This is a genomic window from Sphingomonas flavalba, from assembly GCF_047553045.1.
GTDB lineage: Bacteria > Pseudomonadota > Alphaproteobacteria > Sphingomonadales > Sphingomonadaceae > Sphingomonas_L > Sphingomonas_L flavalba_A.
On record NZ_CP180208.1, the window covers coordinates 501,182 to 731,867 of the forward strand.

General features: G+C 67.7%; 191 protein-coding genes, 1 tRNA gene, 1 pseudogene and 1 CRISPR repeat array (2 of these 194 cut by a window edge). Of the genes and pseudogenes, 130 read left to right on the forward strand and 63 right to left on the reverse strand.

Going from position 1 to position 230,686, the window contains the following annotated elements:
• The 3 genes in view from secD to ACMT1E_RS02415 are tightly spaced (at most 15 nt apart) and all read left to right on the forward strand, a layout consistent with a single transcriptional unit that may run on beyond the window.
• Positions 1–669 carry the end of a protein translocase subunit SecD gene (secD, locus tag ACMT1E_RS02405; protein ID WP_414903254.1) on the forward strand. The gene continues 927 nt to the left of window position 1, outside the view, so 669 of the gene's 1,596 nt are visible here — the last part of the coding sequence; the start codon falls outside the window, past its left edge; the stop codon is at positions 667–669.
• A 15-nt stretch (positions 670–684) separates the two neighbouring features.
• Positions 685–1,653: a protein translocase subunit SecF gene (secF, locus tag ACMT1E_RS02410; protein WP_414902017.1), complete on the forward strand. Its 969-nt coding sequence runs from the start codon at positions 685–687 to the stop codon at positions 1,651–1,653.
• Positions 1,653–2,036: an Mth938-like domain-containing protein gene (locus ACMT1E_RS02415; protein ID WP_414902019.1), complete on the forward strand. Its 384-nt coding sequence runs from the start codon at positions 1,653–1,655 to the stop codon at positions 2,034–2,036. Before secF ends, ACMT1E_RS02415 begins: the two co-directional genes overlap by 1 nt.
• Positions 2,037–2,086: 50 nt before the next feature.
• Here ACMT1E_RS02415 and ACMT1E_RS02420 read toward each other — a convergent pair whose 3' ends face one another.
• The 4 genes from ACMT1E_RS02420 to ACMT1E_RS02435 all read right to left on the reverse strand — a co-directional run bounded on the left by ACMT1E_RS02420 (position 2,087) and on the right by ACMT1E_RS02435 (position 4,113).
• Entirely contained in the window at positions 2,087–2,407 is a 321-nt protein-coding gene (locus ACMT1E_RS02420; protein WP_414902021.1) for a glycosyltransferase family 4 protein, read from the reverse strand.
• A gap of 430 nt (positions 2,408–2,837) precedes the next feature.
• Positions 2,838–3,032 (reverse strand): hypothetical protein, encoded by a 195-nt coding sequence (locus ACMT1E_RS02425; RefSeq protein WP_414902022.1) that lies wholly within the window; start codon positions 3,030–3,032, stop codon positions 2,838–2,840.
• A gap of 37 nt (positions 3,033–3,069) precedes the next feature.
• Positions 3,070–3,225: a hypothetical protein gene (locus ACMT1E_RS02430; protein ID WP_414902024.1), complete on the reverse strand. Its 156-nt coding sequence runs from the start codon at positions 3,223–3,225 to the stop codon at positions 3,070–3,072.
• A 48-nt stretch (positions 3,226–3,273) separates the two neighbouring features.
• The gene (locus tag ACMT1E_RS02435; RefSeq protein WP_414902026.1) at positions 3,274–4,113 is read right to left on the reverse strand and encodes a class I mannose-6-phosphate isomerase; all 840 of its coding nucleotides are present in this window, start codon (positions 4,111–4,113) and stop codon (positions 3,274–3,276) included.
• Positions 4,114–4,216: 103 nt separating this feature from the next.
• On the opposite strand from ACMT1E_RS02435, the gene ACMT1E_RS02440 reads away from it, so the two are divergent.
• The 4 genes from ACMT1E_RS02440 to ACMT1E_RS02455 are packed head-to-tail and all read left to right on the forward strand — an operon-like array spanning position 4,217 to position 10,934.
• A complete protein-coding gene (locus tag ACMT1E_RS02440) occupies positions 4,217–5,002 on the forward strand; it encodes an outer membrane protein assembly factor BamD (protein ID WP_414902028.1) in 786 nt (261 codons plus the stop codon).
• Positions 5,003–5,058: 56 nt separating this feature from the next.
• The gene (gene recN, locus ACMT1E_RS02445) at positions 5,059–6,714 is read left to right on the forward strand and encodes a DNA repair protein RecN (protein WP_414902030.1); all 1,656 of its coding nucleotides are present in this window, start codon (positions 5,059–5,061) and stop codon (positions 6,712–6,714) included.
• 32 nt (positions 6,715–6,746) lie between these two features.
• Positions 6,747–8,855, forward strand: a complete 2,109-nt coding sequence (gene ligA / locus ACMT1E_RS02450) for an NAD-dependent DNA ligase LigA (protein ID WP_414902032.1) — start codon at positions 6,747–6,749, stop codon at positions 8,853–8,855.
• A gap of 51 nt (positions 8,856–8,906) precedes the next feature.
• A complete protein-coding gene (locus tag ACMT1E_RS02455) occupies positions 8,907–10,934 on the forward strand; it encodes an amidohydrolase family protein (protein WP_414902033.1) in 2,028 nt (675 codons plus the stop codon).
• On the opposite strand, the gene ACMT1E_RS02460 is transcribed toward ACMT1E_RS02455, so the two are convergent.
• Positions 10,918–11,676, reverse strand: coding sequence for a TIGR02117 family protein (locus tag ACMT1E_RS02460; RefSeq protein WP_414902034.1), 759 nt, complete (start codon positions 11,674–11,676; stop codon positions 10,918–10,920). The genes ACMT1E_RS02455 and ACMT1E_RS02460 overlap by 17 nt on opposite strands.
• Positions 11,677–11,783: 107 nt before the next feature.
• On the opposite strand from ACMT1E_RS02460, the gene ACMT1E_RS02465 reads away from it, so the two are divergent.
• Positions 11,784–12,380 carry a PEPxxWA-CTERM sorting domain-containing protein gene (locus ACMT1E_RS02465; RefSeq protein WP_414902036.1) on the forward strand — a complete coding sequence of 199 codons (597 nt, stop codon included), beginning with the start codon at positions 11,784–11,786 and terminating at the stop codon, positions 12,378–12,380.
• A gap of 105 nt (positions 12,381–12,485) precedes the next feature.
• Positions 12,486–13,358, forward strand: coding sequence for a phenylalanine 4-monooxygenase (phhA, locus tag ACMT1E_RS02470; protein WP_414902038.1), 873 nt, complete (start codon positions 12,486–12,488; stop codon positions 13,356–13,358).
• 49 nt (positions 13,359–13,407) lie between these two features.
• Here the strand turns inward: phhA and ACMT1E_RS02475 are convergent, their stop codons facing one another.
• The 3 genes from ACMT1E_RS02475 to ACMT1E_RS02485 all read right to left on the reverse strand — a co-directional run bounded on the left by ACMT1E_RS02475 (position 13,408) and on the right by ACMT1E_RS02485 (position 16,527).
• Positions 13,408–14,319, reverse strand: a complete 912-nt coding sequence (locus ACMT1E_RS02475; RefSeq protein ID WP_414902039.1) for a 50S ribosomal protein L11 methyltransferase — start codon at positions 14,317–14,319, stop codon at positions 13,408–13,410.
• The gene (locus tag ACMT1E_RS02480; protein WP_414902040.1) at positions 14,309–14,989 is read right to left on the reverse strand and encodes an SDR family NAD(P)-dependent oxidoreductase; all 681 of its coding nucleotides are present in this window, start codon (positions 14,987–14,989) and stop codon (positions 14,309–14,311) included. Before ACMT1E_RS02480 ends, ACMT1E_RS02475 begins: the two co-directional genes overlap by 11 nt.
• Positions 14,990–15,159: 170 nt before the next feature.
• Positions 15,160–16,527, reverse strand: coding sequence for a methyl-accepting chemotaxis protein (locus ACMT1E_RS02485; RefSeq protein ID WP_414902041.1), 1,368 nt, complete (start codon positions 16,525–16,527; stop codon positions 15,160–15,162).
• A gap of 221 nt (positions 16,528–16,748) precedes the next feature.
• On the opposite strand from ACMT1E_RS02485, the gene sdhC reads away from it, so the two are divergent.
• From sdhC to creD, 4 genes are all read left to right on the forward strand, one after another.
• Positions 16,749–17,093 carry a succinate dehydrogenase, cytochrome b556 subunit gene (gene sdhC / locus ACMT1E_RS02490; RefSeq protein WP_414902043.1) on the forward strand — a complete coding sequence of 115 codons (345 nt, stop codon included), beginning with the start codon at positions 16,749–16,751 and terminating at the stop codon, positions 17,091–17,093.
• Positions 17,093–17,482 (forward strand): succinate dehydrogenase, hydrophobic membrane anchor protein, encoded by a 390-nt coding sequence (gene sdhD / locus ACMT1E_RS02495; RefSeq protein WP_414902045.1) that lies wholly within the window; start codon positions 17,093–17,095, stop codon positions 17,480–17,482. Before sdhC ends, sdhD begins: the two co-directional genes overlap by 1 nt.
• Entirely contained in the window at positions 17,482–19,272 is a 1,791-nt protein-coding gene (gene sdhA / locus ACMT1E_RS02500) for a succinate dehydrogenase flavoprotein subunit (RefSeq protein WP_414902047.1), read from the forward strand. The genes sdhD and sdhA overlap by 1 nt, the downstream gene beginning before the upstream one ends.
• Before the next feature lie 101 nt (positions 19,273–19,373).
• Positions 19,374–20,768: a cell envelope integrity protein CreD gene (gene creD, locus ACMT1E_RS02505; protein WP_414902048.1), complete on the forward strand. Its 1,395-nt coding sequence runs from the start codon at positions 19,374–19,376 to the stop codon at positions 20,766–20,768.
• A 155-nt stretch (positions 20,769–20,923) separates the two neighbouring features.
• Here the strand turns inward: creD and ACMT1E_RS02510 are convergent, their stop codons facing one another.
• Genes ACMT1E_RS02510 through ACMT1E_RS02520 form a run of 3 tightly spaced genes read right to left on the reverse strand, consistent with a single transcriptional unit; the run spans position 20,924 to position 23,536 of the window.
• Positions 20,924–22,072: an alpha-hydroxy acid oxidase gene (locus ACMT1E_RS02510; protein ID WP_414902049.1), complete on the reverse strand. Its 1,149-nt coding sequence runs from the start codon at positions 22,070–22,072 to the stop codon at positions 20,924–20,926.
• 19 nt (positions 22,073–22,091) lie between these two features.
• The gene (locus ACMT1E_RS02515; RefSeq protein WP_414902051.1) at positions 22,092–22,793 is read right to left on the reverse strand and encodes a nucleoside triphosphate hydrolase; all 702 of its coding nucleotides are present in this window, start codon (positions 22,791–22,793) and stop codon (positions 22,092–22,094) included.
• Positions 22,794–22,795: 2 nt separating this feature from the next.
• Positions 22,796–23,536 (reverse strand): methyltransferase family protein, encoded by a 741-nt coding sequence (locus tag ACMT1E_RS02520; RefSeq protein WP_414902053.1) that lies wholly within the window; start codon positions 23,534–23,536, stop codon positions 22,796–22,798.
• A 75-nt stretch (positions 23,537–23,611) separates the two neighbouring features.
• On the opposite strand from ACMT1E_RS02520, the gene ACMT1E_RS02525 reads away from it, so the two are divergent.
• The 3 genes from ACMT1E_RS02525 (at position 23,612) to ACMT1E_RS02535 (ending at position 26,296) form a co-directional block, all read left to right on the forward strand.
• Positions 23,612–24,403, forward strand: a complete 792-nt coding sequence (locus tag ACMT1E_RS02525) for a nucleotidyltransferase family protein (protein ID WP_414902054.1) — start codon at positions 23,612–23,614, stop codon at positions 24,401–24,403.
• 112 nt (positions 24,404–24,515) lie between these two features.
• A complete protein-coding gene (locus tag ACMT1E_RS02530) occupies positions 24,516–25,484 on the forward strand; it encodes a D-alanine--D-alanine ligase family protein (protein ID WP_414902055.1) in 969 nt (322 codons plus the stop codon).
• Positions 25,485–25,495: 11 nt separating this feature from the next.
• Positions 25,496–26,296 carry an NTP transferase domain-containing protein gene (locus ACMT1E_RS02535; protein WP_414902056.1) on the forward strand — a complete coding sequence of 267 codons (801 nt, stop codon included), beginning with the start codon at positions 25,496–25,498 and terminating at the stop codon, positions 26,294–26,296.
• Between the two features lie 142 nt (positions 26,297–26,438).
• On the opposite strand, the gene ACMT1E_RS02540 is transcribed toward ACMT1E_RS02535, so the two are convergent.
• Positions 26,439–26,882 (reverse strand): Abi family protein, encoded by a 444-nt coding sequence (locus ACMT1E_RS02540; protein WP_414902058.1) that lies wholly within the window; start codon positions 26,880–26,882, stop codon positions 26,439–26,441.
• Between ACMT1E_RS02540 and ACMT1E_RS02545 the strand changes: the two genes are divergently transcribed.
• A protein-coding gene (locus ACMT1E_RS02545) for an IS3-like element ISSpma1 family transposase (protein WP_145923348.1) occupies positions 26,848–28,025 on the forward strand; the annotation gives its coding sequence in 2 pieces (ribosomal slippage) (positions 26,848–27,112 and positions 27,112–28,025; 1,179 coding nt in all). The genes ACMT1E_RS02540 and ACMT1E_RS02545 overlap by 35 nt on opposite strands.
• 85 nt (positions 28,026–28,110) lie before the next feature.
• On the opposite strand, the pseudogene ACMT1E_RS02550 reads toward ACMT1E_RS02545, so the two are convergent.
• Positions 28,111–28,629, reverse strand: a pseudogene (locus tag ACMT1E_RS02550) (Abi family protein); the annotation flags it as partial.
• Between the two features lie 451 nt (positions 28,630–29,080).
• On the opposite strand from ACMT1E_RS02550, the gene ACMT1E_RS02555 reads away from it, so the two are divergent.
• The 14 genes from ACMT1E_RS02555 (at position 29,081) to ACMT1E_RS02620 (ending at position 43,985) form a co-directional block, all read left to right on the forward strand.
• Positions 29,081–29,779 (forward strand): PEPxxWA-CTERM sorting domain-containing protein, encoded by a 699-nt coding sequence (locus tag ACMT1E_RS02555; RefSeq protein ID WP_414902060.1) that lies wholly within the window; start codon positions 29,081–29,083, stop codon positions 29,777–29,779.
• A gap of 159 nt (positions 29,780–29,938) precedes the next feature.
• Positions 29,939–30,724: a succinate dehydrogenase iron-sulfur subunit gene (locus ACMT1E_RS02560; protein WP_414902061.1), complete on the forward strand. Its 786-nt coding sequence runs from the start codon at positions 29,939–29,941 to the stop codon at positions 30,722–30,724.
• Positions 30,721–31,203, forward strand: a complete 483-nt coding sequence (locus ACMT1E_RS02565) for a PaaI family thioesterase (protein WP_414902063.1) — start codon at positions 30,721–30,723, stop codon at positions 31,201–31,203. Before ACMT1E_RS02560 ends, ACMT1E_RS02565 begins: the two co-directional genes overlap by 4 nt.
• Positions 31,200–32,312 (forward strand): cell division protein ZapE, encoded by a 1,113-nt coding sequence (zapE, locus tag ACMT1E_RS02570; protein WP_414902065.1) that lies wholly within the window; start codon positions 31,200–31,202, stop codon positions 32,310–32,312. Before ACMT1E_RS02565 ends, zapE begins: the two co-directional genes overlap by 4 nt.
• 74 nt (positions 32,313–32,386) lie before the next feature.
• Positions 32,387–33,766: a M20/M25/M40 family metallo-hydrolase gene (locus tag ACMT1E_RS02575; protein ID WP_414902066.1), complete on the forward strand. Its 1,380-nt coding sequence runs from the start codon at positions 32,387–32,389 to the stop codon at positions 33,764–33,766.
• 18 nt (positions 33,767–33,784) lie between these two features.
• The gene (locus ACMT1E_RS02580; RefSeq protein ID WP_414902068.1) at positions 33,785–34,081 is read left to right on the forward strand and encodes a hypothetical protein; all 297 of its coding nucleotides are present in this window, start codon (positions 33,785–33,787) and stop codon (positions 34,079–34,081) included.
• Positions 34,082–34,232: 151 nt separating this feature from the next.
• Positions 34,233–35,195 carry a malate dehydrogenase gene (mdh, locus tag ACMT1E_RS02585; protein ID WP_414902070.1) on the forward strand — a complete coding sequence of 321 codons (963 nt, stop codon included), beginning with the start codon at positions 34,233–34,235 and terminating at the stop codon, positions 35,193–35,195.
• Positions 35,196–35,280: 85 nt separating this feature from the next.
• On the forward strand, positions 35,281–36,165 hold the full coding sequence (gene sucD, locus ACMT1E_RS02590; protein WP_414902071.1) for a succinate--CoA ligase subunit alpha: 885 nt from the start codon (positions 35,281–35,283) through the stop codon (positions 36,163–36,165).
• 87 nt (positions 36,166–36,252) lie between these two features.
• The gene (locus tag ACMT1E_RS02595) at positions 36,253–39,171 is read left to right on the forward strand and encodes a 2-oxoglutarate dehydrogenase E1 component (protein ID WP_414902073.1); all 2,919 of its coding nucleotides are present in this window, start codon (positions 36,253–36,255) and stop codon (positions 39,169–39,171) included.
• An 8-nt stretch (positions 39,172–39,179) separates the two neighbouring features.
• Entirely contained in the window at positions 39,180–39,662 is a 483-nt protein-coding gene (locus ACMT1E_RS02600; protein WP_414902075.1) for a hypothetical protein, read from the forward strand.
• A 22-nt stretch (positions 39,663–39,684) separates the two neighbouring features.
• A complete protein-coding gene (gene odhB / locus ACMT1E_RS02605) occupies positions 39,685–40,899 on the forward strand; it encodes a 2-oxoglutarate dehydrogenase complex dihydrolipoyllysine-residue succinyltransferase (protein WP_414902076.1) in 1,215 nt (404 codons plus the stop codon).
• 44 nt (positions 40,900–40,943) lie between these two features.
• Positions 40,944–42,338, forward strand: coding sequence for a dihydrolipoyl dehydrogenase (lpdA, locus tag ACMT1E_RS02610; RefSeq protein ID WP_414902078.1), 1,395 nt, complete (start codon positions 40,944–40,946; stop codon positions 42,336–42,338).
• A gap of 183 nt (positions 42,339–42,521) precedes the next feature.
• Positions 42,522–42,812, forward strand: coding sequence for a hypothetical protein (locus ACMT1E_RS02615; RefSeq protein WP_414902079.1), 291 nt, complete (start codon positions 42,522–42,524; stop codon positions 42,810–42,812).
• A gap of 114 nt (positions 42,813–42,926) precedes the next feature.
• On the forward strand, positions 42,927–43,985 hold the full coding sequence (locus tag ACMT1E_RS02620) for a hypothetical protein (protein ID WP_414902080.1): 1,059 nt from the start codon (positions 42,927–42,929) through the stop codon (positions 43,983–43,985).
• Positions 43,986–43,997: 12 nt separating this feature from the next.
• Here the strand turns inward: ACMT1E_RS02620 and ACMT1E_RS02625 are convergent, their stop codons facing one another.
• Together ACMT1E_RS02625 and epsC are read right to left on the reverse strand one after the other, a co-directional pair.
• On the reverse strand, positions 43,998–44,342 hold the full coding sequence (locus ACMT1E_RS02625; protein ID WP_414902082.1) for a DUF2794 domain-containing protein: 345 nt from the start codon (positions 44,340–44,342) through the stop codon (positions 43,998–44,000).
• On the reverse strand, positions 44,339–45,034 hold the full coding sequence (epsC, locus tag ACMT1E_RS02630) for a serine O-acetyltransferase EpsC (protein ID WP_414902083.1): 696 nt from the start codon (positions 45,032–45,034) through the stop codon (positions 44,339–44,341). The genes ACMT1E_RS02625 and epsC overlap by 4 nt, the downstream gene beginning before the upstream one ends.
• Before the next feature lie 160 nt (positions 45,035–45,194).
• On the opposite strand from epsC, the gene ACMT1E_RS02635 reads away from it, so the two are divergent.
• A complete protein-coding gene (locus tag ACMT1E_RS02635) occupies positions 45,195–45,962 on the forward strand; it encodes a sulfite exporter TauE/SafE family protein (RefSeq protein ID WP_414902084.1) in 768 nt (255 codons plus the stop codon).
• 130 nt (positions 45,963–46,092) lie between these two features.
• Here the strand turns inward: ACMT1E_RS02635 and ACMT1E_RS02640 are convergent, their stop codons facing one another.
• A complete protein-coding gene (locus ACMT1E_RS02640; protein ID WP_414902085.1) occupies positions 46,093–46,614 on the reverse strand; it encodes a carboxymuconolactone decarboxylase family protein in 522 nt (173 codons plus the stop codon).
• A 94-nt stretch (positions 46,615–46,708) separates the two neighbouring features.
• On the reverse strand, positions 46,709–47,251 hold the full coding sequence (locus tag ACMT1E_RS02645) for a peroxiredoxin (RefSeq protein WP_414902087.1): 543 nt from the start codon (positions 47,249–47,251) through the stop codon (positions 46,709–46,711).
• A 143-nt stretch (positions 47,252–47,394) separates the two neighbouring features.
• Between ACMT1E_RS02645 and ACMT1E_RS02650 the strand changes: the two genes are divergently transcribed.
• Entirely contained in the window at positions 47,395–48,294 is a 900-nt protein-coding gene (locus ACMT1E_RS02650) for a hydrogen peroxide-inducible genes activator (RefSeq protein ID WP_414902088.1), read from the forward strand.
• A gap of 108 nt (positions 48,295–48,402) precedes the next feature.
• Positions 48,403–48,999, forward strand: a complete 597-nt coding sequence (locus ACMT1E_RS02655) for a fasciclin domain-containing protein (RefSeq protein ID WP_414902089.1) — start codon at positions 48,403–48,405, stop codon at positions 48,997–48,999.
• Between the two features lie 150 nt (positions 49,000–49,149).
• On the opposite strand, the gene pgsA is transcribed toward ACMT1E_RS02655, so the two are convergent.
• Complete coding sequence (pgsA, locus tag ACMT1E_RS02660) at positions 49,150–49,722, reverse strand: CDP-diacylglycerol--glycerol-3-phosphate 3-phosphatidyltransferase (RefSeq protein WP_414902090.1); 573 nt, start codon at positions 49,720–49,722, stop codon at positions 49,150–49,152.
• Positions 49,723–49,851: 129 nt separating this feature from the next.
• Here pgsA and ACMT1E_RS02665 point away from each other — a divergent pair, with 129 nt between their 5' ends.
• Positions 49,852–51,126, forward strand: coding sequence for an MFS transporter (locus ACMT1E_RS02665; protein ID WP_414902092.1), 1,275 nt, complete (start codon positions 49,852–49,854; stop codon positions 51,124–51,126).
• 21 nt (positions 51,127–51,147) lie between these two features.
• Here the strand turns inward: ACMT1E_RS02665 and ACMT1E_RS02670 are convergent, their stop codons facing one another.
• From ACMT1E_RS02670 to ACMT1E_RS02690, 5 genes are all read right to left on the reverse strand, one after another.
• Entirely contained in the window at positions 51,148–51,321 is a 174-nt protein-coding gene (locus ACMT1E_RS02670; RefSeq protein ID WP_414902093.1) for a hypothetical protein, read from the reverse strand.
• A gap of 76 nt (positions 51,322–51,397) precedes the next feature.
• Complete coding sequence (locus ACMT1E_RS02675) at positions 51,398–52,378, reverse strand: glycosyltransferase family 2 protein (protein WP_414902095.1); 981 nt, start codon at positions 52,376–52,378, stop codon at positions 51,398–51,400.
• Positions 52,375–53,595: a glycosyltransferase family 4 protein gene (locus ACMT1E_RS02680; protein WP_414902097.1), complete on the reverse strand. Its 1,221-nt coding sequence runs from the start codon at positions 53,593–53,595 to the stop codon at positions 52,375–52,377. Before ACMT1E_RS02680 ends, ACMT1E_RS02675 begins: the two co-directional genes overlap by 4 nt.
• 11 nt (positions 53,596–53,606) lie before the next feature.
• On the reverse strand, positions 53,607–54,593 hold the full coding sequence (locus tag ACMT1E_RS02685) for a UDP-glucuronic acid decarboxylase family protein (protein WP_414902098.1): 987 nt from the start codon (positions 54,591–54,593) through the stop codon (positions 53,607–53,609).
• A gap of 76 nt (positions 54,594–54,669) precedes the next feature.
• On the reverse strand, positions 54,670–55,590 hold the full coding sequence (locus ACMT1E_RS02690; RefSeq protein ID WP_414902099.1) for an EpsD family peptidyl-prolyl cis-trans isomerase: 921 nt from the start codon (positions 55,588–55,590) through the stop codon (positions 54,670–54,672).
• A gap of 162 nt (positions 55,591–55,752) precedes the next feature.
• Here ACMT1E_RS02690 and welK point away from each other — a divergent pair, with 162 nt between their 5' ends.
• Together welK and ACMT1E_RS02700 are read left to right on the forward strand one after the other, a co-directional pair.
• Positions 55,753–56,826 carry a beta-1,4-glucuronosyltransferase WelK gene (gene welK / locus ACMT1E_RS02695; protein WP_414902100.1) on the forward strand — a complete coding sequence of 358 codons (1,074 nt, stop codon included), beginning with the start codon at positions 55,753–55,755 and terminating at the stop codon, positions 56,824–56,826.
• Between the two features lie 103 nt (positions 56,827–56,929).
• Positions 56,930–57,934 carry a LacI family DNA-binding transcriptional regulator gene (locus ACMT1E_RS02700; protein WP_414902101.1) on the forward strand — a complete coding sequence of 335 codons (1,005 nt, stop codon included), beginning with the start codon at positions 56,930–56,932 and terminating at the stop codon, positions 57,932–57,934.
• 196 nt (positions 57,935–58,130) lie between these two features.
• Here ACMT1E_RS02700 and ACMT1E_RS02705 read toward each other — a convergent pair whose 3' ends face one another.
• Positions 58,131–59,813, reverse strand: coding sequence for a carboxylesterase/lipase family protein (locus ACMT1E_RS02705; RefSeq protein WP_414902102.1), 1,683 nt, complete (start codon positions 59,811–59,813; stop codon positions 58,131–58,133).
• Positions 59,814–60,000: 187 nt separating this feature from the next.
• Between ACMT1E_RS02705 and ACMT1E_RS02710 the strand changes: the two genes are divergently transcribed.
• Both ACMT1E_RS02710 and ACMT1E_RS02715 read left to right on the forward strand, forming a co-directional pair.
• Entirely contained in the window at positions 60,001–61,380 is a 1,380-nt protein-coding gene (locus ACMT1E_RS02710; RefSeq protein WP_414902104.1) for a hypothetical protein, read from the forward strand.
• A 22-nt stretch (positions 61,381–61,402) separates the two neighbouring features.
• Positions 61,403–62,494: an alpha/beta hydrolase gene (locus ACMT1E_RS02715; protein ID WP_414902106.1), complete on the forward strand. Its 1,092-nt coding sequence runs from the start codon at positions 61,403–61,405 to the stop codon at positions 62,492–62,494.
• A gap of 47 nt (positions 62,495–62,541) precedes the next feature.
• Here the strand turns inward: ACMT1E_RS02715 and ACMT1E_RS02720 are convergent, their stop codons facing one another.
• Complete coding sequence (locus ACMT1E_RS02720) at positions 62,542–63,489, reverse strand: DNA-binding transcriptional regulator (RefSeq protein WP_414902108.1); 948 nt, start codon at positions 63,487–63,489, stop codon at positions 62,542–62,544.
• Positions 63,486–64,343: an amidohydrolase family protein gene (locus ACMT1E_RS02725; protein WP_414902110.1), complete on the reverse strand. Its 858-nt coding sequence runs from the start codon at positions 64,341–64,343 to the stop codon at positions 63,486–63,488. The genes ACMT1E_RS02720 and ACMT1E_RS02725 overlap by 4 nt, the downstream gene beginning before the upstream one ends.
• A 151-nt stretch (positions 64,344–64,494) precedes the next feature.
• On the opposite strand from ACMT1E_RS02725, the gene ACMT1E_RS02730 reads away from it, so the two are divergent.
• From ACMT1E_RS02730 to ACMT1E_RS02750, 5 genes are all read left to right on the forward strand, one after another.
• Positions 64,495–65,316, forward strand: coding sequence for an amidohydrolase family protein (locus ACMT1E_RS02730; protein WP_414902111.1), 822 nt, complete (start codon positions 64,495–64,497; stop codon positions 65,314–65,316).
• A gap of 81 nt (positions 65,317–65,397) precedes the next feature.
• Positions 65,398–66,054, forward strand: coding sequence for a flavin reductase family protein (locus ACMT1E_RS02735; protein ID WP_414902113.1), 657 nt, complete (start codon positions 65,398–65,400; stop codon positions 66,052–66,054).
• Between the two features lie 79 nt (positions 66,055–66,133).
• Entirely contained in the window at positions 66,134–67,387 is a 1,254-nt protein-coding gene (locus ACMT1E_RS02740; RefSeq protein WP_414902115.1) for an MFS transporter, read from the forward strand.
• Between the two features lie 2 nt (positions 67,388–67,389).
• Positions 67,390–68,100 (forward strand): CoA transferase subunit A, encoded by a 711-nt coding sequence (locus ACMT1E_RS02745; RefSeq protein WP_414902116.1) that lies wholly within the window; start codon positions 67,390–67,392, stop codon positions 68,098–68,100.
• A 33-nt stretch (positions 68,101–68,133) separates the two neighbouring features.
• The gene (locus ACMT1E_RS02750) at positions 68,134–69,378 is read left to right on the forward strand and encodes a serine hydrolase domain-containing protein (protein WP_414902117.1); all 1,245 of its coding nucleotides are present in this window, start codon (positions 68,134–68,136) and stop codon (positions 69,376–69,378) included.
• 43 nt (positions 69,379–69,421) lie between these two features.
• Here the strand turns inward: ACMT1E_RS02750 and ACMT1E_RS02755 are convergent, their stop codons facing one another.
• Complete coding sequence (locus ACMT1E_RS02755; protein ID WP_414902118.1) at positions 69,422–70,201, reverse strand: HpcH/HpaI aldolase family protein; 780 nt, start codon at positions 70,199–70,201, stop codon at positions 69,422–69,424.
• Positions 70,202–70,403: 202 nt separating this feature from the next.
• Between ACMT1E_RS02755 and ACMT1E_RS02760 the strand changes: the two genes are divergently transcribed.
• Genes ACMT1E_RS02760 through ACMT1E_RS02770 form a run of 3 tightly spaced genes read left to right on the forward strand, consistent with a single transcriptional unit; the run spans position 70,404 to position 73,293 of the window.
• Complete coding sequence (locus ACMT1E_RS02760; protein ID WP_414902119.1) at positions 70,404–71,219, forward strand: hypothetical protein; 816 nt, start codon at positions 70,404–70,406, stop codon at positions 71,217–71,219.
• 11 nt (positions 71,220–71,230) lie between these two features.
• The gene (locus tag ACMT1E_RS02765; RefSeq protein WP_414902120.1) at positions 71,231–72,223 is read left to right on the forward strand and encodes an alpha/beta hydrolase; all 993 of its coding nucleotides are present in this window, start codon (positions 71,231–71,233) and stop codon (positions 72,221–72,223) included.
• Positions 72,178–73,293: an alpha/beta hydrolase gene (locus ACMT1E_RS02770; protein WP_414902122.1), complete on the forward strand. Its 1,116-nt coding sequence runs from the start codon at positions 72,178–72,180 to the stop codon at positions 73,291–73,293. The genes ACMT1E_RS02765 and ACMT1E_RS02770 overlap by 46 nt, the downstream gene beginning before the upstream one ends.
• Here the strand turns inward: ACMT1E_RS02770 and ACMT1E_RS02775 are convergent.
• The 3 genes from ACMT1E_RS02775 to ACMT1E_RS02785 all read right to left on the reverse strand — a co-directional run bounded on the left by ACMT1E_RS02775 (position 73,275) and on the right by ACMT1E_RS02785 (position 76,702).
• Positions 73,275–74,168, reverse strand: a complete 894-nt coding sequence (locus tag ACMT1E_RS02775; protein WP_414902123.1) for an ROK family protein — start codon at positions 74,166–74,168, stop codon at positions 73,275–73,277. The two genes, ACMT1E_RS02770 and ACMT1E_RS02775, sit on opposite strands and share 19 nt — an antisense overlap.
• Before the next feature lie 16 nt (positions 74,169–74,184).
• Positions 74,185–75,336, reverse strand: coding sequence for a glycoside hydrolase family 68 protein (locus ACMT1E_RS02780; RefSeq protein WP_414902124.1), 1,152 nt, complete (start codon positions 75,334–75,336; stop codon positions 74,185–74,187).
• A gap of 112 nt (positions 75,337–75,448) precedes the next feature.
• Positions 75,449–76,702: an MFS transporter gene (locus ACMT1E_RS02785; RefSeq protein WP_414902125.1), complete on the reverse strand. Its 1,254-nt coding sequence runs from the start codon at positions 76,700–76,702 to the stop codon at positions 75,449–75,451.
• 257 nt (positions 76,703–76,959) lie between these two features.
• On the opposite strand from ACMT1E_RS02785, the gene ACMT1E_RS02790 reads away from it, so the two are divergent.
• From ACMT1E_RS02790 to ACMT1E_RS02830, 9 genes are all read left to right on the forward strand, one after another.
• The gene (locus tag ACMT1E_RS02790) at positions 76,960–79,932 is read left to right on the forward strand and encodes a TonB-dependent receptor plug domain-containing protein (RefSeq protein WP_414902126.1); all 2,973 of its coding nucleotides are present in this window, start codon (positions 76,960–76,962) and stop codon (positions 79,930–79,932) included.
• An 80-nt stretch (positions 79,933–80,012) separates the two neighbouring features.
• Positions 80,013–80,993 (forward strand): ABC transporter substrate-binding protein, encoded by a 981-nt coding sequence (locus ACMT1E_RS02795; RefSeq protein ID WP_414902127.1) that lies wholly within the window; start codon positions 80,013–80,015, stop codon positions 80,991–80,993.
• A gap of 165 nt (positions 80,994–81,158) precedes the next feature.
• Complete coding sequence (locus tag ACMT1E_RS02800) at positions 81,159–83,963, forward strand: TonB-dependent receptor plug domain-containing protein (RefSeq protein WP_414902128.1); 2,805 nt, start codon at positions 81,159–81,161, stop codon at positions 83,961–83,963.
• Positions 83,964–84,119: 156 nt separating this feature from the next.
• Positions 84,120–84,635, forward strand: a complete 516-nt coding sequence (locus tag ACMT1E_RS02805) for a sigma-70 family RNA polymerase sigma factor (RefSeq protein ID WP_414902130.1) — start codon at positions 84,120–84,122, stop codon at positions 84,633–84,635.
• 120 nt (positions 84,636–84,755) lie between these two features.
• Positions 84,756–85,775: a FecR family protein gene (locus ACMT1E_RS02810; protein WP_414902131.1), complete on the forward strand. Its 1,020-nt coding sequence runs from the start codon at positions 84,756–84,758 to the stop codon at positions 85,773–85,775.
• Between the two features lie 198 nt (positions 85,776–85,973).
• Positions 85,974–88,541, forward strand: a complete 2,568-nt coding sequence (locus ACMT1E_RS02815) for a TonB-dependent siderophore receptor (protein ID WP_414902133.1) — start codon at positions 85,974–85,976, stop codon at positions 88,539–88,541.
• Positions 88,542–88,569: 28 nt separating this feature from the next.
• Positions 88,570–89,394, forward strand: a complete 825-nt coding sequence (locus tag ACMT1E_RS02820; RefSeq protein ID WP_414902135.1) for an energy transducer TonB — start codon at positions 88,570–88,572, stop codon at positions 89,392–89,394.
• Positions 89,391–90,536 carry a PepSY-associated TM helix domain-containing protein gene (locus tag ACMT1E_RS02825; RefSeq protein WP_414902137.1) on the forward strand — a complete coding sequence of 382 codons (1,146 nt, stop codon included), beginning with the start codon at positions 89,391–89,393 and terminating at the stop codon, positions 90,534–90,536. Before ACMT1E_RS02820 ends, ACMT1E_RS02825 begins: the two co-directional genes overlap by 4 nt.
• Positions 90,533–90,718: a hypothetical protein gene (locus tag ACMT1E_RS02830; protein ID WP_414902138.1), complete on the forward strand. Its 186-nt coding sequence runs from the start codon at positions 90,533–90,535 to the stop codon at positions 90,716–90,718. Before ACMT1E_RS02825 ends, ACMT1E_RS02830 begins: the two co-directional genes overlap by 4 nt.
• Before the next feature lie 172 nt (positions 90,719–90,890).
• Here ACMT1E_RS02830 and ACMT1E_RS02835 read toward each other — a convergent pair whose 3' ends face one another.
• Positions 90,891–93,176: an arylsulfatase gene (locus tag ACMT1E_RS02835; RefSeq protein WP_414902139.1), complete on the reverse strand. Its 2,286-nt coding sequence runs from the start codon at positions 93,174–93,176 to the stop codon at positions 90,891–90,893.
• 276 nt (positions 93,177–93,452) lie between these two features.
• On the opposite strand from ACMT1E_RS02835, the gene ACMT1E_RS02840 reads away from it, so the two are divergent.
• Positions 93,453–93,537 (forward strand) — tRNA-Leu (locus ACMT1E_RS02840).
• A gap of 86 nt (positions 93,538–93,623) precedes the next feature.
• Here ACMT1E_RS02840 and ACMT1E_RS02845 read toward each other — a convergent pair.
• From ACMT1E_RS02845 to alr, 3 genes are read right to left on the reverse strand one after another with little or no spacing between them, the layout of a single operon-like run.
• On the reverse strand, positions 93,624–93,971 hold the full coding sequence (locus ACMT1E_RS02845; protein ID WP_414902140.1) for a RidA family protein: 348 nt from the start codon (positions 93,969–93,971) through the stop codon (positions 93,624–93,626).
• A gap of 34 nt (positions 93,972–94,005) precedes the next feature.
• Positions 94,006–95,259, reverse strand: a complete 1,254-nt coding sequence (locus ACMT1E_RS02850; protein WP_414902141.1) for a D-amino acid dehydrogenase — start codon at positions 95,257–95,259, stop codon at positions 94,006–94,008.
• A complete protein-coding gene (gene alr / locus ACMT1E_RS02855) occupies positions 95,256–96,404 on the reverse strand; it encodes an alanine racemase (RefSeq protein WP_414902142.1) in 1,149 nt (382 codons plus the stop codon). The genes ACMT1E_RS02850 and alr overlap by 4 nt, the downstream gene beginning before the upstream one ends.
• Positions 96,405–96,526: 122 nt before the next feature.
• On the opposite strand from alr, the gene ACMT1E_RS02860 reads away from it, so the two are divergent.
• The gene (locus ACMT1E_RS02860; protein ID WP_414902143.1) at positions 96,527–97,000 is read left to right on the forward strand and encodes an Lrp/AsnC family transcriptional regulator; all 474 of its coding nucleotides are present in this window, start codon (positions 96,527–96,529) and stop codon (positions 96,998–97,000) included.
• Here the strand turns inward: ACMT1E_RS02860 and ACMT1E_RS02865 are convergent.
• Complete coding sequence (locus ACMT1E_RS02865; protein WP_414902145.1) at positions 96,976–98,028, reverse strand: trans-3-hydroxy-L-proline dehydratase; 1,053 nt, start codon at positions 98,026–98,028, stop codon at positions 96,976–96,978. The genes ACMT1E_RS02860 and ACMT1E_RS02865 overlap by 25 nt on opposite strands.
• A 231-nt stretch (positions 98,029–98,259) precedes the next feature.
• Here ACMT1E_RS02865 and ACMT1E_RS02870 point away from each other — a divergent pair, with 231 nt between their 5' ends.
• Genes ACMT1E_RS02870 through ACMT1E_RS02880 form a run of 3 tightly spaced genes read left to right on the forward strand, consistent with a single transcriptional unit; the run spans position 98,260 to position 100,160 of the window.
• Positions 98,260–98,448 carry a hypothetical protein gene (locus ACMT1E_RS02870; RefSeq protein WP_414902146.1) on the forward strand — a complete coding sequence of 63 codons (189 nt, stop codon included), beginning with the start codon at positions 98,260–98,262 and terminating at the stop codon, positions 98,446–98,448.
• Positions 98,449–98,718, forward strand: coding sequence for a DUF3311 domain-containing protein (locus ACMT1E_RS02875; protein WP_414902147.1), 270 nt, complete (start codon positions 98,449–98,451; stop codon positions 98,716–98,718).
• On the forward strand, positions 98,715–100,160 hold the full coding sequence (locus ACMT1E_RS02880) for a sodium:solute symporter family protein (RefSeq protein ID WP_414902148.1): 1,446 nt from the start codon (positions 98,715–98,717) through the stop codon (positions 100,158–100,160). Before ACMT1E_RS02875 ends, ACMT1E_RS02880 begins: the two co-directional genes overlap by 4 nt.
• Before the next feature lie 7 nt (positions 100,161–100,167).
• Here the strand turns inward: ACMT1E_RS02880 and ACMT1E_RS02885 are convergent, their stop codons facing one another.
• Positions 100,168–101,076 carry a LysR family transcriptional regulator gene (locus ACMT1E_RS02885; RefSeq protein ID WP_414902149.1) on the reverse strand — a complete coding sequence of 303 codons (909 nt, stop codon included), beginning with the start codon at positions 101,074–101,076 and terminating at the stop codon, positions 100,168–100,170.
• A gap of 122 nt (positions 101,077–101,198) precedes the next feature.
• Between ACMT1E_RS02885 and ACMT1E_RS02890 the strand changes: the two genes are divergently transcribed.
• The 6 genes from ACMT1E_RS02890 to ACMT1E_RS02915 all read left to right on the forward strand — a co-directional run bounded on the left by ACMT1E_RS02890 (position 101,199) and on the right by ACMT1E_RS02915 (position 106,021).
• Positions 101,199–102,125, forward strand: a complete 927-nt coding sequence (locus tag ACMT1E_RS02890) for a dihydrodipicolinate synthase family protein (RefSeq protein WP_414902150.1) — start codon at positions 101,199–101,201, stop codon at positions 102,123–102,125.
• A gap of 68 nt (positions 102,126–102,193) precedes the next feature.
• A complete protein-coding gene (locus ACMT1E_RS02895) occupies positions 102,194–103,333 on the forward strand; it encodes an NAD(P)/FAD-dependent oxidoreductase (RefSeq protein WP_414903256.1) in 1,140 nt (379 codons plus the stop codon).
• Complete coding sequence (locus tag ACMT1E_RS02900) at positions 103,333–103,617, forward strand: (2Fe-2S)-binding protein (RefSeq protein WP_414902151.1); 285 nt, start codon at positions 103,333–103,335, stop codon at positions 103,615–103,617. Before ACMT1E_RS02895 ends, ACMT1E_RS02900 begins: the two co-directional genes overlap by 1 nt.
• Positions 103,614–105,026, forward strand: a complete 1,413-nt coding sequence (locus ACMT1E_RS02905; protein ID WP_414902152.1) for an FAD-dependent oxidoreductase — start codon at positions 103,614–103,616, stop codon at positions 105,024–105,026. The genes ACMT1E_RS02900 and ACMT1E_RS02905 overlap by 4 nt, the downstream gene beginning before the upstream one ends.
• 84 nt (positions 105,027–105,110) lie before the next feature.
• Entirely contained in the window at positions 105,111–105,596 is a 486-nt protein-coding gene (locus tag ACMT1E_RS02910) for a VOC family protein (RefSeq protein WP_414902153.1), read from the forward strand.
• Positions 105,597–105,616: 20 nt separating this feature from the next.
• The gene (locus ACMT1E_RS02915; protein ID WP_414902154.1) at positions 105,617–106,021 is read left to right on the forward strand and encodes a RidA family protein; all 405 of its coding nucleotides are present in this window, start codon (positions 105,617–105,619) and stop codon (positions 106,019–106,021) included.
• A gap of 55 nt (positions 106,022–106,076) precedes the next feature.
• On the opposite strand, the gene ACMT1E_RS02920 is transcribed toward ACMT1E_RS02915, so the two are convergent.
• Positions 106,077–107,384, reverse strand: coding sequence for a cystathionine gamma-synthase family protein (locus ACMT1E_RS02920; RefSeq protein ID WP_414902156.1), 1,308 nt, complete (start codon positions 107,382–107,384; stop codon positions 106,077–106,079).
• Positions 107,385–107,553: 169 nt separating this feature from the next.
• Here ACMT1E_RS02920 and ACMT1E_RS02925 point away from each other — a divergent pair, with 169 nt between their 5' ends.
• Positions 107,554–108,357 (forward strand): hypothetical protein, encoded by an 804-nt coding sequence (locus ACMT1E_RS02925; protein ID WP_414902158.1) that lies wholly within the window; start codon positions 107,554–107,556, stop codon positions 108,355–108,357.
• Here the strand turns inward: ACMT1E_RS02925 and pgeF are convergent.
• The 4 genes from pgeF to lgt are packed head-to-tail and all read right to left on the reverse strand — an operon-like array spanning position 108,342 to position 111,544.
• Positions 108,342–109,121, reverse strand: coding sequence for a peptidoglycan editing factor PgeF (gene pgeF / locus ACMT1E_RS02930; protein WP_414902159.1), 780 nt, complete (start codon positions 109,119–109,121; stop codon positions 108,342–108,344). The two genes, ACMT1E_RS02925 and pgeF, sit on opposite strands and share 16 nt — an antisense overlap.
• Complete coding sequence (locus ACMT1E_RS02935; RefSeq protein WP_414902161.1) at positions 109,118–109,630, reverse strand: N-acetyltransferase family protein; 513 nt, start codon at positions 109,628–109,630, stop codon at positions 109,118–109,120. The genes pgeF and ACMT1E_RS02935 overlap by 4 nt, the downstream gene beginning before the upstream one ends.
• On the reverse strand, positions 109,627–110,703 hold the full coding sequence (locus ACMT1E_RS02940) for a class I SAM-dependent methyltransferase (protein WP_414902163.1): 1,077 nt from the start codon (positions 110,701–110,703) through the stop codon (positions 109,627–109,629). The genes ACMT1E_RS02935 and ACMT1E_RS02940 overlap by 4 nt, the downstream gene beginning before the upstream one ends.
• Positions 110,684–111,544 carry a prolipoprotein diacylglyceryl transferase gene (lgt, locus tag ACMT1E_RS02945; RefSeq protein WP_414902165.1) on the reverse strand — a complete coding sequence of 287 codons (861 nt, stop codon included), beginning with the start codon at positions 111,542–111,544 and terminating at the stop codon, positions 110,684–110,686. The genes ACMT1E_RS02940 and lgt overlap by 20 nt, the downstream gene beginning before the upstream one ends.
• A 69-nt stretch (positions 111,545–111,613) precedes the next feature.
• Here lgt and ACMT1E_RS02950 point away from each other — a divergent pair, with 69 nt between their 5' ends.
• From ACMT1E_RS02950 to ACMT1E_RS02995, 10 genes are all read left to right on the forward strand, one after another.
• The gene (locus tag ACMT1E_RS02950; RefSeq protein ID WP_414902167.1) at positions 111,614–113,323 is read left to right on the forward strand and encodes a class I adenylate-forming enzyme family protein; all 1,710 of its coding nucleotides are present in this window, start codon (positions 111,614–111,616) and stop codon (positions 113,321–113,323) included.
• Between the two features lie 43 nt (positions 113,324–113,366).
• The gene (locus tag ACMT1E_RS02955) at positions 113,367–115,604 is read left to right on the forward strand and encodes a molybdopterin cofactor-binding domain-containing protein (RefSeq protein WP_414902168.1); all 2,238 of its coding nucleotides are present in this window, start codon (positions 113,367–113,369) and stop codon (positions 115,602–115,604) included.
• Complete coding sequence (hemH, locus tag ACMT1E_RS02960; protein WP_414902169.1) at positions 115,601–116,587, forward strand: ferrochelatase; 987 nt, start codon at positions 115,601–115,603, stop codon at positions 116,585–116,587. The genes ACMT1E_RS02955 and hemH overlap by 4 nt, the downstream gene beginning before the upstream one ends.
• Before the next feature lie 32 nt (positions 116,588–116,619).
• A complete protein-coding gene (phbB, locus tag ACMT1E_RS02965; RefSeq protein WP_414902170.1) occupies positions 116,620–117,342 on the forward strand; it encodes an acetoacetyl-CoA reductase in 723 nt (240 codons plus the stop codon).
• Positions 117,339–117,560: a ribbon-helix-helix domain-containing protein gene (locus tag ACMT1E_RS02970; RefSeq protein ID WP_414902172.1), complete on the forward strand. Its 222-nt coding sequence runs from the start codon at positions 117,339–117,341 to the stop codon at positions 117,558–117,560. Before phbB ends, ACMT1E_RS02970 begins: the two co-directional genes overlap by 4 nt.
• 79 nt (positions 117,561–117,639) lie before the next feature.
• Positions 117,640–120,108: a TonB-dependent receptor gene (locus tag ACMT1E_RS02975; RefSeq protein WP_414902174.1), complete on the forward strand. Its 2,469-nt coding sequence runs from the start codon at positions 117,640–117,642 to the stop codon at positions 120,106–120,108.
• 1 nt (position 120,109) lies between these two features.
• Entirely contained in the window at positions 120,110–120,856 is a 747-nt protein-coding gene (locus ACMT1E_RS02980) for a tetratricopeptide repeat protein (protein WP_414902175.1), read from the forward strand.
• The gene (locus ACMT1E_RS02985) at positions 120,853–121,521 is read left to right on the forward strand and encodes a Fe2+-dependent dioxygenase (RefSeq protein WP_414902176.1); all 669 of its coding nucleotides are present in this window, start codon (positions 120,853–120,855) and stop codon (positions 121,519–121,521) included. The genes ACMT1E_RS02980 and ACMT1E_RS02985 overlap by 4 nt, the downstream gene beginning before the upstream one ends.
• A gap of 75 nt (positions 121,522–121,596) precedes the next feature.
• The gene (locus tag ACMT1E_RS02990) at positions 121,597–123,597 is read left to right on the forward strand and encodes a BamA/TamA family outer membrane protein (RefSeq protein ID WP_414902178.1); all 2,001 of its coding nucleotides are present in this window, start codon (positions 121,597–121,599) and stop codon (positions 123,595–123,597) included.
• Entirely contained in the window at positions 123,594–127,766 is a 4,173-nt protein-coding gene (locus ACMT1E_RS02995; RefSeq protein ID WP_414902179.1) for a translocation/assembly module TamB domain-containing protein, read from the forward strand. Before ACMT1E_RS02990 ends, ACMT1E_RS02995 begins: the two co-directional genes overlap by 4 nt.
• Positions 127,767–127,816: 50 nt before the next feature.
• On the opposite strand, the gene ACMT1E_RS03000 is transcribed toward ACMT1E_RS02995, so the two are convergent.
• Together ACMT1E_RS03000 and ACMT1E_RS03005 are read right to left on the reverse strand one after the other, a co-directional pair.
• Positions 127,817–129,484 (reverse strand): amidohydrolase family protein, encoded by a 1,668-nt coding sequence (locus tag ACMT1E_RS03000; RefSeq protein ID WP_414902181.1) that lies wholly within the window; start codon positions 129,482–129,484, stop codon positions 127,817–127,819.
• 86 nt (positions 129,485–129,570) lie between these two features.
• Complete coding sequence (locus ACMT1E_RS03005) at positions 129,571–130,998, reverse strand: aldehyde dehydrogenase family protein (protein WP_414902182.1); 1,428 nt, start codon at positions 130,996–130,998, stop codon at positions 129,571–129,573.
• 291 nt (positions 130,999–131,289) lie between these two features.
• Here ACMT1E_RS03005 and ACMT1E_RS03010 point away from each other — a divergent pair, with 291 nt between their 5' ends.
• Complete coding sequence (locus tag ACMT1E_RS03010) at positions 131,290–131,934, forward strand: thermonuclease family protein (RefSeq protein ID WP_414902184.1); 645 nt, start codon at positions 131,290–131,292, stop codon at positions 131,932–131,934.
• A 24-nt stretch (positions 131,935–131,958) separates the two neighbouring features.
• Here ACMT1E_RS03010 and ACMT1E_RS03015 read toward each other — a convergent pair whose 3' ends face one another.
• Positions 131,959–133,623 carry an ATP-dependent nuclease gene (locus tag ACMT1E_RS03015; protein ID WP_414902186.1) on the reverse strand — a complete coding sequence of 555 codons (1,665 nt, stop codon included), beginning with the start codon at positions 133,621–133,623 and terminating at the stop codon, positions 131,959–131,961.
• A gap of 1 nt (position 133,624) precedes the next feature.
• The gene (locus ACMT1E_RS03020; protein ID WP_414902187.1) at positions 133,625–134,677 is read right to left on the reverse strand and encodes a ribonucleotide-diphosphate reductase subunit beta; all 1,053 of its coding nucleotides are present in this window, start codon (positions 134,675–134,677) and stop codon (positions 133,625–133,627) included.
• Between the two features lie 141 nt (positions 134,678–134,818).
• Between ACMT1E_RS03020 and ACMT1E_RS03025 the strand changes: the two genes are divergently transcribed.
• Positions 134,819–135,064, forward strand: coding sequence for a DUF2171 domain-containing protein (locus ACMT1E_RS03025; RefSeq protein ID WP_414902188.1), 246 nt, complete (start codon positions 134,819–134,821; stop codon positions 135,062–135,064).
• A gap of 47 nt (positions 135,065–135,111) precedes the next feature.
• Here ACMT1E_RS03025 and ACMT1E_RS03030 read toward each other — a convergent pair whose 3' ends face one another.
• Positions 135,112–137,007 carry a ribonucleoside-diphosphate reductase subunit alpha gene (locus tag ACMT1E_RS03030; protein WP_414902189.1) on the reverse strand — a complete coding sequence of 632 codons (1,896 nt, stop codon included), beginning with the start codon at positions 137,005–137,007 and terminating at the stop codon, positions 135,112–135,114.
• A 441-nt stretch (positions 137,008–137,448) separates the two neighbouring features.
• On the opposite strand from ACMT1E_RS03030, the gene ACMT1E_RS03035 reads away from it, so the two are divergent.
• From ACMT1E_RS03035 to ACMT1E_RS03080, 10 genes are all read left to right on the forward strand, one after another.
• On the forward strand, positions 137,449–138,612 hold the full coding sequence (locus ACMT1E_RS03035; RefSeq protein ID WP_414902191.1) for an MBL fold metallo-hydrolase: 1,164 nt from the start codon (positions 137,449–137,451) through the stop codon (positions 138,610–138,612).
• A gap of 369 nt (positions 138,613–138,981) precedes the next feature.
• Positions 138,982–141,699: a TonB-dependent receptor gene (locus ACMT1E_RS03040; protein WP_414902192.1), complete on the forward strand. Its 2,718-nt coding sequence runs from the start codon at positions 138,982–138,984 to the stop codon at positions 141,697–141,699.
• Between the two features lie 92 nt (positions 141,700–141,791).
• Entirely contained in the window at positions 141,792–143,549 is a 1,758-nt protein-coding gene (locus tag ACMT1E_RS03045) for a M1 family metallopeptidase (RefSeq protein WP_414902193.1), read from the forward strand.
• Positions 143,550–143,608: 59 nt separating this feature from the next.
• Entirely contained in the window at positions 143,609–144,211 is a 603-nt protein-coding gene (locus ACMT1E_RS03050; protein ID WP_414902194.1) for a peptidylprolyl isomerase, read from the forward strand.
• 274 nt (positions 144,212–144,485) lie between these two features.
• The gene (locus ACMT1E_RS03055; protein ID WP_414902195.1) at positions 144,486–146,771 is read left to right on the forward strand and encodes a TonB-dependent receptor; all 2,286 of its coding nucleotides are present in this window, start codon (positions 144,486–144,488) and stop codon (positions 146,769–146,771) included.
• 5 nt (positions 146,772–146,776) lie between these two features.
• The gene (locus ACMT1E_RS03060) at positions 146,777–148,486 is read left to right on the forward strand and encodes a carboxylesterase/lipase family protein (protein WP_414902197.1); all 1,710 of its coding nucleotides are present in this window, start codon (positions 146,777–146,779) and stop codon (positions 148,484–148,486) included.
• The gene (locus ACMT1E_RS03065) at positions 148,483–149,211 is read left to right on the forward strand and encodes a TetR/AcrR family transcriptional regulator (RefSeq protein WP_414902199.1); all 729 of its coding nucleotides are present in this window, start codon (positions 148,483–148,485) and stop codon (positions 149,209–149,211) included. Before ACMT1E_RS03060 ends, ACMT1E_RS03065 begins: the two co-directional genes overlap by 4 nt.
• A gap of 15 nt (positions 149,212–149,226) precedes the next feature.
• Entirely contained in the window at positions 149,227–150,573 is a 1,347-nt protein-coding gene (locus ACMT1E_RS03070; protein WP_414902201.1) for a spinster family MFS transporter, read from the forward strand.
• Entirely contained in the window at positions 150,570–152,174 is a 1,605-nt protein-coding gene (locus ACMT1E_RS03075) for an AMP-binding protein (RefSeq protein ID WP_414902202.1), read from the forward strand. Before ACMT1E_RS03070 ends, ACMT1E_RS03075 begins: the two co-directional genes overlap by 4 nt.
• 69 nt (positions 152,175–152,243) lie before the next feature.
• A complete protein-coding gene (locus ACMT1E_RS03080; protein WP_414902204.1) occupies positions 152,244–153,989 on the forward strand; it encodes an acyl-CoA dehydrogenase in 1,746 nt (581 codons plus the stop codon).
• 41 nt (positions 153,990–154,030) lie between these two features.
• On the opposite strand, the gene ACMT1E_RS03085 is transcribed toward ACMT1E_RS03080, so the two are convergent.
• The 7 genes from ACMT1E_RS03085 to gcvA all read right to left on the reverse strand — a co-directional run bounded on the left by ACMT1E_RS03085 (position 154,031) and on the right by gcvA (position 165,882).
• On the reverse strand, positions 154,031–154,843 hold the full coding sequence (locus ACMT1E_RS03085; protein WP_414902205.1) for an avidin/streptavidin family protein: 813 nt from the start codon (positions 154,841–154,843) through the stop codon (positions 154,031–154,033).
• Positions 154,844–154,884: 41 nt separating this feature from the next.
• Positions 154,885–156,027: a pepsin-like aspartic protease gene (locus ACMT1E_RS03090; RefSeq protein ID WP_414902206.1), complete on the reverse strand. Its 1,143-nt coding sequence runs from the start codon at positions 156,025–156,027 to the stop codon at positions 154,885–154,887.
• A 29-nt stretch (positions 156,028–156,056) separates the two neighbouring features.
• Positions 156,057–157,730, reverse strand: a complete 1,674-nt coding sequence (locus ACMT1E_RS03095; protein ID WP_414902207.1) for a hydantoinase B/oxoprolinase family protein — start codon at positions 157,728–157,730, stop codon at positions 156,057–156,059.
• A gap of 3 nt (positions 157,731–157,733) precedes the next feature.
• Positions 157,734–159,803: a hydantoinase/oxoprolinase family protein gene (locus tag ACMT1E_RS03100; RefSeq protein WP_414902208.1), complete on the reverse strand. Its 2,070-nt coding sequence runs from the start codon at positions 159,801–159,803 to the stop codon at positions 157,734–157,736.
• 16 nt (positions 159,804–159,819) lie between these two features.
• A complete protein-coding gene (locus tag ACMT1E_RS03105) occupies positions 159,820–162,045 on the reverse strand; it encodes a TonB-dependent receptor (RefSeq protein WP_414902209.1) in 2,226 nt (741 codons plus the stop codon).
• 144 nt (positions 162,046–162,189) lie between these two features.
• On the reverse strand, positions 162,190–164,898 hold the full coding sequence (locus ACMT1E_RS03110; protein WP_414902211.1) for a LuxR C-terminal-related transcriptional regulator: 2,709 nt from the start codon (positions 164,896–164,898) through the stop codon (positions 162,190–162,192).
• A 48-nt stretch (positions 164,899–164,946) separates the two neighbouring features.
• Positions 164,947–165,882 carry a transcriptional regulator GcvA gene (gene gcvA, locus ACMT1E_RS03115; protein WP_414902213.1) on the reverse strand — a complete coding sequence of 312 codons (936 nt, stop codon included), beginning with the start codon at positions 165,880–165,882 and terminating at the stop codon, positions 164,947–164,949.
• 13 nt (positions 165,883–165,895) lie between these two features.
• Here gcvA and ACMT1E_RS03120 point away from each other — a divergent pair, with 13 nt between their 5' ends.
• The 25 genes from ACMT1E_RS03120 (at position 165,896) to ACMT1E_RS03240 (ending at position 197,419) form a co-directional block, all read left to right on the forward strand.
• Positions 165,896–166,135, forward strand: coding sequence for a hypothetical protein (locus ACMT1E_RS03120; RefSeq protein WP_414902214.1), 240 nt, complete (start codon positions 165,896–165,898; stop codon positions 166,133–166,135).
• The gene (locus ACMT1E_RS03125) at positions 166,125–167,678 is read left to right on the forward strand and encodes a phytoene desaturase family protein (protein ID WP_414902216.1); all 1,554 of its coding nucleotides are present in this window, start codon (positions 166,125–166,127) and stop codon (positions 167,676–167,678) included. Before ACMT1E_RS03120 ends, ACMT1E_RS03125 begins: the two co-directional genes overlap by 11 nt.
• Before the next feature lie 54 nt (positions 167,679–167,732).
• Entirely contained in the window at positions 167,733–168,887 is a 1,155-nt protein-coding gene (locus tag ACMT1E_RS03130) for a nitrilase-related carbon-nitrogen hydrolase (protein ID WP_414902217.1), read from the forward strand.
• Positions 168,888–168,951: 64 nt separating this feature from the next.
• Complete coding sequence (locus ACMT1E_RS03135; protein WP_414902218.1) at positions 168,952–169,212, forward strand: hypothetical protein; 261 nt, start codon at positions 168,952–168,954, stop codon at positions 169,210–169,212.
• A gap of 20 nt (positions 169,213–169,232) precedes the next feature.
• Entirely contained in the window at positions 169,233–170,705 is a 1,473-nt protein-coding gene (locus ACMT1E_RS03140; RefSeq protein WP_414902220.1) for an aldehyde dehydrogenase family protein, read from the forward strand.
• Positions 170,706–170,724: 19 nt separating this feature from the next.
• The gene (locus ACMT1E_RS03145; RefSeq protein WP_414902221.1) at positions 170,725–171,582 is read left to right on the forward strand and encodes an SDR family oxidoreductase; all 858 of its coding nucleotides are present in this window, start codon (positions 170,725–170,727) and stop codon (positions 171,580–171,582) included.
• Complete coding sequence (locus ACMT1E_RS03150) at positions 171,579–172,322, forward strand: amino acid ABC transporter ATP-binding protein (protein WP_414902222.1); 744 nt, start codon at positions 171,579–171,581, stop codon at positions 172,320–172,322. The genes ACMT1E_RS03145 and ACMT1E_RS03150 overlap by 4 nt, the downstream gene beginning before the upstream one ends.
• 17 nt (positions 172,323–172,339) lie before the next feature.
• Positions 172,340–173,491, forward strand: coding sequence for a fumarylacetoacetate hydrolase family protein (locus ACMT1E_RS03155; protein WP_414902223.1), 1,152 nt, complete (start codon positions 172,340–172,342; stop codon positions 173,489–173,491).
• A 224-nt stretch (positions 173,492–173,715) separates the two neighbouring features.
• A complete protein-coding gene (locus ACMT1E_RS03160) occupies positions 173,716–176,001 on the forward strand; it encodes a TonB-dependent receptor (RefSeq protein ID WP_414902224.1) in 2,286 nt (761 codons plus the stop codon).
• A gap of 88 nt (positions 176,002–176,089) precedes the next feature.
• Positions 176,090–177,742, forward strand: a complete 1,653-nt coding sequence (locus ACMT1E_RS03165) for a thiamine pyrophosphate-dependent enzyme (RefSeq protein WP_414902225.1) — start codon at positions 176,090–176,092, stop codon at positions 177,740–177,742.
• Between the two features lie 35 nt (positions 177,743–177,777).
• Positions 177,778–179,340: a phytoene desaturase family protein gene (locus ACMT1E_RS03170; RefSeq protein ID WP_414902226.1), complete on the forward strand. Its 1,563-nt coding sequence runs from the start codon at positions 177,778–177,780 to the stop codon at positions 179,338–179,340.
• A gap of 58 nt (positions 179,341–179,398) precedes the next feature.
• Positions 179,399–180,412, forward strand: a complete 1,014-nt coding sequence (locus ACMT1E_RS03175) for a transporter substrate-binding domain-containing protein (protein ID WP_414902227.1) — start codon at positions 179,399–179,401, stop codon at positions 180,410–180,412.
• A 43-nt stretch (positions 180,413–180,455) separates the two neighbouring features.
• Positions 180,456–181,574: a histidinol-phosphate transaminase gene (gene hisC / locus ACMT1E_RS03180; protein WP_414902228.1), complete on the forward strand. Its 1,119-nt coding sequence runs from the start codon at positions 180,456–180,458 to the stop codon at positions 181,572–181,574.
• Complete coding sequence (locus ACMT1E_RS03185) at positions 181,571–182,212, forward strand: glutathione S-transferase family protein (protein WP_414902230.1); 642 nt, start codon at positions 181,571–181,573, stop codon at positions 182,210–182,212. The genes hisC and ACMT1E_RS03185 overlap by 4 nt, the downstream gene beginning before the upstream one ends.
• Positions 182,213–182,225: 13 nt before the next feature.
• Positions 182,226–183,311 carry an ABC transporter permease subunit gene (locus ACMT1E_RS03190; RefSeq protein WP_414902231.1) on the forward strand — a complete coding sequence of 362 codons (1,086 nt, stop codon included), beginning with the start codon at positions 182,226–182,228 and terminating at the stop codon, positions 183,309–183,311.
• Positions 183,312–183,322: 11 nt separating this feature from the next.
• On the forward strand, positions 183,323–184,396 hold the full coding sequence (locus tag ACMT1E_RS03195; RefSeq protein WP_414902233.1) for an amino acid ABC transporter permease: 1,074 nt from the start codon (positions 183,323–183,325) through the stop codon (positions 184,394–184,396).
• A 1-nt stretch (position 184,397) separates the two neighbouring features.
• Positions 184,398–185,918 (forward strand): UxaA family hydrolase, encoded by a 1,521-nt coding sequence (locus tag ACMT1E_RS03200; protein ID WP_414902234.1) that lies wholly within the window; start codon positions 184,398–184,400, stop codon positions 185,916–185,918.
• Positions 185,919–185,960: 42 nt separating this feature from the next.
• A complete protein-coding gene (locus ACMT1E_RS03205) occupies positions 185,961–186,941 on the forward strand; it encodes an amidohydrolase family protein (RefSeq protein WP_414902236.1) in 981 nt (326 codons plus the stop codon).
• Positions 186,892–188,069 (forward strand): IS3-like element ISSpma1 family transposase gene (locus ACMT1E_RS03210; protein ID WP_145923348.1). Its coding sequence is split into 2 segments (ribosomal slippage): positions 186,892–187,156 and positions 187,156–188,069, totalling 1,179 coding nucleotides; the frame shifts between segments, so codons are not numbered across the junction. The genes ACMT1E_RS03205 and ACMT1E_RS03210 overlap by 50 nt, the downstream gene beginning before the upstream one ends.
• A 32-nt stretch (positions 188,070–188,101) precedes the next feature.
• A CRISPR array of direct repeats spans positions 188,102–188,858; the repeat unit is 33 nt; unit sequence CGTCGCCTCCCGCGCGGAGGCGTGGATCGAAAC.
• Positions 188,859–189,009: 151 nt separating this feature from the next.
• Entirely contained in the window at positions 189,010–190,380 is a 1,371-nt protein-coding gene (locus tag ACMT1E_RS03215) for a TolC family protein (protein ID WP_414902237.1), read from the forward strand.
• Between the two features lie 38 nt (positions 190,381–190,418).
• Positions 190,419–191,408: an HlyD family secretion protein gene (locus ACMT1E_RS03220; protein WP_414903258.1), complete on the forward strand. Its 990-nt coding sequence runs from the start codon at positions 190,419–190,421 to the stop codon at positions 191,406–191,408.
• Positions 191,408–192,598 (forward strand): ABC transporter permease, encoded by a 1,191-nt coding sequence (locus ACMT1E_RS03225; protein ID WP_414902239.1) that lies wholly within the window; start codon positions 191,408–191,410, stop codon positions 192,596–192,598. Before ACMT1E_RS03220 ends, ACMT1E_RS03225 begins: the two co-directional genes overlap by 1 nt.
• The gene (locus tag ACMT1E_RS03230; RefSeq protein WP_414902240.1) at positions 192,595–193,722 is read left to right on the forward strand and encodes an ABC transporter permease; all 1,128 of its coding nucleotides are present in this window, start codon (positions 192,595–192,597) and stop codon (positions 193,720–193,722) included. The genes ACMT1E_RS03225 and ACMT1E_RS03230 overlap by 4 nt, the downstream gene beginning before the upstream one ends.
• Positions 193,719–194,951, forward strand: a complete 1,233-nt coding sequence (locus ACMT1E_RS03235; RefSeq protein ID WP_414902241.1) for an NnrS family protein — start codon at positions 193,719–193,721, stop codon at positions 194,949–194,951. The genes ACMT1E_RS03230 and ACMT1E_RS03235 overlap by 4 nt, the downstream gene beginning before the upstream one ends.
• A 137-nt stretch (positions 194,952–195,088) precedes the next feature.
• Positions 195,089–197,419: a TonB-dependent receptor gene (locus ACMT1E_RS03240; RefSeq protein ID WP_414903259.1), complete on the forward strand. Its 2,331-nt coding sequence runs from the start codon at positions 195,089–195,091 to the stop codon at positions 197,417–197,419.
• 424 nt (positions 197,420–197,843) lie between these two features.
• On the opposite strand, the gene ACMT1E_RS03245 is transcribed toward ACMT1E_RS03240, so the two are convergent.
• Entirely contained in the window at positions 197,844–198,992 is a 1,149-nt protein-coding gene (locus ACMT1E_RS03245; RefSeq protein WP_414902242.1) for an MFS transporter, read from the reverse strand.
• A 114-nt stretch (positions 198,993–199,106) separates the two neighbouring features.
• Entirely contained in the window at positions 199,107–200,069 is a 963-nt protein-coding gene (locus tag ACMT1E_RS03250; protein WP_414902243.1) for a LysR family transcriptional regulator, read from the reverse strand.
• Between the two features lie 214 nt (positions 200,070–200,283).
• On the opposite strand from ACMT1E_RS03250, the gene ACMT1E_RS03255 reads away from it, so the two are divergent.
• The 10 genes from ACMT1E_RS03255 to ACMT1E_RS03300 all read left to right on the forward strand — a co-directional run bounded on the left by ACMT1E_RS03255 (position 200,284) and on the right by ACMT1E_RS03300 (position 212,983).
• The gene (locus ACMT1E_RS03255) at positions 200,284–202,365 is read left to right on the forward strand and encodes a hydantoinase/oxoprolinase family protein (RefSeq protein ID WP_414902244.1); all 2,082 of its coding nucleotides are present in this window, start codon (positions 200,284–200,286) and stop codon (positions 202,363–202,365) included.
• A 4-nt stretch (positions 202,366–202,369) separates the two neighbouring features.
• Positions 202,370–204,151, forward strand: a complete 1,782-nt coding sequence (locus tag ACMT1E_RS03260; RefSeq protein ID WP_414902245.1) for a hydantoinase B/oxoprolinase family protein — start codon at positions 202,370–202,372, stop codon at positions 204,149–204,151.
• 14 nt (positions 204,152–204,165) lie between these two features.
• Complete coding sequence (locus tag ACMT1E_RS03265; RefSeq protein WP_414902246.1) at positions 204,166–205,080, forward strand: N-carbamoyl-D-amino-acid hydrolase; 915 nt, start codon at positions 204,166–204,168, stop codon at positions 205,078–205,080.
• Between the two features lie 61 nt (positions 205,081–205,141).
• Positions 205,142–205,792 carry a glutaredoxin 2 gene (grxB, locus tag ACMT1E_RS03270; RefSeq protein ID WP_414902247.1) on the forward strand — a complete coding sequence of 217 codons (651 nt, stop codon included), beginning with the start codon at positions 205,142–205,144 and terminating at the stop codon, positions 205,790–205,792.
• Between the two features lie 27 nt (positions 205,793–205,819).
• A complete protein-coding gene (locus ACMT1E_RS03275) occupies positions 205,820–206,563 on the forward strand; it encodes an aspartate/glutamate racemase family protein (protein WP_414902248.1) in 744 nt (247 codons plus the stop codon).
• A 176-nt stretch (positions 206,564–206,739) separates the two neighbouring features.
• On the forward strand, positions 206,740–207,498 hold the full coding sequence (locus ACMT1E_RS03280) for an SDR family NAD(P)-dependent oxidoreductase (protein ID WP_414902250.1): 759 nt from the start codon (positions 206,740–206,742) through the stop codon (positions 207,496–207,498).
• A gap of 19 nt (positions 207,499–207,517) precedes the next feature.
• Complete coding sequence (locus tag ACMT1E_RS03285; protein ID WP_414902251.1) at positions 207,518–208,837, forward strand: Rieske 2Fe-2S domain-containing protein; 1,320 nt, start codon at positions 207,518–207,520, stop codon at positions 208,835–208,837.
• A 1-nt stretch (position 208,838) separates the two neighbouring features.
• Entirely contained in the window at positions 208,839–209,333 is a 495-nt protein-coding gene (locus ACMT1E_RS03290) for an aromatic-ring-hydroxylating dioxygenase subunit beta (protein ID WP_414902252.1), read from the forward strand.
• Positions 209,334–209,355: 22 nt separating this feature from the next.
• Positions 209,356–210,498, forward strand: a complete 1,143-nt coding sequence (locus tag ACMT1E_RS03295) for a DSD1 family PLP-dependent enzyme (protein WP_414902253.1) — start codon at positions 209,356–209,358, stop codon at positions 210,496–210,498.
• A 247-nt stretch (positions 210,499–210,745) separates the two neighbouring features.
• A complete protein-coding gene (locus tag ACMT1E_RS03300; RefSeq protein WP_414902254.1) occupies positions 210,746–212,983 on the forward strand; it encodes a CstA-like transporter-associated (seleno)protein in 2,238 nt (745 codons plus the stop codon).
• Between the two features lie 84 nt (positions 212,984–213,067).
• On the opposite strand, the gene ACMT1E_RS03305 is transcribed toward ACMT1E_RS03300, so the two are convergent.
• The 7 genes from ACMT1E_RS03305 to ACMT1E_RS03335 all read right to left on the reverse strand — a co-directional run bounded on the left by ACMT1E_RS03305 (position 213,068) and on the right by ACMT1E_RS03335 (position 220,669).
• A complete protein-coding gene (locus tag ACMT1E_RS03305) occupies positions 213,068–213,349 on the reverse strand; it encodes a DUF3325 family protein (RefSeq protein WP_414902256.1) in 282 nt (93 codons plus the stop codon).
• Between the two features lie 5 nt (positions 213,350–213,354).
• A complete protein-coding gene (locus tag ACMT1E_RS03310; protein ID WP_414902257.1) occupies positions 213,355–214,911 on the reverse strand; it encodes a PepSY-associated TM helix domain-containing protein in 1,557 nt (518 codons plus the stop codon).
• On the reverse strand, positions 214,908–215,204 hold the full coding sequence (locus tag ACMT1E_RS03315) for a hypothetical protein (RefSeq protein ID WP_414902258.1): 297 nt from the start codon (positions 215,202–215,204) through the stop codon (positions 214,908–214,910). Before ACMT1E_RS03315 ends, ACMT1E_RS03310 begins: the two co-directional genes overlap by 4 nt.
• The gene (locus tag ACMT1E_RS03320; RefSeq protein ID WP_414902259.1) at positions 215,205–216,680 is read right to left on the reverse strand and encodes a sulfotransferase; all 1,476 of its coding nucleotides are present in this window, start codon (positions 216,678–216,680) and stop codon (positions 215,205–215,207) included.
• Positions 216,677–219,103, reverse strand: a complete 2,427-nt coding sequence (locus ACMT1E_RS03325) for a TonB-dependent siderophore receptor (protein ID WP_414902261.1) — start codon at positions 219,101–219,103, stop codon at positions 216,677–216,679. Before ACMT1E_RS03325 ends, ACMT1E_RS03320 begins: the two co-directional genes overlap by 4 nt.
• Positions 219,104–219,180: 77 nt before the next feature.
• Positions 219,181–220,170, reverse strand: a complete 990-nt coding sequence (locus ACMT1E_RS03330; RefSeq protein ID WP_414902262.1) for a FecR family protein — start codon at positions 220,168–220,170, stop codon at positions 219,181–219,183.
• The gene (locus ACMT1E_RS03335) at positions 220,145–220,669 is read right to left on the reverse strand and encodes a sigma-70 family RNA polymerase sigma factor (protein ID WP_414902263.1); all 525 of its coding nucleotides are present in this window, start codon (positions 220,667–220,669) and stop codon (positions 220,145–220,147) included. The genes ACMT1E_RS03330 and ACMT1E_RS03335 overlap by 26 nt, the downstream gene beginning before the upstream one ends.
• A 202-nt stretch (positions 220,670–220,871) precedes the next feature.
• On the opposite strand from ACMT1E_RS03335, the gene otsB reads away from it, so the two are divergent.
• From otsB to ACMT1E_RS03350, 3 genes are read left to right on the forward strand one after another with little or no spacing between them, the layout of a single operon-like run.
• Positions 220,872–221,615, forward strand: a complete 744-nt coding sequence (gene otsB, locus ACMT1E_RS03340) for a trehalose-phosphatase (RefSeq protein ID WP_414902264.1) — start codon at positions 220,872–220,874, stop codon at positions 221,613–221,615.
• Entirely contained in the window at positions 221,597–223,408 is a 1,812-nt protein-coding gene (locus ACMT1E_RS03345; protein ID WP_414902265.1) for a glycoside hydrolase family 15 protein, read from the forward strand. The genes otsB and ACMT1E_RS03345 overlap by 19 nt, the downstream gene beginning before the upstream one ends.
• Entirely contained in the window at positions 223,390–224,793 is a 1,404-nt protein-coding gene (locus tag ACMT1E_RS03350; protein ID WP_414902266.1) for an alpha,alpha-trehalose-phosphate synthase (UDP-forming), read from the forward strand. Before ACMT1E_RS03345 ends, ACMT1E_RS03350 begins: the two co-directional genes overlap by 19 nt.
• On the opposite strand, the gene ACMT1E_RS03355 is transcribed toward ACMT1E_RS03350, so the two are convergent.
• Complete coding sequence (locus ACMT1E_RS03355) at positions 224,788–225,255, reverse strand: Lrp/AsnC family transcriptional regulator (protein ID WP_414902267.1); 468 nt, start codon at positions 225,253–225,255, stop codon at positions 224,788–224,790. The genes ACMT1E_RS03350 and ACMT1E_RS03355 overlap by 6 nt on opposite strands.
• Positions 225,256–225,384: 129 nt before the next feature.
• On the opposite strand from ACMT1E_RS03355, the gene ACMT1E_RS03360 reads away from it, so the two are divergent.
• Both ACMT1E_RS03360 and ACMT1E_RS03365 read left to right on the forward strand, forming a co-directional pair.
• A complete protein-coding gene (locus ACMT1E_RS03360) occupies positions 225,385–227,727 on the forward strand; it encodes a transketolase (RefSeq protein WP_414902268.1) in 2,343 nt (780 codons plus the stop codon).
• Between the two features lie 410 nt (positions 227,728–228,137).
• Positions 228,138–230,686, forward strand: the 5' portion of a protein-coding gene (locus ACMT1E_RS03365) for a TonB-dependent receptor plug domain-containing protein (RefSeq protein WP_414902269.1). The gene runs 382 nt beyond the window's last position; the window shows 2,549 of its 2,931 coding nt (coding positions 1–2,549); it begins with the start codon at positions 228,138–228,140; its stop codon lies beyond the right edge, outside the window.

A 230,686-nucleotide genomic window follows, 5' to 3' on the forward strand; every position in this document is an offset into this window, starting at 1 on the left:
TCCGCCCCGAATATCAACGAACCGATCCTGGGTGGTCAGGCGCAGATTTCCGGTAATTTCACCGTGCAGAGCGCGACGGAACTGGCGATCGCCCTGCGGTCCGGCAAACTGCCGGTGGCGCTGAAGGTGATCGAGGAGCGGACGGTCGGCCCTCAGCTCGGTGCGGATTCGATCCGCGCCGGCATTCTCGCCTCCGTGATCGCCGCGGTGGCGGTGATCATCTTCATGCTGGTCACCTATGGCCGGTTCGGCATCTACGCGAACCTGGCGGTGATCATCAACGTGTTCGTCATTCTTGGGGTGATGGGTCTGCTCGGCGCGACGCTGACCCTGCCCGGCATCGCCGGTTTCGTGCTGACGATTGGCACCGCCGTGGACGCCAACGTGCTGATCAACGAACGCGTTCGGGAAGAGAGACGGCGTGGTCGCCGCGTCGCGCAGGCGATCGAGCATGGCTATCACGAAGCGAGCCGGACGATTTTCGAGGCGAATGTCACCCACGCGATCGCCGGGCTGATCATGCTGGTCCTCGGTTCCGGCCCGATCAAGGGTTTCGCGATCGTGCTGCTGATCGGCATCGCGACGTCGGTTTTCACCGCCGTCACCTTCACCCGCATGCTCGTCGTCGGCTGGCTTCACAGCCATCGGCCGACCGACATCAACATCTAGGGCGGGATCGTCGTCATGCGCCTTCTGAAGCTTGTCCCCGACAACACCAATATCGGCTTCGTCAAGATCCGCTTCTGGTGCTTCGCGGTCACCGCCATCCTCAGCGTTCTGGCGGTGGCGGCGGTAGCAACGCGCGGGTTGAATCTGGGCGTCGACTTTGTCGGCGGCCTGCTGATCGAGGCGCGCTTCAGCCAGCCGCCGCAGTTGGACAAGGTGCGCGCGACGATCGACGGGCTGAATGTGGGCGAAGGCCAGCTTCAGCAGTTCGGCGACCCCAACACCGTGTCGATCCGCCTGCCGCTCCCTGAAAGCAGCGATGAGGGTGCGACGAACGCGGTCGTTCGCACCGTGCAGGCGGCGCTCAGCAAGCAGGACGCCGGCGTTGTCTTCAACAAGGCGGAGACGGTATCGGGCAAGGTGTCCAACGAACTGATCCGCAACGGCATCCTCGCGGTGCTATTGGCGATGATCGGGATCGCGATCTTCTCGTGGCTGCGCTACGAATGGCAGTTCGGCATATCGACCTTCGTCGCGATCATGCACGACGTGCTGATGACCCTGGGCTTCTTCGCCGTCACCCAGATGGAGTTCGACCTGAATATTGTCGCGGCGGTGCTGACCATCGTCGGCTACTCGATTAACGACAAGATGGTGATCGACGACCGTATCCGGGAAAATATGCGCAAGTTCCGTCAGATGGACATGAAGGCGCTGATCGACCTGTCGGTCAATGAAACGCTGCCGCGCACGGTGATGACCTCGATCACTATTGCCCTGGCGCTCGGTGCTCTGATGATCTGGGGTGGTCATGTTCTCCGCGGTTTCACCGCCGCGATGCTGATCGGGGTCGTCGTCGGCACCTATTCGTCCGTCTATGTCTCGTCGTCGCTGCTGATCTCGCTTGGACTGACCGCGCGTCCGCCGGCGCCGACCAAGAACGCGCCGGGGGCAGGGGGCGCCGAACGGATCGGCCCGCGCGGCTGATGCCGGCCAACCCGACCGGGCTGCGCGTCTCACAGGACCGGCCGCCGGCGGGGCCTGTGATTTCCGGTTTTTCGGATGGCGGTTTTCGGATTGACGGCGTCGTCATGGTCGGGGCGCTGTTGACCCCCGAATGGGCGCGGCCCTGGACGGACCCGGTAATCGCGGAAACGGCGCTGGCGCCGCTGCTCGATATCGTGCCGCAACCCGAATTCCTGCTGCTCGGCACGGGGGCCGGGCTGGTGCGCCCGTCGCCGCGCTTCGTGGCGGCGATCGAGGCGCGCGGAATAGGGGTGGAGGCGATGGACAGTCGTGCCGCCGCGCGCGCCTGGGGTGTGTTGCGCGGGGAGGACCGGTGGATCGTTGCGGCGCTGCTGCCGCTGTAACGCTGTGCCATTGCTGTCTAACCTGGCATGCCCCTGCCATGGCGAAGCCTTCAGCGGTGGTTGACCATTTCTGACAGGTGGTCGAACGGTGCGGCGCTGTTTCTTTCCCAAGTAAAGCGCTCCGCTACCTGACGCACAACTCTTCGATCCGGTGGGGTAGCGAGCAGTGCCGTGATGGCGGTTACGGTCGCGCCGGGGGGTCGGGCGATGATGCGGCCGGCACTATCGTCGACCAGCACTTCGCGCGCGCCGCCCACGTCAGTGGTGACAATGGGCGTGCCGCAGGCGAGCGCTTCGATCCAGGCATTCGCCAGCCCTTCGGAGTCGGACGGCAGGACCATCACGTCCGTCGCGGCGAGCAGCGCGGGCAAGGTGCCGCGCGGGCGGTGGCCGAAAAAGCGGATGCGGGGGCCGAATCGGGCGCCAGCTTGCGGCGGTCCGGGCCATCGCCGACCAGCAGCAGCGTTGCGTCGATATGGCGGTCATCGCTTCGATGACTAGATGCTGCCCCTTGCGCGGGATGAGGGCGCCGATGGTCGCGATGGGCCAAGCGCGGCCTTCGCTGCGGCGCGATCCGCCGGGACGAAGTGATCGAGGTCAACACTGGTATGGTGTACGCGAATCCGGTCGGTCGTCACGCCCAGTGCTGACATATCCATCTTCATCCGCTCCGACACCGCGAGCAGTCCATCCGCAGCCTGCGCCGCTGCGACGATCTGCGCGCGGGTGTCGGGGCGGGCGGCCCAATAGTGGGTGTTGGCACGCGCGCCTTGATCAAGAACAGGACTCCGAAATGACGCGTCAGCCGGAAAGTGGCCGGGCCTCGGGAAAGAAGAATTGGGCGCCGATAACGTCGAACGGAAAATCCCGCCGGAGCCGGGTGGGCAGCGGAATGAGAGTGTTTGTGATCGCCTTGGGGTGCAGGCGCGCACCGCTGCCGAGAATGAGCGGAAAGCGCAGGCGGTGGACGGTCAGGCCGCTGCGGTTCTCCCGCACGGGTAAGCCGGTACGCTCGCGATAATGCGGGTGGCGATTAAGCGGCCAGGACGGCAGGCGCGACCGGCGCCACGACCTGGACGGCGCCGTCGGGTCGTGCGGCGAGGGCCAGTGTATGCTGCTCGACGAACAGGTCGAAGGTCGGCCGACTGGCATCCGGAAACAGGCCGGGAAGGGTCAGGACACGCAGCATCGCAGCTGACTGTAGCGATGCGAGCTTAAATTTACTGCCGTTGCCCGGTTACGCGGCGGGTGGCGGGTAGAGCATCGTCGCGCCGGGGTAGGCGAACAGCGTGTCCGCCCCTTCGGCCATGGTAACCGTGACGTCACCGGAAACCATCCAGCATTCACCCCCTTGCCACGCTTCGCCGCCGATCGTTCCAGCGCCCGTGACCGGGACGAACCAGCCAGCTTCACCGGCCGGTAGGACCATGTGTTGCGCGGCGGTCCAGCGTTCAAGCACGAATTTTTCGCCTTCGGCCAGAATGGCGCGGCCGGGCGCCATGGTCCGCGGCGGCTTCGATGCGATGAAGGGGGTAAGGCGGGCGGCGGCGACCCCAGCGTCAAGATGCAGTTCGCGCGGGCGGCCATAGTCGTACAAACGATAGGTCAGGTCGATATTCTGCTGGATTTCGATCAGGGTGATGCCGGCGCCGATCGCATGTATGGTGCCGGCGGGGGAGTAGATGATGTCTCCGGCGGCGACCGGAGCCCAGACCAGCAGGTCGACGATGCTGCCGTCATACGCGGCGGCCTTCAGTTGTTCGCGGGTGGTCGGAGATGTGACGCCGAGCGCGATCAGCGCGCCGGGATCGGCGGCGAGGATAACCCAGGCTTCGTCCTTCCCGCGCGGATAGCCGGCGGCGATCGCGTCGGCGTCGCCCGGATGGACCTGAACCGACAGCCGCGCGCCGGTGAATAGATATTTGACCAGCAGATCGGGATCGCGGGCCTGTTCCGCCTCGAACCAGATTTCGCCGACCGGTGCCGAACCGGCCGGGACATCGGTGAAGCCCGGCCATAGCTGGTGGCGACCCCAGGGTTTCTCGACACGGCGGGTGGCAAGGCGGGTGGCGGACATCCTCTGCTCCATTAGCGGTTTGATGGTCCAACGCTCAACTGGCTTGCTGTCTCCCGACAACGGGCGCTTGGCGGCGGGCGGAGGCTCGGCTAAGGAACCGGCCATGCGTATGCCCGTCCTTCGCCCCGCCGCGCTTGTCATCGCGCTTGTCATTGTCGGCACACTTGCCGGGTGCGCCGGTCGCGGCAACAAGAAAACCGACACATCTTACGTCGCGCGTGACGTCAACACGCTGTACAATGCCGCGAAAGCGCGGCTGGATCGGCGCCAGTACAAGCTGGCGGGCGCGCTGTTCGACGAGGTGGAACGCCAGCACCCCTATTCGGTCTGGGCGCGGCGTGCGCAGCTGATGAGTGCCTACAGCTACTATCTAGGGCGCAATTATCCCGAGTCGATCAATTCGGCGAGCCGTTTCCTGTCGATTCACCCAGGCAATCGCGATGCCGCCTACGCAAATTACCTGATCGCGGTCGATTATTACGAGCAGATCAGCGACGTCACCCGCGATCAGAAGATCACCCAGCAGGCGCGTGACGCGTTGAGCGAGGTGATTCGCCGCTATCCCAATACGCGCTATGCCGCTGACGCCGCGCTGAAGCTGGATCTGGTCAACGACCATCTCGCCGGCAAGGAGATGGAGATTGGCCGCTTCTACCAGCGCCGCGCCCAATGGCTGGCGGCGACGCTGCGCTTTCGCAGCGTGATCGATGATTATCAGTCGACCAGCCACACGCCGGAGGCGCTGATGCGGCTGACCGAAAGCTATCTGGCGCTCGGTATTCCGGCGGAGGCGAAGAAGGCGGCGGCGGTGCTCGGCAGCAACTATCCGGGCAGCGAGTGGTACGACCGCGCTTACAAGCTGATGCGCCAGAAGGCGCCCGGCGCCTGAACGGCCTGACCGGCGCCTTTCCCCGCCCGATGCGGATCGGCTAAGGTAAGGACCCGATGCTGACCGCGCTGTCCATCCGCGACGTTGTGCTGATCGAGGCGCTCGACCTTGAGTTCGGCGCCGGCCTTGGCGTGCTGACCGGTGAGACCGGTGCCGGCAAATCGATCCTGCTCGATGCCCTGGGCCTGGCGCTTGGTGCGCGGGCTGACAGCAGCCTGGTTCGCCAGGGGGCGGCGCAGGCGGTGGTCGGGGCGACCTTCGCCCCGGACGCGGCGATCGCGGCGCGGCTGGCCGAAAACGGCATAGAGGTGGAGCAGGGCGAACCGCTGCTGATCCGCCGCATCGTCAAGGCGGACGGCGGCAGCCGCGCCTTCCTCAACGATCAGCCGGTGGCGGCTGCCCTGCTGCGCGACATCGGGACGATGCTGGTCGAAATTCACGGCCAGCATGATGATCGCGGCCTGCTTAACCCGCGCGGCCATCGTGCGCTGCTCGACACGTTCGGGCGACTGGATGTTGCGGCGGTCGCCGCAGCCCACGCTGCCTGGCGCGCGGCGGAGGACGCGCTCGCCGACGCACATGACGCGGCGGAAGCGGCGATGCGCGACCGCGACTGGCTCGACCATGCCGCCAGCGAACTAGCGGCGTTTGCCCCGGAAGCGGGCGAGGAAGCGAAACTGGCCGAAGCGCGCGCCGATATCCAGCGCGGGGCGCGGCTAGCCGATGATCTGGCGACCATCGTCGCCCACCTAGCCGGCGGGGAGGGTGCGATTGCGCAGCTGCGCCAGGCGGCGCGCCGCCTCGACCGGATCGCGCCGGAACATGCGCTGCTTGCCGAGGCTCTAGCGGCGCTCGATCGGGCGGTAATCGAGGCGTCAGAGGCGGAAGATCGGCTGGCGCAGGCCGACAGCGCCTTCGCCTACAGCCCCGAACGGCTGGACGGGCTGGAAACCCGGCTGTTCGACCTGCGCGCGCTGGCGCGCAAGCACCGGGTGGAGCCGGACGCCCTACCGGCCCTTGCCCAGGAACTGGCCGCACGACTGGCGACGATAGCCGATGGCGAAACCCGGCTCGTCGACCTCGCCGAGGCGGCGGAGACGACACGGGCCGCCTATGAGGCGGCTGCAGCGGCGCTGAGCGTCGCGCGGGCCGAAGCGGCGGCACGGCTCGATGCGGCGGTGGCCGGGGAACTGGCGCCGCTCAAGCTGGATGCGGCGCGTTTCCGGACAATGATCGCGCCGTTGCCGGAGGCGCAATGGGGAGCGGGCGGTCGCGACCACGTCGAATTCGAGGTGGCGACCAACCCCGGCGCACCGTTCGGCGCGCTCAACCGGATCGCCAGTGGCGGGGAGCTTTCGCGCTTCATTCTCGCGCTGAAAGTCGCGCTGGCCGAGGAAGGCGGTGCGGCGACGATCATCTTCGATGAGATCGACCGCGGCGTCGGCGGCGCGGTGGCGAGCGCGATCGGCGATCGGCTGGCGCGGCTGGCGCGGCGCACCCAACTGCTGGTCGTTACCCACAGCCCGCAGGTTGCGGCACGCGGCGGGGCGCATCTGCTGATCGCCAAGTGCAGCGACGGGCTGGTGACGCGCACCGGCGTGGTCAGGCTGGATGTAAACGCGCGGCGGGAGGAGATTGCGCGGATGTTGTCTGGCGCGACGGTAACCGACGAGGCGCGGGCGCAGGCGGACCGGCTGCTGGAAGCGGCTTGATCTCCAACGCCGCCATCCTCTAGCGACGCCTTATGGCCGAGATCGACGAAGACGCCGCCGCAACGGAACTCGCCGGGCTGGCGGCGAAGATCGCCTACCACAACCAGCGCTATCATGGTGAGGACGCGCCGGAGATTTCCGACGCGGACTATGACGCGATGGTTCGGCGCAATGCGGAGCTGGAGGCGCGCTTCCCGCACCTGCGGCGCCCCGACTCGCCCAGCCTCGCGGTCGGCTCCGCCCCCGCCGCGCACCTGTCGAAGGTGGCGCACGCGCAGGCGATGCTCAGCCTGGAGAACGCATTTTCCGACGAGGAGGTGATCGACTTCGTCGGCCGGGTCCGCCGGTTCCTGAAGCTGGACGACGGGGCGGCAGTCGCCTTGACGGCGGAACCGAAGATCGACGGCCTGAGCTGTTCCCTGCGCTACGAGGGCCGCATGTTGGTGCAGGCGCTAACCCGCGGCGATGGCGCCGTCGGCGAAGTGGTCACCGACAATGTCCGGACCATCGCCGACATCCCCCATATCCTGCCCGCCGGCGCACCGGACATCTGCGAGATCCGTGGCGAGGTCTACATGGCGAAAGCCGACTTCGCCGCCCTCAACCAGCGGCAAATGGATGCGGGGGGCAAGCTGTTCGCCAATCCGCGCAACGCAGCAGCCGGGTCGCTGCGCCAGATCGATGCGGCGGTTACGCGCAGCCGCCCGCTCCGCTTCCTGGCGCATGGCTGGGGTGAGGTGAGCGCAATGCCTGCCGACAGCCAGATGGCGATGATGCGGGCGATCGCCGGTTGGGGCTTCCCCCTATCCGACCTGCTCGTGCTGGGCGACGGTGCGGATGCTGCGCTGGCCCACTATCGCCGGATAGAGGCGCAGCGGGCATCGTTGCCGTTCGATATCGACGGGGTCGTCTACAAGGTCGACCGGCTCGACTGGCAGGCACGGCTTGGCTTCGTCGCGCGGGCGCCGCGATGGGCGCTGGCGCACAAATTCCCGGCGGAGCAGGCGTCCACCACCTTGCTTGCCATCGACATCCAGGTTGGCCGCACCGGCAAGCTGACGCCGGTTGCCAGGCTGCAACCGGTGACGGTCGGCGGCGTCGTCGTCACCAACGCGACGTTGCACAATGCCGACGAGATCGCCCGGCTGGGGGTCCGCCCCGGCGATACGGTCAGGGTGCAACGCGCTGGCGATGTCATTCCGCAGGTGCTGGAGAATCTGACCCCGGACGAAGAGCGCCCGGCCTTCATTTTTCCCGATACCTGCCCCGAATGCGATTCGGACGCGGTGCGCGAGGAAGGCGAGGTCGATGTGCGCTGCACCGGCGGGTTGATCTGCCCGGCACAGCGGGTCGAGCGGCTGCGTCATTTTGTCAGTCGCCGGGCGATGGAGATCGAAGGGCTTGGTCTGACGCATATCGAGAGTTTCTTCGCCGACGGGATCGTCAAGGCGCCTGCCGATATCTACCGATTGAAGGCGCAGCGCGCGGCGCTGATCGAGCGCGAGCGCTGGGCGGAGACCTCGGTCGATAATCTGCTGCGGGCGATCGAGGCGAGCAAGACTCAGCCGCTTGATCGTTTTCTATTCGCGCTCGGCATCCGCCATGTCGGCGAGGTGACGGCGCGTGACCTTGCCCGGCGCTACCGCAGCTTCGACGGCTTCATGGCGGTGGTCGACGCGGCGCTGGCCCGGCGCGCGGCGATCGTGCCGACCCCGGCCGAACCGGACCGTAAGTTCGAGTTGCGCCGCCAGCGGGAGATTGTCGCGGCGATCGATACGGAAAATGTCGGTCCCGAAGTTGCCGGCGCGCTGCTCGATTTCTTCGCCGAAGAGCATAACCGTGCGGCGGTTGCCGACCTGATCGCAATGGGGGTGGCGCCGGCCGATGTCGTCCATGTGACGCGGGTATCGGAAGTCAGCGGAAAGACGGTGGTGTTCACCGGTTCGCTGGAGACGATGTCGCGCGACGAGGCAAAGGCGCAGGCGCAGGCGCTGGGTGCCAAGACGGCCGGGTCGGTTTCAGCGAAGACTGACCTGGTCGTCGCCGGGCCGGGCGCCGGATCGAAGCTGAAAAAGGCCGAGGAACTGGGGATTCGGGTGATCGACGAAGCCGGCTGGGCGGAGATCGTCGCCGGCGCGTAACGGCGCCGGTTCGGGGTTTCCTTTCCCGCATCTACATGCTCTACCAATCGCATGAAAAGCAACCTTATCACAGGTCTTTGCCTGTCCGCGACGCTATTCGCCGCAACCGCCGCCGGCGCAGCGACGGAGCGTTATACCGTCATCTTCGGCGGCAAGGCTGTCGGCCACCTGACCGCCGATACCGAAGGCGCGAAGACGGCGATTGTTTTCGACTACAAGAATAACGGGCGCGGGCCGACGATGGCGGAGACGGTCAGCGTTGACGCACAGGGGCTGCCGACAGCGTGGACGATCAGCGGCACCACCACCTTCGGCAGCAAGGTCAGCGAATCATTCTCCCGCAAGGGCAGTAGGGCAAGCTGGGTCGATTCCACCGGAAAGGGCAGCGCGACGGTCGGCGAGCCGAGCCTGTATGTCGCGCAAGGCGGCAGCCCGTGGTCGGTCGGGCTTTACGCCCGCGCGTTGCTGAAGGATGCGGATCACCAGATGCCGGCGCTCCCCGGCGGCAGCCTGCGGCTTGAGAAGGGTGAGGCGGTGGCGATAAGCGGCGCGCCCGGCGTGCTTTCGACCACTGCCTATACACTGAGCGGTATCGATCTGACGCCGGATACGTTTTTGCTCGACGACAGCGGCGGGTTCGTCGCCTACCTGACCCCCGACTTCATCATCATCCGCGCCGGTTACGAGGGCGAGGAGGAACGGCTGCGCGGGCTGGCGGCGAAATGGTCGACCGACCGCTATGTCGCGATCCAGAAACAGGTTGCCCATCGCTACGCCGCGCCGGTGCGGATCACCAACGTCCGGCTGTTCGATCCCTCGACATCGGCACTGACCGGGCCGGTGCAGGTGGTGATCAACGGGCGCGAGATCGCCGCCGTCGAGCCGGTGGACGAGCCGGGCACGCCCGGCGAGGTGACGATAGACGGCGCCGGCGGCACGCTGGTTGCCGGCATGTACGAGATGCACGGGCATCTGGGACAGGACGATGCGCTGCTCAACCTGCTCGCCGGCATCACCACGCTGCGCGACATGGGCAACGACAATGCCGTGCTCGCCGATCTGAAGGATCGGATCGATGCCGGGATCATCGGGGGGCCGCGGGTCATCCGCAGCGGCTTCGTCGAGGGCAAGAGCCAGTACAGCGCCAATAACGGTATCGTCGTCAACAGCGAGCAGGAGACGATCGATGCGGTGCGCTGGTATGGCGCGCGCGGCTTCTGGCAGATCAAGAGCTACAACAGCATGAACCCGGCGTGGATTCCGGCGCTGGTCAAGGAAGCGCACCGTCTGGGGATGCGTGTGGCCGGGCACGTGCCGGCGTTTTCGACGGAGGATGCCGACATCGAGGCGGGGTTCGACGAGGTCACCCACATCAACCAGTTTATGCTGCAATGGGTGATCAAGCCGGACGAGGACACCCGCACCCTGTTCCGCCTGACCGCGTTGAAGCGGCTGCCGGGGCTCGACCTCGACAGCCCGCGCGTCCAGCATACGATGAAGCTGATGACCGACCACAAGGTGGCGATCGATCCGACGCTGGGCATCCACGAGATGCTGACCCAGAACCGTGACGGGCAGGTGCCGCCGGGCGCGGTCGACTATATCGACCATATGCCGATCGGCTACCAGCGCAGCGCCAAGAAGGCGATGACCGACACGTCGGCGCCTGGCGACGATGCTGCCTATCGCGGCGCCTACGACAAGATCGTCGCGACGTTGCGGATGCTGCACGACCGCGGCGTGTTCATCGTGCCGGGCACCGATACCGGCGGGTCATTCACCTATCACCGCGAGCTGGAACTCTATCAGCAGTTCGGCATGACCGCGCCGGAGATATTGAAGCGCGCGACCTTCGACATGGCACGCTACACCGGGCAGGATCAGCGGCTCGGCTCGATCGAGAAGGGCAAGCTGGCCGATTTCTTCCTGATCCCCGGCGACCCGACCAAAGACATCAAGGCGATCAAGACGATCAGCATGGTGGTGAAGGACGGCGTGTTTTATTACCCGAGCGAGGCCTATCCGAAGTTCGGGATCAAGCCGTTCGTCGCTGCGCCGAAGGTCAGCGGCGCTCGGTAACGGGGCGGTCGAACCACCACATCACGGTGAAGCTGAGCGGGGTCCAGCGGCCGACGCGGACCCCCGCTTGGCGCAGCATCGATCCGGTCCAGCTGTTGCAGGTGTTGAACAGGCTGTAGCGGCCGCGCGCTTCGTAGAACATGTCCGCCGGGCCGTAGCCGGGGAGCGGGATCGCTTCGCCAGCCCGGCCGGTGACGAAGCTGGCGCGGACAAGCCTGGCCAGCCGGCGGTATTCCGCCGGGGTGAGGCGGAGCGGGCGGACGGCGTCGCCGGGGCGCGGTGCGGCGACGTGGTCGACATGCATCAGCGTGCCGCCGGAGCCGAAGGCGGCGCTGAGCAGGGTGCTGGGCTTCACATCGGCCCAGCCCGGTGTTTCTAGGAAGAAGCGGCGGTCGCCCCAGCCGATCCACAGATAGCGCCCGGCGTAGCGCGGGTCGGCGAGGTGATCGGCGCGGATGAAGCCGCGCCAGTCGACGCCGGCGGCGGTTGCGGGAAGCAGCAGGCCGGTGTGGATGCCGTTGGTTTCGACGTAGATTGTCACCCCGACATCAGTTTCCCGCCATGCAAGGTTAGCGGGGGTGAGGCCGCCGATGACCGCGGCGGCGATGTAGGAAATGGGGAGGAGCAGCAGCGCGAACAGCAGCCGGGGCGCGGCGCGGGCGAGGCGGTGCGGAACCATGGCGCGGGACGATAGGATGCCCGCCCGCCCCCCGGCAAGCACGGCCGGTTCGCCGAAAAGCACGCACGGGCCGCCATATTCTGTTGTGGAATCGAAAAGGGACGGTGTAGGAGGCGGATCGGCGTGGTTGCCTGTCGGTTAACCATCGTCCTGTTCATAGGGGAATAGCTATGTTGCGTCGCTTTCTGCTCGTTTCCGCCGCCGCCTTCGCCATGTCGGCGACCGCTGCTTCCGCCGCCACCATCGTCAACCTCCACGGCATCAACGATGCGTCGCAGACCGGTTCGGCCGGCGAGACGATCAACCTGGCCGCCGGCACCTATCAGGTGACCTTCACCCAGGCCCAGTTCACCGCGTTCAGCCGCTGGAATTCGAACGTCGGCTGCGATGGCGCCGACGAGAATTGCCGTCAGGGCTGGGAGCTGAGCGCGAGCTACGCGATCAACGGCGCGATCACCCATTTCGGCGACGCGGGCGGCACCGGTAACTATGGCCCGACCGCGACGCCCGACAACGCGTTCTACAGCACCGCCGCCGCCGCCTTCGCGGCCGGCGCGACGACCTACAGTTCGCAGTTCACGCTGGCGGCGCCGGGCGACGTCACCTTCTTCATCTACGACAACAATGTCGGTGACAATCGCGGCGGCGTCTCGCTGGCGGTCACCGCCGTGCCGGAGCCGGCCGCCTGGGCGATGATGATCGCCGGTTTCGGCCTGATCGGCGGCGTCGCCCGTCGGCGCAACCGCGCCGCCGTCACCTTCGCGTAAATCCACCGGGTGGAGTGATGCGCCGTCGACCGTGAGGTCGGCGGCGTCGTCGCGTCCGGCAAATGCACTGTTCGTCAGCGACTTGCCGCGTGCTATGCTGTCGGCATGAACGCTGACACGCATGTGCTGGACCGGCCACCGGCCGGCGCCGGGGTCGATTGGACGATTCCGCAGGACTGGGCCGCCTATACGCCCGAAGACCACGCCACCTGGGACCTGCTGTTCGCGCGGCAGGCGGCGTTGCTGCCCGGCCGCGCATCCGAGTCGTGGCTGCGCGGGCTGGACGTGCTGAAACTGTCCAAGCCCGGAATCCCCGATTTCGACGAACTGTCCGAACGGCTGATGAAAGCGACCGGCTGGCAGGTTGTCGCGGTGCCGGGGCTGGTGCCGGACGCGGTATTCTTCGACCATCTCGCCAATCGGCGCTTCGTGGCCGGCAATTTCATCCGCCGCCGCGACCAGCTCGACTATCTGCAGGAACCGGACGTGTTCCACGATGTGTTCGGGCATGTGCCGATGCTCGCCGATCCGGTGTTCGCCGATTATCTGGTCGCTTATGGCCAAGGGGGGCTGCGGGCGCTGGAATACGGGTCGCTGAACCGGCTGGCGCGCCTGTACTGGTACACCGTCGAGTTCGGGCTGGTCGAGGAGGCCGGTGGCCTGCGCATCTACGGTTCCGGTATCGTGTCATCCAGGGGGGAGAGCATTTTCGCGCTCGACGACCCCAGCCCCAACCGCATCGGTTTCGACCTGAAGCGGGTGATGCGGACCGAATACCGGATCGACGACTACCAGCAGAGCTATTTTGTTATCCCCAGCTTCGAGGAACTGCTGCGGGTGACGGTGGAGACCGATTTTGCACCGCTTTACGCCGCGCTGGACGGGCTGCCGGACCTGGCGGTCGACGCGATCGTCGATGGCGACCGGGTGCTGACGCATGGCAGCCAGACCTATGCGGCGGAGAGACGGCGGGGCTAAGCCGACGGATCTGCCGGAGGGGCGGTGATCGACAGCCCTGCCTTATACGCTAGCGGCGGCGCTTGACCATGCGGAGGGTGGGCCAGCCGCGATTGTCGACCCGGCCGGCCAGGCGGAGGCCGTGGCGGCGATAGGCGGCGGCGACGGCGGCGGCCTGGCTGTCGAGCAGGCCGGCGAGAATGAGCGTGCCGCCGGGGGCGAGCGCGCCGGCGATCGACCCGGCCATCGCGATCAGTGGCTGGGCAAGGATGTTGGCGATGATCAGGTCGTAAGGAGCATTGGCCGCGAGCAGCGGGTCATCCAGCCCGTCGGCGACCGCCAGCGCCAGCCGGCCGTGATCGGCGCCGAGCGGGATGCGGTTGATCGCGGCGTTTTCCGCCGAGACGCGGATCGCGATCGGGTCGATGTCCGACGCGGTCGCATAGGCGAGCGGCCATAGCCGCATTGCCGCGAAGGCGAGCAGGCCGGTGCCGGTGCCGAGATCGAGGAGGTTGCGGAAGCGGGCGCCCCGGCGTTTCAGCCCGTCCAGCGTTTGCAGGCAGCCGGTGGTCGTTTCATGCTGGCCGGTGCCGAAGGCGAGCCCGGCGTCGATGCGGAACGCGATGGTGCCGGGCGGCGGCGCCTCGCCATGCTGGCTGGTGTGAACGAAGAAGCGCCCGGCGTGGACCGGTTCCAGCCCCTGCTGGCTGAGTGTGACCCAGTCGGCATCGGGCAGGCGGGCGAGGAGCGGCTTTGCCGCCGAAGCACTGGGCACCAGACCACGGAGCAGCGCGATGGTCGCCGCGTCCGGCTTGCCTTCGAAATAGGCGTCGAGTTGCCAGGCGTCGGGGGCGTCCGGGTCCGGTTCGCTGGTCATCAGCACCGGCGGCGGATCGAGCCCGGCGAGCGGCGCGATGTCCTCAGCCAGCGCCTCCGCCTCTGCACGGGTGCAGGGCAGGGTCAGTTTCCAGCTATCGGACATAGGAGGCCCCGTTGATGTCGAGGACGGCGCCGGTCATCGACGGCGGCGCTTCGAGCGCGAGATAGCGGACGGCGGAGGCGACCTCCGCCGGATCGGCGACCTTGCCGAGCGGAATGTCGGCCAGCAGCGCGGCGCCACCGCGGCTGGCGAGATAATCGTCGGCCATGCCGGTCATCGTGAAACCGGGGCAGACGGCGAACGCATAGATGCCGTCGCGGGCGTAGCCACGCGCGATCGTCTTGGTCATTGCCACCATGCCGGCCTTGGCCGCCGCATAATGCCAGTGGGCCGGGCTGTCGCCGCGATAGGCGGCGCGGCTGGCGACATTGACGATGCGGCCGCCGCCCCGCGCCTGGAAATGGCGGACGGCGAGGCGGCAGAGCTGGGCGGCCGCGGTCAGGTTGACTTGCAGCGTGCGTTCCCAGCCGGCGAGCCAGACGTCGTCGGCGCTGTCGAGCGGCGTCGCTTCGAACACGCCGGCGTTGTTGATCAGCACATCGACCCGGCCGTCGAGCGCGTCGAGCGCCGCCCGCCAGAGCTGCGCCGGGGTGGCGGGATCGGCCAGATCGCCGTCGGCGCTGCCGGTGCCGAACAGGTTCTGGCCGGCAAGGGCGTCGGCGCAGGCGGCGCCAATGCCGCGCGTCGCGCCGGTGAGGAGAATGGCGGTCATGCCGCCGCCTTAAAGGGTGTTCGGCGCCGGTGGAAGCGGGGGCGGGGATTGTAGCGCCGAAGCGGGCGGCGGCGGGCTATGCCCGGCGCTATGGATTGCTTCGCTGCGCTTGCAATGACGGGAAGGGGGGAGGAGAGGGCCGGTGCCGTTTCCGCCTGAAGCGGGCAAGCTTAAGCGACCATGCGGACATAGTCGTCGGCGGCGCGTTTCAGGTCGCAGAGCTGGGTGTCGACCTTGCGGAAGCCGGTTTCGAGCTGATCGATCTCCGACGCGACATTTTCGGTGTCGGCGCGGATCGAGGCGATGGTCGTCGACATCGAGTCGGCGGCGAGCGCGGTTTCGTCGACGGCGGCGGTGATCATCGTGACGGTATGCGCCTGCGTTTCCATCGCGGTGCGGATGCGGTCGGCGGACCGCTGGACGTCGCTGACCGTGTCGCGGATCGAGCCGTTGGCGTCGACAGTGGTGCGCGTTGCCGACTGGATGGTGGCGATGCGGGCGGCGATGTCGTCGGTGGCGCGCGCCGTCTGGTTGGCGAGGCTCTTCACCTCCTGCGCGACAACGGCGAAGCCGCGCCCGGCGTCGCCGGCGCGGGCCGCCTCGATCGTCGCGTTGAGGGCGAGCAGGTTGGTCTGGCCGGCGATGTCGCGGATCAGGCCGAGGATCGATTCGATCGACTGGGCATGGCCGCTCAACTGCTCGGACATGTCGACGGCGGTGGTCGCCTGTTCGGCGGCGCGGGTCGCGACATCGGCGGCGACTTCCACCTCGCCGCGCGCTTCCTCGATCGCGCGGATCAGGCCGGCGGCGGTGTGCGCCGCCTCGCGCATCGCGATGGCGGACTGTTCGGCGGCGGCGGCGACTTCCGATGCCTTGCCGAGCATGCCGCGCGCGGATTCGGAGGCATCCTTGGCCTGGGCGCGCAAGGTTTCGCCAAGGCCGAAGGCGGTCGACACTTCCGACGCGATCCGGTCCTTGAACAGATCAGCATGCTGGCCGCGTTCGAAGCGGGCGCGGGTCGCTTCGTATTCGGCGACATAGGCGGACATGATTTCCGCTTCGAGCAGCGACAGGCGCAGAACCGCGTCGGCGAGTCGCATGAAACGGGCGCCGTCGTCGCCGACCTTGTGGCGGATGATGGCGAGCGCGTGGCTGTGAACATGAGCGAGGGCGGCGAGCAGCGTCGCCTGCGGGATGCCGACCCGCAATGTCCAGCGCGCGTAGTCACGTGCCATGTCGGCCCAGTCCTGCGCCGTCGGGTCGGCGTAGCGCATCCGCGTATAATCGGCCGCGGTTGCCATTGCCCGTTCGAGCAGCGGGCCGCTGACCTTGTCCGTCACATGCGGCGAACCATTGAAGAAATCCCAGAAATCCGCGGCCAGCTGCGCTTCCTCGCCATGGAGGAGGGCGCCGACTTCGCGGCAGATTTCGGCGAAGCGGCCGTCGCGGTCGAAATCGGTCAGCCGGGGGGAGAGGGGGATGCGAATCGCCTTCAGGGCTGTCGCCATTTCGGCGCTCATCTCGTTGGTTGCCGCCATCCCGTTCACTCCGCCTGGCCGGGGCACCCCGGCGCCGCCAGCGTTACGCCGGGCCGGTAAAGCAGGGGTTAATCATCCACCGAATTGTCGCCAATGGTTGCGCGGCGCCGTGCTTGCGCTAAGACGCACCCGTTCCGATCATTCACGGGAATGCCATGGCACATCGAAATCCCGCGCGACCGTTGTCGCCGCATCTGACCATCTGGAAATGGGGACCGCACATGCTGGTTTCCATTTTGCACCGCGCGACCGGGATCGCGCTGGCGGTTGGCGGCGCACTGCTGCTCACCTGCTGGCTGGCGGCCGTCGCCGGTGGGCCGGAGGCGTATCAGAATCTGCGCGACTGCCTGGCGACGCCGTGGGTCGGCATTGCCGCGACGGTGGTTGGCGTCGGCCTGACCTGGTCGCTGTTTCAGCACCTGTGCACCGGCATCCGCCACCTGATCCTCGACACCGGCGTTGGTTACGAGCTGAAGGCCAACCGGACCTGGTCGATCGCGACGCTGTTCATCTCCGTCACCGCGACGGCGGCGGTCTGGCTCTATGTGTTCAGGGGGATGCTGTAATGGGCCGTGGGACCGAACTCGGCCGCGTGCGCGGCCTTGGCTCCGCCAAGCACGGCGCCGGCCATTTCTGGCACCAGCGGATGACCGCGACCTTCAACATCGCGCTGATGGTCTGGTTTGTCGTGTCGCTGCTGCGGCTGCCGAATTTCGACTATGCGACGGTCGCGCTGTGGCTGGCCCAGCCGGCGGCGGCGGTGCCGATGCTGCTGCTGATCGCGTCGGTCTTCTATCACATCCGCTTAGGCATGCAGGTGACGATAGAGGATTACGTCCATGACGAGGGGCTGAAGATCGGCGCCCTCATCCTGCTCAACGCCTATGTGATCGGGCTGGGCGCGGTTGCCGCCTTCTCGGTCCTCAAAATCGCCTTCACCGGGACACAAGCATAATGGCCGACGCCTACAAGATCATCGATCATGTCTATGATGCCGTGGTGGTCGGCGCCGGCGGGTCCGGCCTGCGCGCGACGATGGGCATCGCCGAGAAGGGCCTGAAGACCGCCTGCATCACCAAGGTGTTCCCGACCCGCAGCCACACCGTCGCGGCGCAGGGCGGCATTGCCGCCAGCCTTGGCAATATGAGCCCGGACCACTGGACCTGGCACATGTACGACACCGTCAAGGGGTCCGACTGGCTGGGCGACCAGGACGCGATCGAGTATATGGTCCGCGAGGCGCCGGCGGCGGTCTACGAGCTGGAGCATGCCGGCATGCCGTTCAGCCGCACAGATGACGGCCGCATCTACCAGCGGCCGTTCGGCGGCATGATGCAGAACATGGGCGCCGGTCCGGCCGCGCAGCGCACCTGCGCCGCCGCCGACCGCACCGGCCATGCGATGCTGCACACCCTGTACCAGCAGAGCCTGCGCTATGATTCCGATTTCTTCATCGAGTATTTCGCGCTCGACCTGATCATGGAGGACGGCGCCTGCCGCGGCGTCATCGCGCTGTGTATGGAAGACGGCACCATCCACCGTTTCCGTTCGCACGCGGTGGTGCTGGCGACCGGCGGCTATGGCCGTGCCTATTTCTCCGCCACGTCGGCGCATACCTGCACCGGCGACGGCGGCGGCATGGCGTTGCGCGCGGGGCTGGCGTTGCAGGACATGGAGTTCGTCCAGTTCCACCCGACCGGCATCTACGGTGCCGGCGTGCTGATCACCGAAGGCGCGCGCGGCGAGGGCGGTTACCTGACCAATTCGGAAGGCGAGCGCTTCATGGAGCGTTATGCCCCGTCGGCGAAGGACCTGGCCAGCCGCGACGTCGTGTCGCGGTCGATGGCGATGGAAATCCGCGAGGGGCGCGGCGTCGGCAAGAACAAGGACCATATCTACCTGCACCTTGATCATATCGATCCGAAGGTGCTGCACGAGCGGCTGCCCGGCATCACCGAGACCGGCAAGATCTTCGCCGGCGTCGACCTGACCCGCGGGCCGCTGCCGGTGGTGCCGACCGTCCACTACAATATGGGCGGCATCCCGACCAATTATCACGGCGAAGTCGTCCAGTTGCGTGACGGCAACCCGGATGCCGTGGTCCCCGGTCTGTTCGCGGTCGGCGAGGCGGCGTGCGTGTCCGTTCACGGCGCCAACCGGCTTGGGTCCAATTCGCTGATCGACCTGGTGGTGTTCGGTCGCGCGACCGGCCACCGCATCGCCGAGATCGTCAAGCCCGGCACCGCGCCGAAGCCGCTGCCGGCGGGGTCGGAAGAGCCGGCGCTCGCCCGGCTCGACAAGTTCCGCTACGCCGAGGGCGGATCGCCGACCGCCGAGGTGCGGCTCGACATGCAGCATACGATGCAGAAGCATGCGGCGGTGTTCCGCACCACCGAGCTGATGGAGGAAGGCAAGACTCATATCGATGTGGTCGCGAAGCGGATGGACGACATCCACGTCAGCGACCGCAGCCTGATCTGGAACACCGACCTGATCGAGACGCTGGAACTGGACAACCTGATCGGCCAGGCGGTGGTGACGATGCATTCCGCCGCCAACCGCACCGAGAGCCGCGGTGCGCACATGCACGAGGATTATCCCGAGCGCGACGACGCCAACTGGATGAAGCACACGGTGGTCAGCCTGACGCCGGACCACAAGGTGTCGATCGATTACCGGCCGGTGCACAGCTACACGCTGACCGACGAGGTCGACTATATCGTGCCGAAGAAGCGGGTCTATTGAGCACCGTCACGACGCCCGGCGACAAAGCGCGACAATCCGCGACTTGATCGCCGGGCGGTTTTGCTGTCCGATCATCCGTCAGTAACGGGAGACGGGCGGCGATGGCGGCAAAGGGCGAACGGACACCGGGCGGCAAGCTGATCATCGTCATCCTGATCGGGCTGGCGCTCGCCATCCCGCTCTTCTCCGTCTACCTGATGAGTGACGACCGGCGATCGCAGTCGGAAACGGCGCGCGCGTCGATCGCTGAAGGCTGGGGCGGGCCGCAGACCATCGCCGGGCCGCTGCTGGTCATCCCCTATCTCGACCAGGCGACCGAGACGGTCAGCGAAGGCGGGCGGCAGGTGACCAAATCGACATCGGTATGGCGCGCGCTGACCGTTGCGCCCGAGGTGGCGGCGATCGACACCCGCATCAAGCCCGAACGGCGGACCCGGTCGATCTATGAGGCAGTGGTTTACGAAGCGGCGGTGCAGGGGCAGGCGCGGTTCGCGCTGCCCGCCGACCTCGCCCGGTTGGGCGTTGCGCTGGACAGCATCGCCTTCGACCGGGCCGAGATCCGCTTCGGGCTGGCCGACGCGCGCGGGCTGTTCGGCCCGCCGCCGCAGGTTGCCGCCGACGGGCGGCCGCTGGTGCTGCAACCCGGCAAGGGGCCGGGCGATACCGGCGGGTCCGGCTTTTTCGCCCGGCTCGACGCTTCGGCGCTGCGCGGCGGTACGCTGGGCGCGACATTCAGCTATGCGTTTCGCGGCAATGGCTGGCTGACCCTCAGCCCGCAGGCCGGCGACACGCGCTGGACCGTCGCTTCGCCCTGGCCGCATCCGAGCTTTCAGGGCGGATTCCTGCCGGCGACGCGGCAGGTCGGCGCCGACGGCTTTACCGCGACCTGGCGGGTCGGCAATCTGGCGCTTGGCCGCGCGCTGGTCACCACCGGCGGCGCCGATGCGGGTAGCGACGACGGGGCAGCCCGGCGCGGCTATCTGGGCGCGGAGGCCGGCGACCGGGACGCGCGGGTGACGCTGGTCCAGCCGGTCGACCTCTATTCGCAGGTCAACCGCGCGGTGAAATACGGTTTTCTGTTCATCGGCTTCACCTTCCTCGCTTTCCTGATGTTCGACGTGATCGCCGGGGTGCGGGTGGCCGGCGCCGAATATCTGCTGGTCGGCGCCGGGCTGGTGCTGTTCTTCGTGCTGCTGCTGGCGCTGGCCGAGATTGTCGGCTTCACCGCCGCCTATCTGATCGCCAGCGCCGCGATCATCGCCCAGATCGGCGCCTATTCGGCGGCGGTGCTGAAAAGCTGGCGGCGGGCCTGGTATATCGGCGGGTTGCTGATCGCGCTCTATGCGGTGCTGTACGTGCTGCTCAGCCTCGAAGCCTATGCGCTGCTGATCGGCGCGCTGATGCTGTTCGTGGCGCTGGGCGTGGTGATGTACGCGACCCGGCGGATCGACTGGGGCGGGCGGCGCGACGACGGGGATACCATGGTTTCCGCGTGAGGGGGCGGGGGTGGTGCGTCCCTCGACTGCGCTCGGGATGGACGGTGAAGCGGGCTGGTGCAGCTCCACCTAAAACGGGCACGCTCCGATCCGTCCATCCCGAGCGCAGTCGAGGGACGGCGAGTGCCGCCTAACGCCGTTTGGTGGCGGCCCGTCTAGCGCCAGCGCAGGTTGGCGCGGGTGAGGGCGGCGAGGTTGGGGGCGCCCATCAGCTTCATATCCCGGTCGATTTCGGCGCGCAGGCGACCAACGATGCGTTCGACACCCGCCTGGCCGGCGGCGGCGAGGGCGTAGAGATAGAGCCGGCCGCCGGAGCATCCGGTGGCGCCGACCGACAGGGCCTTCAGCACATGGCTGCCGCGGGTGATGCCGCCGTCGCAGATCACCTCGATCCGGTCGCCGACCGCGTCGACGATTTCGGCAAGCTGGTCGAACGGCGCGCGGCTGCCGTCGAGCTGGCGCCCGCCATGGTTGGAGACCATGATCGCGGTGGCGCCGATGGCTACGGCGCGGCGCGCGTCCTCCACCGACATCACCCCTTTCAGGCAGAACGGGCCGCCCCACTCGGCGCGGATCGCCTCCGCCGCTTTCCAGTCGAGCGACGGGTCGAGCATGGTGTTGAAATAGTCGGCGACCGACAGCGCGATGTTGCTGCCTTCCGCGACATGGGTGTTGAGGTTGGGCAGCGCGAAGCGTTCGCGGAACAGGTAGTTGAGCGTCCAGCGCGGATGGGTAGCAAAGCTGATCGCCGAGCGTGGGGTCAGCCGTGGCGGCGAGGTGAAGCCGGTGCGCAGGCAGCGTTCGCGATTGCCGCCGATCGCGGTGTCGACGGTCAGCGCCAGTGCGTCGAAGCCGGCGGCCTTGCAGCGCGCGATCATCGAGCGGTTCAGCCCCTGGTCCTTGTGGACGTAGAGCTGGAACAGTTTGGGGCTGGTGATCGTCCGCCCGATTTCCTCGATGCTGACCGTCGCCAGGCTGGAGATGCCGAACCAGGTGTCGAACGCCTGCGCGGCGCGGGCGACGGCGCGTTCGCCCTGCCAGTGGAACAGCCGCTGCAGCGCGGTCGGTGACAGGAACAACGGCATGCCGACGGCGCGGCCCATGATCGTCGTGCGCATGTCGACCTGTTCGATGCCGGCAAGGACGTTCGGCACCAGATCGCACGCATCGAAGGCGGCGGTATTGCGCGCCCTGGTCAGCTCATCGTCGGCGGCGCCGTCGATATAGTGGAACACCGGGCCGGGCAGGCGGCGGCGGGCGAGGCGACGGAAATCGGCGACGTTGTGGCAATCGGTGTAGCGCATCTTTCCCCCCTTCGACCCGCTAGCCGGCGGCGAGCGCGCGATTGGCGGCGGCGAGCGCGGCGGCCAGCACCTCCGCATAAGGCGCGCGGGCGTCGAGATCGACGATCGGCGCACCGTTGAAGCGCAGCAGCGGGGTGGCGGCAACCTTGCGTTCGATCAGCGGGCGGGCGTGGTCCGGCTTGCGGGCGAGCGCGGTGTCGACATCGACGTTGAGGCGGATGACCAGCGTCGGCCGGTGTTCGGCCATCCATGCGTAGAGCGCGCGTTCCTTTGCGGCGAGGCGGCTGACGGCCCGGCCTTCCGCCCGCGCCGCCGACAGCGCCGGGCCGTCGTAGAAGCCGGGCACCTCGACCTGCGGATAGCGGTCGGTGAGGACGGTGACGCCCTGCCGGCGCAGCGCCAGCGTGCGGAGGAAGCGGCGGCGGCGGACCAACGAATAGCGGTAGAGGACGAGCGCGGTCGGCAGGCCGGGGATCTTCGCGTCCTTGTCGCGCGCCTGACCGGCCTTGCGGCTGAGGAATCCCTCCAGCAGCGGGCCGATCAGCGGCCAGCGCTTGATCCGGTTGCCGAGATCGCCGGTGCCGAGGCCGAGATAGCATAGTTCGACCCGGCGGCCGTCGGCGCGCAGGGCCTTCAGCAGGTCGGCGGTGACGGTCGACTTGCCGGACCCGTCGGTGCCGACGACGGCGATCAGCGGCGCCAGCGCCTCTGTTTCCGCCACCGTCAGCTAAGGTCCTTGAAGAAGCCGCTCATCTTCATGCCGCCGATGACGAAGCGGACGACGACCAGCGCGCCATAGGCCTTGAACCACGGAATCTGGTGCGCGGGGACGGCGGCGGGGTCGAAGCCGACGCGGGCGAAGGCGTAGAGAGCGATCGCGGTGGCGAGCAGGAACAGCTTGTTCTGTTCCCGCCAGATCATCCGCCGCCACCAGAACGGGTATTTCGGCTTCACCCATCCGTGGAGGCGGGGGAGGAGGGCCGGCACGTCCTTTGCCCAGGCGGTGTGGGCGGCGCCGAACTTGTCGCGCAGATATTCCTCTTCGTAGACCGAGATGCGTTCGTAGACGAGGATGGCGAGCAGGAAGACGATCGCGCCGTAGACCCACGAGCCGGTCAGCATCGCGATGCCGGTGAAGTTGAGGATGCGGCCGACGTAGAGCGGGTTGCGGACCAGCGAGTAGGGGCCGGTGGTGTTCAGCTCCATCGCTTCCGCCGCGACCTTGGCGCGGCCGGATGTGCCGAGCGCCGCAAAGCCGGAGGTGACGACGCGGACGAGGGCGCCGGAGGCCGCGACCGCGAAGGCCAGCCAGAACCATGCGCAGTTCGCCTGCGCATCGGTAAACGGGCCGCTGATGCCGGTGCGCCAGACGATCAGCGCGCCGACGGCGATGATGGTGTAGATATATAGGCCGCGAACGAAGAACAGCCGTTTGCCGCTGCGGGCCAATTCGTGCTGGTACATGATCGGGCAGTCCTTCCGCGCTGTGGTGCCGGCTCCCCTAGCCAATCAGCATGCGTCGCGCCATATGACAATGCCATGACGGCGACGAGCGGCTGGACCGCGATCATCCTTGCCGGCCAGCGACCGGGGGTCGACCGGCTGGCCGAGGCGTTCGGCGAGAGGTACAAGGCGCTGATCCGCGTCGGCGGCGTGCCGATGGTGGCGCGGGTAGCGGCAACGCTGCTGGCGGTGCCGGCGATCGGCCGGATCATCGTCCTGTCGCAGGAGCCGGCGGTGCTGCGCCCGGCGCTGCCCGACGACCCGCGCATCGGTTATGCGGTGGCGGGGGCGGGGATTTCGACGAGCATCCGGGCGCTGGCCGGGGACGAGGCGCCCTGGCCGGTGTTCGTCACCACCGCCGACCACCCGCTGCTGACGGTTGCGATGGTGACGGCGTTCCTCGACGGGGCGGGCGGCAGCGACGTCGCTGTGGCGGCGGTCGAGCGGCAGACGATGCTGGCGCGCTACCCGGCGACGAAGCGGACCTGGCTGCGCTTTCTGGACGGGGCATGGTCCGGTGCCAACCTGTTTGCGCTTCGGACGCCGGCGGCGGCGAAGGCGCTGGATTTGTGGGCGGAGGCGGAGCGGGACCGCAAGACGCCGTGGAAGCTGTTCCGCCATTTCGGGCCGGTGCTGGCATTGCGGGCGATCAGCCGGACGATCGGCTTTGCCGCGGCGATCCGGGCGGCGGGGCGGCGTAGCGGCTTTGCGGCGGCGCTGGTGCCGCTGGACGACCCGGAGGCGGCGATCGATGTCGACAAGGTCAGCGACCATGCGATGGCCGAGGCGATATTGTCGGCAAGGTTATCGGGTGTGACACACAGCTGAAACAATGCGCGGATAGAGGTGACGTCCTGCGATAAGTAACGGGGCGCATTTTGCCATGAATCCGATCACGCCATCGTTGATAAACGATGAGACGAAGCGTTCGCTGCGTGTCATGCTGATTGCGAAACACGCATTATGGCAAGGTGGCCTGCACCCGGAAGACGGGAACCATGCGCCTTACCATGCTGAGATTCGCGAAGTATTGCGCGATATCGGCCTGCAACTGACGGTTGCCGATTCCTATGCCGCGCTATTCGGCAGGCCGGATGTCGATTTCGTCTTTCCATTGCTGAATCGCGGCGGCTTTCTGAATTCCGAGATGCTGGTGCCGTTGCTGTGCACCCGCGCCGGCATTCCGTTCCTGGGCGCCAGCCCGATCCTGCGCGGGTTGGGCGACGACAAGCACCTGGCCAAGCTGGAGGCGCAGGCGCGCGGCGTGCCGACCGCGCCGTGGGTGATCTACCGTCGCGGCGCGCCGGTGCGCGAGGGCGCCTGCCCGATGAGCGCGCGGATGGTGGTGAAGCCCAATGCGTCGTCGGCGTCGTGGGGCGTGCGCGACGCCGACAGCTGGGCCGGGGTCAAGGCGGCGGTCGAGGCGATCCACGCCGAGGGCCATGACGCGATCGTCGAGCCGTTCATCGCCGGCAGCGACATCGAGGTGCCGGTGATCCTGCAGGGCGGGGTGCCGGTGATCCTGCCGATGATGCAGTTCGCCCAGGCCGACCCGACGCTGCTGCGCACTTATGACGAGAAGCGCGATCTGGCCGCGGGGGGCCAGCGGTACGAGACCGTCGCCTATGAGGACGCCCGCTGGCAGCCGCGCGTCGCCGAGCTGACCCGCTGGATGGCGGAGGTGTTCCACCCGTTCGATTATGGCCGGTTCGAGTTCCGGTACGACGTCGAGCGCGACGAGATGCTGTTCATGGAGGTCAACCTGAACTGCAACCTGTGGTCGAAGAAGGCGTTCGCCGGATCGGCGGCGCTGGCCGGCCTGAGCCATGCCGAGCTGATCGAGACGATTCTGGCCGAGAGTCTGCAGCGCCACGGACTGATGGCGCGCGACCGGGCACTGGCCGCCTGAAAGCCATGGCCTTGCCCCCGTTCACCGCGATCGTCCTTGCCGCCAGCCGCGCGGGGGACGCCGGTCCGCTGGCGGTGGCGGCGGGTGTGTCGCACAAATGCCTGGTGCCGGTCGCCGGCCAGCCGCTGATCGCCCATGTCGTCGCCGCGCTGGCGCGGGTGCCGGGGGTGGAGCGGGTGCGGATCGTCGTCGAGCCGGCGGCGTTCGCGGCGGTGCGCGCCGTCGCCACCGGCCTTGGCGTCGCCGTCGAGCCGGTCGTCGCGGCGGACAATTTGGCCGACAGCGTCCGCGCCGGGGCCGAGGGCATTACCGGGCCGCTGATCGTCACCACCGCCGACAATGTATTGCTCAGCCAGGACGCGGTGCGCGCGATGCGGGTCGCGCTGGTCAACGGCGCCGAGGGCGCGGTGGCGCTGACCACCCGCGCGGCGGTGCTTGCCGCCCACCCGGACGGGCAGCGGCGGTTCCACCAGTTCCGCGACGACGCCTATTCCAACTGCAACCTCTACGCGCTGGCCGGCGCGCGCGCGCTGTGCGCCGCCGATGCGTTTCGCGGCGGCGGGCAGTTCGCCAAGAAGGCGGGACGGATCGTCGCCGCGTTCGGGCTGGTCAACCTGCTGCTGCTGCGGCTGGGCCTGCTGAGCGCCGACGGCGCGATGCGGCGGATTTCCCGCCGGTTCGGCGTCACCATCCGCGCGGTGGTGCTGACCGACGGCGCGCTGGCGATCGACGTCGACAACGCCCGCACCCACGCGATTGCCGGCGAACTGCTGGCGGCGCGGGCGCCGGTGACGCTGGACGCGGCGGCGTAGGGGCGGGGTATTTCGGATTCGTAATGGGTGTTGATTTGCTGGCCGCTGGCTGAATTTCATTCACGTGGTGAAATGCTCATTTTGCGCAGATCAATTCAGTTATCAGGGACTGATTACGCGCTTGCTGAGGGTTGGCGGTTGTTCATTGCCACAATGGGCGTTGTTTCCAATCCGCCGGAAACCCCATAGCGGCCACACCGCCTTCGGGGTGCGTATCGATGTGCGCTGTAAAATCCACGCGCCACGAGGACGCAGGCGCTACCGTCCTGATTACATGCGCAATAAGACAGGCGGCATTATAAAGTTTGGCGGGTGCTTGCGTAGCGGTTTGATCCAATGTGGCCCGGAGGTCGACGGGCTTCTGTGCAAGCCGGGGTGGAATAAGGAAGCCACGGTTCCACAGTCGGCCGTGATGGGCGCAGATGTTCCTCAGATCGGTAACGTGCCGCACGAGTGGCACGAGAATCCTTTCTGGCAGACCGAGGGGCTGATCTGCCCCCCGCTGAGTGGCCCAGAGACTATGATAGTCTGGACCATGAAAGGGACATTGAATGCCGAGCAAGAAGCACAAGCCGGAAGAGATCATCGGCAAGCTGCGTGAAGTTGAGATTGTGCTGGCGCAGGGAGCGAGCACGGCTGAAGCCTGCCGCCGGATCGCGGTCAGCGAGCAGACCTATTATCGGTGGCGCAAGGAGTATGGCGGCCTGAAGACCGACCAGGCGCGGCGGATGAAGGATCTGGAGAAGGAGAACCAGCGGCTGCGCCGGGCGATCTCGGACCTGACCCTGGACAAGCTGATCTTGCAGGAGGCTGCACGGGGAAACTTCTGAGCCCCGCGCGGCGGCGGCGCTGCATCGATCAGGTACGACGGGATCTGCCAGTGCGGGTATCCGAGCGACGGATATGCCGGGTGCTGGGTCAGCATCGATCGACGCAGCGCAAGATGCCGCGCGGGGCGGATGACGAACAGGCACTGACCGAGGACATCATTGCATTGGCGAAGCAATATGGTCGTTACGGCTACCGCCGGGTCACGGCGTTGCTGTGCCATGCGGGATGGACGGTGAACCATAAACGTGTCGAGCGGATATGGCGGCGTGAAGGACTGAAAGTCCCGCAGCGCCAGCCAAAGCGCGGGCGTCTATGGCTCAATGACGGATCGTGCATCCGGCTACGCCCCGAATATCCGGGGCATGTCTGGGCCTACGATTTCGTCGAGGGGCGGACGCATGACGGTCGCAAGTTCCGCATCCTCACGATCATCGACGAGGCCAGCAGGGAATGCCTGGCGCTCATCGTTGCACGGCAGCTCAAGCATGAGGATGTTCTGGCGGCCCTGGCCGACCTGTTCATCTCGCGTGGGCCGCCAGCGCATATACGATCCGATAATGGTAGCGAGTTTATCGCGACCGCCGTCCAGAAATGGCTGGGGCAGATCGGCGTAAAGACCCTCTACATCGCGCCGGGATCACCATGGGAAAATGGCTATAACGAAAGCTTCAACGGGTCGCTTCGCGACGAACTGCTCAATGGCGAGATCTTCTACAGCCTCGCCGAGGCCAGGGTGCTGATCGAGGCATGGCGGCGGCATTACAACACCGTCCGCCCGCATAGCAGCCTGGGCTACCGGCCACCGGCACCGGAAACGGCGACACCGCCATATCCGGCCTCCGGTTCCGCTTCGCTCCACCTCCGTCCGGATATGGCGGCGATGAGCTTAATGCACTAACAAACCAATCGGTCCACTCGGTGGGGGCAGACCAGGGCCGCGCGATTTGGTTCCGCAATGCGCGGCTGGCGAGATTGGAATACCAGCGCGACAGTTGCCCGAACGACATCATTTCTGCCGCTACCCAGACCGGCGGGATCGCCGGTACATCGTAGCACTCCCGATAGTGCTTGACATATGTTTCACGAGAAAAGCCGGTTTCGCTGATCAGTTTAGATAAGTTTTTATGAAATTCGCGGCGATCTTCGTACAAGCTGGCGTCGAGATAGCTATGGCCATCTCCGAGCTGGCCAAGCTGATACGCCCAGCTCCCTCTCAATGCGACTTCGATGTGCTCGGTGCCGCGCATGATAAGGCGTCGTAAGGCGCGGTCGAAATCGTATAGGCCGGTCACCCGATCGAAGGTCGTCCCGTTTCGAAACCGTGGGCCGGCTTGATCTTTGGGGTGTTCAAAATACAGCCAGTAGGCACTTAGGCGATAATAGCTCACGTAGCGGAGCCAGTAATTGGCATGGTCTTCGTCGCATATGTCCATTCCATTTGCGCGAAGATGTTGGATTTGCTGCGGCCAGGTGAGCGCAGGCTTTGCGAATATCCGGGTCATTATGCCCGTCTTCTGCAACGCATCCACGAAAAATAAAAGACCCGCCCAGTGTGCATATCCTTGAGGACAGAGGCCGGGCGGGTGCGATCAGCACCGACATATGGGCTGATTTCCAACAAATCAATAACCATTGCCTCGGCTCACCGCGTTTTACCTGTGATAATCCGAACGGCCAAGGAGAATATGTTAGACGCTTGCGAGCGTCTTCGCTTAGGCCAAAATCCAAACGTATTCTCGGCTCGCATTCAGACGTCAGGCGGCGGATTAACACAGGCGAGCCGCAACCACTGGATGGCAAGCCGAGTTCCGTGAGTTCTTGTGCCCCTGTCCCGTCGCGGGACGGGCGGGGTTAATGGAGCATGACCTTTTTTGCGGGGTTTTTCCGCTTCACCTCAATGTCGGGCGATCAATCCACGCGCCGTCGAGACGATGTCGATTGAAGGGCGGTATCATGACGAAATATCTGGTTTCCATTCTGGCCCTTGCCTGCGCGACGCAGGCGTCCGCCGGCAATCTGGTCGGCAATGGCGATTTCGAGGCGGGCAATACCGGCTTCACATCCGATTACCGCCATTCCCCCGCGAGCGGCCTTGATGCGGGAGTTTACGCGGTCGGGGCGTCGCCGACGGCGTGGCATGGCTATTTCTCGGCGATTGGCGACCACGGCAGCGGTTCGGGCAACATGCTGCTGGTCAACGGCGCCAGCGACATCACCAAGAATGTCTGGGTGTCAGGCGCGATCGCGGTCAGCGCCGGGCAGGACTATTTCTTCGAGGCGTTCGTCGCTTCGCTCTATCCGTCCAGCCCGCCGATCCTGACCTTCCTCTATGCGCTGGATGGCGGGCCGGCGCAGGAGCTGGCGACGCTGTCGAACACTCTGGAGCTTGGCGTGTGGGAAGGCTTGTCGACCAGTTTCAACACCGGTTCGGCGACCACGGTGCAGTTGTTCCTGCGCAACGCGCAGCCAGCCTATAACGGCAACGACTTCGCGGTCGACGATGTTTATCTTGGCACCACCTCTATCGTGAATCCCGGCCCGATTGGCGGCGTGCCGGAGCCGGCGACCTGGGCGATGATGATCCTCGGCATGGGCGCCGTCGGCGGTGCCATGCGCCGCCGCAAGGGGAACATGCCGGTCTCGTTCGCCTGAATGCCGTCGCGGCCCGCGGCGCAGGCCGGGCGCCGGCTGTCGGGGCGCCGCGCGGCGGGCAAGGCGCTGGAAAAGGGGAAATTCCGGCGGCGGTGCGACAGGTGGCTTTCGTTTGCCTGCCCTTTTGGCTATCGCAGCCCGCGAAAGGGACTCTGACGCATGGCCGAATTCTCGCTTCCGAAGAACAGCACCATCACCAAGAAGGGCAAGGCACACGCCGCGCCCGAGGGGGCGACCCGTATCCGGAAGTTCAAGATTTATCGTTACGACCCCGATTCGGGCGAGAACCCGCGCTACGACACGTTCGAGATCGACGAGGACGATTGCGGGCCGATGGTGCTGGACGCGATCATCAAGATCAAGAGCGAGCAGGACGCCAGCCTGACCTTCCGCCGGTCCTGCCGCGAGGGGATTTGCGGGTCGTGCGCGATGAATATCGACGGCACCAACACCCTAGCCTGCACCAAGGCGATCGAGGACATCAAGGGCGAGGTGCGGATCACCCCGCTGCCGCATATGGACGTGGTCAAGGACCTGGTCGGCGACTTCACCCATTTCTACGCGCAATATGCGTCGATCCAGCCCTGGCTGAAGACGGCGACGCCGCCGCCGTCGGGCAAGGAGCGGCTGCAGTCGCCGGAGGACCGCGCCAAGCTGGACGGGCTGTACGAGTGCATCCTGTGCGCCTGCTGTTCGACATCCTGCCCGAGCTACTGGTGGAACAGCGACAAGTTCCTTGGCCCGGCGATTCTGCTCCAGGCCTATCGCTGGCTGGCGGACAGCCGCGACGAGATGACCGGCGAGCGGCTGGACGACCTTGAGGACCCGTTCCGCCTGTATCGCTGCCACACGATTATGAACTGCGCCAATGTCTGCCCCAAGGGCCTGAACCCGGCGCGGGCGATTGCCGAGACCAAGAAGCTGATGGTCGAGCGCGCGGTTTGAGCGAAGCCGGAGACGGCGGCGCGGCGGCGCCGTTCTTCATCCACCACCCGGACCCCGACAACCCCGGCTGGCATGTCTGGGAGCTGAGCGACCCGACGCGGTTCAATGCCTCGCTCGGCAGGTTCCGCGTGCGGATGGAGCCGGACGGGCGGGTGCGGGTGCGGACCCGGCCGGAACACCGCCATTCCAACGTCGCCGGGGCGCTGCACGGCGGCGCGCTGCTCGGCTATATCGACATCGCGCTGTTCGCGGCGGCGCGGATGCACGGCATTATCGAGGCGGGCAAGGCGGTGACGCTTGACCTGTCCGTCCAGTTCATCGCGCCGGGCGCGGTAGACGCGCCGCTGGACCTGGTGATCGAGATATTGCGCGAGACCGGGCGGCTGCTGTTTCTGCGCGGGCTGGTCGAGCAGGGCGAGGGCGCGGCGCCGGTCGCCGGGTTCAGCGGCACGATCCGCAAGCCGGAGCGGGCGCGGTGAGCCGGCTGGTCGAGCGTTATGCCGCGCTGGTCGCCGCCGGCGAGCTGCGGCAGGACCCGGTGCAGGCGGCGGCGGCGGAGCAGCTGGGCGCGCTGCAAAAGGCGCTGGAGGCGCCGCCGCGGCGCGGATCGGTGCTGTGGCGGTTGACCGGGCGGGTGCCGGAGGTGCCGCGCGGGCTGTATATCTGGGGCGCAGTGGGCCGCGGCAAATCGATGCTGATGGACCTGTTCTTCAACAGCCTGGCGATCCGGCGCAAGCGGCGGGTGCATTTCCACGAGTTCATGCTGGAGACCCACGCCCGGCTGCGCGACGCGCGCGAGGCGGGCAAGGGCGACCCGATCCCGATCGTCGCCGAGCAGTTGAAGGGCGAGGCGCGGCTGATCGCGTTCGACGAGATGGTGGTCAACAACAGCGCCGACGCGATGATCCTGTCGCGGCTGTTCACCGCGCTGATCGAGGCGGGCACCTGCGTCGTCGCGACGTCGAACCGGCCGCCGGCGGACCTGTACAAGGACGGGCTGAACCGCGAGCATTTCCTGCCGTTCATCGCGCTGATCGAGGACCGGCTGGACGTGATCGCGCTCAATGGGCCGACCGATTACCGGCTGGAGCGGCTGGCCGGGGTCAGGACCTGGCACGTGCCCAACGGCCCGGCGGCGACGGCGGCGCTGTCCGAGGCGTTTTTCCGCCTGACCGATTTTCCGGTCGAGGACCGGGCGCATGTGCCGGCGGAGGACGTGCCGGTGACGGGCGGGCGGGTGCTGCACGTGCCCAAGAGCCTGAAAGGCGTCGGCGTGCTGTCGTTCAGGCGGCTGTGCGGCGAGGCGCGCGGGGCGGCCGACTATCTGGCGCTTGCCCGGCGCTATCACACCATCATCATCGTCGGCATCCCGAAGATGGGGCCGGAGAACCGCAACGAGGCGGCGCGCTTCGTCACCCTGATCGATGCGCTGTACGAACATAACGTCAAACTGCTCGCCGCCGCCGACGCGGTGCCGGCCGAACTGTACGAGGCCGGCGACGGCCGCTTCGAGTTCGACCGCACGGTCAGCCGGCTGATGGAGATGCAGTCGCAGGCCTATCTGGCAGGCGGGCACGGCGTGGCGTGATGGTGGCGCGGCGCGGGATGGACGGGCGCGCGGCTTTCGGCGATGAAACGGCCATCACGACAAGGGGATATGCGATGCGCCACCTGCTGTTCGCCACCGCCGCGCTGCTGAGCGCGCCGGCGCTGGCCGCACCCGCCGCCACCGACTGGCATGCCGAGGGGCGGGCGATCTACGAGCATGCGATTGCGGTGCCGACGGTGACCGGGCGCGGGCAGACGCCGGCGCTGGCGGCGTGGCTGAAGGCGCGGTTTGCCGCCGGCGGGCTGACCGATGCGGTGATCAAGCCTTATGACGGCGAGGCGGCGCTGATCCTGCGCTGGAAGGCGGAGGGCACGCCTGCGAAAAAGCCGGTGCTGCTGATGGCCCATATGGATGTGGTCGAGGCCAAGGCCGAGGACTGGTCGCGCGACCCGTTCAAGCTGGTCGAGGAGGACGGCTATTTCTATGGGCGCGGCACGATCGACGACAAGCAGGGGGTGACCGCGGTGACCACCGCACTGCTGCGGCTGAAGGCGGAAGGGTTCAAGCCCAAACGCGACATCATCGTGCTGTTCACTGGCGACGAGGAGACCGACGGCAAGGGTGCCGACCTGGCCGCGACCGAGTGGCGGGACCTGATCGACGCCGAATACGCGCTGAACGCCGATGCCGGCGGCGGGGCGAAGGACAAGGACGGCAAGATGCTGGGCTATGCCCTGCAGACGTCGGAAAAGACCTATGCCGACTATACGTTCACCGTCCACAATCCCGGCGGGCACAGTTCGCGGCCCCGGCCGGACAACGCGATATACGAGCTGGCCGACGTGCTGAAGACGCTGGCCGCGTACCGTTTCCAGCCGATGCTGGACGACACGACGCGCGCCTATTTCCACGAGCGGCAGAAGGTGGAGAAGGGGCCGCTGGGCGACGCGATGCGGCGCTGGCTGGCCAACCCGGAGGACGGCGCCGCCGCCGACGCGGTCGAGGCCGACCCGCGCGAGGTGGGCGGCACCCGCACCCGCTGCGTCGCGACCCGGCTGGAGGGCGGCCACGCCAACAACGCGCTGCCGCAAAGCGCCGTCGCCAACGTCAACTGCCGGATCTTCCCCGGCGTGACCCCGCAGGCGATCGAACAGGAATTGCAGGCGCTGGCCGGGCCTAAGGTAGCGGTGAAGCTGGTCGGCGCGCCGAAATACGCTGGCGCGTCGCCGCTGACCCCGGAGGTGCTGAACGCCTATACCACCACGGTTCACAAGCGTTTTCCCGGCGCGACGATCATTCCCAAGATGGAGGCGGGGGCGACCGACGGCCTGTATCTGCGCGCCGTCGGCATTCCGGTCTATGGCGTCGATGGCGGCTGGATCGTCATTCCCGACGACGAGCGCGCCCACGGGCAGGACGAGCGGATGCCGGTCAAGGCGTTTTATGACCAGCTTGACCACTGGCACGACCTGATCGCGGCGGTCGCCGGATAGCAGCGGGCGGGGCGGACGATGATCGCGCGCGAGGCTGCGCTGACCTTTCTGACCGTGCTGCTGCTGATCGTCGGCGGGCTGTGGTTCGCCGACGTGCTGGGCTGGCAACCGGTGCTGCTGCTTGCCGTCGTCATCGTCGCGCTGCTGTTCGAACGGCGGCGTTACGAACGGCGGACCGGCGGGCAGCCGGGGCCGGAATGGGAGCTGACCGGCGAAAGCTGGACCGACCCGAACACCGGCCACATCGTCCGCGTCTGGTTCGACCCGGAGACCGGCGACCGCCGCGAGGTCCGCACAGAACCCCCGCTGCACTAGCGGAAGGTCAATTATTGCAATTGATTTGCAAGTGCAAAGATTTACGAGGCTGAACAGTTGAAGCCTTAACTTATTCGGCCTAAGGCCCCGCCGAGTTCAACGCGCGCGGGTGCTTTGCGGCAATTTCGCGCACCCCGAAGCGGAGGAATGGATGGCCCGGAAAAAGATTGCCCTGATCGGCGCTGGCAATATCGGCGGCACGCTGGCGCACCTGGCGGCGAAGAAGGAATTGGGCGACATCGTGTTGTTCGACGTTGTCGAGGGCGTGCCGCAGGGCAAGGCGCTTGACCTGTCGCAGTGCGGGCCGATCGAGGGTTTTGACGCCCGGATCACCGGCACCAACGATTATGCCGACATCGCCGGCGCCGACGTCGTCATCGTCACCGCCGGCGTGCCGCGCAAGCCGGGCATGAGCCGCGACGACCTGCTGGGCATCAACCTGAAGGTGATGAAGGCGGTGGGCGAGGGCATCAAGGCCAACGCCCCCGACGCGTTCGTCGTCTGCATCACCAACCCGCTCGACGCGATGGTCTGGGCGCTGCGCGAATTTTCCGGCCTGCCGCACAACAAGGTCGTCGGCATGGCCGGCGTGCTCGATTCGGCGCGGTTCAGCCATTTCCTCGCCGACGAGTTCAACGTGTCGGTCAAGGACGTCAGCACCTTCGTGCTCGGCGGCCATGGCGATACGATGGTGCCGGTCGTCCAGTATTCGACCGTCGCCGGCATTCCGGTGCCCGACCTGATCAAGATGGGCTGGTCGACCCAGGAGCGGATCGATGCGATCGTCCAGCGCACCCGTTCGGGTGGCGGCGAGATCGTCGGCCTGCTGAAGACCGGTTCCGCCTTCTACGCGCCGGCGACCAGCGGCATCGCGATGGCCGAGGCTTATCTGAACGACCAGAAGCGCCTGCTGCCGTGCGCCGCCTATGTCGACGGCGCCTATGGCGTCGACGGCCTGTATGTCGGCGTGCCGGTGGTGATCGGCGCCGGCGGCGTCGAGAAGGTTGTCGAGATTGCGCTGGACGACACGGCCAAGGGCAATTTCCAGACCTCGGTCGACGCGGTGAAGGGCCTGCTCGACGCCTGCAAGGCGATCGACGGCTCTCTGGCCTGATCCATATGCGCGGGGCCGCCCGGCGGCCTCGCGCGCCCGACACAGCACCCGCCGCTGCGGCGTAGGCGAAGGACGAAGCGAACCCATGAGCATTCTTGTCGACAAGAACACCAAGGTCATCACCCAGGGCATCACCGGGGCGCAGGGCACCTTCCACAGCGAGCAGGCGATCGCCTATGGCACGCAGGTGGTCGGCGGGGTGACGCCGGGCAAGGGCGGCACCAGCCATATCGGCCTGCCGGTGTTCGACACGGTCGGCGAGGCGGTTGCCGCGACCGGCGCCGATGCCAGCGTCATCTACGTGCCGCCGCCCTTCGCCGCCGACTCGATCCTGGAAGCGATCGACGCCGAGGTGCCGCTGATCGTCTGCATCACCGAGGGCATTCCGGTGCTCGACATGGTCAAGGTCAAGCGGTCCCTGTCGGGATCGAAATCGCGGCTGATCGGGCCGAACTGCCCCGGCGTGCTGACCCCCGGCGAGTGCAAGATCGGCATCATGCCGGGCAATATCTTCTCCAAGGGATCGGTCGGCGTCGTCTCGCGTTCCGGTACGCTGACCTATGAGGCGGTGTTCCAGACGACCAACGAAGGGTTGGGCCAGACCACGGCGGTCGGCATTGGCGGCGACCCGGTCAACGGCACCAACTTCATTGACGTGCTGGAGTTGTTTCTGGCCGACGAAGCCACCAAGTCGATCATCATGATCGGCGAGATCGGCGGTTCGGCAGAGGAGGAAGCGGCGCAGTTCCTGATCGACGAGGCGAAGCGCGGGCGCAAGAAGCCTGTGGTCGGCTTCATCGCCGGGCGCACCGCCCCGCCGGGACGCCGGATGGGCCATGCCGGCGCGATCGTGTCCGGCGGCAAGGGCGGCGCCGACGACAAGATCGCGGCGATGGAAGCCGCCGGGATCACGGTGTCGCCAAGCCCGTCGGAGCTGGGCACGACGCTGGCCCGGGTTCTGAAGGGGTAAGGGGGACCTGAACCGTCCGCCTCAAAGGCGGGGATTCGGGATTGCGTGTTTCAAGATCCCGGCTTCCGCCGGGATGACGAGGTGAAGATGGGTATCGAAGGCCAGGACTTCAGTTTCGTCGAAGGCGCCAGCCCTTCGTTCGTCGAGGCGCTCTACCGCCGCTATGTCGCCGACCCGACGTCGGTAGATGCCGGCTGGCGCGCGTGGTTTTCCGGGCTGGAGGCCGTGCATGACGGGCCGAGCTGGAAGCGGGACAACTGGCCGCCGGCCGACACCGACGCGCTGACCGCCGGGCTGGACCCGACCCAGATGGCGCCGGCGCCGGCCGCGTCGAAGCGCGATGCCCGCGCCAGCGCACCGGTAGACAGCGACGTGATCGCCCGCGCGGCGGCGGATTCGATCCGTGCCCAGATGCTGATCCGCACCTATCGTGTGCGCGGGCACCTGGCGGCGCGGCTGGACCCGCTTGGCCAGTCGAAGCTTGAGCTGCCGGCCGACCTGATGCCGGAATATCACGGCTTTTCCGGCGCCGACCTTGACCGGCCGATCTACCTGGGCGGCACGCTGGGCCTGGACTATGCGACGGTGCGCGAGATCGTCGCGATCCTGACCGCCAATTACTGCGGCTCCGTCGGCCTTGAATACATGCATATTTCCGACGTCGAGGAACGGCGGTTTCTGCAGGACCGGATGGAGGGCAAGGACAAGGAGATCGAATTCACGCCGGAAGGCAAGAAGGCGATCCTGTCCAAGGTCATTCAGGCCGAGCAGTATGAGGCGTTCCTCGGCCGCAAATATGTCGGCACCAAGCGGTTCGGCCTCGACGGCGGCGAGGCGATGATCCCGGCGCTGGAAGCGGTCATCAAATATGGCGGCCAGTACGGCGTGCGCGAGATCGTTTACGGCATGGCGCACCGCGGCCGGCTGAACGTGCTCGCCAATGTGATGGCCAAGCCGTTCCACGTCATCTTCCACGAATTTTCGGGCGGCTCGGCCAACCCCGAGGATGTCGGCGGATCGGGCGACGTCAAATACCACCTCGGCACCTCCACCGACCGCGAGTTCGACGGGATCAGCGTCCATATGTCGCTGGTGCCGAACCCGTCGCACCTGGAAGCGGTAAACCCGGTGGTGCTGGGCAAGGCGCGCGCCCAGCACATGGTGCAGGACGAGCCGGGCACCCACGGCCGGGTGCTGCCGGTGCTGATCCACGGCGACGCGGCGTTCGCCGGCCAGGGTATCGTGTGGGAATGCCTGAGCTTTTCCGGTATTCGCGGCTACAATACCGGCGGCTGCATCCACTTCATCATCAACAACCAGATCGGTTTCACCACCAGCCCGCAATATGCGCGGTCCTCGCCCTATCCGTCGGACGTGGCGAAGGGGGTGCAGGCGCCGATCTTCCACGTCAACGGCGACGATCCCGAAGCGGTGACCTTCGCGTGCAAGATGGCGATCGAGTTCCGCCAGACCTTTGGCCGCGACATCGTCATCGACATGTGGTGCTACCGCCGCTTCGGCCACAATGAGGGCGACGAGCCGAGCTTCACCCAGCCGCTGATGTACGAACGCATCCGCAAGCACCCGAAGGTCAGTGCGGTCTATGCCGAGCGGCTGAAGGGCGAGGGCGTGGTCGACGACGCGTTCGTCGAGAAGGCGGGCGCCGATTTCGTCGCGCTGCTCGACGACGAATTCGCCGCCGCCGCCAGCTACAAGGCCAACAAGGCCGACTGGTTTACCGGTCGCTGGTCCGGCCTGCACAAGCCGGCGGACAGCGGCAGCGAGCATCGCGAGGTCAACACCGGGATCACCGCCAAGCTGTTCGACAGCCTGGGGCGGACGCTGACCACGGTGCCGGAAGGGCTGACCATCCACAAGACACTGGGTCGGATTCTCGACGCCAAGCGGGCGATGTTCAAATCCGGCAAGGGCTTCGACTGGGCGACGGCGGAGGCGCTAGCATTCGGCGCGCTGCTGTCCGAAGGCTATGGCGTCCGGCTGTCCGGCCAGGATTCCGGCCGCGGCACGTTCAGCCAGCGCCACGCGGTGTGGGTCGACCAGAAGACCGAGGCGCGTTACGTGCCGCTCGACCAGGTGCCGCACGGGCGCTTCGAGGTGCTCGACAGCCCGCTGTCGGAATTCGGCGTGCTCGGCTTCGAATACGGCTATGCGCTGGCCGACCCCAAGACGCTGGTGCTGTGGGAAGCGCAGTTCGGCGATTTCGCCAACGGCGCGCAGGTGATCATCGACCAGTTCGTCGCTTCGTCCGAAGCGAAGTGGCTGCGGGCCAACGGGTTGGTGATGCTGCTGCCGCACGGCTATGAAGGCCAGGGACCGGAGCACAGTTCCGCCCGGCTGGAGCGGTTCCTGCAACTATGCGCCAGCGACAACATGCAGGTCGCCAACTGCACGACGCCGGCGAATTATTTCCACATCCTGCGCCGGCAGAACCTGCGGACGTTCCGCAAGCCGCTGGTGATGATGACGCCGAAGTCGCTGCTGCGCCACCGGCTGGCGGTGTCCGACGCCGACGCGTTTCTGGACGACAGCGGGTTCCGTACGATTCTGCCCGACCCGAGCGGGCCGGCGGACAAGGCGGTCAGGCGGTTGGTGCTGTGTTCCGGCAAGGTCGCCTATGACCTGATCGAGGCGCGCGACGCGGCGGCGGACGAGGATATCGCCATCGTCCGCATCGAGCAGCTCTATCCGTTCCCGTGCGACGCGCTGGTCGCGCTGCTGAAACGGCTGACGGCGCTGGAAAATGTCGTCTGGTGCCAGGAGGAGCCGAAGAACAACGGCGCCTGGTTCTTCGTCGAGCCGCTGATCGAGCAGTGCCTGAAGCAGGCGGGCACCAAGCCGAAGCGGGCGCGCTATGCCGGGCGGGCGGCGTCCGCGTCGCCGGCGACCGGGCTGATGAAGCGCCACCTGGCCGAGCAGGGCGCGCTGATCGCCGAGGCGCTGGGCCATAGCGTGCGCGAAGAGATCAAGCGCCAGAAGAAAGGCTGAGCCGAGCGGTGACGCCGATCCTTGCCTTGCTGCTGCTGCCGGCGCCGGCGAGCGTCGACCTGGCGGCGTTCGCCTGGTTTCCGCTGAAGCCGGTGGCCGGCGAGCGCGCGGCGATCGGCGTCGCGCGGACAGCGGGCGACGACGCCGGGCGCCGGGTGGCGACATTGCAGATCGGCCGGGCCGACGGCGCCGGGGTCGACAACCCGATGCTGGTGGTCGACGCCGATTGCGCCGGCGAGCGGCTGCGGCGGGTTGAGGCGTACAGCGTCGATGCGGCGTTGACCACGGCGACGCCGGTCGACGCCGCGCTGGCCGGGGCGATGCGGGTGCCGCCGGCTTCGGACGGCGGCGGCGCCATGCTATTCGACGATTACGAGGCGCTGGGCGCGGCGTTGCGCTGGGCCTGCGACGACGATGCACTGGCGGCGGCGCGGGCGGTGCCGCTGGCGGATTTGCAGCGGAAAGACAGTTTTACCAAGCGCGGCAACTGAGGCGCGGAGCAGAGGACAGGACATGGCGACCGACGTGAAGGTGCCCGTGCTGGGCGAATCGATCAGCGAAGCGACGATCGGCGAGTGGCTGAAGCAGCCCGGCGATGCGGTGAAGGCCGACGAGCCGATCGTCAGCCTGGAGACCGACAAGGTGGCGGTGGAAGTGCCGGCCCCGGTCGCCGGGGTGATGGGCGCCCATGCCGCGGCGGTCGGCGATACTGTGACCGTCGGCGCGGTGATCGCGGTGATCGAGGCGGGCGGCGGCGCTGCCGCTGCTGCCCCGGCGCCCGCCGCCGCTTCGGCGGCGGCGGTGGAGGCCAAGGCGGCCGAGCCGGAAGCGAGCGAGCGGACCCTGTCCCCGGCGGTGCGCCGCGTGGTGTTGGAAAAGGGGCTGGACCCGAGCGCGATCAAGGGCACCGGCAAGGACGGCCGGCTGACCAAGGAGGATGTGCTGCGCGCCGCCGAGGCGAAGCCCGCCGCCGCGCCGGAAGCGGAGGACGCCGCGCCCGCGCCGGCCGCCGCTGCCCCCGCCGGTGAGCGCCGCGAGGAGCGGGTGCGGATGACCCGCCTGCGCCAGACCGTCGCGAAGCGGCTGAAGGAAGCGCAGAATACCGCCGCGATGCTGACGACGTTCAACGACGTTGACATGTCGGCGGTGATGGAAGCGCGGTCGAAGTACAAGGACCTGTTCGAGAAGAAGCACGGCGTTCGGCTTGGCTTCATGGGCTTCTTCGTCAAGGCGGCCTGCCAGGCGCTGAAGGACGTGCCGGCGGTCAACGCCGCGATCGAGGGCGATGAAATCGTCTACCGCGACTATGTCGACGTGTCGGTCGCGGTGTCGGCGCCGACCGGGCTGGTCGTGCCGGTGGTGCGCGACGCGCAGACGATGTCGGTCGCCGAGATCGAGCGGACGATCGGCGATTTCGGCCGCCGCGCCAAGGACGGCACGCTGAAGATGGAGGAGATGAAGGGCGGCACCTTCACCATTTCCAACGGCGGCGTGTTCGGATCGCTGATGTCGACGCCGATCATCAACCCGCCGCAGGCGGCGGTGCTCGGCCTGCACCGGATCGAGGACCGGCCGGTCGTTCGCGACGGGCAGGTTGTCGTCCGCCCGATGATGTATCTGGCGCTGAGCTACGACCACCGGCTGATCGACGGCCGCGAGGCGGTGACCTTCCTCGTCGCGCTGAAGAATGCGATCGAGGACCCGACGCGGCTGCTGATCGACCTTTAAGGATTGTTGAGTGCCGCCGGTGGCGGGTGCGGAAGGAGCTTTTCATGGCTGACTACGACTATGATGTCCTGGTGATCGGGGCCGGCCCCGGCGGCTATGTCGCGGCGATCCGGGCGGCGCAGCTTGGGCTGCGGACGGCGTGCGTGGAGAGCCGCGAGACGCTGGGCGGCACTTGCCTGAACGTCGGCTGCATCCCGTCCAAGGCGCTGCTCCATGCGTCCGAGCTGTATGAGGAGGCGGCGAGCGGCAAGCTGGCCAAGCTGGGCATCAACACCGGCGCGGTCAGCCTGGACCTGACCGCGATGCACGGCCAGCGCACCGAAGCGGTCAAGGGGCTGACCGCCGGCATCGCCTTCCTGTTCAAGAAGAACAAGGTCGAGTGGCTGAAGGGCCACGCCGCCTTTGCCGGCACCGACACGGTGACGATCGGCGACCGCACGGTGAAGGCGAAGAACATCGTCATCGCCACCGGATCGTCGGTCACGCCGTTGCCCGGCGTCGAGGTCGACCAGAAGGTCGTCGTCGATTCGACCGGCGCGCTGGAGCTGGGCAAGGTGCCGGGCCATCTGGTGGTGATCGGCGGCGGCGTGATCGGCCTTGAGCTGGGCAGCGTGTGGCGCCGGGTCGGCGCCAAAGTGACGGTTGTCGAGTTCCTCGACCAGTTGCTGCCCGGCATGGACGGCGAGGTCCGCAAGGAAGCCGGCCGGCTGTTCAAGAAGCAGGGCATGGAACTGAAGCTGTCGACCAAGGTCACCGGCGTGCAGGTGAAGGGCGGCAAGGCGACGCTGACCGTCGAGCCGGCGCAGGGCGGCGCCAGCGAGACGATCGAGGCCGACGCGGTGCTCGTTTCGATCGGCCGGCGGCCGAACACCGACGGGCTGGAGCTGGCGGCGGCGGGGCTGGCGACCAACCAGCGCGGGCAGATCGAGGTCGACCACCAGTTCCGCACCGCGACGCCCGGCATCTGGGCGATCGGCGACGTCGCGCCCGGCCCGATGCTGGCCCACAAGGCCGAGGACGAGGGCATCGCGGTGGCCGAGAACATCGCCGGGCTGACCGGGATCGTGAACCACGACGTGATCCCGTCCGTCGTCTACACCGCGCCGGAAATCGCCGGCGTCGGCCTGACCGAGGAGCAGGCAAAGGAGCGCGGCGAGATCAAGGTCGGCAAGTTCCCGATGGCGGCGAACAGCCGCGCCAAGACCAACCACGAGCCGGACGGCTGGGTGAAGGTGATCGCCGACGCCAGGACCGATCGGGTACTGGGCGTGTGGATGATCGCTTCCGTCGCCGGCACGATGATTGCCCAGGCGGCGCAGGCGATGGAGTTCGGCGCGACCAGCGAGGACATCGCCTATACCTGCCACGCCCACCCGACCCATTCGGAAGCGGTGAAGGAAGCGGCGATGGCGGTGACGGGCAAGCCGATCCATATGTGAGCGGGCGGGCCGGGGAGGCCCGCGACCGGCATTGACGGGTATTGGCGGATTGCCGCGCACCCTTTGGGTGCTCGCAATGACGGCGGAGGCTGCGGCGGCGGGTTTTAGGGATCGACATCGTTCAGCCCGCGTTTGTCGGGGGTGGCGCCGGTACGGGCGCCCGTCGCAACGATGGAGATACCGATGAAGATGCTGCTCATCGCCGCCGCCTTTGCCCTTGGCAGCGCGGCCGTCGCGCAGGACCAGCCGGCCGCCGATGCCGAACCGGCCGCCATCGCGCCGCCGGGCGCCGCCGAGCAATTGCAGCCGCCGTCGGTGCCGGCGGGCGCGACCGTGGTGTTCAAGCCGTCCGTGCCGGTTGCGGAGGCCTATCCGGCACCGGCGCCCAAGGCCGAATACCCGTGGTGCAAGCGTGGGATGACCGACGGCTGCAAGCAGCGGCGCGATCCCGGCAACGGCCAGTCGCCGCGCTGATCCGGGACCGCTGCGGGCGAGTGGCGGCGCCCTTTTCCGTCACCGCCGGGACGAGCATGGTGTGTTGTTTGAACAATACGGTTGTGCTAGCCCGGCGGGCGGGAGGGGTGGCCGATGTATAGCGAATCCGATCTTGACGGTGCGGTAGCGGCCGGTGCGATCAGCGCCGAGACCGCCGCCGCGTTGCGCGCTCATGTCGAGGCGCGGCGCGCGGCGCCGCTGGTCGATGAAGAGCACTTCCGGCTGATTTCCGGGTTCAACGACATTTTCGTCGCGATTGCCGGTGGGCTGCTGCTGGTCGCGGTCGGATGGCTGGGCCGCAGCGTAATGCCCTGGCTGGGCAGCGCAGCGGTGGCCGGAGCCGCCTGGGGCCTGGCCGAGTATTTCACCCGTCAGCGGCGTATGGCCTTGCCGTCGATCCTGTTCCTGCTCGCCTTTGTCGGCGGGGTGTTCGCCACGGCGACAACGCTGCTTGGCATTGGCGACGGCGGCGGACCGGACGGCGACAGTGCGGGAGCGCTGTTGTTCGCGCTGAGCGGCGCGATCGCGGCCGGCGCGGCCTGGCTGCACTGGCGGCGTTTCCGCGTGCCGATCACCGTCGCGGCCGGGGCGGGGGCGCTGGTGGCGATGCTGTTCGGCCTGCTGTTCGCCGTGGTGCCCGAATTCGGCGGATTCGGCATGCTGGCGCTGTTCGCGAGCGGGCTGGCGGTGTTCGCGCTGGCGATGTGGTGGGACATGTCGGACCGGTTGCGCCAGACCCGGCGGTCCGACGTCGCGTTCTGGCTGCACCTGCTGGCGGCGCCGATGCTGGTTCACCCGGTATTCCAGGCGCTGGGCGTGCTCGACAACAAGGCGACGATGGTGACCGGCGTTGTCGTCCTCCTGCTGTATGCCGCGATCGGCGCGGTCGCGCTGGCGATCGACCGGCGGGCGCTGATGGTGTCGGCGCTGGCCTATGTCATCGCGGCGCTGAGCGGGCTGGTCCGCGATCTGGGCGCGATCAGTTTGAGCACCGCGATTACCGCGCTGATCATCGGGTCGGCGCTGCTGCTGCTGTCCGCCTTCTGGCACGGTGCGCGGGCGGCGGTGCTGGGGCTGCTGCCGCCGGAGCTGCGCGACCGCCTGCCCCCGGCCGGCGCGACGGTGGTGTCGGCGCGAACCGGTGCCGCTTGAACAGGACAGCCTCTATTCCGCGACCAGTTTGAGCAGGCGGCGTTCGACCGGGGCGAGGACCGGGCCGAGGCTGTGGCCGCGGCGCAGTACGGCGCCCGCTTCCCCGATCAGCGCCCACATGCCCTGGCGGTTGCGCAGCGCCGGGCGCTTCTCGATCCGGAATTCCGGGCGTTCGGCCGCGCGGCGGAAGGCGGAGAACACGGCGGCGTCGCGGCCGAGGTCGATGGCATAGTCGCGCCAGTGGCCGGCGGCGACCATCCGCCCGTAAAGATCGAGGATGCGGTTCAGTTCGGTCCGGTCGAACACCGTCTGCACCGCGCCGCCGCGGCTGACGGGGAACGGCGTGACGTTGCTCACCCGAACAGGTCTTGCCGGTCGGGTCCGTCGTCGGGCGCGGTGGCCTTCAACGCGTCGAACTTCCTTTCGAGCGCGTCGATTTCGGCGCGCATCGCCTCCAGCCGCTGGGCGAGCGGGTCCATCACCTCGCTGCACGGCGTGCCGTAGGGCATGAAAGCCTTCTGCTTCTCGCGCGCGTCGACCGGCATCGGCCGGGCGGGGATGCCGACCATGACCGCGCCGGGCGCCACGTCCTTCGTCACCACCGCGTTGGCACCGATGCGGGCGCCGGCGCCGACGGTGATCGGGCCGAGGATGGCGACGCCGAGGCTGACGATCACGCCGTCTTCCAGCGTCGGGTGGCGCTTGCCGCCTTCGCCGTTGGCCGGATTGGTGCCGCCGAGCGTCGCGCCCTGATAGATGGTGACGTTGTCGCCGATCTCCGCCGTCTCGCCGACGACGACGAAGCCATGGTCGATGAACAGATTGCGGCCGATCTTCGCGCCGGGGTGGATGTCGATCGCGGTCAGGAAGCGCGCTATGTGGTTGACCATGCGCGCGAGGAAATAAAGTTCGCCGACGAACAACCAATGGGCGACGCGGTGCAGGCCGACGGCCAGCACGCCGGGGTAAAGCAGCACTTCCCAGCGCGAGCGGGGCGCGGGATCGCGCGCCTTGATGGAATCCAGAAATCGGGTCAGCGCATTCGCCAACATGCTTCTCCTGCCCTGTGCGGCGCCAATCTAGGTTCGTGCGTTTCCTATTGCCAGAGTGTCGGCGCAAGCGGTTTTGGGCGGCGACAAGCCCTTCTATCTTGCCCTGAGGCGCCAAGACATCGCAGAACGGGGGCGCGTCGTCGCCAGAGGAGACCGAATGATCGACCTGTCCAGCATCGACGTGAGCCAGATTCTGCCTTTTATCGCAGTGGGTTTTGCCGCGCAGGTGATCGATGGCGCGCTTGGCATGGCGTTTGGCGTGATATCGTCGACGATGATGGTCAGCCTGCTCGGCATATCGCCGACGCGCGCATCGGCCGGGGTGCATTTTGTCGAGATGTTCACCACGGCCGCGTCGGCGATCAGCCATATCGCCCACAAGAATGTCGATTGGCGCCTGTTCGGGCGACTGGTGATTCCCGGCCTGATCGGCGGGGTGCTGGGCGCCTATGTGCTGGTGTTGAACGCCGATATCGCCCGGCCGTTCGTCATGGCCTATCTGACCGGCGTTGGCGTCTACCTGCTGTGGCGGGCGTTCCATACGCCGCCCAAGGCGCACCGGGCGCGGATCGTCGCGCCGCTCGGCCTGATCGGCGGCTTCCTCGACGCGGCGGGCGGCGGCGGCTGGGGGCCGATCGTCACATCCAACCTGCTGATCCAGGGGGTCGAGCCGCGCAAGACGATCGGCACGGTCAACACCGCCGAATTCTTTCTGACCGTCAGCGTGTCGATCACCTTCATCGCCGCGATGGGCTTTGCCGCGCTGACCATCGTAACCGGCGGTTTGCTGATCGGCGGGGTGCTGGCGGCGCCGCTCGGCGCAGTGCTCGCCAAGCGGGTGCAGCCGCGGACGCTGCTGATTCTGGTCGGCATTGTGCTGACCGCGACCAGCGCGTTCAGCCTGTGGCGGGCGGTGGCGGCGTAGGCGCGCGCTGCTGGGGCGCTGCTCGGTTGTGGATTGACCGCCCCCTGCAATGACGGGGGGGCGGGGCGCCCTTCGCCGGAATGGCGGGAGTGGGGTGGCGGAAGCGGGAGGGACCGCTTCCGCCGGGGGGTCAGGCCGAGACCGCGTGGACGGTGGCGACGGCCTTCATCACCGCGCCGATACGGGCGGCGGCCTGGATGGTTTCGGCGTTGACGCCGTGCTGCTTCAACACCCGTTCGTGGCTGTCGATGCACATGCCGCAGCCGTTCTGCGCGGAGACGGCGAGGCTGAACAGTTCGAAATCGTCCTTTTCGATGCCGGGCGAGCCGATGACGTTCATCCTGAGCTTGGCCGGGAGCTGGCCATATTCCTTGTTCGAGGCGAGGTGGACGAAGCGGTAATAGACGTTGTTCATCGCCATGATCGCGGCGGCGGCGCGGGCGGCGTTGGCCGCTTCCGGCGACAGTTTGCCTTCTGCTTCCGCTTCGGCGGCGTCGACCAGCGGCTTGTAGCCGGTGCCGTGGGCGGTGGCGAGCAACAGCCCGTATTTGCGCTGATCGTTGAGGGTCGGCTCACCAAGCAGCGAACCGACGTTGAGCCGGAGATCCTTCGCGTAATCGGGAAGGGTGTCGGCGAAAGCCTTGAGCGACATGGCTGTCCTCCTGTTCGGGGTAAAAAAGGGGCGCGGAAGGCGAAGCTCCCGCGCCCCCGGAACATGCGCCTGGCGGCGCGATGCGGGTTGCCGGTCAGGCGGCCGGGCGCAGCACCTCTTCACCCTGCTGCCAGTTGCACGGGCAGAGCTCGTCGGTCTGCAGCGCGTCGAGCACGCGGATCGCTTCCGCCGGGTTGCGGCCCTGGTTCAGGCCGTTGACCGTGACGTGCTGGATCACGTTGTGCGGATCGACGATGAAGGTCGCGCGATAGGCGACACCAGCGTCCGCATCGACGATGCCGAGGGCGTTGGCCAGCTTCTTCTGGTTGTCGGCGATCCACGGGAAGTCGCAGGCGGCAAGCCGTTCGTCCGACTTGCGCCAGGCGAAGTGGACGAAATCGGTATCGGTCGACGCGCCGATCAGCACGGCGTCACGATCGGCGAGGTCGTTCTTCAGTTCGCCGTAACCGATGATCTCGGTCGGGCAGATGAAGGTGAAATCCTTCGGCCAGAAAAACACGACCTTCCACTTGCCGTTGGTTTCGCCGGTGTCGATCGTCTCGCCCGCCGGAAGGGCGGCGACGCCCTGCTGGACCGGGAGGGTGAGTTCGGGGAATTTGTCGCCAACTGTCAGCATCGGAATAGTCTCCTGTGAAACCGGTTGAGGGCTGCGTACCGGCAGTGGTCGACACCGCCTCGGCACCCGCCCCACATGGTCTCTAGCGCTTCCCGTTCAAGTGCCTAAATTGATTATTCCGACGATGTTGATCGAGTGAGCCGATGGCAACCTATCTCCCCACCCTGAAGCAACTGCAATATCTGGTCGCGCTGCGCGAACACGGCCATTTCGGCCGTGCCGCCGAAGCGATGTTTGTGACCCAGTCGACGCTGTCGGCGGGTATCCGCGAGCTGGAATCGCTGATCGGCATCGTGCTGGTCGAACGGACGCGGCGGGTGGTGCGGTTCACCGCGCTTGGCGACGCGATCGTCGACAAGGCGCGGCGGGTGCTGCGCGAGGCGGAGGAACTGACCGACATGGCGCGCGCCGCCGGCAAGCCGCTGTCTGGCGAGATGCGGATGAGCGTGATCCCGACGATCGCGCCGTTCTTCCTGCCGCGGATATTGCCGCGGCTGCGGCAAGAGCGGCCGGAGCTGAAGCTCTATCTGCGCGAGGAGCCGAGCGGCGCGGCGTGCGAGTCGCTGCACAGCGGCCAGGCCGACTGCGTGTTGCTGGCGATGCCCTATGCCTGCGGCGATATCGCGACGGCGCCGTTGTTCGACGACCGGCTGTTCGTCGCCTTCCCGCGCGGCGAGGCAGACGCGGCGGCGGACGCGATCGCGCCCGAAGCGATCGACGAGACCCGGCTGTTGCTGCTGGAGGACGGCCATTGCCTGAAGGACCATGCGCTGGCGGCGTGCAACCGCCCGGAAATCCGCGCCGAGGCGACGATGATGGGTACCTCTCTCCACACGCTGGTCCAGATGGTCGACAATGGCCTGGGCATCACCATCCTGCCGGCGATGGCGGTCGATGCGGGGATATTGGACAACACCGATATTGTCGCCCGGCCGATCGCCGCCGCCCATGATTCCCGCCATATCGCCCTTGCCTGGCGGCGCGGAAGCCCGCGCGAGAAGGATTTTCAGCTGCTCGCCGAACTGTTGCGATCCGGGACATGACAGCACGGCCGAACGCTGATTTGCCACGGGCCAACGGTTAAGACGTAGGTAAATCGTATCCGATTTGCCACATGCAGGGGGTTTTCAACGATCAAGGAGAGTTCCGGAATGTCGATCGCCAAACCCGCCTGCCTGTTTACCGCCCTGGCGTTTGCCCTGTCCGCCACCGCCGCGCCGGCCCAGACCGACCCGGCGCAGGCCGCCTCCGCTGCCGCCGACGCTGCCCCGGACGTCACGGTCGGCGGTGCCGCGATGGACCCGGCCGCGCCCATCAGCCAGAATATCGGCAAGTCCGCCGACCACAGCGAACTGGTCAAGGTGCTGGCCGCGAGCGGCATCGATCTGGCCGCCGCCGGGCCGTTCACCCTGTTCGCCGCCGACAACGGCGCGTTCGGGCGGCTTGCCCCCGGCACTGTCGACACGCTGCTGAAGCCGGAAAACAAGGAAACGCTGGTCAAGGTGATCAATTATCAGGTGGTGCCCGGCGCCCTGACCATCGATGATATCCGCAAGCAGGCGGAGGCCAATGGCGGCACCGCGACGCTGACCACCGTCGAGGGCCAGACTTTCGCCGTCACCTTCGAGGACGGCGCGATCAAGCTGACCGACGCCAACGGCAACCCGGCCTATGTCGCGCAGGGCGACGTGAAGAACGCCAACGGCGTGTTCCACGTCATCAACGGCGTGCTGTTGCCGAAGCTGTAACGCCGGACGGCAAGCCCTCTCCTGACGGGGAGGGGCTTGTTGTTCGCTCGGGCGCGCGCCGGCGGCATGCCCGTACCCGGCCGCCCGTTTCAGGATATGATCGCCCGGCGGCGGCGGCGGCCGGTGCCGCGCGTTCCGGGCGCGCCGCCTTCAATCCATGTATTTGAGGCCGGCGCGCAGATAGTCCCAGCCGGTGACAAGGGTCAGCACCGCCGCCGCCCACAGGCAGACGATGCCGACGGCGTGGATCCACAGAAGAGCGGGCAGGGCGCCGGCGAGGATCAGCGCGCCGAGCGCGACCATCTGAAAAGTCGTCTTCCACTTCGCCAGCTTGCTGACCGGCACCGAGACGCTGAGCTGAGCGAGGAACTCGCGCAGGCCGGAGACGGCGATTTCCCGCAACAGGATGATCAGCGCCGCGATCACCGTCCAGCTGGCAATCACCGGCTTTCCGGCGACGATCTCGTCCGTTGCGATCAGCATGACGATGACCGAGGCGACCATGATCTTGTCGGCGATCGGGTCCAGGAAGACGCCAAGCCGCGACACGGTGCCCTTGGCCCGCGCCAGATAGCCGTCGAAATAGTCGGTGATGCCCATCAGGCAATACAGCGCGAAGGCGATCGCGTAGCCGAGCGGCCAGCGCGGATACCAGAGCAGTGCGACCAGCAGCGGCACCGCGAAAATGCGCGAGAGGGTGAGCAGGTTGGGCAGGGTCAGCATGGCATTCGGATCAGCTTAGCGCCGATCGCGGCGAAGTTGAACCGGGGCGCGGCGGCTTTTCCTTTTGGAAAGCACCACCGCGATCGGGTATGGGTGCCCTGTCAGACACGACATCCGAGCCATTCCCCCATGCAAACCTCAATACGGCTGTTAGGCCGTCGCCGATTCCTGCCGCTGTTCGTGACGCAGATGCTCGGCGCCTTCAACGACAATCTGTTCAAGACCGCGATGGTGCTGTTCGTCACCTACCAGGTCTATTCCGACGCGCGGATGGAATTGCAGTTCAATGCGCTTGCCACCGGCTTGTTCATTATGCCGTTTTTCCTGCTGTCCGCCCTGTCCGGCCAGCTTGCCGATACCCGCGACAAGGCGCGGATCATCCGCATGGTCAAATTGGCGGAGATCGCGATCATGGCGGCGGGCGCCGTCGGCCTGCTGCTGTCGTCGATTCCGCTGATGCTGGCGGCGGTGCTGGCGATGGGCATCCATTCCACCTTTTTCGGCCCGATCAAATACGCGATCCTGCCCCAGCACCTGCATAAGGACGAGGTGCTGGGCGGCACCGGGCTGGTCGAGGCGGGGACCTATATCGCCATCCTCGCCGGCACGATCACCGCCGGGTTCATCACCCATGACGCACGGATCGCCGCCGCGCTGGTGCTGGTGGTGGCGGTGACCGGCTGGCTGACCGGGCGGCAGGTGCCGCCGGCGCCGCCGATCAACCCGCCGGAGAAGCTGGATTTCCACATTATCCGCGCGTCGATCGCGCTGGTTTCGGGGACGATGCATATCCGTCGGCTGTTTCTGGCGATTTGCTCGATCAGCCTGTTCTGGGCGATCGGCGCGGTGCTGATCATCGAATTCCCGCCGCTGGTGAAGAATGTGCTGACCGCCGACGAGCAGGTCGCCAGCCTGTTCCTCGCGATATTCTCGGTCGGTGTCGCGGTCGGTTCTCTGATGATCAACCGGCTGCTGCGCGGCACGGTTTCCGCCCGTTATGCCCCGGCGGCGGTGATCGCGATGAGCGGTTTCGTGCTGCTGCTCCATTTCGTCGCCAGGCAATGGGTCGGCGACGACGCCGGCGAACTGTACGACCTGTGGGCGTTCGTACGGCATGACGGGGCGCCGATGCTGATCCTGTCGCTGTTCGGCGTCGCGGTCAGCGGCGGCATGTTCGTGGTGCCGCTCTACGCCTTCCTGACCACCACCGTCGGCGCCGGCGAGACGGCACGCACCGTCGCCGCCAACAACATCGTCAATTCCGGCGCGATGGTGATCGGATCGCTGGTCGCGTTCGGGCTGAGCGCGGCCGATGTGTCGGCGGTCGACCAGCTGCTGCTGGTGTCGGCGATGTGCATCGTTTCCGCCTGGCTGGCGTGGAAGCTGCACTGCGCCTGCGAATAGCCGGGTCGGGCCTCAGGCGGTTCAGCCGATGAAGCTGTAGATGGCGATGAAGAAGGCGGTGAAGCTGAAGACGAACAGCTTCAGGTCCTTGTCGTCATCGGCGGCCGGGGCGATATGCTCGGTCCGAAAGGGCGGCAGTTTCTGCCGAAAGGGGTGGCGGGCCGACTCGTTGGTCAGCAGGATGCGACGTTTCATGCACGGAAGGTAACGCCGCGTTTACCATTTCTTCCAGCGGGTTGTTCCGCCGATCTGTACCGTTTCGGGACGGTCTTCAGTCCGTGGTGCGGGCGACATCCGGGTAGCCGGCGAGCCATTCGCGCCGCCGCTGCCAGACCGCCGCGCGGTCGGCGCGCGCGCTTTGCGGGTTATCGCGGCGGCCCGGCATGATGTGCGAACCGAGCATCCGTGACAGCGCCCACGCCCAGCACATGGCAAGACCGAGGCGATAGGCGACGGGCGACCAGTGCTTGCGCATCAGCGTGGTGCGGCCGCGCATGATCTTGACCATCTTGTCCGGGCGCGAGGTTTCCGACCGGCCGCCGAGGTGGATCAGCTCCGCCGCCGGGGAGATGCCGGGGCGGGCGCCCATGCGCCGGGCGCGCAGGTTGAGGTCCGCCTCCTCCGCATACATGAAGAAGGTCGGGTCGAAGCCGCCGAGCCGTTCCCACAGCGTCCGGTCGATCAGCAGGAAGCAGCCGGTGACGATGTCGACGTCGCTTTCGGTGTCGCGCTGCCAGCCGCCGTAGATCTCCGGATCGAACAGGCGGGTGTAGGGGAAGGCGCGGGTCAGCCCGCTCATGATGACGAACAGGCTCCACAGGCTGAGGCTGGCCCAGCAGGAGGTGGGGTTGAGCGTGCCGTCGCCGAACAGGGTGCGCCCGCCCCAGATGCCGCGATCCGGCGTGCGGGTGGCGAAATCGATCAGCCCGGCGAAGGTGTGCGGCAGGACGATCGTATCCGGGTTGAGCAGCAGGATGCGATCGCCGGTCGCCAGCTTCGCCGCCGCGTTGTTGCCGGCGCCGAAGCCGAGATTGTCCGGGCTGGCGATCAGCCGGACCTGCGGATAGGCGGCGGCGATCGCCGCGACGCTGTCGTCCGGCGAGGCGTTGTCGAACAGGATCACCTCGAACGGCACCGCCGGCGGGTGGGCGTAGAGGCTGGCGAGGCAGGCGAGCGTGTCGTCGCGGGTGCCGTAGCTGACGATGATGATCGACAGCGCGCACTGCGCCTGCTGGTCCGGGGTGCTGATCATGCCGCGGCGATAACCTGCCGATAGAGCGATTCAAGCCAGCGCGCCTTGTCCGACCAGCCGCCGAACGACTGGAGGCGCCGATGCGCCCCGTTTCCGAGACGGGCGCGCAAGGCGGGATCGCCAGCAAGCGTGCGGATCGCGTCGGCGATGGCGGCGGCGAACTGGTCCGGCGTTTCGACCGGGATCAGCAGGCCGCAGCTTTCGTCGACGATCGCCTCCGGCCCGCCGCGCCGCGCGCTGATGACCGGCAGGCCCCAGCGCAGCGCCTCGAAGAATACGCCGCCCATCGGCTCCCGGAAGCTGGGGAAGCAGAATATGTCGTGATCGGCGTAAAGCTGCTCGACCCGGTCGCGGCTGACCTTGCCGAGGAAATCGACGCGGTCGGCGACACCGAGCGCCTCCGCTTCCGCCTTGCAGGCGGCAAGGTCCGGCCCGTCGCCGGCGCTGGTCAGGGTGACGCCGGGCAGGTCGCCGAGCCGGGCGAGGGCGCGGACCGCGTCGCGCAACCCCTTGGTCCGCACGCAGCGGCCGACATGGAGCAGGCGGACGGTGCCGGCGGCGGTGGAGCGGCCGGAGCCGTGGGCGATCGGATCGGCACTGCGTTCGAGCACGGTTTCGAAGCGGCGGACGGCGACCTCGGCGTCGGCCAGCGTCCGGCCGACATAGGGGGCGACGCCGAGGATCGCCCCGGCGCGGGCGTAGCCGGCGCGGAGCGCCGGATCGTGGCGCAGGCGGAAACCGTCGAACGCGCGCAGCCGCGCAAGGCCACCGCCGCCGCCGACTTCCTTTTCAAAGGCCGGGGGGGTCGCCAGGCTGCCGCCGAGCGGGCCGACGACATAAGGCAGGGCGAAATGGCGCAGCGGCGACGGGTGGCGCATCGCCTGCGGGAGGAGCTGGTGGGCGATGTCGAACCGCTCGCCGCGCGCCAGCGCGTCCGCAAGCCAGCGGCGGACATGGCGGACGAACAGCGGCCATGCGGGTTTGAGCATCGCCCGCGCCCGTTCGAACCGGCTGAGGAAGGCTGGTTCGGGCCAGCTTATCACCCGGACACCGGGCAATTGCTCCGCCGTCGGTGTGCGGCCGGGACGCTGCATGCACAGCAGGGTGACGTCCATCACCTCCGCCATCGCCTTCACCCAGTGGAAGCCGGACCAGGTTTCGCCGACATCGGTGCCGTCGACGATCAGCGCGATAACGAGGATGCGGAGCCGCGGCATCGCGCCCGCCGTCAAAGCGCCGATCCAGCCTGCTTCGATCCGGTCAGCAGCGCGTCGAAATAGGCGATCGTCCGTTTCAGCCCTTCGGCCAGTTCGGTCTGCGGCTGCCAACCCAGCACCTCGCGGGCTTTGGTGATGTCGGGCCGGCGCTGCTTCGGATCGTCGGTCGGCAGCGGCAGGCGGGTCAGCGTCGATTTCGAGCCGGTCAGTTCGATGACCTTTTCGGCCAGCTCGATCATCGTGAACTCGCCGGGGTTACCGACGTTGATCGGGCCGGTCACGTCGTCGGGGGTTGCCATCAGCCGCTGAAACCCGTCGATCATGTCGTCGACATAGCAGAAGCTGCGCGTCTGCAGCCCGTCGCCGAAGATGGTGATCGGCTCGTTCTTCAGCGCCTGCATGATGAAGTTGGAGACGACCCGCCCGTCCTGCGGGTGCATGCGCGGGCCGTAGGTGTTGAAAATGCGGATGACCTTGATCCGCACATTGTTCTGGCGATGATAATCGAAGAACAGCGTTTCGGCGCAGCGCTTGCCCTCGTCATAGCAGGAGCGCGGGCCGATCGGGTTGACGTTGCCCCAATATTCCTCGGTCTGCGGGTGCTGCGACGGGTCGCCATAGACCTCGCTGGTCGACGCCTGGAAGATCTTGGCGCCGGTGCGCTTGGCGAGGCCGAGCATGTTGATCGCGCCGTGGACGCTGGTCTTGGTCGTCTGGACCGGATCATACTGGTAATGGATCGGCGAGGCCGGGCAGGCGAGATTGTAGATCTCGTCCACCTCGACATAGATCGGGAAGGTCACGTCGTGGCGCATCAGCTCGAAATTACGGTATTCGAGCAGGTGGGCGACGTTGGCGCGGCGGCCGGTGAAGTAATTGTCGACGCAGAGCACTTCGTTGCCCCGTTTCAACAACGCTTCGCACAAATGGCTGCCGAGGAAGCCGGCGCCGCCGGTGACGAGGACGCGCTTCGCCACGATGTCGCGGGCGTTATCCATGATGTTTCCCGTTATCCTGCGAGTATAAAAAACAGGGGCGCGGGGGACTTGTCGGCCGCCCGCGCCCGTCAACTGGTTACTTGGCGGCGTCCGGGCTGGCGGCCGGGGACGGGGTGCCCGACGGCGCCGGCAGGGCCGGGGCGTCGGCGGCGCCCTTCGGCGGGGCGTAGCCGGGCTGGTACTTGACCGCTTCGCGCGCCGTCTTGACCTTTTCGTCAAGCTCCTTGGTCGCGAGTTCGTTGAGCTTTTGCGCCTGCACCTGCTGCATCGCGTAGTTCAGCGCCTCGTCGCCCTCGAACGGAACGACCTTGGTCGCGGTGATGCGGTTGGCGACCATGCCGCGCGGCGTCGGGATGATGAAGATTTCGCCTTCCGGCAGGCGCTGGATCTGCGCCAGCAGCTGCGGCGGAACGGTGAGCGCGTCGAGCTGGCCGTTGCCGCGGCGGAAGCGCAGATGATCCTCGTCAAGCTTGACGGCGACCTGATCGAGCGTCTTCAGCGGCTGATATGCCTTCAGGATTTCGAGGTCCTTCGGCGTTTCGAACTGGATCTGGTCGACGGTGTAGACCTTGCGCTGGGCAAAGCGTTCCGGGTTGTCGGCCATGAACTTGGTCGCTTCGTCGCGGGTCGGCGCGCGCAGCGTCGAGGCGATCGAGCGCTGGAGCATCTGTACCAGGATCGCGTCGTTGGCGCGGCGCTGCTGCAACAGATATTGCGGCGTCTTGTCCAGCCCGCGCTCGCGGGCGATGTCGGCCAGGATACGGCGGTTCACGACTTGCTGCAGCGCGGCCTGTTCGACCGCCTTGCGCTGATCGCCGCTGGGCATGTTGACGTCCTGAAGCTCCGTATTCAGTTCGTGGATCGTGATGTCCTTGCCGTCGACGGTGGCGACGACCTGACCCTTTTCGAGATCTTCCGACGCATCTTTCTTACCGCAGGCGACGAGCGCCAGCAGCATCGTGCCGGCCATCAGCCCGCGCGCAATTGACTTGTGCATATGCCCTCCTCAAAGGCCGCGCGAGCATGCGGGGCCGATCATGTCCCTGTGTGGGACGCTATACGGCGCGGCTATGCACGGACAAAACGAAAAGAGCGTTAAGGCTGTCGACCGCCGCGATATTGGGTGGCATCGACGCGACGATCGGGCAAGAGGGGGGCGATGAACGCGACGACGACCAGCGCGGGCGGCCGCCCGCCGCGCCCCGGCCCCCGTATCTGCCTTGCCGCGTCCGGCGGCGGCCATCTGCGCCAGTTGCTCGACCTGGAGCCGGTGTGGGGCGACCGCGCCTATCTGTTCGTGACCGAGGACACCGCGCTTGGCCGCAGCCTGGCGCGCGATCACCCGGTACGTTTTGTCGCCCATTACGCGCTGGGACAGGCGCGGGTGGGCCGGACGCTGGCGATGCTGCGCGGCGCGATCGTCAATTTCGCCCAGTCGCTTGCCATCGTCTGGCGCGAGCGGCCCGATATTGTGATCAGCACCGGGGCGGGCGCGGTGTTCTGGGTGGCGCTGTGGGCGCGGCTGCTGGGCGCGCGCTTCATCCTGATCGATTCGTTCGCCCGATTCGACGCGCCGTCGAAATTCGCGCGGATCGCGCGGCCGTTTGCCCATCATGTCGTCGTCCAGTCGGCCAAGCTGAAGACGCATTGGCCCGACGCGGTGCTGTTCGACCCGATGCGGGTGCTCGACACGCCGGCGCCGGCCAAGCAGCCGCTGCTGTTCGCGACGGTCGGCGCGACACTGCCCTTTCCCCGGCTGGTCGACACGGTGCTGGCGCTGAAGGCGAGCGGGCGGCTGCCGGAACGCGTCGTCCTCCAGATTGGCGATGGGCCGCGCCCGGCGGTGGTGCCGGACGGGGTGGAACTGGTCGAAAGCCTGGATTTCGGCGCGGTGCAGGCACTGCTGCGCGACGCGGCATTCGTCGTCTGCCACGGCGGTACCGGATCGCTGATCACCGCGCTGCGCGCCGGCTGCCGCACCGTGGCGATGCCGCGCCGCGCGGTGCTGAAGGAGCATTACGACGACCATCAGGAGGAGATCACCGCCGCTTTCGCCGCGCGCGGGCTGATCGAGTCGGTGCTCGACACCGACGACCTCGGCGCTGCGATCGACCGGCTGCGCGCCCGCCCGCCGGTGGTGGCGACGACCGACAGCAGCGGTCTGATCGGTTGGCTGAACGGCGTGATCGACGGCATGACCGGGCGGCTGAGCGGGGGGCGGCGCACGCGGTAAGCCGCCGCCGCGCTTCCCCCGCCGCCGGTTTCACGCGCGGTGGCCCGGCGATTCTATTGCGGGCGCGGCGGCCGGCCGTATAATCGCCGGCAGAGAGTGACCCTTGTCCGAAAAAATTCGCACCATCTATGATCTTGCCAGGCTGGCGGGGGTATCCGCGGCGACGGTGTCTAGGGCGCTGGCGGGCAAGGACGTCGTCAATTCGGAAACGTCCGAACGCATTCGTGCGCTGGCCAAGCAGCATGATTTCCGACCGAGCGCGCTGGCCCGCAACCTGCGCACCCGCCGGCGCGGCGCGGTGGGGGTTGTCGTGCCGCTGGGGCATGACCGCGGGCAGCACCTGTCCGATCCGTTTTTCATGACGCTGATCGGCTGCCTCGCCGACGAGTTCACCGAGCGCGATTTCGACCTGGTGCTGTCGCGCGTGATCCCCAGCCATGACGACTGGCTGATCAAGCTGGTCGACGCCAACCGTGTCGACGGGCTGATCATTATCGGCCAGTCCGACCAGTCCGACGTGCTCGACCGGATGGCCGCCGACTACCTGCCGATGGTGGTGTGGGGCGGTTTCGTCCAGGGGCAGGTGCATTGTTCGATCGGCACCGACAATTTCCTGGGCGGGCGGCTGGCGACCGAGCACCTGATCGCACGCGGCTGCCGCAACATCGTCTTCCTCGGCAATACGCAGGCGATCGAGCCATCGCTGCGCCTGCAGGGCGCGCAGGCGGCGATCCGCGCGCGGCCGGACATCGCACTGGTCGATACCCCGGCCCATTTCGCCTCCGAGGTCAGCGGCGCCGATATCGCCGGGTTCCTCGACGCGGTCGCCCATCCGATCGACGGCATTTTCGCCGCATCCGACGTAATCGCCCTGACCGCGATCCAGGTGCTGGCGGCGCGCGGCCTGTCGGTGCCCGGCGACATAAGGGTCGTCGGCTATGACGACCTGTTCCTCGCGCGGACCGGGGTGCCGCCGCTGACCACCGTGCGCCAGAACATCGCGCTCGGTGCGTCGCACCTTGTCGAGAGCCTGCTGCGCCGGATCGCCGGCGAGCCGACCGGATCGGTCGTGCTCAACCCCGAACTGGTGGTGCGCGGATCGACCTGAGCGCCGTGCCGGGCGCCGGCTAGAGTTTGTCCTGTTTAAGCGGCACCGCCCTCCAGCGCCATTCCAACGATGCTGCGCATCTTCGAAACCTTGGCGCTTCCGTCCGCTCCCTCACCCGGCCTCCCAACGGCAGTATCATATGGGAGGCCGGGTGGGGGAGCGGGCCGGTGCCGTTTCCGCCTGAAGCGGACAAACTCTAGGCGAGCGCGGCCTGTTCGGCGGCGTCGGGCGCGATTTCCTGCCGGGTGTGATCGTCGAAGATCATCGTCGCATGCGCGGTGGTGGAGACGGGGTCCCAGCGCGGCATGCCGGGATGGTTGGGATTGCCGGACTGGGCGAAGGCGATCCAGGCATCGGCCATGATCGCTTCCAGCGCGGCGGCCGGCGCGCCGCCGCCGGTCATCGTCGGGCAGCGGTTGGCATTGGCGAACACGAACGGAATTTCCGCGCAGTGATAGGCGCGCGGCCGGCCGTCGAGCAGCGGCGGTGTGCGCGTGAACAGGTAGTTCCACGCCGGGGCGCCGCCCTGCCGCGCCTTGGCGGCGGTTTGGTCGATCGCGGCCCGGCGCACCGGCGCGGTCGCGATCCGCGACCAGATGTCGCAGGGTTTGGCGCCCGGCGCGGCCGCGCGGAAGGCGGCGACGACGGCGGCGCCGCGGCCGGGATAGCTGTGCTCGGCGCGCTCCGCCAGCGTGGCTTCGGTCATCGCTTCGAAATCCGGCCGGGCGATGCCGGTTTCGAATTCGTTGAGGGTGGTGCCCACGATCATCGGCACGGCGGCGGACACCGACGGCGCATCCGGCGCGAAGGGCGCAGAGGGCAGCACGCTGCCATCGGCGACCGGGCCGAAGCCGAAGCGCGGGCGGCGGCGCGGGTCGAAGCCGCCGTCCGCCGGTGGGTTGGCGCGGCGCAGCGCCGCCTCGCCCGCCGCGCGCAACTGTGCGTAGGGGAGGGTTTGCAGCCGCCGGACATCCCCGGCCGCGACGCCCAGTTCCCGCATCATCAGATCGGCGAGGTGGCGGCTGCGTTCCGGCGTCTGCGCCGAACTGAACGAACCGCTCTGCACGATCGCGCGGTGGAACAGGCCGCGCGCGGCGGGCATGGCCATCAGCGTCGACACCTTGGCGCCGCCGCCCGACTGGCCGAAGATGGTGACGCGACCCGGATCGCCGCCGAAGCCGGCGATGTTGTCGCGTACCCATTCGAGCGCGGCGACGATGTCGAGCATGCCGACATTGCCGGATCGGGCAAAGGCGGGGTCGATGCCCGACAGATCGAGGAAGCCGAGCAGGTTGAGCCGGTGGTTGAGCGTCACCACGACGACGTCGCCGCGCCGGGCGAGATTGTGGCCGTCGAACGCCGGCAGGTCGTTGCCCGACCCGGCGGCGAAACCGCCGCCGTGGAGCCAGACCATCACCGGGCGCTGGCGCCCGTCCAGCCCCGGCGTCCAGACGTTGACCCGCAGGCAGTATTCGCCCTCTACGCTGTCGTTCCACTGGAAGATGAAGGCGTGTTCGTCGCTGAGCCGGCCATTGCCCTTGTCCTGTGGCGCGACGAGGCCGTAGCTGAGCGAACTGCGGATACCGCTCCACGGCTTGGGCGGGGCCGGCGGCATGAAGCGGTTGGCGCCGCCGGTGTCGTCGCCATAGGGAACGCCCTTGAAGCGGTGGATGCCATCGCGCGCATAGCCCTGCACCAGCCCGGCGGTGGTTTTCACCACCGACTGGCCGGCCCCGGACAGGATCGCGCCGGCGCCGGGCGATGCCGGTGCGGCGCGTGCGCCGGTGGGGGTGCCGAGCGCGCTGGCGGCGCCGAGAGCGGTGACGGCACCGCCGAGCAGCGTGCGGCGGGTTACGGTGGGCGCGTGGCGATCGTCCATGATATCCTCCCCTGTTTCGGCAATCGATTTCATATTTTTCCGGCCGCGCACCATCGAAACATGGTCTGTTCCGCTGGATGGAACGACGGCCGACGCGGCTGGCCGGGCAGGGGTGCGCCAGGGTAGTGCAACCGATTGCGGGCGCGCGCGGCAATGACCGGCGGGGACGGAAGCGCGGGAGAGGCGGATGAGCGGCGGGCTGACAAGGGGATTGCGGCTGGCGCTGGCCGGTGCGTGGCTGGTGCTGGCGGCGCCGGGCACGGCGGCGGCGGTGGCTGCGGGCGGGGACGGCCTGAGGGCCGGCGCGGCGAAGGTCGACGTCACCCCGGCGGCCGATGCAATGCCGGAACGGATGCTGGGCGTGCTCGACCCGTTGCAGGTTCGCGCGCTGGTTATCGAGGCGGGCGGCGCGCGGGCGGCGCTGGTCTCCGTCGACGCGGGCGGCATCGGCGAAGCGGTGTGGGACAGGGTGCGGACGCGGGCGGTGCGCGAACTGGGCATTCCGGAGACCCGGCTTCTGCTGACCGCGACCCACACCCACAGCGCGCCGTTCGGCCCCGCGCCGGGGCTTGACGACAAAATCGTCGCGGCGATCCGCGATGCGGCGCGCGCGCTGCGCCCGGCGCGCATGGCCTGGGGCACCGGCCGGTCGTACATCAACGTCAACCGCACCATCATCGACCCGGACAGCCAGCGTTGGTGGGAAGGGCCGAACGAGGACGGGCCGTCGGACAAGACGGTGGCGGTGCTGCGTTTCGACACGCCGGAGGGCGCGCCGATCGCGGTGTATTACAATTACGCGGTGCACGCGGTGATCACCGGCAATCTGGACATGATCAGCGCCGACATTCCCGGCGCCGCGTCGCGCTATATCGAGGAATCGCTGGGCGACGGCGCGGTGGCGCTGTGGTCGACCGGCGCCGCCGGCGACCAGAACCCGATCTATTTCCAGCAGACCTACGATTTGCGGGCGATCCGCATCGCCGCCTATGCCGCGCGCGGCGAGGATATCGCCAACGCCATGCCGCCGGGCGGGCAGGGCATGGACCGTAGCGACCCGCGCGTCGCACGGCTGATGGCGCAGCAGCGGCAGATGGCGCTGTCCATGGGCCAGATGCTGGGCGAGGAGGTGCTGCACGTGCTGCGCGCGAAGCTGACGCGGCCGGCCGCCGCCGCCAGCATCGCCGGCGCGCAGAAGACCGTCACCTGCCCCGGCCGCCGCCGCACCGACAGCGGGCGCGCCGGCTATGCCGGCAGCTATGTCGATGCCGATCCGGTCGCGATCCGGCTGAGCCTGCTGCGGGTTGGAGACGTGGTGATCGGCGGTGTCAACGCCGAGCTGTTCACGACGATCGCCCAGCGGTTCAAGCGCGAATCCCCGTACAAGCAGACGATGATGGCGACGCTGACCAACGGATCGGCCGCGTCCGGCTACATCCCCAACGAGACGGCGTTCGGATACCAGACCTTCGAGGTGCTGTCGTCCCGCCTGAAGCCGGGTTGCGCGGAACAGGCGATCGTCACCGGGCTGGTCGACCTGATCGGCGCGGTCGACGGAGGCCGTTAGGCGAAGCGAGGGGAGACGGACAATGCCACCTGTTTCGGGAAAGCTGCTGGGGGCCGCCATTGCCGTGGCGCTGGCCACGGGCGGGCCGGCGCAACCGGGGAGCGCCACGGCACCGGCCGCGCCGGCCGCCGACGGCACGGTGGTGCTGGACGGCACCAGGGTGCCGCCGTCGCGGCTGCTCAGCCCGGAAGGGGCCGCCTATCTGCGCCACCTGATCGTCGACAAGCCGTTCGCGGGCGGGCCGGGGCTGTCCGATATCGTCGGCGAGCGTGCGCATCAGGACCGGATCATGCGCGGTTTCCTGGAGCCGATGCGGCGGCGCTACGCCGTGCATGTCGAGGAACAGCGGATCGGCGGCGTGGTGACCGATGTCGTCACCCCGGCCGACGGGATCGCCCCGGAGAACCGCGACCGGGTGCTGATCAACATCCACGGTGGCGGGTTCGTTACCGGCGGGCGGACGGCGTCGCTGGTCGAATCGGTGCCGCTGGCCGCGCTGATGCGGATCAAGGTGATCTCGATCGATTACCGGATGAGCCCGGAATATCGGTTTCCGGCGGCGAGCGAGGATGTCGCGGCGGTCTACCGCGCCGTGCTGAAGCAATACGACCCGGCGCGGATCGCACTTTATGGCTGTTCGGCCGGTGGCATGCTGACCGCGCAGGCGATCGCCTGGTTCCGCAAGGAGGGGTTGCCGCGCCCGGCGGCGATCGGGGTGTTCTGCGCGTCGCTCGGCAAGATCGCCGAGGGCGATTCCGCCGTGCTGGCCGGGCCGTTGACCGGCGCCCGGCCGGCGGGTGGGGCGGAGGGCGCCCCCCGCCGCCCGCCGGGATACATGACCGGCGCGGGCGACGACGATCCGCTGGCCTATCCGCAACAGTCTGCGGCGTTGCTGGCGGCGTTTCCGCCGACGCTGTTCATCACCGGCACGCGGGCGTTCGAATTCAGCGCCGCCCTCAATTCCCACAACCGCCTGACCGCCGCCGGGGTGGAAAGCCGTTTTCACGGCTGGGACGGCATGTTCCACGGATTCTTCTACAACAGCGAGATGCCGGAGGCGCGCGAAGCCTATGCGATCATGGCCCGGTTCTTCGACAGCCATATGGCGCGGTAGAGCGCGAACGGGACGTTGAACGGGATGGCGGGCAGGCGAAGGGCCGGTCAGGGCCGGCCGGACGCGATCCGTTTCATCAGCGCCGGGTCCGGCAGCGGATGCGCCCCTTCGGTATCGAAGGTTTCGAGCGAACCGATCTGGCGTGCGATCGCGGCGGCGGTGCGTTGCAGCGCGACGACGTAGCGCCGGGCGTCGTCGGGCGACACCGCGCGGCGGAAGAAGGTCAGCCCGATCGCCGCCGCGACCCGGTCGCCGATCATGATCGGCACGGCAAGCGTACCGGAGTTGCGCGGTTCCGTGCCGGGATCGCGTTCGGCGTAGCCCTGGCTGCGCGCCCGTTCGACCCGCCATTCCAACCAGCCGCTTTCGCGGCTGGCGAGCAGATCCGCCTCCCGCTCATAAGCAAGGTTACGCAGCATCCGCCGTTCCGAGTCCGGGCAGAAGGCGTAATAGGCAAGGCCGAGCGCGTTGGAAAACAGGCTGAGCCGCATGTTCAGCGTCGAATGGAACGGCGAGTTCGACGTATCGTGAATGGTGCTGAAGCGGATGACGATCGCGTCCTTGTCGAGGATGGCGACGCCCGACGGCCAGTTCAGTTCGCGGGTCAGCGCGATCGCCCAGGGCCGGGCCGCTTCGACGACCAGCGGATCGCCCTGATAGCCGCAACTGAGCGACTGGGTCCGCATGGTCACGCAATAGCCGTTCTGGCGCGGGTCCCTGGCGACATAGCCGCTTTGCGCCAGCGTCTGCATCATGCGGACGATCGTCGGCTTGGGCAGGCCGGTGTCCTTGTGCAGTTGGCCGACGGTGCTCCACGGACGCCGGTTCAGCGCCTCCAGCAGTTCGAAGGCGCGGGTGACCGCCTGGATATTGGTCGGTGACGGCGGGTTGGCCGGGGAGCGATCGAGCGGGCTGCGGATCGAGCCGAGCCGGCGATATTGCTGGTCGCGTCCCGCATCGCCGCCGCCGGTGTCGAAGGTCGGTTCGCCGTTCACGCCGCCGGAAAGCCGTAGAGCCGGGCGGGATTGTCGACCAGCATGCACCGTCGCGTTTCCGCATCGGCGACATAGGCGGGGATCAGGTCGACCAGATCGCGTTCGTCGACTTTCGCCTTGAGATTGGGGTGCGGATAGTCCGTGCCCCACAGGATGCGATCCGGCCGCGCCGCGACGAGCGCGCGGGCGTAAGGCAGGGCGCCGTCATAGGGGGAGGGCACCATGCGTTCCGCGCCCGAAAGCTTTACCCAGGCGCCGTCGCGGCGGAGCAGATCGAGCAGGGCGCGGAAGGCGGGCTGTTCGACGCCGGCGGCCGGGTCGACCCGGCCCATATGGTCGATGACGAACGGCACCGGCAGCGCGGCGAAATTTTCGTGCAGGGTGAGAATGTCGTCGTCCTTGACGTGAAGAACGACGTGCCAGCCGAGCGAGGCGGCCCGCGCGACGCTGCGCGAGAACACATCCGGTTCCGGCCACAGGCCGAGCGAGCGAACGAAGTTGAAGCGGATGCCGCAGACCCCCGCCGCCGCCATCGCTTCCAGTTCCGCGTCGGTGATCGCATTGTCGATTACCGCGACGCCGCGATAGGCGTCGGGTCGCCAGGCAAGGGCGTCGAGCATCGCGCGATTGTCGGTGCCGTGGGCGCTGGCCTGGACGATCACCGCGCGATCGACGCCGAGCCGGGCATGGAGCGCGGCCAGTGTTTCCTTCGGCGTGTCGGTCGGTTCATAGGCGCGCGCCGGCGCGTAGGGGAAGCGGTCCGGCGGGCCGAAGACATGGCAATGCGTGTCGCAGCTGCCCGGCGGCAGGGTGAAATGCCGTGTTGCCGCGCCTGCCTGCCCCGCCTGATCCACCCGCGATCCCCTCCGCTTACGCCTTGTCGTTGACAGCCGCGGGCTTAGCTTGCCGTAACGGCGCGGCCGTCCCTATTATCCGAATGTTCCACGATGCGAAATGGACGAATGGCCGGTCGCACCGGCGGCGGTGCGCGCCTAAAAGCAGGCCATGACGACCGCGCCTCGTATCGATTGCCACGCCCATATCTACACCCGCGCCATGCCGCTTGCCCCCGACGCCTGGCACCGCCCGCCCGGCGACGCGACCGTCGCCCAGTATCTGGACCAGCTCCGCCGGCACGGGATCAGCCACGGCGTGCTGGCGGCGGCCAGCCTTTATGGGACCAACAACGCCTATGCGCTGTCGGCGACCGGGGCGCACCCGAACTTGAAAACGACGGTGATCGTCGCGCCGTCCGCCGACCGGGCGACGTTGCTGGCGATGCAGGCGGTCGGGGCGGTGGGCTTTCGCCTCCAGCTTCGCAACCGGCTGGTCCCCGACCTGACGGCGCCCGACTGGCAGGGGTTGCTGGGCCATATGGCGGCGATCGGCTGGCACATGGAGTTGCACGACGATCTGGTCCGCCTGCCGCCGTTGATCGAGGCGGTCGAGCGCGCCGGAGTGCGGCTGGTCGTCGACCATTTCGGCCGGCCGGCCAATCGCGGCGAAGTCGACGGACCGGCGTTCGAGGCGTTGCTCGCCGCCGTCGGGCGGGGCAATTGCTGGGTCAAGGTGGCGTCCGGTTTTCGCCTGGAGGACCCGGCGGCGGAGCAGGCGGCCTTTGACCGGCTGCTGGCGCGGGGCGGCGCGCAACGGCTGTTGTGGGGCAGCGACTGGCCGTTCGCCAATTTCGAGGACCGGGTGTCCTATCCATCGGCGATCACCGATTACCGCCGGATCGCGCCGGACCCGGCGTTGCGCGCGGCGATCGACCGCACCGGTTTCGCCTTCTACTTTCCCGAGTGTGTTCCGCCAGACGGAATAGCCTGAATCGCCCGCATCATTCGGCGCCGCGCCGCGCAAGATGAGCGCGATCCGCGGATCAGCGGATCGGTATGTGCGGGGATTTGAATGACACCTGGTGAGGCGTTCCGATTCATCGACCTGACGGAGCCGTCGGATTTCAAGCGCGGCATCTTCAACGCGATCATCGCGCCGCGCCCGATCGGCTGGATCAGCACGGTCGACGCCAGCGGCGCGGCGAACCTTGCGCCCTTTTCCTATTTTAACATCTTTTCCAGCCTGCCGCCGATCCTGGGTTTTTCGTGCAACAGCCCGGAGGACCGCGAGGCGAAAGACACGCTCGCCAATGTCCGCGCAACGCATGAGTTCGTCTATAACATGGCGAGCCTGGACCTGATCGAAGAGGTCAACGCCTCTTCGACGCCATTGCCGGCGGGGGAGGACGAATTCACTTTTGCCGGCCTGACCAAAGCGCCGAGCGTCCATGTCGCGCCGCCGCGCGTCGCCGCCTCTCCGGTCAGCCTTGAATGCAAGGTCCTCCAGATCATCCGGTTCGGCGAGGGTGACGGCGAAATTCCCACCCATGTCACCTTCGGCCAGGTCGTCGGCGTGCATGTGCAGGAGCGTTTCGTCGACGAAGACGGCTATTTCCGCACCGCCGCGGCGCAACCGGTCGCCCGGCTGGGCGGCAACCAGTACGCGGTTTCGGCCGAACCGTTCGAGCTTGTGCGCCAGTTCCGGCGTGCCGAAGAGAGTTCCTATTGAAAGCGGGGGCAACCCGCGGGGCGAAGGAGAGCAGAGGGTGACGAATATCGGGCCGGCGTCATCCGCCGATCGGGCTTTGATGACACGCATCCTGTGGCGGATCATGCCGCTTTCGGTCGCGTGCCTTGTCGTATCGGCGATCGACCGCGCCAATATCGGCTTCGCCAAGCTGGGCATGCTGGGTGACCTGGGCTTCAGCGAGACGGTCTTCGCCTTTGGCGCGTCGTTGTTCTACCTCGGCTATGTCCTGTTCGAGATACCGAGCGCGATGGCGAATTACCGCTATGGCGCGCGGTTCTGGTTCGCCCGGATCATGATCACGTGGAGCATCACCACGCTGATCCTCGCCTTCGTCCATTCGACCGTCGCCTTCTATGTCCTGCGTTTCCTGCTCGGCGCGGCGGAAGCGGGGTTGTACCCGGCGCTGGTCTTCTACCTCACGCTGTGGTTCCCGGAGAATGAGCGGGCGCGGGCGATGGGGCTGCTGACGCTGGGCAGCGCGTTCGGCAACGGGTTCAGCGCGATCCTGTGCGGCAGCCTGCTCGACCTGGACGGGACGTTGAACCTGGCCGGCTGGCAGTGGATTTTCATCGTCACCGGCATTCTGCCGCTGATCACCACCGTGCTTGTCCTGCGCTACCTGCCGAGCAAGCCCGCCGACGCGCGCTTCCTGAGCGACACCGAGAAGGCGCGCGTCGCCGAGTTGCTTGGCCGCACCGCCGGTTCGCCGCATGGCAAGCATGGCTTCGCGTCGCTGCTGCAATGGCGGGTGATCAGCTATGGCGCGCTGTACGGCATATTCCTCGGCTCGCTTTACGGCATCAATTACTGGATGCCGACGGTGCTGCGCGATTTCGGGGTCAGCGGCCGGATGAACGGGCTGATGATCGGCCTGCCCTGGGCGCTGGACGCGGTGCTCCTGGTGCTGATCATGCCGCGACTGAAATCGTCGCGGGCGGTGGTACGGGCGCTGCTGCTGTTCGCGCTGATCGCCGTCGCCGCGTTCGGCGCGGCGGCATCCGGCGGGGCGTTGTGGCTGAAGGGCCTGGCGCTGCTCGTCGGCATTCCGGCGATTTCGCTCGGCATTGCCTGTTTCTGGACGATTCCGGTGCGGCATTTCTCCGGCGCGGCGGCGGCTGCCGCGATCGGTGCGATCAGCACGATCGGCAATCTGGGCGGCGTCGCGACGCTGAACCTGATGCCGGCGATCGCGCTGCGTTTCGACGCGCCGGCGATGGCGCTCTGGGTGCCGAGCATCGGCATGGCGGTGATCGCGTTGTGGACGCTGAAGGTGATTGCCGACGAGCGGCGCGGCGCGGCGGCGGTGGCCTGACGGTGGTCGACAAAATCTATCCCAGCCCGGCCGCGGCGCTTGACGGGCTGCTGTTCGATGGGATGACGATCATGTCGGGCGGCTTCGGCCTGTCCGGCAACCCGGAAAGCCTGATCCCGGCGATCCGCGATTCGGGGGTGCGCGGGCTGACCGTCGTGTCCAATAACTGCGGCGCCACCGGCTTTGGCCTCTACCAGTTGCTGGAGGCGGGGCAGATCGCCAAGATGATTTCGTCCTACATCGGCGCCAACACGCTGTTCGAGAAGCTCTATCTGACCGGCGCGCTGGAGCTGGAGCTGAACCCGCAGGGCACGCTGGCCGAGCGCATCCGCGCCGGCGGTGCCGGGATTCCGGCATTCTACACCCGCACCGGCGTCGGCACGCTGGTGGCGGAAGGCAAGCCGACAGAGATGTTCGACGGCATCGAATATCTGCGCGAGACCTGGCTGCGCGCCGACCTGGCGATCGTCAAAGCGTGGCGCGCCGACACCGCCGGCAACCTGATGTTCCGCAAGACCGCGCGCAATTTCAACCCGACCGTCGCGACGGCGGGCAAGGTGACGGTGGTCGAGGCGGAGGAGATCGTGCCGGCGGGCAGTTTCGATCCGGACCATGTCCATACACCGGGCATCTACGTCGACCGGATCGTCGCCTGCACGATCAACGAGAAGCGCGTCGAACACCGCACTGTCAGGCAGCGCGCGCCGGCGTGACACCGGTATGACATTGATGATGGGAGAGCGAATATGAAGACATCCGTTGCATGGCTGGCCGTGTTGCTTGCGGGAACGGCGCCCGTCGCCCCCGCGCTGTCCGCCCCCCAGGCGCCGTCGGCGGCCGCCGCGCCGGTGGGCGACGAGGACGCGTTGTTCGAGCTGCGCCGCCGGTTCATCGACAATGCGTTCACCGCGCTGACTTTCCAGACGATGAACAAGATCTTCCAGAGCCAGACGGTGGCGGCGGGGGACGGCGCAACCCCGCTGCCCCGTGCCGAACACCCGCTGGATTTCACCTATGCGTTCGACGGGCAGACGCGGACGACCGACGGCGCGATGGCCCGCACCTTTACCAGCGCGCTGCTGGTGATGAAGGACGGCAAGATCGTCTTCGAACGCTATCGCAACCTGAGCGACGAGCAGACACGCTTCCTGTCGATGTCGGCGTCGAAATCGATCACTTCGATCCTGATCGGCATCGCCATCGACCGTGGCGCGATCCGTTCCGTCAACGACTTGCTGACCGCCTATGTGCCGGAGCTGAAGGGTTCGGCCTATGACGGTGTGACGATCCGCCAGGCGCTCGACATGAAGACCGGGGTCGACCGTAACGACGGCGCGCAGCTGAAGCCCGGCACGCCAGACGCCGCCCGGCGCGAGGAGATGCTGGTCCGCAATGCCCGGCCGCTGGTCGATGAGGCGCTGATGGTGGCGCGCAAGGCACCGCCGGGCGGGGCGTTCGAATATACCACGCTGAACGTGACGGTGCTCGGTTGGGTGCTGGAACGCGCGACCGGCGAGACGATCACCGCCTTTACCGAGAAATATCTATGGAAGCCGCTGGGCGCCGAGGCGTCCGCTTACTGGATCACCGACGGGCCGGGCGCGAAGGGGCGGCCGATGAACGGCATGGGTTTCAACGCGACGCTGCGCGATTATGCGCGGATCGGCCAGATGATGCTCGACGGCGGCCGCGCCAACGGCCGGCAGATCGTGTCCGAACGCTGGGTCGCCGAATCGACGGGCGGGCCGCACCCCGCCTTTTCGCCCGGCGGGCAGCGCGGATACCAGTATCTGTGGTGGACCGTCGCGGGCACCCCCGCCTACATGGCCGATGGCATGGGCGGCCAGTATATCTATGTCGACCCGACGACCCGGACGGTGATCGTCAAGCTGAGCCATGTGCCGATCGGCAACGGCAAGGCGTTCGCCGAGGGCATGGCGCTGATGCAGGCGGCGGCCAAATGGCAGCCGGGCGCCGCGGCTGGCGAATAGCGGATGCGGGCGGCGCCGGGCGCGGCGCCGCCGCCCCTGTTGTTCAGCGAAGGCCCCGCCGCAACGGGGCGAGGGCGTCCGCGCCGCGCCGCATCGCCGCGCGCAGCATCGCGATGTCGGATTGCCAGACGATATAGGTGACGCCGCGTTCGGCCAGCGCGCTTGCTTCGTCCGCGCTGCCGGCGACCGCCCCGACATGGCGGCCGGCGGCAGCGGCGGCGGCGATGACGCGATCGACCGCGGCGCGCACCGACGGGTGATCCTGTTCGCCGGGCACGCCGAGCGACTGGCTGAGGTCGGCGGTGCCGAGGAACAGGATGTCGACCCCCGGTACGGCGCAGAGTGCGTCGATATCGTCGACCATTTCGCGATTTTCGACGTGGACGCTGACCAGGATGCGCCGGGACTGGGCGAAATAGTCGGTGAGCGGCATCGCGCCGTAATCCGCCGAGCGGTTGGCGCGCGCCAGGCCGCGTTCGCCGTCCGGAAAGTGGCGGGCAAAGCGGGCGGCTGCTGCGGCTTGGGCCGCGCCGCGCAGCGCGGGCAACTGCACGCCGGTCGCGCCGCTGTCGAGCGCGTGGAGGATCGCCGGTTCCAGCGCGTCAGGGGTGCGGACGATCGTGCCGATCCCCGCCGCTTCCGCCGCGCGGATCATGTTTTCGACCTGATCGTCGGTGAAGCAGCCATGTTCGCGGTCGACGATGACGAAATCGAAGCCGCCGAGCGCCGCCAGCTCGACGACCGCCGGCGCGGCGATTTTGACGAAGGTGCCGAATACCGGTTCGCCAGCGTCGAGCCGGTCGCGGATTTTCAGATTGACCATCGTTCCTTCCCCATTGTGCCTGGCATGTGCCGTGTTCAGGCAGGCCGGCGATTTCGCCTGAAATGGGCAAACCCTAGAGCCGGTGCCCGGTCCTGCCGAGATCGCGGCCAGGGCCGTTCCGCATCGCGAAACGAATGTGACCGCCGGCGGCGGACGAAAGGAAGGGTGGCTAGACTGGCGGCCAGCTTGGGAGAGAGGACGGATGAGCAGCAGGCGGCTGGCAAATGGCGCGCAACTGATCGATTTTTCGGACGCGGAGGGCGGCACACGGCGCTATGCGCGCGCCGCGAACTTCAGCGCGGAATGGATCGTGCCGGCGATGGGCGAGGTTGCCGTCGAGAGCGCGGAGGAAGCGATCGTCGTGTTGCCCGGCGGAGGTGAAATCGCGGCGGCGGGATGGCGGCACCGGGCGGAGGGACCGTCGGTCGCGATCGTGCCGCCCGGCCGCTTCGCCGTTGCGGCGGATGCGGCGGCGGCGGTGGTGCTGGCGACCGACCGTCCCGACCTGGACGATGCGGCGGCGCTGAACGCCGGGGGCGTGGCCGATCCGCGCATCGCGCCGGTCGGCGTGCCGTTCGCGCGGCGAGTGCCGCTGACGGCGCCGCTGGTCCTGCCGATCGACGCGATCCCGGTGCCGCCCGACAACGGCCGGCTGCGTTTTGTGCAGAGTGCGACGATCAGCATCAACATCGTCGTTTATGACGGGCCGCGTGGACGGACGGCGCTTAGCCCGCACGAGCACGACGCGATCGAGCAGGGGACGCTGGCGATCGCCGGCGACTACGTTCATCATTTGCGCGCGCCCTGGGGGCGCAACGCCGACGCATGGCTCGAAGACGTGCATCTGGACGCGCCGCCGGGCAGCCTGCTGCTGATTCCGCCCCGGCTGATTCACACCACCGAGGGGGTCGGTGCGGGCGCGCATGTGATGCTCGACATCTTTGCGCCGCCGCGCCGCGATTTCATTGCCAAGGGGTGGATGGCGAACGCCGCCGACTATGCCGCGCCGCCGGCCTGATGGGGGATCGTATGATGCGACCGACGACCGAACCGCCCGCAGACCCCGATCGCCGGACGCTGATCGGCATCGGCGCGGTGCTGGCGCTGGCCGCGCTGCCCCGTGCCGCCGGCGCCCAGCCGCCGTCGCGCGCCGATGCCGCCGCCGCCTGGGCCGCCGCGCGGGCAATACCGCTGTGGCCGGCGGGGCCGCCGGGCGGCGGGTTCGTCGAGCGCCCGGTACCGGCGGGCGGCGCGCCGACCTTCATCCGTAATGTCGCGCGGCCTGAATTGCGCGTGTTCTACCCGGCGCGGGCGAATGGGAGCAGCCTGCTGGTAATGCCGGGCGGAGCCTATCGCTTCGTGTCGGTCGCCAATGAGGGCGTTGATGTTGCCGCCGCGATGACCGCGCACGGTTATACCGTGTTCGTGCTGGTCTACCGCCTGCCCGGCGAGGGCTGGGCCAACCGCAGCGACGTGCCGTTGCAGGACGCGCAGCGGGCGATGCGGGTGATCCGTGACCATGCCGCGCGCGGCGGCCTCGACCCCGCTGCGGTCGACGCGGTCGGCTTTTCGGCCGGCGGGCACCTGGCGGCGTCGCTGGCGACCGGGTTCGCCGAGCCAGTCTATCCGCCGACGGACGCCGTCGACGCACTGGACGCCCGGCCGCGTGGCGTTGGCCTGATCTATCCGGTGATCAGCCATGCGGCCGGCATCGGCCATGCGGAATCGTCGCGGATGCTGCTGGGTGATCGCCCGGATGCCGCCCGTGTCGCCCGCCGGTCGCCGGCGCTGCGGGTCGGCGCCGACACGCCGCCCGCCTTTTTCGTCCACGCCTTAGACGACACGGCGGTACCGGCCGAGAACAGCCTGATCATGATGCGCGCGATGCAGGCGGCCGGCCGGCCGGTGGAGGTGCATCTGTTCGAGCGCGGCGGCCATGGTTTCGGCACCGGTCCGGCGGGGACGCCGGCGGGGGGATGGCTGGACCTGTTCGCCGCCTGGCTCGCCACGCCGCGCGGCTGAGCGGGCGGGCGGCGATGGTCAGCGATCCGGGCCGGAGGGCTTTTACCGGGGCGAGCATCGGCGCGGCGCTGGCGGCGCTGTTCGGCGGGCCGGCGTGGGCGGAGAACGTCGCCGCGCTGGCGCATGTCGACCCCGAATTGCGCGCGGCGGCCGCCGCACTGATCGCCCGGCCGATCGGTCCGTTGTGCGACGCGCGGCTGGCGGCGCTGCGGGCCGGCGCACGGGCGCGGGCGGAGCCGCCGCGCCCAGATGTGCCGATTGCCGAACGGCGAATACCGGGGGCGCGGGGTGCCCCGGACGTGACGATCTTCATCGTCAACGCGGCGCCCGGAACGGCGCGGCCGGCGATCCTCCACATGCACGGCGGCGGCTTCGTCCTTGGCGCGGCACGGTCGGAACTGCGTTATGTGCAGGAGATCGCCCGCGCGATCGACGCCGTTGTCGTCAGCGTCGAATACCGGCTTGCCCCCGAAACCCGGTTTGCTGGCGCTGTCGAGGACAATTACGCCGCGCTGCGCTGGCTTTACCGCCATGCCGGCGCGATCGGCGCCGACCCGCGCCGGATCGCGGTGATGGGTGAGAGCGCGGGGGGCGGGCATGCGGCGCTGCTCGCCATCGCCGCGCGCGACCGCGGCGAGGTGCCGCTGGTCCTGCAACTTCTGCTTTATCCGATGCTTGACGACCGCACCGGCAGCACCCGTCGCCCGGCGCCGCATATCGGCACGATCCTGTGGGACGGGGCGGCCAATGCCTATGGCTGGCGGTCCTACCTGGGGGTGGAGCCGGGAGGAGCGGATGTGCCGGCGGCGGCGGTGCCGGCAAGGCTTGCCGACATGAGCGGGCTTGCCCCGGCATTTATCGCCATCGGCGGCATCGATCTGTTTGTTGACGAAGCGATCACCTATGCGCGCCGGCTGAATGCCGCCGGTGTCGCCACCGAATTGCTGGTGCAGCCGGGGGCGTTTCACGCTTTCGACCGGCTTGCCCCCGAAACGCGGGCGGCGCGGCGGTTCAGCGCCGCGAAGCTGGCGGCGCTGCGCCGTGCCTTTGTTCAGCCGGACCCCGGCTGAAGCGCCGACAGACCGAGAGCGATTGCGCCGAGCGGCCCGGCGTCGGCGCCGAGCGCCGGTTCGCGGATCAGCAGGGCGGCGCTGACCTCGTCGACATAGGGCAGGTAGCCGCCGAGCAGCGCGACGGCGCGTTCGCGGACCAGCGGCAGGAGGAAGGGGCGGCCGGTGCCGACCCCGCCGCCGATCAGCAGCCGTTGCGGCGCGAGGGTGACGAACAGCGCCGCCGCCAGTTCGGCCAGATCGGCGGCGACGGCGGTCCAGACCGGGTGATCCGGGCCGACGGTTGCCGGATCGCAGCCGAAACGGGCGGCCAGTGCCGGGCCGGACACCAGCCCCTCTACACAGTCGCCATGAAACGGGCAGGTGCCGGCGAAACCGTCGCCGGGGAGGCGGCGGATGCGCAGGTGTCCGACCTCCGGATGCAGGGCGCCGTGGAGCGGGCGGCCGCCGATCAGCACCCCGCCGCCGACGCCGGTGCCGACGGTCAGGTAGCACAGGCTGTCGCAGCCGGCGCCGGCGCCCCAACGATATTCGGCGAGGGCGGCGCCGTTGACGTCGGTATCGATCGCCGCCGGACAGGCGAGGCCGGCGGTCAGCGCCGCCATCACCGGCGCCCCGGTCCAGCCCGGCTTCGGCGTCGCCAGCATCGCCCCGAAGCCGGGTGCCGACCGGGCGAGCGCCAGCGGCCCGAATGAGGCGATGCCCAGCGCGTCGAGGGCACCGGCACGGTGCCATGCGGCAAGCTGGCGGTGGAGGCGACCGAGCGTTTCGTCCGGCTGTGTCGTCGGCATGGTGACACGCGCGACGACGGCGCCAGCCTGCCAGAGCAGGGCGATTGCCTTGGTGCCGCCGATCTCTACGCCGGCGATCCGCATCGTCCCGGTCCCCCGTTCAGCCCGCGAGCCGGGCGGTGTAGCCGTCCAGCTCGATATGCAACGTCGGCGCGAAGCTGGCGCCGAAGCGGGGCGGCGACACGCTGGCGGCGTCGGCCCCCCATTGATCGACGAAGCTGGTTACCGACAAGTCTGGCAGGACCAGCCAGCTATAGGCCTGTTTCGGCGCATCCGCCGGGTTTGCGAAGACGAGGCCGGTGCCGTTGAGCGGCCGCCAGCCGCCGGCAAGCCGTGGCGAGGCCATGCCGTAAAGGCCGGTCGGGCCGGCCGGGCCGCCGGGCGCGAAGACATGCGCCTGCGTCGACCAGAACAGATAGTATAGCCCGGCGTGGAAAACGGCGTGCGGCCGTTCCAGTTCGTTGTTCAGGCCGTCCGCACCGATCAGTGGCGGCAGCAGGCGCCAGTCTTCGCGATCGCCAGCCGGTGCCGCGGCGGTGCCGATCGCGCCGTTGAACGCCGCGCCGGACCCGACGAGTGACGCGGCGAAGAACAGGTGGTGGCTGCCGTCGGCCGGGTCGCGGAAATAGGCCGGGTCACGAAATGCCTTGATGCTGCCGATCGTGCCGGTGCCGGCATCGCTGGGCATGTAGTGGCGCGGATCGGCGACGACGACCGGGCGCAGGCCGCGCCAGTCGATCAGGCGATACCCGCCAGCCTGGTCGAGGGTGGCGGTCGCCTGGAACAGGCGTTGTTCGAAGGTAAGTATCGCTTCTCCCCGGCGGCCGGTGGCGGTAAAGTAAAGGGTAACGGCCGCGCTGTCCGGGTCAAGCAGCGCCGAGCCGGACCATTCACGGCTGCCCGGCGAGAAGCCGTCGGGCATTGCCGGGCCGATATGCGCCCATGCGCCCTGGCGCTGGCGGAGCAGGTGGATGCGCGCGACGCCGTGGCGCGCGTCCGGGTCCGGGTGGGGCGGCGCCGCCAGGGCCATCCACAGCGTATCGCCGCCGTCCGCGCCCAGCCGGGCGGGGGTTCCGTCCGCCAACTGGAGCGGCCAGGCATCCCATATGTCGATATCCTCGCGGACGCGGGCGAAATCCGCTGTGCTGAACAGCGGCGCGGCCGGCAGCGGCGCGGCCGTAATCGCGGCGACATGGTCCGCGCTCCAGTGGACCGGCGGGGGGGATGCCGCGTCAACCAAGCCGGGCACCACGGCATCGGGCGGCGCCGCCGGATCGCGTGCGGCAGGGGGTGGACCCGCGAATCGGCAATCGATTGCAAATGGCAAAATTCCTTTCGGCGTATCCCGCGCGCAGCCTGGCGCGTCAGCGCGCGCCTTGCCTGGGATAATCCGCGCTGTTTCGCTCTGCGAGGCGCCGGGCCATCGGCTGGCGCAGCCAGTTCCACAGGCTGAGCGCGGCAAGCAGCGTCGCGAAGCAGCCGCCGAGCACGATGCTGGACCCGCTGTTGCCGAGCAGGTCGCCGGCGGCGCCCATCGCCAGCGGCGCAGCGACCGCCCCGATGCAGGTGAAGAACAGCAGCACGCCGGCGATCGACCCGTGCCGCGCCCGCGCGAAGCAACTGATCCCGGTCGAATTGATTGTCGGATAAAGCACGGACATGAACAGCCCGGTCGCCGGCAGCGCAAAGACCGCGACGGGGCGGCCACCGGCAATCGCCACCCAGAACAGCAACGCCATCGCGGTGCTGCACAACAGCACGACGCGGGTCCAGTCCCACCGGGCGAGCAGCCAGGCGCCGAAAAACCGGCCGATGGCGCGCAGGATGAAGAACACCGATACGACATAGGCGGCGAGCCAGGCGTTGGCGCCGGTGAAGCCGGCGAAATAGGTCGGTGCCCAGACGTAGATCGCCGCTTCCGCCCCGACATAGAGGACGAGCGCGGCGGCGAAGAACAGCGCCGCCGGGTCGCGCAGCATGCGGATCGCGGCGCGCGGATCGGCCGCCGCGGTGGCACCGGCCGGGCGGGCTGCGGGCGGGAAGGGCGCCAGCAGCGTGCCGGCGACGAGCAGCAGGCACAGGCCGGCGGCGATCAGATAGACCCATTTCCAACTGGCGCCGCTTTGCAGGGACAGGGCGACGATCGCCGGGCCGACGATCGCGCCGACGCCGAAAAAACCTTCCACCAGATTCATCGTCGCGGCGTGTTCGCGGGTCGAGTGCGAAATGTCGCCGATCAGCGCCAGCGCACCCGCCTTGAAGATGCCGATGCCGAGGCCTGACAGGAACAGCAGCGCGACGAAGAAGCCGAAGGCATGGCCGGCGGCGAACAGGGCGGAGGTGACGCCGAACAGCGCGAGGCCGATCAGGATACTCCACCGTCGCCCGATCCGGTCGGCGAGGAAGCCGAGCATAATCGCCGCAATGCCGATGCCCGCCATCGTCGCGTAATGGAACGCCCCGGCGGCGGTCATGCCGAGGCCGAATTCGGCGATGATCTGCGGGATGACCGTGCCGACCGAATCGGTCGTCATCGCGAAACAGGCGAACATCAGGAAGATCAGCGCCTTCAGAAAGGCCGTCGATCCCGTTCCCTGGCCTTTCGGCATCATCGCCATGGCTTTTCTTCCCCGGTCCTATCCTGCCCGATGCCGATCCTACGGTCACCGAGCTTGTTTTTGCAATCGATTGTAAATAAACGGTCGATCGGCATTATAAGAGCCTGCGCCGGTGTTCCCACGCCTAGCAGGTGCCCGTTCCGTCAGACGGAAACATTCCGCGATACGGAACGAAGAGAGTTCGGCCATGGCGCCACCGGTTGCGGTTCCTAGCGTTAACCGAGTGAAAGAACGGGGAGGGGTTCATGAGAGGGAATTTGACCTATCGTCTGCTGGTTACGTCGGCGGCGGCGGTCGCGCTGGTGCCGGCCGTGGCGGTTGCGCAGGGTAGCCCGGCGCCGGCCGGAGCGGCGGCCGAGGAGACGATTGTCGTCACCGGATCGCGCGTCGCGCGCAGCGGTCTCGACGCGCCGACGCCGCGCACGGTTGTCGGTTCCGAACTCATGGAGAATCTGGGGCAGTCGAACGTCGCCGAGGCGATCAAGCTGATCCCGCAGAATATCGCGTCGAGTTCCGACACCAATGTCGGTTACGGCACCAGCCCGAATGTCGGGTCCAATTTCGTCAACCTGCGCGGGCTGAACCCGAGCGCCGGGACACGGACGCTGACTCTGGTTAACACGCGGCGTTTCGTGCCGAGTTCCGACGGCGGCGCGGTCGACCTGAACGTCATTCCGGCGGCGATCATCAGCCGGGTGGAGACGGTGACCGGGGGCGCGTCCGCCGCCTATGGGTCCGACGCGGTCGCGGGGGTCGTCAACGTCATCCTCGACCGGAACTTTACCGGTTTCAAGGGCGAGACCAGCTATAACCAGACGTCGCGCGGCGACGGCAAGGGTTGGCGGGTGTCCGGCGCGTGGGGCACGCGCTTCGCCCAGGATCGCGGCCATTTCGCGATCGCGCTGGAATATGAGCAGCAGAACGGCGTCGGCAATTGTTCCGAGGTGCGCAGCTGGTGTGCGGAAAGCTGGGACTTCTTCACCAACGCCAACACCATCCTGCCCGATGGAACGCTGTCGGGTTACAATCTGCCCGGCACGCCGGGCTATGGGCTGCCCAATTTCGTCGTCGGCCGCGATTCCAAGCAGGCGTTCAACGACCCCAACGGCGTGACGCGCAATCGCGGCCCGGCGCTGGTCGCGGCGCGTAACAAGCGGTTTACCGACGACGGCACCGGCATCGTCGATTTCGAACCGGGCGATTTCGTGCCGTCGGTCGGCTTTGGCGCGCGGCAGGGCGGCGACGGCGTGTCGACCTATTCCAATTCGCCGCTCCGCAGCCCGGTCGACCGCTATGTCGGCTATGCCTATGGCAGCTACGAGGTCAGCCCCGGCTGGCAGGTGTCGGGCGATCTCAGCTTCGCGCGGCGAACGGCGTCGGCGATCGGATCGACCGTCGGCCCGCGTTCGACGATGTTCATCAATTCAACCAACGCCTTCATGCCCGACGAACTGCGTGCCCTGCTTGGCGGCACGGCGTTCAGCCTCGGCAAGGACATGGACCTGCAGATCGAAAACCGGAACAGCGTGAAGGCCGACGTGTTCCGAACCTCCGTCGGCCTGACCGGCGAACTGGGCGGCGGCTGGGTGTTCGACGCCTATTACCAGTACGGCCAGAACAAGCGGAAGCAGACCGCCAGCCGTTCCCGCGTCAACACGCCGATGATCTACGCGTTCGACGCCGTGCGGGACCCGAGCAGCGGCAACATCGTCTGCGCCGAACTGCTGAAGCCCGATCCCGATCCGCGCGCCGCCGGTTGCGTTCCGCTGAACATTTTCGGCAAGGACACCATGTCGCAGGCGGCGATCGACTATGTCTACCGCCCGATCTACGAGGATTTCACCTTCCGCCAGCATGCGGCGTCGGCCAGCGTGCGCGGCGGGCTGTTCGACGGGCGGGCCGCCGGGCCGCTGGGCCTGGCCGCCGGTGTCGATTTCCGTTCCGAAGGCGGCGACGTGTGGCACCACGACATTCCCGACTATCAGGATTACGGCCTGACCTTCGGGCAGGACTATGCCGGCAGCATCAAGGTTTTCGAGCTGTTCGGCGAAGCGAATTTCCCGGTGTTCAAGGATTCGCCGCTTGGCGACGGACTTGAAGTGAACGCCGCAGGCCGCTGGACCAAGAACAAGAGCCACAACAAGGTCACCGACGAGCGCAAGGCGATCGGCGCGTTCAGCTGGAAGCTGGGGCTGATCTACGAACCGATCAGCGCGGTGCGGTTCCGCGCCACCCGGTCGCGCGACATTCGCGTCGCCGGTTTCCGCGAACTGTTCCTCAACGAAATCGCCAGCGAGCCGGGAACGGCGCAGGGCGTGGTCGACAACCCGGCGATCCCCGGTTCCCCGGCCGGCGGCGACGATGCCACCGCGATCCTCGGCGGCGGCAGTTTCCAGCTTGGCGCGGAAAAGGCCGACACGACCACCGGTGGCGTGCTGTTCCGGCCGGATTTCATCCCCGGCCTGCAGATCGGCGTCGACTGGTTCGAGATCAAGATCCGCGACGCGGTGACGTCGCTGTCCGGCCAGCGGATCGTCGACTTCTGCGAACAGTATAACACCTTTTGCGACCGCATCACCTATGCCAGCCAGCAGGACATAACCTTCATCGACGCGCGGCGCGTCAATCTGGGCCGGTTCATCGCGCGTGGCCTCGACATCGAGGGGCAGTATGATTTCCCGCTGAGCACGATCGACGCGGAGTGGAACGGGCGGCTGAACCTGCGGGTGCTGGGCACCTACCAGTATGATTTCCTGATCCAGCCGACACCGGTCGCGCCGGCGGTGAACTATGCCGGGCAGGCGGCGGACCTGCGGGATTCGGGGGATTTCGCCGCGTCGCCGAAATGGAAATGGAACGCATTCCTGACCTATTCGAACGACCCGTTCACCGCGACGCTGGCGATGCGCCACATTGGCGCCGGCAAGCTGGACGTCAACAAGATCGGCCCGGACGACCCGCGTTACAGCCCGCAGCTGGCGAACAGCATTTCCGACAATACCGTCCGGTCGGCGACCTTCTTCTCGCTGGGGCTGACGTACAAGCTGCGCGCGCTCGGCCGCGATGACGGGCTGGAGATTTTCGGGGTGATCGACAATCTGTTCGATGCGAAACCACCGGTCGCGCCGGGCGGCGGCGGCAACAACCTGGGGTCGTTCTACCCGACCAACCCGATCTACTATGATACGCTTGGTTCACGCTACAAGCTTGGCCTGCGGGTGAAACTGTGACCGGCCGCGCGGCGGCGGGACAGTGCCGCCGCCGCGCCGGAGCTGTTCGCCGCGACGGGATGGAGGGGATGGGAATGGAAATGCGTCGCCGAAGCGTTACCGGCGTCATCGCCGGTCTGGCCGCCCCGGCGCTGTTGCTGGGCGGTTGCGCGGCGGCGGCCGAGCGCCCGGCCGCCGCCGGGGCCGCGCCGCTGATCGTCCATGGCGCGACCAGCGTCGTCGAACTGGGACCGGTTCATCTGGCGGTCGAGACTTTGTACCCGGCGGGCAGCAAGGTGGCGCCGGGCGGCGCCGCGACGCTGGGCCGCGCCGTCGACCCGCCGGACGTCGCGACCAACGCTGAAACGCAGATACTGCGCGAATCCATCCGCGAACCCGATCTGCGGATCATCATGACCGTTGCCGAAGGGCTGTACCGGATCGTGGCGCGCAAATCGGCGGGGATCACCACCGTCGCCGATCTGCGCGGCAAGCGGATCGCGACGCTGACCCAGACATCGGCCGGCTATTTCCTTAGCCGGATGCTGGCCGGCGCGGGCATGTCGATCGACGACGTCACCATTCGGCAGATCCACCCGTTACCCGGCATGGTCGCCGCGCTCGAACGCGGCGAGGTCGACGCCGTCGCGATCTGGGAGCCGCATAGCGAGAACGCCGTGCGCGCGCTGGGCGGTGATGTCGTCGAATTCAGCGGCAAGGGCATATACCGCGAACTGTTCAACCTCAATTCGACCGCGACCGTTCTGGCCGACCCGATGAAGCGGGCGCGGGTGGTGGAACTGGTCGGCGCGATCATCGATGCCACCGCGGCGACCAACCGGAACCCGACGCGCGCGCAGCAACTGGTGGCGGACGCGGCGGGGTTCACTGTCGAGGAAGTCGCCGCATCCTGGCGCCACCACGCCTTCGTTGCCGCTTTTCCCGACGACATGCTGGCGGTGTTGGTCGAGGAGGAGGCGTGGCTGGCCGGCCTGGCCGGGCGGACCCCGCGCAGTCGCGAGGAACTGGCCCGGCTGATCGACCGCAGCGTTTACGACGAGGCGATGCGGCTGCGGCGCTGAACGCCCCGGCTTTTATTTCGTATCACGAAACCGGCGCGATTGAAGGACGAAGCGGCGTTCACGAAGGCGTATTCGTCGTCGAGTCGCTAGGGCAATCGATTGCACAACCCTTCCGGCACCAACGCACGCGGCCTGAAGCCGCGGCATACCGGAGGGGAAAATACCATGTCGAGTCGCCTCAACCTGCTTCTGTTCGTGTCGTCCCTTGCCCTGGCCGGCGCGGCCGAGGCGCAGGACGCACCGCCCGCGCCGCCTGGCCCGCCCGCCCGCGCGGCGGCGACCGCGGCCGGCGACGGCGAGATCGTCGTCACCGGATCGCGGCTCAATTCGAGCGGTTATACCGCGCCGTCGCCGACGACGGTGGTTGGCGCCGAGCAGATCGAGCAGCGCGCCCCGGCCCAGGTGTCCGACATCATCAACCTGTTGCCGTCGGTACGCCTGTCGTCGGGACCGCAGCAGTCGCAGCGCTTCTTCCAGACAGGATCGTCGCCGATCGACCTGCGCGGGTTCGGCGCCGGCCGGACGCTGACCCTGGTCGACGGCAATCGCTTCACCAGCGGGACGGTCGATTCATCGCTGATCCCGGTCAACCTGATCGAGCGGATCGACGTGGTCACCGGTGGCGCGTCGGCGGCCTATGGGTCCGACGCGGTGGCGGGGGTCGTCAATTTCGTCCTGCGCAAGCGGATGGAGGGGGTGCGCGGATCGATTCAGGCCGGCGTCAGCCAGCGGGGCGATTCGTCGGAACGGGTGTTCAACATTGGTTTCGGTTCCGGCTTCGCCGGCGGACGCGGGCATTTTGTCGTCGGCGTCGACTATGCGAAGAACCGTGGCGTCGCGCCGATCTTTTCGCGAAGCTGGGGGCAACTGAACCCCTATCTCGTCTCGAACGGCCTGACGCGGCCGGCGGGCACGCCCGCACAATCCTTTCTGACCGACGTTACCTATTCGCGGCAGTCGACCGGCGGGCTGGTGATTTCCGGGCCGCTGGCCGGCACCGCCTTTGGCGACGGTGGCACACCTTACCCGTTCCAGTACGGACAGGTACTGACCAGCCTGATGGTCGGCGGGGTCAACCCGGCCGGTAACCCGAACGGCAACGCGCCGTTGCTGACGCCGACCAGCCGGCGCGCCGGGCTGATCCGCGGCGAATTCGAGATCACCCCGGCGCTGACCGTCTTTGCCGAGGGCAATTACGGCTACACCGAGACCGACAGCTATTCCGGCTTCTACCAGGGCAGCGCGATCATCGGCATCGACAACGCGTTTCTGCCCGCCGTCACCCGCACCGCGATGCAGAATGCCGGGGTCACCACCATCACCGTCGGGCGGCTGCTCGCCGATTACGGCGGCACCCGCAACAAGTCGACGCATGAGACGCTGCGCGGCGTGATCGGCGTTGAAGGCCGGTTGTTCGGCGATTTCACCTGGGATGCCGGCGCCCAGTACAGCCAGACCGACAATTACGGGCGCAACAAGGATGTGATTGTCGCCAATTTCCTGGCGGCGGTGAACGCGGTGCCGGGGCCGAACGGGACGATCGTCTGCGGGCCGATCGCCGGCAACCCCAACCTGACCGATCCGGTCAGACAATCGCAGGTGCAACCGGGCTGCGCGCCGCTCAACATCTTCGGCCTCGGCTCGCCGTCGGCGGAATCGCTCGATTACGTCACCGGCCATGGCGGCGCGGTCAGCACGTCGCGCAACCAGTTGTGGAACGGCTGGGCCAATCTGCGCGGATCACCGTTCTCGACCTGGGCCGGTCCGGTGCAGGTCGCCCTCGGCGCCGAATGGCGCAAGGAGGCGATCGCGACCCACGCCAACGCACTGGCGCTGCAATCGGCATGGAATGCCAGCAACGGCGGTGAGTTTTCCGGTTCGTACACTGTCAAGGAAGGCTTCGCCGAAATCGGCGTACCGCTGGCGGCGGAACTGCCCTTTGCCTATGCGCTGGACCTGAACGGCGCGTTCCGCATCACCGATTACAGCACCAGTGGCGTGGTCCACACCTGGAAGATCGGTGGCACCTGGGAACCGGTGGCGGGGCTGAGGCTGCGTTCGACACGATCGCGCGACATCCGCGCGCCCACGCTGGGCAACCTGTTCGCGTTCGGCGGACCGGGCGGCTGCTGTAACATCACCAACCCGTTCAACGGCGAGAGCGGTCGTCTGCGTACCGCGCAGACCGGTAACCCCGCCCTGACCCCTGAGATCGCCGATACGTTCACCGCCGGCGTCGTCGTCGCGCCGACGGGCGCGCGCTGGTTCCGCGCATCCGTCGACTATTACAACATCAAGCTGAAGGATGCGATCACCACCGTCCAGGGGCCGGAAATCATCAACCGCTGCGCCGCCGGCCAGCAGGCTTATTGCGCTGCGATTGTGTTCGACAACACCGTGTTCGGCATCGATTACGTCCGCCAGCAGCCGTTCAACCTCAACCGCCTGCTGCGGCGGGGACTCGATTTCTCGATGGACCTGAATTTCAGCCTTGGCGCCGACAGCCGGCTGGTCATAGCGACCCGCGCGTCGAAGGCGATCGCGGTGCGGACCTATGATCGCGGCACCATCATCGAGCGGTCCGGTTCGATCCAGGGCGACGGGGTGCCCGAATGGAACGGCACGGTCGACATGTCGCTGGTCAAGGGACCGGCGCGGGTGACGCTGACCGGGCGCTATTTTTCCCGGTCGAAGTTCGACGCCACCCAGCTTGGGCCGGAAGACGCGGGATATAGCGCGGCGCTTCCCAACTCGCTCAATACCAACCGCGTGCCCGCCCGCGCCTATTTTGACCTCTACACCGAATACCGGATGAAGGCCGGGCGGACGGCGGTGTCGGTCTTCGCCCAGGTGCAGAACCTGCTCGACAAGGACCCGTGGGTATTCGCGTCGACCAACATCACTTCGGGCGGCAACCCCTACGACCTGATCGGGCGCCGGTTCCGCCTTGGCGTTCGGTTCGAGCGGTAACGGCCGGGGTGGCGGCCCGGAGTACGACGGCGCCCCGCCGGGAGAGCGCCACTACCGCTGCATTGCAGCGGCGCCCGGCATGGGGCGGATGGCAACGCTTGCGCCGTGGCCGGGCGGGGACTAGATGTGCGAATTATTCGCAAGAAGGTTGGGGCATTGTCGCAGCGCAGGGTCATAGCGGAGCTGTTCGCCGAACGACGCGATGACCTGGTGAAATATGCCGGTGCGGTCAGCGGCGACGATGCCGGCGCCGAGGATCTGGTGCAGGAGGCGTGGCTGCGCTGCGACCGGGCGGCGCGCGACGGCCGGATCGAGCGGCCTGCCCATCTGCTGTGGCGCATCCTGCGCAATGTCTCGATCGACCGGGGACGCCGCATCGCACATGAGAAGCGGATGATTGTTGGCGGTGAGAGCGAGCAGCGCCTTGCCGTCCACGCCGACGAGCAGCCGTGCGTCGAGGCGATGCTGATCGCCCGGGAGGAACTGGCGCGGATTCAGGCGGTGCTCGACACGCTTGATCCGCGCACGCGTAGTGCGTTCGAGATGCACCGCTTTGAAGGGGCGAGGCTGCGCCAGATCGCCGCGCGCCTTGGCGTTTCTGTCACGGTGGCGCACGGCCTGGTGGCGAAGGCGCTCGCGCGGGTGCGGCAGGCGGTGCGCCAGGACGCCTGATTTTGCGCGTCGTCCCCCGAAAAATATCCGTCGCCGTGCGTCTGTCAGGGTAAGAGGCATCGGGATCGGCGGCTTCAAGGCGCCGGCCGGTGCTTCTGAAAAGAGGGTGACGGGCAAGGGATGAAGGGCGCCACCAGCGACGACGCGCGCCGCGCCGATGACGAGGCGGTGGAATGGGTTATCCTCTTGCGCGAGGACCCGGATGCCGCCGAGACGCGCGCGGGGTTCGAGGCCTGGCTGGCGGCGTCGCCGCTCAACGCCCGCGCCTGGGCGGCGACCGCCCATGCCTATGACCGCGCCGGAGATGCCCGCCCGGCCTATGCGCCGCCGGTTCGCGCGGCGGAGGCGCGGCCGGTGCTGCCCGGCGGACCGCTGCCCTATCTCCGCCGCAGCCGGACGGCCCGCGCCGCGCCGCGCCTGCCCGGCCGACGCGCGCTGGTCGCGGCGGTGACGGCGGCCTGCGTCACCGTCATCGCTGGCCCGGCGGTGCTCCTCCACCTGCGCGCCGATCACCTGACTGGCACGGCCGAACTGCGCGCCGTGGCGCTGCCGGATGGCAGCGTCGCCCGGTTGGCACCGGCCAGCGCGATCGCCGTCGCCTATGCCGGCAATCACCGCCAAATCCGGCTGCTGAAGGGCGAGGCGTGGTTCGACGTGCGCCATGACCCGGCCCGGCCCTTCTATGTCGATGCCGGCGGGGTGACGACTACCGTTCTCGGCACCGCTTTCGACGTGCGGCGCGACGCGGCGGGCGTGACGACGCAGGTCGCGCGCGGTCGGGTCCGCGTCGACTATGCGGGCGCCGCGCCGCCGGTGTCCGCCGAACTGACCCCTGGCGCAGGCCTGCGCGTAACTTTCGCCGGCACCACCGCGCCGGCGCCGTTGCCGGCGGATCAGGTCGCGGCCTGGCGCAACCGCCAGATCATCGTCCGCGATCGCCCGGCGACCGAGGTGGTCGAGGCGCTGCGCCCGTGGTTTGCCGGCGTTATCATCCTGCGCGGCGAAGGCTTTGCCCGCCAGCGCGTGACCGGCCTCTATAACGCCGCCAACCCGGTGGAGGCGCTGCGCGGCCTGGCGCAGGCCTATGGCGGGCGGGTAACGACAGTGACGCCGTGGATCGTCGTTCTGAGCGAAAGCTGAGGGCGCGAAGAGCAGGGCGATGAAAATATTTTTGCATTCATTATCAGCTAATTGATCGGGAACCGGAGCCGAAATCCCACGATACCGCCGCCGTGCCGCCGAAAGGATGGCCGGGGCGTGCGTCTGTTCAGGTGAAGAGTTGTTGCGACGCATTAGCAGCATCTCGCATCCTGTTATGGACAGTCAGGGAGATCGGTGATGGTGGGGGCTAAGGCCAACGGGCGCGCGCGGGCGGCCGCAAAGACGCATCGCGCGCTGATCGCGGCGCTGATGGTGACGACCGGCCTTGGGGCGGGCGGGTTCGGCGCAGCGCCGGCGCGCGCGGAGGCGCAAGCGGCGGGTTTCGACATTCCGGCCCAGCCGCTGGCCACCGCGCTGACCGCATTCGGTCAGCAATCGGGCCTGCAGGTCAGCGCGCGGGCGCCGCTGGTCGAAGGCAAGACGTCCCGAGCGATTGTCGGCACGCTTCCGCCGCTGGAGGCGCTCAGTCAGTTGCTGGCCGGGAGCGGGCTGTCGTTCCGCGTGGCCGACGGCACGGTGACGCTCGATCGCGCCGCGCAGGCGCCGGGCGGCGGTGGCGACGCGATCTTGCTGGGGCCGGTGCGCGTGCAGGGCGCGGGGGAAGGTGGTGTCCGCCACGATCCCGGTACCACCGAGGGCACGCGATCCTATACGACGCGGGCGATGACCACGGCGACCAAGCTGCCGCTGTCGATCCGCGAAACGCCGCAGTCGGTGACGGTCATCACGGCGCAGGTGATGGAAGACAAGCAGATCGAGGATGTCGTCGACATCGTCGAGCATACGACCGGCCTGTCGATCAACCGCTACGAAAGCAACCGCGGCAGCATGTTTTCACGCGGGTTCAAGATCGAGAATTATCTGGTCGACGGCATCCCGACCAGCATTAACGAACAGTGGAGCGCGGGCGAGATATCGACGAGCACCGCGATCTATGACCGTGTCGAGATCCTGCGGGGCGCCGACGGCCTGATGACCGGGGTCGGCAACCCGTCCGGCGTGATCAACCTGATCCGCAAGCACGCGGACAGCGACAGCTTCGCCGGCAGCGTCGCGATCGAAGGCGGCAGCCGGTCGCATGTCGGCGGCACGGTGGACCTGAACACGCCGCTGACCCGGAGCGGAACCACCCGTATCCGTCTGGTCGCCGATTACGACAAGCGCGACAGCTACATCGACCGGATGGGGAGCCGCACCTACATCCTCTACGGTACGGTCGAGCAGGATGTCGGCGAGCGCACCCTGCTGAGCGCCGGGATCAGCCATCAGGACAGCCATACCGACAGCCCGACCTGGGGCGGCGCGCCGGCCTGGACGGTTGACGGCAACGACGCGGTGATCCCCCTCGGCCTGGACCGCGATTTCAATCCTTCGCCCGACTGGGCATTCTGGGATTCGCGCTACACCGCCGTGTTTGGCCGCATTGCGCATGATTTCGGCGGTGGCTGGCAGGCCAAGGCCGGCTATTCGCGCGGCGAGCGCGATTCCGAGAGCAAGATCGCCCTGTATTATTCCCGGCCGATCGATCCGGCGACGGGACAGTCCTTCTCGCTGTCGCGGGGCACCAGGCGGTTCCTGGGGGGCTATGCCGGGCGCTATTTCGTCGAGAATGTGAAGGAGGACGCCAACCTGCAGCTGAATGGCGCGTTGCGGCTGTTTGGGCGGACCCATCATCTGGTGTTCGGTTATGACTATTCGAAGGAGATGTTCGACGGCGACGGCGCGCCGGGCGCGGTGCCGCAAACGATTACGCCGAACGTGTTCGCTTTCGACCCGGCGATAACCGAGCCGACTTACATCGCGACGCCGAACAACTACGTCGACAACGTCATTACCCGAAACGACATCTACGCGGCGGGACGGTTCGTGTTGCTGGACCCGGTGTCGCTGGTCGCCGGCGCGCGCCTGATCAATTACGAGATACGAGACCGGCTGAGCGCGACCGGTACGTTTGGTGACGCGAAGAGTTACAAGGCGAAGAACAAGTTCCTGCCCTATGCGGCGCTGGTCATCAGCCCGTTCAAGACGCTGTCGCTCTATGCGAGCTACACGACGATCTTCCAGCCTCAGGGCTATCGCGACATCAGCAACGCGATGCTGCCGCCGATCGAGGGCAATACCTACGAAGCCGGCATCAAGGGCGAGTTTTTCGACGGACGCCTGAACGCGACGCTGTCCGTCTACCGGATGGAGCAAAAGAATGTCGGGCAATACGACCAGATCGTGCTGGATGAGATGCGGGTCGCGTACAAGGCGGTCGACGGCATATTGAGCAAGGGGCTGGAGGCCGAACTATCCGGCGAGATCCTGCCGAAGTGGAACGTCACCGCCGGCTACAGCCATTTCAAGGCGCGGGTGACCGGCCCGGTGGACCCGCTTGCCGCGCTGCTGGGCACCGGTGTCGCGGTCAGCACACTCATTCCGCGTGACCAGTTCAACCTGTTCACCAGCTATGAGTTGCCCGGCGGGTTGGACCGGCTGACCATCGGCGGTGGCGTGCGCTGGCAGAGCGAGACCTATTCGCATCCCGCCGCGGCGGCAGCGGCGGGGGTGCCGAAACTGTCGCAGGGCGCCTATCTGGTCGCCGACCTGCTCGCCCGATACCGCATCACCGACGCGCTGTCGGCGCAGGTCAATGTGAGCAACCTGTTCGACCGCAAGTATTTCGCGCCGACCGACGACGGGATGCAGCTCTTCTGGCAGGAACCGCGCAGCGTGCAGTTGCGGCTCAAATACCGGTTCTGATGAACGTGGTATCCACGGCGGGGCGATAGTGGCGGGCGACACGGCCTTGGCGTGCGGCCGCCGGGCGGCGCATGACGGGTGGCAGCCGGCGGCGGCTGTCCCCGTCCCGCCGGCGCCCGCGTCCGCACCGGCGCGCGGGCAGGCGGCCGCCATCCGCTACACCGATCGGCCCGTGCCGCTCAGCACCCGGCTGGTTGGCATCGGCGGTACCACGCTGGTTGCCCTGACGCTGACGGCGCTGGCGCTGGTGCGCTGGTATGATGCGGCGGTACCGGTCGCGCCGTCGACCCTGAGCGTGTTCGATATCGCCCCGCCGGCGGTACCGCCCGCGCCGGATACGGCGGTGCCGCCGGCGCCGGAGAAGGAAGAGCGGCGGGAACGGGAGATGGTCGAGCCGGTGGATATTCCGCCGCAGTTGCCCGTGCCCGCGGAGACCAGCAGCGTCAGCACACCGATCGCCCGGCCGGTGCCGGACCCCGGCCCCCCGGCCGAACGATCGACTGCGCCGGACAGCGCGCCGCAGCCGGCGGGCGCGCGGAGCAGCGATGCGAAACCAAGCTGGGAAGGCGAGGTCCTTGCCGCGCTCAACCGGGTCAGGCGCTATCCGCGCGAAGCCGCATTCCGCCGGCAGCAGGGCGTGCCCTGGGTTCGATTCGTCGTCGACCGCGAAGGGCGCGTTCATGCGGTACGGATCGACCGCCCGTCCGGCTCCGAGGCGCTCGACCGCGAGGCGCTGGCGCTTCCCCGCCGTGCCCAGCCGCTGCCCCGGCCGCCGGAAAGCGTGCCGGGCGACCGCATCGAGCTGGTCGTGCCGGTCGAGTTCTTCATGGGTGACGGGGCGGGGGGGGCATGACCGGCAAGCGCCCTTCGCGCTGGTACCGCGCCAATCTGTGGCTGCACCGCTGGGCCAGCCTGGTGGTGACATTGCCGTTCCTGATCCTGTGCCTGACCGGGACGGTGCTGATCTTCCATGCGGAGATTGATGCCGCGATGGGGGTGGTGCCGGCGGCGCCCGGCCTGACCGGCGCGGAACGCCCGCTGGCGGAGTCGGTCGACACTGTTTTGGCTGCCTATCCCGACCAGAAAATCATCTATCTCGGGATTGACGCGGAGGAGCATCCCGGCCTGGCGATCATCAACACCGTGCCGCCGGGCGACCGCAATTTCGATCGGGCGGCGCTGCGCTTCACCCGGCTCGCCACCGCGACGCTGACCGAGGAGGCGGTGGAGAGCGAGACGCTGACCGGCTTTTTGCTGGAGCTCCACGCGCAATGGTTCCTTGGCCCGACGGGCGAACTGGTCGGCGCGGTCATCGCCCTGCTTGTTCTGCTGTCGTTGTTTTCCGGCATCGTCGTCTATGCGCCCCATGCCCGGCGTGTCGCCTTCGGTGCGGTACGCAAGGGGCGCGGGCCGCGCCTGCTGCAGCTCGACCTGCACAATTTCATCGGTGCAGTGGTTCTGGGTTGGGCGCTGGTCGTGACGCTGACCGGCTTCCTGCTCGGCTTCGGCACGCTGGCGACGGGATTGTGGGCGCAGGGGCAACTGACCCGAGCGCAGGCCCTGTACGGCGGGGCGCCGGTGGACGCGCGGGCGCCGCCGGTCAACGCCGACGCCGCCTACCGGGCCGCGCTGTCGGCCGCGCCGCCCGGCTGGCATGTCAGTTCGATCATCTGGCCCGGCACCGATTACTCGACCGCGCGGCATTATACCGTACTGGTCGGCGGCAGCGGCCTCGACAGGCGGCTGGTGCGCGCGGTGCTCGTCGATGCGGAAAGCGGTGCCGCCGCTGCCGCCGCCGAACTGCCGTGGTATCTGAAGGCGATCACCCTGTCCGAACCGCTGCATTTCGGCGATTATGGCGGGTTGCCGCTCAAGCTGCTGTGGACCGCCTGCACCTGGCTGACGCTGTTCATCACCGGCAACGGCGCCTGGCTGTGGTGGAACCGCCGCCGCGCGGGGCGGCGCCGCGGGGGGGTGCCGGAGGGGCGGGCATGACCCGGCCACGGCCACTGGCGCGGATCAGCGCGCTGGCGCTGGCGTCCATCGCCGGCATTGCCGGAATGCTGCCGGCGGAAGGGGGGTGGGACCTGGTGCTGTTCGCGTTCGCCGCGCTACCCCTGCTGCTTGGCGGCGGGGTGTCGATCGCTCGCCGGCTGCGGACCGGGCGCTGGCGATAACGCGCGCGGAAACAGGGTACGAGACGGCGCGGATCGCGGCAATGTGCGGTGCATGGAGCCATCGGCGGCTTTACCTGCGTGGGCGCGCCACCCCCAACCGGTGGACAGCGCCACATCCCACATCGGCTTTCGCTGCATCAAGCGGGCGCGGTGACGGCGGGCGGGGCGGGGATCAGCGCCCGCCGAGCGACACCTCCACCCGGTCGATCCGCACCCCGCCGGCGTCACCATTGGCAGCGAGCGGCAGCAGCGGGATGCCGCCCTGTCGGCCGATATAGGTTTCGGTGCCGGGGAAGGTGAGGCGCGGCAGATCGGTCGCACCGGCCACGACGCCGTCGACGGTGAGCGTCAGGCGATGGCGGGTCTCCACCCGCTCTACGCTGACCCCGATCGTATGCGCGCCGGGGGCGAGCGGCTGTTCCGAAGTCAGCGCGATCACGTCCTTGTCGAGGTGGGAGAGGCGGTAAACCAGCCGCGCCCGGCCGCCATCGACAAACAGGCCCCAACCGGCGAAACGATCGCCCCGGACAATGACCGGCGCGCTGGCGCCGGTGCCGGTGACGTCGACCGCCGCCGTTACCGTCCAGCCGGTGGTGAGCGACGGAAACGCGGTCACCGGGAACGGGTGGGCATTCGGGTAGAAGGTGAACCGGTCGCGGCCGTCGAATACGCCCGGCCGCAGCCCGGCACCGAAGCGCGGCAGGAAGCTGTCATCCACCGGCAGGACATGGGCGGGGCCGGCAACCGTTTCGAACAGCTTTTTCATCGCGTCGAGCCTAGCGGGTTCCTTGGCCGCCAGGTTCACCGCCTGCGAATAGTCCGCGGCGACATGGTAGAGTTCCCAGTCATAGCCGGCGGTCAGGTAATCCGCGCTCCACGGCATCCGCCGGGGCGTGGTGACCGCCATCCACCCGTCGCTGTAGATCGCCCGGTTGCCGAGTATTTCGAAATACTGGGTGCGGCGCTGCGACGGCGCGTCCTTCGCGGTGACGGTGTAGAGCATGCTGACGCCGTCGATCGGCTGCTGTTCCACCCCGTCGACGACCGGATCGGGCGTGATCCCGACCGCTTCGTAGATGGTCGGCGCGATGTCGACGACATGGTGGAACTGGCTGCGGATTTCCCCGGTCTGCGGAATCCGGCGCGGCCATGCCATCACCATGCCGTTACGGGTGCCGCCGAAATGGGAAGCGACCTGCTTGCCCCACTGGAACGGCGTGTTCAGCGCCCAGGCCCAGCCGACCGAGACGACGGCCATCGCATCCTTGCCGCCGATCAGATCGGTCTGGGCGATGTCGCTGTCCTTCATGTCCGCCTGCACGAACATCGCCAACTGGTTGATCGCCCCGTCGAGGCTTTCGGTCGCGGCGCCGTTGTCGCCTTCGATGAAGATGACCAGCGTGTTTTCGAGCCGGTTGGTCCGTTCCAGTTCGTCGAGCAGGCGGCCGAACTGGTTGTCGGAATAGGCGAGCATGCCGGCATAAGCTTCCATCAGCCGGGCGTTGAACCGCTGCTGATCGGGCGAGAGCGACGACCATGCCGGGATTTGCGGTGGCCGGGGCGTGAGCCGCGCATTGGCGGGGATGACGCCCATCCGCCGCTGGGTGTCATAGGTGTTCTTGCGCGCGGCGTCCCAGCCCTTGTCGAACTTGCCCCTGAACCGGTCGATCCATTCGCGCGGCGCCTGGATCGGCGCATGCGCGGTGCCGGGCGCGTAGTAGAGCAGGAAGGGACGCCCGGCGCCCAGACTCTCCTGCTGGCGGAGCCAGCCGATCGCGCGGTCGGTCAGGTCGCGGTCGAGGATATAGTCGGGCTGGTCGGGCGGATCGACCGGGTTGCGGTTTTCGACCAGCACCGGGCTGAACTGGTTCGCGTAAGACCGGTTGAAGCCGTAGAAATAATCGAAGCCCAGCCCGTTGGGCCAGCGGTCGAACGGCCCCATCGCCGTGGTTTCCCAATCCGGCGTATTGTGATTCTTGCCGATCCACGCCGTCTGGTAGCCGTGGCGCTTCAACGTCGCGCCGATTGTCGCGGCCGAGGGCGGCAGCACCGACGTGTAGCCGTCCCGGTCCAGGCTGAGATCGGCGATCGCGCCGTTGTTCACCGCGTGGTGGTTGCGCCCGGTGAGCAGCGCGGCCCGCGTCGGCGAGCACATGGCCGTGGTGTGAAACTGCGTGTAGCGCAGGCCCATCTGCGCCAGGCGGTCGAGATTGGGCGTCGGAATCGGCCCGCCAAAGGTGCTGGCCGCGCCGAAGCCGACGTCGTCCGTCATCACCAGCAGAATGTTCGGGGCGCCCTGCGGCGCGACCGGCGGCAGCGGATAATGTTGCCAGCGCGGCGCCGCCGGCGCGGTTGCCGGATTGGCGGCCCAGGCGGCTGGCTGTACTATCATCGTGCCGGCAAGCGCCGCGATCACGGCGCGCCGCAGCATACGAGCAGCGGTTGGTCTGTCACGCATCGTCCTCTCCCGAATTTTCATCGTCGCTGCCCGTTTGCTCGCGCAGTCCAACGCCCCAGTGTAACCGCCGGGTGGCCGCCTCGCTTGATCCTACGTGTCAGGCCATTTGATTATTTGTCCGTGCCAACGCGAAAAGGGAACCGCGCCCGGCGGGCAGTTTCGCGCGTGCGTAGCAAGAAGTGTCGGAGGACCGAATGTCGTGCTGGAAATGGCGTCGCTGCCCTCTTATAGGGAGGCCGTCGTTCCAGGGCCGTTTCGCGCGGGCCGGGCCGTCACGCGGGCGTGGTGGAATTGGTAGACGCGCCGGACTCAAAATCCGGTTCCGCAAGGAGTGTCGGTTCGAGCCCGACCGCCCGCACCATACCGGATAATCGCAACAGGCGGCGCGCCGGGGGTAAAACCGGCGCGCGCGGACCTGTCTGCGCTGTTCGGTCAGTCCCGATCGGGTCAGCCGCGCGCGGCGATGACGATGATTTCGACCTTGTAGTCCGGCGTTGCCAGTTTCGATTCGCCGGTGGCGCGGGCCGGGGCGTCCTTGCCGCCGACCCATGTGTCCCACACCGCGTTCATCTCGGCGAAATCGGCCATGTCGGCCAGCCAGACCGTCGCCGACAGGATGTTGGCCTTGCTGCTGCCCGCTTCCGCCAGAACGCGCTCGATGTTGGCGAGGACCGCCTGCGTCTGCTCGGTCACGCTCTTGCCCGGTGCGCCGACCTGCCCGGCGAGGTAGACGGTGTCGCCGTGGATGACGGCCTGGCTCATGCGGGGGCCGGATTCGATGCGGCGGATGGTCATGGGCAATCCTTTGCGTTGGGGAGGGGAAGGGAGGTCAGCGATAGCGGGCGATGGCCAGGTCTGATGTGTCGATATCCGCCGGGCGGTCGCTGACGATATCGGCGATGACCCTGCCGGAGCCGCAGGCCATCGTCCAGCCCAGCGTACCGTGGCCGGTGTTGAGATAGAGGTTGGCGTAAGGGGTGGCGCCGATCACCGGCGTGCCGTCCGGCGTCATCGGGCGCAGGCCGGACCAGAAGCTGGCGGCGGCAAGATCGCCGGCGCCGGGAAACAGATCGCCGACCGAATAGGCGAGTGTCTCGCGCCGCCGTTCCGGCAGGGCGTGGTTGAAGCCGGAAATCTCCGCCATGCCGCCGACGCGGATGCGGTCGCCGAGCCGGGTGATCGCGATCTTGTAGCTTTCGTCCATCAGCGTCGACACCGGGGCGATCGCCGGGTCGATGATCGGTGCGGTGATTGAGTAGCCCTTGACCGGGTAGACCGGCAGATACAGGCCGAGTGGCCGGACCATCGCCGCCGAATAGCTGCCGAGCGCCAGCACATAGCGATCGGCGGTGATCGTGCCGCGATCGGTCCTGACCCCGGCGATCCGCCCGCCCGAAGCGTCGAGACCGGTGATCGCGGTGTCGTTCAGGAAGCTGACGCCGCCCTGCGCCGCCATGTCCGCCAGCGCGTTGGTGAATTTGAAGCAGTCGCCGGTTTCGTCGTTCGGCAGGCGCAACCCGCCGACCAGCTTGTAGCTGGACGCGGCCAGCCCCGGTTCGGCGGCGACGCAGCCGGCGACGTCGAGCACCTCGAACGGCACGCCGCCCGCCTGAAGTACGGCGACGTCCTTGGCGATATCGTCGAGCTGCTTCTGGGTGCGGAACACCTGCAGCGTGCCCTGCATCCGCTCGTCATAGCGGATGCCGGTATCGCGGCGCAGCGCGTCGAGCATGTCGCGGCTATATTCGGCGAGGCGGACCATCCGCGCCTTGTTCACTGCGTAGCGCGCGCTGGTGCAGTTGCGCAGCATCGCCAGCAGCCAGCGCAGCATCTCCGCATCCGGCTTTGGCCGCAGGATCAGCGGCGGATGGTTCATCATCAGCCATTTGATCGCCTTTTGCGGGATGCCGGGCGCGGCCCAGGGCGAGGAATAGCCGGGCGACACCTCTCCGGCGTTGGCGAAGCTGGTTTCGAGCGCCGGGCCGCTCTGACGGTCGATCACCGTCACCTCGTGCCCCGCCTTCATCAGATAATAAGCGGATGTAACGCCGATCACGCCGCTGCCCAGAACCGCGATCTTCATGCTGCCCCCGATGCTGCCGACGGTTCGCTGTCACGGTAGATGCGGTGGTAGCGGTGACCGAGGCTGGTGAGAATTTCGTAGGAAATGGTGCCCGCATCCGCGGCGAGCTGGTCGAGCGACTGGTGCGGGCCGATCAGTTCGACCAGCGCGCCGGGCTGCAACGTGTCCGGCGGCAGCGCCGTCACGTCGAGGGTGATGCTGTCCATCGACACCCGGCCGGCGATCGGCAGGCGGACGCCGTTGTAATAGGCGGCGCCGCGATTGCCGAGCGCGCGCGGCAGGCCGTCGGCGTAACCGGCGGCGATCGTCGCGATCCGCGTTTCGCGGTCGGCGGTGAAGGTCAGGCCGTAGCCGACGCCGGCGCCGGGCGGGATGGTGCGGATCTGGATGACGCGCGCGTCAAGGGCGACGACCGGCCGCATCGGGTTGGGGGCGGCATTGTTCGGCGCGCCGCCGTAGAGCGAGACGCCGGGGCGGACCAGTGCCAGGTGGAACCCGGCGGGCAGAAAACTGCCGCCGGAATTGGCGAGCGACAGCGGCACGCCGGGGAACAAGGCGGCGGCCGCGGCGAAGCGATTCCGTTGCGCTTCGTTGGCCGGGTTGTCCGGCGTGTCGGCGCAGGCGAGGTGGCTCATCAGCAGCACGACCGGCACGGCGGCGCGAAATTCAGCGTCGCCGGCCAGCGCCCCGGCCTCCGCCAGCGACATGCCGAGGCGCGACATGCCGCTGTCGACCTGGACCACCGCGGCGAGCGGCGTGCCGGCGGCGGCCGCCGCCTGTTGCCAGCGAAGGGCCTGATCGTAAGAATTGAGCACCGGGGTGGCGCCGACGGCGATGCAGGCCGGCTCGCTGCCCGGCGTAAGGCCGTTGAGGACGAACAGGCTGGCGTCGGGCGGAAGCGACGGCTTCACCGCGATCGCTTCGGACAGATGAGCGACGAAGAAGGCACGGCACCCTTCGGCCGCCAGTGCCGGCGCGACCCGCAGGGCGCCAAGGCCGTAGCCGTCCGCCTTGACGACGGCGGCGGCGCGCGCCGGGGCGACGCGGGCAGCGATAAGCCGGTAATTGGCCCGCAGCGCGTCGAGGGAGATCGTCAGGCAACCGCCCGCCATCGCCGCCAGATCGCCATCGCCCAATGCCAGCATCCTCTCGCCGCCGCCACGCCATGATATAGCGCCGCCATTCGCATTTTTGACGATTGTTGCGCGAATTAATGCGTATTATTAAGCCAATTTAGAATATTATGCGGATGTTTTAGGGGAACATTGTGTCCGTCGACTCCATAGATCGCAACATTGTCCGCCATCTCCGGCTGGACGGCCGGCTGTCCAACAGCGCGCTGGCGGCGGCGGTCGGGCTGTCACCGTCCGCCTGCCTGCGCCGGGTGAGGATATTGGAGGAAAGCGGAGTGATCCGCGGCTACACCGCGATCATCGCCGGGCCGGAGCGGCAGGGGGTGACCGCCATTGTCCGCATCACGCTGGAGCGGCAGACCGAGGAATATCTGAACCGGTTCGAGACGGCGGTGCGCCGGCACCCGGAAATCCAGGAATGTTACCTGATGACCGGCGACGCCGACTATATTCTGCGCGCGGTCGCGTCGAGCGCCGCCGCCTACGAAGCGATCCACAAGGACATATTGTCTCGGTTGCCCGGCGTCGAGCGCATCCATTCGAGCATCGCGATGCGCAGCGTGTTGCGGCCGGAGCCGAAGGCTCAGCCGCGCGCCGCCGTCGGCTGACGCGGCATCGGCCAGGTGTCCGCCAGCCGGTAGCCGGCCGGGAACGGGTCCGCCGGGTCGAGCATGTGCTGCTGGGTGCCGGTGATCCAGGCGCGGCCGGAGATGATCGGGCTGATCCCCGGCTTGCCGCCGACGCTGAGCGCCGCGTCGATCCGGCAATGAAACTCGCTGCCGATGATCGAGCGGCCGACAAAGCGTTCGCCGACCTGCATCTCTCCCTTCGCATGGAGCACCGCCATCCGCGCCGAGCAGCCGGTGCCGGTCGGCGACCGATCGATCTTGCCCGGCTGGATGACGACGGCGTTGGCGCCGGTCAGCACGTCGCCTTCGCGCACCACCGGCGCGGCGATCTGGCAGAAGGAGATATGCGCCCAATCGGGGTTTTCGGGATGGGTGAAGCCGAGCTGGGCGTTAGCGGCGGCGGTGATGCGGATGCCGACGTCGACAAGGTCCTGCGCCTCGTCCGGCGCGATGCGGAAGCCGAGCGCATGGGCGTCGACGATGACGAAGCTGTCGCCGCCATAGGCGGTGTCGACGGTGAGGGTGCCGAGGCCCGGCACCTCCAGCGGCGCGGCGAGTCGATCGGCGAAGGAGGGCAGGTTGCGGACGTGGATGCGCTCCGCCTTGCCGCCGCGGCATTCGGCGCGGACCTCGACCAGACCGCCGGGCGCCTCCAGCACCATGTGGGTTTCGGGTTCCTGCATTGGGATGATGCCGGTATCGAGCAGCACCGTCGCGACGCAGATGGAGTTGGAGCCGGACATTGGCGGGGTGTCGGCCGGCTCCATGATGATCCAGCCCATCTGCGCCTTCGGGTTCTTTGGCGGGACGAGCAGGTTGACGTGGCGGAAGACGCCGCCGCGCGGTTCGTTCAGCACGAAGTTGCGCAGCGTTTCGTCGCGGGCGATGAAGCGCGACTGCGCCCAGAGCGTATCGCCCGGCGGCGGGGCGACGCCGCCGACGATGACGTCGCCGACCTCCCCCTCCGCATGGCAGCCGACGATGTGGATGGTCCTGTTGCTGCGCATGTTGTCCGGCTCCGGCGGGCGTGGGAGGGGGAGGGGGAGGGGGAGGGGGAGCTTACGGATAGATTATCGGGTGGGGAAGCCGATTGGGGACAGGGAAGTTTGAGGCGATAATTGTTGCGTTATTCGCAACGATTTGTGGATGACAACCGCATTGATGCAATGAAGCCGGTGCAGGATCATCGCCGCCAACGCCCGTTCCGTTCGCCGTGGCGGGACGATGGGCCGATCAGAATGCTGCAAGACGAGGGGCGATATGCGCCGACCAATCCGTTCGACGCCGACCCGCCGATCGCCTATGCCGTCGTTGCCGCCGGCCTTGATCCGGGTGGCCGGCCGGGCGGTGTCCGGCAACGGCGAAGCGTACGGGAGAGCGGGGCAGTGGCGATGAGCGGGATCACAGTCGCCGGGGGACGCGGCTAGATGGGTGGGCGTTTGTCGCGCTGGCGCTATCTGCTGCTTGCCCTGCCGTTCCTGTGGCAACTGGGGCTGGCGCCGTGGGCGAATGGGGTGGCGGTCCGGCCGCTGGGCATTCCGTTCGCGATGTTCTGGCAGATCACCGGCATCATTTTCGCGTCCGCCTGCATCGCGCTGCTGTATCGCATGGAGAAACGGGCCGCGCGGAACGACACGGGCGTCGATACGGGCGCCAGTGCGAATGACGGGACGAGCAACGGGGCGAGCGGGCGATGATCCTGGCGCTGACCATCGCGATCGTCGCGGGTACGATGCTTGGTTCGCTGCTGTACGGCAAGCGACAGGCGCGGGCGCAGACCGTTACCGAATGGGCGGTCGGCGGGCGGCGTATGGGGACGCTGATCTTCTGGTTCCTGAACGCCGGCGAGATTTACACCACCTTCGCCGTGCTCGGCATTTCGGGCTATGCCTGGGCCTATGGCGCGCCGGCCTATCTTGCCTTCTGCTCGGTGTCGCTGGCGGCGGCGATCGGGTATTGGCTGACGCCGCTGATCTGGGCGGCCGGCCGCGACAACGGGCTGATTACCCAGGCCGATTTCTTCGACCTCCGTTATGGTTCGCGCGCGCTGTCCGTGGTCGTGGCGGTGGCCGGCATCGCGGCGCTGGTCATTTACGTCCAGATTCAGCTGACCGCGCTGTCGGTGATTTTGCAACTGTCGCTTGGCCGGCCGGTGTCGATGATGGCCAGCACGATCGTGGCGGCGCTGCTGATGCTCACCTTCGTGTTCTTCGCCGGGCTGCGTTCCGCCGCCTTCGCCGCCGGGGTGAAGGACGTGCTGATGCTGGTCATCGTCGTCGCGCTTAGCGCCACCGTCGCCGACAAGGTGGGCGCCACGTCGATCATCGATCTGCTGCACCGGGCTGAGACCGCCCATCCCGGCCTGACCAGCCTGCCGGGGTTGCAGCCGGAGGCGGGGCTGGACACGACCTGGCTGATCACGGCCGCGCTGAACGTCGCGCTAGGCACCTACATCTTTCCGCACATGTTCCAGCTTTGCTACGCGGCGCGGGATAGCTGGACGATCAAGCGCAATGCGATCTTCCAGCCGCTCTATTCGCTGTCGTTCTTCTTCATCATCCTGCTCGGCTTCGGCGCGCTGCTGGCACAGGTGCAGCCGCCGGGCGGCGACCTGAACGCGGCGCTGCTCCAGTTTGTCGCCGACAGCTATCCGGCCTGGGCGGTCGGGGTGCTTGCCGGAACCGCCTGTCTGCTGGCGCTGGTGCCGGGATCGGTGCTGCTGCTGGCGGCCGGGTCGATTTTCAGCCGCAACGTGCTGCTGCCGCTGCGTCCGGGGATGGGAGAGAAGGGCGCGCTGATCGCGTCGCGGGCGGCGACGGTCGGCTTTGCGGGGATCGCGGTTTACCTGACGCTCGGCGGTAGCCGGTCGCTCGTCGACATCGGGTTGATGGCGTATAGTTCGATCGGCATGCTGGCGCCGGGCGTGTTCCTGGCCTTCCTGTGGCCGCGCACCAACGCAGCGGGCGTCGCCGCCGGCCTTGCCGTCGGTTATGCGGTGCTGCTGCTGCCGGGGCTGGACGGGTTCTGGGCCTATTTTCCCAATTGGGAGAAGGGGCTGGTGGCGATGGCGGCGAACGCGCTGACCCTGGCGGTGGTCGTGATGGCGACCACCCGGCGCGCGGTGCGGGCGACCGGCTGAACCCGCCCTATGCCGGCGGCACCGCCCAGCTCCGCAGTTTTGCTTCCAATATTGCCAGCAGGCGCGACGGCGCGCCGTCAAGCTGGCGGCCGAGGCGGTGGATCAGACTGATCGTCGTATGATCGAGGTCCTCCGCCACCAGCGGGCGGCTGACCAGCAGGCCCTGTTCGATTTCCGCCATCGCGCTGATCGGCGGCAGGATCGTGACGGCATCGCCGAGCATCGCCGTCGCGCACATGACGTGAAGCGAATCCGTCGTCAGGCGCGGCTGCAGCCAGATATGTTCGCTGGCCTCCGCCGCGCTCAACGTCTGGCGGATGCGGAAGCCCTTTGGCGGCAGGCACAGCCGATGGTCGGCAAGATCGCGCAATGTGACCCGGTCGAGCGCGGCGAGCGGGTGGCCGGGCGCGCAGATGACCATCAGCGGTTGCAGCGCCGAGGCGCGGACCCGGATTTTCGGTTCGTCGATGCTGTGAAAGACCAGCGCGATGTGCACTTCGTCTTCCACCACCATGCGCAGCATGTCGGCGGTGCCCGCGCTGTTGATGACAATTTCGATCCCCGGATTGGCGCGCTGGAAGGAATCGATGATCGAGACGAACGGGCCGCCGAGAAAGCCTTCGCCGACCGCGAGGTGGACGATGCCGGTCTTGATGTCGCGCAGTTCGCGCAGCCGGGCCTGGAACGCTTCCCGGTCGGCGCGGGCGGAGCGGTAATATTGATAGGCGAGTTCGCCTGCGGTGGTCAGCTTGATCGAGCGGCGGCTGCGTTCGATGAGCGGGACGCCGAGCGTCTGTTCGAGCTGAGCGATCTGGCGGCTGATCGATGACACGGCGACGCCGATCTTGTCGCTGGCCAGCCGCATCGAACCAAGCGTCGCCGCTTCGAAGAAATACATCAACGCAATATCGGACATCAGACCTCTCCGCAGGGGGTTTCGTCACAGTTTTGCGAAAAACGCAATGATAGTCATTCAATGTTGTTATTGAAGTGAAGTTCCCTGCGGCGCAACAGACGCGGCGGAGCGAGCGAAGGAGGGTGGTTTTGAACAAGCGCGACCGGGTCGACTGGCGAGGCTATATCCCGGCGATCACCACGCCGTTCGACGCCGAAGGGGCGCTGGACCTGCCGGCGCTCGGCCGCCTGCTCGAATGGCTGCACGGCGAGGGGATGCACGGGCTGATCCTGGCCGGGACGACCGGTGAGTGGACCAGCCTGTCCCCCGACGAGCGCCACAGCCTGTTCCGCGCCGCCGGCGCCCAGCTTGGCGCGCGGCTGCCGCTGATCGCCGGGTGCGGCGCGTTTACCGCCAACGAGGTGCTGGCCTATGCGGCGACGGCGGCGGAGAGCGGATTTCAGGGCATATTGGTGATGCCGCCGCCCTATCTGCGCCCGAACGCGGAGGAACTGGTCGGGTTCTACACGACGATTTCGCGGGGCAGCGCGCTGCCCGTGTGCATTTACAATTGGCCGCCGGGCACCGGCATCGACATGGAGGTCGCCCTGATCGAGCGGCTGACCGACCTGCCCAATATCGTCGCGGTCAAGCAATCGACCGGGCGGATGGAGCGGTTTGTCGAGACCTTCTTCGCGCTGCGCGACAAGGTGCGGGTGTTTGGCCACACGATGGACGAGTTCGGCCTGACCCTGCTTCAGGCGCGGGGCGGCGACGGGACGATGGGCGCCGGCGGCGTGCTTGGCCGCGCCCAGCCGGATTTCTACAACCACCTATGGGCCGGCGACATCGACGCGGCGCGTGCTTGCGGCCGGCAGGACCGTGCTACGATGGACGCATGGTACACCAGCGATCTGGTCGGCCGATTCGGTTCCGGCCCGGCGATCCTGAAGGCGGCGCTGAATCTGCAGGGCCTGCCGGGCGGCACCGTGCGCGCCCCGTTGCTGCCGGTGACCGGAGACGGCGAGGCGGCGATCCGCGACACGCTGACGGCGCTGGGGCGGCTCTGAGCGTTCCGGCGCGGGTCGATGCGCTGATCGTCGGCGCCGGGCTGGTCGGCAGCGCGACCGCCTGGCGGCTGGCGCGGGCCGGGGCCAGCGTGCTGATCGTCGAGGCGGCGCACGCCAATGCCGGCGCGTCCGGCCAGAATGCCGGGTCGCTGCATTTCCAGATCGAGCGCCGTTTCCTGGAGCAGGGCGAGGCGAAAGCGGCGGAGGCGGCGGCGATCACCACGCTCAGCCGGATGGCGGTCGACGACTGGCGCGGGCTGGAACAGGCGCTGGGCGCCGACCTGCACGTCCACATGCACGGCGGGCTGATGGTCGCCGAGACCGCCGCCGAGGTGGCGTTGCTGGAGCGCAAGGCGGCGCGCGAGCGGGCGGCGGGTCTGTCCGCCGAGCTGGTCGACGGCGCCGAGTTGCGGCGGATCGCGCCCTATCTGTCCGAGCGGGTGGTTGCCGCCAACCACATGGCCGACGAGGGCCATGCCGATCCGCGCGCGGTGACGCCGGCCTTTCTGGCGGCGGCGCGGGCGGCGGGCGCTACGCTTGCCGAGCAAACGCGGGTGACGGCGATCGCGCGGGCGCCCGGCGGCTTTGCCGTGACGCTGACCGGCGCCGGGGCGGGGACGGTGCGGGCCGGGCAGCTGCTGATCGCCGCCGGGATATGGTCCGCCGGGGTCGGCGCGCTCGTCAATGTCCACCTGCCGCTGTTCCCGGTGGCGTTGCAGATGAACGTGACCGAGCGGGTTTCGCCGTTCCTGCCCCACCTGATCCAGCATGTCGGGCGGCGCCTGTCGATGAAGCAGGCCCATGCCGGCAACGTGCTGATCGGCGGCGGCTGGCCGTCGCGGATGGCGGCGGCGGCGGACGGGCGGTTCGACCTGACCCGGCGGCCGGAGCTGCTGGCGCCGTCGCTGGCCGGTAATCTGGCGGTGGCGACGGCGGTGGTGCCGCATGTCGCCGGGCTGAACCTGATCCGCAGCTGGACCGGCACGACCGCGATCACCGCCGACCAGTATCCGCTGGTCGGCGCGGTGCCGTGCGTGCCGGGGCTGTTCGTTGCCGCCGGCGGTTCCGCCTTCACGCTGGGGCCGACCTTTGCCCGGCTGATCGCGGCGCAGATGGGGGGTGGTAGCGCGGCGGCGGAGGCGGAAGCGGCGCTGGCGATCGCCGCGCCGGCGCGGTTCGACCATCTGAACAGTTTCATGGGGGGATGATGCGGATAGCGGGGACGGAGCGCGGCGAGCCGTTCGCCATCCTCGTCGACGGCGAGGAGATGACGGCGTTTGCCGGCGAGACGATCGCGACGGCGATGCTCGCCGCCGGGCGCGCGGCGATGCGACGGGACCGGAGCGGGGCGCCGCGCGGCCTGTTCTGCAACATGGGGACGTGCAGCGAATGCCTGGTCACCGTGCGGGCCGATGGCGGGGCGCAGCGGGTGCGCGCCTGCCTGACCCCGGCGGCGCCGGGCCTGCGAGTCGAGACGGGGCCGGCGGCATGAGCGGGCCGGTCATCGACCTGGCGATCGTCGGCGGCGGCCCGGCGGGGCAGGCGGCGGCCGAGCAGGCGGTAGCGGCCGGGCTGAGCGTCGTCCTGTTCGACGAGCAGCCGCGCCCCGGCGGCCAGATCGCCCGCCAGCCGCCGGCCGGCTTCACCGTGCCCGGCTGGCTGGCCGGGCGCGCCTATGCCGAGGTCAAGGCGCAACTGGCGCGGTTCGCGCGGCTGGACGGCGTGACGTGGCGCGGCGGCACGGCGGTGGCCGGGCTGGCCGCCGACGGCGACGGGTTCCGGCTGACCGTGGTCGGGCCGGACGGCGCGGAGCGGGTGGCGGCGCGGCGGGTGCTGATTGCCGCCGGATGTTACGACCTGCCGGTGCCGCTGCCCGGCTGGACGTTGCCGGGGGTGATGAGCGCCGGGGCGGCGCAGGCCTTCGTCAAGAGCCAGCGGATCGTGCCGGGCGGGCGCTTCGTGCTGGCCGGGACGCACCCGCTGATGCTGGTCGTCGCGGCGCAGATCGTCGAGAGCGGCGGGACGGTTGCCGCCGTCATGTTCGACCAGCCGCTGGGGCGGTGCGTCGCGCGGGCGCTGGCCGAGCCGCTGACGATCCTGCGCCATGCCGGGCTGTTCGTTGACGCGGCGGCGGCGCGGCGGGTGCTGGCGCGGGCCGGGGTGCCGGTGCGGTTCGGGCGGCCGCTGACGGCGGTGGAAGGCGGCGAGATGGTCGAGGCCGCGCGCTTTGCCGACGGCACCGTCATCGCCTGCGACCGGGTGGCGTTGTGCTACGGGTTCGTGCCGCAGGCCGACCTGCCGCGGCAGGTGGGCGCGGCCGTGTGCTGGGAAGCTGGGGCGGGCGGCTGGGCGACCGCGCATGACGGATGGATGGAGACCGACCGGCCCGGCCTGTTCGTCGCCGGCGAGACGACCGGGGTTGGCGGGGCGGCGATGGCGCTGTGCGAAGGGCGGCTGGCCGGGATCGGCATCGCCCGCGCGGCGGGGCGGCTGGACGATGCGGCGGCGGCGGGGCTGGCGCGGGCGGTGCGGCGGCGGCACGAGCGGCTGTCCGGCTTTGCCCGGCTGCTCGCCGCGATCGCCGACCCGGCCGAGGTGCTGGCGCGGGCGGCGCCGGGCGACACCATCCTCTGCCGCTGCGAGGACGTGACCCATGCCGCGATCGATGCCGCGCTGGCCACGGCGACGGCGCCCAACGCGGTGAAACTGGTCACCCGATGCGGCATGGGGGTGTGCCAGGGGCGGATGTGCGAGGGGGCGCTGCTGCGGCGGATCGCGGCGCTGGACGGTGCGGCGCCGGGGGGCGGTGGCGGCTTCACCGCCCGGTTCCCGGCGCGACCGGTCCCGATCGGGCTGCTTTGCGGCGCGGACCGGGCCGAGGCCGGCGACGTTGCGGATTGAGCAACGAAGTGGCGCGGGCCGGCGGGTTGCGGCCTGCCGCCCGGCACGGCACAGTCAGCCGAAATCCGTATTAGGGAGGCAACCATGACCGACACCGCCAGGCCCCGTTTTCTTGCCGCCGACCATGTGTCGTTCACCGTCGCCGACCTGGACGCCGCCGTCGCTTTCTACCGCGACGTGCTGGGCGCGCGCGAGCTGTTCCGCATGGGGCCGCTGGACGGCGCCGAGATCCCGCCGCTGCCCGATGGGCGCGACTGGATGGAGGCGCATGTCGGGGTAGCGGGGGCACGGCTGACGCTGGCGATGCTGGCGCTGTTCGACAATCTGAACCTGCAACTGGTCCAGTATGACGCGCCGGCCGGCCGGGCGACGGCGCATCCGCGCGTCTGCGACATCGGCGGCCACCATCTGGCGATCCGCGTCGACGATGTCGAACTGGCGAAGCGCTATCTGGTCGCCCATGGCTGCACCGCGATGGAGACGATAGCGATCGATGCCGGGCCGCTGGCCGGCAAGAAGAATCTCTATATGCGCGACCCGTTCGGCAATCCGCTCGAAATTGTCGACTGACCCGGCAGAGGAGCCACAAGATGACCAACCGCCGCATCAACCCCGCGTCGCTGTACGACAGCGTCAGCTACGGATTTTCCCACGCCGCGCTGCAGGAGGGCGGGCGCACGCTGCACCTGGCCGGCCAGGTGGCGTGGGACAAGGACGTCGCGATTGTCGGCGCCGGCGACCTTGCGGCGCAGACCCGGCAGGCGCTTGCCAATCTGAAGGCGGTGCTGGCCGAGGCCGGGGCGACCCCGGCCGATGTCGTCCGGCTGCGCACCTATGTCGTCGACCACCATCCCGACAAGCTGGGCGCGGTGCTGCCGGAGATCATGGCGTTTTACGACGGGGTGACCCCCGCGCCGAACACCTTCATCGGCGTCGCCGCGCTGGCGTTGCCCGATTTCCTGATCGAAATCGAGGCGACGGCGGCGCTGAAGTAGGAGGCCGGCGCCCGCGCCGTCCGGGCTCCCGCGACGCAGGAGCCCGTGGGAGCGCTTAGATCGCCGAAAGGGCCTGGGCGAAATCGGCGATCAGGTCGTCGGCATCCTCTACGCCGATCGAGATGCGGACGAGGTTGTCGGTGATGCCGAGCGCCGCCTTGCGTTCCGGCGAGACCGACAAATGGGTCATCGCCGCCGGATGCGAGGCGAGGGTTTCGGTGCCGCCGAGGCTGACCGCCAGCTTGGCGATGCTGAGCGCGTCGAGGAAGCGGAAGGATTCCGCTTCGCCGCCCTTGATGAACAGCGAGAAGGTCGAGCCGGCGCCGAGGCAGTGGCGGCGGTAGATGTCGGCCTGCCGATCGCCCTCCAGAAAGCCGAGATAGCCGACGCGTTCGACCTTCGGATGATCGCGGAGGAAGGCGCAGACCTTGGCCGCGTTCTCGCCCGCCCGGCTCATCCGCAGCTCCAGCGTTTCGAGGCTGCGCAGCAGCATCCAGGCGGTATGCGGATCGAGGATGGTGCCGATGGTGTTGCGCAGCAGGCGGACGGTGTTGATCGGTTCCTTCCGCCCGAGCACGCCACCGGCGACGAGATCGCTGTGCCCGCCGGCATATTTGGTCAGCGAATAGACGACGAGATCGGCGCCGTGCTTCAGCGGCTGCTGCCACAGCGGGCCGAGGAAGGTGTTGTCGATGGCGATCGGCGGCGCGTCCGCCCCGGTGCCGAAGATCGCGTCGCGGCTTGCGGCGACCGCTTCGATATCGACGAGCGCGTTGGTCGGGTTGGCCGGGCTTTCGAGGTAGATCAGCGCGACATGGCCTTGCGCGCCCTTTTCGAGCACGGCGTCGATCTCCGCGCGGGAGGCGCCGGCGGGGAAGTCGAGGAAGTTGACGCCGAACTTGCCGAGCACCCGCGCGATCAGCGTTTCGGTCGCCGCGTAAAGCGGGCCGGAATGGATGATCGTGTCACCTGGCTTGACCATCGCCAGGAACAGCGTGGCGATCGCCGACATGCCGCTGGAGAAGGTCAGCGCGTCCTCCGCATCTTCCCAGATGCCGAGCCGGTCCTCCAATATCTCCTGATTGGGGCCGTTGAAGCGGGAATAGACGAGGCCTTCGGCGCCGCCCGGCCGCTTGCCGGTGACCCCTTCGAAATGGCGTTTGCCGGCGGCGGCGTTTTCGAACACGAAGGTCGAGGTGAGGAAGATCGGCGGCTTCAGCGAGCCTTCCGACAGCATCGGGTCGAAGCCGTGCCCCATCATCATCGTCGACGGTTTCAGGCGGCGGTTGCCGACGGTGTCGGCGGCGTTGCGCGGCTTGCGCCGCCGGGCGCCGGCCTGGTCTGTTTCGGTATCGGAGGTCATTCTGTGTCGCCTTCGGGCTGAGTCTTTCGAATGAGACGGTCCTAGCCGAAATCGCGGCGGTCTGCACAGGGCGCGGCGCCGGGATATGGCTTGTCTTGGCCCAGGTGCCGCCTTATCCCTGCGCCGCGCCGGAACGCCGCGCCCCCCGCGCCCGACGAGGTCCCTGTCTTTGCCCCAGCCGGTATCCGCTAACGCCGAATCCTTCATCGGGCGGCTGCGTGCGGGCGCGCGCAAGCGGGCGACCGGGATCATCCTGACCCTGTTCGTCGAACTGCTGCTCTGCCTGGCGCTGCTGACCCTGGCGCCGCCGCTGTCCCGCCAGCAGGACAGCGGGACCGCGGTGAAGCTGTTCAACCTGCCGGCGGCGCAGGAAGCGGCGCCGGAGCCGGCGGCCAGCCCGGAGAGCCGGCGCGCGGCTGAACAGCAGGAGCAGGCGCCGGAAACGGCGGCGGAAGAGGCGCCGCCACAGCCCGCCGCCGCCCCGGAACGGCCGGTGCTGTCGCCGTTCATTCCGCTGACGCGAGACCAGCTGGTCGTCGCCGACATTGGCGCGATGGAAGCGCGACCACCCGCCACCGCGCCCGCGCGCCCGCTGGCCGGGCCGCCGAACACCGCGCGGCCGGGCGATACGCCGCGCGTGCCGGGGGCCGGGCCGAACGGCGAGCCGCTTTATGCGGCAGCCTGGTACCGCGAACCGTATGACGACGAACTGAGCGGTTATCTCGCCACCGCGAGCGGGCCGGGGTGGGGGCTGATCGCCTGCCGCACCGCGCCGAATTTTCGCGTCGAGGATTGCGTGGCGCTCGACGAATATCCCGAACGGTCGAACATTGCCCGCGCGGTGCTGGCCGCCGCCTGGCAGTTCAAGGTCAGGCCGCCGCAGATCGGCGGGCGGCCGCAGGTCGGCGAATGGGTGCGGATTCGGATCGACTACGGCATCCGCCGGACGCAGCGCAGTTACGAAGGGCGCTGATCCGGCAGCCCGATCAGCGACAACTGGCGGCCATAGCCCGGTTCCCCCCGGTGGGTGGCGCGGCGGTAGCTGAAGAAGCGGGCGGCATCGCCATAGGTGTCGAGACCGAGCGTTTCGACCCGGCCGATGCCGGCGGCGGCGAGGCGGGCGGCGACATAGGCTTCTATGTCGAACATGTGGTGACCGGCGCGGCCGGCGGAGAAGAAGCGTTCGTTGGCCGGATCGTCCGCCGCGAAGCGGTCGGCGAACGCGTCGTCGACCTCGTAGGAGGCGCGGCCGATGCACGGGCCGGTCGCGGCGGCGATCCGATCCCGCCGGGCGCCGAGCCGCTCCATCGCCGCGACCAGCGCGTCGGTGACGCCGCCGATCGCCCCCTTCCACCCGGCATGGGCGGCACCGACGACGCCTGCCGCCATGTCGGCGGCGAGCACCGGCACGCAATCGGCGGTGACGATGCCGAGCAGCAGGCCGGGCCGGTCGGTCACCAGCGCATCGGCAGGCGGGCGGGCGTCGTCCGGGAAGGGCGCGGTGGCGGTGACGACGTCGGCCGAATGGACCTGATGGACGGCGACCAGCGCCGCACCGGGCAGCACCGCGTCGCGCGCCAGCGCCCGGTTGGCGGCGACGGTTTCCGGCGCGTCTTCCGAACCGAGACCGACATTCAGCCCGGCGTGGATGCCGTGCGACAGCCCGCCGCGCCGGCCGAGGAAGCCGTGGGGCACGCCGTCGAGCGCGGCGGCGCGGATGACCTCGACAGCGCTCATAACGGCTTGCTCCAGATGCGTTCGTCATCGACCTGATTGCCGACGACGAAGCCGTAGCGCCCGATCTCCGTGAAGCCGTAGCGGGTGTAGAAGGCCTTGGCACGCGCGTTTTCCGCGTAGACGGAGAGGTGGACGAACTGCGCGCCGGTGGCGTGCGCATTGTCGAGCGCCCAGTCCATCAACGCCGGCGCGACGCCGCGGCCATGCCAGGGTTTCAGCACGTAAAGCTGGTTCAGCTCGATCGCCGGGGCGGGGAGCGGGCCGGGCATGGTGACCGGGCCGATCTTGGCGAAGCCGACGATGCGGCCGTCCGCTTCGGCGAGGCGGATTTGGAAAGCCGGATCGGACAGTTCCCGCCCCAGCCCGTCCGGCCCGAACACCGGGCCGATGAAGGCGTTGAGATCCGCCTCGTTGTAGAGATAGCCGAAGGTTTCCACCCAGCTTTGCCGGGCCATGTCCGCCAGCGGTTCATAATCGGCGGGGGTGGCGGCGCGATAGGTGACGGTCATGCGAAGCCCTCTGGCCGTGGCCAGCCCGGCGCGGTCAGCGCCAGCGCCTTGAACAGGGCGCCCATCTGGTCCGGCGCGGTCAGCCGGGCGAGGGCGGTGACGACTTCCGCCGTGCGGCCGGGGCGGTTGGCGAGGGCGGCAGCGCGGGCCTCTATGCCGATCTGGCGCAGCCAGTCGCCCTGGCCGAGCGGGCCGTGGGTTTCGGCGCCGCCGGCGCGAGCGGCGGCGGCCAGCGTCGCGAAATCGACATGGGCGGTCAGGTCGCACTCGCCCGGCGCCTCGAACGGGTTGGCGGCGGCGTGGCCACGAACCGCCTGCAGGGTTTCGCCGACGGCGGGGCCGGCATAGCCATAGTCGATGACGATCGCCGCGCCGCCCCGCGCCGCCAGCCGTTCGCCAAGGGCGCGGGCGATGGCGGCGGCGGCCGGGCAGGTTTCGACGATGCTGCCGGGGGCGGCGGCGCGCAGGGCGTCCGGCAGGATCGCGTCGAGCGGCGGGCCGCCGACGGTGGGGAGGAACAGCCCGTCGACCATGCCGACATGGCGTTCCCGCCAGCCGCCGGCGGCGCGGACGAGCTGGCGGATCGGCAATGCGTCGAAAAATTCGTTGGCGACGACGAGCAGCGGCAGGTCGTCCGGCACGTCGGCAAGGGCCGCGTGGTGGCTGGCGCCGGGCACGCGATCCGCTTGCGCGGCGGCGAGCAGCGGGCTGGTTTCGACGAAATGGACGGGCGGGGCGAGGCCGGCGGCGGTCATCGCGCGGAGCGCGTCCACCGCCAGGGTGCCGCGCCCCGGCCCCAGTTCGACATAGCGGCAGGCGGGGCGGCCGGCGCGGTCCCACAGGTCGGCCAGCCACAGGCCGATCATCTCGCCGAACATCTGGCTGATTTCCGGCGCGGTGACGAAATCGCCGGCGGCGCCGAGCGGATCGCGCGTTGCGTAATAATGCGCGTTCGCCGCCGCCATGAAATGGCTGATCGGCACCGGGCCGTCGAGCAGGATCGCGGCGCGCAGCACCTGCGCGCAGGTCAGGGCGTCGTCTTCGGCCAAGGGTTCAGGCGACGCTCTGGTCACCGGCCACCGGCTCCACCCGCACCCGCCGGCGCTTTGCGGTGGCGATCAGGTACAGGCCGCCGAGGATCATCGGCACGCACAGCGTCTGCCCCATCGACAGGCCCCACCACAGATGTTCCAGCCCCTCGTCCGGCTGGCGGAAATGTTCGATGATGAAGCGGCCGGCGCCGTAGATCAGCAGGAAGGTGCCGACCAGCTTGCCCGGCTGGTAGCGGGCGTCGGTGCGCCAGAACAGGAACCACAGCACCGCGAACAGCAGCACTCCTTCGACACCCGCCTCGTAAAGCTGGCTGGGGTGGCGGGCGACGTCGCCCCCGCGCGGGAAGACGATGGCCCACGGCACGTCGGTCGCCCGGCCCCACAACTCGCCGTTGACGAAATTGGCGAGGCGGCCGAAGAACAGCCCGAACGGCACGCAGCAGGCGACGTAATCGTGGATGCGCAGCCAGTTCAGCCCGTTCTTGCGCGCCAGATAGACGATGGCGAGCGACACGCCGATCACCCCGCCGTGGAACGACATGCCGCCTTCCCACAATTTCAGGATCTGAATCGGGTCGGCCAGGATCTCCGGCTTGTAGAACAGGATATAGGCGATGCGGCCACCCGCGATGATGCCGATCGTCGCGTAGAAGATAAGGTCGTCGGCATGGCGCCGGGCCATTGGCGCGCCGGGCTTGTCGAGCAATTTCAGCAGGTACCACCAGCCGACGATGATTCCCGCGATATAGGCCAGCGAGTACCATTTTATCTGGAAGAAACCGAGGTCGAGCGCGACCGGGGACAGGCCGAGCGAGTCGAAATGCAAGGCGGCCGTAGCGTCAGCTAGGAGGGTGAGGATCAAGGCTTTTCCCTTTGGCTTTCCGCCTTCATAGTGCCCCCCGACAACAAGACCAAGCGGAAGAGAGGGGACATGCCGACTGCGCTCGACCTGCGGATGGACGAAATCGCGCGACGGATCACCGGGCCGGACGGCATGTTGCCGCTGTCGACCATCGAGCGGGACGGGCTGAGCCTGCCGCTGATCGCCGCGGCGCCGCCGGCACTGCCTTATTATTTCGCCCATTTCTGCGCGGAGCATGGCGACAAGACCTTTCTGGTCGACGGCGACGAGCGGCTGAGCTTCGCCGAGACCTATGCCCATGCGCGGGCGGTCGCCGGGGCGCTGGTTCACGGCTTTGGCGTTGCTCCGGGCGATCATATCGGAATCGCCGCGCGCAACGCGCCGGCGTGGATCATCCTGGAGATGGCGATATTGATGGCGGGCGGCGTCGCGACGCTGCTCAACGGCTGGTGGCGGGGGGCGGAACTGGCCGCCGGGCTGCGCGACACCGATGCGCGGCTGGTCTTCGCCGACGGCCCGCGCGCCGCCCGGCTGGCCGAGGCGGCCGACGGCCATAGCGCCGAGCTTGTCGCGCTTGATTTCGACCAGCCGACGGCGGCGGTGCTGGCGCCGGTGCTGGCGCGCGGCGGCGGCGCCGATACCCGCCTGCCCGACGTCGGGCCGGAGGACGACGCGACGATCCTGTTCACGTCCGGCTCCACCGGCCAGTCGAAAGGGGCGCTGTCCGACCATCGGGCGGTGATGCAGGCGACGTTCAACTATCTGGTCCAGTCGCTGATCGGGCTGGAACTGGTCACCGCCGAGCATGGCGCGCCGACCTTGCAGCCGGCGACGCTGCTCAACGTGCCGCTGTTCCATGTCACCGCAGAGGTGCCGGTGATGCTGCAAAGCTTTGCGATGGGCCGCAAGCTGGTGATGATGCCGAAGTGGGACGCGCGCGAGGCGATGCGGCTGATCGAGCGCGAGAAGATCACCTATTTCGTCGGCGTGCCGCTGATGAGTTTCGAGATACTGACCCACCCGGAGCGGGCGGATTTCGACCTGTCGTCCTGCCGTGATTTCGCCGCCGGCGGCGCGCCGCGTCCGGTGGAGCATGTCCGTCGCCTGTCGGAAGAGATGGGCGAGGCGAAGCCGTTGATCGGCTATGGCCTGACCGAAACCAACGCGGTCGGTTGCGCCAATTTTCGCGAGAATTACCTGGCAAAGCCGGACAGCACCGGTCGCGCGTCCTACCCGCTGGTCGAACTGGCGGTCCTCGACGCGCGCGGCGGGCCGGTAGCGACCGGCGAGCGCGGCGAAATCTGCATTCGCAGTATCTGCAATTTCAAGGAATACTGGAACGACCCGGCGGCGACGCACGAGGCGTTCACCGCCGACGGGTTTTTCCGCACCGGCGACATCGGCTATCTCGATGCCGACGGTTATGTCTTCATCGTCGACCGCAAGAAGGACATCATCATCCGTGGCGGCGAGAATATCAGCTGCCTGGAGGTTGAGGCGGCGCTCTACGCCCACCCCGAGGTGGCGGAAGCGGCGGTGTTCGCGTTGCCGGACCGGCGGTTGGGCGAGGTGCCGGGCGCCGTCGTCCACGCCAAGGCGGGGGTGGTGCTGGCGCCGCTGGAACTGTGCGAGTTTCTCGTCGGGCGGATCGCCGGCTTCAAGGTGCCGCAGCGCATCTGGGTGGCGCCGGAACCGCTGCCGCGGCTGGGCACCGAGAAGATCGACAAGGTGCGGCTGCGCGCGCATTACCGGGCGGTCTATGCGCGCGAAGCGGCGTGATCGCGCTCTGGCGCCGGGCGCGGGACACGTCTAAACGCCCGGCATGGTGCCAAGCCTTTCCGACCTGAGTGGCCGCGTCAGCCGGCGTGGACTGCTGATCGGCGGCGGTGCCGGGATCGGCCTGTTCGTCGCCTGGGCGGCGTGGCCGCGCCGCTATGCCCCCAATCTGGTCGCCGCGCCGGGTGAGACGATCATCAACGCCTGGATCAAGATCGGCGAGGACGGGCATGTCACCGTCGTCGTGCCGCAGGCGGAGATGGGGCAGGGGGTGACGACCAGCCTTCCCCAGATCGTCGCCGACGAACTGGGCGCCGACTGGCGGACGATCGCGGTCGAGGCGGCGCCGCTCAACCCGCTTTACGCCAACCGGCTGCTGGCGACCGGAATGGCGGCGGCGCTGGCTCCGGCGCTGAGCGGCAGCGCCGCCGGCTATGCCAAGCGCAGCGGGTTGATGGCGACGGCCGGTTCGACATCGCTGCGCGCGTTCGAGCGGCCGCTGCGCGATGCCGGGGCGACGGCGCGGGTGCTGCTGGCCAAGGCGGCGGCGGCGCGCTGGGGCATAGCGTGGGAAACCTGCGATACCAGGGATGGGTTTGTCGTTGCCGAGGAACGGCGGTTGCGTTTCGGCGAACTGGCGGCGGAGGCGGCCGGCCATACCGCGCCCAGCGCCCCGCCATGGCGCGCCGAGGGGCCGGAACGGCTGTCCGGCCAGTCGCCGCTGCGGCTTGACCTGCCCGGCAAGATCGACGGATCGGCGACCTTTGCCGCCGACGTGCGCCTGCCGCGCATGGTGTATGCCGCCATACGCCAGGGGCCGTTGGGCAACAGCAAGCTGGTCCGCGTCGACAAGGCGGCGGCGGAGCGGATCGCCGGGATGCGGTCCGTCGTCACCACCAACCATTGGGTCGCGGCGGTCGCCAGCAACTGGTGGGCGGCGAACCGTGCGCTCGACGCGATGGCGCCGCGCTTCGAAACGCCAAAGCCGCTGATCGACGACGCGGCGATCGACGCCGCGCTGGCGGCGGCGCTGGATGGCGACGGTCACAGGATCGCCGGGCAGGGGGATCTGGCCGAGGCGTTTCGCGGCCAGACGATCCGCGTGGCGGACTATGCGGTCGGGGTTGGGCAGCACGCCAGCCCGGAAACCCCGGCGGCGACCGCCCACTGGGACCGCGACATGCTGGAAATCTGGTTGCCGACCCAGGCGCCCGCCGTCGCCCGCCGGGTGGCGGCGGCGGCGATCGGCGTGGCGGAGGCGCAGGTTGTCGTCCACCCGACGCTGATCGGCGGCGGGTTCGGCCGGGCGCTCGACCATGAGGTGGCGGCGCAGGCGGCGATACTTGCCCGGCGGCTCGACCGGCCGGTGCAACTGATGTGGTCGCGCGCCGAGGAGATGATGCACGACCGCTTCCGCGCCCCGGCACGGATGCGGATGGCGGCGCGGACCGACCCGGCCGGGCGAGTGATCGGCTGGCAGGCGAAGATCGCGACGCCACCATGGGGGCAGGCGCTGGCCGATCGGCTTCTGGCCGGCGAGACGCTGGCCGGGGCGGCGCTGGCGGTTGCGCGCGGCGGTGACGGGCTGGCGGTGTCCGGTGCGGTGCCGCCCTACCGCATCCCGGCGCTGGCGGTGGACCACCACCCGGCGGAGATGGATCTGCCGACCGGATACTGGCGATCGGGCGGCGATTTCGTCAGTGCTTTCGCCACTGAATCCTTCATCGACGAGCTGGCGCATGGCGCCGGGATCGACCCGTTTTCCTGCCGGATGGCGATGCTTGCCGGGCAGCCGCGCCTTGCCCGCTGCCTGTCGACCGCGACCGCGCTCGGCGGCTGGCAGGGCGGCGGCACCGGCACCGGCCAGGGGATCGCCTGCCACGCATCGCGCGGATCGTTCGTTGCGGTGTTGGCCGAGGCCCGGCTGGACGGCGACCGGGTTCGCGTCGACCGGTTGGTCGCCGTCGCCGATGTCGGGCGGATGATCCACCCCGACATTGTCCGCCAGCAGATTGAGGGCGGGTTGCTGTTCGGCATGGCAGCGGCAGTGGCGGCGCCGGTCAGCATCGCCGCCGGGCTGGCCGGGCCGCGCCGGCTGGGCGAACTGCGCCTGCCCAAATTGGCCGATAGTCCGGAGGTGACGGTGGAACTGATCGCCAGCAAGGCGGAGCCGGGGGGGGCAAGCGAGGTAGCGGTGCCGCCGGTTGCCCCGGCGATTGCCAACGCGCTGTTCGCCGCGACCGGCCGCCGGTTCCGCACCCTGCCGTTCACGACCGCCGCATGAGCATCAACGCACCCCGGATCGGCGTATTGCTGGTCAATCTTGGCACGCCGGATGCGCCGACCGCGCCGGCGGTGCGCCGCTATCTGCGCGAGTTTCTGTCCGATCCGCGGGTGATCGAGATTCCGCCGTGGCTGTGGCAGCCGATCCTGCGCGGCATCATCCTGACCGTGCGGCCGCGCAAATCGGCGCGGGCCTATGCCGAGATTTGGGGGGCGGACGGTTCGCCGCTGGCCGCGATCACGCGCGCTCAGGCGGCGGCGTTGGTCGGTGCGTTCGGGCCGGAGGTGATGGTCGATTACGCGATGCGTTACGGCCAACCGGCGATCGGCGCGCGGATCGCGGCGTTGCAGGCGGCGGGGTGCGACCGCATTCTGATCGCCCCGCTTTACCCGCAATATTGCGCGGCAACGACGGCGGCGGCGACAGATGCCGCCTATGCCGCGCTGGCGGCGATGCGGGTGCAGCCGGCGTTGCGGGTGCTGCCGCCTTATTATGCCGAGCCGGCCTATATCGCCGCGTTGAAGGCGGCGACCGAAAGGGCGCTGGCGGCGCTGCCCTTTACGCCGGACGCGCTGGTCGCCAGCTTTCACGGCATGCCGGAGCGGACGCGGCGGCTGGGCGACCCCTATTACGACCATTGCATGACCACGGCGCGGCTGCTGTCGGAGGCGCTGGGCCGGCCGTTGACCGTCACGTTCCAGTCGCGTTTCGGGCGGGCGCGCTGGCTGGAGCCGGCAACCGACGCGACGCTGGCGGCGCTGCCGCAGCAGGGGGTGCGGCGGGTGGCGTTGCTGACCCCCGGTTTCGCCGCCGACTGCCTGGAAACGCTGGAGGAGTTGGGCATTCGCGGGCGCGAGACCTTCATCGCGGCGGGGGGCAGCGATTTTGCCTGCCTGCCCTGCCTGAACGCGGAGGCGGAGGGCGTTGAATTACTGCGCCATCTGCTGCGACGCGAGCTTGAAGGGTGGACGCGGGCCGCCTAGTCTTTTCGTCCAACGAGGCAGGAGAGTCTTTCATGGCCAGAATAGCGATCGTGACCGGCGGCACACGCGGCATCGGGGAGGCGATCAGCCTGGCCCTGAAGGAAGCGGGGATGACCGTCGCCGCCAACTACGCCGGCAATGACGAGCGGGCCAAGGCGTTCACCGATCGCACCGGCATTCGCGCCTATAAATGGGACGTCGCCGATTACGGCGCCTGCCAGGCCGGGGTGCAGCGGGTGGCCGACGAACTGGGCGCGGTCGACGTGCTGGTCAACAACGCCGGCATCACCCGCGACGGCACGATGTTGAAGATGACCTATGAGATGTGGGACGCGGTGATCCGCACCAATCTGGGCGGTTGCTTCAACATGGCGAAGGCGGTGTTCGGCGGCATGCGCGAGCGCGGCTGGGGCCGGGTGGTCAACATCGGCTCGATCAACGGGCAGGCCGGGCAGTACGGCCAGGTCAACTACGCCGCCGCCAAGTCCGGCATCCACGGTTTCACCAAGGCGCTGGCGCAGGAGGGCGCGCGTTTCGGTATCACCGTCAACGCCATCGCGCCGGGCTATATCGACACCGACATGGTCGCGGCGGTGCCGGCCGACGTGCTGGAGAAGATCGTCGCCCGCGTGCCGGTCGGCCGGCTGGGGCAGGCGCATGAGATCGCGCGCGGCGTTGCCTTCCTGTGTTCGGAGGATGCCGGCTTCGTCACCGGATCGACGCTGTCGATCAACGGTGGGCAGCACATGTATTGAGCGGGCCGGTCAAGCGGTCGGTGACGATCGCCGGCCACCAGACATCGATCAGCCTGGAACCGGTGTTCTGGGCAGCGCTGGAAGCGGAGGCGGAACGGCGCCGCCTGCCGCTTTCGGCGCTTGTCAGCCGGATCGACGCGCTGCGCATCACCCAGCCCAACCCCGCCAACCTGGCCAGCGCGATCCGCGTCTGGCTTTTTGAGAATGCGATGCGATAACGCGGTTGACTCTGATGCGAATGAGTTGCAATTGCGCCCCGCAACATTTTGTTGCCAGTAAGCAACAAAGGGGAAACAAATGCTTCAGTCCTTCGCACCGGTTTCGGCAACGCGCGGTGCGCCCGGCTTTCTGGCCCTCGGCTGTGTCGGCTTTATCGCGTCCGCGCCGGTGCATGCGGCCGATGTGGCGGCCGATGCCGATGACGCGCGCGGCCCCGGCACGATCATTGTCACCGGCGAGCATCTGCGTAATGCCGAGCCGGATTCGCCCAAGGCGATCGCGCCGTTGCTCGACACCCCGCGATCGATCGTCGTGCTCGACAGCACGGTCATCAAGGAAACCGGATCGGCCAGCCTGGTCGAGGCGCTGCGCACCGTGCCCGGCATCACCTTCGGCGCGGCGGAAGGCGGAAATCCGGTCGGCGACCGGCCGTTCATCCGGGGCTTCGACAGCCAGGGTTCCACCTATCTGGACGGCGTGCGCGACATCGGCGCGCAGAATCGCGAGATCTTCGCGGTCGAACAGGTGCAGGTGGTGCGCGGGTCCGATTCCACCCTGGGCGGGCGCGGCGGCGCCGGCGGCTCGCTCAACATCGTGTCGAAACTGCCGAAGGGCGAGAATTTCGTTGCCGGAGACGTCAGCATCGGCACCGCCGATTACAAGCGTGTCACCGTCGACGCCAATTACCGGCTGACCGATACGATCGCCGTCCGGCTGAACGGCATGTGGCACGACCAGGACGTCGCCGGCCGCGACGCGATCTGGCAGAAGCGCTGGGGTGTCGCGCCGTCGCTGACCATCGGCATCGGCACGCCGACCCGGCTGACCTTCAGCTATTATCACCTCGACACCGAGGAGTTGCCGGACAGCGGCATTCCGTTCCTATACACGCTGACCAACACGCCGAACCTGGGCAAAAGCTATTCCGAGCCGGCGATCAGCAAGGTGACGACAATCGACGGCACCACCGGCGTGGTCAAGCGCAGCGCCTTCTACGGACTGAAGAGCCGGGATTTCCGCAACAGCAAGACCGATCAGGCGACGATGCGCGCCGAGCATGATTTCGGTGGCGTTACCCTGCGCAACACGTCGCGCTTCAGCCACACCGCCCAGGATTATATCTTCCTGCTGCCCGACGACAGCCAGAACAATGTCTATGGCACCAGCGCGACGCCGAGCGCGACCAACCTGGCGGCGGGCGGCGGCTATGTCTGGCGGCGCGGCAACACCCGCTACGGCTATACCGACGCGCTGATCAACCAGACCGACCTGTTCGGCAGCTTCGATACCGGCGCGATCAAGCACAGCTTTGCCGTCGGCGGTGAACTGTCGTGGGAGAAGGCGGTGCGGGGGTCGCTGGTTTCGGCGAGCGGATCGTCGATCAGCCCCAGGTGCAGCCCGCTGGCCATCGCCCGCTATTACTGCGTGTCGCTGTTCAACCCCGATCCCAACGACCCGTGGGAAAATTACAGCAGCGACACTGCCGCCGGCGTGCCGACGCCGATCGTGCGCGGTGGCCCGGCGACGGAGACGCGGACGACCGGCCGCACCCAGGCGCTCTACGCGTTCGACTCTATCACGATCGCCGAGCCGCTGATCGTCAACCTCGGCATCCGTTACGACCGGTTCCGTTCGAAGATCCTGAGCGGGGGCAACACGCTTGCCCGGACCGACAGCAATTTCAACTATCAGGCCGGCGTGATCTTCAAGCCGACGCCGCAGACCAGCCTCTATGCGTCGATCGCGACATCGGCGACGCCGCCGAACAGCCTGATCGGCGAAGGTTCCGAGCAGAACGGCCTGACCGCAGGCCGGGGCCAGCCGGCCGTAAATCCCGATGACCTGAAGGCGGAAAAGACCAAATCCTACGAAATCGGTGCCAAGGCGAGCCTGTTCGACGCGCAGTTGTCACTGAACGCCGCGATCTTCCGCACCGAGACGAAGAATGCGCGCGCGCTGGGCGACAACAGCACCGTGTCGTTCATTGGCGAGAAGCGGGTCGACGGCATCGAACTGGGTTTCAACGGCAATATCACGCCGTGGTGGAACGTGTTCGGTGGCTACACCTATCTGGACGCCAAGATCACTGACGGCGGTTTCACCGCGCTGACCGCGGCGGCGGTCGGTGGGCAGGCGGCGCAGACCGTGCTGGTGCCGTCGGTCAACACCGGCAAGCGCTTTCCGCAGACCGCCAAGCACACCTTCACGCTGTGGACCAACGTGCAGCCGGTGAAGGGGTTCAGCATTGGCGGCGGCGCGTTCCACACCAGCCGGGTGTTCGGCGGCTATCAGGACGACCGCCGCGCCGTACAGGACGCGACGGGGACGGTGACCGTCATCGCCGCGACCAAGGAGCTGGCCCGGACCGTGCCCGGTTACTGGCGGTTCGACGCGCGCGCGTCACTGGCCATCACCCCGCAGGTGCTGCTGAGCGTCAACGTCCAGAACCTGACCAACAAGGTCTATTTCAACCAGGTCTACACCAGCCACTATGCGTCGATCGCGGCGGGCCGGTCGGCCTTCGCCACGCTGGCGTTGAAATATTGAGGTGACGGACAGCCTGACACTGGACGCACTGAACGGAATGGACGCCGCGGAGATTTCGCGGCGTCTTTCCGCGTCGGCGCCGCCGGAGGCGCGCGCGGCCTTCGTCGCGGCGGCGGCGGAAAGCGGCGTTACCGAGGCGCAACTGGTCTATGGCCAGATGCTGCTCGACGGCGCCGGCGTTGCCGCCGATCCGGCGGCGGCGCTGCGCTGGTTCGCGCGGGCGGCGGAGAACGGGCATGTGATGGCGATCAACATGGTCGGCCGTTGTTACGACCTGGGCTGGGGCGTTGCGATCGACAAGGCGCGGGCGGCCGAATGGTATTATGCCGCCGCGCTGCGCGGGCTGGATTGGGGCATGTACAATTACGCGACGCTGCTGACCCTGGGCGCGGGCGTGGCGGAGGACAAGGCGGCGGCGCTCGGCTGGTTCCGCCGCGCGGCGGCGATGGGCAACGCCAAGGCGTGGAATTTCGTCGGCAGTTTCCATGAGGATGGGTGGGTGGTCGAGAAGGACATGAAGGAAGCGGCGCGCTGCTACGCGATCGCGGCGCGCGGCAGCGATTTTCGCGGCCAGTTCAACCATGCGCGGCTGGAGGCGGCGAAGGGGCGCATCGCCAACGCGCTGGAGTGGTTCGCGCGCAGCGCGGAAAGCTGCAACCCGCGCTTCGCTGGGCAGGCGGCCGGATGGCTGAAGGCGGCCGACCCGCGGCTGGCCCCGGCGATTGCCGCGTTCGAGGCAGCGCGATGATCGTCATTCCCGACCTGCTCGACGCCGGGGAACTGGCGCGCGTGCAGCAGGCGCTGGCCGCCGCCGACTGGGTCGACGGGACAGTCACCGCCGGCGCGCAATCGGCGTTGGCCAAGCGCAACAGCCAGCTTGCCGAGGATTCGGCGGAGGCGCGGGCGCTGGGCGGGATCGTGCTCGAGGCGCTGGCGCGCACGCCGCTGTTCGTCGCGGCGGCGCTGCCGCTGAAAGTCTATCCGCCGCTGTTCAACCGCTACGCCGGCGGCGACGCGTTCGGCGACCATGTCGACAGCGCCGTGCGCATCCAGCGCGGCAGCGATTTCCGGGTGCGCAGTGACCTTTCGGCGACAGTGTTTCTGGTCGACCCGGACAGCTATGACGGCGGCGAACTGGTTGTCGACGGCCGCGCGATCAAGCTGCCGGCCGGACACATGATTCTCTACCCGGCGGGCAGCCTGCACCATGTGACGCCGGTGACGCGCGGCGCCCGGCTGGCCAGTTTTTTCTGGATCCAGTCGATGGTCCGCGACGCGGGGGCACGCGCGCTGCTGCTGGAACTGGACGGCACGATCCAGCGGCTGGGCGCCGAGCGCGGGCAGGGCGACGCCGAGATCGTCCGGCTGACCGGCATCTATCACAACCTGCTGCGCCGCTGGGCGGAGGCCTAGCGGCCGGTGGCGCCCCCGCTTTCGGCACTGGCGGCAGCGGCCAAGACCGGCTAAGCGGTTCGTATGCGGTTGTGTATGGTGCGGCACCGTCTTTGCGGAATCGCCGCGATCGCCGGCTTGCTCCCGGCATCGCCTGCGTTGGCGCAGGCGGTCGCGCCCGCTCCACGGACAGAAACACAGGCGCCCGCGGCCAGCCCGGTGCCGGAACCGCCCGCGACCGATACGGTCGATCCGCAGTCGCCGCTGGCGCCGCTCAGCGACATCGGTGTCGACTGGCCGGACCTGACGCCGGAACCGGCCGAAGCCGAAACGACGACGGCGCAGACCGCGGCCAATGGCGAATTCCGCTACGATATCGCGCTGGAGGGGCTGGACGGGATCGACGCCGACCGGGTCCGCGACCGCTTCGACGCGCTGTCGGTGCTCCATGCCAATCGCAAGAAGGCGGCGAACGTCGCCCAGCTCGACCGGCGGGCGCGCGAGGACGCGACGCTGCTCGTCGACCTGCTGCGCGCCGAGGGGTACTACGACGCCAGCGTCGACACGCGCGTGCGACCGCAGCGGGACGGCGGCGGGCTGGTCGTGACCCTCGATGCCGAGCCGGGCAGCCGGTACACTTTCGCCGAGGTGACGGTGGACGGGCTTGCCGCGACCGGTGAGCGCGAGGCGGCGTTGCGCGAGGCGTTCGGCGTGACACGCGACGACCCGGTCGATGCCGACAAGGTGATCGCCGGCCAGCAGGCGCTGAAAACCAGGATCGGCGAGGTCGGCTTTCCGTTCGCCGAGGTGCCGGAGCCGGAGGTGGTCATCGACCACGACACCCACACCGCGACGCTGGCGCTGAACGTCGAAACCGGCGGCGCGCGCAGCTTCGGCCGGATCATCGTGCCGGACGACAGCATCTTCAGCGCGCGCCACATCCAGGTCATTGCCCGTTTCGAGCCGGGCGAGACATTCGAGGCGAGCCGACTGGAGGATCTGCGCCGCGCGCTGATCCAGACCGGGCTGGTATCGACGGTGAAGATCGAGCCGGTGCCGGGGGCGACGCCGGACACCGTCGACGTCGCCGTCCGGCTGGAACGCGCGCCGCCGCGCACGATCGCCGGCCAGATCGGTTACGGCACCGGCGAGGGCGCGCGGGTGGAGGCGAGCTGGCAGCACCGCAATCTGGTCAAGCCGGAAGGGGCGGTGACCTTTCGCGGCGTCGCCGGTACGCAGGAACAGTCGCTGGGTGCGCTGCTGCGCCAGAGCAATGTCTGGCGGCGCGACCATGTGATCACCGCGCAGGCGGTGGCCAGTCATGTCGACCGTGCCGCCTATGACGCGAAAAGCCTGAACATCGCCGCCGGTATCGAGCGCGAGACCAATATCATCTTCCAGAAGAAATGGGCCTGGTCGATTGGCACCGATCTGCTGCTGTCCGACGAGCGCGACACGATCGGCACCACCGGCACGCCGCGCCGCCGCACCTTCTTCATCGCGGCATTGCCAGGCAGCCTGTCCTATGACGGGTCGGACGACCTGCTGAACCCGACCAGGGGGTTCCGCCTGTCCGGCCGGCTGTCGCCGGAATTGTCGTTGCAGGCCGGGACGTTCGGTTATGCCCGCGCGCAGGTGGACGGCAGTTTCTACCAGCCGGTCAGCGAGCGGATCGTGCTGGCCGGGCGGGTGCGGATTGGCACGATTGCCGGCGCGCCGGCAGACCGCATCGCCCCATCGCGGCGTTACTATGCCGGCGGTGGCGGTTCGGTGCGCGGTTACGGCTACCAGCGGATCGGTCCGCGCGATGCCAATAACGATCCTGTGGGCGGGCGCAGCCTCGCCGAGTTCTCGCTGGAGGCGCGGGTGAGGCTGAGCGCGTTCGGCGGAGCGTTCGGGGTGGTGCCGTTCATCGACGCCGGCAATATCTACCGCAGCGAATACCCGACATTCAAAGGCATGCGCTACGGTGCCGGCGTCGGCCTGCGCTACTACACCAATTTCGGCCCGATCCGCATCGATGTCGGCACACCGTTGAACCGCCAGCCGGGCGACGCGCGGATCGCCGTCTACGTCTCTCTGGGGCAGGCGTTTTGACCGACGCGGCCGACCGGGACGAAGCGGCCGCCGCGCAGCCGCCGCGCCGTTGGTGGCGCTGGCCGGTCTGGCTGGTCGCGGTGCCGACGGCGCTTCTCGTCGCGCTTGCTGTTGCAATGTGGCTGATCGACACCGGCCCCGGCCACCGGCTGCTGACCGACCGGATCGGCCGGATCGAGACCAAGACCGGCCTGCGGTTTCATATCGGGCGGATCGACGGGTCGATCTACAACCGCGCGCGATTGCGCGACGTGAGGATTTCCGACCCGAAGGGCGTGATTTTCGACGCGCCGGAGATCGCACTCGACTGGCGGCCGCTGGCCTGGCTGTCGAACCGGCTGGAGATCCACAGCGTGACCGCCAGGACCGCGACGCTCCGCAAGGCGCCGGAACTGCGGCCGGGCGGAGGCGGCCCGATCCTGCCGGGTTTCGACATCCATATCGGCAAGCTGGCGATCGACCGGCTGCGGCTTGCCCCGGCGCTGACCGGAGCGAAGGAGACGCGGGTCGCGACGCTGAGCGGCAGCGCCGACGTGCGCAGCGGCCGGGCGATGGTGAAGCTGAACGCCACCGCCGGGACCACCGACCGCGCGTTCCTGACCCTTGACGCCGAGCCGGACGGCGACCGGTTCGACCTGAGCGCCGATATACGGTCGGCGGCGGGCGGGGTGATCGGCGGGATGATCGGCACCGCCAAGCCGCTGGAACTGCGCATCGCCGGTGACGGGCGCTGGCGGGGCTGGAAGGGAACCGCGCGGCTGATCGCCGCCGATCGGCAGGCGTTGCTCCTCGATCTTGGCGCCAAGGACGGCCATTACACGCTGGCCGGTACCGCCGATCTGAAGGGCATTGCCGCCGGGGCGGGCGCGCGGCTGGCGGCGCCGCAACTGGCGATCGACGGCCAATTCCGCCTTGCCGACCGGCGGCTGGACACCGACCTGTCGCTGCGGTCCGCCGCGCTGGCGTTCAGTGCCGTCGGCGTCGTCGATCTGGGGCGCAGCCGGTTCGACGCGATGAAGCTGAGCGCCGACCTGTTGCAGCCGGGCGCGCTGGTGCCGGGGATGAGCGGGCGTGACGTGCGGGCGCGGCTGCTGCTCGACGGGCCGTTCAGCACGGCCGCTTTCCAGTATATGCTCGCGTCGCCACACGTCGCGTTCGATACCACCGGTTTCGATCTGGTTCAGGTATCCGGGCAGGGGCGGCTGTCGGAGCTGCCGGTGGTCGTGCCGATCCGCGTCAAGGCGGCGCGGGTCACCGGGGTTGGTGACGTCGCCGGCGGCATCCTTGCCAATCTGAGCATCGAAGGGGCGTTGCGCGTCAGCGACAAGACGGCGGTCAGCGATGCGATGAAGCTGCGGTCGGACAAGCTGAACGGGACGATCAGCCTGTTCGTCGACCTTGCCAGCGGGCGCTACGAGGTCGGGTTGCAGGGGCGGCTCAACCGATATCTGATCCCCGGCCTCGGCATTGTCGACGTGGCCAGCAACCTGACCGTGGCGCCGGGGGGCAACGGCAGCGGCGCCCGCGTCGCCGGGCGCGGGCAGGCGTGGGTACGACGGCTGGACAATGCCTTCCTTGCCAGCCTGACCGGCGGGTTGCCGCGCATCGATACCCGGCTGGAACGAACGCCCGACGGGATCATCCGCTTCACCGGGCTGCGGATCGTCTCGCCGGCGCTGACGATTACCGGCAATGGGTATCGCCGTCTCGACGGCAGTTTCCATTTCGAGGGCAGCGGCACGCAGGCGAGTTATGGTCCGGTCAAGCTGGTGTTGGACGGCCAGATCGACCGGCCGAAGCTGTCGCTGGTGCTGGCCCGGCCGATGCCGGCGCTGGGGCTGAAGGACGTGACGGTCCAGCTTGACCCCAACGCCGAGGGCTTTGCCTATCAGGCGTCGGGCGGGTCGGCGCTGGGGCCGTTCACCGCCGCCGGCGCGATCCTGATGCCGCCGAACGCGCCGACGCGGATTACTGTCGCGCCGCTGACCGTGTCCGGCACCACCGCGACCGGTACGCTGGTATCGATGCCGGGCGGGTTCGACGGCCAGTTGACCTTTACCGGCGGGGGAGTCAGCGGCACGCTGCGGTTCGACCGGGCGGGGGCGGTGCAGCGGATCACCGCCGCGCTGACCGCCCGCGATGCGCGCTTCGCCGGGCCGCCGCAGACGACGATCCGGCGGTTGTCGATCAATGGTTCGGTGCTGCTCGACCCGGCCGGGCTGGGTGTCGACGCGCGGGTGACGGCGCGCGGGGTGCGACGCGGCGGGCTGACCGTTGGCCGGCTGTCGGCTGATGTCGAGATGAAAGGCGGCAGCGGGACCGTTGTCGTCAGTGCCGCCGGGCGGCGGGGCAAGGCGTTCGCGCTGCAAGGCACCGCGCAGATCGCGCCGGAGCGCATCGCGATCACCGGTGGCGGCACCATCGAGCGCCAGCGGCTGAAACTGGATAGCGCCGCGGTGCTGACCCGCGAGGGCGGGGCGTGGCGGCTGGCGCCGACCGCGCTCAGTTTCAACGGCGGCAAGGCGCGCGTGTCCGGCCGGTTCGGCGAGGGCGCCAACGCCGTCGACGCAACGCTGGAAAAAATGCCGCTGTCGATCATCGACCTGGTGTCGCCCGGCATGGGGCTGGGTGGCGCCGCCAGCGGCCGCGTCGTCTACACCGCGCCGACCGATGGCGCGCCATCCGGCCAGGTCGACCTGGTCGTGCGCGGGCTGAGCCGGTCCGGGCTGGTGCTGTCGTCGCAACCGATCGACGTGGCGGTGAAGGGGGCGCTGACCGGGGCGAGCGCGGCCGCGCGCGCTGTCGTCGCCAGCGGCGGCAAGATCATTGGCCGTGCGCAGGCGCGGCTGGCCCCGCTGGGCGAGGGGGCGTTCGTCGACCGGATATACGCCGCGCCGTTGTTCGCCCAGATCCGCTATGACGGGCCGGCGGATACGCTGTGGCGGCTGACCGGTACCGAACTGTTCGACATTTCCGGCCCCGCCGCGATTGCCGCCGACATTAACGGCACACTGACCAATCCGCTGATCCGCGGGTCGATCCGCACCGACAATGCCCGGTTGCAAAGCGCGGTCAGCGGCACGGTGCTGACCAACCTGAAAGCCAGCGGCCGGTTCAGCGGATCGCGCCTGTTGCTTGATTCGCTGACCGCCAATGCGGGTGACGGCACGGTCAGCGGCAGCGGCGTGTTCGACCTGTCCGACCGGGGGCTGGCGATCGACCTGAAGGTCGATGCGCAGAACGCGACACTGCTCAACCGCGACGATCTGGGCGCGACGGTTACCGGGCCGCTGACGTTCCGTTCGAACGGCGACGGCGGGGTGATTGGCGGCGAGGTGACGTTGAACCGCAGCCGATACCGGCTGGGCCGGGCGGAAGCCGCGACGGCGGTGCCGCGCCTGAAGGTGACCGAGATCAACCGGTCCGATGACGAGCCGGAGGCGGTGGCGCCAGCGGCGCCCTGGCGGCTGGCGTTAAAGGCCGATGCGCGCAACCGGATGGTGGTGACCGGCCTTGGCCTGGACAGCGAATGGCGGGCGACGCTGGAGGTCAGCGGTGCGATCGACGCGCCGATCATCGTCGGCCGCGCCGACCTGCTGCGCGGGAATTACGAGTTCGCCGGGCGCAGTTTCGACCTGGATCGCGGCGTCATCCGCTTTACCGGTTCGAACCCGCCCGACCCGGTGCTCGACATTTCGGCAACCGCCACCCTGCAGGGGCTGAACGCGACGATCCGGGTGACCGGTACCGGCCTGAAACCGGAGATCGCCTTTACCAGCAACCCGGCGTTGCCGGAGGATGAGCTGTTGTCCCGGCTGCTGTTCGGTACGTCGATCACCAACCTGTCGGCGCCGGAGGCGTTGCAGCTCGCCGCCGCGGTTGCCGGGTTGCAGAGCGACGGCGGGCTGGACCCGATCAACGCGGTGCGGCGGGCGGCGGGGCTGGACCGGCTGCGGATCATTGCCGCCGACCCGACCCAGAGCCAGGGCACGTCGATCGCCGCCGGTAAATATGTGACGCGGCGGATCTATGTCGAGGTGATCACCGACGGGCAGGGTTATTCGGCGACGCGCGCCGAATTCCAGATCACCCGCTGGCTGTCGCTGCTGTCGAGCATTTCGACGATGGGCCGGACCAGCGCCAATATTCGCGTGTCGAAGGATTATTGAGCGGTGCGGCGCCGCCCCCGCATGTGGGGCGGCGCCGGTCGATCCGCGGGTTACGGCTGGACCGGGCGTTCCGGCAGACCGAGCCGCTGTTTTTCCGCGGCGACCATTTCGGCGACCTCGGCCATCAACACGTGCGCGTCGTAGACGATGCCGTCCTTGACCGTGTAGCGGACGCCGCCGACCCGTTCCTGCTTGTTGGTCTGCGGGTTCAGCCGCAGATGGCCGGTGCCGTAGAGCGTCTTGAAGTTGGCCAGCGGGTTTTCCGGCACGATCACCAGATCGGCGAGCATGCCGGCGCGGACGACGCCGACCGGCGGCGCCACCTTTTTCGGCGCCCACAACACCTCGGCGCCGTTCTTCGTCGCGGTGCGGATAACCTCCAGCGGGGTGAAGCCGGCTTCACGCATCAGCTCCATTTCTTCGACATAGGCGAAGCCATAGACTTTCCAGATGAAACCGGAATCGGTGCCGATCGTCACGCTGCCGCCGATATTCTTGTAATCATTCACCAGCGACATGAAGTATTTGTAGAAATTCTTCCACTCGATCTCGATATCCGTCGTCCAGTCGAAGAAATAGGAGCCGTGATTGTCGCGGGTCGACTGGAAATAGTTCCACAGTTGCGGCGTCGTGTATTTTTCGTGCCAGTCGGCGTTGCGGGCGCGCATCAGGTCGCGCGACGCAGCGTAGATGTTGAAGGTCGGGTCGAAATTGACGCCGCTTTCCTTCTGGGTTTCCAGATAGGCCTTCCACTGGTCGGTTCCGGGGCCGTAGGCCTGGTGCCATAGTTCGGCGACGCTGCTGAACCGGTCCTGTTCGTTGTTGTAATTATAATCGCTGCGGAATTTCTGGATCGTCGTGTCTTTCAGCAGCGATTCGAAATGGCCGTAGAAATGGGTGATGGTATCCAGCCCGGCGGCGGCGGCCTGCCGCGCGTTGAAATTGGCGACGCCGTTCTGCGACAGGTGGGCGACGGTGCCCATATTGTTCTTGTGCGCCTCGTCGATCGCGGCGGTGATGATCTCCGGCGTTTCGGCGCCACGGTTGAAGAACTTGATCCCGTCGATGTTGTTCTTCGCCGCCCACTGCACCCAGGCGCGGGCCTTGGCGACGGAATCGACGGTGCCGCCGCTCCAGCCGGCGCCGAGCGTCTGGTAGTTGAAGATGCGCGGCGCCGCGATTTCGTTGGCGGCGGAGCGGTTCTTCTCGCTCGACGCGACATCGGGCCCGGCGAGCGACACACCACGAACGGTGGTGACGCCATGCGCCAGCCACAGCTTGTAGTTGTAGCTCATGCTCGGTGCCTTGTCGGTGCCGGCCGCGTGGGCGTGGGCGTCGACAAAGCCGGGCATCACATACATGCCGGTGGCGTCGATTTCATAATCCGCATCGGTCGGCTGGCGGTTGCCGGCAAGCGGCAGACCGGGCCAGCCCGCCTGGGTGACGGAGGTGATCCGGTTGCCTTCGACAACGATGTCCATCGGCCCCATCGGCGGGCCGCCGGTGCCGTCGATCAGCGTTGCGCCGCGGATGACCATCTTGCGGAACGGGCCGGCGCTTTCCTTGCTGGTGCGGGGCGGTGCCGGTACCCAGCGGCCGCGCTGGGGGCTTTTGGCCGTGGTCTCTGCGGCGGCGGGCACCTGCTGCGCGTGGAGCGCCGCGCCGCCAAGCATCAGCGCGAAGGCGGCACAACCCAGTTTCAAACTCTGCGAAATCATGGCCTGATCCTCGAATACGGGGAAAGGGAGGGGGAACGCGGTTACAGGATGTGGTGGGTGGGGCGGAGAGAGCGCCCCGCGTCCGGTCAGCGCTGCGGAGCGCCGAGGATGGTCTTGGTTTCCATGAACTCGGCGAGGCCGAAGCGGCCATTTTCGCGGCCGTTGCCGGACCGCTTGTAGCCACCGAACGGGGCGTTGATGTCCGGGCCCCAGCCGTTGATCGTCACCAGCCCGGCGCGCAGGCGCGGGGCGATGGCGGCGGCGCGATCGGGGTCGCCGGACAGCGTGGCCGACAGGCCGTAGACGGTGGCGTTGGCCAGCTCGATCGCCTCTTCCTCGCTGTCATAGCTGGTCAGCGTGGCGACGGGGCCGAAGATTTCGTCCTGCGCGATCCGCATGTCGGGGGTGACGCCGGTGAACAGGGTCGGCCGGACGTAATAACCGCTGGCGATGCCGGCCGGCCGGCCGGGGCCGCCGGTGACCAGGGTCGCGCCCAGTTCCATCGCGCTGGCGATCAGCGCCTGGATCTTGTCGTATTGCGCCTTGTTGACCACCGGGCCGATATGCTTGCCCTCGGTCAGCGGATCGCCGGCCGCCGTTGCCGCCATCAGCCGGGCGATGACCGCTGCGGCCTCCTCGGCCTGCGAACGGTGGACGAGGATGCGGGTCGGCGCGATGCAGCTCTGCCCGGAATTGGCGAGCACGCCCTGCACGGTCAGCGGCAGAACGGCGGCGAGATCGGCGCCCTCCAGCACCAGATTGGGCGCCTTGCCGCCCAGTTCCTGATGGACGCGCTTGACCGTGGGCGCGGCGGCGGCGGCGACAGCAATGCCGGCGCGGGTTGAGCCGGTGAAGCTGACCATTGCGACGTCGGGGTGGGCGGAGAGGGCGGCGCCGGCGGTCGGCCCGTCACCCTGCACCAGGTTGAACACCCCGGCGGGCACGCCGGCTTCGTGCAGGATTTCCGCGAAGATCGCGGCGCAGGCGGGCGCCTCCTCCGACGGTTTCAGCACCATCGTATTGCCGGCGGCGAGCGCGGGGGCGACCTTGGCCGCGATCTGGTTCAGCGGCCAGTTCCACGGCGTGATCATCGCGACAACGCCGATCGGTTCGTGGACGACGCGGGCGTTGCCGACGGTTTCCTCGAACGCGAAATCGGCGAGGGCGCGGCGCGTCGCGCTGAAATGGGCCAGGCCGGACGGGGCCTGCGCGGCGGCGGCGAAGCTGATCGGCGCGCCCATTTCGGTCGCCATCGCCCGTGCGAGATCGGGGATGCGCGCTTTGTAGGCGGCGCCGATCCGTTCGAGCAGCGCCAGCCGGTCGGCAACGCTGGTCCGGGCGAAAGCGGGGAAGGCGCGAGCGGCGGCGGCGACGGCGCGGTCGACGTCGGCGGTGCTGGCCAGCGTTATTTCGGTGCACGGTGCTTCGGTCGCCGGGTTGATGACCCGGTGCGGGGTGCCGCCGAAGCTGTCGACCCAGGCGCCGTCGATATAATGCTGCCTGTAGCTGTCCATGCCAGCGCCTTTCCCCGAATCCGTCTCCGGCGGCAGACTAGGGGCAGATGCGGCGGGGTGGAAGCGGTGGTGACCGCTGGTTCGGACGATTAGGTATTATGTGCCATATCGGTTTCAGATCGTGGCAACGAAGAACCGAAATCGTTCGAATTGTTAATCGGGTATTGGCAGCGATGCGGTTAGGCTCTGCCCGGTGCAGCGGTGGAGTAGCGTGCGGTGGGGCAGCAATGGTGGCCGGATAAGCAGGCTGGGGGACGAACGCGACGCGGCCGGCCGGATCGCGACTGGGACATGGCCCGGCGCCGCCGCACCCGCGCCCGGCGCCGCGCCGGGGTGCGCGATCTGCTGATGATGACGGTGGGCGGCGTGCTGCTCGGCCTCGGCTATGTCCATTTTGGCGGCGGGTTTGGTGGACAACCGGCGGATAGCGGGGCTGGGGCAGGCGGAGCGCCGGTCGCCGCGGTGGTCGATGTGGCGCCTGCGCCGACGGACCGGGGTAGCGGGCATATGCCCGCGCCCAAGGCAGTGGCATCGCCATCGGCGTCGACAGCGCGGGCAAAGCCCGTCGCGGCGCGTCCTGTCGGCGGCGCGCGCCGTTTCGGCTTCTGCCATACGGGCGGCGGGGTGAATTGCGTCGTCGATGGCGACACGTTCTGGATGGACGGCGAAAAGATCCGCGTTGCCGACATCGACGCCCCGGAAACCCACCCGAGCCGGTGCCCGCGCGAGGCGGAGCTTGGCGCACGGGCGACGCGGCGGCTCCATGCGCTGCTGAACGCCGGGCCGGTCAGTCTTGATGCCGCCGATCGCGAAACCGACCGCTACGGCCGCAAGCTCCGCATCGTCAGCCGGGACGGGGAGTCATTGGGTTCGGTGTTGGTCGCCGAAGGGTTGGCGCGTGAGTGGGAGGGCGCGCGGCGGAGTTGGTGCGGGTGATTGGACGAAGTCGAGGAGGGCATACTAAGAAAATGCTCTTTTTAGACTTTCGCCTAATTTATAGAATCCGTCAAAGTCGGGGCCGGGTTTAGAATGTTTTTCAAATTCTTCAAGATAAGCTGATTTTATTCTACTCCTAATACCTTTATCGCTCGTAGTGCGATCAAGCAGTCCTTCAAACAAATTAGGATTGTTAGCGAGGACTTTCTGTCTAATGGAGTCCGGTAACAGCCCTTCTATAGCACGCTTCCCACTCTTATCTATACCTACGGGAAGGTAGTCTTTGCCTTTTTTTAGTTCTAAACTTTTAAATGTTCCTTCCACTTTGCTAAGTGCATCGAAATCTACGGTTATCACCGCTTTGCCGGCAAGTTCCAGCATCACGCGAAGTGCAGATTGATTCGTTATGTTGCCGAACCCGTTGTAAGATATAATAATCCAATCCCGATCAATAGATTTAGAGCCATGCTCCGGTCTCTGAAGTAAAGTCAAATATCTTTTGTCTGTTTCGCCCTCGACAAGAATAATTTTCTTTCCTCTAACTTCGAGAATAGAGCGCCATGGCGCAAGGCTTTCTGAGGATAATCCAAGAGCTACACTAAACGGCTTCATCCACTGTTCGGGACTTGCTATCTCAATGTAGCTCTCACGAGACTGGTTTCTAAATCTTCTCCTGCAAACTAAAATGTTCGACTCAGGCGCAGCAGTATTTAGCAAATACACGCTATGGGTGGATACTATAACTTGTATATCAAGCTCGGCCGCTAGGTCTATGAGCAGAGAACCGAATTCCGCTTGCGCCGATGGATGAAGAAAACTTTCGGGCTCTTCTATGACGACTACCGGAATGAGCCGCCCAGTCTCGTTTTCAATTTTCCGGAATTGGGCAGCCCTTAACAAGGCCAAAATTATCATTGCCCTATTTTTTGTTCCGCTGCCCCAGCTGTTAAGGGGTACAGAAACCGCGTTATCACCAAGAACCAAATTAAATGGTACAGATGCGTCGAATTCAGGAAGATCCAAAGACACTTTCCATTTGTCCGATAATCGCCCTAGAAGCCCCTGTAATTCGTTTTGGCTGGAAGCCATCGTTTTCTTCAGCTTTTTCGCTATATCAGTTCTTATCTGAGCCATAATGCTAGTAACGGACTGAGATATCTCTGAGAACTGTCCATGACCTCCGCCGTAGCTGAGTCTCAAACCGTCGGTGGTCGAGTTATGGAATACTAGTGAGGCCTCTGATCTTAGCCTTCCCCACACCTCCTGAGCGGGTTCGCCTTCAACGATTTTGCCTAACGCTGAAACTTTAACCTGGTGCTGGGAGCGTCCCCGACTGACCGAAACTTCTAACGAGAACTCATTTATCTTATTACTATCCAAGCTTAGCTGACGCTGGATAAAGTTTTTAATAGCAGAATCCTGATCCTCTAACGTGAAGCGACCGCTTACGCTTATAGAGTCGTCTCCAGATTTCGGATCTTTCCATTTTGGATAATCATTATCAAAATCGATCGTTACCGGGCTGTACATCTCGTATCTATTTGAACCGATTAAAAGTTTAATCGCTTCAAAGATATTAGATTTCCCTGAGTCATTTTTGCCAGATATTGCGGTAAAATTATCGCTGAAATCTACAGAAAAATCCTCTAATGATCGGAAATTCTTTGCTGAAAGTGATGCGATTTTCATTTCACTCCGCCGCGATCCCCGCTTTCGAGAACATGTCTTCGCCGGTGGCTTCTTCGCTGCTGGCGTCGTTGGCGACGGCGGATTTGCGGCGGTCGAAGCTGTCCCAGACTTCGTTCCAGTTACCGCGCGTCGCCGCCTTCGAATATTCGGTGGCGCGGGTTTCGAAGAAGTTGGCGTGTTCCACCCCGTTGAGCAGCGGCGCCAGCCAGGGCAGCGGGTGATCCTCTACCATGTAGACCGGTTTCAGGCCGAGCTGGCCGAGCCGCCAGTCGGCGATGTAGCGGATATACTTCTTGATCTCCTTGGCGGTCATGCCGGGCACGGGGCCCTGCTCGAACGCCAGGTCGATGAACGCATCCTCCAGCCGCACCGCTTTCTGGCAGACGTCGAGAATGTCTTCCTTCACCTGCCGGGTGTAGCAGTCACGCTCCTTCACGAAGGCGTGGAACAGGCGGATGATCCCCTCGCAGTGCAGGCTTTCGTCGCGCACGCTCCACGAGATGATCTGGCCCATGCCCTTCATCTTGTTGAAGCGCGGGAAGTTCATCAGCATCGCGAAGCTGGCGAACAGTTGCAGCCCCTCGGTGAAGCCGCCGAACATCGCCAGGGTGCGGGCGATATCCTCGTCGGTGTCGACGCCGAAGGTGGCGAGGTAATCGTGCTTGTCCTTCATCTCCTTGTACTGAAGGAACATGCTGTATTCGCTCTCCGGCATGCCGATCGTGTCGAGCAGGTGGGAGTAGGCGGCGATGTGCACCGTCTCCATGTTGGAGAAGGCGGTCAGCATCATCTTGATCTCGGTCGGCTTGAACACCCGGCCGTATTTGTCGTGGTAGCAATCCTGCACCTCGACATCGGCCTGGGTGAAGAAGCGGAAGATCTGGGTCAGCAGATTGCGCTCGTGATCGGTCAGCTTCTGCGCCCAGTCGCGGCAATCCTCGCCCAGCGGCACTTCCTCCACCATCCAGTGGATCTGCTGCTGGCGCTTCCAATAGTCATAGGCCCACGGATATTCGAACGGCTTGTAGACCTTGCGGGCTTCGAGAAGAGACATCGTGCGACCTTTCAGAAAACAGCAGAATCCGGCGCGTTTCCCGCGCCGCTTCACTCAAGCGTAAGCAACCCTGGGGACGCATGCGGCCAACCGCGCCGTCATGCGTTCAACCCCTGCAACACCCCCAACAGGAGACCAGCGATGGCCGATCTTTCCCGCATCAAGGAACATGCCGAAGTCATCGGCGCCGACGGCGTCCACGTCGGCACCGTCGACCATGTCGAAGGCAACCGCATTAAGCTGACCCGCCGGGACAGCGGCGAGGGCAGCCACAAGGGGCACCACCCCTATATCCCCGGCGGCCTTGTCGCCGATATCGAGGACGGTACCGTCCGCCTGTCCGCCAACGCCGCCGTTGCCGTCAGCTTCGAGGAAGAAGGCGACTGAGCGGTCCCGCGCGCCGGCGGGGTGCCCGGTGCCGCCAGTGACGCCGGTCATTGGCACGCCAAACACTCATCATAGTCGGTCGACTGCAGCTCGATCTGTTTCAGGTCGGGTGTATTGTCGGCTTCGACCCCGCCGGCGAAACCGGCGCGCTGCACCGATTTCGAGCGTAGATAGTAGAGCGATTTGATGCCCAGTTCCCACGCGCGGTAGTGGAGCATCAGCAGATCCCACTTCTCGACGTCGGCGGGGATGAACAGGTTCAGCGACGCCGACTGGTCGATGTAAGGCGTGCGGTCCGCCGCCAGTTCGAGCAGCCAGCGCTGGTCGATCTCGAAGCTGGTCTTGAACACGTCCTTTTCTTCCTGGCTCAGGAAATCGAGATGCTGGACGGAGCCGCCCTGTTCGAGGATCGAGTTCCACACCGCTTCGCTGTTCTTCGACTTCTCGGTCAGCAACGCTTCCAGATAGGGGTTGCGGATCGAGAAGCTGCCGGACAGCGTCTTGTGGGTGTAGATGTTGGCCGGGATCGGCTCGATGCAGGCGCTGGTGCCACCGCAGATGATCGAGATCGACGCGGTCGGCGCGATCGCCGTCTTGCACGAGAACCGCTCCATCACCCCGCGGTCGGCCGCGTCCGGGCACGGCCCGCGCTCCACCGCCAGGTGCATCGACGCTTCGTTGGCCTGGGCGCTGACATGCTTGAAGATCTTCAGGTTCCAGGACTTGGCCATCGCCCCTTCGAACGGCAGGCCGCGCGCCTGCAGGAAGCTGTGGAAGCCCATGGTGCCAAGGCCGACCGAACGCTCGCGCATTGCCGAATAGGCGGCGCGCTCCATGCCCGGCTCGGCGCGATCGATATAGTCCTGCAGGACATTGTCGAGGAAGCGCATCACGTCCTCGATGAAGCGCTTGTCGGCGCTCCACGCGTCCCACGTCTCCAGGTTCAGCGACGACAGGCAGCAGACGGCGGTGCGGTCCTTGCCGAGATGGTCGGTGCCGGTCGGCAGGGTGATTTCCGAGCACAGGTTGGAGGTCGATACCTTCAGCCCCAGTTCGCGATGGTGCTTCGGCATCGTCGCGTTCACCTTGTCGATGAACACGATATAGGGTTCGCCGGTCGCCAGCCGGGTCTCGACCAGCTTCTGGAACAGCGAGCGGGCGTCGACGCGGACGCGCTCCGACCCGTCCTTCGGGCTGGTCAGCGCCCATTCGGCGCCGTCGCGCACCGCCTGCATGAACGCATCGGTGATCAGCACGCCGTGGTGCAGGTTCAGCGCCTTGCGGTTGAAGTCGCCGCTCGCCTTGCGGATTTCCAGGAACTCCTCGATCTCCGGGTGGGAGATGTCGAGGTAGCAGGCGGCCGAGCCGCGGCGCAGCGACCCCTGCGAGATCGCCAGCGTCAGCGAATCCATGACGCGGACGAACGGGATGATGCCGCTGGTCTTGCCATTGAGGCCGACCGGTTCGCCGATGCCGCGGACATTGCCCCAATAGGTGCCGATGCCGCCGCCGCGCGACGCCAGCCAGACATTCTCGTTCCAGGTGGCGACGATGCCGTCGAGGCTGTCTGGCACCGAATTCAGGTAGCAGGAGATCGGCAGGCCGCGCCCGGTGCCGCCGTTGGACAGCACCGGCGTCGCCGGCATGAACCACAGCTTCGAGATATAGTCGTAGAGCCGCTGGGCGTGGTCGGCATTGTCGGCATAGGCCGAGGCGACGCGCGCGAACAGATCCTGATAGCTTTCGCCCGGCAGCAGGTAGCGGTCCTTCAGCGTTTCCTTGCCGAAATCGGTCAGCAGCGCGTCGCGGCCTGTGTCGACGGCGATCGGGAAGGCGCGCGGCAGAATCCTGGCCGAGCCGCTGCCGGCGTCGCCGGACTGCTGGGTTTCAATCGCGATTGCTTCCACGTCGTGCGCGCTTTCCTGTGTATCCCTGAAATCCACGTTCGACCCCCGCTATCGTTCCCGTTACGTTCGACTCGGGGGCAGGCCCCCACTGTACCATCAACCCGCGCGAAAAACCCTGCGAACGGGGCATGTGCGCGTTGTCGAAGGGCGTTTGGCGGCGCTGCGTGCAATATGGGGTTGCACGGCAGAAACCACTAGACCTTGGGTAACCCCCGCGATCGACGCACCAGTGATAGTGTCCGCAAGCCGGGCGCTGCGCAAGACGGTTGAGACATAAATCGGATGAAAAAGGTCTTCAATGGTAACCATGAGTCAATGCTGCGATGCAGCGACGCGCGGCTTTCCAACGGGTGCGGTAAACGCAAGGGAATAAAGCGCGAACAAAAAATATTTCGTTGGTGAATGTCGCGCTAACGGATGGCTTGTCGCGCGCGCCGGAGCGTTTAAGGCTGGGCCGGGGCGGAAAAGAGGTGGTGTGTGACGGTAGCGCGGGCGATCGGACGGCTGGCGCGATGGGCGGGGACCGCCCTGCTGTTCCTGATTGTCGCACTGTGCCTGTTGCTGACTCTGGTCCCGCCCTTCCTGGATTTCCGCTATTATGACGGGCCGGTGAGTGGCCATTACGACGGCGAGCGATTCTTCAACCCCGACGGCAACGACACGTTTCGGCCGCCCGGCGGGCAGAGCCGGTTCATGCTGCGTTACCTGCTGGGCCGCGACGAGCGGCCGGCCTGGCCGACCCATGTCGCGGTCAGCCCGACGCGGCCGCCGGCGCGCGTCGACGGCGAACGGATGGTTGTCACCTGGGTCGGCCATGCGACGGTGCTGGTGCAAACCCAGGGGTTGAACATCCTGACCGATCCGATCTGGTCCGACACCGCCGGGCCGGGCGGCATCGGGCCGCGCCGAGTCGCCGCGCCGGGCGTGGGCTTCGCCGATCTGCCGAAGATCGACGTCGTGCTGATTTCCCACAACCATTACGACCATATGGACCTGGCGACGTTGAAGCGGCTGCAGGCGCGCGACCGGCCGCTGGTCGTCACCAGTCTGGGCAACGACACGGTGATGCGGCCGGCCGGCGTCCGCGTCGCCGCGCTCGACTGGGGGCAGCGGGTGACGGTGCGGCCGGGGGTGGAGGTGGTGGTGACCCGCAATCACCACTGGGATTCGCGCTGGATGGCCGACCGCAACCGGGCGCTGTGGTCCAGCTTCGTCGTCCGTCTGCCCGGCGGTAACATCTTCTTTGCCGGAGACACCGGGCCGGGCGATCTGCGCTGGCCGGCGGAGGCGGCCCGGCTTGGCCCGGTGCGGCTGGCGCTGATCCCGATCGGCGCGTTCCGCTTCGCCCCCGGCGAGATGCGGTCGGGTAGCCATATCGGCCCGGTCGACGCGGTGAAGGTGTTCGAAGGGCTGGGCGCCGCCCACGGCGTGCCGATCCACTGGGGTACGTTCCGCCTGTCCTACGAAGCCTATGACACCCCGCCGAAGCTGTTGGCGCTGGAGATGCGCTGTGCCGGGCTGGACCCGGCGGCGTTTTCCGCCCTGCGTATCGGCCAGGCGGTCGAGGTGCCGGCCCATGCCGCGTCCCGCCGCGTGCCGCCGCGTTGCGCGACACCGGCGGAGATCGCCGCCCTGCGCTGAGACCGGCCGGCGGCGGGCGCCCTGCGCCGCCTGCCGTGCGTTGCCTGCCCTGCGCCGCCTTGCCTGTTCGCCGCTATTCGCCCGCTTCGGCGCGGGCGGCAAGGCTGTGTGACGCCATGAGCACACCGCCAGCAGACAATTAAATAAATAGCTTTTTAAAATTGCTTCGTTATCTATGCATATGGTGCGGAACATGACATATTCCGTATGATTTCGGTGCTTTCTCCGGGGGCCGGGCAACAGGGGCTCGCTTGAAATATCCGATGCTGTCTGGACAATATTTGTAGATAGTATACGTTAAACAGCGAATGTCGGGGCGATGACAAGGCCAGAGTGCAACGCGCTCCGCATGTCAGGGAGGTAGGGGAAATGAGAGAGATATCGACAAGGACGGTGCTTCTGGCGGCGGCGGCGCCGCTTGCCCTGATGCTGCCCGCGCAGGCGCATGCGCAGGACGGGCCGGCGGAAGAGGTGATTATCGTCACCGGCTCCCGCCTGCCGAGCACGGATCTGACCGGATCGGCACCGCTGACCGTGCTCGACCGTGGCGAGATCGAGGCGACCGGCGCGCAGAGCGTCGGCGAACTGCTGCGCGAACTGCCGGTCGCATCGGCGTCGGCGAGCGATTCCGCCGGGCGGGGCAACAACGGTTCGGCCAATATCGCGTTGCGCGGCCTTAGCTCCGTCAATACGCTGGTGCTGGTCAACGGCCGCCGCGTGCTGTCGAATTCCGACGGTGGCACCGTCGACCTGAACAGCATTCCGTTCGAGGCGATCGACCGGATGGAGGTGCTGCAGGACGGCGCGTCCGCCGTCTACGGGTCCGACGCGATTGCCGGCGTGGTCAACATCATCATGCGGCGCAGCTATGACGGCTTGCAGCTGAAGGCCGGTTACGGCGTCAGCAGCCGCGGCGACCTGCCCAATTACGAGGCGAGCGGCACGTACGGCAAGGAATATGACGGCGGCGGCTTCGTATTCAACGTCAGCTATCGCAAGTCGGGCGGCAACGTCATCGCCGACCGTCCGGTCAGCCGCGATCCCGACTGGCGCGCGCTCGGCGGCCGCAACTTCCGTGACGAGGCGCCGTTGCTCGGTGCGTTCAAGGCGGTCGACCCGGCCAATGCGTTCGGCGCGGGCAACCCCTATTACATCCTGCGCGATGGTGTCTCGCAGGCGACCTCGGCGGCTGACCTGCGGCCGATGGTCTATCCCGGTACCAACACGCCGCTGACATCGGGCAATGACGGCATCAACTATTGGGAATATGAGAGCAGCGCCTCCAAGATTTCCCAGATCAACCTGTGGTTTTCCGGGCATCAGGAAATCGGCAGCGGCATCACCGCCTTTGTCGAGGCGTCGTATAACAGTCGCAATTCGCTGGGCTTTCTGGCGCCGGACTATTTCGATCCGTCGAGCGGCAGCAACCCCGGTATCGGCAACGGCGTGATCGTCAGTGCCGCCAACCCGTTCAACCCGTTCGGCTTCGACGTCTTCGCCATCCGCACCTTGCAGGAGCTGGGCAAGGGCAAAACCCGGATGAACGACGTCAACAGCAAGGTCTATCGCGTCGTCGCCGGCCTTGAGGGCAATCTCACCGACACGTGGAAGTGGGACGTTTCCGCCAATTTCCAGAAGCTGGACATGTTCCGCAACGGCGGCCGCTCGCTCGACATTGTCCGGCTGCAGCGGGCGGTCGGTGATCCCGCGCTCTGCGCCGCGACCGCCGGGTGTATTCCGGTCAACGTGTTTGGTGGGCCGGGCAGTGTGACGCAGGGGATGCTCGATTCGCTGACCTCGCCACGCTGGACCAACGTCGACGCGGACATGAAGTCGGTTGTCGGAAACGTCACCGGAAAGTTGTTCGAATTGCCGGCGGGTGATGTGAGCGTTGCGCTGGGCGCCGAATACCGGACGGAGAGCTTCTCCCAGATTCAGGACAACGCGCCGGAGAAGACGACGCCGACGCCGCCCTTCCTGCCGCCGACGCGCAAGATATACGAGTTCTATGCCGAAACGGCGGTGCCGCTGCTGAAGGAGATTCCGGGCATCTACAGCCTCGATGTCGAAGGCGCGGTACGATATTCGCATTATGACGCGTTCGGTTCCACCACCAACCCGAAGGTCGGGGTCAAGTGGCGGCCCTATTCGGACCTGCTGGTGCGCGGTTCGTGGGGCACCGGTTTCCGCGCGCCGACCTTTGCCGAGGCGAACAGCACGCAGAGTCGCGGCTATCGCCCGTTGACCGACCCGTGCCAGGGCGCAGAATATTCGCGTTACCCGGTGTGCGGTGGCCGGCAGGCGCCGGTGCTGACCGGGGCCTGGGTGATTACCGGCGGTAACCCCAATCTGAGGCCGGAAACCGCCAAGACGCTGACCGTCGGGCTGGTGTGGACGCCGCAGTTCATCCCGCGCTTTTCCGCGACGATCGACTTCTTCCGCATCACCAAGGCGAACATCATCGGCGTCGCCGACCCGGATTACATCATCCAGCAGAATGCCCTTGGCGCCGGCTTCGCCGGCCAGGTGCTGCGCGATGCCAACAACTCGATCAGCGAGGTCTTCGCGGTTCGAGACAACCTGCTCGACCAGTCGATCAAGGGGCTGGATTTCGGGCTGGAATACAACACCGGCATGATGGCGTGGGGCAGCATCAACCTGCGCGCCGACGCGACCTACATGGACAGCTACAAGCTGTCGCCCGCCCCGGCTACGCCGGCGGTCGAGCGGGTCGGCTCCTATACGACCGCGCTCGGCACGATCCCGAAATGGAAGGCGACGGGCCGCGCAACCTGGACGCTCGATGACCTGCAGGTCACTTACGGCATGCGGTATGTCGGGCCGGTGCGCAACGACGCGTCGCGGCTGGTCAACGGCGAACGGATGCGGGCCAAGGCGTATCTGCAGCATGACATCGCCGTCAGTTATTTCGTCGAGCCGATGCAGGTGAAGCTGACAGCGGCGGTTGACAATTTTACCAACCGGATGCCGCCGTGGCTTGAAGGTAACTACTTCAACGGCTTCGATGAAAAGACGTTCAACTCGCGCGGCCGGTTCTTCTCGTTCCGCATCGCGAAGGACTTCTGATCGAAGGCCATTGGGGTATCAAGGCATCACCAGCGCCCGTGCGGCGCTGGTGATGCCGCCTTCCCAAACTGCCAAGCCGGCGGAGGAACAGCATGAAGCCATTCGCGTATCGGGCCTTGATGGCCGGCGCCGCCCTTCTCGTCGCAACCGCGGCAACGGCGCAGACCACGGGCGCCCCGGCGCCCGATCCGGACGCGGAGGCAAAGTCCATCACCGCGCAGACCCGCAAGATGGGCGGCGTCATGCCGGCGGAACAGCTTGCGTTGTCGTTCGAGCATCTCGACCTGGCGCTGAAGGTGTTTCCCGACGAGAAACGGATCGAGGGGGACGCCACCCTGACCCTGCGGGCGAAGGAAGCGGTGCCAGAGCTGATCCTCGACCTCTATCCGAAATTCCGCATTGTCTCGATCGCGCTCAACGGCCGCGTCGTCCCGCCGGCCGACTATACGAACCCGGAAGGGCAGCTGCGCATCAAGCTGCGCCGGCCGCTGGCCAAGGGGTCGGTGACCAAGGTGCGCATCGTCTGGTCCGGCACGCCGCCGCTCGCCAAGCGCCCGCCGTGGGAAGGCGGCACCACCTGGACCAAGACGCCGGACGGCCAGACCTGGATCGATACGTCGCACTGGGGCGGCGGCTGCGACCTGCTCTATCCGTGCATCGACCACCCGACCGGCAAGACCAAGATCGCCGACCTGCACTACACCGTTCCCGCCCCGCTGGTCGCGCCGGGCAGCGGCAAGTTCATGGGGATGACCGAAAAGGACGGTTGGCGCACCTACAACTGGCGCGCGCGCAGCCCGCACACCTACGGCCTGGTCCTCGATGTCGGGCCGTACAAGCTGCTGGAGGGCGAGTATAAGAGCCGGTTCGGCAACACCATCCCGATGCGTTTCTGGTACCTGCCGGGCGAGGAGGAGAAGGCAGCCGAGCTGTTCAGGGAATTCCCGGTCGCGCTCGATTTCTTCGAATCGCAGATCGGCCCCTATCCGTGGGCGGACCAGAAGATGGGCGTGATCCGCGTGCCCTATTCCGGCCTCGAGAACCAGACGCTCAACGGCTACAGCATCGACTATACCAAGACGATGTACGGGTTCGACCCGCTGATGCACCACGAGTTTTCCCATGAGTGGTTCGCCAACCAGCTGTCCGTTGCCAATTACGACGACCTGTGGCTGCACGAGGGCATCGGGTCGTACATGCAGCCGCTGCTCGGCCGCTATCTGTATGGCGATATGGACTATTACGCGCTGCTCAAGTCGCAGCGGGCCGGCATCCGCAACGAGAAGCCGCTGGTCAGCGGCGAGGAGCGGCCGGAGAACTGGGTCTATGCCGACCCGACCGGGCCGCGGGGGGATATTTATCCCAAGGGCAGCTGGGTGATGCACACGCTGCGCAACCTGATCGGCGACGAGGCTTTCTACGAGGTTATCAGGCGAGTCACCTATGGGCGGCCGGACCCGATGCCCGGAAACTTCGAACCGCAGTTCGGCACCAGCAAGGGTTTCATGGCGACGGTAAATCAAGTTACCGGAAGCAATTACGACTGGTTCTTCAATATCTATCTCTACCGTGCCGGGTTGCCGAAGCTGGTCGAGACACGTGACGAGGACCGGCTGAGCCTGCGCTGGGAAACGCCGGACAACCTGCCTTTCCCGATGCCGGTCGACATCCGCATCGACGAAGAGACGGTGACGCTGGAGATGACCGACGGCACCGGCGTTGTGGAGAATGTGCCGGCAGCGGCGACGGTGACGCTGGACCCGGAGGCGAAGATCCTGCGCCAGCTCGATTCGATCGACCGGTTCCAGGCCTGGCGCGCGACGCAGCCCGACCAGGGGCGCCGCCGCTGATCGGCCGCGCCCTGCCGCCGATCCTGCTAGCGCTGCTGCCGGCGGCGGCGGCGGCGCGCGTGCCGGCGACGGCGGTGCCGATCCGGATCGAGACCGACCGGGGCGTTATCGACGCGGCGCTGGCGCTTGCCGCCGCGCCGATCACCGTGTGCAACGCGCTGCGCTACATCGTCGGCGGCCATTATGACGGCGGCCGGTTCTTTCGTACCGTGCGCAGCGACCGCAACGACGGCACCGCGCCGCCGATCGACGTGATTCAACTGGAAGCGCGCGCCGGCGAGGAACATGATGCGTTCGGGCCGATCCCGCTGGAGCGGACGTCGGTGACCGGCCTTCGCCACCGCGCCGGCGCGCTGTCGATGGCGCGCTGGGGGCCGGACACGGCGACGTCCAGCTTCTCGATCGTCACCAGACCAAGCCCGTCGATGGACTTCGCCGGCCCGCGCAACCGCGACGGGCAGGGCTTCGCCGTGTTCGGCCATGTCACGCGCGGCATGGACGTGGTGCGCGCGATTCACCGCGCCGAAGCGGATGGCGAGCGCCTGCGCCCGCCGGTGCGGATCGCGCGGATCACGGTGCGGCGGGCGAGCCGGGCGGTGATCCGCGCGGTGCGCGACCGGTGTGCGTTGGCGATCGACGGGCAGCGGCGCGGCGCGGGCTAGACGAAGCGGATACCGGCGACGAACACGCCCGCGGCCTATGCTTTCGTCAGAGCGCGAGGCAGGCTGGCGATGACATTATATCGCGTTATATCAATATGTTCCTCTAACAACCTCCTGTGCGGCGCAAGCATTGTCCGTCCGGCTGCGGGCGTGCGCCGACGCAATAATATTGACTTACGCGTTAGTCAGTATTGACTCGGCGCGGCGGGCGGACGCATGATCGGCACGGTCGCGAAACAGCGTCACACAGGCGCGGCCGCGACAAGGAGGGGAAATGAACCGCTTTTCTTACACGTCGTCGCTTGTCGCGCTGGCCGTCGCAGCCGCCGCGACCGCACCCGCCGCCGCCCAGAATGCCCCCGCGCCCGACACGCCGGCGGCCGAACGCGGCGCGGCGGATGAGATCATCGTCACCGCCACCCGGCGCAACGCCCGGTTGCAGGACGTGCCGCTGAGCGTCACCGCCTTCACCCAGACGGAATTGACCCAGAAGGGGCTGGTCGGTTTCGAGGGGGTCGCCCGCGAAACGCCGGGCGCCGTGCTGAATCAGGCGAGCGACAACAACGCCCGGCTGACCGCGCGCGGCATTTCGACCAACGGCTGGGGCGCCGGGTTGCAGACGACGACGACCATCTACCTCGACGAACTGCCGCTCAGCACCGTTGGCAACACGGTGACGCTGAACCCCAATCTCTACGACGTCGAGCGGGTCGAGTTCCTGCGTGGTCCGCAGGGCACGTTGTTCGGTTCCGGTTCGCTGTCCGGCGCGCTGCGCGTGCTGACCAAAAGCCCGGACCTGAGCCATTTCGATGCGTCGGCGCTGGTCGACATCGGGCTGACCCCGGACGGCGGTGGCATCCGCCAGCGGTATAACGGCATGATCAACTTGCCGCTGGCCGAAGACGTTCTCGGCCTGCGCGTGGTTGGTTTCCACCGCAATGAAGAGGGTTACGTCGATAACCTTGGAACCGGCGTGAAGAATGCCAACACGCTGAAGAACTGGGGCGGGCGCGCGATCCTGCTGTTCAAGCCGACGGACCGGTTGAGCATCCGCCTGCTCGGTTCCTATGAGGATAGCGACCCGCAGGATTCCGCGCTGATCACCCCCGCGCTCGGTGAGCGCAAGCGCTATTCGACGATCCCCGATCAGTACACGTCGAAGACGCAGATCTACAACGGCACCCTCGAATACCAGTTCGACGGCGCGCGGCTGACCAGTTCGTCGACCTATTCGGTGGCGAACAACCTGTTCAACGTCGACCTTGGCGGGACCTTCTCGCTCGCTATCCCGTTCTACCTGTTCGACACGATCAAGGCGCGGACCTTTGTTCAGGAGACCCGGCTGGTGTCGGATTCCGGCGGCAAGCTGGACTGGGTGGTCGGCGGTTTCTATCTGCGCCGCCACACCACGCTGGACGGTGTCCAGACCTCGACCGGCAATTTCCTGTCCGGCCTTGGCATTACCGGGCTGACCGACGCGGTATTCTACAAGTTCGGCAACGATACCCGGACCTACGAACTGGCCGGGTTCGGCGAGCTGACCTATCACCTGACCGACCAGTTGTCGGCCACCGGCGGTATCCGTTACGGCAAATACGGCGGCACCGTCGACACCCATGCCGGGTTCAATTCGCAATACTTCGCCTATGCGCTGGCCGGGATCGCCGGGGTGCCGGTGGCCGGGCGGCTGCCGGTGACGCCGAACGCGGCGGCAACGACCAAATATCCGTCGGCGTCCAAGGCGTCGTGGAAGGCGAGCATCAGCTACAAGCCGTCACCGGCGCTGACCACCTATGCGACGGTGTCGACCGGTTACCGGACCCCGGTTTACAACGCGCGGGCGGGGGTGGCGAGCACCGTCGACCCGAGCGACCTGATCATCCCCGACGGCGCCGGGTCCGACAAGCTGACCAATTACGAGGTCGGCGTGAAAGGCGGCTGGCTGGACGGGCGGGTGCACGCCAACCTCGCTGCCTATTACATCGACTGGCGCAACATCCAGGTGCAGGCCAACCGGCCGTCGGATTCGGTGCAGTTCGCCACCAATGTCGGCGCCGCGGTCAGCAAGGGGCTGGAGGCGGAATTGACTCTGCGCCCGGCGCGCGGGCTGGTGCTGGGCCTGAACGGATCGCTTAACGACGCCAAGGTGACCAAGCTGTCGACGCAGGAAGCGGCGATTTCCGGTGCGGTCGACGGCGTGCGGCTGGCATCGCCGCACCTGCAGGGGTCGTTCTTCGGCAGCTATGGCTATGATCTGGGCAGCGGGGCGAAGGGTTTCACCAGCTTCCAGATCCAGCATGTCGGGTCCTTCCCCAACGGGTTCCCGAACACGCCGGGCAAGCCGGGGGTGAAGAACCCGCTTTATGACAAGACCGATGCCTATACCTATATCAACCTGCAGACCGGCATCCGGATCGGCAAGCTGACGACGACATTCTACGTCGAGAATCTCGGCAACAGCCGGGCAACCGTCTACATCCACCCGGAAGCCTTTGTGTACAGCCGCTATGCCATCCTGCGCCCGCGCACGATCGGCGTGCGCGTCGGCTATAACCTGTGACGGCGGTGGCGACGCGGCGCCGGGTGCGGCCGGGCCGCGCCGGCCGGTGGCTGGCGGCGGCGTTGCTGGCGGCGGCGCCGGCCGCGCTTGCCGCCGGGGCCGCGCCGCCGCAGGTCCGCGTGCCGCAGGGGCTGGTGCAGGGCGTGGCGGAGGCCGACGACGCGATCGTCGCCTATAAGGGCATTCCCTATGCGGCGGCGCCGACCGGGGCGCTGCGCTGGCGCCCGCCGGCACCGGCGCCGGCATGGCGGGGGGTGCTGCAGGCGCGGGCGTTCGGCGCCGCCTGCCCGCAGCCGCCGGCGCAGCCGGGGAGCGTTTATGCCGGGCGGATGGCGCGGACCAGCGAGGACTGCCTGACCCTGAACATCTGGGCACCCGCCGACGCGCACCGGTTGCCGGTGATGGTCTGGATCCACGGAGGCGCGCTGGTTAGCGGCAGCAGTTCGGAGCCGCTGTACGACGGCGCCGCGCTGGCGGCGCGCGGCATCGTCGTCGTTTCGATCAACTACCGGCTGGGGTTGCTCGGCTTTCTGGCCCATCCGGCGTTGAGCGCGGAATCGCCCGACGGCCTGTCCGGCAATTACGGGTTGCTCGACCAGATCGCGGCGCTGCGTTGGGTGCGCGACGCGATCGGCGGGTTTGGTGGCGACCCGGCGCGGGTGACGATTGCCGGGGAGTCTGCCGGCGCGCTCAGCGTTATCGCGCTGCTTGCCAGCCCACGGGCGCGGGGGCTGTTTTCCGGCGCGATCGCGCAGAGCGGCTACATGCCGTCCTATCGCGCGTTGCGTGCGCCGAGCCTTGGCCTGCCGTCCGCCGAGGCGGCGGGCGCGGCACTGGCCAAAGCGGCGGGGGCGACGGATGCGCGGGCGCTGCGCGCCACTGACCCGGCCGCGCTGTTCATGGCCGGACTGGCGACCGGCTGGCAGCCGGAACCGGTGATCGACGGCGCGGTGCTGGAACACCAGCTTGCCGCGACGTTCGCGCGCGGCGAGCAGGCGAAGGTGCCGGTGCTTGTCGGGTTCAACGAAGGCGAGATCCGCTCGCTACCCTTCCTGATGCCGTCGGTGCCAAGCAGCCCGGCGGCGTATGCGGCGGATGTGCGCCGCCGTTTCGGCGACGCGGCGGAGACATTCCTGGCGGTATACCCCGGCGTCGATCCGAAGGCGGACGCGATGGCCTCCATCCGCGATGGGCTTTACGGCTGGGCGGCGCAATATGTGGCGCGGGCGCAGGCGGCGGCCGGGCAGGGCGCCTATCTCTATTACTACCGCCACAGCACGCCGGCGCAACGCGCGCGCGGGCTGGCGGCGTTCCACGCCAGCGAGCTGCCCTATGTCTTCGGGCGGATCGGCGCGCGGACCGGGATTGGTCCCAACTGGCCGCCGGCGCCGCAGACCGCCGAGGAGCGGCGTTTGTCCGAAGCGATGATGGGATATTGGACCGGTTTCGTCCGCGATGGCGCGCCGGCGGCGGAGGGTGCCGCCGCCTGGCCGCGCTACACCGCCGAGGCGCGCGGCTATCTGGACATTGACGACAGCCCGGCCGCCGCGCGCGACCTGCACCCCGGCGCCTTCGCCCTGGCCGACGCGCTGGTTGCCAGCCGCTGGACGGCGGGCCGGGGATGGCGGCTGGACATCGGCTTTTCCGCCTATCCTCCGCCACCCGCCGCCGCCGTTGACGCGCCTGCCGCCACGCGGCAACCGGAGAGGCGATGACCAGCAGCAATCCAGTCCAACCGCAGGACGAGGCGGCGCCGAAACCGCCGCGCGTCCGTGCCCGCAACCACAAGGCGCGCGTTCGCGAAGCGTCGATCGAGCGCATCCTCGACGCCGCCGAGCAGTTGTTCGCCGAATTCGGCTATCACGGCGTCACGCTGAAGGACGTGGCGGCGCGCGTCGGCGTCAGTTCGACGCTGATCCACTATCATTTCAACGGCAAGGAAAGCCTGTACGAGGCGATGTGGGCGCGCAAGGCGCCGCTGTCCGCGCGCAACCGGCTGGCGACGATGCGCCGCTATGCCGAGGAGGTCGGCGACAACGTGACCGTCGAGGGGGCGCTGCGCGCGTGGATCGACACCGACCTCAACGCCCAGATCGAAGACGAGGCGCAATGGGTGGCGTTCGGCAAGGTCGCCGCGCAGGCGAACAGCGCCGCCGGCTGGGGCGCCGAGAAGATGACCAAATATTTCAACCCGGTCGTGCTGGCGCTGATCGACCTGCTCAAGAAGGCGATGCCCGATTGCGACGAGGAGACGATTTTCTGGGGCTATCACTTCGTGTCCGGGGCGATGACCCACAATATGGCGCGGACCGGCCGGCTGGACGAGCTGTCGCACGGGCTGTGTTCGTCGGACGATTTCGTATCGATCCGCGAACATATGGCGACGTTCATGGCCGCCGGCTTCCATGCCATCTGCCAGGGCGACGGCGCGAAACGGTGAGCGGGGGGATGCGCGATGACGACTGATCAGGCCGCCGCGAGCGCGGCCCCGCCGGCTCTGGCCGCACGGGGCGGACGCTATGTCTGGGTGGTGCTGGCGCTGCTTTGCTTCGTCTACGTGCTGAACTTTCTCGACCGGCAGTTGCTGTCGATCCTCGCCAAGCCGATCCAGGACGAGCTGGGGATCACCGACGGCCAGATCGGGCGGCTGGGCGGGCTGTATTTCGCGCTGTTCTACTGCATCCTCGGCGTGCCGGTCGCCTGGCTGGCCGACCGCACCAACCGGGTGCGGGTGCTGACCATCGCCTGCGCGCTGTGGAGCGCCGCGACGATCGCCTGCGGCCTGGCCCGCACCTATCCGCAACTGGCGATCGCGCGGATGAGCGTCGGTGTCGGCGAGGCGGGCGGGGTGCCGCCGTCCTATTCGATCATTTCCGATTATTTCCCGGCGGAGCGGCGCGGCACCGCGCTTGGCCTGTTCAACCTCGGCCCGCCGATCGGCCAGGCGCTGGGTGTCGCGTTCGGCGCCAAGATCGCCGCCGCCTACGACTGGCGGCTGGCGTTCATCCTGCTTGGTGTCGCCGGGCTGATCGCGGCGGTGGCGGTGCTCGGCATCGTCCGCGAGCCGCGGCGCGGCGCGACCGACCGCAAGGCGGCCGCCACCCCGGTACCCGCATCCGCCCCGGTTGTCGCCGCCGCCGTGGTGGACGGGGAGGCGACCGGTTTCTGGGCGACTTTGCGCATGTTCGCGACACAACCGACGCTGGCGCTGGTGTCGCTGGCGGCGGCGGCGACCCAGTTCGTCACCTATGGCACGATGGGGTTCACCACCCTGTTCCTGATGCGCGAAAAGGCGATGACGCTGGACGAGATCGCGCTGTGGTACGCGCTGCTGCTGGGCATATTCGTCAGCGCCGGCATATACCTGTCCGGGCGGCTGACCGACCACTACGCTGCCCGTTCGCCGCAGGTCTATGGCCTGTTGCCGGGGATTGCGCTGGCGGTGGCGGTGCCGTTCTTCATCGGCTTCGTCCACGCGCCGACCTGGCCGGTGGCGATGGCCTTTCTGATCGTGCCGACCTTCCTCAACTATTTCTACCTGACCCCGGCGGTGACGCTGGTCCAGAATTCGGTATCGGCGCATCAGCGCACGCTGGCCGGTGCGGTGCTGCTGCTGATCATGAACCTGATCGGCCTGGGACTTGGCCCGACCTGGGTCGGGGCGGTCAGCGACTGGCTGCGCCCCGACCACCCGGTCAATTCGCTGCAACTGGCGTTTTACAGCCTGGTGCCGTTCTACCTGATCGCCATCGCCTTTCATCTGGCGCTGGCCCGGCATTTGCGGAGCGCCGCCGCCCGATGACCGCCCGACCGATGGCCGGGGCGATGCAGCCCTATGCCCTGACGCTTGACCATTTCATCGACCATGCCGCCAAATGGCACGGCGCCACCGAGGTGGTGACCGCGACCGGCGACGGCGGGACGAGCACGCGGATCGGTTACGCCGCGCTGCGCGAGCGCAGCCGCCGCCTGTCCGGCGCGCTGCTGTCGCTGGGGCTGGCGCCGGGCGACAATCTGGCGGTGCTCGCCTGGAACAGCCAGGCGCATCTGGAATGCTGGTACGGCGCGATGGGGGTCGGGATCGTCTGCCACACGCTGAACCCGCGGCTGGCGCCGGCGCATCTGGCGGCGATGATCGCCGCCGCGGCCGACCGGGTGCTGGTGGCAAGCGCCGACCTGGCGCCGCTGGCCGCGCAACTGGTTTCGCTCTGCCCCGGTATCGCCCATGTCGTGCTGATCGACGAGCCGGGCGGCGGCGATGTGGCGCCGGACTGGGGCGGAGCGGAGGTTTGGCGCCACGAAGCGTTGCTGGACGCGCGCGGACAGGCGGCGGCGTGGGGCGGGTTCGATGAACAGGCGCCAGCCGGGCTGTGTTTCACCTCCGGCACCACCGGCGCGCCCAAGGGCGTCACCTATACCCACCGGTCGAATTACCTGCACACCGTCCACCAGCTTCAGGCGGATGCGAGCGGGCTGGGATCCGGCGACGCGGTGCTGGTCGCGGTGCCGATGTTTCACGCCAATGGCTGGGGCCTGCCGTTCGCGGCGCCGGCGGCGGGGGCGAAGCTGGTCCTGCCCGGCCGTCATCAGGACGGCGCCAGCATCGCCGCGCTGATCAATGCCGAGGGAGTCACCGTCGCGGCGGGGGTGGCGACGGTGTGGCTTGGCCTGGTCGACCATCTCGACCGGACCGGGGGGGCGGTGCCGAGTCTGAGCCGGCTGATGCTGGGCGGTGCGGCGCTGCCGCAGGCGCTGATGGACCGGCTGGAGCAGCGGCTGGGCGTGACCGTCCAGACCAGCTGGGGGATGACCGAGCTGTCGCCGCTCGGCACCGTTGCCCCGGCGACCGCGCCGCGCCGCCGCGCCGCCAGTGCCGGCCGGCCGCCGATTGGCGTCGACCTCCTGCTGACCGAAGCCGACGGTACGCCGCTGACCGAGCAGCGCGGGCGCGAGGGGCGGTTGCGGGTGCGCGGGGCGAGCGTGGTCCAGCGCTATTTCGGGCAGGCCGAACCGGCGGTCGATGCCGACGGCTGGTTCGATACCGGCGACCTGGCGGTGATTGCCGATGACGGGCAGGTGAGCATCACCGGCCGCGCCAAGGACCTGATCAAGTCCGGCGGCGAGTGGATCAACCCCGGTGAGATCGAGGCGATCGTCGGCGCGCTGCCCGCCGTGGCGCTGGTCGCGGTGATCGGCCGCGCCCACCCGAAATGGGGCGAAAGGCCGGTGCTGATCGTCGAGCCGAAGCAGGGGGCGGAGGTGAGCGACGCGGCGCTGCGCGACGCGCTGGTGCCGCATGTCGCGCGCTGGTGGTTGCCCGACGCGATCGTCCGCGTCGCGGCGATGCCGATCGCGGCGACGGGAAAGATCGACAAAGCGCGGCTGCGGGCCGAACATGGCTGACGGTGGGTTCGGGGCCGGGCGGGGATGCCAGCGCGCGCGGACCGGCGACAGATGAAGCGAGACGAGGCGATGACCGAAGAACTGCTGGACCGCCGTGACCTGGATTTCATGCTGCATGACTGGCTGAACGCCGGGGCGCTGATTGACCGCGGCACCGCCGATGCGCTGATCGACCTGTCCGGGAAGCTGGCGGTGGAGCATTTCCTGCCGCATTTCAAACGCAACGACAGCGACGAGCCACGGCTGGAAGGCGGTGCCGTCCGCCTGCAACCGGCGATCGGTGCCGCGCTGGCGCGCTATGCCGAACTGGGCCTGTTCGCCGCCGGTTTTCCCGAAGCGCAGGGCGGCATGGGCCTGCCTTATCTGCTGTGCGCCGCGTCCTTTTCCTGCTTTGCCGCCGCCAATGTCGCGACCGCCGCCTACCCGATGCTGACCGTCGCCAATGCGCGGCTGATCGCGACATTCGGCAGCGCGGCGCAATTCGAGGCCTTTGCCCGGCCGCAGATCGAGGGGCGCTGGTTCGGCACGATGTGCCTGTCCGAGCCGCAGGCGGGATCGAGCCTGGCCGATGTGCGGACGCGGGCGCTGCCCGACGGCGCGGACGCGCTGGGCGCACGATACCGGCTGACCGGCAACAAGATGTGGATTTCGGGCGGCGACCAGGATGTCAGCGAGAATATCGTCCATCTGGTGCTGGCCAAGGTGCCGGACGAAGACGGTGCCCTGCCGGAGGGGACGGCCGGGATTTCGCTGTTCATCGTTCCCAAAATTTTGCCCGACGGGCGGCGCAACGACGTGACCGTCGCCGGGCTGAACCACAAGATGGGGTATCGCGGTACCGCCAATTGCCTGCTGAATTTCGGCGAGACGGGCGGGGCGACCGGCTGGATCGTCGGCGCGCCGGGCGACGGGCTGCGCCAGATGTTTTTGATGATGAACGAGGCGCGGATCGGCGTCGGCATCGGCGCGGCGGCAATCGGATATCGCGGTTACCGGCTGGCCGCCCGCTATGCGCGCGAGCGGTTGCAGGGGCGGCCGCCCGGTCAGCGCGGTGGCGCGCCGGTCGCGATCATCGAGCATGCCGATGTGAAGCGGATGCTGTTGCAGCAGAAATGCTATGTCGAAGGGGCGATGGCGCTGTGCCTGTATTGCGCGCGGCTGGTCGACACCGCGCCGGAACGGCCGGACGACGCGGCGCTGCTTGGCCTGTTGACCCCGATCGCCAAGACATGGCCGTCCGAATACGGGCTGGCGGCGAACGATATCGCCATCCAGATTCACGGTGGCTACGGCTACACGCGCGATTTCGATGTCGAACAATTGTGGCGCGACAACCGGCTGAACCCGATCCACGAAGGCACGACCGGCATTCAGGCGATCGACCTGCTTGGTCGCAAGATATTACGCGACGGGACGGCGTTGCCGATCCTCGACCAGCGGATTGCCGCGACGGCGGCGTCGGCGGCGAAAACCGCCGGGCTGGAGGCCCATGCGGCGGCGCTGACCACGGCGTGGCAGGCGATCGGCGAGACGATCGCCGCGCTGCGTGCCGGCGAAGATGCGCGGGCGTTCGACAATGCGACGCCGTTCCTTCACGCCTTTGGCCATGGCGTTGTCGGCTGGCTGTGGCTGAGCCAGGCGGTTGCGGCCGCCGCGCTGGCCCCGGCCGGCGAGGCGGAGCGTGATTTCGTCGCCGCCAAACGCCATGCCTGCCGTTTCTTCTTCGAATGCGAAATGCCGAAGGTCGGGCCGCTGCTTGCCTTCGTCGCGTCCGCCAGCGACGTCGCGGCGGCGGCGCCGAGCCGGATGTTCTAGCCGGGGCCGGGGCGCGCGGGCGCCCCGGCCGGACGGATGGTTCAGGCGCGCAGCGTGTCGAGGTCGGTCATGTCGCCGACGCGGACGAAGGTCAGCTGCGATACCGTGGTTTCGACATAGGTCGCGTTGGGCGCGGTCGACTGGCTGGTCAGGTTGGTCAGGGTCAGCCGGCCGTTGGCGAAGGCGAGGCAGCCGGCCAGCGCGATCGCCGGGCCGCCGGGTGACGGCAGGGCGGTGAGCGCCGTCGATTGCAGGGCGAGGCCGCCGGCGCGGGCGTTGATGTCGGTCACCCCCTCGATCGGGCAGACGATGCCGTTGTACAGCATCTTGCCCTCCGCCCAGCCGAACTGGCCGCCGGTGTAGGGATAGACCTGAATCGCCAGCATCGTGCCGTCGGGGCTTTCCCATGTGCCTTCGAGCGGGTCCGCCAGCGGCGCGCCGGGCGCCTGCCGCTGCCCGGCGTTGTCCGGCGCGGCCGCGGTGCGGAAATAGGTGAGCTTGTCGATATAGGTGCCGGCGGCGGCGAGGCCGGGGAAGGCGCTGCTCGCGACCATGGCATGGGCGAGGACCAGCGATTCCTTGCCGTTCTGGATGCTGATCTGGCCGCTAAGCCCCGACGACCAGTTCCAGCTCGGATCGCCCGGCCCGGCGACGATCGAGTGCCATTCGATGGCAAGCGCCACCGCCTGGCCGGCGGCGGGTGTCGGGTTGGCGGTCTGCTGAAAGCCGATGACCACGTATTTGCCGGTCGAGCCGGTCGTCGACGAATATTCGCCCCAGACGAGATTGGCGTTGATTTCACTCAGCACCATCTGCGAGCCGTATTCATTCTGCCACGTACCTGCGAGGGTCATGTCATCCTCCTTGCTTGCGGGGTGGAAAGGGCGCCGGGGCGCTAGTCCATGGTGCGGCCGCGCACGACCTGACGCTGGCCGAACGGGCGGCCGATGCCGGCGGGCGGCGGGGTGACGATCTTCGGTCCGCCGGGCTTGTTGAACACGTACATGCCGACCGGGGCGAGCGAGAAGCGGTTCGCCGCGCACTGGACGACGCGGTATTCGTGGACGGTGTAGCAGCTCTCCATCACCACCGAGCCGACCAGTACCAGACCGGTCAGGCCGAGCGGCTGAAACTGCGGCAGGGTCTTGCCCTTGTCCGGTCCGGCCTGGATCGTGACGTTGTAGAGGCTGGACGGGATGGTGATCATCCCGCCGTCGGCGAAGCCCATCCGCACCGGCGGGTTGCCCATCGCCTGAAGCAGCGACAGCGTCTTGTTCATGATGTCGTCGTCGCCCTTGAACTGCGACGAGCCGGAATCGAGCGCGAACTGGGCATTCTGCGCGACGAGCTGGTTGCCGACGAAATAGGCCTTAAGGTCGGCGCTCCAGATATATTCGACGCCGGCGAACTGGGTGTAGGGCGTCCATGGCAGGAAAATGCCTTCGTCATAGATGTATTTTGCCGGATCGACGCCGCCGATCAGGCAGGAGCCGGTCGATGTCGCCGCGTCCCAGTCGAACGCGACATAAGGCAGGTTGGGGGAGATCAGCCCCTTGTTCATCATGTCCTGGACGATGAACGTCGTATCGCCCTGTTTGTACGGGCTGCCGGAGGGGATGCCGATGCCGCCGTCCCAGTCGAGCTGGGCGAACTGGTCGCCGGTATAGTCGGCCGACAGATAGAGCACGAGCGGCAGGCGGACGCCGTCGGGCAGACCGAGGTAATCCTGCCCGGTTTCGACCTGCATCGTCCCCCACGGTCCGAAACTGAACGGCACCTGGATGCAGTCGACCCAACTGTAGGTGGAGGATTTCTGATAGTCGAAGCGGGCGCCGCTATAGTGCTGGCAACTGGTCGGCGCGCACAGCGTCGAGGTCGACCAGACCATGTTGGTGCCGGTGTCGATCGCGAATTTGAGCGTCTGGCCGGGGGTGCCGAGGGTCGTTTCGGTATACCAGGGGCTGGCGCCGTTATTCTGATAGGGGCCGCGTTGCATGGGAAACGAGACGCCGCCGATAGGCGCTTTGGGTTCGGTCATTTTTCCTCTCCATTTCAAGGCTTACGCGTCTACTCTGGCCGGCCGAAAACCTCCTTCGCCCGATCAACCGTGATGAATCCGTTCCTGATGTCGCGGGCGACCGCCGCCGCAGGGCGTTCGGCCGGCGGGCCGTAGCCGCCGCCGGTGGCGGTGAGCAGGCGGATCGTTTCGCCCTTCGCCACGCGCAGGCCGGTGACCATGGTGTGAGGCTCCTCGCTGCCATCGGCGCGCAGGATGACCGCGCCGTTGTGCGAGCCTTCGCAGCCGCCCGCCGCCGCCCATGGGCGTGACACGGTGCGGGTCGACGAAAAGGTCAGGAACGCTTCCTCCGCCGTCACCCGATAATCGAGGATGACGCCGCGGCCGCCGCGATAGCGCCCTTCGCCGCCGGCATCCTCGCGGAAGGCGTAGCGGTCGATTTCGAAGCCGTAGCGGCTTTCGGCCAGCTCGACCGGGATGTTGAACGTCTCGCCATTGCCGCAGCAGAACTGGCCGTTGTCGCCGTCCGCCCCGGCGGAAGCGCCCCAGCCGCCGAGCAGCGGTTCGCCCATGACGAACAGCGCGCCGCTGCGCGGGTGGATACCGGAGATGAAGGTGGCGCCGACGCTGCGGGTGTGGCCGACCGGCAGCCGGTCCGGCATGTGCGGCATCAGCGCCCGCCACATCACCTCGATCGCCGCGATCATCGATTCATAATAGACCGATACCGGCGCCGGGCTTTGCGCCGACAGGATCGTGCCGGGCGGGCAGATAACCTCCAGCGCGCGAAAGCAGCCGCCATTGGCCGGGATGTCGGGATCGGTCACCGCCTTGAACGCGCAGCGCGCGGCGGTGATCAGGCCGGCCAGGCTGGTGTTGATCGGCCCCTTCGCCTGATCGGCGGTACCGGTGAAATCGGCGATCATCCGGTCGCCGGCGACCGTCACCTTGACCCGGATCGCGAACGGGCCGTTGCCGACGCCGTCTTCCTCGATCACGTCTTCCGCCTCGAACACGCCCTGCGGCAGGCGGGCGAGGGCGGCGCGGGTCATCCGTTCGCCATAGTCGAGCAGTTCGTCCATCGCGCCCAACACCGGCTCCAGCCCGTATTTGCCGACCAGTTCCAGCACGCGGTTGCCGCCGACCCGACAGGCGGCGACGCCGGCATGAAGGTCGCCGATCGTGCTGTCCGGCAGGCGGACATTGGCGCGGATAATCTCGACGATGCCGCGATTTATTCGGCCTTCCTCGTAGAGTTTCAGGAAGCGGAAGTGCAGCCCTTCCTGGAAGATGTCGGTCGACTGGGTCGATGCGCTGCCGGCGAAGGCGCCGCCGACTTCGGTCCAGTGCGCCTTGTTGACCGTCCACGCGATCAGCCGGTCGCCGTGGAACACCGGCAGCAGGATGACGACGTCCGACAGATGGGTGCCGCCGCCTTCATAGGGGCTGTTGGTGATGAAGATGTCGCCGGGGCGCACGTCGTCCGGCGCCGGGTAATGGAGCAGGGTGCTTTGCACCGCGGTGTCGAGCGTGGCGAGGAAGCCGGTGACGCCGTTGCCCTGCGCCAGCAGGTTGCCGCGCGCGTCGGTGGCGCCGACGGCGAAGTCGGTGGTTTCGTAGATGATCGGACTCATCGAGGTGCGGATCAGCGCCGCGAACATCTCGTCGCCGATCGCGACCAGCGCTTCCTTGATGATTTCCGTGGTGAAGAGATCGTCCTGCATGGGTCAGGCCTCCGCTGCGCCAAGGTGGACGTGGTAGTTGCCGAACCGGTCGATCGAGACGCGGTGGCCCGGCGGCACGACCAGCGTTGCCGACGGTTCCTGCACCACCGCCGGCCCGGCGAAGGTCATGCCGGTTTCGAGCGCGAGGCCGTCGTAAATCGCCGCGTCATGCGCGCCCTGCCGGTCGAACGTGACGCGACGGTTGCCGATGCGGGCGGCGGCGAGGGGCGCGCCGGTCACCGGCCGTTCCGGCAGCGACGGCTTCGGTACCTCGATCAGCGCGACGAGATGGGCGTTGACCAGCTGGACCGCGCCGTCGAGCCGGTAAGTATAGCGTTTTTCGTGGAGGGCATGGAACCGGTCGATCAGCGCGGCGAGCGTTTCGGCGCCGGCCATCGGCACCTTCACCGTGTGTTCCTGCCCCTGATAGCGCATGTCGGCAAAGCGTTCGAACCGGGGCGGGTTCTGGGCGCCGTCCTCGGCGAAGTCGGCGGTTGCAGTCGCCTCCAGCTCCGAGAACAGCGCCTCGACCTGCGCGCGCGCCCCGTCGCCGAGATCGACGAGGCTGGTGCGCAGATAGTCGCGGCGCAGGTCGGACAGCAGCATCCCCCACGCCGAGAACGCCGAGGAATTGACCGGCACGATGACATGCCGGACCCCCAATTCCTCGGCCAGCGCGACGCCATGCATCGCGCCCCCCCCGCCGCAGACCAACAGGGCAAAGTCGCGCGGGTCGTATCCCTTGTTTGTCGACACCAGGCGCAGGGCATTGACCATGTTGGCGTTGGCGATGCGAACGATACCGGCGGCGAGCTGGGCGTTGTCCATCTCCAGCCGCCGGGCGAGCGGGGCGAAGGCGCTGTCGATCGCCGCCCAGTCGGGCACGACCTCTCCGCCGACGAAGGTTGCCGGGTCGATCCGGCCGAGCAGCAGGTTGGCGTCGGTCGTCGTCGGCTGGTCGCCGCCACGGCCATAGGCGGCCGGGCCGGGTCGGGCGCCTGCCGAGCGCGGGCCGACATGCAGCTTGTCGCCGTCGTCGACCCAGGCGATCGACCCGCCGCCATTGCCGATCTCGACGATCTCCGCGACCGGCGTCTGGATCGGGTAGCCGGGGCGCTTGCGGTCGCGCTCTATGTAATAATCCGTGCCGACCTTGACCTCGCCGCCTTCGATCAGCGCGCATTTGGCGGTGGTACCGCCGATGTCGAGGACCAGCAGGTCCGGCTCGTCGATCAGCCGGCCGAGCGCGGCGGCGGCGAAGATGCCCGACGCCGGGCCGGATTCGACCATGGTGATCGGGTTGCGGCGGACGGCGGCGACCGTCGCGATGCCGCCGTTCGACTGCATGATATAGGGCGCGCCGGCGAGTCCGCGTTCGCTGAGCCCCTGGCGGAGCGCGCCGACATAGCGTTCGACTGTCGGCGCGACATAGGCTGACAGCACCGTTGTCGACGTGCGTTCATATTCGCGCCATTCGCGGCTGATCTCGTGGCTGGCGATCACCGACGCTTCCGGCATCATTTCCCGCAGCCGCGCCGCGACCTGTTGCTCGTTCGCCGGATTGGCATAGGCGTGGAGGAAGCAGACGGCGACCGCCGTCACCCCTTCCGCCCGGAAATGCGCGACGATGGCGGCAAGATCGTCCAGCGCCGGTTCGCGGACGACATGGCCCTCGACGTTGGTGCGCTCGTCGACTTCGCGGCGCAGATGGCGTTCGACGAAGGGCGGTGGCTTGCGGAAGTTGAAGTTGAACAGATCCGGCCGGTTGCCGCGCGCGATTTCCAGCACGTCGCGGAAGCCGGCGGTGGTGACGAGGCCGGTCGGCGCGCCCTTGCGCTCGGTCAGCGCGTTGATGACGACCGTCGACCCGTGGGCGAGGAAGTCGACCGCGCCGAGATCGACCCCCGCCTTGGCGATGGCGGCCAGCACCCCCTGTTCGAAATCCGGCGGGGTGGTGTCGGCCTTGACCGCCTGCACCGCCCCGGCCGTGCCGGTGGCCGTGTCGACTTCGCACCACACCATGTCGGTGAAGGTGCCGCCGACGTCACTCGCTACTCTCAGCCGCCTCGCCATGCTCGTTCGGCCCGGCTCAGAAATTGTAGCGCAGGTCGATGCGCCACACGCGGGGGGTGGCGGCGTGCGCGAAGCCGCCGGCGACGTATTCGGAATTATATTTCTTGTCGAAGGCGTTTTCGAGCGAGCCGATCACCGACCAGCCGCCATTCGGGTCCTCTATGCCCAGCCGGAAATCGGCGAGGCTGACGTTGGAGCGGGCCGTCGCGTTTTCCGGATCCCAATATTGCCGGCCGAGACGGCGATAGTCGGCGCGCGCGAACAGGCCGAGGTTGTCGGTCAGCGGCGTGCGGTACTGCAGGCCGCCGTTGATCGTCGTTTTCGGCACATAGGGCGCGCGGTTGCCGACGTCGGCCGGGGTGACGAGGTAGCGCTTGATCGTGCTGTCGGTGTAGCCGAAGCCGGCATAGGCGCTGAGCCCGCCGCCCATGTCGGCGGTGACGAGCACTTCGCCGCCGGTCAGTCTGACCTTGTCGATCGGCACCAGCACCTGCGCGCCGATCGCGCCGATGAACACGAAATATTGCTGGTTCTTCACTCGCGTGTCGAACAGCGCGGCGTCGATGCGGACCCGGCGGTCGGCAAGCTGGAGCTTGGTGCCGACTTCGTAGGTCAGGGTGTTTTCCTGCGGCACCCTGTCCGACACGCCGGCGACCCCGGCGGCCTGGGCGGCGGCGGCGGTGCCGTTCTGGTTGAACTGGCCGGAGCGGAAGCCCTCGCCATAAGAGGCGTAGACGTTGACGTCGTCACTGGGCTTGTAGGCCAGCGTCACCTTCGGCTGCCATTTGTCGAAGCTGGCGCGGTTGACCGCGCCGGGTACGCCGCCGGTGTTGTAGGGCGACACGGTCTGGCGCCGGGTTTCCTTGTCGTAGCGCAGCGCGACGCTGGCTTCGAGGCCGGGCACGATGTCGTAGGCGATGTTGCCGAAGCCAGCGTAATCGCGGTTGCGGTTATCGTCGCCGAAGAAGCTGAGCGACGGGTTGTCGGCGGTCATCGGGCGCGGGCTGTGTTCGACGCGGGCGATGCCGGTGCCGCTGTCGAAGCCGGTCGTCGTCGAGATGAAGCGCTTCGAATCGAGGAAATAGCCGCCGATCATCCAGCGCAGCCGGCTGGACGAGGCGGAGGTCAGGCGCAGTTCCTGGCTGAACGCGCTGATGTCGATATACTGCGTCTGCGTGCCGTCGAGGCCGAAGATGTTGCGCGACGCGGTGTAAGGCACCTGATCGCCCGAAACGAATTCCTCCAGCCGGTTGTAGGCGGTGATCGAGGTCAGCGTCGCGAAGCCGAGGTCGAGGTCCATCTTCAGCGAGATGTCGTCGATGTCGCGGACGTCGTGGCCGATATTGGTCGAATAGAAGGTGCGATCGACCTGATTGGCGTCGGCACGGGTGAAATCGAACGGATTGGCCGCATCCAGCGACTTGCCGTCGGCGGCGAGGTTGGCCGGCTGATAGCGGAAGTCGAGCGCGCCGCCACGGGTGCGGGACAGCGAAGCGCGCAGGTCGACGGTCAGCGTTTCGGTCGGCATCCACTTGATCAGGCCGCTGACCGAAACGTCGCGATACGGGTCCTGTTTCTTGCCGACGGTGATATTGTCGAAATAGCCCTTGCGGTCGGTGTAGCGGGCGCCGAGGCGGAACAGCAGCGTGTCGGTGACGATCGGCCCGCTGACCGAGCCTTCGACCATGTATTCGCGACCGGTGGCGTAGCCGGCGCGGACATGGCCGGAGAAATCGTTGGTCGGTTGACGGGTGTTGATGATGATCGCGCCGCCGGTGGCGTTGCGGCCGTAGAGTGCGCCCTGCGGCCCGCGCAGCACCTGGATGGAGCCGACGTCGAACAGTTCCTGCGCGAACTGGCGCGGGTTGTTCTGCAGCACGCCGTCGACGACGACGGCGACCGGCGCTTCCGAATTGCGGACCTGGGTGATGCCGCGGATCGAAATGGCGCTGAGGCCGGAGCTTTCCGACTGGGCGATGGTGACGTTGGGGGTCAGGCCGATGAAATCGCCGACCCGGTCGACCTTGGCGTCGGCGATCTGCTTTTCGCCGAAGGCGGTGACCGCGATCGGCACGTCCTGCAGCCGTTCCTCGCGGTAGCGGGCGGTGACGACGATATCGGTGTCCGGCGCGTCGGCGGCCGGGGCGGCCCGGCCCTCCGTCGTCTGGCCGGTCGCCGCGGTGGCGCCCAGGCCCAGCAGTATCGTCCCCGTCAGCAGGGCCGCGACCGTGCGTGCAACCATTTTCAAACCCTCCCCTTTTTGTGCGTATCAGGGTGCGGGGAGAGGCGGGGGATGTGCAATGCCCAACGTGGCGGCGGCGGCGGTCGAAACGGGTAGTAACCGGGTGGCGAGCGGGTGGCCCTACCCGAACGGGTAGGGGCGCGGTCAGTCGATGCGGATCAGGCCGCGCTGGATAGCGGCCGAAACCGCCGCCGAGCGCGAATGGGCGCCAAGCTTCTCGTAGACCCGCTTCAGGTGGAACTTCACCGTGTTTTCCGACAGGTCAAGCTGGCGGCCGATGTCCTTGTTGGAGCGGCCGACACACAGCTGGCCGAGCACCGCCAGTTCGCGGCCGGACAGCGATTCACCGGTGGGCGGCGGCCGGGACGGCAGCGCCTGTCGCAGGCGGCGGGCATAGGCGCGCGCGCGATCGGGCAGGGCGGTGGCGCCGCCGCGCAGCGCCGCGTTGAGCAGCGGGTCGATCTCCACCGCCACGCCGGTGACGACACGCGGCACGTCGTGGGTGGCGGCGTAATCGAGGGCGGCGGCGATCGACGCCAGCATCGCCGGGGTCTCGCCGCGCAGCCGCGCCGCGCAGGCGAGCAGCGTGTCGATCCGGGCGACGTCGAGCGCGCGCTGCTGGCGCTCGGCGGTGGCGCGCAGCGGACGGAGCACCTGCAACGCCCGCGCCGCCTGACCGGTGCGCAGGTGAAGCTGGGCGACGGCGAGGCCGGCGGCGGTGCGGATGCGCCATTCGCTCGGCTGGTCCGGCCCGCGGGCGAGCGCATCGAAACCGCGGTCGGCGGCGAGGCGGGCGGCCCCTTCGACATCGCCGCGGGCGACCAGCGTTTCCAGCCGCCAGGCATCGGCGAGCGCGTCGAGCTGCGGCAGGCCGCGCCCGCGCGCCATGGCCTTGACCCGGTCGAACAGCGTGTCGAGCGCGGCGGCGTCACCCCGGCCGGCGGCGAGAAAGACGGCAGTGAAGCAGGCGACGGTCAGGATGTCGAGCCAGCTGTCGTGCGCCTCGAGCGCGTCGAGCGCCGAATCGACGCGGCGGCTGGCCTCGTCCAGCTCGTCACGCCAGTAGAGGATATGGGCGAGCAGGCTGTTGCCGACCGCCTTCAGTGCGCGATCCGAGCCGTAATTCTCCTCCGCCGTGACCAGCGCGGCGCGGAACGATGCCTCCGCCGCCTCGATCGCGCCGCGATAGAAATGGCTCTGGGCGAGGTGGAACTGGCAATAGGTGGCGCCAAGCGCGGAGCCGGCGGTTTCCATCGCCCGGATGCCGGCGGCGCTGGCGCGCTCTGCCAGCGCGAAATCGCCCGAGCCGAGCGCGCCGACCGCCACCGTCGCCTGCAGTGTCGCCCGGCCGAGATGGTCGGCCGGGGCGAGCCGGGCGATGCGCGCGTCGAGCGCCGGCATCCATGCCGGATCGTGCACTTCGTCGGCATAGGTGCGCAGCAGCGCGCCGAGGATCGCGTCGTCGCGATGCTCCTCCGCGCCACCGGCGAGCCGCCGCGCGCGGTCGATGCAGCGCCGGGCTTCGTCCACCTCGCCATATTTCAGGCGAAGATAGCCGTGGACGCGCAGCAATGCCGGTTCGCATTCGATCGCCGCCGGGTCGAACAGCGCCATCAGCCCGCGCGCGAAGCCGACGCCTTGATGCAGCACGATTTCCCAGCCGCCGGCCTGATTCACCAGCGCGACCGCCCCGGCGAGGTCCCCGGCGCGCTGGGCATGCTTCACCGCCTGCAGCACGTCGCCGTCGGCGGCGAAGCGGGTGGCGGCGCGGCGGTGCAGCCGGGTGGCGCGGGCCGGGTCGCGCTGCAACTGTTCGCGCAGGAAATCGGCGAACAGATGATGGTAGCGGAACCAGCGCCGCCCGGCGTCGAGCGGGATCAGCAGCGCGTCGAACCGGCCGAGCCGGGCCAGCGCCTGCCGGCTGTCGTCGCGCTCGCGCACCGCATCGGCCGCTTCGGCGTCGAAGCTGTCGAGGATCGAGGTTTCGACGAGAAAATCCTGAAGCTCCGGTTCGAGGTCGCCGAGCACCTGTTCGAGCAGGTAGCGGCCGATCGCGTCGGTGCGGCCGCTGAACGCGCCGATTTCTCCGCCGCGGGCGGGGTCGCGGTCGATCCACAGCTTGGCGAGTTGCAGGGCGACGGCCCAGCCTTCTGTACGGGCGTGGATGCGGGCGAGGTCGTCGCCGTCCAGCCGGCCTTCGAAGATCGTCGCCGCTTCCGCCACGGTCAGTGCCAGCATGGATGCATCGACGGTGGCGACCAGCCCCTGCGCCTCCAGATCGGCGACGCGCAGGTCGGGCCAGTCGCGGGTGCTGATGACGACGTGCAGCCCGGTCGGCACGGCGCGGACCAGATAATTGACCGCGCTGTCGACCTCCGCCGAGCGGACGCGGTGATAATCGTCGAGGATGACGATGACCGCCGCCGGCTCCCGCTCGATCGCGTCGCGCAGCGCGTCGCGGCGATAGGCCGCCTCGCTGAACGACGGTGCCTGGCTGGTCGCCGCCGGATCGACCGCGATCCCCGCCGCCTGAAAGGCGAGGGCGAGATTGGCGAGGAAGCGGGTGATTTCCCCGTCATCTTCGTCGAGGCTGAGCCAGGCGACCTTGATCCCGCTGCGCGCGCGCAGCCGTTCGAACCACTGGCCGAGCAGTGTCGTCTTGCCGAATCCGGCGGGGGACCGGGCGATGGTGATCAGCGCGCTGAGCGATGTGTCGAGCTGACCGAGCAATGCCTCGCGCACCGAGGCGACGATCCGCTGCCGGGGCGGGCGCGTCTTGCCGACCAGCATCGCGGGCGCCGCCGACGGCGGCGCCGTGTCCGACCCGATCGTTCTGGTCCCTGCTTTTTTCATCCTGCCCCACCCGACGCTAACCCGATCGCGGCCGGAGGGAAAGATGCGTCATGCGACGGCCGGCGGCCCGAATTCCTTCACCTGCTCGGCGATCCAGAGCTTGAACGCCTGAATCTTCGGCAGGTTGGCCATGCGTTCCTGGCACAGCAGGTAATACCCATGTTCGGCCGGGACATAGGCGTCGAACGGGCGGATCAGCGCGCCGCTGGCAAGATAGTCATGGGTCAGCACGCTGCGGCCGAGGGCGATGCCAAGCCCGGCGGCGGCGGCCTGGAGCGCCATGTGCGAGTGGCTGAATGCCGGGCCGTGCGGCGGTGAGATATGGTCGGCGCCGACCGCGCGCAGCCAGCTGGCCCACGACATCTGCATGTCGTCGTGGATCAGCGCATGATCGCCAAGGTCGGTCAGTTCGCGCAGCCCGCCGACGGCGTAACCGGGGCTGCACACCGGAAAAACCTGTTCGTCGAACAGTTTCAGTACCCTGAGGCCCGGCCATTTCGCCCGGCCATAGCGGATGCGCAGGTCGACCCAGTGCGGCCCTTCCTCCCCCACGACGCGGCCCTGATCGTCGATCTGGTTCTGCGAGGTCAGCCGGATCGTCAGTTCGGGATGGCGTTCGGCGAAGGAGCCGAGCCGGCCGATCAGCCAGTTGACCGCGAAGGATTCCGGCACGGAGATGCACAGCGATTCCTCCGTCGTCTTGCCGCGCACCATCTGGGTGACCGAATGCAGTTCGTTCAGCATCGCGCGGACGAAGGCGAGGTAGGTTTCCCCCTTCTGGGTCAGCCGCACCTCGCGCTTGTGGCGTTCGAACAGCGGGAAGCCGAACCATTCCTCCAGCGAGCGCACCTGATGGCTGACCGCGCCCTGGGTGACCGACAATTCGTCGGCGGCGCGGGTGAAGTTGCCGTGGCGCGCCGCCGCTTCGAACGCGCGCACCGCGTTCAGGGGAGGGAGCCTGCGCGGCGAGTGGGGTGGAACCATACCGGATACCGTTTTGCCAAAGGAGCTGCGCGCGACCGTGGCGCGCACGCCATTTTGTCACGGCTTCCCCCCCGGCCGTCAAGCGCGGCGGCGGATCGATGAAGTCATCCATGACGACCATGAAAAACATTGGTTTGACCTGGCCCGCCTGTTCCCCGCACCTCCTGCGGGGACGGAAGCGGGAAAGGGCGGTGGCCCGTCCCGGCCGGAAAACAGAAGCGTTGGGATTGAGGCGTTCGGCAATGTCTTGTGATGCGGATATCATCGTCATCGGCGGCGGCCATAACGGGCTGGCCTGTGCCGCGCAGCTGGCGCGCGCCGGCCTGTCGACGATCGTCGTCGAGGCCAATGACTGGATCGGCGGGGCGACCGGCACCCACGAGGTGACCCTGCCCGGTTTCAAGCACGACCTGTACGGGTCCAGCCATGTCTGGATTCACGCCAACCCCTATTTCCGCGAGCTGCTTCCGGAGCTGGCTGAATTCGGGCTGGACTATATCTGGGCCGACGATGCGATCACCGGCCACCCGACCGCCAACGGCCCCGGCATCATCGTCTACCGCGACGTCGAGCGGACCTGCGAGAGCATCGCCCGCTATTCCGCCGCCGACGCGCAGCGTTACCGCGAGATCTACGACGGCTTCATCGAGATCCGCGACGGCTTCGTGAAGGGCATGTTCTCTCCGCCCGCGCCGCCGAGCTACCTGCCGAGCGCGATGGAGAACAGCAGCGAAGGGCTGCGGATGCTACGCGACTACAACCTGAGCGCGCGGGCCTTCGTCGAGGAGAATTTCGAGCACCCAGAGGTACGCAACGTCATCCTCGGCTGGGCGCTGGCGCCGCAGATCACCCCGGACCAGGAGGCGGTCGGCCAGACATTCTACATCATGATCCCCGGCCTGCACGAATACGGTCAGGCGATTCCGCGCGGCGGCAGCCAGATGCTGTCGGAAGCGCTGGCCGGTTATGTCCGGGCGCATGGCGGGCAGGTGCTGACCGGCACCGGCGCCGACGCGATTTTGGTCGAGGACGGCACGGCGCGCGGCGTCCGCCTGACCGATGGCCGCGAACTGCGCGCCGCAAAAGCGGTGGTCAGCTCGCTCGATCCCAAGCAGACTTTCCTGAAGCTGATCGACCGCGCCTATCTGGACGAAGCCACGGTGCGCAATGCCGAAGCCTTCTCGTTCGGCGCGATCGGCGTGTTCCGCGCCCATTACGCGGTCAACGAACCGCCGCGTTTCCTGAACGGCGAGGAGATGAGCGCGACGGCGTTCCAGCGCATTTTCCATTCGGTCGCGGAAACCTGTGACCATTATGCCGACATCGCACTGGGCGTGCCGCCGAAGAACCCGTTCATCTGGACCGCCTGCTGGACGTTGCAGGACCCGTCGCGGGCGCCGGAGGGCAAGCATACGCTGATCATCGACACCTTCGTGCCGAACCGGCTGGCGGATGGCCGGTCGTGGGACGCGGTGAAGGACGAATACGCGGCGCTGCTGCTCAAGCGGTTGCGCGACTACACCGACAATATGGGCGACGAGAATATCCTCGCCAGCTATGTCGACACCCCGCTCAGCATCGAGCGGGCCAATGCCTGCCTGATCGGCGGCGCCAGCACCGGCGGCGAGCGAACCCTGTCGCAGACCGGCTATTTCCGGCCGGTGCCGGGGTATTCGCAATATCGCGGGCCGGTACCCGGCCTCTACCTGACCGGCGCGTCCTGCCACCCCGGCGGCGGCATCACCGCGATGGGGATGGTGACCGCCAACGAGATACTCGACGACCTCGACCAATAACCGGCCGCGCGCCCGCGCGCGCCGCAAACGCCACCAGATGACGCAGAGGATAAAATGACGGGCAAGATCAAGAAATATACCGGGCTGGTGATCCAGCCGCATGTGAAGGTGGCGGAAACGCGCGACGAGATCATGATCAACCTCGATCGCGTCTGCAAGATGATCGATTTCGGCGTCGGCTATAACTGGGAATTGCCGGCGAAACTGGTCGTGCTGCCCGAATATTTCCTGCAGGGGGTGACGACGCCGGGCAAGGGCGAGCACGGCCTGGAAGAGTTCATGAAAAAGGCGATCACGATCCCCGGACCGGAGATCGAGATCCTCGCCAGGAAGGCGAAGCAGTACGGCATCTATATTTCCGGCGGCGGCGTCGTCGAACAGCTGCCCGAATTCCCCGATCGCTGGTTCAATGCCGCCTTCATCATCGGCCCCGATGGCGATGTGATCCTGAAATACCATAAGTGGCACGTGCCGGCGTTCATCGGCCTTGGCACCAGCCCGCACGACATGATCGACGAATATGCCAAGCATTATGGCGGCGACCTGAAGAGCCGTTTCCCGGTCGTCGATACCGAGATTGGTAAGCTGGGCACGATGACCTGCCACGACGGCGCGACGCCGGAGATTGCCCGTGCGCTGGGCTTCAACGGCGCCGAGGTAATCTGCCACCCGACCGCCCAGCAGGAGTTCGAGGGGGTCAGCGAGCCGTGGGATTTCTGGACTTTCACCCGGCGGGCGCGGGCGCACGACAATATGTGCTACATCCTCGGCTCGAACTGGGGGTCGGTCGAATATGACTATTATCCCCACGCGTTCTGCGCCGGCAATTCGTTCATCATCGACTATATCGGCAACCTGGTCCGCCGCGCGCCTTACCCGGCGGAGCAGGTGATTGGCGCGCCGATCGACATCGAGGCGCTGCGCGAACACCGGTCGCGCATCTCGCACAACACCTGGGTCGACGTGCGCGCCGAGATTTTCAAGGAAATGTACGAGGCGCCGATCTACCCGGCCAACCTGTTCCCGGTCGGGCGGCCGCCGCGCAGCCTGACCGAGAAGATCAATGGTGCGAAGGCGGCGCTGAAGACGCTGTACGAGCGCGGCACCTTTACCCCGCCGCACGGGTTGAGCGTTGCCGACATGGCCGACGAACTCGACCGGCGGGTCGACCACGCCCACAGCATCGGCACGCTGCGGAAGATCGATTGAGGCAAGGGGCGCGCGGCCCTGGCGACCGGCCGCGCGGTCCCGCCACCGGGCAGGAGGGGCGGTGATGAAGGTAGTGAGCAAGCTGGTCGAGCTGGATTTCGAGATCAGCCGGATCGAAAGGACCGCCAACGGCATCGTCATCCTGAACGATCCGGGCAAGGCGATGGCGACCAAGGTGCATGTGTCGGCGGAGGACGCCGTTTCCATCGCACGGGTCGTCCTGACCAGCCCGGCGGCGCTGTTCTTCATGGTCAGTTTTCCGTTTAGCGTGCTCCGCCGCAAGCTGGGCGGCGGGAAGAAGACGCCCCCGGCGAAGAAACGTTGAGTGGACGGGAAAGTGCGACGATGACCGACAGGGTGAACGCCTTTCTGGCCCGGACGCGGCCGATGCTGATCGGCGGCGAATGGGTGGGCGCGGCCGGTGGCGACACGATCGACGTGCTCGACCCGGCGACGGCGGAGCGGATCGCGACGATCGCCGCCGCTGGCCCGGCCGAGATCGACGCCGCCGTTGCTGCCGCCGCCGCCGCCTTTGCCGCGGCCGAGTGGCGCGGGCTGCCCCCGCACCGACGCGCCGCCGTGCTGTGGCGGATCGCCGACCTGCTGGAGGCGCATGCCGAGGATCTGGCGCTGCTCAACACGCTGGAAAACGGCAAGCCGCTCCATGCTTCGCGCGGCGGCGATGTGCCGGCGGCGGCCAGGACCTTCCGCCATTATGCCGGGCTGTGCACCGCGCTTGCCGGCGAGGCGCCGGTTCTGTCGGCCGACCCGGCCAATTTCCATGTCTACACCCGGCGCGAGCCGATTGGTGTCGTCGGCCAGATCACGCCGTGGAACGGGCCGATCGTCGCGTTGTCGTGGAAGCTGGCGCCGGCGCTGGCCGCCGGTTGCGCGATCGTGTTCAAGCCGGCGGAGGAAACGCCGCTGACCGCGCTCTATATCGGCGAACTGCTGCTGGAGGCGGGGGTGCCGCCGGGGGTGGTCAACATCGTCCCCGGTCATGGCCACACGGCGGGCGCGGCGCTGTGCGCGCATGACGGCGTCCGCAAGATCGCCTTCACCGGATCGACCGAGGTTGGCAAGCGGATCGTCGCCGCGGCGGCCGGAAACCTGAAGAAGGTATCGCTGGAACTGGGCGGCAAGTCGCCGCTGATCATCTTCGCCGACGCCGATCTCGATCGTGCGATTCCGGCGGCGGCCAACGCCATTTTCTTCAACGCCGGGCAAGTGTGCATCGCCGGATCGCGCCTCTATGTCGAGGCGCCGGTCTACGACCAGGTGGTCGCCGGCATCGCCCGCATCGCCGATGGGATGAAGGTCGGCCCCGGTTTGGCGGCCGACACGGCGATGGGGCCGGTGGTGTCCGAAAAGCAGATGGAGCGCGTGCTCGGCTATATCGCGCGCGGGCGCGACGAGGGCGCGCGCGTGGCGGCCGGCGGCGCGCGGCAGGGGGACAGGGGCTATTTCGTCCGCCCGACGGTGCTGACCGACGTACGGCGCGGGATGAGCGTGGTGGACGAGGAGATTTTCGGTCCTGTCCTGTGCGCGATGAAGTTCGACGCGGCGGAAGAGGTGGTGGAGAAGGCAAACGACACCGAATACGGGCTGGCGGCCAGCATCTGGACCCGCGACATCGGCCGCGCCCACAAGACGGCGGCCCAGGTCGAGGCCGGGCTGGTGTGGATCAACTGCCATGCGGTGTCGGACCCCGGCATCGCGTTCGGCGGGTTCAAACAGTCGGGCTGGGGACAGGAAAACGGCTGGGCCGGGCTTGAACAGTATACCGAGACCAAATCCGTGATTGCGCGGCTCGACTGAGGTGGCGGGGCAGGCGGCCATGAAGACGGTTCTCGTCACTGGGTGCAGTTCCGGCTTCGGGGCGCTGACCGCGCGGGCCTTTGCCGAAGCCGGTTACCGCGTTGTCGCGACGATGCGTGACCCGGCCGGCACCGATCCCGGCATTTTCGCCGGGGCGGGGACAATAGAGGTCCGCGCGCTCGACGTGACCGACGGCGACGATGTCGCTGCCTGCGTCGCCGCCGTGCTGGCCGACCATGGCCGCATCGACGTGCTGGTCAACAATGCCGGCGTCCACCTGCTCGGTGCGGTCGAAGACATGGCCGAGGCCGATCTGGAAACCGTGATGCGGACCAATTTCTTCGGCGTGCTGGCGCTTAGCCGCGCGGTGCTGCCGGCGATGCGGCGGTCGGGCGGCGGTCATATCCTGACCGTGTCGTCGGTCGGTTCGCGCGTCGGCCGGGTGATGGACGGCATTTATTGCGCCAGCAAGGCGGCGGTGGAGAGCGCGCTGGAGGCGATGTGTTACGAGGTGGCGCGCTTCGGCGTCCGGGTGGCGGTGGTCTGCCCCGGCGCGTTCAGGACCGGGATCGACCGCAATTTCACCCTGTCCGACGCGCAGGCGCGCTCACCCTATGCGGCGCTGCAACGGTACCGTCTGGAACGCGTGCGCGAGGCGTGCCGTGACGGCGGCGACCCGGCGGAGGTGGCGGCGGCGCTGCTGCGGATCGCCGGCGATCCGGCGCCGGCCTTCCGCCATCTGGTGGGTGACAAGGCGATCGCGCTGGATGCGGCGCTGTCCGCCGCCGACGGCGAGGCGCGGGCTGAGCTGCTGACCCGCTTTTCCGGCATCGGCTGGTGGATCGCCGGCGCGGCCGGGCCGGAGGCGGAACGGTGAGCGCGCCGGAAACCGCCGTCCGCATCGCCGGGCTGAACAAATGGTACAACGACCAGCACGTGCTGAAGGATGTCGATCTGCACGTGACCACGGGCGAGCGGGTGGTGATCTGCGGCCCGTCGGGATCGGGCAAGTCGACGCTGATCCGTTGCATCAACGGGCTGGAGACGGCGCAGTCGGGGACGATGGTGGTGGCGGGGCGCGAGATCAACGGCCCGCGCGACGTGCGGGCGGTGCGGCGCAGCGTCGGCATGGTGTTTCAGCAGTTCAACCTGTTCCCGCACCTGACCGTACTGGAGAACCTGATCCTGGCGCCGCAAATGGTCCGCAAGGTGCCGCGCCCCGCCGCCGTTGAGCTGGCGATGGAGTATCTGACCAAGGTGCGGCTTGCGGATTTTTGCGAGCGTTACCCGGCGCAACTCTCGGGTGGGCAGCAGCAGCGCGTCGCCATCGCCCGCGCGCTGTGCATGCAGCCGAGCATCATGCTGTTCGACGAGCCGACATCCGCCCTCGACCCGGAGATGATCGGCGAGGTGCTGGAGACGATGACCCACCTTGCCAATTCGGGGATGACGATGCTGTGTGTCACCCACGAAATGGGTTTCGCCCGGCGGATCGCCAGCCGCGTGCTGTTCATGGACGACGGCCGGATCGTCGAGGAAAGCGAACCGGCGCGCTTCTTCGACGCTCCGCAGACAGACCGTCTGAAACGTTTCCTCTCCCAGGTTTCCCTGGCCTGACCGCGAAGGATTCTGCGATGCGCAACCGCGACCTGCTCCCCGTCGACCTGCACCGCGCGCTGCTTGTCGGCCGGTTGTGGCTGGACGGCGCCCCCCGGCTGATCGCGGTGCGTGCCGGTGAGGCGATCGACATCAGCGGGCTGGCGCCGACGATGAGCGACCTACTCGATATGGACGATCCGGCGGCGGCGGTGCGCGCGGTGCGCGGTAGCCCGATCGGCGCGATCGACGATATTCTTGAACGCAGCACGCCGCGCCGGGCGGCGGCGGGGCCGTTCCTGCTCGCGCCGTGCGACCTGCAGGCGATCAAGGCGGCCGGCGTAACCTTCGTGTCCAGCATGATCGAGCGGGTTGTCGAGGAACGTGCCGGCGGCGACGCGGCGCAGGCCGAGCAGTTCCGCGCCGCGCTGGTCAGCGAACTGGGCAGCGAGTTGCGGGCGATCCGGCCGGGCAGCGCGGAGGCGGCGCGCGCCAAGGCGCTGCTCAGCGAGCGCGGGCTATGGTCGCAATATCTGGAGGTCGGGCTGGGGCCGGACGCTGAGATTTTCTCCAAGGCGCAGCCGATGTCGGCGGTCGGCTTTGGTGCGCATATCGGCATCCACCCGCGGTCGCGCTGGAACAACCCGGAGCCGGAGGTGGTGCTGGCGGTGTCGAGCCGGGGACAGGTGGTCGGCGCGACGCTGGGCAATGACGTCAACCTGCGCGATTTCGAGGGGCGCAGCGCGCTGCTGCTGTCGCGCGCCAAGGACAATAATGCCTCTTGCGCGATCGGCCCGTTCATCCGCTTGTTCGATGACGGGTTCGGGCTGGACGACGTCCGCGCCGCCGACCTGATGCTGACCGTCGACGGGCCGGACGGTTTCCACCTGTCGGGCGAAAGCTCGATGCGGCAGATCAGCCGCGACCCGCTCGACCTGGTGGCGCAGACGATCGAATACCACCATTTCCCCGACGGCTTCGTGCTGTTCTGCGGCACGCTGTTCGCGCCGACGCAGGACCGCGATACGCCGGGTGGCGGCTTTACCCACAAGATCGGCGATGTCGTCGAGATCCGTTCGCCGTTGCTCGGCACGCTACGCAACACGGTGACGACCAGCGACCTGGCGCCGCCCTGGACGTTTGGCACGCGCGCGTTGATGGCCAGCCTGGCCGGGCGGGTGAACCCGTAGAAATTGTAATCAAGATCGACAGCGAGGCCAAAAATTCCTCATTGATCGTATTAAATAATATCCTTTGTCGCTGTTTCGAGGCGATAGTACTCTTCTGTCGTTCTCAACTAGTACCTGAGTATTAAGTTAAGACACGCTGATAAGATCAGAATGCCAAACTGCCAGCGATGACAACATCCGCAGAACTGCGGAGGGGAGGGTTTGTGTCCAGAAATGCCACTTTGATGATGTGTGCGCTGCTTGCCAGTGCCAGCATGCCGACGGTTGCGCTTGCCCAGAGTGAAACGGAAGGCGGCCTGAGCGAGATTGTCGTTACCGCGCAGCGCCGCGCCCAGTCGCTTCAGGATGTGCCGATCAGCGTTACTGCGTTCGATTCCGAGGCGCTGGCGCGCAACAACATTACCGCCGCCGCCGATTATCTGAAGCGCACACCCAATGTCAGCTTCCAGGATGACGGCCAGACCGGCAACCGCGGCGTCAGCATCGGCATCCGCGGCGTTAGCGACATCAAGTCGCTCGACAATTCGGTGATCAATTCGATCGGTGTCTATCTCGACGAATTCTCCGTCGCGTCGGTGTCTGGCGGGACGATCAACCCGCAGTTGCAGGATATCGAGCGGATCGAGGTGCTGCGCGGGCCGCAAGGCACCTATTTCGGCCGCAACGCGATCGGCGGTGCGCTTAATATCGCGACCAAGAAGCCGGTTGGCGAGCTGGGCGGCGAGGTGCTTGCCGGTGCCAGCTTCTACGAAAATGGCGGCGCCGAGCAGCATGTCACCGGCATTCTGAACGTGCCGGTCAGCGAAACGCTGTGGACGCGCGGCGTGATGCATGTCGAGCGCAGCGACGGCTATGTGAAGAACGTCAGCCCGACGGGGGCGCCGAACAGCGGCTGGGATTATTTCCACGGCCGGCTGTCGTTGCGCTGGATGCCGGCGGAAGGCACGACCGTCGACGCGCAGATATTCTATACGAAAGAGAATGAAGGGCATGACCCGACGGTCAATTCGGGCGTGCTCGACCTGGATACCGCCGGGACCTTTGCCGGTGCGGTCAGTGCCGGGCTGACCCCGTGGGGCGAGGGGCTGGGTTTCTTTCCGAAGAACCAGAGCAAGGTCAATCACGACGCCTACGAGTATAACCGGGGCCGCACGACGCTCGGCAATCTGCGGATCAGCCAGGAGCTGGGGCAGGGGCTGACGCTGAAGTCGGTGACCGGCTTCCTGAACACGGCGACCGACCGCCGCTTCGATCAGGACGTGACCAGCCTGGACATCGTCATCCGCGAAAACGACTTCGACAGCCGGTCGTGGAGCCAGGAGCTGCGGCTGGAGGCGCAGACCGACCAGTTCGACCTGACCGTTGGCGGCCTGTATGCGCGCGACCGGCAGACCAAGCGCAACCACATCTTCATGGGCAGCGATCGTTCGCTTGGCGGCGTCGGCATTCTGCCGCCGGTCGCCGCCTTCCCGGCCGGCACGCCGATCAACCGCGACACCGGCATGTTCGGGATCAGGAGCCTGGCGGCGTTCGCCGACCTGACCTGGCGGGTGACGCCGGAGCTGGAGGTGATCGCCGGTGGCCGTTATACCCATGACAGCGTGTCGACCGGGGTGGTCGACGTGCAGGTGTTCGGCGGCCGCGCGCTGCCTGACGTGCGCGGCAAGCACAGCTTCGACGATTTCGCGCCGCGTCTTTCGCTGCGCTACAAGCTGGACCGCGACGTCAGCCTGTATGGTGTGGTGTCGAAGGGCTACAAGGCTGGTGGCGTCAATGTCGGGCATGATGATGCCAGCGATCCGTTTGTCGACACTTTCTTGCCGGAACGGCTGTGGAACTACGAAATCGGTTTCAAGTCGGAGCTGTTCGACCGCCGGCTGCGCCTGAACATTTCCGCTTTCTACCTCGACTGGAAGAACCTGCAATTGCAGACCTTCTATCTGCTCGACCCGACCGACATCAGCAGCCAGGTCGAACTGACCCACAATGTCCGCAAGGCGCGATCGAAGGGCGTCGAATTCGAGTTCGCGGCAGTCCCCACCCGTGGGCTGACCATTTCCGGCGGCCTAGGCTATCTCGACGCCAAGATGCTGTCCGACGAGCGGATCGTCGTCACCGGCGGCCTGCCCGTGGACGTCGAGGGGCTGAGAACGCCCAAGTCGCCGAAATGGACCTGGAACCTCGACGCCGAGTATAATTTCTCCACCGGGGCGGGCGAGGCCTATCTGGGCGCCAACTGGACCCACCGCAGCCATTCCTACGGCGACCTGGAAGCGACGGGGCGGGTGCAGCTTGGCCGGCCGCTTTTCCCCTACCGCCTGCCGACGTTCAACGTCGTCAGCCTGCGCGCCGGGCTTGAGGTCAACGAACGGCTGAAGTTCGGCCTGTTCGTCGAGAACCTGCTGGCCGAGGCCTATTACACCAGCACAGGGGAGAATTTCGGTCTGGGCGGCATCCGCCTGCGTCCGCACCCGCGCATCATTGGTGCGAATGTGGGGCTGAAATTCTAGCTGCGCGCCACCGGCACCCGCCCCCGGCGGCGGCGGGTGCCGGTGGCCGCCTTTTTTGTTTCCGGGTCGACAAGCGAGAAGAGTTGTAATGGTGAAGATGAAGGGTGGTCGTGCAATTGTGGAGTCAGTGCTCCGCCATGGTGTCGACACCATTTTCGGTATCCCCGGCGGCCAGACCTACGAGCTGTTCGATGCGCTCTACGGCCGCGACAACGAGGTGCGGCTGATCACCAGCCGCAGCGAACAGGGCGCCGCCTACATGGCGTTCGGCTATGCCCGGTCGACCGGCAAGGTTGGCACCTTCACCGTTGTGCCGGGACCGGGCGTGCTGAATGCCGGCGCGGCGCTGACCACCGCCTATGCCTGCAACGCGCCGGTGCTGTGCCTGACCGGGCAGGTACCGTCGACCGGGATCGGCAAGGGTATCGGTTTCCTCCACGACGTGCCCGATCAGCTTGGCGCGGTGCAGCGGATGACCAAATGGGCGGCGCGGATCGACCACCCCGCCCACGCCCCCGGCGCGGTGGCGGAGGCGTTCCGGCAACTGACGACCGGACGGCCCGGCCCGGTTTCGCTGGAAATGGCGCTGGACGTAATGGGGCAGACAGCGCCGGTTACCCTGCCGGAACCGGAAGTGCCGGCGGAGGTGCTGGAGCCGGACCCGGATCTGATCGCCGAGGCGGCGGCGTTGCTTGGCCGGGCGGAAAAGCCGCTGATCTTCGTCGGTGCCGGCGCGATCGGCGCGGCAGAGGAGGTGCGCGAGATCGCCGAGATGCTGCAGGCGCCGGTCGTCTCGCACCGGGGCGGACGCGGTATCCTGAGCGACCGGCACTATTTGAGCCAGACATTCCCCGCCGGCCACCGGCTATGGCCGGAGGCGGATGTCGTCCTCGCCATCGGCACCCGGCTCAAATATCCGCGGATGCACTGGGGCAACGACGCTGCGCTGAAGGTCGTCCATATCGACATCGATCCGATGCAGCTAACCCGGATCGCGGCACCCGCCGTCGGCCTGGCCGGCGACGCGCAGGCGACGCTGCGCGCGCTGATCGACGGGCTTGGCGCCACCAATCGCCGCCGCGACAGCGAAAAGGACCGGCTGGAGGCGCTGAAGGCCGGTCTCACCAAGGCGTTTTCCGACGATATCCAGCCGCAGATCGCCTATCTTGACGTGCTGCGCGGCGAGATGAGCGACGACGCGATCCTGGTCGATGAGATCACCCAGGTCGGTTACGCGTCCTGGTACGGCTTTCCGGTCTATGCGCCGCGCACGCTGATCACCAGCGGCTATTCCGGCAACCTTGGCTACGGATTGTCGACCGCGGTCGGCGTCAAGATCGCCCATCCGGAGCGGCAGGTCGTGTCGATCAACGGCGACGGCGGCTTCATGTACCACTGCGGAGAGCTGGCGACGGTCGCCAAATATAACCTCGACATGGTCATCATCGTGTTCAGCGACGGGGCCTTCACCAACGTCGCGCGCGCCCAGACCAGTCGTTTCGGCGGCCGGGTTGTCGGCACCGCGTTGCAGAACCCCGATTTCGTCAAGATGGCCGAGGCCTTCGGCGTCGCCGGACGCCGGGCGGAAAACCCGGCGGAGCTGCGCGAAGCATTGCGCGCGGCGTTCAAGGCGAAGGGGCCGATGCTGATCGAGGTGCCGATCGGCGAGACCGCCTTCCCGTGGAAATACCTTCTGCTTCCCCCCGTGCGCGGCCCGAAGGCGAGCGCGCAGCCCAAGTGACAGGTCTGGCTGACAGGCCAAGGTAACAGGACAGTATGATGTACGATTATGACGTAGTGATCGCGGGCGGCGGCCATAACGCCCTCGCCTGTGCCGCCGTGCTGTGCAAGAACGGCATCCGCACGCTGGTCGCCGAACGCAACGACTGGGTCGGCGGCGGCGCGGTGACGCGCGAGTTGACCCAGCCCGGTTTCCGGCACGACCTGTTCGGGTCCAACCATGTCTGGATCCACGCCAACCCCCATATCCGCGAGCTGCTGCCGGAGCTGAAGGACTACGGCCTCGAATATGTCTGGGGCGAGAACGAGATCATGGGCCATCCGATGACGGAAGGACCCGGCGTCATCGTCCACCGCTCGGTCGACAAGACCTGCGACAGCATTGCCGAATATTCGCGGCGCGACGCCGACCGCTATCGCGAGATCTACGACGGATTCGTCGAGATCAAGGACGGTTTCACCCGCAACATGTTCTCGCCGCCGTCACCGCCCAGCTACCTGCCGGCGGCGATGGAGCGCAGCGAGGAAGGGCTGCGAATGCTGCGGAATTACAGCCTAAGCGCCCGCGCGTTCGTGATGGAGAATTTCGAGGACCCGCACATCCAGGCCTTCCTGATTAGCTGGGCGCTGGGACCGAACATCAAGCCGACCCAGCAGGGTGCCGGGTCCACCTTCTACATCATGATCCCGGCGATTCACGTCTACGGGCAGGCGATCCCGCGCGGCGGCAGCATCCAGCTGCCCAACGCCCTTGCCCGCTATGTCGAGGCACATGGCGGCAAGGTGCTGACCAACAGCCCGGTCGCCGGCATATTGGTGGAGGACGGCACCGCGCGCGGCATCCGTCTGGCCGACGGCACCGAGATTACCGCGCGGATGGGCGTGGTCAGCGCGCTGGAGCCGAAACAGACCTTCCTGAAGCTGATCGACGAGGATGCGCTCGATCCCGGTTTCGTCCGCGCCGTGCGCAATTTCACCTTTGGCGATGTCGCGTCGTTCCGCGTCCATTTCGCGCTGCACGAGGCGCCGCAGTTCAAGGGCGGCCCGGACATCAGCAAGGCGCCGTTCCAGCGCACGATCGGCAGCGTCGCCGACATCGACCGGCATTTCGCCGAACTGTCCGTCGGCGTGCCGACGAAGGAGCCGCCGGTCCACGCCCATTGCTGGAGCCTGGTCGACCCGACCCGCGCGCCGGAGGGCAAGCAGACCTTCATGATCGACACGTTCGTGCCGAGCAAGCTCGCCTCCGGCAACTGGGCGGAGATCAAGGACAGCTATGCCGAGGAACTGATCAAGACGCTGCGCAAATACACGACGAACATGGAGGATGATAACATCATCCAGCGCTTCGCCCATTCGCCCGACGACATCGAGGCGCATAACCCGTGCTTCGTTGGCGGTGTGCCGTCGGGTGGCGAGCGCACGCTGGCGCAGATGGGCTATTTCCGCCCGCTACCCGGATTTTCGCAATATCGCGGGCCGCTGAAGAATCTATACCTTGCCGGTCCGTCCTGCCACCCTGGTGGCGGGATCAGCGGGATGGGCGTCATTACCGCGCAGGAGATGCTGAAGGATTTCGGACTGTCCAGCGACGATTGAACCGGGAGCGCGCGTTGTGTCTGGCCTTTGTCAAGGAAAGCGGCGCCGGCGGGCGGGGATGAGCGTGGCGCGCGCCGCCGCTGGCGCACTGGCGATGCTGGTGGCGGCGGCGACCGCGACGGCGGCGCATGCCGATACGCTGGGCGAGGTCCGGCAGCGCGGCTATCTGCGCTGCGGGATCACCGAATCCGGCCCCGGATTCAGCTTCGTCAACGCCGCCGGCAAGCGGGCGGGGTTCGAGATCGACCATTGCAACACCATCGCCGCCGCGCTGTTCGGCGGGTTGAAGGTGCAATATGTCCTGACCACGCCGCAGACCGCCTTCACCCTGCTCCAGTCGCGCGGGATCGACGTGTTTCCCGCCGGCGCGACCTGGTCCTTTTCACGCGATGCGGCGCTGGGCCTAGACTTCGCGGGCGTCTATTTCATCGACGGGCAGGGGTTCCTCGTCCGCAAGCGCAGCGGGGTGCAGCGGGTCGCCGACCTGGCGGGAGCAACGATCTGCGTCGCGCAGGGCACGACGCTGGAACAAAATCTCGCCGATTATTTCCACCGCCGCCGGCTCAAATACCGGCCGATCACCTATGGCGACGCCGACAAGGCGCTGGAGGCGTATCAGGCCGACCGCTGCGACGCGGTGACGATGCAGCGGGCGGCGCTTGCCGCGCGGGCCGCCGGCATGGCCGACCGCGGTCAGCACCATATCCTGACCGAAATCATCTCGCGCGAGCCGCAGGGGCCGCTGGTCCGCCAGAATGACTCGCGCTGGCGCGATATCGTGTTCTGGGCGCTGAACGTGCGGGTTGCCGCAGAGGAACTGGGCGTCAGCCAGCGCAATGTCGCCGAGATGCGGAAAAATTCGCCGAACCGGGAGGTGCAGCGGATGCTGGGCGTCTACGGCAATTACGGGCGCGCGCTCGGCCTGTCGAACGACTGGGCGTTCAACGTCATCCGCCTTGTCGGCAATTACGACGATGTCTGGCGGCGTAACCTGTCGCCGATCGGCCTGGAGCGCGGGCCGAACCGGCTGATCAGCCAAGGCGGGGCGATGCTGGCCCTGCCGTTCCGCTGAACGCGATTTCATGTTCACACCGTTTGACCAAGGATGCCTGTCGATGAGTAGCCGTACTTCCCCAGCCCCGCGCGCCGCCCTCGCGGCTTGCCCGCCCTATGTGCAGGGCAAGAGCGCGATCGCCGGCATGGAGAAGCCGATCAAGCTGTCGTCGAATGAATCGCCGTTCGGTCCCAGCCCGGCGGCGAAGGCGGCCTATCTCGCCGCCGTGGACGAACTACACCGCTATCCCGACGGCAGCCAGCGGGCGCTGCGCGAGGCGCTGGCCGCGCGCTTCGACGTCGAGGCTGACCGGCTGATCGCGGGTAATGGCAGCGAGGAACTGATCCTGCTGGCGCTTCGGGCGTTCGTCGACCCCGGCGATCAGGTCGTGCTCAGCCAGAACGGCTTCGTCATGACCCGAATCCACGCGCTGGCGCAGGGCGCCGAGGTGATCGAGGTGGCAGAAGCCGACTGGCGAGTCAGCGTCGACAACATCCTGGCGGCGGTGACCGAGCGGACCAAGGTGGTCGCCATCGCCAATCCCAACAACCCGACCGGCACCTATATCAGCGCGGCGGAGCTGCGGCGACTGCACGCTGGCCTGCCGGCAGACGTGCTGCTGATGATCGACAGCGCCTATGGCGATTATGTCGTCGCGCCGGATTACGACAGCGGCATCGCCATCGTCCGGACCGCCTCGAACGCGATCATGACGCGGACATTCTCCAAGCTTTACGGCCTGGCGGGTATGCGGATCGGCTGGGCTTACGGTTCGCCCGACGTCATTGCCGCGATCCAGCGCATCCGCACCCCGTTCAACGCCAACGCGCCGGCGCTGGCGGCGGCGACGGCGGCGCTGGGCGACCGGGATTATGCCGATCGGGTGCGCGACCACACCATCGCCTGGCGTGGCCGGATGGCGGCGGCGCTGGCCGATATGGGCATTCCGGTGGTGCCGAGCGTGACCAATTTCCTGCTGCTTACCCTACCGGCGGACAGTGGGCTGACCAGCAAGGGCGTCGCCGCCCATCTGCTGGAACGGGGCATCATCCCCCGGCCGCTCGGCGTGTCCGGCCCCGGTAACAGCCTGCGCATCACGATCGGCACGGAGGAGGAGAATCTGGCCTTCCTCGCGGCGATGGAAAGCTGCGTTCGCCGCGTGCCGAGTCCGGTGCAATGATCCTGTTCACGGTCCCCTCGTCTCCGTTCGGCGCGCGCATCCGTATCCAGGCGGCGGCGAAGGGGCTGGCGCTGACGCTGGCGGAGCCGCCGGGGGGGCCTGGGTCGGAAGAGTGGCTGGCGATCAACCCATTCGGCAAGGTGCCGGTGCTGCGGACCAAGGCTGGCGACATCATCGAATCGGCGGTGATCCAGGAATATCTGGAGGATATGTATCCCGCGCCCGACTTGCGCGGCACCGACCCGTTCGCTATCGCCACCGTGCGCGCCTTCACCCGCGCCGTGGACCTCTATCTGTTCCCGGCGCTGTTCGGCCTGCGCGGCGCGGCGGTGGGGGACGCGGGCGCTCTGGCCGGGGCGGTGGCGGAACTGAAGACGGCGGTCGGGCGGCTGGCCCGGCTGAAGGCGCCAGACGCCTGCCTGTGCGGGCCGTCGTTGACCCTCGCGGATTGCGCGCTGGTTCCGGCGCGTTTCTATACCGACCTGTTCGCGGCACGGCTTGGCTTCGCCTCTCCCTTCGCGCACGATGCCGGGTTCGAAGCGTGGTGGGCGCATGTTGGCGGCCTGCCGCCGGTGGCCGGGGTGATCGCCGACCTCGCCCGGATCGCGGCGGCGCCGAAGGCGGTGCGCCCTGAATAGGTCGCGGCTCTGGATGTGGGCGGGGCAGGCGGCGATCCTGCTCGGCATCGCCGCGCTGGTCGCGGCGATCGCGGCGACAACCGCCCGCAACCTTGACCGGCTGGGCATCCAGCACGGTTTCGATTTCCTGTTCCAGCCGGCCGGGTTCGACCTTGGCACCACGCTGCTGCCGTTCACCTCGACCTCTCCGGTCTACATGGCGTTCCTCGCGGGTATCGCCAACACGCTGGTGCTGACCGTGCTGGCGATCGCGCTGTCGACGCTGATCGCGCTGGTCGTCGCGCTGCTGTGCATGAGCGGCGACCGGCTGCTCGGCGCGATCGGCTGGAGCTATGTCGAGATATTCCGCAACATCCCGGCGCTGCTCCAGATCTTCGTCTGTTATTTCGTCGTGCTGCGCGCGTTGCCGGCGGCGACCGACAGTCTGGACCTCGGCGGCTGGTTGGCGATCAACAATCGCGGCATCTTCCTGCCGGCGGTCGGCATCGGCGGGGGCGGCGGCGCGCTGGTCGAGGCGCTTGGCCTGGCCGCCCTCTTCGCGGGGGGCGCCATCGCGCTGCGTCACCGGGCGCGGCGCTGGCTGGTGTTGCTCGGCCTGGTCGTGGTCGTGCTCTGGGCGGTGCGCTGGGCAACGGTGGCGGCGCCGACGCTCGGCCGGTTCGGCTATGAATCACGCTGGGAAATCAGCCCGGAACTGTGCGCGCTGGTCCTTGGTCTTGCCGTCTACAACGCCAGCTACATCGCCGAGATCATCCGGTCCGGGATCAACGCGGTGCCGCGCGGGCAGTGGGAGGCGGCGCGCGCGCTGGGCTTCAGCCCGGCCCAGACGCTGCGCCGGATCGTCTTTCCGCAGGCGCTTCGCGTCATCCTGCCGCCGATGGCCAACGCCTATCTAAACGTGCTGAAGGCGTCGTCGCTCGGCGCCGCTGTCGCCTATCCCGAAGTCGTGTCGGTAATGGTCGGCACCACCAACAACATCGTCGGCCGGCCGATCGAGATCATGGCGCTGACCCTTGTCACCTATCTGCTGATCTCTCTGCTTGTCGCCTTCATCATGCACCGGATCGACCGCCGCGTCGGCCGGTCGCCGGCGCTGTGAGGGTGGCGGGCATGGGCGCCGGGCTGAGCGAGGGGCGCCGCATCCGCGCCGGGATTGGCGTGTTGGTGCTTGCCGGGGTGCTGTTGCTGCTCTGGCCGGCCTTCGACTGGGCGGTGACCAGCGCCTATTGGGCGGGGCAGGGGCCGCAGGCCTGCCCGGACCGGGCGGGCGCCTGCTGGCCGTTCATTCGCGAACGTTTCGACCAGATCATCTACGGCGCCTATCCGGCCGGGGAACGGTGGCGGGTCAATACCGGGCTGGGCATTGGCGCGCTGCTGCTGGTGCCGCTGATCCTGCTGCCGCTGCGTCGCAAGGCAGTGTGGGTGGCGGGGTTTCTGCTGCTTTACCCGCTGGCGGCGCTGGCGCTGTTCGCCGGCGGCGTGTTCGGGCTGGTGCCGGTCGGGACCAGTGCCTGGGGCGGGCTGTTCCTGACCGTCGTCGTCGGCCTGTTCGCCTTCACCGCCGCCTTTCCGATGGGGATATTGCTGGCGCTTGGCCGGGAATCGCCGATCCCGGTGGTGCGGATGCTCGCCGGTAGCTGGGTCGAGTTCTGGCGCGGCGTGCCGACGCTGGTCGTCTTGTTCGTCGCGGTGATCATGCTGCCGCTGTTCCTTCCGGTCGAGCGGGAGATTGACAAGCTGGCGCGGGCGCTGGTCGCGCTGTCGATCCTGATGGCCTGCTATATCGGCGAATCGATCCGTGGCGCGCTGCGGTCCGTTCCGCGTGGTCAGTATGAAAGCGCGCGGGCGCTGGGCATGGGCTATTGGCGCGCCCATATCCACGTCATCCTGCCGCAGGCGATCCGGGTGGCGACGCCGCAGATCACCAACATCGTGATCGGCCTGTTCAAGGAAACATCGCTGCTTGTGGTCATCGGCCTGTCGGACCTGCTCGGCGTCGTCCAGGCGGCGTCGGGCGACACCGAATGGCATCTGTCGTCGGCGCGCGCGACCGGCTATCTGTTCATCGCGCTTCTCTATTGGGGCATCTGCTTTGCCATGTCGCGTTACAGCGCCTATCTTGAACGCCGCGCCCGGCGCGGCTGGGCCGGTGGCGGTTCTGCCGGCCTTGGCGGAGAAGCCTGACATGGCCGCTGCGCTCCCTTTGGTGCTGCGCCTGTCGCCTGCCGACAATGTTGTCATCGCACGGCGGGACCTTGCCGCCGGAACGATGCTTGCCGACCCGGCGCTGACCCTGCGCCAGCCAATCCCGACCGGGCACAAGCTGGCGATCGCGCCGATCGCGGCGGGGGACGCGATCCGCCGCTACGGCCAGATCATCGGCTTTGCCAGCGCCGCGATCGCGCCGGGCGAACATGTCCACGCCCACAATGTTGAGATGCGCGCCTTTGCCCGCGACAACGCCGTCGGCGCCGATGCGCGCCCGACCGCCTATCGCGATCCGCCGGTGACCTTTCAGGGCATCCGCCGCCCCGACGGGCGGGTCGCCACCCGCAACTATCTGGGCGTGGTGACCAGCGTGAACTGTTCCGCCACCGTCGCCCGCGCGATCGCCGATCGGATGGGGCGGGAACTGTACGGCCATCCGGTGATCGACGGGGTGGTGCCGATCACCCACAACGCCGGTTGCGGCATGGCGCCGGAGGGGGAGGGGATGGACGTGCTGCGCCGGACCATTGCCGGCTATGCGAACCATCCGAATTTCGCCGGCGTGCTGCTGCTCGGCCTTGGCTGCGAATCCAACCAGCTTGCCCGGCTTGCCGCCGCGACCGGGCTGGAGGAAAGCGAACGACTGCGCTTCGCCACCATCCAGGACAAGGGCGGCACGGCGGCGACGATCGCCTGGGGGGTCGATGCCTTGCGTGCGATGGTGCCGCTGGCCGAATCGACGCGGCGCGAGCCGGTGCCGGCATCCGCGCTGCGCCTCGCGCTCGAATGCGGCGGGTCGGACGGCTATTCGGGGATCACCGCCAACCCGGCGCTGGGCGTCGCCGCCGATCTGCTTGTCGCCAATGGCGGCACCGCCATCCTGTCCGAAACGCCGGAGATATATGGCGCGGAGCACCTGCTGACCCGCCGCGCCGCCAGCCCGGCGGTGGCGGAAAAGCTGATGGCGCGAATCGCCTGGTGGGAGGATTACGCCGCCCGCAACCATGGCGAGATGAACAACAACCCGTCGCCCGGCAACAAGGCGGGCGGGCTGACCACCATCCTCGAAAAATCGCTGGGCGCGGTGGCCAAGGGTGGGTCGACCAATCTGGTCGATGTCTATGGCTATGCCGAACCGGTGACCGCGCCCGGCCTCGTCTTCATGGATACGCCGGGTTACGATCCGGTGGCGGTCACCGGGCAGGTCGCCGGCGGCGCCAATGTCATCTGTTTCACCACCGGACGGGGCAGCGTGTTCGGCGCGAAGCCGGCGCCGTCGATCAAGCTGGCGACCAATACGCCGATGTACGAGCGCATGGCCGACGACATGGATCTGGATTGCGGCCCCGTCGTCGACGGCCTGGCAACGGTGGAAGAGAAAGGGGCGGAGATTTTCGACCTGATCCTGCGGACCGCATCCGGTGAACCGACCAAGAGCGAGGCGCTGGGCCTGGGCGACCATGAATTCGCGCCGTGGATCATCGGGGCGACGATGTGACGCGGCGGGGGCGGACGCGCCGCTATGCGTCGGGCGCCGCCGATGCCGGCTGACCCGGCCGCGCCGCGCGTCGACGCGCATCACCATTTCTGGCGCTATGCCGACGGCCATTGCGCCTGGATGCCGGATGCGCCGGCCGTGCTCCACCGCGATTACCTGCCCGCCGACCTGGCGCCGGCGCTGAAGGCGGCGGGGATTGCCGGCACCGTCATCGTCCAGGCGGCGGAGACACCGGTCGAGACCGACTGGCTGCTGGCGCTGGCGCGGGACGTGCCGTTTGTGTGGGGTGTTGTCGGCTGGCTCGACCCGGCGGACCCCGGCGCTGTCGCCCGCGCCGAGGCGTGGCGGGCGACCGGCCGTCTCGTCGGCATCCGGTTCTGGTATCAGGACGATGCGGATGGCGATCGGCTGGGTTCGGTCATCGGGGCGCCGCTGCTTGGCTGGGCGGCGGCGCAGGACATGCCGATCGACCTGCTGGTCCGCCCGCGCCACCTGTCGGCCGCCGTCGCGCTGGTCGACGCCAGCCCCGATGTGCGCTTCGTCGTCGACCATGGCGCCAAGCCGGATATCGCCCGCTGGCCCCCCGATGCGGATGAACGGCTGCAATGGTGGGAACAGATGGACCGGCTGGCCCGCCACCGCCGGGTCTCCTGCAAGCTGTCCGGCATGGTGACGGAAGCCGCGCCGGGTTACACGCCCGCCAGCCTGAAACCCTATAGCGACGCGCTGCTGCAGCTCTTCGGTCCGGCCCGGCTGCTTTGGGGCAGCGACTGGCCGGTGGCGCTGAGCGCCAGCAGCTACGCCGACTGGGTTGCCTGCACCGGGAAACTGATCGGCCACCTGTCGGCCCCCGAACGCGCCGCGATCCTCGGCGGCAACGCCATCCGCTTCTACCGGCTGAAACCGGACCTGATCTGCCCCCCGCTGAGTGGCCCAGAGACTATGATAGTCTGGACCATGAAAGGGACATTGAATGCCGAGCAAGAAGCACAAGCCGGAAGAGATCATCGGCAAGCTGCGTGAAGTTGAGATTGTGCTGGCGCAGGGAGCGAGCACGGCTGAAGCCTGCCGCCGGATCGCGGTCAGCGAGCAGACCTATTATCGGTGGCGCAAGGAGTATGGCGGCCTGAAGACCGACCAGGCGCGGCGGATGAAGGATCTGGAGAAGGAGAACCAGCGGCTGCGCCGGGCGATCTCGGACCTGACCCTGGACAAGCTGATCTTGCAGGAGGCTGCACGGGGAAACTTCTGAGCCCCGCGCGGCGGCGGCGCTGCATCGATCAGGTACGACGGGATCTGCCAGTGCGGGTATCCGAGCGACGGATATGCCGGGTGCTGGGTCAGCATCGATCGACGCAGCGCAAGATGCCGCGCGGGGCGGATGACGAACAGGCACTGACCGAGGACATCATTGCATTGGCGAAGCAATATGGTCGTTACGGCTACCGCCGGGTCACGGCGTTGCTGTGCCATGCGGGATGGACGGTGAACCATAAACGTGTCGAGCGGATATGGCGGCGTGAAGGACTGAAAGTCCCGCAGCGCCAGCCAAAGCGCGGGCGTCTATGGCTCAATGACGGATCGTGCATCCGGCTACGCCCCGAATATCCGGGGCATGTCTGGGCCTACGATTTCGTCGAGGGGCGGACGCATGACGGTCGCAAGTTCCGCATCCTCACGATCATCGACGAGGCCAGCAGGGAATGCCTGGCGCTCATCGTTGCACGGCAGCTCAAGCATGAGGATGTTCTGGCGGCCCTGGCCGACCTGTTCATCTCGCGTGGGCCGCCAGCGCATATACGATCCGATAATGGTAGCGAGTTTATCGCGACCGCCGTCCAGAAATGGCTGGGGCAGATCGGCGTAAAGACCCTCTACATCGCGCCGGGATCACCATGGGAAAATGGCTATAACGAAAGCTTCAACGGGTCGCTTCGCGACGAACTGCTCAATGGCGAGATCTTCTACAGCCTCGCCGAGGCCAGGGTGCTGATCGAGGCATGGCGGCGGCATTACAACACCGTCCGCCCGCATAGCAGCCTGGGCTACCGGCCACCGGCACCGGAAACGGCGACACCGCCATATCCGGCCTCCGGTTCCGCTTCGCTCCACCTCCGTCCGGATATGGCGGCGATGAGCTTAATGCACTAACAAACCAATCGGTCCACTCGGTGGGGGCAGACCATCGCCTCCCGCGCGGAGGCGTGGATCGAAACGACATCCTGTCGGCGGCCTTTCGGAAGGTGGCGCGTCGCCTCCCGCGCGGAGGCGTGGATCGAAACGTCAACGAAGAGTATCTCGCCTTCCCTGTCGGCGTCGCCTCCCGCGCGGAGGCGTGGATCGAAACGGCGCCGCCAACAAGAATCTGAGCCAGAAATGGCGTCGCCTCCCGCGCGGAGGCGTGGATCGAAACACCATCGTCGCACCGCACGCCTGAGTAGCGCGCCGTCGCCTCCCGCGCGGAGGCGTGGATCGAAACGCGACGGCGTCGTCTGCGTCGAGCAGCGCAAAACGTCGCCTCCCGCGCGGAGGCGTGGATCGAAACTGGGTAAGGGCGCTCACGACTGGCGGAAGGAACGTCGCCTCCCGCGCGGAGGCGTGGATCGAAACACGTAGACCCACGCGCCGAACCCATCGCAGCCGCGTCGCCTCCCGCGCGGAGGCGTGGATCGAAACGCGGCGAACCGGCACCTCGCCAAAATAGCGTGCAAGTCGCCTCCCGCGCGGAGGCGTGGATCGAAACCCCTAAGAGGGGAATAGTTCGAATCGCGGCAGGCGTCGCCTCCCGCGCGGAGGCGTGGATCGAAACCCCAGGTGACGCGGATGATGGCGGCGGAGGCTGGGTCGCCTCCCGCGCGGAGGCGTGGATCGAAACGGGTAAGCCTGCCGCAAACGCCGTGTGATGACCGTCGCCTCCCGCGCGGATGTTTGGGCCGAACCTCAAGGGGGGTTGAACATTCGCCCGGCGCCTTCCGGGTATCGGGGGGCGGACTGGTGTGAAGATGTTGGGTCGGGATTCGGCGCTCGCCTGCGGGTCCGCCATTGAGATTTTTGGCCAGCGGCAATAGGCAGTGTGGTCAGGAGGCGGGCCATGCGAGTCTGGCTGGCGGCGGTTGTCGGGGTGTGTGCGGTGCCGGTGTCGGGGCCGGCCGTTGCGCAGGACACCGCGCCGGTTGCGCTAGAATACCGCGCGGCGCAGCAGCGGCTGCTGGAGCGGTCCGACGCGATTGCGGCGTCCGACGCCAATCTGCGCGGCAAGGCGTTTCAGGCCGGGGCAACGCGGTCGCTCGGCCGGCCGGAGGTCGATGTCGAAGCGCAACTGCTCGATTATCAGAAGACGCTTTACCTGCCGTTCGGGTCGCTGGCGCCGGTCGCGCAGGCGTTCGGCATAGATGACCCGTTGCGGTTTCGCCGGCGGGAGACGGCGGTGCGGCCGATCGTCACGGCGACGCTGCCGCTCTACACCGGTGGCCAGATGGCGGGGGTGAAGGCGGGCGCGCGCGCCCAGCTCGATCAGGCGCGGGCGGAGCGGCAGGGCGCGGTCGACAAGGCGTTGCTGCAACTGGCGCAGGCCTATTACGGCCAGCAACTGGCCGAGCAGGCGCTTGGCGTGCGCCGCGACGTGCTCGCCGGGCTTGAGCGGCACCTGTCGGACGCGGAGAAGCTGGAGCGCGAACAGTTCATCAGCCGCGCGCAGCGGTTGCAGGCGCAGGTCGCCCGCGACGATGCGGCGCGCGCATTCGAGACGGCGGTGTCCGATTTGGCGAGCGCCAATGCGGCGCTGGCCGGGCTGCTGCGCGCGCCGGACGGTGTCCGCCCGCTGACGCCGCTATTCGTCGACGCGCGGGCGCTTCCCCCGCTGGAGACTTTTACGGCGCGGGCGCTGGATGCCCACCCAGAGATCGGCCGGCTGCGCGCGCTGGAGGCGCAGGCGGAAGCGGGCGTGACGATCGAGGAGTCGAAGCGGCGGCCGACGCTCTACGGCTTCGGCCAATATAATTTCGACCGGCGGGATTCGCTGCTGACCGACCCGGACTGGAGCGTCGGCATCGGCCTGCGTTACAAACTGGCATCGGGCATGGGGCGTAACCAGGCGGTGGCGGCGGCGCGGCAGACGGCGTTGCAGGCCGACGCCGGTCTGCGCGAGGCGCGCACCCAGATCACCATTGGCGTGACCGGTGCGTGGAACGCGGTGGAAGCGGCGCGCAAGCGTTTCCTGCTGCTCGACAGCGCGCTGGAATCGGCGGCGGAGAATCTGCGGTTGCAGCGGCTGTCCTACCGCGAGCAGCAGGCGACGTCGCTTGACGTGATCGACGCCGAACTGGGCCTTGGCCGCGCCCGTATTCAGCGCGCGCAGACGGCGCATGATTACGTACTGGCGCTGGCGCAATTGCTCGACTTCAGCGGGGAGATCGACGCGCTGCCCGATTATGCCGCCCGCGCCGACAGGGAGGTCCGGTGAGCGAGGAAAGCGAGGAAGCACAAGCGGGCGAGCCGCAGATGCCGGAAGCGCGGCGCCGCCGCCGGCTGGCGATTGTCGCTGTGGGCGCGGTGCTGCTGTTGCTCGCGGTGGGGTTGTGGCTTGCCTACCGGCCGGCGCCCGATCTGGTGCAGGGCATGGTCGACGCGCGGCAGGTGCGGATCGCCAGCAAGGTCACCGGGCGGATCGCGGCCTTCCACGTCGAGGAAGGGCAAACGGTCCGCGCCGGACAGTTGCTTTACACGATCGCCAGCCCGGAAGTGTCGGCGAAGGCGCAGCAGGCGGATGGGGCGCTGGCCTCGGCGCGGGCGGTGGAGAGCAAGGCGAATAACGGCGCCCGGCCGGAGGACGTGCGCGCGGCGGCGGCGCAATGGCGCCGGGCCGATGCGGCGGCGGCGCTGGCGCGGACCACCTACCAGCGCAGTCAACGCCTGTACGACGAAGGGGTGCTGGCCGGCCAGAAACGTGACGAGGCGCGAACCAACGCCATTGCGGCGGATGAGGCGGCGAAGGCGGCGCGGGCGCAATATGACCAGGCGCTGGCCGGTGCGCGGGTGGAGGACAAGGCGGCGGCGCGCGGCCAGACCGAACAGGCGCAGGGCGCGGCGGCGGAAGTGGCGGCCGCGGCGGCGGAAACGCGGGTGACCGCGCCGATCGCCGGCGAGGTCGGCCGCCGGCTGGCCCAGCCCGGCGAACTGGTGCCGCAGGGTTTCCCGGTGTTCGTGCTGAGCGACGTCGCCCATCCGTGGGTGACGCTGACCCTGCGCGAGGACCAGTTGCGCGGGATCGCGCGGGGCAGCGAACTGGTCGGCACCGTGCCGGCGCTGTCTGGCCAGCGGGTGCGTTTTCGGGTCGGCTATGTCGCGCCGGCCGGCGATTTCGCGACCTGGCGGGCGACCCGCCAGTCGAGCGGGTTCGACGTCAAGAGCTTCGAGATTCGCGTCATGCCGGTCACCCCGGTGCGCGGGTTGCGGCCGGGTATGACCGTGTTGTTCGACTGGCCGCAATAATGCCGGGTGCGGGCGCCACGGCGGGGGCGGGCGCCGCCTTTCGCGACGGATGGCGCCGGGAGGTCCGCTTCCTGCGCGGCAGCGCATGGGACCTGGCACTGGTCAGCTGGATTCCGCTGTTGCTGTTGGCGCTGGTCGCCGTTCAGTTTGCCGCCGGGGTGCCGCGTGCGCTGCCGATCGCGGTCGTCGATCTCGACGGCGGCGGCATCGCACGTGAACTGACGCGGCGGCTGGACGCGGCGCCCGGCCTGCGCGTCGTCGCGCGCCCGGCGGACATGGCGGCGGCGCAGCGGCTGGTCCGCGCCAGCCGCGCCTATGCGGTGGTGCTGATCCCGCGCGATACCGAACGGACGGTGCTGCGCGGGGAAAGCGCCGATCTGACCGTGTTCTACAACGCCAGCTATGCGACGGCGTCGGGCGCTGCGCTGCGCGATGTCGGCGCGGTGGTGCAGGCCCATGCGGCGCGGCTGGCCACGGAACTGGGGGCGGCCGCAGCCCCCGGTGCGATCCGTCCGCCGCCGATCGCCGCGCACACCACCATCTTGTTCAACCCGCAGGGCAGTTACGAACTGCAACTGGTTGCGTTGCTTCACCCGGCGCTGCTCCACCTGCTGTTCATGGTCGCGGTGGCGAGCGCGCTGGGGCGGGAACTGCGCGACGGGAGCATCGGGCAGTGGCTGGCCGCGCGGCCTCGAACCGATGCCGCCGCTGCGGTTGCCGGCAAGATTGCTGTCTACCTCGCCATTTTCATGGCATGGGGTGTCGTCGCCACCGGCTATCTCGCCGGGCTGCGCGGCTGGCCGATCCTTGGCAGCCCGATGATGCTCCTGTGCGGCTATGCGGCGATGTACCTCGCCTATGCGGGGGTGACGGTGCTGGTCACCGCGATCACGCTGTCGATGGGCAAGGCGCTGTCGGCGGCCGGGCTGTATGCCGGCGCGTCCTTCGCCTTTGCCGGGGCGATCTTCCCGATCGAATCCGCGTCGCTGTTCGCGCGGCTGTGGAGCGCGCTGCTGCCCTACACCGCCTTTGCCAAGCTGCTTGCCGAGCAATGGATGATGGGGGCGCCGGCATGGGTGTCGATGCCGCAACTGGCGATCATGCTCGCTTTCCTGCTTGTCGGCGTGGCGGTGGGGTTGCCGCGCTACATCGCGGCGGCGGCGCGGCCGGTGGTCTGGGGGCGGCGATGATCGGGCGGGCGTTTCGTGCCACCTTCCGCGCCGTGCTGAGCGACAGCACCGCATTAATGCTGCTCGTCGGTTCCGCCGTGCTCTATTCCTTCTTCTATCCCAGCGCCTACGCGGGGGAGGTGGCGACGCGCATTCCGATTGTCGTCGTCGACATGGACAATAGCGGCAGCAGCCGTTTGCTGGTCGGCAGGCTGCGCGCGGTGCAGCAGGCGGAACTGGTCGCGCGGCTGCCCTCGCCGCAGGCGGCGCTCGGCTGGATAACCGACCGGCGGGCAAGCGCGTTGGTGCTGGTTCCGGAGGGGTTCGAGCGCGCCATCCTGCGTGGCGAGCAGGGCACGGTCGCGCTATACGGAAATGGCGCCTATCTGCTGCGCGGCAGCACCGCGCTCGCCGGGGTCGGCGCCGCGCTCGGCGCGCTCGGCCGGGATGCGGCGACAGGACAGGCGATGATGCTCGGCGCCCCGGCACCGCCGGCGTTCAGCGTCCTTCAGCGGCCGTTGTTCAATACCCGCGAAGGGTATGGCAGCGCGGTGTTCCCCGGCGTGACCTTCGTGATTATTCATCAGACATTGCTGATCGGCCTGGCATTGCTTGCCGCGACGATGCGCGAACGGCACGGCGCGCGCCGTTTCGGCGCCGGCGAACTGTTCGGCATTGCCCTGGCCTTCTTCGCTATCGGCTGCGCGAACACCGCCTATTACACCGGTTTCGTCTTCTGGTTCCAGGACATGCCGCGCGCCGCCGGTGGTTTTGGCGCGCTGGCGGTGGCGACGGCGCTGTTCGCCGCGGCGACGGTGGCGGCGGCGCTGGCGCTGGCCAGCCTGTTCCGCACGCGGGAGCGGCCGATCCAGCTGTGGATCGTCACCTCGGTGCCGATCTTCTTTCTGTCCGGTCTGTCCTGGCCGGCGGAGGCGATGCCCGGCTGGCTGGCGCTGCTCGCCCGTCTGCTGCCGACGACGCCGGGCATCCACCTGATGGTCGGCATCAACCAGATGGGCGCGACGCTGGCGGAGCAGCGGATTGAGTTGCTGAACCTCGCCGGGCTGACCCTGTTGTATGGCGCGGTGGCGGTGGCCCGTTTCGGCCGCCCGTCCGCGCGGGCGGGCGCGGGGAAGGGCGGATGACGGAGCGGCGGACGGCGGGTAGCCAGACGCGCGGCGAACGGATGCTGGCGCTGCGGCGGGCGCGGATGGCGGCAGCGCCCCCGGTGCTGCGCGGCGGGTTCCGGCCGTTCTTCCTTGCCGCCGGGCTGTGGGCGGTCGCGGCGATCGGCCTGTGGGTCGCGATGCTGTCCGGCCTGCCCGCGCCGGTGGCGGGCGACTGGCTGGCCTGGCACCGCCATGAAATGCTGTTCGGTTTTGTCGGCGCGGCGATCGCCGGTTATTATCTGACCGCCATTCCCAATCGCAGCGGCCGCCTGCCGGTGGCCGGGCCGCCGCTTGCCGCGCTGGCGCTGCTGTGGCTGGCCGGACGGGTGGCGCTGCTGCTGTCCGGCGGTCCCGGCGGCGCGGTGGCGATGCTGGTCGATTGCGCCTTTCCGTTCGTGCTGGTGCTGCTCGGCGCGCGCGAGGCGCTGGTGATGGGCAACCGCAACCTGCCGCTGGTCGCGCTGGTGCTGCTGCTTGGCATCGCCAGCGTGCTTGATCATGGCGGGGCGACAGGCTGGATTGCGGATGACGCGCTTGGCTGGCGCGGCGGTCTCGCCCTGATCGTCGTGCTGATCGCTATGATCGGCGGGCGGCTTGTTCCGTCCTTTACCCGCAACTGGCTGGCGCGGAGGGGCGCGACCGGGCGGATGCCCGGCCAGCCTGACCGTTACGACCGCGCCGCGATGGCGGTGACGGCGGCGGCGCTTGCCGGCTGGGCCGTCTGGCCCGACGCGCGGGCGACCGGCCTTGCCCTTGCCGCCGCCGCGCTGGCGCAGGCGGGGCGGATGGCGCGGTGGCGCGGGATGACGGCGGCGCGCGACCCGCTGGTGCTGAGCCTGCATCTGGGCTTTGCCTGGCTGCCGGTGGGACTGGCGCTGCTGGCGGCGTCCGGGCCGGGCGGGCCGGTGCCGCGCACCGCCGCGCTGCACGCGCTGACGGCGGGGGCGATGGCGACGATGATCCTGGCGGTGATGACCCGCACCATCCTGAGCCAGACGGCGCGGGATCTGCGCGCCGGGCCGCTGACCGTCGCTGCTTATGCGCTGGTGACGCTGGGGGCGCTGCTGCGGATGGCAACCGCGTTCGACCTGCTTGGCTATCAGGTCGGGATCATGGTTTCCGGCGGGGTGTGGACGGCGGCGTTTGGCGCGTTTCTGGTCGGCTATGCGCCGATACTGGTTGCGCCACGAGCGGCCGGGCGGTGACGGAAGCGACGCCGCAGACCATCTATATATCGATATGGATCGATAGATACCTTCATAACTTCACATAGTTTGCGGTGCGCCGCCCGCTCTATCGTCCCCACCGATAAGAAAGCGATTTAATCGGGAGGGCTTTGACCGTGACACACCGGCTCTATTCGACGACCTGTTTGCGTGCGCTTGCGCCCGCGCTGATCGGCGCCGCAGGCTTTGCGCTGGGCGCCCCGGCCTTTGCGCAGGGCGCGCCGGCCACCCATGCACCCGCCGACACCCATGCCGAGAACGACGGCGGCCTCGCCGATATCGTCGTCACCGCCCGCCGCCGCGAGGAAAGCCTGATGCGGACCCCGGTGTCGGTCACCGCATTCACCGGCGAGGAACTTGAGCGGCGGCAGATCGGCAAGAGCGACGAAATCGGCCGCTTCTCTCCGAACGTAGAGTTCCGCAGCCAGGCCAATGCGTCGAGCGGCAACAACAACGCGATCGTTTTCGTGCGCGGCATCGGCCAGTCCGATTTCGTGCCGAGCGTCGAACCGGGCGTCGGAATCTATGTCGACGAGGCCTATCTGGCTGGTGTGGCCGGGGCGGTGATCGGCCTTGCCGACATCGAATCGATCGAGGTGCTGCGCGGGCCGCAGGGCACGCTGTTCGGTCGTAACACCATTGGCGGCGCGGTGTTGATCAACACGGTGAAGCCAAAGCCCGGTTTCGAAGGCACGCTGGACGTTGCCGGCGGAACGGACAGCTACCTGATGGGGCGGCTGACCCTGAACGTGCCGCTGGCCGACAACCTCTATTCGCGGGTTACGTTGCTTGGCCGCCAGCGCGACGGGTGGGTGAAATACGTCAACCTGCCCGGCAGCCGGGGCGGCGGCAGCGAGGATACGCAGGGGGCGCGGCTGGCGTTGCGCTGGGAACCGAGCAGCACGGTGACCATCGACCTGAGCGCCGATTACACGACCAGCAAATCGGCTGGCCCGCCGCAGATCCACCTGTTCGACAACCGCGACTACGCGCCGGACGGCACCACGCTGACCACCGTCGGCGAATATAACCAGCTGGTCCAGCCGTTCTACGGCGGCCCGCTGATCGACAACAGCTATACTACCACCCTCAAGAAATTCGTGAATTACGGCACGCAGTTCGATGGGTCGAAGCAGGATATCTGGGGGTTGAACTTCACCACCTTGTGGGAGCTGGGCGGCGCCAATCTGAAGACGATCACCAATTACCGCAATGTCCAGAGCCGCGACGGCCGCGACGAGGACGGTACGCCGATCGACAAGGTCAACCACATCCGAGACCTGTTCGACGGGGAGCAGTGGAGCCAGGAAATCCAGTTGTCCGGTTCCGGCTTCGACCGCCGGCTCGACTGGACGTTCGGTGCCTATTACGCGGAAGATAGTACCGCCAATATCAACCCGATCGATTTCTCGCTGCTCGGCCTGACATCCGGTTCTATCGTCAAGAAGAAGAGCGCGGCGCTGTTCGGGCAGGCGACATACGACCTGACCGACAAGCTGAGCTTTACCGCCGGGTTGCGCTACACCAACGAGAAGAAGGACTTCATCGTTGACGATCGCATCCAGTATGTGACGCGGGTCTGGGGGCCGATGATCGGCGCGCCCGCCGGCTTCGTTACCCTGCCGCCGAACGCCTTCAAGCTGGCGGCGAACGGGGTGACCAAGGCCAATGCCGAGGTCGTCGACCATTATTACAACCTGAGCTATCAGGCGTCGGATGACGCGATGATCTACGCGTCCTATTCGACCGGCTTCAAGGGCGGCGGCTTTGTTCAGCGCATCACTCCCGGCGCGGTCGTCACCTCGTTCGAGCCGGAATTCGCCAAGGTCTATGAAGTCGGCTTCAAGCTGCAGGGGCTGGACAACCGCGTCCGCCTGACCGGCGCCGCCTTCTTCACCGATTATACCGACATGCAGATCGTCGTGCAGCGCGGCGTCGCCCCGGCGACGGAAAATGCCGGTGACGCGGAAATCAGGGGCTTCGAGCTTGAAGCGGTAATGAAGCCGACCCGGACGCTGCAGCTGTCCGGCGGGCTTGGCTATTTGAAGGCCAAATACACCAAGCTTGACCCCAGCGCGACGATCCCGATCACCAACAAGTTGCCGAGCACGCCGAACTGGCAGTTCAACCTTGCTGCCTATTACACGGTGCCGACCCCGGTGTTCGACGGCGAGTTGAGCCTGCGCGCCGACTATTCCTGGTCGGACGGCTACTTCCTCAACGCGGAGAACGACGTCCTGCAGAGACAGCGCCCCTATGGCCTGCTGAATGCCGCGATCAGCTGGATCGACCCGAGCGGCAAGCTGGAGCTGTCCGTGCAGGGCAAGAATCTGGCCAACAAGGCCTATCTGACCTCGCCGCAGCTGGCGATCAATATTCAGGGGCAGGTTGCCCCGACGGTTGGCCAGGACCGGCAGTTCACCGCCAGCGCCAAATACCGGTTCTAAACAACTTCACTTGCGCGGCGGGGCGTCGGGGCGATCGGAACGGATCGCCCCGGCGCCCCGCAGGCGTTTGAAGGCAGGCGGGCCGGCTGCGCTAAGTGGTTGTCGGTGGCGGTGCGGGGCGACCCGGTTCTTTCCCGCCATGTCCGGCGGTGTGCGGTCGCGGTCGGCTGGCGGTCGAGGCGAGGCGGCAATCGCCGGGCGAGCGGCATGACGACCGCGACCGAGGCGAGGATGAACGCTGCCGTTGCGGCGAAGCCGGCGATGGCGATCAGATGGCCGCCGATTACGACGCGGGACAACAGGGCGCCGCCCGTGGAGGCGACGATCCGGCCGGACAGAGAGAGTTTCGCTGCCAGACCAAACAGGTAGGGCGCCGCGATGAGCCGGAAGGTGTGTGGTAACCGACCCGGCGACTGCGGTGGAGCTAGACGGTGGCTGACTGGCGGTCGAGGCGGCGCTGCAATTGCCAGGCGAGCAGCATGACGACCGCGACCGAGGCGAGGATGAAGGCGCCGATTGCGGCGAAACCGGCGATGGCGATCAGATAGCCGCCGATCACCGGGCCGAGCGACCCGCCGAACAGCAGGGCGCCGCCCGCCGAGGCGACGATCCGCCCGGACGGGTCGAGTTCCGCCGCCAGGCCGAACAGATAGGGCGCGGTGAAGAACAGGAAGGCGTGGTAGACGACCTCGACGATGGCGAACACCGTCGCGTTGCTGGTCTGGCTGATCCAGAAGGCGAGGACGGCATTGAACACCAGCCCGATCATCAGCGGCTTCATCCGTGAAAAGCGGGTGCCGATGATCGCCGCCGCCCCGGCACCGGACAGGGCGAGCACCCCGGTCGCGCCGAGGATGACGCCGATCTGCGCCTTGGTCAGGCCTGAACGCAGGCCGATTTGTTCGGTGAACGCCCACAGTGCCGTCTCCCGCGCCGAAAACAGCGCGATGGCGGTAACGATCGCCAGGGTCGGGCCGATCGGCAGCTTGGCGGGCACCGGGCGTGTCCCGGCCGGATCGGTGCTGTCGGCGCGGCGCTGCGGCAACAGCATGACCAGCGGCACGAGCAGCGCGATCAGCATCGCCTGATAAGCGAATATCCCGGAATGCTGCCATTTCGGGATGATCAGCGGCAGCAGGCTGAGCGAGACGAGTTGGGCGAGCCCGACCGAGATCAGCAGCAGCGACGACAGCCGGTCGGGATTGGGCGAATTAGCGATCGACGCATTGCCGGCGGCGAGCATAAGCCCGGCGCCGAAGCCCGCGACCATCCGGGCGGCGACGATCGACGGCAGATCGACCAGCGTCGCCGAGAAGCCATGGGCCAGGATGGCGATGGCGGCGCCGATGATCGCGACGGTGCGCCGTGGCCAGGCGCCCATCAGCGGCGCGACCGCGAAGGAAACCAGCGCCACGGTGATCAGTTCGGCTGAACACAATAGCCCGGCCTGCTGTTCGTTGAGGTTGAGGCCGGTGATCAGAGCGCCGACCATGAAGGGCAGGGTGATCTGGGTGAGCTGGCCGGATGTGCTGGCCGACATGACCCCAATGGCGAGTGTACGCGAACCGGCCATGCCTTGTCCCTTCCCCGATGCTGCGCGCGCGGCGCCCGCCGAAACGGAGCCGACGGCCTTTGTGTCAGGGTAGCGTCTGGCGGGCGGTGGCTTACATCCGAAAAACTGGATGTATCACTCCGAAACGGCGTTGCGAACCGGTGCGGCGGGCGCCCGCCCGGCGTCCCGCCTGATGCCGTGCAGGTCGAGCAGGTCGGTGATGAAGGCGCGAACCTGCGGTTTGTACGGCGTGCCCTTCTTCAGCACGAGCGCGATTTCGACCGTCGCTTCGATCTGGTGGGGCAGGATCGCCTTCATCTCGCCACCCCGCACCCATTGATCGGCATAGTTGACCGGCAGGAAGCCGATGAACCGGCCGGACCGGATCAGGATCGCGGTGCCTTCGATGTTGAAGCCGGTGGCGGTCATGTTCTGGAAACGACGCAGGCGTTTGGGCAGCACCTCCGCCTGCCGGTATTTGGGCCGGACGATTTCCTGCCCGAACAGGTCGGCGACCTGCATCCGGTCGCTGACAGACGGGAATAACGGGTGGCGGGCGCCGCAGTATAGTTGGTGACGCTGAGTGCAGAGCGGGATGTATTCGACCCCGACGGTGCGTTTCAGCGGGCTGGACACGCCAAGATCGTAGGCGCCTTCCGATACGCCCTGTTGCACCTCCAGCGGCGATTTCACGTGGATGTTGATGCTGACATCGCCGCGCCGGTCCTTGAAGCGAGCAATCGCCTCGTCCAGCTTCAGCCGATGGTTGGACACAATATGGTCCATGCACGCGATGTTGAGGGTGCCGGACAGCTTGCCCTTCTTCGAACGGATGACGCTGCTGAACTCGTCGAGATGGCCGAACAGCTTGCGGGCGGCGGCGTAGACCATTTCGCCGTCTTCAGTGACGTTGAAGCCGGCGCGGCCGCGCTCGCACAGGCGGATGCCGAGCCGGTCCTCCAGGTCCGCCATATGCGAACTGAGTGTCGACTGGCCGATGTTCAGCGTTTCCTGTGCGTTGACGAAGCCGTTGTTCTCCACAACCGCCATGAACACGCGCAGCAGGCGCAGATCGACCTGGTGAATCTGGTTCTTCATTGGTCGGAATGCCTATGGTTCGCTTCGGGAAGTGTCAAACCATGTTACGCTTACATCGGGCGACGCGCTGTAGCGGCATAAGGCAAGGCGAAGGGAAATAGTGAAAACATCCACGAACGTCGATGTGTGGTGCTGTCTTTCGCTATGGCTCGGCTGCCGGGAATCGCGCTAGCGGCAGGCTTGGATTGTCAGGACAGAACGTTCCGGGGACTGGATGGCTAAGCTGATCGGCGTTGACGTTGGCGGGACCTTCACGGACGTGGTGTTTCACGACACCACCGAAGGCACCACCCATATCCACAAGCTGCCGTCGACCAACCACGATCCGTCACAGGGCGTGCTGGCCGGCATTCTGCAGATCTGCGAGCGCGGAGGCATCGCGCCGGCTGAGCTCGACCAGATTTACCACGGCACCACTGTCGCGACCAACGCGATACTGGAGAACAAGGGCGCGCGGGCCGGGATGCTGACCACCGCCGGCTTCCGCGACGTGCTCCACATCGGCCGGCACCAGCGGCCCCAGCATTATTCGATCATGCAGGAAATCCCCTGGCAGGACCGGCCGCTGGTCCGCCGTCGCGACCGCAAGGTGGTGGCGGAGCGGATTATCCCGCCGACCGGCGCGGTCGAAACCCCGCTCGACGAGGCCGGGGTCCGGCGCGCGGCGCGGGAGTTCCGCGAGGACGGGATCTCCTCCATCGCGGTCTGCTTCCTGTTTTCCTATCTGAACCCGGCGCACGAGGAGCGGGCGAAGGCGATCATCCTCGACGAGTATCCGGATGCGTTCGTCACCACGTCCTCTGCCGTTTCGCCGCAGATCCGGGAATTCGAGCGGTTCACCACCACCGCGATGAACGCCTTCGTCGGCCCGCTCGTTCGCCAGTATATCGGCCGGCTGAGCGCGGCGATCGGCGAGGCGGGGATTGGCGCGAACCTGCATGTAATGCTGTCCAACGGCGGGGTCGGCACCGCCAAGATGGTGTGCGAGGAACCGGTGCGGACGCTGCTGTCGGGCCCGGCCGCCGGGGTGCTGATGGGCCAGCTATGCTGCCGCACCTCCGGGCGGCGCAACCTGATCACCTTCGATGTCGGCGGGACCAGCGCCGATATCGCAGTGATCGAGCAGGGCGCCTATGCCGAATCCTCGGCGCGGGAAACGTCGATCGCCGGCTTTCCGGTGCTGGTGCCGATGATCGACATTCACACGATCGGCGCCGGCGGCGGCAGCATTGCCGCTTATGACGACATCAACGGTTTCCGCGTCGGGCCGGAGAGCGCCGGGGCGCAGCCCGGGCCTGCCGCCTATGGCCGTGGCGGGCGGCTGCCGACGGTTACCGACGCCCATGTTGTGCTCGGCCGGCTCGACCCCGACAATTTCCTGGGCGGGGAAATGGCGCTGAACACGGTGGCGGCTAGTGCGGTGATCGGCACGCTGGCCGATGCGCTGGGCCTGACCCCGCATGCCGCGGCCGAAGGGGTATTGCGCGTCGTCAACAACAACATGGCCAACGCCATCCGCGAGCGCACCGTGCAGAAAGGCCTCGACCCGCGTCGTTTCTCGCTGGTCGCTTACGGCGGTGCGGGGCCGCTGCACGCCGTCGATGTCGCGCGGCTGCTCGGCACGCCGGAAGTCATTGTGCCGGAATTCCCCGGCATCGGCTCGGCGGTCGGCCTGCTGACCTCGGATCTGAAATACGATCTGGTCGGCACGTTCCTGCAGAACAGCGACGCGCTCGATCTTGCGCGGCTGTCGCGTCACCTTGGCGAAATGCGCGACCGGATCGCCGCGCAGTTTGCCGAGGACGGGGTGGCGCCCGACACGGTGGCGTACCGCTATGCCGCCGAATTGCGCTATGTCGGCCAGGGCTATGAATTACGCGTCGAATTTCCGGACTGCGTGGTAACAGGCGACACGATCGCGGCGGCTTTCGCCGATTTCCACGACCGCCATCGCAAGGAATATGGCCACGCCTTTCCCGACGCGGCGATCGAGATCGTCAACCTGCGCGTCGCCGGCATGGCCGAGACCCAGAAGATACAGCCGCGCGCCCACGCCTGTGCCGGTACGGTTGCTGACGCGCTGGTGCGCGACGGGCATTGCCATTTCCGCACCGCTGCGGGGCTGCAGGCGCTGGCGACGCCATTCTACGCCCGCGAGCGCCTGCCGGTCGGCGTTGCGGTCGCCGGGCCGGCGGTGATCCTGCAGAAAGACACCACCACCGTGGTCCCGCCTGATTGCCATTTCACGCGCGACGCCGGCGGCGACGTGATCATCACGATCCAGACGGGAGACTGAGGCCATGACGCGCGATTCGATGCCACAGGTCGACCCGATTACCGTCAGTGTGATCGAGGGGGCGCTTGCCAACATCGCTACCGAGATGGGCCACAAGCTGATCCGCATGGCCTATTCGAGCATCATCCGGGAATCGGAGGATTTCGGTGCCGCGCTGGTCGATGCCAGCGGCCAGCAATTGTGCGAGGCGAAACAGAGCACGCCGCTTGCTTCGGGGCCACTGCCCGGCTGCGTCGCCGGGATCATGGATCAGTTGGCGCGGCGTGGCGAGGTGATCGAGCCGGGCGACATCATCGTCCACAACGACCCCTATGCCGGGGCCAGCCACCTGCCCGATGTCGGATTCTATGTGCCGGTGTTCGTCGGAGACGAACTGGTCGGCTTTTCCTGCGCGATGTCGCACCATGTCGACATCGGCTCTTACAAGCCGGGGAGCGGCGGGCAGGTCAACGCCAGCGACGCCTATGCCGAAGGGCTGCAGCTGAAGGCGCTGAAGGTTTACGCCCGCGGCCAGCGCAACGACCAGTTGTGGCACCTTATTCGCGACAATGTCCGCATGGCCGATGTCGTGATTGGCGACATGGAGGCTGAGATCGCCGCCGTGCAGATCGGCGCGCGCCGTTTCGCCGAACTGATCGAAAGTTATGGCCTGGACGTGTTCCGCGCAGCCTGCACGGTGTCGCTCGACAACGCCGAACGCAAGATGCGCGCGGCGATTCGCGCGGTGCCGGACGGCGACTATACCGGCGTCGTCCATATCGACGGGTTCCTCGATCACCCGGACCCCGCCTATTCGGACCTGCCGCTTAGCGTGACGCTGAAGGTGCGGGGCGACGAGATCGTCGCGGACCTGGCCGGCACCGCGCCGCAGCTTCCCGACAAGCCGATCAATATCCCGTTTCGCGGCAGCGTCGACTGCGCGATTTTGGTCGCGATCAAGAGTGTGCTGCTCGATTCCGCGGTACATGGAGAGATTCCGCAGAATTCCGGGCTGGTCCGTCCGATCACGATCACCGCGCCGGTCGGCTGCCTGGCGAACCCGGTGTTCCCGGCGCCGACCATGTGCCGTTACGCCGGCGGCATTGCCCTGTCCGACGCGACGATGAAGGCGCTGGCGCAGGTGGTGCCGGACAAGGTCTCTGCCGGCGTCGGCAATGGCGGAGGCATCGTGTTTGGCGGCGACAGCGGCAGCGAGGCGATGTGGCTGCATGTAGAGCTGTTCGAGGGAAGTTATGGCGGGCGCCCGCAGCGCGACGGCATGGATGCGGTCGATTGTCTGTTCGCCAATACCCGCAACAACCCGATCGAAGATGTCGAGTCGCATAATCCGCTGCGGATCGAGCGTTACGAACTGCGCGAAGATGTGGCGGCACCGGGCATGCAGCGCGGCGGGCTGGGCACGATCAAGGAGTTTCGCATGCTGGCGGACGGTAGTGTCGCGGCGGAGTCCGACGGCCACAAGCACCGGCCCTGGGGCTTGCTGGGCGGAGAGGACGGGTCGACCCGCGCCACCGTGCTGGAACGCGCCGATGGCAGCTGCGTCGAGTTGCCGTCAAAATTCGACTTCCTCGAATATCGGTTGAAGGCCGGTGACCGCATCCGGGCGTTTGGGCCGGGGGGCGGCGGCTACGGCCCGCCCAACCAGCGCAACCCGGAGGCAGTGCGCGACGACGTGCTGGACGGGCTGATTTCCCGCGAAAACGCGGAACGGGATTACAAGGTGGCGTTCACCGCAGACGGCGAGATCGACCACGCCGCCACCGAGAACCTGCGGAGGGGCAATTGACCAGAATTGTAACTGTGGCTGCGGCGCAAATGGCGGCGGCATCGCCCTATACCGGGCGCAAGCCGGTGGTCGACCGCATGCTGGCGATGATGCGCGAGGCAAAGGCGCGTGGGGCGGACGTCATCGTCTATCCCGAACTGGCGCTGACCCCGTTCTTCATCATGCACTGGGTCGACGATCTGGCGGAAGCGGACGTCTATTACGAAAAGGCGATGCCCAATCCCGACGTTCAGCCGCTGTTCGATGAGGCGCGGGCGCTCGGCATCGGCTTCTATCTCGGTTATGCCGAACTGATCGGGCAGGGCGAGGGGGCGAAGCGCTTCAACACCGCGATCCTCGTCGGCAAGACCGGCGAGATCATCGGCAAATACCGCAAGGTCCACCTGCCCGGCCACGCCGACTATCGACCGGAATTGCCGTTTCAGGGGCTGGAAAAGCTGTATTTCGAGGTTGGCGATACCGGTTTCGGTACCTGGCAGGCCTTTGGCGGGGTTGTCGGCATGTGCATCTGTAACGACCGCCGCTGGCCGGAGACCTACCGCGTCATGGGGCTGCAGGGGGTCGAGCTGGTGATGGTTGGTTACAACACGCCGACCAGCGTGCCGTGGGACACCACCTTCGATCACCTGACCGAGTTCCATAACCACCTGTCGGTGCAGGCCGGTGCCTACCAGAACAGTTCCTGGGTGGTTTCCGTTGCCAAGACCGGCCGCGATGGGCCGCTGGACCTGATCGGCGGAAGCTGCATCGTTTCGCCGGGCGGCGAGATTGTCATGACGGCGCAGACCCGCGAGGACGAACTTCTCGTTGCCGCATGCGACCTGGATCTGGCGCAGAAATACAAGCGATCGGTTTTCGACTTCTCCCAGCATCGCAGGACCGAGCATTACCGGGCGATCTGCGATCAGATCGGGGTCGCGGCGGCATGATCGGCGGCGGGGCGGCGTGGACCGGGCGGCGCCCGCCCCGCGCCGACCGCCCCGCGCGGCGATGATCGAGCTCTACCTGTATGAAACCTGCCCCTTCTGCACGAAGGTGCGAATGGCGCTTGGCGCGCAGCAGCTTGACTATCGGCGCGTCTACCTGCTGGCCGACGACCGGGATACGCCGCGTTGGCTGACCGGGCGGCCGGGGGTGCCGATCCTCTATCTCGATGGGCGCTATCGCACCGAAAGCGATGAACTGGTTGATGCGCTGTCCGGCCGCGGGCGGGGGCTGGCCTTTGCCAGCGCGCCGCTCAGCGCGGCGGCAGGCGCGTGGCGTGACGCGGTTGCCGGCGCCTATGATGCGCTATGTTATCCGCGTTTTGCGCGGCTTGGCCCGCCGGAACTCTCCAGCGATGGCGCGATGCGCTATTTCGCGCAGTCACGCAGCGAACGGCTGGGTCAGAGCCTGGAGGAAGCGATGGCGCGCAGCGGCGAATATGTCGCGCAGGTGATGCCGGCTTTGGCGGCGGTCGCCCCGCATGTCGACCCTGCCGCCGTCGCGGAAGGGCGGCTGAGCGCCGACGATTTCCTGTTGTTTCCGGCGCTGCGCAATCTGGCGCTGGTTGACGGACTGGCGCTGCCCGGCCGTATCGCCGCCTATTTGGCGGCGGTTGCCGACACATGCGGCGTGCCGCTGTTCGTTGAGCGATACTGATCGGGTGGTCGAGTGGAGGGACGAGGCGTGAAGAAGCATATTTTCGTGTTGCACCCGGCGGTAGGGCCGACGCGCGACCCGGCTGAACTGGCGGGCATGATCGGCGCCGACGTGACGATCACCGTCGGTGGGCTGGACGCGGGGCCGGTGCATCTCGCCAGCCAGTATGAAGTGGCGCTGGCAGTGCCCGATTGCTGCGCCAAGGCCAGGCAGGCAGAGGCGGCGGGCGTCGACGCGATCGTCATCGATTGCATGGGCGATGTCGGTGTTGCCGAAATCCGCGAGAATGTGCGCATTCCGGTGCTTGGCCCGTACCAGACCAGTCTGGCGGTCGCGAGTCTGCTCGGCCAGCGCTGCGGCATCGCCACGATGGCGCGACAGGTTGTGCCGGTGATGTATGCCGAGGCCCGCCGTTATGGGTTCGCCGATGCGATCGCCGCGCTCGATGCGATCGACATGTCGGTCGCCGAGATGGCGGCGGACCCGGAAGAGCGCGACCGGCGCCTGGCGGATTTGTGCCGGCGGATGGTGGAGCGTGACGGCGCCGATACCATTATCCTTGGCTGTACCGAGATGCTGGGCGCCGAAACCCGGCTGTCGGCGACGCTGCGCGCGTTGGGGGCGGATGTTGCGGTTGTCCAGCCGCTGGTCGCGACGATTGCGGTTGCCGCCGCGATGCTCGACGCCCGCCTGGCGCACAGCAAGACGGCCTATCCGTTCCCGATGTTCGGCAACCATGTCGGCTACCCGCATCTGGGTGGCGCGGCGTGAGCGGCGCACACTTCCGGATTGGTGTAGCTAGGGCAAGTTTTCATCGGCCTTTATCGATGGAAATCCCGCGCTTTCGTCATTCAATTCACGGCGTGATTTCCTAGAGTGGCGAAATTGGAAAGGCCGCGTCAGGTCGGCCGGGAGGATGCGATGACCAGCCTATGCCGGAACCGGCGATGACCGAACGCACTGCCCTTGTCACCGGCGGCAGTTCCGGCATTGGCGCGGCGATCTGCCAGCACCTTGCCGAAGCGGGCTACCGGGTCGTCAACCTGTCGCGCCGCAAGCCGGCGAGCGCCCACTCCGCCATTGTCCATTATTCCGTCGATCTGTCCGATCTGGAAGCGACGCGGCAGGCGGCGGCGGAGATCGCCGCGACCTACCCGGTCACCAGCATCGTCAACAACGCCGGCGTGGTGCGCGCCAAGCCGCTGGAGGAGGTGGCGATCGCCGACCTCGACGCGCTGACCCGGATTCATCTGGGCGCGGCGATCATTCTGACCCAGGCGATGTTGCCGGCGATGAAGGCGGCGGGGTTCGGGCGGATCGTGAACATGTCGACCCGCGCCATTCTGGGGCTGGCGACGCGCACCTGCTATTCGGGAACGAAAGCGGCGCTGGTCAGCATCACCCGGACCTGGGCGATGGAGCTTGGCCGCCACGGCATCACCGTCAACGCCATCGCCCCCGGACCGGTGGTGTCGGAAATGTTCTCCGAAGTGGTGCCGACTGGCAGTCCGGTGTTCAACGCCTTGTCGAACCTGATTCCGGTCGGCCGCATCGGCTCGCCGGACGATGTGGCGCGGGCGACGATGTTCTTCCTCGATCCGGCGAACAGCTATGTGACCGGCCAGCTGCTCTATGTCTGCGGCGGCAGCAGCATGGGGTCGCTGATCGACGGCGGCCTGAACGCGGCGATGCAATCCCATGACTGACACCAGCGCAGGACAAACGATGACCACCCCCTATTCCAACGAGGCGATCGCCGCGCTGGTCGAGCCGCGCCGCTATCATCGCCGGCTGTTCACCGACCCGGGCCTGTTCGATCTCGAAATGGAACGGATTTTCGGGCGGGCATGGGTCTATGTCGCGCATGAATCGCAGCTGGCGAAGCCCGGCGATTATGTGACCACCCGTATTGGCACGCAGCCGGTGATCGCCGTGCGCGACAAGGACGGAGAGGCGATCCACGTCCTGCATAACCGCTGTGGCCATAAGGGCGCGACGGTGGTCGAGCGCCCGTGCGGCAATGCGCGCAAGTTCCGCTGCCAGTATCATGGCTGGGTGTTCAATCCCGACGGCTCGCTGTTCGCCCAGCCGCACCCGATCGGCTACCGCGATTGCGGGTTCGACCGCGCCGATCCGCGCTACGGCATGCCGCGGGTCGCTCGGCAGGCGGAATATCGCGGTTTCATTTTCGCCAGCCTGAGCGAAGACGGGCCGGATTTCGATGCGTTCATCCAGGAAATCCGGTCGTCGTTCGACAATATGATCGATCGTTCGCCGGTCGGCCGGCTGGAACTGGTCGGCCAGGGGTTCCGCTATCTGAAGCGGAGCAACTGGAAGGCGTTCATGGATAACCTGGACGATGCGATGCATCCGATGGTGACGCATCAGTCGGTCGGCGACGCGTGCAAGGATTATCTGCGCGACGTCGATCTGGCGCAGGACCCGGAACTCAACCGCTATGTCGAGATCATCAACCCGTTCAATTCGGGTTACGACTTCTACGACGATATGGGGGTGACCGCCTGCCCCTACGGCAATGGCTGGACCGGCGGGGCAAGCAGCATCCATTCCGAATATGACGAGGTGCCGGGTTATCGCGCGCTGCTGCGCGAGGCGCATGGCCGGGAACGGGCCGACGAAATCCTGTCGACCAACCGCCACAACACGATCGTCTACCCGTCGATGACGTTGAAGGGGCCGATCCAGAACATCCGCATCGTTCGTCCGCTTTCCGTCGACCGTTCGATCATCGAGGCGTATTCGTTTCGTCCGGTCGGCGCGCCGGACGAGGTGTTTCGCCGCAACGTCATCTATTCCAATCTGGTCAATTCGCCGGCGTCGATGGTCGGTACCGACGATGCGGAGATGTACGAGCGTTTGCAGCACGGCCTGCGGACCGAGGCGCAAGAATGGATCGACACCAGCCGCTATTTCGGACGCGAGGAGGAAATCCGCCCCGGCGTGCGGGTGGCGCCGGGCACCAGCGACCTGTCGTTCCGCAATATGTACCAGACATGGAAAGACTATATGACGGGGGTGCTCTGAAATGGGCGAAACGACCGTGGACCCCGATATTGCGGCGGAAGCCGCCACGCTGCTCCACCGCGAAGCGGCGCTGCTCGACGCCGCCGATCTGGAAGCCTGGCTGACGCTATATACCCAGGATTGCTTCTACTGGATGCCGCTGGTCGAGGATCAGGCCGATCCGTTCGACCACCCGTCGATCATCTTCGAAAACCGGCACCTGATGGAAATCCGCCGTCGCAACCTGACCGTCGGCACCGCGCCGTCTAAGGACTACACGATCCGCGGCGTCCGCATGATCGGCGACATCGCGGTTGCGCCCTGCGCCGAGGCCCCGGGGGAATTCATCGCCACGTCGAAATTCGTCGCGGTGATCCGCTGGCGGCGCAAGGAATACCATGCCGGCCATTGCGAACATCGCCTTCGCGCCACGCCCGACGGGCTGCGCATCGTCAGCAAGCGGGTGAACCTGATTGACAGCGACCTGCCGATGGAAACGATGATCACCTATCTCTGACCGGCAGGAAGAAGAACGGCCCGTGGCCAACCCAAGCCCAAACGCAGCCCTGATCGGGGTGCCCGCTTCCCGCGCCGCGCTGGCCACGCCGGCGCTGGTCCTCGATCTGGACGCGGTCGAACGGAATATCGCCGTCCACGCGCAGGCGGTGCGCGCCGCCGGTTTCGCCTGCCGGCCGCACGGCAAGACGCACAAGGCGCCGGCCATCGCCCGGATGCAGATCGCGGCCGGCGCGGTCGGCATATGCTGCGCGACGGTCAAGGAAGCCGCCGCCTTCGTCGAGGCCGGGATCGAGGGCGTGCTGCTGACCACGCCGGTCGTCTCGCCCGCCAAGATCGCCCGGCTGGCGGCGCTGGCGCAGGCCAGTGGCGGCGCGCTGAGCGTCGTCGTCGATTCACCGCTGGCGGTCACGCGGCTGGCCGACGCCGCTCGCGCCGCCGGAACCGTCATCCCGGTACTGGTCGACCTTGACATCGGGCCGGGGCGAACGGGGGTGCGCGGGGCGGAGGCGGCAGCGGCGCTTGTGGCCGCGATCCGCGATTCCGGCACGCTCAGCTACCGCGGGGTACAGGCCTATTCCGGGCTGATCCAGCATATTGCCGGCTATGCCGACCGCGCGGCGGCCTACCGTCCGCAACTGGCGGTGCTGGACGCGGTGCTGGCGCATCTGACGCGGGCGGGAATGGCGCCGGATATCGTGTCCGGCGGCGGCACCGGCAGTTTCGCCATCGACGCGGAGGCCGGGCTGTTCACCGAACATCAGGCCGGCTCCTATTGCGTGATGGACGTCGAATATGCCGATATCGAAATGCTGCCCGACCGGGCCAACCCGTTCGAACACGCACTGTTCGTCGCGACGACGGTGATCAGCGCCAACGGTAGCGGCCATGTGACCACCGACGCCGGGATCAAGGCGTTCGCCATGGACGGGCCGCCGCCGCGCTTCGCCGGGCCGAAGGGCGGCGTGCCAGGCTATGCGATCGCCGGGGACGAGCATGGCGCGATCCTGTGCGACGAAGCGGAGCATCGCTTCCCGCTTGGCGCCACGGCGGAACTGGTGGTGCCCCATTGCGACCCGACGGTGAACCTGTACGACCATTACCACTGTGTGCGCGGCGACCGGCTGGTGGATATCTGGCCGATCGACGCGCGCGGCAGCAATTAGGCGGTTTTCCTCGCCGGCGTGACGCCGATCCCGCCCAGCGCGGCCGTCCGCATTATCGCCCGCCGCTAAATGCTGGGCGTCCGTCTCAAGATATGACATGCAGGCGCCGGGGGTGGCTGCCGCCCCCGGCGCTGTTCCGTCGGCGCTGCCGGCGGACACAGGGGGAGGAGAAGGCGCGGGTGACACGGGCGATGGGGCCGTTGAGCAGTAGTCTGGTTGCGGCCATGCGGCGCAACGGGGGCAGGCGATGACCGGGGTGCGCCATCTGCCGTGGCTGATCGTCGCCGCATTCGGCACCGTCGCCGCCGGCGCGATTGCGCTGAACCGGGGCGAAAGCGTCAATGCCGTCTGGCTGATCGTCGCCGCCTGTTCGGTCTATCTGATCGCCTATCGCTACTACAGCCTGTACATTGCGCGGACGGTCATGGGCCTCGACCCTCGGCGGGCGACCCCGGCGGTGCTGCGCAACGACGGGCTGGATTATGTGCCGACCAACCCACGGGTCCTGTTCGGCCATCATTTCGCGGCGATCGCCGGCGCCGGGCCGCTTGTCGGGCCGATCCTTGCCGCGCAGATGGGCTATCTGCCGGGGACATTGTGGCTGATCGTCGGCGTCGTCGTCGCCGGCGCGGTGCAGGACTTCATGGTCCTGTTCATCTCCATGCGGCGCGACGGCCGTTCGTTCGGTGAGCTTGTCCGCCTTGAAATGGGGGTGGCGGCCGGCACGGTGGCGCTGATCGGCGCGTTCATGATCATGGTGATCATCCTGGCCGTTCTGGCGCTGATCGTCGTGCGGGCGCTGGCCGAAAGCCCGTGGGGCACCTTCACCATCGCCGCGACAATCCCGCTGGCGCTGATGATGGGCGGCTATACGCGCTGGCTGCGGCCCGGGCGGGTTGGCGAAGTGACGGTGATCGGCATCGCCGGGCTGATCGCCGCCATCGTCTGCGGCCAGTGGGTTGCCCAGTCGCCGGTGCTGGGGCCGGCGTTCACCTTCACGCCGGTGGAACTGTGCTGGATTCTGATCGGCTATGGCGCGCTGGCGTCGGTGCTGCCGGTCTGGTTGCTGCTGGCGCCGCGCGATTATCTGTCGACCTTCCTGAAGATCGGCGCGATCGTCGCGCTGGCGATCGGCATCGCGGTGATGCAGCCGACGTTGCAGATGCCGGCGGTGACCCGCTTCGTCGACGGCAGTGGCCCGGTCTGGTCCGGCGCGCTGTTCCCGTTCCTGTTCATCACCATCGCCTGCGGCGCGGTGTCCGGTTTTCACGCGCTGATCGCCAGCGGCACGACGCCGAAGCTGATCGCGAGCGAGGGGGATGCGCGCTTCATCGGCTATGGCGCGATGCTGGTCGAAAGCTTCGTCGCGATCATGGCAATGGTGTCGGCGGCGATCCTCGACCCCGGCATCTATTTCACGATGAACATGCCGACGGCGCTGGTCGGCACGACGCCCGAAACCGCCGCGGCGGCGGTGAGCGCGCTCGGTTTTCCGGTCATGCCCGAAACCATCGCCCAGCTTGCCCGCGATGTCGGTGAAAGCACGATCATCTCGCGCACCGGCGGCGCGCCGACGCTGGCGGTGGCGATGGCCCAGATCTTCAGCCACAGCCTTGGCGGCAAGGCGATGATGGCGTTCTGGTACCATTTCGCCATTCTGTTCGAGGCGCTGTTCATTCTGACCGCGGTCGACGCCGGCACCCGCGCCGGGCGGTTCATGCTGCAGGACCTGCTTGGCCTGCTGTCGCCGCGCTTCAAGGACACGGAGGCGCTGGCCCCCAACCTTGCCGCGACCGGGCTGTGCGTGGCGGCCTGGGGCTATTTCCTCTATCAAGGGGTGACCGACCCGCTGGGCGGGGTCAACACGCTGTGGCCGCTGTTCGGCATATCCAACCAGATGCTGGCGGCGGTCGCGTTGATGCTGGGCACGGTGGTGCTGTTCCGCATGAAGCGGCAGCGTTTCGCCTGGGTGACGATGGTGCCGGCCGGCTGGCTGGTGCTGTGCACCGGCTATGCCGGGCTGCTGAAGCTGTTTTCCGCCGATCCGCGCGTCGGCTTCCTCGCCCATGCGGCGAAGTTCCGCGCGGCGCTGGATGACGGCGCGCTGCTCGCCCCGGCCAAGGACGTCGGCGAGATGCGCCGGATCATCACCAACGATTATGTCGATGCCGGGTTGACCGCGCTGTTCCTTGCCGTGGTCGCGGCGATCCTGGTCTTTGCGGTCCGTGCCTGCCGCGACAGCCTGGGCGGCGGGACGCCGAGCGTGCGGGAAAGCGCGCCGCATTTCCTGGACAGCGCCCCCGCGCCGGCCGCCGCCGGGCTGCTGCGCCGTACCGCGCTGTCGATGGTCGGCATTCCCGATTACGACGGCTACGTTGCGCATCTGCGCGACCGCCATCCGGGGCAGGCGCCGATGGACCGCATCGCCTTTTTCCGCAACCGTCTGGCCGCGCGGTTCGGCGGCGGCGGTGCGCGCTGTTGCTGATCCGCGCCCCGTCCTGACGGGAGGGCGCAACCGATACCATCCGTTCATCGTGCCGCATGGGCTGCCATGCCGCCCGCCCGGCCGTCAGTCATTCCGCCGCCGGGTCAGTTCGCTGGCGACGAGAAGCGCGGCAAAGGTCAGCATGCATGCCCACAGCAGCAGGCCGAACCCCCATCCGTCGCTCAGGATCAGCGGCAGCGCCGCCAGCAGGGTCAGCGCCCATCCGGTCGGGCGCAGCGCGGCGGGCGGGCGGTCCGGCGCGGCGCGGCGCAGCAACGGCCAGTGCTGGGTCTGGCTGAACGCGATCAGCGCCAGCCCCAGCGTGGCGATCAGCCCGGCAATCGCCAGCGCCAGCAGAGTCGCCATCCCCGCTATCCCGCCATCGCCGATGCGGCCGCCGGTGCCGCCGGCCCGCCACGACCGGCCCGGCGCAGGCGCAGGGCGGCGCGGGCGGCTATCGCCGCGCCGGCGATCAGCACCAGGTCGACGCCGGCGACCGGCCACAGCCCGCGCGCCATTGCCAGCGGCAGCGCGTCGGCGGTGGTCGCGGCGTTGAGCAGCACCGCCGCCACCGCGCCCGCCGCGATCGCCCATGCCTGTTCCGCCCAGGCGGCGTGGCCGCGCCACAGCGCGTGCAGCGCGGCGGCGATCCAGACCGCGTGGAATGCGCGCACCTCCAGCGCCGCGCGCTCGTCCAGCCCCAGCGGCAGCAGGCGGTTGGCGATCAGGAAGGCAAGGGTGGCGATCAGCAGGCCGGTTGTCAGCCCGATCGCCGCCGCCTCGACCAGCCGGCTGCCGCGCATGCCAAGCTTGGAATGCCGCTTGCTGCGCGACTGGAACCAGAACAGCAGGCCGGTGGCGATCAGCACGCAACCGGCGAGGCCGGACAGAAAGTACAGCCAGCGCAGCGTCCAGTGGTCGAACTGGATCGCGTGGATGCCGTACAGGAACGCATAGGCTCTGGTCGTCGCGGTATCGGGGGTGGCGGCTAGCAGCGCGCCGCTGCTGCCGTCGAACCACATCCGGCTGCCGTTGCGATAGGATATCGTGCGCGCGCTCGGCCGCTGCACCTCGACATAGGCGTTGGCGTCGCCGGGGTGAACGACGCGGAACACCTCTGGCCGGTCGCCCCGCCAGTGGCGGGCCGCCTCTTCCCGCACCCGGTCAAGCGACACCGGCGGGCCGCCGGGCGTGCCCGCCGCGGGCCGGCTGAACCAGCCGCCGGTCACGGCGGCGGGGTCGCCGGCGAACACGATCATCTGGGCGCTGGGCAGGTAGGTGTAGGTGAATATCGCAACCCCGGTGAAAGCGATCATCAGGTGAAAGGGCAGGGCGAGCACGCCGGATATGTTGTGCAGGTCCAGCGTCGTTCGCTGCGGCTTGCGGGCGATGCGCAGGGTGAAGAAATCGATCAGGATGCGGCGATGGATGACGACGCCGGACAGGCACAGCGCCATCATCACCACCGCCGCCAGCGCGCATAGCGCCAGCCCCAGCGTACCGCTGTTCAGGCGGAAATGATAAGGATAGAAAAACCGTTCGCCGCCCAGCGTTCCCTGATCGGGCAGCACCCGCAGCGTCGCCGGGTCGACATAGCGGCTGATCGCCGCGCCGCCGGTCGGTTCCGCCCGGACATGGGCGACCGGGGTGCGTGCATCGGGCAGGGTGATCGTCCAGCCGCGCGCATCCGGTGCCAGCCGCTGCGCGACCTGAAGCAGCCGGTCCGGGGTGACGGCTGCGGCGGCGGCTGACGGCGCGCGCGTCGCCGGCATCATCCAGCGGTCGATCTCGCGGTCGAACACCGCCAGCGTGCCGGTCCAGAAGATGACGAACAGCAGCCCGCCGACAAACAGGCCGAACCAGGTGTGGAACCAGTTCAGCGCGCTGCGCAGGCCGCCCGGCGCATCGGGGCTGGCGGGGGCGCTCATGCCGCGCCGCTTACCGGCAGCGCCGGCTCGATCCACATCGCGAGGCCATGGCTGGCGGCGGCGGCGATCAGCACCAGCCAGACCCGCGCCAGCCGCCGTTCGGCGAAGCACCACAGCATCACCAGCGCGAACAGCACGTATCCGATCATGCTGGCCGCCACCAGCGCGTCGCTGCGCGAGGTACCGGCGGCAAGCACGATCAGCACCGCGATCAATGCGGTCGCGCCCGCCGTTACTGCATAGCTGCCGACGATCGCCGCCAGAATGCGCGCGGTTACCCGTGCCGCCGCCATCTAGTTGTCATCCCCGGCCGCCGCGATCAGCGGGCCGATATGGCGGGCATAGGCGCGCCAGCGTCCGCTGGACGAACGGTAGATCGGCTGGCGAACTTGCCAGCGGCTCGGCGTCTGCACCGCCCGGTCCTGCTCGTGAAAGCGCAGCACCGCCGGGTCCCACGGCAGGCCCAGAAACGCCAGTATCCGCCGCGCTTCGCCCTCCAGATCGCCAACCAGCGCTTCGTAGCGGACGTCGAGCACCGGCAGCGTGGTTGCCGCTTTCCAGTGGTTGATCAGCCGCTGATAACCTAGCTGGTAATGGGCGATGTCGGCCAGGTCCGTCGCCCATTGCTGCTCCGGTGTGAAGTTCTCCGAAAAGATCGACAACCCGCCGTCGCGGATATCGCGGGTGCAGTTGATCACCCGTGCGTTGGGCAGCGTCATCGCCACCAGCCCAAGGTGCCAGAAGTTCAGCGGCTGCTTGTCGATCACCCGATCGGCGCGGCCCGGCGCCACGCTGTCCAGCCGGGCAAGGATGGCGTCGGCGACGGCCATGGTCTGGTCGCGAGACAGGCTCGCCGCCGCTTCCGGCCAGGGCGGGGTGCCTGGCCCGATCCGGTCGGGTAGCGCGGTGGCCAGATCGGTCAGCATGTCCAGCTCCCCGGCGCCGAACACCGCCGGGTGGCCGGACAGGATCTGCTCGGTCAGCGTCGTGCCGGAACGCGGCAGGCCGACGATGAACACCGGCCGTTCCGACTCGTCGCCCCAGTCTCGCCGCGCGGCAAGAAAGGCGGGGGAGAACATCGCGGTCAGCGCGGCGACCCGGCGGTCGAAAACCGCCCGGTTGAACGGCCCGGCATCGCGCCGGCGGGCGGCATTGGCGGCCAGCATCGCGGCGAAGGCGGTGTCGGCGTCGCCGCCCCGCGCCAGCGCCTTGCCGATCGCATAGCCGAGCAGCGCCGCATCGCGGTCATCGGCCGTCGCCAGTCGCGCCTGCGCCAGCGCCACCGCGTCGCCGCGGCCGCCATCTTCCGCCACCCCGACCAGCCCGGCCAAAGCCTCGACATGATCGGGCTGCGCGGCGAGCAGCCGGCGATAGGCATCGGCCGCCTGCGCCCGGTCGCCAAGGTCCTCGAACAGCGCGGCACGGCCAAGCAGCGCGCCGGGTGCCGCCGGTGTCCTCGCCAGCACGGCGTCATAGGCTTTCCGGGCGGCGTCCAGCCGGCCGTCCTCCGCCAGTGTCCGTCCAAGCGCGGTCCATGCGGCGACATGGCCTGGCTCGTAGGCGACAGCCCGCTCCAGACAGGCGATCGCCTCATCGCGCTGATGATTGCGGACAAGAATGCGGGCCAGGCCGACATAGGGGGCGGCGACCGTCGGGTCGGCTTTCGCTGACTGGCGGAACGCATCGAACGCGCCGGCGAAGTCCCCGGCGCGTTCGTGTGCGAGCCCCTGTTCGAAAAGCTGCCGTCCGGTCCCGCCGCCTTGGGTCATAGGGTCGCGCGCAATGTCAGATAGGCGGTGCGCGGATTGCCGAAGCGGTGGCCGCCGGCGGGATTGCCGGTGTCGAAGCCGATATTGTCGCGGTAACGCTTGTCGAGCAGGTTGTGGATGTTCAACTGTACGCTGAACTGGTCCGACAGCGGGTAGAACAGCGACGCGTCGACCAGCGTGTAGCCGCCATAGGTCAACTTGTACCGTGGTGCCGGGCGGTTGGATATGCCCCGGGCGCCGACGCCGAAACGCAGGCCGGCGAGCGCTCCCTGCTCCACCGTATAGCTGCCGTGCACGCTGAAGGTATGGTGCGGCACCAGCGCGACGGGGTTGCCCTGGGTGTTGTCGTTGGTGCGGGTAATCTTGGCATCGACATAGCCATAGCTGGCGTCGACGCGCAGCGCGCTGGTCAGGTCGGCGTTCACGCTGACCTCGAAGCCGTTATGCTCCTGCTCACCGGTCGCGACGACATAGGCCGGCTGGCCCGGCACGTTGGCGGGATCGGCGGTGGCGACATTTTGCCGGGTCAGCGCGAAGGCGGCGGCGGTCAGCCGCAGCCGGCCGTCGAGCAGGCTGCCCTTCAGGCCGATCTCGTAATTCGTCGCCGTTTCCGGCTTGACCGGATCGCCGCTGCGCGTCGTCCCGCTTTGCGGGATGAAGCTTTCGGCATAGCTGACATAGGCGTTCAGGCCGCTGGCCAGCGCATAGCTGGCGCCGGCACGGACGGTGACGTCGTCGTATTTATTGACCGTCGTGTTGCCGCCGCGCAGGCTTTCCTGCCGATAGGCGTCATAGCGGGCGCCGGCGACGATGGTCAGCCGGTCGCTCGGCCGGATATTGGTTTCGGCGTAGATCGAATGCAGCCGATCCTGGTTGGTGAAGAATGGCGTCACCGGAATGGAGAAATCGGGCGTCAGATAGGTGGCGGACGCGATGTCGTTGATGTCGACAACACCGAGAACACCGCCGAAACCCCACAGCGATGTCGTCTTTTCCCGCTTGTACGAACCGCCGATCACCCAGTCCTGGCGCTGGCCGAAGGCGTTGAAGTTGCCGACCAGTTGCACGTCGCCATAGGTGACGTCCTGGTCGCGCGATCCGCGCGAATAATACACATAGGCGTTGCTGTCGCCCGGTTCGAAACCGCGCCCGCTGCCGGTGTAGTTATAGGCGCCCTGACTGGTCTGGTAGGCGAAATTCGCGTCCTGGTGGCTGCCGCGCACGACCAGTTTCAGGTTGTCGAGGAATTCATGCTGGAATTCCGCGTCGAAATAGGTGTCTTCGCCACGCTGTTTGGACGCAACGCCGAAATAGCTGCTCGGGCGAATGGTATCGGGCACGGTGCCGTCGGCGTTCACCGCGAATCGCGATCCCGGCACGCTGTCGCGCCTAGTATAGGCGACCGAGAACTGGGCGCGGGTGCGGTCGCTGAAATGCGCTTCGACAACCGGGCGCACGGCAAATGTTTCGGTGTGCTCCGGCTTCTGCGGACTGCCCAGATCCTCGTAGGCGGCGGTCAGCCGCGCGCTCAGTATATCCCCGCCGAACAGCGACGCTGTGTTGGCGTCGATTTCGGCGCGCCAGGTGCCGTAGCTTCCGACCCGCCCGGTCAGGTCGACAAAATCCGTGTCCTGCGGCGATTTGGTGACCTGGTTGATGACGCCGCCGGGGATGACCGGCCCCTGCAGGATAGAGGCCGGTCCCTTGACGATCTCGATCCGGTCGATGAACGACATTTCGCGCCGACCGGCGCCGCGGCTGTCGCTTTCCGGGCGGTTGTTGGTCAGCACCGATCCTTGCAGGCCGCGGACGAAATAGGTTCCGCCGCCCGGCAGGTTCTGCGTCTGGCGGCGGACGACGTTCGGAACGGTTTCCAGGATGTCGAACGGGTTGAAGAAACCGCGTTCGGCCATCACCGCGCTATCGATGATGTCCAACGAAAACGGCAGTTCCCGCGGGTCTGTCGGCAGGCGGTTGATTAGCGAGTTCTGAAATCGCCCGCCGGTAACCAGAATCTCCTCCGCCTCGTCGGCGGTGGCGATGGCCGGGCGGGCGGCCAGCACGCGGCGCGGCCGGTTGTCCTGGCGGGCCGCCGGGGCGGTGCTGACGACGAAACCACCGGCACCATCCGGGCTTGCGCGCAGCGCCGTCCCGCGCAGCAGGATGTCGAGCGCCTGCGCGGCGCCGTGGGTGCCGCCGACCCCGGCGGTCGCCTTGCCGGCGACGAGGGCCGCGTCGTAGGAAATGGCGACACTCGCCGAGCGGCCGAACTGGTTGAGCGCCGGGCCAAGCGCGCCGGCCGGGATGGCAAAGCCCTGCCGGGCCGCAGTGGCGGCCGGCGCGGCGACCGGCGCGAATATCGTCGCCAGCGCGGTCATGCCCATCAGTGTCGCGATGCGTGCGGTCGTGCGAACTGTCTTCACGAGAACTGGCCCCTTGAATGATGTTTTCACCAAGGAGGACGGGCGAGAGCAGCGGCGGGACAGCGGGCGACCGAAATTTATTGCGGGCGAAGACGGACGACAGGGGCAGCGGGCACGCTGCGGTCGATGGTGATCGGTTGCGACCGGGCGAGGTTGGCCAGCGCCTTGTCGGTGTCGGATAACGGGAACACCCCGGAAACCCGCAACGGCGCAAGCGTGGGGCGATCGAAGCGGATCGGCCGCGTCCGCCAGCGGTTCAACGCGTCGAGCAGATCGGGAAGGGACATGTCGGTGGCCGGAAGCCAGCCATCCGCCCAGGCGGCGATGTCGTCCGGGTGGGTCGCGGAAAGGCGGGTGGCGGCGCCGGCCGACAGTCTGGCCCGTTCGCCGGGGGCGAGCGCGATGCAGCCGGGTCCGTCAGCGGCGCCGGGGCAGGCGCGCACCCGCGAGGAGATGACGGCGACGACGGTTGCACCATCCTGCTTCCGAACGGTGAAGGCGGTGCCGAGCGCCTCGGCGCTGCCATCCGTCGTTTCGACGCGGAAACGGGCGGCATCACGGCGCGCGACCCTGGCGAACACTTCGCCGCGCAGCAGGCGGACGACCCGGCGATCGGCGCCGACCGCAATGTCCGCTGCGCTGTCGGTGGCGAGGACCAGCCGGCTGCCGTCGGCGAGCGGCACGATGCGGCTTTCACCGACGGCGGTACGCTGATCGGCGAAACGCAGCTGGACCGCCGGTAGCCCGGACAACAGCCAGGCGGTGCCGCCGAGCAGAGCGACAATGGCTGCCGCGCTGCCGAGCGATCGGCGCGGTGCAAGATACAGGCGGCGCAGGGTTTCGCGCGACACTGGGGGTCCGTGGCGCAACTGGTCGCCCAGCCCGCCGAGGCGGTCGATCGCGACCGCGTGGGACGGGTGCGCCGTCTTCCACGTATCGAACGCGGCGAGGTCGGCGGCGTCGGCGTCCCCCGATTCGAGATGGGCGAGCCATTCGGCGGCGTGTTCGACGGTGGCCGGGGACGGCTCCGGCGGCGGCGTATCAGGCGGGGTCGGCGGCTGGCCCATAGCTTGCCGCATAGCAGCGAGCATAGGCTTTCGCGACATACTGCTTGACCATGCTTTTCGACACGCCAAGCTCTTCGGCGATCTCGGCATGGCTGCACCCTTCCAGTCGCGCGCGCAGATAGGCGCGGCGCACCCGTTCGGGCAGGACTTCCAGCGCCCGCGTGACGGCGAGCAGCGCGTTGACCGCTTCGGCGATCTGGTCCGGCCCCGGCTGGCGCAGCCCGTCGGTCAGTGTCGCATGCGCGTCGAGAAAGGCGCTCTCGACCCGCGCCCGCCGGGCGTCGTCGATCATCAGCCGCCGGGCGACGGTGGCGAGGTAACTGCGCGGGACGCGGGGTGTGTCGGTATCCGCCCGTTCAAGCAGCCGGCAGAACGTATCCTGCGTCAGATCGGCGGCCTTGTGGGGGCAGCGGGTGCGCTGGCGCAGCCAGGCGTTCAGCCACGCCGCGTGCGAGGCGTAGAGCGCGCCGATCTCTCTATCTGCAACTGCCGCAGTCACTCTCGTATCTCCGTTCGCAGCCAGCGATCGCGAACGGATCGGCGCACCGGCCGACGGATTGTTATAGTTGTTGCGAGTCATTTGCAATAGTTATCGGTGGTGCCGGCGGTGGCGCCGTTTCCGGGAAGCCTGGCGGGGCAGGCCGGTCAGGGCGTTCGGGCAAGGGGGTGTTCCGACGGGCCTGAGCGTGTATCCTCCGTCCATGCACCAGCAGCGGACACTGGCGGTTCCCCCCGCATTGGACAGCCGTGACATCAGTCTTTTCCTGGATTTCGACGGCACACTGGTCGGGCTGGCGGAACGCCCGGACGGGGTTGTCGTTGATCCTGCGCTGACGGCGCTGTTGCGGCGGCTGGCGGAAAGACTGGGCGGGCGGCTGGCGTTGATCAGTGGCCGGTCGATTGCCCAGCTCGATACGCTGATTGGTCCGGCGACGGCGGCGATCGTCGTCGTCGGCAGCCATGGCGCCGAGAGCCGCAGGCCGGGGGTGCCGGCGGCGGCGGTGGCACGACCGGTGGCGCTCGATGCGGTCGAGGCGGCGTTCCGGCGGGCATTTGTCGGCAATGCCGCGATCGTCGTCGAGGCGAAGTCGCTTGGCGTCGCGCTGCATTACCGGGGCGATCCGGCGGCGGAAACGGCGGCGGCGGCGCTGGCCGGACAATTGGCGGCGGTACACGGGCTTCACGTCCAGAAAGGCAAGATGGTGGTCGAATTGCGTGTGGCGGGAGCGGACAAGGGCAGCGCGATCGCCGCATTGATGGCCGGGCCGCCATTTGCCGGTCACCGGCCGGTCTTTCTGGGCGACGATGTGACCGATGAAGCCGGATTCGCGCGCTGCGTGGCATTGGGCGGCGGCGGCATATTGGTCGGCCCGGCGCGGCCGACGGCGGCGACCGCCCGGCTGGCCGACGTGGCGGCGGTGCGCGCATGGCTGGCGGCGCTGTGACCGCGACGCTCGACCTTTGGCCGATCGGCAATTGCCAGGTGTCCGCGCTGGTCGACCGCTCCGGCCGGTTCGTCTGGGGGTGCCTGCCCCGGATCGACGGAGAGCCGGCCTTTTCGTCGCTGCTCGACGACGAACCGCCGGCGGGCGAGGGCGCCTACGGTTTCTGGGAGATCGACCTGGACGGTGTCGTCGAGACCAGCCAGGCCTATTTGCGCAACACCCCGGTTCTGGTCACCCGGCACAGCGACGGCGACGGCAACGCGATCGAGGTGATCGATTTCGCGCCGCGTTTCCGCCGGCTGGGGCGGATGTTCCGCCCGACCGCCTTCGTGCGGATCGTCCGGCCGGTATCCGGTTCGCCGCGTGTCCGCATCCGGCTGCGGCCCGGCCGGGGATGGGGCAGCGCCCGCGCCGGCCATACCCGTGGCACCAACCATATCCGCTATCTGCTGGATGACGGCGTAATCCGGCTGTCGACGACGGCGCCGGTCGGCTGGATCGAGAGCGAACGGCTGTTCCGGGTCGAACGCAGCCTGCATTTCTACCTTGGCCCGGACGAGAGCTTCGCCGACGACATCGCCGCCGCGCTGGAACAGATGCTCGACCGGACGGCGACGGAGTGGCGGCACTGGGTGCGCGGGCTGGCGACGCCGTTCGAATGGCAGGAAGCGGTGATCCGCGCCGCCATAACCCTGAAACTGTGCCAGCATGAGGAAAGCGGCGCGATCGTCGCGGCGATGACGACGTCGATCCCCGAACATGCCAATTCCGGCCGCAACTGGGACTATCGCTACTGCTGGATTCGCGATGCCTATTACACCATTCAGGCGCTGAACCGGCTCGGCGCGCTCGACGTGCTGGAAGGGTATCTCGAATATCTGCGCAACATCGTCGACAATGCCGCCGGCGGGCATATCCAGCCGCTTTACGGCGTCAGCGGCGAACAGACGCTGAGCGAGCGCGAGGCGCCGGGCCTGAACGGCTATCGCGGGATGGGGCCGGTGCGCGTCGGCAATCAGGCCTATGACCAGATGCAGCATGACGCCTATGGCCAGATCGTCCTGTCCAACACCCAGGCGTTCTTCGACCATCGCCTGCTGCGCATGGCCGGGGTTGCCGATTTCGAGGCGCTGGAGCCGGTCGGCGAGCGGGCGTGGGAGCGGTACGACCAGCCGGACGCCGGCCTGTGGGAATTGCGGACCCGTGCCCATGTCCACACCTATTCGGCGGCGATGTGCTGGGCGGCGTGCGACCGGCTGGCCAATGCGGCGTCGGCGCTGGGGTTGGCGGCGCGGGCCGCCTTCTGGCAGGCGCGGGCCGATACGATGCGGGCGCGGATCGAGCAGGCGGCGTGGCGGCCGGACAGCAACCGCCTGTCGGCGACATTCGCCGGCGACACGCTCGACGCGAGCCTGATCCAGTTGCTCGAACTGCGTTTTCTTTCGCCTGACGACCCGCGCTTCAAGGGGACGCTCGCCGCGGTCGAGGCCGGGCTGCGGCGCGGGTCGAACATGCTGCGCTACGACAGCGAGGACGATTTCGGCATGCCGCACACCGCGTTCAACATGTGCACGTTCTGGCTGATTGAGGCGCTGCACTTCATCGGCCGCACCGCCGATGCGCGCGCGCTGTTCGAGGAAATACTGGCGCGGCGAACCCCGGCCGGCCTGTTGTCCGAAGACATCGACCCGGTGACCGGCGAATTATGGGGCAATTACCCGCAGACCTATTCGCTGGCCGGGCTGATCAACTGCGCCGTCCTGCTGAGTGAACCATGGAGTGCCGTCCGCTGACCCGTCTTATCGTCATTTCCAACCGCGTGCAGGCGCCGACCGCCGAACAGCCCGGCGCGCAGGGCGGCCTTGCCGTCGCGCTGACCGCCGCGCTGCGGGAAACCAACGGCATCTGGTTCGGCTGGTCCGGGGAAGCGGGGGAGACGGAGGCGCCGCGTTTCGTGACCTATGACGGCGTCACCTCCGCGACGATCGACCTGCCCGAACAGGATGTGGAGGAATATTACGACGGCTATGCCAACCGGACCTTGTGGCCGCTGTTCCACTACCGCCTCGACCTGACCGAGTTCGAGCGCGATTTTCAGGGCGGTTACGAACGGGTCAATCAGGTGTTCGGCGACGTTATCGGCCCGCATATCCGCCCTGACGATCTGGTCTGGGTCCATGATTATCACCTGATCCCGCTCGGCTGGCTGTTGCGGCGGCAGGGGCTGGAGAACCGGATCGGGTTTTTCCTGCACATTCCCTGGCCGCCGACCAAGCTGCTGACCGCGCTGCCGCATCACCGGCGGCTGGTCGATGCGCTGTTCGCTTATGACGTGATCGGTTTCCAGACCCGCGAATGGCTGGAGACGTTTCACGATTACGTCATCCACGAGATGAACGGAGAGATCGGGGCGGACGGCACGATCACCGTCGGTTCGCGCACGATCCGGGCGATCGCCTGCCCGATCGGTATCGATGCGCAGGATTTCGTCGTCAGCCGCGACAGCGAGGAGGCGCTGGCGACCCATGCGCGGATGGTCGAAAGCTCGATCGGCCGCAGCCTGATCGTCGGGGTCGACCGGCTCGACTATTCCAAGGGGCTGGAGGAACGGTTCAGCGGCTATCAGCGCTATCTGGAGACACGGCCCGGTGCCCACGCCCATGTCTACCTGCTCCAGATCGCGCCGCCATCGCGCGCCAGCGTCCAGAGCTATCAGGACATACGCGCCCAGCTTGACGCGCTGTCCGGGCGGATCAACGGCGCCTTCGCCGATATTGACTGGGTGCCGCTGCGCTATGTCAACCACGGCTATCCGCGCGCGGTGCTCGCCGGCATCTACCGCGCGGCGCGGGTCGGGCTGGTCACGCCACTGCGCGACGGGATGAATCTCGTCGCCAAGGAATATGTCGCGGCGCAGGACCCGGACGACCCCGGCGTGCTGATCCTGTCGCGCTTCGCCGGTGCCGCCGCCCAGATGGACGGTGCGGTGCTGATCAACCCGTACAGCGCCGACGACATCGCCGACGCGATCGAGCGCGCGCTTACCATGCCGCTGGAGGAGCGGATCGCCCGCTGGCGGCCGATGTACGAGAATGTCATGCGCGAGGACGTGACATGGTGGCGCCGGCGCTTCACCGATGTGCTGGAGCAGGCGCCGGCGGGTGGCCGCGCCCTATAGCGGCAGCGCCGTCTTGTAGACGATCGGTCGCAGGGCAAAGCCCGTCGTCAGTTGCGCGACCGCGGCGATGCGGGTCAGCTTGTGGCGCAGGAAATCCTCGAACGCGCTCAGATCCTCCACGACGACGCGGAGCTGATAGTCGGAATCGCCGGTCATCAGATAGCATTCCATCACTTCCGGAAAGCTGGCGACGGCGGTTTCGAAGATGGTCAGGTGGCGGTCGTCCTGCTGGTGCAGCCGAACCCGCACGAAGGCGGTGACGCCAAGGCCGACGCGGTCCGGGTCGACCAGCGCGACATAGCCGGTGACGACGCCGTCCGTTTCCAGTTGTTTCAGGCGGCGCAGGCTGGGGCTGGGCGACAGGCCGATCCGTTCCGACAGCTCCTGATTGGTGATCCGGCCGTTGACCTGGATTTCGGTCAGAATCCGGCGGTCCAGCTCATCGATCGCGCTGCTTGGCATAAATAGGATGTCCTGAAAAAGAAATTAGCAGATTATGCCTGATATGTGCAAAATTTCGCATAAATTCGCAAGGACCTGCGGTGGTGGCGCGCGCTATCCCGGTCGTTCACCCCTGCCTGGGACGACGCCATGGACACCGCACTGCCCGCCGACCGCGCTGAACATATTGCCACTTTGGAACAGTTGGAAACGCGGCTGCGCTGGCTGTCGTCGTGGATGATCCACAATGCAAACCATCTGCGGCCGAAGCGGGACGGACTGAAGGTCGGCGGGCATCAGGCAAGCTGCGCGTCGATGACGGCGATCATGACCGCGCTGTATTTCCATGCGCTGCGGCCGCAGGACAAGGTTTCGGTCAAGCCGCATGCCGGGCCGGTGCTGCATGCGATCCATTATCTGCTGGGCAATCAGGCGCTGGACCGGATGCAGCGCTTTCGCGGGCTGGGCGGTGTGCAAAGCTATCCGTCGCGGACCAAGGACGCGATCCCCGTCGATTTTTCGACCGGGTCGGTCGGTCTTGGTGTGGCGGTGACCGCGTTCAGCAGCCTGGTGCAGGATTATCTGATCGCCCATGGCCGGCTGCCCGGGGCGGATGCCGGGCGGATGATCGCGCTGATGGGCGACGCCGAACTGGACGAAGGCAATATCTACGAATGCCTGATCGAGGGGTACAAACACGAACTGCGCAATTGCTGGTGGGTCGTCGACTATAACCGCCAGTCGCTCGACGCGACGACGGCGGACCGGATGTTCCGGCGTTTCGACGACATCTTCGAAACATGCGGCTGGCGCGTGGTTACCCTGAAATATGGCGTCCGCCAGCGCGAGGCATTCGCCCGACCGGGGGGCAAGGCGCTGGAGGCGTGGATCGATAGCTGCCCCAACGCGGAATTCGCGGCGCTGACCTATCAGGGCGGCGCGGCGTGGCGGACGCGCCTGATCGCCGATATTGGCGATAAGCCGGGGGTGGCGGCGTTGCTCGACGGGTTCGACGACGCGGCGCTGGCCGGGCTAATGACCAATTTGGGCGGCCATTGCATAGCGACGCTGATCGACGCGTTCGACGCGGTGACCGACGACCGGCCGACCCTGTTCATCGCCTATACGGTGAAGGGGCAGGGCCTGCCGCTGGCTGGCCACAAGGACAATCATTCCGGGATGATGAATCCGGCGCAGATGGAGGCGTTTCGCGCCAGTCTGGGCATAGCGGAGGGTGAGGAGTGGGCGCCGTGGGGCGGGCTGGGGAATAATGCCGCCGCCCGGCTTCAGGCCTTTGTCGAGGCTAGCCCGCTGGCCAGCAAGCCTGGCGAGCCGGTGGCGGATGTGGTGCCGGTGCCGGACCGCCTGCCGGTGCCCGAAGGCGCGGAACAGTCGACCCAGGCCGCATTTGGCCGGGTGCTGCTTGATCTGGCGAAATCCGGCGCGCCGCTGGCCGACCGGATCGTCACCACGGCGCCCGATGTGACCCAGACCACCAATCTGGGCGCCTTCGTCAACCAGCGCGGGCTGTTCCGCCGCCATGCCCGCGCCGATACTTTCCACGATGCGCGGATTCCGTCGGCGCAGAAATGGGCGCAACATGCCGCCGGCCAGCATATCGAGCTGGGTATCGCGGAAACCAATTTCTTCATCCTGCTGGCGTCGCTCGGCCTCGCCGCGCCGCATTTCGGCACCCGGCTGATCCCGGTCGGCACGGTCTACGATCCGTTCATCGCCCGCGGCCTCGATGCACTGAACTACGGCTGCTATCAGGATGCCCGTTTCCTGCTGGTCGGCACCCCGTCGGGCATCACGCTGGCCGGGGAAGGGGGGGCGCATCAGTCGATCAACACGCCGCTGATCGGCATGGGGCAGGCGGGCCTCACCTATTTCGAGCCGGCCTATGCGGATGAAGTGGCGGTGATGATGCGTTACGCCTGCGATCATCTTCAGCGCGCCGACGGCGGGTCGGTCTATCTGCGCCTGTCGACCCGCGCGATCGCCCAGATCGACCGCGCCGATGCCGGGTGGGAAGCGGATGCGCTGAAGGGCGGATACTGGCTGCGGCCCCCGGCGCCGGGGGCGGAGGCGGCGATCGTCTTCACCGGCGCGGTCGTGCCGGAGGCGTTGGCGGCGTGGGAACAACTGGCCGATGATATCCCCGGCATCGGCCTGCTGAATGTCACCTCGCCCGACCTGCTGCACCGCGGCTGGTCGGCGCGGCGCGCGGCACGCTGGGCGGGCGAAACGGCGCCGCCCTGCCACGCGGAAGTGCTGCTGTCCGCCCTGGCGCCGGGCGCCGGGCTGGTGACGATGATCGACGGCGCCCCTGCTGCCCTGTCCTGGCTGGGCGGGGTGCTTGGCCAGCGGGTCAGTCCGCTTGGCACCGATCGCTTCGGCCAGACCGGCGACCTGCCCGATCTCTACCGCGCGTACCGGTTGGATGCGGATGCCGTGATCGAAGCGACCGCCGAGCTGTTTCTCGCCCATTGAGCCACCGCCCCGCCGGGGCGGCGGACACCGTTTCTCCGCATCTAAGCACGAGTCGCGACCGCCGCCGGTGTTGCCGCTAGCGGAGGAGCGCGTCGCGGCCCGGACCGCTGTCGTAAGACGCTGCGATCCCGCGACAATACTGGTGGGGTCAGTGCCGCGCGATGCGCCCGCTTCACCGCCGTCGATGGCGCTCAGACCGGGTGAGATGCCGCGACTTTTTAAGAAAAATTTATCTCGAGAAATTATAAGGAATGCAAAATAAAGCACTGTATTAAAACGAATAAATTTCAAAAGTTCATCGCCTTGACAGGGTGTAGATGATATATAGTATACGGTGAATACGCGGCAATGAGGTCACAGCCAATGTGGTCCGGCCCCAGAAAAACATGGTCGAAACAGGAGGGAAAACTATGCGACATCACGACAGCGAAGGTGTGCGCGCGCGGTTCCGGGGTGCGCGCCGGCGGGGGATCGCAACCGCTCTGCTGATCGGCACGATGCTGGTTCCGGTGCAGGTCGTCGCGGCGCAGGGCGTCCCCGCCGATGCGCCCGCCAATGAGGACATCATTGTCACCGGATCGCGCCTGATACGGACGGACCTGGCGGCGCCCAGCCCGACCACGGTTGTCGGTGGCGCCGACCTGCAATTGTCGGGCAGCGTTACGATCGAGAATACGCTGAACGAATTCCCGCAGCTTGCCGCCGGGCAGAATTCCAACGTCAACGCCGCCGGTGGTTCGGGCGTTCTGACCGCCAACCTGCGCGGCCTTGGGGCGACGCGGACGTTGGTGCTGATCAACGGCCGACGCTTCATCCCGGCCAATTCCGACGGGCAGGTCGACCTTGCGAGCATTCCCGACGCGCTGGTCGAACGTGTCGAGATCGTCACCGGCGGCGCGTCTGCGGTTTACGGGTCCGATGCGATCGCGGGCGCGGTCAATTTCCTGCTCAAGAAGGATTTTTCCGGTTTCGGCTTCAACTATCTGTACGGAGAAACGTTCAAGAATGACGGCGCGTCGCACAAGATCGACGCGACGGTCGGCGCCAATCTGGACGAAGGGCGTGGCAACGTCACGCTGTCGATGTCCTACACCAAGCGCAAGCCGGTGTTCCAGCAACACCGCGGCTTCTCGTCAGTGGCGCTCGACACGGTCAATGGCGAACTGGTTCCCGGCGGTTCCGGCAGCATCCCCGGCACCCGCATCGGCCTGACGGCGTCGACGCTGGCGCAACTGCAGGGCGTCAACCTGACGCCAACTGGGCCGTGCACGGCGGTCACCGGCATCCGTTTCGGCGTCAACGGCGAGGTGCTGCCCTACTGCACCCCGCAGAATGCGTTCAACTACTCCGCCGACAATTACCTGTTGCGGCCGCTGGAACGGACACAGGTCTCGGCGCTTGGCCATTACGAGATCACCGACGGGATCGAGGCCTATGCGGAGGCGTTCTTCATCCGCAACGTCAACGCCTATCAGCAGGCGCCCGATCAGTCGACGCTGCAGACGCCGGGGCTTGGCGGCACGCAATTGCTGATCCCCAACTATGCGACCAACCCGACACTGGCGCCGGCCGTGCGGCAGTTCTTTGTGAACAACGCCGCGGTTTTCGATGCCGACGGCGACGGCGATGCGCTCGTCATCAACGCGAACCGGCGTTCCACCGAGCTGGGGCCGCGGCATTTCGCGTATGAGCGCCAGTCTTACAACCTGACTGGCGGGCTGCGCGGCGAACTGAACCTGGGCGGCGGGACCTGGCGGTGGGATAGCTTCTACCAGTATCAGCACAACCGGACGGACCAACGGAATACCGGCCAGATCTCGCTGACCCGCCTTGCACAGTCGCTGGACTCCGTCGTCGATGCCAATGGCGTCGTGACCTGCCGTGACACGTCGCGCGGCTGCGTGCCGGCCAGCGTGTTTGGCCTTGATGTGCTTGATCCATCCGCCGGGACTTTCCTGACCCCGCCGCGGGCCAGCGTGGAATCCTTCTCGCGCACGGTTGCCGGCGCGTCGCTCAGCGGCAATCTGTTCGAAATGCCGGCCGGTCCGGTGCCGCTGGCGATTGGCGTGGAATATCGCAAGGACAGCTACAGCTTTCTGCCCAGCCCGCAGGACATTGCCGGCGAGTATGGGCCGGGTTCCCTGGCTGCGGCGAGCGGGTCCTATAATTTGAAGGAGTTCTTCGGCGAAACCCGCGTGCCGATCCTGTCCGGCGTGCCGTTCGCGGACTCGCTGGCGATCGAGGGTGCCGCGCGTTACGCCGATTATTCGACGATCGGCAGCGTGTTCGCCTGGAAACTCGGTGGCGAATGGGCGCCTGTACGCTGGCTCCGCTTCCGCGGCGCGTATAACAGCGCCATCCGGGCGCCCACGCTCAGCGAGCTGTATCGTCCCATCGGCCGTGTTTACGGGTCAGGCGAAGACCCCTGCGTCAGAACCCGTCAGCCCACCGCGGCGCAGCAACAACTGTGCATAGCGCAGGGCGTGCCCGCAACGGACCTGCCGAACTGGCAGCAGGGGACAGTGGGTATAAGCGCCCTGACCGGCGGGAATCCGGCACTGCAGGAGGAGAAGTCGAAGACCTGGACGGTCGGCGCGGTGATTTCGCCGCCCTTCCTCGACCGGCTGAACCTGACCATCGACTACTATAATATCGACGTGACCGGGGCGATCGCCAGCGTCAACACCGACCAGACGCTGACCGACTGCTTCATGAACCTCGATCCGAATTCCTCAACCTGTCGGTCGATCGTGCGGCTGGCCAATGGCCAGATCGATCATGTCGCCACCAACCTGCAGAATATCGGTACGCTGGCGGTGCGCGGCATCGACGCGCAGATCGACTACCGCGTCGACCTGCCGGATGCGCTGGCAATCGGCGGGGATCCGGCGCGGCTGGACTTCCAGCTCGTCGCCAGCTGGATGCTGGAACGGTCGACCCAGGTGCTTGCCGGCCAGCC

What these genes read in the sequence shown, in the direction of transcription:
- secF (WP_414902017.1), top strand. Translation starts at nt 685, where the DNA reads ATGCGCCTTCTGAAGCTTGTCCCCGACAACACCAATATCGGCTTCGTC.
- ACMT1E_RS02415 (WP_414902019.1), top strand. Translation starts at nt 1,653, where the DNA reads ATGCCGGCCAACCCGACCGGGCTGCGCGTCTCACAGGACCGGCCGCCG.
- ACMT1E_RS02430 (WP_414902024.1), bottom strand. Translation starts at nt 3,225, where the DNA reads ATGCTGCGTGTCCTGACCCTTCCCGGCCTGTTTCCGGATGCCAGTCGG.
- ACMT1E_RS02435 (WP_414902026.1), bottom strand. Translation starts at nt 4,113, where the DNA reads ATGTCCGCCACCCGCCTTGCCACCCGCCGTGTCGAGAAACCCTGGGGT.
- ACMT1E_RS02440 (WP_414902028.1), top strand. Translation starts at nt 4,217, where the DNA reads ATGCGTATGCCCGTCCTTCGCCCCGCCGCGCTTGTCATCGCGCTTGTC.
- recN (WP_414902030.1), top strand. Translation starts at nt 5,059, where the DNA reads ATGCTGACCGCGCTGTCCATCCGCGACGTTGTGCTGATCGAGGCGCTC.
- ligA (WP_414902032.1), top strand. Translation starts at nt 6,747, where the DNA reads ATGGCCGAGATCGACGAAGACGCCGCCGCAACGGAACTCGCCGGGCTG.
- ACMT1E_RS02455 (WP_414902033.1), top strand. Translation starts at nt 8,907, where the DNA reads ATGAAAAGCAACCTTATCACAGGTCTTTGCCTGTCCGCGACGCTATTC.
- ACMT1E_RS02465 (WP_414902036.1), top strand. Translation starts at nt 11,784, where the DNA reads ATGTTGCGTCGCTTTCTGCTCGTTTCCGCCGCCGCCTTCGCCATGTCG.
- phhA (WP_414902038.1), top strand. Translation starts at nt 12,486, where the DNA reads ATGAACGCTGACACGCATGTGCTGGACCGGCCACCGGCCGGCGCCGGG.
- ACMT1E_RS02475 (WP_414902039.1), bottom strand. Translation starts at nt 14,319, where the DNA reads ATGTCCGATAGCTGGAAACTGACCCTGCCCTGCACCCGTGCAGAGGCG.
- ACMT1E_RS02480 (WP_414902040.1), bottom strand. Translation starts at nt 14,989, where the DNA reads ATGACCGCCATTCTCCTCACCGGCGCGACGCGCGGCATTGGCGCCGCC.
- ACMT1E_RS02485 (WP_414902041.1), bottom strand. Translation starts at nt 16,527, where the DNA reads ATGGCGGCAACCAACGAGATGAGCGCCGAAATGGCGACAGCCCTGAAG.
- sdhC (WP_414902043.1), top strand. Translation starts at nt 16,749, where the DNA reads ATGCTGGTTTCCATTTTGCACCGCGCGACCGGGATCGCGCTGGCGGTT.
- sdhD (WP_414902045.1), top strand. Translation starts at nt 17,093, where the DNA reads ATGGGCCGTGGGACCGAACTCGGCCGCGTGCGCGGCCTTGGCTCCGCC.
- sdhA (WP_414902047.1), top strand. Translation starts at nt 17,482, where the DNA reads ATGGCCGACGCCTACAAGATCATCGATCATGTCTATGATGCCGTGGTG.
- creD (WP_414902048.1), top strand. Translation starts at nt 19,374, where the DNA reads ATGGCGGCAAAGGGCGAACGGACACCGGGCGGCAAGCTGATCATCGTC.
- ACMT1E_RS02510 (WP_414902049.1), bottom strand. Translation starts at nt 22,072, where the DNA reads ATGCGCTACACCGATTGCCACAACGTCGCCGATTTCCGTCGCCTCGCC.
- ACMT1E_RS02520 (WP_414902053.1), bottom strand. Translation starts at nt 23,536, where the DNA reads ATGTACCAGCACGAATTGGCCCGCAGCGGCAAACGGCTGTTCTTCGTT.
- ACMT1E_RS02525 (WP_414902054.1), top strand. Translation starts at nt 23,612, where the DNA reads ATGACGGCGACGAGCGGCTGGACCGCGATCATCCTTGCCGGCCAGCGA.
- ACMT1E_RS02530 (WP_414902055.1), top strand. Translation starts at nt 24,516, where the DNA reads ATGCTGATTGCGAAACACGCATTATGGCAAGGTGGCCTGCACCCGGAA.
- ACMT1E_RS02540 (WP_414902058.1), bottom strand. Translation starts at nt 26,882, where the DNA reads ATGATCTCTTCCGGCTTGTGCTTCTTGCTCGGCATTCAATGTCCCTTT.
- ACMT1E_RS02555 (WP_414902060.1), top strand. Translation starts at nt 29,081, where the DNA reads ATGACGAAATATCTGGTTTCCATTCTGGCCCTTGCCTGCGCGACGCAG.
- ACMT1E_RS02560 (WP_414902061.1), top strand. Translation starts at nt 29,939, where the DNA reads ATGGCCGAATTCTCGCTTCCGAAGAACAGCACCATCACCAAGAAGGGC.
- ACMT1E_RS02575 (WP_414902066.1), top strand. Translation starts at nt 32,387, where the DNA reads ATGCGCCACCTGCTGTTCGCCACCGCCGCGCTGCTGAGCGCGCCGGCG.
- ACMT1E_RS02580 (WP_414902068.1), top strand. Translation starts at nt 33,785, where the DNA reads ATGATCGCGCGCGAGGCTGCGCTGACCTTTCTGACCGTGCTGCTGCTG.
- mdh (WP_414902070.1), top strand. Translation starts at nt 34,233, where the DNA reads ATGGCCCGGAAAAAGATTGCCCTGATCGGCGCTGGCAATATCGGCGGC.
- sucD (WP_414902071.1), top strand. Translation starts at nt 35,281, where the DNA reads ATGAGCATTCTTGTCGACAAGAACACCAAGGTCATCACCCAGGGCATC.
- ACMT1E_RS02595 (WP_414902073.1), top strand. Translation starts at nt 36,253, where the DNA reads ATGGGTATCGAAGGCCAGGACTTCAGTTTCGTCGAAGGCGCCAGCCCT.
- odhB (WP_414902076.1), top strand. Translation starts at nt 39,685, where the DNA reads ATGGCGACCGACGTGAAGGTGCCCGTGCTGGGCGAATCGATCAGCGAA.
- lpdA (WP_414902078.1), top strand. Translation starts at nt 40,944, where the DNA reads ATGGCTGACTACGACTATGATGTCCTGGTGATCGGGGCCGGCCCCGGC.
- ACMT1E_RS02615 (WP_414902079.1), top strand. Translation starts at nt 42,522, where the DNA reads ATGAAGATGCTGCTCATCGCCGCCGCCTTTGCCCTTGGCAGCGCGGCC.
- ACMT1E_RS02620 (WP_414902080.1), top strand. Translation starts at nt 42,927, where the DNA reads ATGTATAGCGAATCCGATCTTGACGGTGCGGTAGCGGCCGGTGCGATC.
- ACMT1E_RS02635 (WP_414902084.1), top strand. Translation starts at nt 45,195, where the DNA reads ATGATCGACCTGTCCAGCATCGACGTGAGCCAGATTCTGCCTTTTATC.
- ACMT1E_RS02640 (WP_414902085.1), bottom strand. Translation starts at nt 46,614, where the DNA reads ATGTCGCTCAAGGCTTTCGCCGACACCCTTCCCGATTACGCGAAGGAT.
- ACMT1E_RS02645 (WP_414902087.1), bottom strand. Translation starts at nt 47,251, where the DNA reads ATGCTGACAGTTGGCGACAAATTCCCCGAACTCACCCTCCCGGTCCAG.
- ACMT1E_RS02650 (WP_414902088.1), top strand. Translation starts at nt 47,395, where the DNA reads ATGGCAACCTATCTCCCCACCCTGAAGCAACTGCAATATCTGGTCGCG.
- ACMT1E_RS02655 (WP_414902089.1), top strand. Translation starts at nt 48,403, where the DNA reads ATGTCGATCGCCAAACCCGCCTGCCTGTTTACCGCCCTGGCGTTTGCC.
- pgsA (WP_414902090.1), bottom strand. Translation starts at nt 49,722, where the DNA reads ATGCTGACCCTGCCCAACCTGCTCACCCTCTCGCGCATTTTCGCGGTG.
- ACMT1E_RS02665 (WP_414902092.1), top strand. Translation starts at nt 49,852, where the DNA reads ATGCAAACCTCAATACGGCTGTTAGGCCGTCGCCGATTCCTGCCGCTG.
- ACMT1E_RS02670 (WP_414902093.1), bottom strand. Translation starts at nt 51,321, where the DNA reads ATGAAACGTCGCATCCTGCTGACCAACGAGTCGGCCCGCCACCCCTTT.
- ACMT1E_RS02675 (WP_414902095.1), bottom strand. Translation starts at nt 52,378, where the DNA reads ATGATCAGCACCCCGGACCAGCAGGCGCAGTGCGCGCTGTCGATCATC.
- ACMT1E_RS02680 (WP_414902097.1), bottom strand. Translation starts at nt 53,595, where the DNA reads ATGCCGCGGCTCCGCATCCTCGTTATCGCGCTGATCGTCGACGGCACC.
- ACMT1E_RS02685 (WP_414902098.1), bottom strand. Translation starts at nt 54,593, where the DNA reads ATGGATAACGCCCGCGACATCGTGGCGAAGCGCGTCCTCGTCACCGGC.
- ACMT1E_RS02690 (WP_414902099.1), bottom strand. Translation starts at nt 55,590, where the DNA reads ATGCACAAGTCAATTGCGCGCGGGCTGATGGCCGGCACGATGCTGCTG.
- welK (WP_414902100.1), top strand. Translation starts at nt 55,753, where the DNA reads ATGAACGCGACGACGACCAGCGCGGGCGGCCGCCCGCCGCGCCCCGGC.
- ACMT1E_RS02705 (WP_414902102.1), bottom strand. Translation starts at nt 59,813, where the DNA reads ATGGACGATCGCCACGCGCCCACCGTAACCCGCCGCACGCTGCTCGGC.
- ACMT1E_RS02710 (WP_414902104.1), top strand. Translation starts at nt 60,001, where the DNA reads ATGAGCGGCGGGCTGACAAGGGGATTGCGGCTGGCGCTGGCCGGTGCG.
- ACMT1E_RS02715 (WP_414902106.1), top strand. Translation starts at nt 61,403, where the DNA reads ATGCCACCTGTTTCGGGAAAGCTGCTGGGGGCCGCCATTGCCGTGGCG.
- ACMT1E_RS02730 (WP_414902111.1), top strand. Translation starts at nt 64,495, where the DNA reads ATGACGACCGCGCCTCGTATCGATTGCCACGCCCATATCTACACCCGC.
- ACMT1E_RS02735 (WP_414902113.1), top strand. Translation starts at nt 65,398, where the DNA reads ATGACACCTGGTGAGGCGTTCCGATTCATCGACCTGACGGAGCCGTCG.
- ACMT1E_RS02740 (WP_414902115.1), top strand. Translation starts at nt 66,134, where the DNA reads ATGACACGCATCCTGTGGCGGATCATGCCGCTTTCGGTCGCGTGCCTT.
- ACMT1E_RS02750 (WP_414902117.1), top strand. Translation starts at nt 68,134, where the DNA reads ATGAAGACATCCGTTGCATGGCTGGCCGTGTTGCTTGCGGGAACGGCG.
- ACMT1E_RS02755 (WP_414902118.1), bottom strand. Translation starts at nt 70,201, where the DNA reads ATGGTCAATCTGAAAATCCGCGACCGGCTCGACGCTGGCGAACCGGTA.
- ACMT1E_RS02760 (WP_414902119.1), top strand. Translation starts at nt 70,404, where the DNA reads ATGAGCAGCAGGCGGCTGGCAAATGGCGCGCAACTGATCGATTTTTCG.
- ACMT1E_RS02765 (WP_414902120.1), top strand. Translation starts at nt 71,231, where the DNA reads ATGATGCGACCGACGACCGAACCGCCCGCAGACCCCGATCGCCGGACG.
- ACMT1E_RS02770 (WP_414902122.1), top strand. Translation starts at nt 72,178, where the DNA reads ATGGCTGGACCTGTTCGCCGCCTGGCTCGCCACGCCGCGCGGCTGAGC.
- ACMT1E_RS02775 (WP_414902123.1), bottom strand. Translation starts at nt 74,168, where the DNA reads ATGCGGATCGCCGGCGTAGAGATCGGCGGCACCAAGGCAATCGCCCTG.
- ACMT1E_RS02785 (WP_414902125.1), bottom strand. Translation starts at nt 76,702, where the DNA reads ATGGCGATGATGCCGAAAGGCCAGGGAACGGGATCGACGGCCTTTCTG.
- ACMT1E_RS02795 (WP_414902127.1), top strand. Translation starts at nt 80,013, where the DNA reads ATGCGTCGCCGAAGCGTTACCGGCGTCATCGCCGGTCTGGCCGCCCCG.
- ACMT1E_RS02800 (WP_414902128.1), top strand. Translation starts at nt 81,159, where the DNA reads ATGTCGAGTCGCCTCAACCTGCTTCTGTTCGTGTCGTCCCTTGCCCTG.
- ACMT1E_RS02810 (WP_414902131.1), top strand. Translation starts at nt 84,756, where the DNA reads ATGAAGGGCGCCACCAGCGACGACGCGCGCCGCGCCGATGACGAGGCG.
- ACMT1E_RS02815 (WP_414902133.1), top strand. Translation starts at nt 85,974, where the DNA reads ATGGTGGGGGCTAAGGCCAACGGGCGCGCGCGGGCGGCCGCAAAGACG.
- ACMT1E_RS02825 (WP_414902137.1), top strand. Translation starts at nt 89,391, where the DNA reads ATGACCGGCAAGCGCCCTTCGCGCTGGTACCGCGCCAATCTGTGGCTG.
- ACMT1E_RS02830 (WP_414902138.1), top strand. Translation starts at nt 90,533, where the DNA reads ATGACCCGGCCACGGCCACTGGCGCGGATCAGCGCGCTGGCGCTGGCG.
- ACMT1E_RS02835 (WP_414902139.1), bottom strand. Translation starts at nt 93,176, where the DNA reads ATGCGTGACAGACCAACCGCTGCTCGTATGCTGCGGCGCGCCGTGATC.
- ACMT1E_RS02845 (WP_414902140.1), bottom strand. Translation starts at nt 93,971, where the DNA reads ATGACCATCCGCCGCATCGAATCCGGCCCCCGCATGAGCCAGGCCGTC.
- ACMT1E_RS02850 (WP_414902141.1), bottom strand. Translation starts at nt 95,259, where the DNA reads ATGAAGATCGCGGTTCTGGGCAGCGGCGTGATCGGCGTTACATCCGCT.
- alr (WP_414902142.1), bottom strand. Translation starts at nt 96,404, where the DNA reads ATGCTGGCATTGGGCGATGGCGATCTGGCGGCGATGGCGGGCGGTTGC.
- ACMT1E_RS02865 (WP_414902145.1), bottom strand. Translation starts at nt 98,028, where the DNA reads ATGCGCAGCAACAGGACCATCCACATCGTCGGCTGCCATGCGGAGGGG.
- ACMT1E_RS02870 (WP_414902146.1), top strand. Translation starts at nt 98,260, where the DNA reads ATGCTGCAAGACGAGGGGCGATATGCGCCGACCAATCCGTTCGACGCC.
- ACMT1E_RS02875 (WP_414902147.1), top strand. Translation starts at nt 98,449, where the DNA reads ATGGGTGGGCGTTTGTCGCGCTGGCGCTATCTGCTGCTTGCCCTGCCG.
- ACMT1E_RS02880 (WP_414902148.1), top strand. Translation starts at nt 98,715, where the DNA reads ATGATCCTGGCGCTGACCATCGCGATCGTCGCGGGTACGATGCTTGGT.
- ACMT1E_RS02885 (WP_414902149.1), bottom strand. Translation starts at nt 101,076, where the DNA reads ATGTCCGATATTGCGTTGATGTATTTCTTCGAAGCGGCGACGCTTGGT.
- ACMT1E_RS02900 (WP_414902151.1), top strand. Translation starts at nt 103,333, where the DNA reads ATGCGGATAGCGGGGACGGAGCGCGGCGAGCCGTTCGCCATCCTCGTC.
- ACMT1E_RS02905 (WP_414902152.1), top strand. Translation starts at nt 103,614, where the DNA reads ATGAGCGGGCCGGTCATCGACCTGGCGATCGTCGGCGGCGGCCCGGCG.
- ACMT1E_RS02910 (WP_414902153.1), top strand. Translation starts at nt 105,111, where the DNA reads ATGACCGACACCGCCAGGCCCCGTTTTCTTGCCGCCGACCATGTGTCG.
- ACMT1E_RS02915 (WP_414902154.1), top strand. Translation starts at nt 105,617, where the DNA reads ATGACCAACCGCCGCATCAACCCCGCGTCGCTGTACGACAGCGTCAGC.
- ACMT1E_RS02920 (WP_414902156.1), bottom strand. Translation starts at nt 107,384, where the DNA reads ATGACCTCCGATACCGAAACAGACCAGGCCGGCGCCCGGCGGCGCAAG.
- pgeF (WP_414902159.1), bottom strand. Translation starts at nt 109,121, where the DNA reads ATGAGCGCTGTCGAGGTCATCCGCGCCGCCGCGCTCGACGGCGTGCCC.
- ACMT1E_RS02935 (WP_414902161.1), bottom strand. Translation starts at nt 109,630, where the DNA reads ATGACCGTCACCTATCGCGCCGCCACCCCCGCCGATTATGAACCGCTG.
- ACMT1E_RS02950 (WP_414902167.1), top strand. Translation starts at nt 111,614, where the DNA reads ATGCCGACTGCGCTCGACCTGCGGATGGACGAAATCGCGCGACGGATC.
- ACMT1E_RS02955 (WP_414902168.1), top strand. Translation starts at nt 113,367, where the DNA reads ATGGTGCCAAGCCTTTCCGACCTGAGTGGCCGCGTCAGCCGGCGTGGA.
- hemH (WP_414902169.1), top strand. Translation starts at nt 115,601, where the DNA reads ATGAGCATCAACGCACCCCGGATCGGCGTATTGCTGGTCAATCTTGGC.
- phbB (WP_414902170.1), top strand. Translation starts at nt 116,620, where the DNA reads ATGGCCAGAATAGCGATCGTGACCGGCGGCACACGCGGCATCGGGGAG.
- ACMT1E_RS02975 (WP_414902174.1), top strand. Translation starts at nt 117,640, where the DNA reads ATGCTTCAGTCCTTCGCACCGGTTTCGGCAACGCGCGGTGCGCCCGGC.
- ACMT1E_RS02985 (WP_414902176.1), top strand. Translation starts at nt 120,853, where the DNA reads ATGATCGTCATTCCCGACCTGCTCGACGCCGGGGAACTGGCGCGCGTG.
- ACMT1E_RS02990 (WP_414902178.1), top strand. Translation starts at nt 121,597, where the DNA reads ATGGTGCGGCACCGTCTTTGCGGAATCGCCGCGATCGCCGGCTTGCTC.
- ACMT1E_RS03000 (WP_414902181.1), bottom strand. Translation starts at nt 129,484, where the DNA reads ATGATTTCGCAGAGTTTGAAACTGGGTTGTGCCGCCTTCGCGCTGATG.
- ACMT1E_RS03005 (WP_414902182.1), bottom strand. Translation starts at nt 130,998, where the DNA reads ATGGACAGCTACAGGCAGCATTATATCGACGGCGCCTGGGTCGACAGC.
- ACMT1E_RS03010 (WP_414902184.1), top strand. Translation starts at nt 131,290, where the DNA reads ATGGCCCGGCGCCGCCGCACCCGCGCCCGGCGCCGCGCCGGGGTGCGC.
- ACMT1E_RS03015 (WP_414902186.1), bottom strand. Translation starts at nt 133,623, where the DNA reads ATGAAAATCGCATCACTTTCAGCAAAGAATTTCCGATCATTAGAGGAT.
- ACMT1E_RS03020 (WP_414902187.1), bottom strand. Translation starts at nt 134,677, where the DNA reads ATGTCTCTTCTCGAAGCCCGCAAGGTCTACAAGCCGTTCGAATATCCG.
- ACMT1E_RS03025 (WP_414902188.1), top strand. Translation starts at nt 134,819, where the DNA reads ATGGCCGATCTTTCCCGCATCAAGGAACATGCCGAAGTCATCGGCGCC.
- ACMT1E_RS03040 (WP_414902192.1), top strand. Translation starts at nt 138,982, where the DNA reads ATGAGAGAGATATCGACAAGGACGGTGCTTCTGGCGGCGGCGGCGCCG.
- ACMT1E_RS03045 (WP_414902193.1), top strand. Translation starts at nt 141,792, where the DNA reads ATGAAGCCATTCGCGTATCGGGCCTTGATGGCCGGCGCCGCCCTTCTC.
- ACMT1E_RS03055 (WP_414902195.1), top strand. Translation starts at nt 144,486, where the DNA reads ATGAACCGCTTTTCTTACACGTCGTCGCTTGTCGCGCTGGCCGTCGCA.
- ACMT1E_RS03065 (WP_414902199.1), top strand. Translation starts at nt 148,483, where the DNA reads ATGACCAGCAGCAATCCAGTCCAACCGCAGGACGAGGCGGCGCCGAAA.
- ACMT1E_RS03070 (WP_414902201.1), top strand. Translation starts at nt 149,227, where the DNA reads ATGACGACTGATCAGGCCGCCGCGAGCGCGGCCCCGCCGGCTCTGGCC.
- ACMT1E_RS03075 (WP_414902202.1), top strand. Translation starts at nt 150,570, where the DNA reads ATGACCGCCCGACCGATGGCCGGGGCGATGCAGCCCTATGCCCTGACG.
- ACMT1E_RS03080 (WP_414902204.1), top strand. Translation starts at nt 152,244, where the DNA reads ATGACCGAAGAACTGCTGGACCGCCGTGACCTGGATTTCATGCTGCAT.
- ACMT1E_RS03085 (WP_414902205.1), bottom strand. Translation starts at nt 154,843, where the DNA reads ATGACCCTCGCAGGTACGTGGCAGAATGAATACGGCTCGCAGATGGTG.
- ACMT1E_RS03090 (WP_414902206.1), bottom strand. Translation starts at nt 156,027, where the DNA reads ATGACCGAACCCAAAGCGCCTATCGGCGGCGTCTCGTTTCCCATGCAA.
- ACMT1E_RS03095 (WP_414902207.1), bottom strand. Translation starts at nt 157,730, where the DNA reads ATGCAGGACGATCTCTTCACCACGGAAATCATCAAGGAAGCGCTGGTC.
- ACMT1E_RS03100 (WP_414902208.1), bottom strand. Translation starts at nt 159,803, where the DNA reads ATGGCGAGGCGGCTGAGAGTAGCGAGTGACGTCGGCGGCACCTTCACC.
- ACMT1E_RS03105 (WP_414902209.1), bottom strand. Translation starts at nt 162,045, where the DNA reads ATGGTTGCACGCACGGTCGCGGCCCTGCTGACGGGGACGATACTGCTG.
- ACMT1E_RS03110 (WP_414902211.1), bottom strand. Translation starts at nt 164,898, where the DNA reads ATGAAAAAAGCAGGGACCAGAACGATCGGGTCGGACACGGCGCCGCCG.
- gcvA (WP_414902213.1), bottom strand. Translation starts at nt 165,882, where the DNA reads ATGGTTCCACCCCACTCGCCGCGCAGGCTCCCTCCCCTGAACGCGGTG.
- ACMT1E_RS03125 (WP_414902216.1), top strand. Translation starts at nt 166,125, where the DNA reads ATGTCTTGTGATGCGGATATCATCGTCATCGGCGGCGGCCATAACGGG.
- ACMT1E_RS03130 (WP_414902217.1), top strand. Translation starts at nt 167,733, where the DNA reads ATGACGGGCAAGATCAAGAAATATACCGGGCTGGTGATCCAGCCGCAT.
- ACMT1E_RS03135 (WP_414902218.1), top strand. Translation starts at nt 168,952, where the DNA reads ATGAAGGTAGTGAGCAAGCTGGTCGAGCTGGATTTCGAGATCAGCCGG.
- ACMT1E_RS03140 (WP_414902220.1), top strand. Translation starts at nt 169,233, where the DNA reads ATGACCGACAGGGTGAACGCCTTTCTGGCCCGGACGCGGCCGATGCTG.
- ACMT1E_RS03145 (WP_414902221.1), top strand. Translation starts at nt 170,725, where the DNA reads ATGAAGACGGTTCTCGTCACTGGGTGCAGTTCCGGCTTCGGGGCGCTG.
- ACMT1E_RS03155 (WP_414902223.1), top strand. Translation starts at nt 172,340, where the DNA reads ATGCGCAACCGCGACCTGCTCCCCGTCGACCTGCACCGCGCGCTGCTT.
- ACMT1E_RS03160 (WP_414902224.1), top strand. Translation starts at nt 173,716, where the DNA reads ATGATGTGTGCGCTGCTTGCCAGTGCCAGCATGCCGACGGTTGCGCTT.
- ACMT1E_RS03165 (WP_414902225.1), top strand. Translation starts at nt 176,090, where the DNA reads ATGGTGAAGATGAAGGGTGGTCGTGCAATTGTGGAGTCAGTGCTCCGC.
- ACMT1E_RS03170 (WP_414902226.1), top strand. Translation starts at nt 177,778, where the DNA reads ATGATGTACGATTATGACGTAGTGATCGCGGGCGGCGGCCATAACGCC.
- ACMT1E_RS03175 (WP_414902227.1), top strand. Translation starts at nt 179,399, where the DNA reads ATGAGCGTGGCGCGCGCCGCCGCTGGCGCACTGGCGATGCTGGTGGCG.
- hisC (WP_414902228.1), top strand. Translation starts at nt 180,456, where the DNA reads ATGAGTAGCCGTACTTCCCCAGCCCCGCGCGCCGCCCTCGCGGCTTGC.
- ACMT1E_RS03185 (WP_414902230.1), top strand. Translation starts at nt 181,571, where the DNA reads ATGATCCTGTTCACGGTCCCCTCGTCTCCGTTCGGCGCGCGCATCCGT.
- ACMT1E_RS03190 (WP_414902231.1), top strand. Translation starts at nt 182,226, where the DNA reads ATGTGGGCGGGGCAGGCGGCGATCCTGCTCGGCATCGCCGCGCTGGTC.
- ACMT1E_RS03195 (WP_414902233.1), top strand. Translation starts at nt 183,323, where the DNA reads ATGGGCGCCGGGCTGAGCGAGGGGCGCCGCATCCGCGCCGGGATTGGC.
- ACMT1E_RS03200 (WP_414902234.1), top strand. Translation starts at nt 184,398, where the DNA reads ATGGCCGCTGCGCTCCCTTTGGTGCTGCGCCTGTCGCCTGCCGACAAT.
- ACMT1E_RS03205 (WP_414902236.1), top strand. Translation starts at nt 185,961, where the DNA reads ATGCCGGCTGACCCGGCCGCGCCGCGCGTCGACGCGCATCACCATTTC.
- ACMT1E_RS03215 (WP_414902237.1), top strand. Translation starts at nt 189,010, where the DNA reads ATGCGAGTCTGGCTGGCGGCGGTTGTCGGGGTGTGTGCGGTGCCGGTG.
- ACMT1E_RS03220 (WP_414903258.1), top strand. Translation starts at nt 190,419, where the DNA reads ATGCCGGAAGCGCGGCGCCGCCGCCGGCTGGCGATTGTCGCTGTGGGC.
- ACMT1E_RS03225 (WP_414902239.1), top strand. Translation starts at nt 191,408, where the DNA reads ATGCCGGGTGCGGGCGCCACGGCGGGGGCGGGCGCCGCCTTTCGCGAC.
- ACMT1E_RS03230 (WP_414902240.1), top strand. Translation starts at nt 192,595, where the DNA reads ATGATCGGGCGGGCGTTTCGTGCCACCTTCCGCGCCGTGCTGAGCGAC.
- ACMT1E_RS03235 (WP_414902241.1), top strand. Translation starts at nt 193,719, where the DNA reads ATGACGGAGCGGCGGACGGCGGGTAGCCAGACGCGCGGCGAACGGATG.
- ACMT1E_RS03245 (WP_414902242.1), bottom strand. Translation starts at nt 198,992, where the DNA reads ATGGCCGGTTCGCGTACACTCGCCATTGGGGTCATGTCGGCCAGCACA.
- ACMT1E_RS03250 (WP_414902243.1), bottom strand. Translation starts at nt 200,069, where the DNA reads ATGAAGAACCAGATTCACCAGGTCGATCTGCGCCTGCTGCGCGTGTTC.
- ACMT1E_RS03255 (WP_414902244.1), top strand. Translation starts at nt 200,284, where the DNA reads ATGGCTAAGCTGATCGGCGTTGACGTTGGCGGGACCTTCACGGACGTG.
- ACMT1E_RS03260 (WP_414902245.1), top strand. Translation starts at nt 202,370, where the DNA reads ATGACGCGCGATTCGATGCCACAGGTCGACCCGATTACCGTCAGTGTG.
- grxB (WP_414902247.1), top strand. Translation starts at nt 205,142, where the DNA reads ATGATCGAGCTCTACCTGTATGAAACCTGCCCCTTCTGCACGAAGGTG.
- ACMT1E_RS03280 (WP_414902250.1), top strand. Translation starts at nt 206,740, where the DNA reads ATGACCGAACGCACTGCCCTTGTCACCGGCGGCAGTTCCGGCATTGGC.
- ACMT1E_RS03285 (WP_414902251.1), top strand. Translation starts at nt 207,518, where the DNA reads ATGACCACCCCCTATTCCAACGAGGCGATCGCCGCGCTGGTCGAGCCG.
- ACMT1E_RS03290 (WP_414902252.1), top strand. Translation starts at nt 208,839, where the DNA reads ATGGGCGAAACGACCGTGGACCCCGATATTGCGGCGGAAGCCGCCACG.
- ACMT1E_RS03300 (WP_414902254.1), top strand. Translation starts at nt 210,746, where the DNA reads ATGACCGGGGTGCGCCATCTGCCGTGGCTGATCGTCGCCGCATTCGGC.
- ACMT1E_RS03305 (WP_414902256.1), bottom strand. Translation starts at nt 213,349, where the DNA reads ATGGCGACTCTGCTGGCGCTGGCGATTGCCGGGCTGATCGCCACGCTG.
- ACMT1E_RS03310 (WP_414902257.1), bottom strand. Translation starts at nt 214,911, where the DNA reads ATGAGCGCCCCCGCCAGCCCCGATGCGCCGGGCGGCCTGCGCAGCGCG.
- ACMT1E_RS03315 (WP_414902258.1), bottom strand. Translation starts at nt 215,204, where the DNA reads ATGGCGGCGGCACGGGTAACCGCGCGCATTCTGGCGGCGATCGTCGGC.
- ACMT1E_RS03320 (WP_414902259.1), bottom strand. Translation starts at nt 216,680, where the DNA reads ATGACCCAAGGCGGCGGGACCGGACGGCAGCTTTTCGAACAGGGGCTC.
- ACMT1E_RS03330 (WP_414902262.1), bottom strand. Translation starts at nt 220,170, where the DNA reads ATGGGCCAGCCGCCGACCCCGCCTGATACGCCGCCGCCGGAGCCGTCC.
- otsB (WP_414902264.1), top strand. Translation starts at nt 220,872, where the DNA reads ATGCACCAGCAGCGGACACTGGCGGTTCCCCCCGCATTGGACAGCCGT.
- ACMT1E_RS03345 (WP_414902265.1), top strand. Translation starts at nt 221,597, where the DNA reads ATGGCTGGCGGCGCTGTGACCGCGACGCTCGACCTTTGGCCGATCGGC.
- ACMT1E_RS03350 (WP_414902266.1), top strand. Translation starts at nt 223,390, where the DNA reads ATGGAGTGCCGTCCGCTGACCCGTCTTATCGTCATTTCCAACCGCGTG.
- ACMT1E_RS03355 (WP_414902267.1), bottom strand. Translation starts at nt 225,255, where the DNA reads ATGCCAAGCAGCGCGATCGATGAGCTGGACCGCCGGATTCTGACCGAA.
- ACMT1E_RS03360 (WP_414902268.1), top strand. Translation starts at nt 225,385, where the DNA reads ATGGACACCGCACTGCCCGCCGACCGCGCTGAACATATTGCCACTTTG.